We start from the raw sequence: 230686 nt of genomic DNA on the forward strand, positions 1-230686 counted from the left end.
CGCCGCGAACATGCTGGCCCAGGACGCCTGCCCCATCGCCGCCATCGTGCCGCCGAGAATCAGCATCGGCACGGCCGGCACCGGCACGCCGAGCTGCGTGATCAACACGCTCGCGAAGACGGCCCACGGGCCGAGCGACGATGGAATAGCAATCGGAAAGTGCCACACGGCGGCGCTCCTGGAAGACATGCGGGCCGCGCGACAGGGCCGTCGGTACGGCGGCGCAACGGCCGCCGCGGCATGTCCGCGACCGACCGGTGCATCCTGCGCATTCTAAACGGGTTTGGCCGCGCTCGCGCGGAACACCGACCATCGGTACGGGCTTCGCGCCCGGCGTGACGCGGCCGTGACAGTCACGCGTCCGAGCGCGGCACGAGCTGCGCGACGTGTTCCGCGTAGTCGGGAAACTCGGCCGCCAGCGCGGCCGCATCCGCGAGCTCGAATTCCGCGAACTCGAACCCCGGCGCCACCGTGCAGCCGACGAGCGCGACATGCTCGGGCGATGCACAGCGCGCGCCGAACCAGCTTCCCGCCGGCACGACCGCCTGGAACACGGTGCCGGGATGCGTGAGGGGGTTGCCGAGCCGGTGGATCGTCAACCCGTCGCGCGCGTCGAGTACCCACACTTCGATCGGGTCGCCCGCATAGAAATGCCAGACCTCGTCGGAGCGGATGCGATGCCACGACGAATACGCGCCGTCGCACAGCAGATAGTAGATCGCGGTCGATGCGGCACGTCGCGCGCCATCGGCCGGGCGCACGACCGAATCGGTCGCGCGGTAGGTTTCACGGAAATAGCCGCCTTCGGGATGCGGCTGCAGGTCGAACTGGCGAATCAGGTCGGTCGCGGAAATCGGCATGGCGGATGACGTCGGTAAGGTTGGAAACCGGCATTCGGCGGCCCTTCCGGTCCGTCCCGATTCAGGCGACCGGTGCCGCCGGATGTCCGTGCGTCGATCGCCGCGGCCATGCGCGCGGCGAACAAGCGGACACCGGCCGATGCTGCCAGAACTGCGTGCCGGGACGCAACCGTCGACGCTCAATCGCTCACCGCCAAGACTCCCGGCGGCCCGCCCCGGCACGCGGATCGTGCCGATATCCGGCCAGGCGCGCGAGGCAGCCTGCTGCCCGCAGATGCACGGGCGGCATCGCCAACCGTACCGCCGTCGATTACGCGGTCGCCGGCGCCCGCGCCTCGCCGTGCCGCACCAGCAGCACGGGCCGGTCGGCCGCGCGCAGCAGCGATTCCGCCACGCTGCCGAGCAACAGCCTGCGCAGGCCGTGCCGGCCGCTCGTGCCCATCACGATCAGGTCGGCGTCGGCTTCGGCCGCCGTGCGCATCAGCACCGCCGCGATGTCCTCGCCATACGCGTCGAGCGCGCGCACCGTGCCCCGCACATGCTGCTGCGCGAGCGCCGCTTTCGCGTCGTCGAGCACCGGCGTCGCGGCGTCGGTCGCCGCGATATCGCCGTCGCGCTCGGCGGCGAAGCCTGCGTCGACGTCGACGAGCTGCGGCCGATGTTCGACGACATACGCACAGGTCACTTCGCCGCCGGACGCCGCCGCGATCCGGATCGCCTCGTTCAGCGCGAGACGCGCGCTCGGGCTGCCGTCGAGCCCGACGAAAATCCGCTTGTACATGGTCCGTCCCTCCGACCGGGCACGCATCGCGCGTTGCGCGACCACGGGCCGTTGCCGCAAGCCGGCCCAGCGCTGGCTTGCCTGCCGAACAGTCTGCCCCACGTGCCGACACGCGCGTTGACGCGCATCAAGCGGGGCCGGCGCGCCCTGCTTCAAGCCGTTTGCCGCGATTTCAACCGACCCCATTACAAAAAACGTGTAAAACGCGCACAATTTCATCTTCAAAATAGTCGTTGCACGCAGCCGGTGCGAGGTTTTCCGGTTTTGCCGCCCTGCCCGAGCGCCTTGGGTAGCCCGAACAACAGAATGGCCATCGAATGACCGCCAGTGGAACCCCGACGCGTGGCGCCCGAGGGCCCGCGCCCCTGCAGATCATGTTACGCCAGCCACTCGCGGCCGGCGTCGTTGCGCTGTGCGCGGGCGCGGTGTTGTCGCTTGGCGTCGCGCTGCTGGTGCGCGAGCAGTGGCAAGCCACCGTTCATACGCGTTTCGAACGCCGCACGGCGCACGTGACCGCGATGCTGCGCCACGAACTGCAGACCGGCGTCGCGGTGCTCGAAGGCGCGCGCGGCGCGTTCGGCCTCGTCCCGACCATGACGCCCGAGCAATGGCGTCGCTATGCGGAGACGCTCGATCTCGACAGCGCCCGCTCGCCGGTCCGGCAGATCGGCTATGCGCCGCTGACGCCCGCGGCGCGCAGCGCCCTCGCCGGCACGAAACCGCCGCCGGCCGGCCCGCTCGCGGCAGCGACGCTCAGCGCCCCCGCGTCGAATGCGCCGGTCGAGCGCTTCGGCGCGTCCGACGCGGCGCCGCTCGCGCATGCGCTGCGTACCGGCGATATCGCGCTCGGCGTTCATTCGGCCGACGACGATACGTCCCGCGACGCCCGCACGTTGACGCTGTTCCTGCCCGCGACGGCCTCGTCGCTTGCGGCGGCCAGACCGTCCGGCGCGCGCGAAACCGCCGCCGACGGCGTGCTGTTCGCGGCGTTGAGCCCGCGGCGCCTGCTCGAGCGCGCGCTCGATACTGAACGCGGGATCGACCTGTGGATGAGCGCCGGCGGCGATCCGCGCGCGATCGCCAGCGTCGAGACGACGACCGACGAAGCGTCGGCGTCGCCCGACCTGATGCGGCGCACCGACGTGCTGAATTTCGGCGGCACCGCGCTGACGCTCGCCTATTCCGCGGACGGCCGGCCGAGCGCGACCGGCGCGCAGCGTGCGGCCGGCACCGTGCTCGCCGCCGGGCTGATCGCGTCGTTCGGGTTCGCGGCGCTCGTCCATGCGCTGCTGCGCAGCCGCGCCGATGCCGGCGCGAGCAGCCGCGGCCTCCTCAACGAGGCACGGATGATGGGCATCATCCGCTCGTCGATGGAAGCGATCATCACGATCGACGAGAAGCAGACGGTCGTGATCTTCAATCCGATGGCCGAGCAGGTGTTCGGCGTGTCCGCGATGGAGGCGATCGGTGCGCCGCTGTCGCGCTTCATTCCGGAGCGGTTCCGCGCCGCGCACGCGAAACACGTCGACCAGTTCGGCGTGACGGGCGTGTCCGAGCGGCAGATGGGCCGCCAGCGCGTATTGTTCGGGCTGCGGGCCAACGGCGAGGAATTCCCGATCGAAGCGTCGATCTCGCAGATCCGCGACGCGTCGGGCAAGCTTTATACGGTGATGCTGCGCGACATCACCGAGCGGCTGCGGGCCGAGAACGCGCTGAAGCGATCGCGCGAGGAATTGCGCGAACTGTCGGCGAACCTGCAGAACGTACGCGAAGAGGAGAAGACGCGCATCGCGCGCGAGCTGCACGACGACCTCGGGCAGCAGCTCACCGCGCTGAAGATGGACCTGTCGGTCGTCGAACAGCAACTGCGCACGCCCGGCCGCGCGCACCCCGACGATGGCGTGCAGGCCCACCTGCAAGGCATGCGGCGGCTGATCGACGCGACGGTCGCGTCGGTGCGGCGCATCGCGGCCGACCTGCGGCCGGTGATGCTCGACGATCTCGGCCTCGTGCCCGCGATCGAATGGCTCGCGAACGATTTCACGAACCGCTACGGGATCGATGTCGAGCGCCACATCGAAACGGGCGGCCTCACGTTCACCAGCGCGGGCGCGACCACGCTGTTCCGCATCGTCCAGGAAGCGCTGACGAACGTCGCGCGCCATGCGGATGCGACGCGCGTGGCGTTGCGGCTCGACGTCGAGGAAGGCTTTTGCGTGCTGCGCGTCGCGGACAACGGCCGCGGCGCGGCGCCCGACGGTGCGGCCCACGAAGACAAGTCGTTCGGCCTGATCGGCATTCGCGAACGCGCACACATGCTGGGCGGCACCGTGACGATCGACACCGCGCTTGCGCGCGGCTTCGCGATCACCGTCGCGTTTCCGCTCGCCACCGTTCAACAGGACACGCTCATCACATGATCAAGGTGCTCATCGCCGACGACCATACGCTCGTACGCGACGGTCTGCGGCACATCCTCCAGAACGCCACCGGATTCGAGGTGGCCGGCGAGGCCTGCGACGGCCCGTCGACGATCGCGCTGGTGCGTGCGACGCCCGCGCAGGTGCTCGTGCTCGACCTGTCGATGCCGGGCCGCAACGGTGTCGAGCTGATCAAGCAGATCAAGGACGAGAAGCCCGCGCTGCGCGTGCTCGTGCTGACGATGCACGCGGAGCAGCAGTACGCGGTGCGCGCGTTCCGCGCGGGCGCGTCCGGCTATCTGACGAAGGAAAGCGCGAGCGCGGAGCTGGTCGGCGCGGTCACGAAAGTGGCGTCGGGCGGCGTCTACGTGAGCCTGGCGATGGCCGAGCAGTTCGCGCAGAGCCTGAACGAGCCGGCCGAGACGCTGCCGCACCAGCGGCTGTCCGATCGCGAATTCGACGTGTTCCGGCGAATCGCCGCGGGCCAGACGCTGACCGAGATCGCGAATGCGCTGTGCGTGAGCGCGAAGACGGTCAGCACCTACAAGACCCGGATCCTCGAGAAGATGCAGATGCCGCATGAAGCGGCGCTCGTGCGTTACGCGATGCGGCACAAGCTGCTCGACGAAACGGACGACGTGTAACGGACGACGTGTAACGGACGACGTGTAACGGCGACGTGTAGCCGGCGCGGCGCGGGCCTCGGCGGGCCCGCGCATGGCGGTTACTTCGCCGGCACCGGGCACGCGAGGTCGCCCTCCTCGCAGGCGAGATAGCCCTTCAACGTTTCGGTGCGCGCTTTCGTCAGATCGTCGAGGCAGGTCGATACGACCATCGGGTATGCACTACCGCCCTCGACATTCGCGCTCGAGAAACGGCACTCCGCATCGCGGTATGCGATCCACGCGCGCTGCGCGCTCACGAGCTTGTCGGCAAGCGGCTGCGCATCGCGCAGGCGCGCGGTGACGGCCTGGTAGGTCCGGTTCAGTTCCCCGTCGGATTTCTTGTACGCGCGATCGGCACACGCCGTCATCGTCGCCTGATCCGTCGCGTCCGCGCAATTCGCCTGCGCGTGGGCGACGCCCGCCACCAGCGCCAGCGAGCCCAGCAGACCGGTCAAGACACGCATGGATGCTCCTTTGTTGTCCGTTGAAGTGTGGAACCCGGTGCCTTGTCGCGCCCCGTGTGCATGGGCCGCGCCACCGCGCCGACATCGACCGCGATGCTAGCGCACGCGCGGCGGATTGTCAGCGGGTCGGCGCGGCAAGAGGCGTGACCCGTTCACGGCAAGGTATTGCTGAATCAGCGCCGATCGGTGGCCGGCGTGTCGCTCATGCAAGCCGCAGGCTATTTGCGACCGGTTCGGCCGACGGCAATTCGTGCGTTGCCGTACTCGATGGAAGAGATGCAAAAAGCCCGCACACGATACGTGTGCGGGCTTTTCCGATACGGCTTCGGCCTCGGCCTCGGCCTTCGGGGCCGCGAGACAACAGCCGGCTCAGTGACCGAAGTACACCGACGAGCGGTCGCTCACGGCCGGCACGACCGCGCGCTGGCCAGACTGCGAGGTCGCGACCGGGTTCGAACCATAGCCGGTTGCGTCGGCTTGCGCGCCGGCGTTCTGCGCGGCCGCGATCTTGGCCTGGGCGGCCTGGATGTTTTCCGGATAGTTGATCCAGTCGTTCGGGTTGTAGCCGGCCTTTTCGAGCTGGACCAGTTCGGCGCGCACTTGCGCGCGCGTCAGCGGCTGCTGGTTCGATTGGGCGAACGAGACGACCGGTGCGGCCACCAGGGCGGCCAGTGCAACTGCCTTGATCAGCGATTTCATGATGCGTTACCTCCAGGATTGTTTTGTCAGGCGCTTCGGACTCGGAGTCGTTGCGCATGAGTGAAAGTCTAGGAGGCTCGACTATCAGGGTAAATACTTAAATCGCAAATTCACTGTTGACCGAAACCGTACAATCGCGCGGGAATAGGCCGATTCATCAGATGATTATCGACGTTCGTACACCAAATACCGCGATCCGGTGACGGCCATGCGCAGGCCGGGCGTCAGCGCAGGCGTTCGATATCTGCCGACGCCATCTGCCTGTCGAACAGCAGTGCCTTGAGGCGAATCAGGTCGGCGGCGTCGATGTCGTCGAACGCCGCATGGTGCAGCGTCAGCGCCGGCACCGCCGGGTCGGCATGCACGGCCCGCACCGTGCCGGCGAGCGCCAGCCGCTCGACACGGCCGCCGGTTTCGTACGGCAGCATCACGCCCAACGGCTCGCCGGGTGCCGCGATCGCCCGGCCGACGGCGATCGACAGACCGCTCAGGCTGATGTCGTGCACCACCCCGATGCTTTCCGCTTCGTCCGCCGCGCCGCGGCAGCCGGCCGCGATGCGCACCGGCACGCGCGGCTCGGCGCGCGTGCGCAGCCGGTCGACGAAACCGGGCGGCGACAGGATCATGAATGGCGCCGCGCCCGACGCCTGCACCGATTCGACCGTCGCGCCGAAACGGGACACCGCGGCGCGGCCGACCGCCACCGCTTCGACGTCGTCGCCGCGCGCGAACTCGAGCGCGGTGGCGGGCTGCGGCTCGACGAACAGCGCCCCCGACGCGCCGACGCCGATCAGCCGGCACCGCTGCAGCGCGCGCGCCGTGCCGACCCGCCGGCGGATGCCGATCGCGGCGCCCGCCGACAAGCCCATGCGCGTGGCGGGGGCGCCCGTCGCCGCGGACGCGCATGGATCGGTGTCGGCGGCGTCGCGTCGGCGCACGGGGCGGAAATGGTCGAACAGGAAAGCGTGCTGCGCCGGGTCGGCCAGCGTCGTGCCGGCCGGCAGCAGCGCGGCGCCGTCGGCGTCGTAGAGGTCGAAGCCGAGCGGGACGCCCACGGAAAGGTCGTCGCGCGCGAGCGCGGCATAGTCAGTGGAAAGTCGCATCGGAGAAGCGCGGGGGCGACCGCGCGAGCTATCGTGACAACTTGATTACGGCAGCATCGCGCGGAATCTGAATGGCTTCGTCACTGCGAAGCGCCGGTCGAGTCAGGCGCGGCCGGCGCCGGCTCCGGGATCGGCGCCGGCTCCGGGATCGGCGGTGGGGCCGGCACGGCCGAAGGGGCGGCGCCGGCACCGGCGCCGCTTCCGCTCGTCGTACTCGCGCCCGCGGGCGGCTGCGCAGGCTGCGGCGGCTGCGATGCGCCCGACGACAGCGCCGCGGCCGACGCGGCTACTTCCGACGCCGGCACCCATTCCTCGACGATGCCGCCGGACGCGGCATCCGGCGCCGACGCGGCCGACGCTTCCGACGCCGCCCCTTCGTCGGTCTCGGCCGGGCGTTCGACGCGCGGCGTCCTGACCGGCGCGGACGCCTTCTTCGGCTCGGACGGGAACCACGTGTCGAACAGGTCGGTCACGCGCTCGCGCAGCGAGCCGAACCAGCCCGGCGACGGCTCGGTATCGAATTTCGCCTTCGTATCGACGATCCGGGCGCGCTGCGCGCGCTGGAAGAAATCGCCGACGATCGGCAGCGCGCTGTGCGCGCCCTGCCCCCAGTAATCGCTGCGCAGCGTCACGCGGCCGTCGTCGAACCCGACCCACGCGCCGGCGACGAGGCCCGGCTGCATCAGGATGAACCAGCCGTCCGCATTGTCCTGCGTCGTGCCGGTCTTGCCGGCCACGTCGCCGCGCACCCCGAAGCGCGTGCGGATGCTGCCGCCCGTGCCGCGCGTCACGACGTCGCGCATCACGTCGAGCAGCATCTTGTCGGTTTCGGCGTCGAGCGCGCGCTCGGGCGGCGCCGGTGCGTACTCGGCGAGCACGTCGCCCTGGCGATTCTCGATGCGCGTGACCATCTGCGGCTCGACGTACAGCCCGCCGTTCGCGATCGTCGCGTACGACGCGACCATTTCCTTCAGCGTGACGGGGCTCGTGCCGAGCGCGAGCGACGGCACGCGTTCGAGCGGGCTTTCGCGCACGCCCATGTCGCGCGCCAGCCGCGCGACGGCGCCCGGCCCAACCTTCTCCATCACCTGCGCGGTGATCCGGTTGCGCGACAGCGCAACCGCGTCGCGCAGCGTCATCGGCTTGCCCGACGGCGGCACGTCGTCGTTCGGCCGCCAGATCTCGCCGCCCTTCAACGGGATCTCGACCGGCTGGTCGATGAACGTATCGTCCGGCTTCATCCCGCTCGCGAACGCGGCGCCGTAGACGAACGGCTTGAACGTCGAGCCCGGCTGACGCCGCGCCTGCGCGACGTGGTCGAACGGCTCGCGGGTGAAGTCGCGGCTGCCGACCCACGCGCGAATCTGCCCGTCACGCGGGTCGATCGCGAGGAAGCCGGCCTGCACGTCGGTCTTCGCCTTGCACAGCGCGTGCAGGAAGCCGCGGTCGGACGCGAGCAGCTTCATCGCCGCCGCGTCGTCCTTGCCGGCGTCCTGCGCGGCCTTGTACTCGGGCGATTCGCGCATGAAGGTGCGGAACACCTCGTTGTCGGTGCCGCAGCCGTCGCGGCCGCTCCATGCGTTGTTCGCGATACCCTGCAACTGATTGCCCTGCAGCGTGAGCGCCTGCGTCGCCATCTGCTGGAGCCGCGAGTCGATCGTCGTACGGACGATCAGCCCGTCCGAGTAGATGTTGTAGTCGTTGCGGTCGGCCCACGCGATCAGCCATTTGCGCAACTGCTGCGCGAAATGCGGCGCCGGCCCCGGCGGCTCCTTCTGGCGCTCGAAGTCGATGCGCAGCGGCCGGCGCTGCAACTGCGCGAACTGCGCGGGCGACAGCTTGCCGTACTTCACCATCTGGCCGAGCACCGTGTTGCGCCGTTGCAGCGCGCGCTCGGGGTTCAGCACCGGGTTGTAGTAGCTATTGCCTTTCAGCATCCCGACGAGCGTCGCGCTGTCGAGCACGTCGAGCTCGTCGGCCGACTTGTCGAAATAGGTGCGCGCGGCCATCTCGACGCCGTACGCGTTGTACAGGAACGGCACCGTGTTCAGGTAGGTCTCGAGGATCTGGTCCTTGCTGTAGACGGCCTCGATCTTCAGCGCGGTGATCGCCTCCTTCACCTTGCGCGTGAGCGTGGGCGCGCGGCCGATCTCGTCCGGATACAGGTTGCGCGCGAGTTGTTGCGTGATCGTCGAGCCGCCCTGGCGGCTGCCCGAGAACGTATGGAGCGCGGCCGACGCCGTGCGCTTCCAGTCGAGGCCGTGGTGTTCGTAGAAGCGGTGATCCTCGGTCGCGATCAGCGCGTCGACCATGCGCGGCGAGATCTGCTTGAGCGGCACCCATTCGCGGTTCGACGGCTTGAATTCGGCCAGCACCTTGCCGTCGGCGGACAGCACCTGCGCGGGCTGATCGACGCGCGCCTTGCGGATGTCGCCGATGCCCGGCGTGAACGGGACGAGCGCGACCACGTACAGCGCGAACATCGCCGGCACGGCGGCGGCCGAGAGCAGCACGCCACGGCGCGTCGGGTGGCGGACATGGCGCCACGCGGTGGCGGCGAGAGGCTTGACGCGCGCGACGGCAGCCGCTGCGACGGGTTGGGCGCGCGCGACCCATCTGGCGCACAAGGCACGCACTGACGACACGTTTCGGCGATTCACGCGGGTGGAGCTCTGCTGAAAAGGCTGCATCGTACCAAACTCGCGCGGCCGGCCGCCCCGCGGCGGCCTTGCGCCGGCACACGCGCCGCGGTGTCGCGGCGGCGCTCACGCAAGAAAGGCGCGTGCCCGGCAACCGGAACGACGCGCCAAACCTGGTACGACGACCTGAACGCCGCGCGAAGGGGGCGTAACGGGGACACGCAACGGGGGGCGACCGGCGCCCCGGCTCAGCGCACGAGAAATCCGTACGTGAGCGGATCGCGCTCGTCGACGATCCAGTTCGCGAACCCGCAGATATGCGCGCTGCCTTCCACTTCCGGGATCACGGCCGGGAGGCCGCCGACCGTCGTTTCGCGCAGCACGCGCCCCTTGAAGACCGTGCCGACGATCGATTCGTTGACGAGCGTGTCGCCCGCCGCGAGCAGCCCGCGCTGGTAGAGCTGCGCGACGCGTCCGCCGGTGCCGGAGCCGGTCGGCGAGCGGTCGACCTCGCGATCCGCGAACACGCAGCAGTTCGCCTGCGTCGAACCCGCGTGGCGCGGCGCGTTCGCGATGATCGTGCCGTAGATATGGTTGATTTCCGGGATCTCCGGATGCACGACCGGATACGTCGCGTTCGCGGCCGCCTTCACTTCCGCGCCGAAGCGAATCAGCTTTTCGACGGCCGACTCGCGCACCGGCAGGTCGAACGGCGCGCCGTCGACATAGAAATAAAACGCGCCGCCATACGCGATGTCGCCGGTCACGGTGCCGAACGAGGGCGTCTGAACCGACACGTCGCGTTGCCAGATGAACGACGGCACGTTGACGAAGCGCACCGGCCCCGCATGCTCGCCGTCCCACTGGACGAACGCCTCGATGAAGCCGCACGGCGCGTCGATGCCGACCCGCGTCTCGGGCACCGTGCGCTGCACCCAGCCGAGCTCGACGGCCGCTGTCGACAGCGCGATCACACCGTGTCCGCAATGGTCGCTATAGCCTTCGTTGTGCACGAAGATCACGCCGAAATCGGCATTCGGCGAAACGGGCTCGGTCAGATAGCCGCCGTACATGTCGGCATGGCCGCGCGGTTCGAACATCAGCGCGCGGCGGATTTCGTCGGCATGCGCCTTGAGCCATGCGCGGCGCTGGACGATCGTCGCGCCGGGCAGCCGCGGCAGCCCGCTCGTGACGATGCGAAACGCTTCGCCGCCGGTATGCACTTCGACGGTGGAAAGGGATCGGGAAATTTTCATGGCGAATCGAATGCGTTGAAACGAAGGACGGCGGCCGGGCCGCCGTCCGTGACGGGATTACTTCGCGTACGGTTCCGGCAGGCCGTTGCGGATCACGTAGACGGTGGTCGGCGCGCCTTTCAGGTCGCCGTTCGCGTCGAACGAATAGGTGCCGGCGACGCCCGCGTAGTTCGACTTGGCGAGCTGCGCGCTCAGCTTCGCCTTGTCGGTGGTCGTGCCGGCCTTGACCATCGCGTCGGCGAGCAGCTTCACGCCGTCGTAGTAATTGACGCCGTAGACCTGCGTATCGGTGTGATAGGTGTCGTGGTACTTCTTCAGGAATGCGCGCCCGGCCGGCGTCTTCTCGAGCGCGACGCCGCCCTGCGCGCAGTAGACGATCGACGCCGCCTCGCCCGCGACCTTGCCCATGTCGGCCGAACAAACGCCGTCACCGCCGAGCAGCTTCGCCCGCAAGCCGCGCTGCCTCATCTGCTTGGCCATCGGCGCGCCCTGCGCCGCATAGCCGCCGAGGAAGATCACGTCGGGGTTGGCGGCCTTGATCTTGGTGAGAATGCCGAGGAAGTCGGTGGCCGACGAATTCGTGTATTCCTGGTCGACGATCTTGATCCCGTTCGCCTTCGCGACGTTCATGAACTGTTCGGCGACGCCCTGCCCGTACGCGGTGCGATCGTCGATCACAGCGGCGGTTTTCGCGTTCAGCGTCTTCGCGGCGAACGTGGCCATCGTGCCGCCGAGCTGCTCGTCGCTCGCGCCGATCCGGAAGATGTTCTTGAAGCCCTGCTTCGTCAGCGCCGGGTTCGACGCGACCGGCAGGATCGGCACGCCGGCAGTCGAATACACGCGCGACGCAGGAATCGCGACACCGGAGTTATACGGCCCGAGCACCGCGACGACGCCCTTGTCGACGAGGTTCTGCGCGACCTGCACGCCGGCCTTCGGGTCGGCCTGGTCGTCTTCGGAAACCAGTTTGAAGGTCACGGTCTTTCCGCCGACCTTCACGCCAGCCTTGTTGAGCTCGTCGACCGCCAGCCGCGCGCCGTTTTCATTGTCCTTGCCGTTGGCGGCCTGCGGGCCCGTGAGCGGCGCCGAATGGCCGATCATCACGACCTCCTGCGCATGCGCGGAAGTCAGCGCGCCAGCGGCGACGGCCACCGAAAGCGCGGTCACGAGGTGTCGCATGATGTCTCCTGATTGGTTTTGTGTGAAACCAATGTAGGACATGCGTGGTCACATCGCAAGCAATTTCAAAATAATCGTCGGCATTTTGGTCATATTGAAGACCAGAACGGATGCGCGCGCGGGCCGGTCATTTCGGCGCGATGTCGCGCCGCACGCGGCGGATGTGCTGTTCGACGTAGAACGCAGCCGCATCGGCATCGCCGGACACGATCGCCTCGTAGATCAGCCGGTGTTCGGACACGTAGAGCCGGATCCGGCCCGCGTCGTAGATGCCGTCGTCCTTCAGCCGCTTCCACAGCGGCTGGTCCATCGTCTTCGCGACCTCGTCCGCGATCTTCACGATCAGCGCGTCGCCCGTCATCAGCGCGAGCTGCCGGTGGAACAGCCGGTCGCTCTCGTTCCACAGCGCGCGCTGGTGCGGATCGTCGATGTCGGTGATGGTTTCCATCTGCGCGAGATAGCGCTCGGCGCCGGCGTCGGCGCGGCCATGGGCGGCCGCGAGGCGCGCGATCGCGGGCTCCAGGATCAGCCGCACGTCGAGCGTCGACGTCGGGCTGAAATCGGCCTCGAGCACGGTGTGCGCGTCGCCGTGCCGCGCGAGCACGTCGAGCGGCGCCGCGACGACGTAGGTGCCCGAATTGCGCTTCGTGAAGACGAGACCTTCGTTCTGCAGCGCGCCGAGCGCTTCGCGCACCGCCGGCCGGCCGACCTGGAACAGCGCCGCGAGCTCGCGCTCGGACGGCAGCCGCGATTCGGCCGCGTAGCGCCCGGCGCGAATCTCGTCGCGGATCTTTTCGGCTACCTGCTCGTAGATCTGCAGCGGCCTGAAACCGCCTTCGAGTGAGTCGGGGCGCGCGGACATCATCGTATGGCTCCTGCCCGTTCGCGGGCGTGGGATCTGGAATGGGTTCGCACTATACCGGAGCGGGCGGGCAGCGCGGCATCGGCGATGCCTTCTGGCCAGATATTAGAACCAAAATCCACGAAGCGCTTTATTTTCTGGGTTGCGGGCGCGCCAGCAAGTGGTATAGATTCGATCCACTGCCCTGTGTCACGGTATCCGGCAGACCCGCGGCGGACGCGGCATGCGTCCGCCGGCCACACTCACCGACGCCCCGACGTACACGATGACCGCCCTTTCCCCGATTCCCGTTTTCGATGCGTCCGACACGGCCGCGCTGCTCGACTACCCGGCGCTGCTCGCCACGCTCAGGCAAGCGGTCGTCGAGTATGCGGCAGGCGACATCGTCAGCCCCGAACGCCTCGTCGTGCCGCTACAAGGCGGCGGCGTGATGCTGTCGATGCCGTCGAGCGCCCACGACCTGGCGAGCCACAAGCTCGTGACCGTGTGCCCCGGCAACGGCGCACGCGGGTTGCCGACGATCCTCGGCCAGGTCACCGCGTACGATGCCGCCACCGGGGAAATGCGCTTCGCGCTCGACGGCCCGACCGTCACCGGCCGCCGCACGGCGGCGATCACCGCGCTCGGCATCCACGCGCTGCACGGCGCCGCGCCGCGCGACATCCTGCTGATCGGCACCGGCAAGCAGGCGGCCAATCATGCGGAAGCGCTCGCGGCGATCTTTCCGGACGCGCGCCTTCACGTGCGCGGCACGCGCGCGGACAGCGCGGCCGCGTTCTGCGCCGCCCACCGCGCGCATGCGCCGCACCTCGCGCCGCTCGACGGCGACGCGATTCCCGACGCGATCGACGTGGTCGTCACGCTGACGACGAGCCGCACGCCCGTCTACCGCGAAGCCGCGCGCGAAGGCCGGCTCGTGGTCGGCGTCGGCGCGTTCACCGCGGATGCCGCCGAGATCGACGCGAACACGGTGCGGGGCAGCCGGCTCGTCGTCGACGATCCGGCCGGCGCGCGCCACGAAGCCGGCGACTTGATCGTCGCGCAAGTCGACTGGCGGCACGTCGCATCGCTCGCCGACGTGCTGAACGGCACCTTCGCCCGCGGCGGCCCGCTGCTGTTCAAGAGCGTCGGCTGCGCCGCGTGGGACCTGGCCGCTTGCCGCACCGCGCGCGACGCACTGGCCGCGCGCGGCGCCGGCTGACCCGGCCGCGCGACCGTTCGCCCCGCTCGCGCGGCATCGCCTCGTCGGATTCATACCGGCGATTTCCCGTACGCGGTGTAGGAAACGCCCTACACCGCGTCGAAGCGGCCTACACGAACTTCCAATTCGGCCGATTTCAATTTCGGCGGCGCAACACGATACTGCCGGCATGAATGCCAGCCTGTCGCCCGCCTTGCTCAGGGTGTTTCTCGTCGATCATGCGGTCGCCGTTCGCCAGCGGATCGCGCTGCTCGTCGGCGCAATCCGCGGCGTCGCGGTCGTGGGCGAAGCGGAAGACGGCCAGGACGCGTGGACGCATATCCTCAGCAGTGGCGCGGACGTGGTGATCGTCGACGTGCGGCTCGCGGACGGCAGCGGTCTCGACCTGATCGGGATGCTGTCGAAAGCCGCGCCGCGCATCGTCACGATCGTGCTGACGAACCACTCGGCACCGGCATTCAGAGAGGCATGCGCGACGGCGGGAGCCGACTACTTCTTCGACAAGACCGTCGAATTCGACGCCGCATGCCATGTGATCGAATCCCTGGTGCACGCTCGCGTGCGCCGCACCTGACGAGCCGGAGCGACTCATGTCCACCGCCACCGCCTTCGCCGCCGACGTGTCCGTCGTACCCCGGCCAACGATCCCGCTGCGCCCGGCCGCGCGCGCCGACGCCGCCAAACATCCGGCCGCCCGCTGCTCGGCCTGCGCGATGCGCTCGATGTGCCTGCCGCCGCACCTGACGCCCGCCGAATACGGCCGCCTCGACGCGATCATCTGCACGACGCGGCAGGTCCGCCAGGGCGACGCGCTGTTTCGCACCGACGATCCGTTCCAGAGCATCTACGCGGTGCGCGCGGGTTCGTTCAAGACGGTGATGATGCATCGCGACGGCCGCGAGCACGTGACCGGCTTCCAGATCGCCGGCGAAACGCTCGGGATGGACGGCATCGGCGGCGGCCAGCATTGCTGCGACGCGATCGCGCTGGAGGACAGCGTGGTGTGCATCATCCCGTTCGGCGCGCTCGAAGCCGCGTGCCGCGAGATGAAGCCGATGCAGCACTTTCTCTACCAGATGCTGAGCAGCGAGATCGTCCGCGAATCGAGCCAGATGCTGCTGCTCGGCACGATGTCGGCCGAGCAGCGCGTCGCGCATTTCCTGCTGAACCTGTCGTCGCGGTTCGAGGCGCGCGGCTATTCGGCGACCGAATTCAACCTGCGGATGACGCGCGAGGAAATCGGCTGCTATCTCGGGATGAAGCTCGAAACCGTCAGCCGGATGTTCTCGCGGTTCCATCGCGAAGCGCTCGTCGAAACGCGCGGCAAGCGCGTGCGCATCATCGACGCGCAAGCGCTCGCGCGGGTCTGACGCAGGGCGCCGGATCGCCGGCGCCACGTCATTGCATGGTGTCGCGCAGCGCCGCCGTGGCGGCGCCCCGCTGCCACGCAATCAGCGCGTGCTCGGCCTGCGCGAACGCGCGACGCAGCGCATCGTCCACATCGGCGCCGACGCATGGCGGCAGCGGCAAAGGCCTGAGCGCCGCGTCGTGCATCATCAGGTCGACCCGTACGTCGTACACGCGCTCGCCATCGGCCGCCGTGCGCAATTCGATCGCGAGGTGGCAGCCGTCGATCAATGCGCGAAACCGTTCGAGCCTCACCAGTTGCGCGCCGGCTTCGGCCTCGACCGCCGCCGAACCCGTGAATCCCAGGCAGGCGATCTGCATGCCCACGCCCATGTCGTGTCTCCTGACGGGGCCGCCGCTCGTCGACCGCCTTGCAAGTGCCGTCCGCATCGCCGTGCGGGGGCACGTGTTTCCCGTGGCGCGGCGCGCATGGTTCGATCGCGGCCGGCCGATAGTCTGCCCGCGCGTGGCTGGCGCGGGACCGTTCATACGTTGAAGGTCTGCGATGCCTTCATCTCGATCCACGTCATGCCGGCCCGCAGCCCTTCGATCATCGCTTCGCGCTCCGTCGGATACGCGTGGCTGTGCTCGAAGGTATGATGAAACCGCGCGGCGCCGGCGCCGTGCTCGACCGACACGCGGCAGCGGAACTCGCCCGATTCGCACGGGCGCGTCTCCACTTCGACCGACCAGTCGCGTTCGTGAATGTTGCCCTGCAGTGTCATGCGCCCTCCTGCGGTATCAGCCTTCGAGCCGGAAGTGCCCGCTGTGCAGCAGCACCGGCCGGCCGCCGATTTCCTCGAGCATGCGTCGTGCCATCGCCTCGATGGCCGGGCGGTGCGCGTCGAATGCGCTCAGCAGATCGCGCTCGAGCAGCGACCGCGCGCCGAAATGGTCCTCCAGCGCCTCGGCCGTCACCGCGCACTGGACGCAACGCCCGTCGACCAGCGCCGAAAACGCGACGACCAGGTCGCGCGCGCAGTATTCCGGCGGTTCGGACGGGAAAGCAATGTGCATCTGTCGGTCTGTCATCGTCGTGATGGCTCCATGACGAGAGCATAGTGGCGCGCGCGGCTGCGCGCTTGACCCACGTCAACCGGCTCGCCGCGCCGCACGATCATGGTGCGGCCGTGCGCCGCCTCCATCCGCTTCAGCCCGCGTCGGGCTCGATCGTCGCGCCGCGCTCCGCGAGCAATTCGCGCAGCACGCTGCGGTGGCAATGGTTTTCGTCGTCGCAGTAGCACCCGATCGAGAACGCGGTGGTCGCCGACAGCGCGGCCAGCAGGTCCAGCACCTTCGCCGGATCGCCGTGCGCCATCTCCGCGCGGAAGTGGCGCTTGAACGCCTTCCATTCGGCGTCGGTTTCGGCGGCCTGCGCCTGCGCGACGAGTTCGGGGCTCGGCGACAGCGTCGGCAACCATACATCATAGTAGTTGCGCGACGCGAATTCCGCCTTCGGCACGCCGCGCGGCGGCCGCCGCACCGTGCCGATCCGCAGGCCTTCGCCGGCCGCGCGCGGCGTGCCGAGCTGGATGATCCGGATGCCCATGTCGTTTCTCTGCTCCTCGGTCGTGCATGCGATCCCGTGATCGTACCGCCGCGCCCGCCCGCGCGTCAGCCGGGCATCGCACATGACGGCCGCCCAACGAAAAACCGGCTGCTCCCGCGACGGGACACAGCCGGTTCTTCATCGTGACGCGCCGAGGCGCGCCGCGTTCAGACGCCGCTCTTCAGCACCTTGCCGATCGCGTCCGCGACGATGCCGACGTTCGAGTCGTTCAGACCCGCCACGCACATCCGGCCCGAGCGCAGGATGTACACGCCGTGCACCTCGCGCAGCGCGTCGACCTGCGACTCGGTCAGGCCCGTGTACGTGAACATCCCGCGCTGCTTCACGTAGCGCGTGAGTGCCTCGCCGCTCACGTGGTCGCGCAGGCCGTCGTGGATCGACTGGCGCATCCGCGCGATGCGGCGGCACATCGCCGACAGTTCCTCTTCCCACTGCTTGCGCAGCGCCGGCGTGCCGAGCACGGCCGCGACGACCTTCGCGCCGTAGGTCTGCGGGTTGCTGTAGTTCGAGCGCACGGCGCCGGCCAGTTGGCCGAGCACGCGGTCGGCGGCGGCCGCGTCCTCGCAGACGACGCTCAGGCCACCCACGCGCTCGCCGTACAGCGAGAAGTTCTTCGAGAACGAGTTCGCGACGAGCGTCGGCACGCCGCGGCGGGCCAGCTCGCGCACCGCGAACGCGTCCGCATCGAGGCCGGCGCCGAAGCCCTGGTACGCCATGTCGACGAACGGCAGCAGGCCGCGCGCCTCGATCACGTCGATCAGCTTCTCCCACTGGCCTTCGTCGAGATCGACGCCGGTCGGGTTATGACAGCACGCGTGCAGCAGCACGATGCTGCGCGTCGGCAGCGCGTCGATCGCCGCGAGCATCGCGTCGAACTTCAGGCCGCCCGTCGCTTCGTCGTAGTACGGGTACGTGTTCACCGTGAAGCCGGCGCGCTCGAAGATGAAGCGGTGGTTTTCCCAGCTCGGATCGCTCAGCCACACCTGCGAATCCGGGAAATAGCGCTTCAGGAAATCGGCGCCGACCTTCAGCGCGCCCGAGCCGCCGAGCGTCTGCAGCGTCGCGATGCGGCCGGCCGCGCGGGCCGGGTGATCGGCGCCGAACACGAGCGATTGCACGGCGTCGCGATACGCGGCCAGGCCGACCATCGGCAGGTACGGCTTCGGGCCGCTGTCGCGCTGCAGCGCGGTTTCGGCTTCGCGCACGGCGCCCATCACCGGGATCCGGCCTTCGGCGTCGAAATAGATCCCGATGCTCAGGTTGACCTTCCGGTCGCGCGGATCTTGCTGGAAATTCTCGTTGAGCGTCAGGATCGGGTCGCCCGGGTACGCGTCGATGTGTTCGAACATGGCTTGAGTCGGTCTCGTTTGGAACAATGGTCGGTCGTGGCCTGCGTCAGCGTGCGGAGACGCCGTCGTGCACCGCCAAGCCCGCATTCTTCTGACGGAAGCGATACCCGATCGCGAGCACCGCGAGCCAGACCGGGATCAGGTACACCGACAGGCGGAGATCCGGCGTCAGGTACATCACGACGAGAATGCCGGCCATGAATGCCAGGCACAGGTAATTCGTGAAAGGATAGCCCACACTGCGGAAGGATGTCTCTTCTCCGGCAACACGCTTGGCCTGGCGGAACTTCAGGTGGATCAGCGTGATCATCGCCCAGTTGATGATCAGCGCCGACACGACGAGGCCCATCAGCACCTCGAACGCCTTGCCCGGCATGAAGTAGTTGACCAGCACGCACACGCCGGTCGCGAGCGCCGACGCGCCGAGCGCGGCGAGCGGAATGCCGCGCTTGTTCACCGAGCACAGCACCTTCGGCGCGTTGCCCTGCTTCGCGAGGCCGAACAGCATCCGGCTGTTGCTGTACACGCCGCTGTTGTAGACCGACAGCGCGGCCGTCAGCACGACGACGTTCAGCACGTTCGCGACCACGTTGCTGCTCAGCGCATGGAAGATCAGTACGAACGGGCTGCCGCCGGTGACGACCTTTTCCCACGGATACAGCGACAGCAGCACGGCGAGCGCGCCGATGTAGAAAATCAGGATCCGGTAGATCACCTGGTTGGTCGCGCGCGGAATGCTGTGCTTCGGATCGTCCGCCTCGGCCGCGGTGATGCCGATCAGCTCCAGCCCGCCGAACGAGAACATGATCGCGGCCATCGACATCACGAGCCCCGATACGCCGTTCGGGAAGAAACCGCCGTGCCGCCACAGGTTCGCGATGCTCGCTTCGGGCCCCCGCTTGCCCGCTCGCGAGCAGCCAGCCGCCGAAGCCGATCATCCCGACGATCGCGGCGACCTTGATGATCGAGAACCAGAATTCCGTCTCGCCGTACGACTTCACGCTCGCCAGGTTCAGCAGGTTGATCGCGACGAAGAACACCAGCGCCGACACCCAGGTCGGCACGCCGGGCCACCAGTACTGCACGTAGATTCCGACGGCCGACAGCTCGGCCATGCTGACGAGGATGTACAGCACCCAGTAGTTCCAGCCGGACAGGAAACCGGTGAAGTGGCCGACGTATTTGTCGGCGAAATAGCTGAACGAGCCGGCGACGGGCTCGTCGACGACCATCTCGCCGAGCTGGCGCATGATGAAAAACGCGACGATGCCGGCCACCGCGTAGCCGAGCAGCACGGACGGGCCGGCCATCTTGATCGTCTGCGCGATGCCGAGGAACAGCCCCGTGCCGAGCGCGCCACCGAGCGCGATCAGCTGGATGTGCCGGTTCTTCAGCCCGCGCTTGAGGCCAGCGCTGTCGTTTCCAGAAACCATGTCTTCTCCATTCTTCCCGCCTCCGCCGGAAGCGGTGCGGCGCGCCTCGGTGTACCGGGCGCTGTTTTTGCTGTGCCGGCGGCCGTTCGTGGGGACGCCGGGTTGGGGACTGCAATTTTCGCGCGGGCGACACCCGATTCGCGTCGGCGTGCCGGCCAGACCGGCCGCCGACTCGTCGCCCATGCCGCATTGCCGCGGCCGAACACGAAAATCCGGCGTCAGTTTAGCGTCGCGACGGCGAAATCGGGTTGCGTAACCCGCTCATGCAAACCCTACATTATGAGATAAGATTGCGCCCAGGAGACAGATGAGGAAACAAAAATGCCTGAACCGCTTCTCGATCGCATCGATCGCCACTTGCTGTCGGTGTTGCAGGAGAACGGCCGTGCGTCGAACCTCGACCTGGCGAAGGCCGTCGGGCTGTCGCCCGCGCAGACCTTGCGGCGCCATCGGCGGCTGGAGGAAATCGGCGCGATCCGCCGTTATGAAACCCGGCTGTGCCCCGATACGCTCGGGTTCGGCGTCACCGCGTTCGTGCACGTGACGATGGAGCGCGGGCATATCCGCGATCTGTCGAAGTTCCAGAAACTCGTGTCGGATCTCGCGCAGATCCAGGAATGTTTCTCGGTCACAGGCGATATCGACTACGTGCTGAAGGTCGTCGCGCACGACCTGAAGGGGCTGTCGACGTTCTTGCTCGAAACGCTGATGCGCATTCCCGGCGTGAGCGGCGTGCATTCGAGCGTGTGTCTCGACGAGATCAAGTGCACGAGTGCGATGCCGGTGGAAGGTTGACCGGCCCGGCGCACCGCGCCGGCGCGCTCACCGCACCGCTTCGAACGCACTGATCAGCAGCGCGCCGCAAGCAATCACGAGGCACCCTGCCGCTCGACGCGGCGTCAGCCGCTCGCCGAGATACACGCGCGCGATCAGCGCCGCGAACACCACGCTCGTTTCCCGCAGCGCCGACACCGGCCCCATCGGTGCGCGATCCATCGCCCAGATCACGATGCCGTACGCGAGCGCCGCGAACACGCCGCCGCAGGCCGCCTTCGCTGTTTCGCCGACATCCTGCGTCAACCGCAGCGGCCCCGCCCGCAGCCGGTAGTACGCGGCCATCATCGCGCCTGTCAGCACGAACATCCACGCGGTATAGCCGACCGTACTGCCGCTCTCGCGCACGCCGATCCCGTCGACCACGCTGTACGCCGCGATCGACACGCCGGTCGCGAACGCGGTCGGCAGCACCTGCATCATCCGGTGTTTCGCGCCGCGCCCGCGCTCCAGCCCGATCGCCATGATGCCCGCGCAGATCAGCACGAGCCCGCATTGCGCGCCGACGTTCAGGCGCTCGCCCGCGAACGCCGCCGCGCCGAGCGTGACCAGCAGCGGCGCGGTGCCGCGCGCGACCGGGTACGCGACGCTCAGGTCGCCGTGCTCGTAAGCACGGACGAGCAGCAGCGTATAGACGACGTGGATCACGGCCGACGCGACGACGCAGAGCCAGCTCGCCGGCGTGATCGGCGCGGCGGCCGGCAGGAACAGCAGCGCGAACAGCCCGATCGCGATCTGCAGCACCGTGGCCGAGCGCAGCCGGTCGCCGCTGCTGCGCACGAGCGCATTCCATGATGCGTGCAGGAACGCCGCGCACAGAACGGCAAACAGAACGGGGATCGGCACGCTCAATACTCCCTGACGGTCGGAAGCCGCACGGTGCACGGCAGGCGTTCATCGTATGAACGCGTCACCGTATTGTCAAAAAAGCGACGCGCGACGCCCCGCCAACGATCCGGCCGGCGGCTCCCCGTCGCCCGCCCGGCAATGCTGGCGTCGCAAGCGACCGGCATGCGGCGACCTGTGACGTGGAGGTTGCGGACAGTCCGCCCCTTTCCGTTCTCTTTCGCATCGCGCCGGGTCGTAATGAAACCGATACCGCGGCGCAACCGTCGCGAAAACACTCCGTCCCCATATTTTCATACGCGGCTGTTCCAATGCGCGTGCTTCCTCACGAGCTCCGCGCCGAACCGACACGGCGACGAGGCCGTTCTCCACCATCGAAGGCCTTACCCTGGAGTTTCCCGATGTTCCGTCAAGCCTTGCTCGTCACCGCCTGCGCCGGCGCCACGCTTGCGCTGTACGCCTGCGGCGGCAGTGACGATTCCACGCCGACGGCCGCCGTGTCGTCGCAGGATGCGCTGCAGACCGCCACGCCGATCAAGCACGTCGTCGTGATCTACGGCGAAAACATCTCGTTCGATCATTACTTCGGCACCTATCCGAACGCGACGAACCCGTCGGGCGAACCGGCGTTCACCGCGAAACCCGGCACGCCGACGCCGAACGGCCTGACGGGCACGCTGCTCACCGCGAACCCGAACTTCACGAACACGGCCAACGGCGCCGACGCGGCGAACCCGTTCCGCCTCGACCGCACGCAGGCCGCGACCGCCGACCAGAACCACGCGTACACGGCCGAACAGCAGGCCGAGGACAACGGTCTTGCGGATCTGTTCCCGAAGTACACGGGCAAGGGCTCGTCCGGCGGCGCCGGCGCGTTCGGCACGAAAGGCCAGGTGATGGGCTATTTCGACGGCAACACGGTGACCGCGTTGTGGAACTACGCACAGCGCTTCGCGATGAGCGACAACACGTACACGACGGTCTACGGCCCGTCGACGCCGGGCGCGCTGAACGTCGTGTCGGGCCAGACCAACGGGATGCAGATCGTCAAGACGTCGAAGCAGCCGTCGACGCTCGCCGCGACCTCGTACTACATCAACGACGGCCAGGGCGGCCTCACGATGATCAACGACGTCGACCCGGGCTTCGACGTGTGTTCGAGCACGACCGACCAGGCGATGATGACCGGCAAGAACATCGGCGACCTGCTGAACGCCGCGAAGATCACGTGGGGCGGCTTCATGGGCGGCTTCAATCTGTCGACGACGAACGGCAACGGCACGACGGGCTGCGCGCGCAGCACGGTCGCCACCGCCGAGAACGCCGCGACCGCCGACTACATTCCGCATCACAACTGGTTCCAGTACTACGCGTCGACCGCGAACCCGCAACACACGCGCCCGAGCTCGATCGCCGCGATCGGTTCGAGCGTCGAGACCGACGGCAAGACGCCCGAACCGGCGAACCACCAGTACGACACGGACGACTTCTTCGCCGCCGTGAAGGCCGGCAACTTCCCGTCGGTGAGCTACCTGAAGGCGCCGGCCGCGCAGGACGGGCACGCGGGGTATTCGGATCCGCTCGACGAGCAGGCGTTCGTGACGAAGGTCGTCAACTTCCTGCAGCAGCAGCCGGACTGGCAGAACACGGCCGTGATCGTCACCTATGACGACTCGGACGGCTGGTACGACCACGTGTACACGGCGCCGACGCACGCATCGTCGGACCCGGTCGACCAGCTCAACGGCGCCGGCAAGTGCGGCACGGGCGGCACCACCGGCGTGAACGGCGCGACCGTGAACGGCCGCTGCGGCCCGGGCGTGCGCATTCCGCTGGTCGTGATCTCGCCGTACGCGAAGCAGAACTACGTCGACCACACGATGCTCGACCAGGCGTCCATCGTGCGCTTCATCGAGGACAACTGGCTCGGCGGCCAGCGGATCGGCGGCGACTCGTTCGACGCGACGGCCGGCGACCTGCGCAACCTGTTCGACTTCACGTCGAAGCCGAACACGACGCCGCTGTATCTCGACCCGACGCTCGGCACCGTGCTGAGCACAGCCCCGGCGATCTGACCGGTACGGCCTGAACGCATGGCCGGCGCATCGCGCGCCGGCCGTTTCCATTTAACGCGCCGCCTCGTGCGGCGCCCGATTTTCGACCGACAGCATGACAGCTCGCCCCGCGTTTCCATCTCCCGATGCGTCCGGCACGCCCGCGCCGCGCGCCCCTTCCCGCGTGCTGCGCCGCGCGGCGTTCGTCCTCGGCGCGGCCGTGCTCGGCTATGGCGCGTTCGCGATCGCGTTTCCCGCGCAGGTGCCGGCGGCGATCGGCACCGCGGTCGCCGACTGGACCGGCGCGAACCCGCATCCGGTCGTGCTCCAGCGGCCTGCCGCGCAGCCGTTGTCGGCGGTCGCGCAGCTCGGGCGCGCGCTGTTCCACGATCCGTCGCTGTCGGCGTCGGGCAAGCAGTCTTGCGCGTCGTGTCACAGCCCCGATCACGCGTACGGCCCGCCGAACGCGCTCGACGTGCAGCCGGGCGGCCTCGCGATGACGCAGCAGGGCTATCGTCCGCCGCCGTCGCTGATGTACCTGTACCGTCAGCCGAATTTCAGCATCGGCCCCGATGCCGGCGAGAACGACGCCGCGCCGAGCGTCGCGCAGCAGGCCGCGGCGGCGGCCGGCGTCGTCAAGGCGCAGAAGGTGGCCGGCACGTCGGCGGCGCCGCAGCTCGTGCCGCAGGGCGGGATGTTCTGGGACGGCCGCGCCGATACGCTGCAGCAACAGGCGTTCGGGCCGCTGCTGAATCCGGTCGAGATGGCGAACGCGAGCATCGACGACGTCGCGCGCAAGCTCGCGCAGTCGTCGCATCGCGCGCAGTTCGAGCAACTGTTCGGCGCGCGCGTGTTCTCCACGCCGCAGCTCGCGGTATCGGAAGCGATGTTCGCGATCGCGCGCTACCAGGTCGAGGATCCGTCGTTCCATCCGTACGACAGCAAGTACGACCGCTGGCTCGAAGGCCGCGCGCGCCTCACGCAGGCCGAATTGCGCGGGCTGCGCCTGTTCAACGATCCGGACAAGGCGAATTGCGCGGGCTGCCACCTGTCGAAACCCGGCAAGGACGGGCTGCCGCCGATGTTTACCGATTACCAGTACGAGGCGCTCGGCGCGCCGCGCAACCGGGCGCTCGCGCAGAACCGCAACCCGGCGTTCTACGATCTCGGCGTGTGCGGGCCGTTCCGCGACGACCTGAAGGACCAGACGCAGTACTGCGGGATGTTCCTGACGCCGACGCTGCGCAACGCGGCGACGCGCCACGTGTTCTTCCACAACGGCGTATTCCATACGCTCGACCAGGTGATGGCGTTCTACAACGAGCGCAGCATCTCGCCGCAGAAGTTCTATGCGCGTGGCGCGGACGGCAAGGTCGACGAATACGACGACATCCCGCCGAAATATCGCGCGAACGTCGACGTGACCGACGCGCCGTTCGATCGCAAGCCGGGCGACAAGCCTGCGATGACGGCGCAGGACATCAAGGATATCGAAGCGTTTCTCGGCACGCTGACGGACCCGCCGCCGCAGCGCTGAACGCCGGCCGAGCGCAGCGCCGCGTCAGCAGCACGCGCGAATGCAGAGAAACGCCGGCGCGAGCGACAGCTCCGCATGAAGCCGTTCCGACACGGCTTTCATTTCCGGCAGCGGCTTCGGTTCGACGAAGCGGTCGAGCCGCCAGCCGCCGTCGGCGACCGCGTTCAGGATGTCGGCGAGCGGCCGCCGCCATGCTTCGACGTACGGCCTCGGCTTGCCGAACCCCGACCAGTGAAAACCGAAACGCGAAGTGTCGAAGTACGTGCCGTCGCCGCGCGTGCGTTCGTCCATCCAGTCGCGCATCGGATGCGCCATCGAGAACACGAGCGTTCCTCCCGGACGCGCGACACGCCGGAATTCCCGCAGCGTCGGTGCGAGGTCGCGCACGTAGTCGAGCGCGAGCGAGCACAGCACCTTGTCGACCGACGCGTCGGGCAGCCACGCGAGCGGCGCCTCCAGATCGCCTTCCGTGACGTCGACCGCGAGCCCCGCGCAGCGCGTTCGCGCGAGCGCAACCATCTCGGGCGTCACGTCGAACGCATGCACGGTCGCGCCGCCCTGGGCGAGGTGCGCGCTGCAGATGCCGGGCCCGCAGCCGGCATCGAGCACCGTCAGGCCGTCCACGTCGCCGAGCAGCGCCAGGGTGGCCGGACGCTCGTAGAGCGCGTTGTGCGCCTTGGTCGGCGCGATGTCCGCATAGCGTTGCGCGAAGCTCGCGTAAGCGCGGCGGCCAGGCGATTGGGTCGGGTCATTCGGTTCGGTCATCCGGCATCCGTCGGTGGAAACTGGGCTGGCCGATTCTGCCCGATCGGACGACGGATGGCGACCTGGACGGCGATCTTGTCGCGCCTGCGTCACGACAGGCTGTCGAGCAACCGATACCAGGCGACCCCGGCCGCGATGTAGAAGCGCTGCAGCCCGTGCAACGGAATCGGCCGGATCGGCGTGACGCGCAACGGCAGCGGCAGTTGCGCATCGCCCGACAGATGCGCGGCCAGGTGCTTGCCGAGCGTCGTCGCCATCGCGATGCCGCGGCCGTTGTAGCCGAGCGCGATCGTCACGCCCGGCGCGGGCTCGTGCACGTGCGGCAGGAAATCCGCGGTGATCGCGACGCGCCCCGCCCAGCGGTATTCGAACCGGACACCCTTCAGTTGCGGATACAGCAGCGTCGTCGCGCGTTCGAGATGGCGCCAGTCGCTCGGCGCGCGCGGGTCGGCGAACGGGCCGCGGCCGCCCATCAGCAGGCGCCCGGCCGCGTCGCGGCGGAAGTACAGCAGCAGGCGCCGCGCATCCGATGCGACCTCGCCGCCGGCGAGGATGTCGCGGCCAAGCGCCGGCGCGAGCGGTTCCGTCGCGACGATGAAACTGTTCGCGGCGATCACCGACTGGCGCAAGCCGGGCCACAGCCCGTCCGTGTAGCCGTTGGTCGCGATCACGACGCGCTCCGCCGACAGCGTCGCGCCGCCGGACGTCGCGATCCGCCAGCGGCCGTCGGCCCGCGTCAGCCCGACGGCGCGGGTCGCCCCGTGCACGACGGCTCCGCTTGCCTGCGCTGCGCGCACGAGGCCGCGCGTATAGCTGAGCGGCTGCACGCTGCCCGCGCGGCGATCGATCCAGCCGCCCGCATACGCTGGCGTGCCGAGCCGCCGCGCGACGTCGTCGCGGCCGAGCACGTCGACCGGCGCGCCGCGCGCGGCCCATTGCTGCGCGCGGCGCGCGACCGTATCGAGCATCGCGGCGGTCGGCGCCGGCTGGATCCAGCCTTCGCGACGCGCATCGCAGTCGATCGCGTGCCGCGCGATCAGGTCGAACACCGTGTCGGCCGCGCCGCCGACGATGCCGGCAAGCTGCTCGCCGGCCGCGTCGCCGAACCGGCGCACCAGTTCGTCGGGGTCGTATTTCAGCCCGGGAATCACCTGCCCGCCGTTGCGGCCCGACGCGCCCCACCCCGGCTGCGCGCCGTCGATCACGCGGACGTTCACGCCGCGTTCGGCCAGATGAAGTGCGGTCGACAGGCCGGTGAAGCCGGCGCCGACGATCGCCACGTCGCACGACGCGGACGCGTCGAGCGCGGGCGTATCGGGCGCCGGCGCGGCGGTCGCCGCCCACAGCGAATCCGGCCACCGCGAGCCGGGCCATCCGGGTGCCGCGTTCGTTGCGCTCATGTTCGATCCGGGTGGTCGGCGCCGTCCGACGCCAGCAAGCGGCGCAGGAATTCCTGCGTACGGGGATGCGTCGGCTGCGTGAGCACGTCGCGCGCCGGTCCGCTCTCGCAGATCGTGCCGTCGTGCAGGAAGCACACGCGATCGGCCACCTCGCGTGCGAATGCCATTTCATGCGTGACGACCACCATGGTCATCCCGTCGCGAGCGAGCCCGCGCATCACGCCGAGCACTTCGCCGACGAGCTCGGGGTCGAGTGCCGACGTCGGCTCGTCGAACAGAATCGCCTGCGGCTCCATCGCGAGCGCGCGCGCGATCGCGACGCGCTGCTGCTGCCCGCCCGACAGCTCCGACGGATACGCATTCATCCGGTGCGCGAGCCCGACCTTGTCGAGCAGTGCGCGGGCCTGCTCGCGCGCCTGCGCGGCCGGCATGCGCCGCACGTGCACGGGCCCTTCCATCACGTTCTCGAGCGCGGTGCGGTGCGCGAACAGGTTGAAGCGCTGGAACACCATGCCGACCCGCATTCGCAATTCGTGGATCCGCTTCGAATGCGCGTCGACCTTCACGCCGTCGATCGTGATCGACCCTTCGTCGTAGGTCTCGAAGCCGTTGATACAGCGCAGCACGGTCGACTTGCCGGAACCCGACGGCCCGATCAGGCACACGACCTCCCCCTGCCGCACGTCGAGGCTCACGCCCTTCAGCACCGCGTGCTGCTGAAACCGCTTGTGTATCGAATCGATCCGGATCATGCGCCTCTCCTCAGTGCGAGCCGCTTGCCGAGCCGGTTCACGCCGAACATCAGCGGCAGGCCGAGCGCGAGATACAGCAGCGCGACGAGCGTGTAGACGCTCATGTTCTGGAACGTCGACGACGCGATCAGCTGGCCGGCGCGCGTGATCTCGGCGACCGTGATCGTCGACGCGACCGACGAATCCTTCAGCAGCATCACCAGCGTGTTGCCGTACGGCGGCAGCGCGATGCGGAACGCCTGCGGCAGCACCACGCGCCGCATGATCATCGGCCCACGCATGCCGATCGCGTGCGCGGCTTCGATCTGGCCGCGGTCGATCGCCTCGATGCCGGCGCGGAAATTCTCGGCCTGATACGCCGAATACGCGATGCCGAGGCCCAGCACGCCAGCCTGGAACGCCGACAGTTGCACGCCGAGATCGGGCAGCACGAAGTACATGTAGAACAGTTGCACGATGATCGGCAGCCCGCGGATCACGTTGATGATCGTGCTGCCGGCCGTCGATACGGCCCGATTGCGCGACACCTTCAGCAATGCGAGGATCAGCCCGAGCACCGAGCTGAGCACGAACGCGCATGCGGTGATCTCGATCGTGACCACCGCGCCCTTCAGCAGGATCGGCAGGAAATCGATCGCGTTCTGGAAAAACATGAGGTCTCCTATGCGACGCCCGGACGGCGCGCCGCCGTGGATGCCCGCGACGTGCGGGCGATACCGGTCGGAACTTGGGCGCGGACGCTCAGCTCATGTGCCACTTCTGCAGGATCTGCTGCAGCGTGCCGTCGCTCTTCATCTTGCGGATCGCGCCGTTGAGCTGTTCGAGCATGGCGGTGTCGCCCTTGCGCACGATGAAGCACACCTGCCCCTTCACGACGCTCTGGTATTCGGGCACGAGCCGCACCTGGCGATTGACGCCGTGCTCGATCTGGTACGCGACGATCGGCTGGTCCGCGAAGCCGGCCTTGATGCGCCCGAGCGCGACGTCGCGCATGATGTCGGCGATCGAATCGTAGGTCCGGACTTCCTTGAAGATGCCCTTCTTGTTGAGCGCATCGACGAACGCCGTGCCGACCTGCGCGCCGACCGCCTGCCCCTTGAAATCGTCCATCGACGTGTAGCGGCCCGGGTCGTCGGCCTTCACGATCAGGCCTTCGCCGAACGAGTAGATGGTGTCGGAGAAATCGACGACCTGCTGGCGCGCCGGCGTCTTCAGCATCGCGGCCGAGATGATGTCGATCTTCTGCGTGGTGAGCGACGGGATCAGCGCGGAGAACACGGTCTGCTGCACGTCGACGCGAAACCCGGCCGACTTCCCGGCCGCGGTGATCGCATCGACCATCATCCCCTGGATCGAATTGCTCTTGACGTCGAGAAACGTGAACGGCACGCCGGTGGCCGTCGCGCCGACCTTCAGCGTGGGCTCCGCGGCAACGGCGCTCGCCGAAGCAGTGGAGAGTGCGATACAGGTGGCGAAACCGGCGGCCAGTGCGCCGAACCGCTTGATGAATGGAACCATGGTGACTCCTTCTCGAATAATCCGATGCGCCGGCCGGCCGCTGATCGACACTGCGACGATGACCCGATCTTAGAACGAATCAAAAATATCGCAAACAGATTTTTGCGTATCGATATTCGATACGATATGATGCGATATCGAATCGCTCGCGCCCCTCGCCATGGACACCTTGCCCGACCAAGCAAACGATCTGCTGTTCAACCAGTCGCTGGAAAAAGGGCTGAACGTGCTGCGCGCGTTCAGCGCGAAGCGGCGCACGATGACGCTGGCGGAAGTGGCCGACGCGGCGGGGATGACGAAAAGCTCCGCGCAGCGGATGGTCTACACGCTCGAGAAGCTCGGCTACATCCGCAAGCATCCGGTCACGCGGCGTTACCAGCTCACGCCGCACGTAATGCGGATCGGCTTCAACTATCTCGCGGCCGACACGTTGATCGACGTCGCGAATCCGTTCCTGTCCGAGCTCACGAACCTGACCGGCGAAACCACCAACCTCACCGAGCCGGACGAGGATGAAATGGTGTACGTCGCGCGTTTCGTGTCCACCAAGTTCGTGCCGATCCACATGCCGATCGGCAGCCGTATCCCGATGTATTGCACGGGCTCCGGCCGTGCGTTCCTGAGCGCGTTGCCGCCGGACGATGCGCGCGCGCGGCTCGACGGCATGGTGCGCACGCCGCATACGCCGCGCACGGTCACGGCGCTCGACGATCTCGTCGCATTGCTCGATGGCGCGCGGCGCGAAGGCTACGCGACCAACCAGGAAGAATTGTTCATCGGCGACATGTCGATCGCCGCACCGGTGCTCGGCAGTCAGGGACAGCCGGTCGCGGCCGTGCACGTGGTCGCGCCGACGAGCCGCTGGACGTTCGACGACGCGCGCCGCAAGCTCGCGCCGGCGGTGATCGACTGCGCGCGCGGCATCAGCAATTCGATCCGCACGCTTGAATAGCGCCGGGGAAATGACGCGCGGCGCGCGGCTGCATTGCGCAGCGGCGTTTGATCGCTACCGCGGCTTTGGGGAATGCTCGGCCCGGTAGGTACCGTTCGGGCGCAATACGAGCTTCTTCGCCGCAGCGTCCAGTTCCTTGCCGTGATACAGATCGAGGCACTTCAGGAAGTCGAACTTCACATCCCGGACTTCGGATTCGACAATCGGATTCCGATAGTCGCGCGCCAGAGACTTCGCGACCAGCGCGTGAATCACGTCCGGCGCACGTTCCATGTCGTAGTAGGTCCAGTCGCGCAACGCGCTGGCGCTGCTGCCGATGTCCGTGCTCGCGCCGGGCTCGTGCTTGTAAGCGGTAGCCAGGCACTCCGCGAGCACCATGTCCTTGAAGTCCTGGAGGTAAGTCCGTGAGCCGGCTTCGGGCGACGGCTGTGCGGCGTCCTTCGCCACGACCATCGCCGGTTGAAACGCGATGCACGCGAACGCGGCAGCGATCCGGACTCCCCTCATGACAAGCTCCAAAAGTTTGCGCGATCGGTACGATACCGCGCGCCCGGCTCGTTGAAGTAGCAATGGTCGTAACATGTGCGCCCGTTGAATAGCGTGGCTCGGCTCCATGCCATCCCGATCGATGTTGCGCAACGCGCGGCCCGTGCCGCGAGACCCGGATCGAACCTTGACGTGGAAAAGTATTGCCGACTGTCGCGGCCCTGAATGGAAGGGTTTCGACAAGAAAGAGCGACTGGATACGCATCGGTCTGCGAGCCTGTTCGCCCACCCGCCTCCTCGTTTTCCCCGATCCCGTTCGACTTGACTCGGCTCCCCCGATCGTCAAGACTTCACCCATCGACAGTGTGATCACAGATCGCAGATCAAACCCAGGAGAACCCCGCCTTGCCGCCTCGTATCGTTCCCCCCGCCCTGAAAGCCATCGAACAGGAAACGATGGGAGACAAGGTCTACCAGCAACTGCGCGAAGCGCTGATGAGCGGCCGCTTCGCGCCTGGCCAGGCGCTGAGCCTGCGCAGCGTCGCCGAGGCGGTCGGCTCGTCGACGATGCCCGTGCGTGCCGCGCTCACGCGGCTGCGCGCCGAACGCGCGCTGGTCGACGGCCCGAATCGGGCGCTCGTCGTCCCACCGATGACGCTCGACATGCTCGACGAACTGCGCGACGTGCGCATCGCGCTCGAAGGCTGCATCGCCGAGCGCGCGTGCGCCCGAATGACCGACGCGCAGATCGCGGCCGTGCGCAAGACCTGCGAAACGATGCAGGCACACGCCGAGGCCGGCCGCTCGCGCGCCTACCTGCAAAGCAATTTCGCGTTCCACAGCGCGATCTACGCGCACGGCGCCAGCGAAAACACGCTCGCGATCGTCGAGAACCTGTGGATGCGCGTCGGCCCGTTCCTCAAGATGGTCGCGCTCGACATCCCGCACATGCGGCGCTCGATGGATGCGCACCGCGCGATCGTCGATGCGCTCGAACGGCGCGACGGCGCGGGCGTGCGGGCCGGCATCGCGCTCGACATCGGCGGCGCCGCGCACGATCTCGCCGAGACGCTGCGGGCCGAACAGACACCGCGGACCGTGAACGCGAAACCGTAGCGACCGCTTGCCACGGCCGCCCGCCGCACGAGCGGCCGCCATCCCACTACACCAACGATGGAGACGACCCGGCATGACAGCTTCCGAACTACTGAAACCCTATGACGGCCTGCGCGTCCTCGTGACGGGCGGCGCGTCGGGTATCGGCCTCGAAATCGCCGACGCGTTCGCCGAATGCGGCGCGCGCGTGCACGTGTGCGACGCGTCGCAAGCCGCGATCGCCGCGCTCGCCGACCGGCCGCCGCGCGCCGCGGCCAGTGCGATCGGTGCAACGCTCGCCGACGTATCCGACCCGGCCGCCGTCGAGCGCGTGTTCGCCGACGTGTCGACCACGCTCGGCGGCCTCGACGTGCTGGTCAACAACGCGGGCATCGCCGGCCCGACCGGCGGCATCGACGAAATCGACCCCGTGCAGTGGGAGCAGACCGTCGCGATCAACCTGAACGCGCAATTCCAGTTCGCCCGCCGCGCGGTGCCGCTGCTGCGCGAGTCGAAACACGGCGGCGCGATCATCGCGCTGTCGTCGGTCGCCGGCCGGCTCGGCTACGCGTTCCGCACGCCGTACGCGGCCACCAAATGGGCGGTGGTCGGCCTCGTGAAGAGCCTCGCGATCGAACTCGGGCCGCTCGGCATCCGCGTGAACGCGATCCAGCCCGGCATCGTGCGCGGCCCGCGAATGCGCCGCGTGATCGAGGCGCGCGCGCAGCAGCTCGGCATCGGCTACGAAGAAATGGAAAAGCGCTATCTCGAGAAGATCTCGCTGCGGCGCATGACCGATCCGGCCGAAATCGCCGCGACCGCGCTGTTCCTGTGTTCGCCGGGCGGGCACGGGATCACGGGCCAGGCGATCTCCGTCTGCGGCAACGTCGAAGTGCTCTGAGCCCCCCCTGCACCGTTCATCGAAAGGAATCCATCCGTGGCAAACGCTCGCAAAGTCATCATCACCTGTGCGCCGACCGGCGCGATCCATACGCCGTCGATGTCGCCGTACCTGCCCGTGACGCCGCACGAAATCGAAACGGCCGCGGTCGCGGCCGCGCAGGCCGGCGCGGCGATCCTGCACCTGCACGCACGCAACCCGTCCGACGGCAGGCCGACGCAGGATCCAGCCGTGTTCGCCGAATTCCTGCCGCGCATCAAGGCGCAGACCGACGCGGTGATCAACCTCACGTCGGGCGGCAGCCCGCACATGACGGTCGACGAACGATTGCAACCCGCACTGCACTTCCAGCCCGAGATCGCGTCGCTGAACATGGGCTCGATGAACTTCGGGCTGTACCCGATGCTCGAGCGCTTTCGCGAGCTGAAGCATCCGTGGGAGCGCGAGCATCTCGAGAAAAGCCGCGATCTCGTGTTCAAGAACACGTTCGCGGACATCGAGACGATCCTCACGCGCTGCGGCGCGAACGGCACGCGGTTCGAATTCGAGTGCTACGACATCTCGCACCTGTACAACCTCGCGCATTTCGTCGATCGCGGGCTCGCGAAGCCGCCGTTCTTCGTGCAAAGCGTGTTCGGGCTGCTCGGCGGGATCGGCGCGCATCCGGAGGATTTGATGCACATGCGCCGCACGGCCGACCGCCTGTTCGGCGCCGATTACGTGTGGTCGATCCTCGGCGCCGGGCGCAACCAGATTCCGCTCGCGACGATCGGCGCCGCGCAGGGCGCGAACGTACGGGTCGGGCTCGAGGATTCGCTGTGGATCGCGCCCGGCAAGCTCGCGGAATCGAGCGCCGCCCAGGTCCTGAAAATGCGCCAGGTGCTCGAAGGCCTGTCGCTCGAGATCGCGACGCCGGCCGAGGCGCGCGCGATGCTCGCGCTCAAGGGCGGGGACGCGGTGAATTTCTGAGCGCCGGGCCATTCCCCAACAGCAGCATCCGCAAGCGCAGTGACAAGGCGCCCTTGATCGCCCCGCTCCATTCGAGCGCCGCCGGCGCGGCTCCGTCGTCTGCCCATCCGCTGCGACCGCAGCGGCATTTGCCGAACGCGGCGCGCCGTGCTTGCCGTGCGCGCCGGTTCGCCCTTACCGGAGTCGTCCGCATGTCCACTCATCACGCCCAGGCCTTGCCTTCCGCCGCCGGCGACGCGCACGCGTCGCTGAACCGGCTGCTGTTCCGCAAACTCATGCCGCTGCTGATCGCCGCGTACGTGATCAGCTTTCTCGACCGCACCAACATCGCGTTCGCCAAACATTCGATGGGGGTCGATCTCGGCATTTCGTCGGCCGCGTACGGGCTCGGCGCGGGGCTGTTCTTCCTGACCTACGCGCTTTTCGAGATCCCGAGCAACCTGATCATGCATCGCGTCGGCGCGCGCTTCTGGATCACGCGGATCATGATCACCTGGGGCGCGCTGTCGGTCGCGATGGCGTTCGTCCGCGGCGAGACGTCGTTCTACGTGATGCGCCTGCTGCTCGGCGTGGCCGAAGCCGGCCTGTTTCCGGGCGTGATGCTGTATCTGACGTACTGGTTCGGCCGCGAGGAGCGTGCGCGCGCGACCGGCTACTTCCTGCTCGGCGTGTGCATCGCCAACATCGTCGGCGGGCCGCTCGCCGGTGCGCTGATCGAGCTCGACGGCACGTTCGGCTTCCACGGCTGGCAATGGCTGTTCGTCGTCGAAGGCATTCCGGCGATCCTGCTCGCGTTCGTCGTGTGGGCACGGTTGCCGGACCGTCCGAGCGCCGCGCCGTGGCTCGCGCCGGAAACCGGCCGCGCGCTCGAGCGGAAGCTCGCGGCCGAACAGGACGCGGGCGTCGCCGCGCACGGCGGCCATGCATTCGGCGCCGCGCTGCGCGATCCGCAGATCTGGCTCGCGATCTTCGTGTACTTCTGCCACCAGTTGACCATCTACACGGTGATCCTCTTCCTGCCGGGCATCATCGGCGCGTCGGGACGTCTTTCGCCGGTGGCGGTCGGGTTGCTGACGTCGTTGCCCTGGCTCGCCGCCGCGCTCGGGGCCGGGACGCTGCCGCGCTTCGCACGCGAATCGCGTCATTCGCGGCGGATGCTGTGCGCGGGGCTCGTCGTGATGGCGGCCGGGATGGTCGGCGCCGCGCATGCGTCTCCGGTGGCGGGGCTGCTCTGCGTGTGCGTGGCCGCGTCGATGTTCTTCGTCGTGCAGTCGATCGTGTTCACGTTTCCGGCGTCGCGCCTCGCGGGCAGCGCACTGGCCGGCGGGCTCGGACTCGTGAATACGTGCGGGTTGCTCGGCGGCTTCGTCGGGCCGACCGTCGTCGGCGCGATCGAACAGGCAACCGGCAACGCGAAGAACGGGCTGACGCTGCTGGCAGCCGCGCTCGTCGTCGCGGCGGTCGCGAGCCTCGCGTTGCGTCACGGGCACGAGCGCGCCGACGCGCGGTCGCGCGGCTGACAGGCAGGCTGGAATCAAGCTGGCGGGAGGTGGGCTCAGCCCCGCCCGCCTCTCGCCTCACGTCGTCAGAACAGATACATCGCCCCGACGAACACGACGCCCGAGAACAGCATCGTCGTCACGCAATACCCCATGATGTCGCGCATGCCGAGCCCCTAGTGCAGCAGCGCAACGTTCTCGTCGATTCGGCGCTGGATGTCCATGAGGGTGTCTTCGGTGATGATCCCCTCGTAGCGGCACTTCGCAATGGTCGAAAACTGGCTGGCCACGCCGCACATTCCGTCGATCATGTCGCCGGCAGCGGCTGCGGGAAGCTCCGCTTCCTTTGCCAGTCCGAGCAATGCGGCTCGGTCGATCCGCAGCGCCTCGCCCATGACGTCCATTTGGTGGTAACCGCCCGGCCCCTCGCAGAATGTCACGTCGTAGGCCGGCGCGAGCTTCCACTCGCCGGATCGCGACATGACGTACGCGAAGTTCTTCGGATGATCGTCGCGATTGTTGAATGCGACATTGAAGACAGCCCGTTCAAACGCCCGCGCCTTCTCGCGTACGTCGTTGGTGCACATGTGAGTGGCGCGCAAGAAATTCACGTAATCCAGCGCACCCGGCGTTTTGTAATCGGCGCCGGTGAACGCGGCAACGCTTTGCATGGGCACGCGCAGACCGTCCAGTCGATCGAAACGCCGGGACGCAAATGCCGCCATCCCGTCAGGCAAATTGAAATGCAGCGTGTCCGGGGTCTCGATGCCGCACATGCGCAAGCACTCGGCGTAGACCATTTCGATCGCACACACCTCGGGATGCTCTTGCCGAGCCGGGAACTTGACCAACCACGCTTCAAAGCCTGCCACCGCGGCCGTGGTAAATACGCCGGACCGCGGATCACGATAGACCAGGGCCTTTGGCCTGGCGCCTTGCGGAGAGCCACCGACCTGCAGCAATTGATGAAGGAATTCGCCACCCTCGCCATCGAGAACTTCCTGTACCTCGGCCGCAAGCCGAGCGAGGGGGATATCCTGCTGCGGCGCCAGGATCTCGGGCGCGACGGGCTCGAACGACAGGGCGCCCATTGCATGGTTGCCAATGTAAGCCAATCGCTCCAGCGGCCCGATACGTGCGGCGTTGAGACCGCGGCGTTTGAACAAGCGGTCCATCAGCAACATGCCCCATCCATCGGGCAACGCGTCATAGACCGGTCCGGGCAATCCAAGCTGGTGGGCCGGAAAGTCCTTGCGCAGCCTCGCCCCATGCAATGGGAGCGCATAAGACGACAGTTCCAGCCCCCTCTTGCGCGCGTCGTCGCTATATTCGAATACGACCAACGGGCGCCCCGTGATCGCGGTCGTGGAAACCATCGATCCCCACAGCCAGTGTTCCCCCCAGCCGTCGTAGTAGACATCGATCCGCTCGATCATTTCTGGTTACCCCTCTTGACGCGCCGGCGTTTGGCACTTTTTTCATACCGGTGAACGTCTTCCAGGCTATCGAGCTTCGGCAGGAAAAGTCCCTCGAGTTCCTTGCTGCGTCCCAGAACCATCGCTACACGGATTACCGTCTCGAGGCTCACATTGCGGCCAGCTTCGAGATTGGACACGGTATTGGCACCGACGCCGGCACGCGCGGCTACGTCGCTCTGCGTCAGTTGCAACGCGAGCCGCTCCGTGCGAAGCCGCGCACAAAGGAGGGTGACGATTTCGTCGGGCTTGCGGAAACTTAATTCCAACATAGTGGATCTTAGAATGCTTTATCTCTGATAACTCACAATATTATAGAGTTATGAGCGAGATACGCTCAAGAAATATAATCCCCGATTGTTGGGTCTTACCGCGAGATGTTCGGTTCTAATCCACTTCAAAAGGGAATTACGCGCGCGCCCCGTGCCCTTCCAGTATCCATGCGACGCCCGCCGAACACGCCAAGTCGTGGTGCGGTTCGTCGCGCTCGCCAGTACCCTGGATGTGGCCGGCCGTGAGCCCGGCTAGCGGGCAACCGCCTCCAGCGTGCTGACAGCTGCGATCGCCCGCGCACGCCCCTCCGCCACCCGCTGCGCGAACCGGTACGCCACGAGCGAACCGGCCACGGCGAGCAACATCGGCACGAGGCAGTCGTGATTCGCGCGCGTGAATTCGAGCATCAGCACGACGGCCGTGATCGGCATCTGCATCGACGCGGCGAGAAACGCGGTCGCGCCGATCAGCGCGCATCCGCCGAGCGATGCGCCCGGCCATACGGCGCTCCACAGCCCGCCGAGCACGACCCCGAGCAGCGCGCCGTTCGCGAGACCCGGCGTCAGCAGCCCGCCTTCCGCGCCGGCCCGCAGGCTGCCGGCTTCGACCAGCACCTTCAGCACCAGCAACGCCGCGGCAAGACCGGTCGTCAGCGTGCCGTCGAAGCCCAGCGACGCCGGGCCCTTGCCGTTGCCGAGCAGTTGCGGAAACCCGATCGCGAGCAAGCCGATCACCGCGAAGTTGAGCAGCGCGAACACCGGCAGCCGCCAGTCCTTCGGCGTGTTCGCGCGCGCCGCGGTCGTGAGCCGCACGAAACCGTACGCGGCGAAGCCGAACAGCGGCCCGCAGACGACCGACCATGCGACGAGCGGCGTGCTCAGCACGAACGCCGGCACCGTGTACTGGTGCTCGTTGCCGAGGCCGATCCACGCGACGATCGCCGCGATCGCGGACGTCACGACCGCCACGATCAGCGCACGCAGCTCGAACGTGCCGAGCAGCACCTCGAGCACGAAGATCGCGCCGCCGAGCGGCACGTTGTAGACGGCCGCGAGCCCCGCGCCGGCGCCGCACGCGACCATCAGCCGGCAATCGTCGGGCGTGAGTCCCGCCGCATGGGCAAACCGCCCCGCGAGCAGCGAACCGATCTCGCGCGGCGCGACTTCGCGGCCGAGCGGCGAGCCGAGCGCGACGGTGACGATCTGCAGCAGCGCGTGAACCGTCGTGCTGACGAACGGCATCCGCGGATCGGCCGCGCACACCGCGCGACGGATGCTGACGAGCGGCCGGCCATACCGGTAAAGCGCCCACCAGCCGCCGCCGGCGACGAGTCCGCAGACGGCCAGCACCGCGAGCCGGCGCAGCGGATCGGCCGCGGTCACGCCAGCGAGGAAGCTCTCGGACCCGATCACGTGCGCGATGCTGTAGCCGTACGCGACGTGCTGGATCGCATGCAGCAGCAACGCGAGCAGCATGCCGCCGAGACCCGCGCCGATGCCGGTCAGGACCGTGACGACGGCCATGCGCGCGAACGGGCTGGCGGCCGGCGAAGACGAAGCGGGAGCGGATGGAAGATCGAGGCGCATGGGGTCGGCGAACGAGGATCGAAGGGACGGCGCGCAATACGCGCGCCATCGTCAGAACCGCATCGTAGGCGTGCGCCCATCATGAGACAAACGTATTTTTCTGATCAACTCATGCATTTTCCGACTATTTGAAGCATGACGGGCCGTGGCGGCCCGTCATGCTTCGTCAATCCGGATACGTAATGCGCTCCGGCTCGCGCCGCATGATGATCTTCCCGTGGCGCATCGACAGCGTGGCCTTCGCCTGCCGGCGCACGGCTTCGTAGTCGCTGTCCGCGTCGAGCACGACGAGATTGGCCGGCCGCCCGACCGCGATGCCGTAGCCATCGCCGAGATGCATCGTCGTCGCGCTGTGGTCGGTCACGAAGTCGAGACAGCGCTGCAGATCCTGATACCCCATCATGTGGCAGATATGGAGGCCCGCATCGAGCACGCGCAGGATGTTGCCGTTGCCGAGCGGATACCACGGATCCTTGATCGAATCCTGCCCGAAGCACACGTTGATCCCGGCACGGTCGAGCTCCGCGACCCGCGTGACGCCGCGCCGCTTCGGAAACGTGTCGAAGCGCCCTTGCAGATGGATGCTCTCGGTCGGGCATGAGATGAAGTTCAGCCCCGCTCGCTTCAGCAGCCGGAACAGCTTCGAGCAGTACGCATTGTCGTACGAACCCATCGCGGTCGTGTGGCTCGCGGTGACGCGCGCCCCCATGCCGCGCACACGCGCTTCTTCCGCGAGCACTTCGAGAAAGCGCGAATGCGGATCGTCGGTCTCGTCGCAGTGCACGTCGACGAGGCAGCCCGTGCGTTCCGCGAGATCCATCAGGAAGCGGATCGAGCTGACGCCCTGCTCCCGCGTGTTCTCGAAATGCGGAATCCCGCCGATGACGTCCGCGCCGAGCTCGATCGCCTGCTCCATCAGCGCGCGGCCGCCGTCGAACGATTCGATGCCTTCCTGCGGGAACGCGACGATCTGCAGGTCGATCAGCCCGCGCGCCTCGTCCTTCACTTCCAGCATCGCCTTCAGCGCGGCGAGCGTCGGATCGGTCACGTCGACGTGCGTGCGCACGTGCTGGATCCCGTGGTCGCGCAGCATGCCGATCGCCGCATGCGCGCGCGCCTTCGTGTCGTCGTGCGTGATCGTCGCCTTGCGCTCGGCCCAGCGCTCGATGCCCTCGAACAACGTGCCGCTCATGTTCCACGCGGGCTCTCCGGCCGTCAGCACGGCATCGAGGTGGATATGCGGCTCGACGAGCGGCGCAATCGCGAGACGGCCGCCGCCATCGATATGGTCGGGATTCGTCGACGCGATCGGTGCGGCTTGCGCGTCGATGCGCGCGATCGTGCCGGCGTCGATGCCGATCGTGAACAGGCCGTCGCGGCCACGCAGGCGTACGTTGAACAGGTTCATGGGGGAGGCCTCTGGTCGTATGCATGAACACGGCCGCGCGATCTGCGTCGGCGTCCGTGCGGTCCGGACGACCAGTATGGAGGAAAAGCGGCGACGCGCGCACGTGCCGTGCATGTTGCATCGGCACGACAGCCGGGCTGGGCCGGACGGACGCCGCTCGCCGGTCGTCACGCAAGAACCGCCTGCCCGGCGCGCGCCACACGGCGTGTCGGTTTTGTGAACGACTCTTGCCGGATCTGGAACGGTGCGCTCGCGGCCGCCACGCCCTTGCGCACGCCGCGCATTCCTATACTTGCGCCGAACTTTCGTTTCCAGTCCCACACGCAGGAGCTTCACGATGAAAAAAACCCTGATCGCCGGCGCGGGCGCCGCCGCCCTGTTCGCGCCGCTCGCCCACGCGCAAGGCTCGGTCACGCTGTACGGCCTGATCGACGCCGGCATCGCCTATACCAACAACGCAAACGGCGGGTCGCAATGGCGCATGACGACCGGCACGATCAACGGCAGCCGCTTCGGCCTGCGCGGCACCGAGGATCTCGGCGGCGGCCTGAAGGCGCTGTTCGTGCTCGAAAACGGCTTCAACGCGAACAACGGCGGGCTCGGCCAGGACGGCAAGCTGTTCGGCCGTCACGCGTATGTCGGCCTCGGCCAGGCCGGCTACGGCACGCTGACGCTCGGCCGCCAGTACGACACGATGGTCGACTTCGTCGCGCCGCTGTCCGCGACGGCCGGCGATTTCGGCGATACGGGCTTCGCGCATCCGTTCGACAACGACAACCTGAACCACTCGCTGCGCATCAGCAACGCGGTCAAGTACACGAGCGACACGATCGCGGGCTTCAAGGTCGGCGCGCTGTACGCATTCTCCAACTCGGCGAGCTTCAGCGCGAACCGCGCGTACAGCGTGGCCGCGAGCTACACGAACGGCCCGCTGAAGCTGGCCGGCGCGTACCTGCAGATGAACGGCACGAAGGGCTCGACGAGCGCGAGCCCGGGCGCGCTCGATTCGGCCGAGGCGAAGAGCCTGAACCAGGGTGGCTGGTCGATCGGCTCGGACCGCATGCGCACCTACGGCGGCGGCGTCGGCTACGTGTTCGGCCCGGCGACCGTCGGCTTCGTCTACACGCGCTCGCAGTACGACAACACGGGTGCATTCGGCTCCAGCGGCCAGATCGCGTTCAACAACTACGACGTGAACGTGCGCTATGCGGTCACGCCGGCCGTCAGCGTCGGCGCGGCGTATGTCTATACCGACGCCAGCGTGTCGAATCCCGACAGCAAGCACGGCACCGACCCGAAATGGCATCAGGCCAACCTGCAGGCCGTGTACAAGCTGTCGCGCCGCACCGACCTGTACGCGGAAGCGATGTTCCAGCATGCGTCCGGCCGCGGCTACCACGCGTTCATCAACACGTCGGGCGGCGCATCGAGCACGGCGAACCAGGTGGTCGGCACGATCGGCATGCGCACGCGGTTCTGACCGGCATCGCGTCACGTCGCCCGCCTGCGCTGCGCCCATGTTCGCTCACGGGCGCGATCGCCGCGGGCCACGCCGTCAATGTTGTTTCTTCTGGAAAGCAGCCCTCCTGGAATCGGGGTGTTTGCGCGTGGCAGCGCTACGTAGACTGACGTCGAAGGTCGCAGCCGCGCGTCACGCGCCGCTGCGGTCACCCACCCCGTATTCAGGAGAACCTCGTGAAATCGCTCGTCGTTACCGCCGCCGCTGCCGTCCTGCTCGCCGCACCGGCCCTGTCGTTCGCCCAGCAGGCGAAGTCGCCCATCACGCGCGCGCAGGTGCTGCAGGAACTGATCGATCTCGAATCGGTCGGCTACAACCCGGCGCGCGGTGAAGTCGGCAACTATCCGGACGACATCCTGGCCGCGCAGGAACGACTGCAGGCGAAGCGTGTCGCCGCGAGGAAAGCGGCGCAGGCCGCTTACGGCCCGGCCGGCGAGCCGGCAACCGAATCGGGCGCGGCGGCCAAGCCCGCGCTGTGACGGCGCGCGTCGTTCGCATCCAGCATGCATGGCGAGCGACGCGGTTTCGGCATTGACATGAAACAACCCGCCGCGCGCCGATGCGCGCGCGGGGTTCCGATGGCCTGCGTTCAGGCGGCCTGCGGTTCGCGGTCGATCGCGTTCAGCATCTCGACGTCGCGCGCGATCATCCCCGGCACCTGCGCACGCAGCGTCTCGACCCAGGTCCGCACCTTCGCATCGACGAAGCGGCGCGACGGGTACAGCGCATGCACGTTCATCTTCTGCAGGATATGCGTGGGCAGCACACGGACGAGCGTGCCGTCGCGCAATGCGTCGATCGCCGAATACACCGGCAGCATGCCGATCCCGATGCCGTCGCGGATCGCGAGCGCGAGCGATTCGGCGGTATTGGTCTGCACCGGCCCGGTGACGTGGATCTGCTCCACGCCTTCGGGCCCTTCGAGCACCCATTCGTGCGTCGGGAACGCCGGCGTACACAGCGTCAGGCACGCGTGCGCGGCGAGATCCCGCGGGCGGGCCGGCGCGCCGTGCCGTTTCACGTAATCGGGCGATGCGCACAGAATGCTGAACGTCGAGCCGAGCAGGTGCGACACGAGCTCCGAGTCGGGCAGCGACGACGCGGTGACGACGGCCATGTCGCTCGTGCCGTCGAACAGGTCGGGCATGCGCTGCGACAGCGACAGCTCGATCGAGACGTCCGGGAACTGCGCGTGATAGCGCGTCAGCGCGGGCAATACGTAGTGATGGCCGACGCTCGCGAAGCTGTGCATGCGCAGCACGCCGGCCGGGCGCTCGTGCGCGCAGCTCGCCTCTTCTTCCGCGCGGTCCACGTCGGCGAGGATCTGGCGGCAGCGCCGCAGATAGTTTTCACCGGCCGACGTGAGCGCGAGACGGCGCGTCGAGCGATTCATCAAGCGGGTGCGCAGGCGCGCCTCGAGCTCCGATACCGCGCGCGACATCGCGCCCGTGGTCGAATTCAGCGATTGCGCGGCCGCGGTGAAGCTGCCCGTCTCGACGACGCGCGAAAACACCCGCATGTTTTGTAGGGTATCCATTCCTGTGAGCAACCTGTAGCGGAGCCGTCATTTTCCTCCACCGAATGCGACAGATTGTTACTCCGGCTGCAACTATCGTTTCCCCGCAACTGCGTTAATGCGCGGGCGCCGCACTCCTACAATCGGCGCCTCACCCGTCGAACGGACCCGTTCGGGCGTACCGCGGCACCTTGCGCGGTCGGCCCTGGGCCCTCTTTTCATGAAGCCACAACCTGCGATCGAGCGACCTTCCATCGAACCCGCACGATGGAGAGCATGGCTCGATCCACTCGGCAACGCGGCGCGCGACTGGGCCGCGACCGACGGGCTGATCTGGCTGCACCTCGCGAAAACCGTGCTCGCGGCGCTGCTGGCGATGGGCATCGCGATGCGCCTGGAGATGTCGCAGCCGCGCACCGCGATGACCACCGTGTTCGTGCTGATGCAGCCGCTGTCGGGGATGGTGTTCGCGAAGAGCTTCTACCGCGTGCTCGGCACGGCGGCCGGCCTCGTCGGCGCGCTCGCGCTCGGCGGGCTGTTCGCGCAGCAGCCCGAGCTGTACATGGCCGGCATCACGCTGTGGATCGGCGGCTGCATCGCACTCGCGGTGCGCAACCGCCACTTCCGCTGGTACGGTTTCGTGCTCGCCGGCTACACGGCCGCGCTGATCGGCCTGCCGGCCGTGATGACGCCGCAGACGCTGTTCCAGTCGGCGCTCACGCGCGCCGCGGAAGTCGCGCTCGGCATCGCGTGCTCGGGCGCGGTCAGCGCGCTGATCCTGCCGTTGAGTTCCGCGAAGGCGCTGATGCGTTCGTTGAGCGCACGCCACGCGACGTTCGCGGCATTCACGGCCGGCGCACTGGCGGGCGACGTCGCACGCGGCGATTTCGAACGGCGCTTCGCCGACTTCGTCGACGACATCGTCGGCTTCGAAGCGAACCGCGCGTTCGCGTCGTTCGAGGATCCGCACATTCGCGCGCGCAGCCGCCGGCTCGCGCGGCTGAACAGCGAGTTCATGAACGCATGCACGCGGCTGCATGCGCTGCACCAGCTCGTCAAGCGGCTGCGCGCGAATCGCTCGGACGCGGTGCTCGAAGCGCTGGCGCCGCACGTCGACGCGCTCGCGCTGCGCTTCGCCGCGTTGCGCGACGAACGCCAGCGCGGCATCGCACCGGCCACCGGCGCGCTGCTCGACCTGCGCCGCTTCCATGGCGCGCTGCCGAAGGCCGCGCGCGCGTCGCGCCGGGCGCTCGAAGACCACGCGGCCGGCGGCCTGCTCGACTTCGATACCGCGATCGAGCTGCTGTACCGGTTCATCGGCGAATATCTCGGCTACGTCGACACCTACGCGTCGCTCGACCAGGACGATCACGCGTTCGAGCGCTCGGTCACGCATTACGCGGTCAAAACCAATTCGTTCTTCGTCGGTTTCGCGTTCCTGCGCACGGTGATCGCCGTCGGTGCGATGAGCGCGTTCTGGATCGCGTCCGAATGGCCGAGCGGCTCGCTCGCGGTGATCGCCACCGCGATCGCGTGCGCACTCAGCTCGACCTCGCCGCGCGCGCCGAAGTTCGTCGCGCAGATGGGCGTCGGCGCGGCGTTCGCGACCGCGGTCGGCTATGTGTTCCTGTGCTACGTCTATCCGAACATCGACGGCTTCCCGCTGCTGTGCGCGGTGCTGGCTCCCGTGCTGGGCCTGGGCGCGTTTCTCGCGATGCGGCCGGGCCTGTCCGGCTACGGGATCGGCTTCGCGGTGTTCTTCTGCCTGCTCGCGGGCCCCGACAACACGATCGCGTATACGCCGGAAGTGCTGATCAACAACGGGCTGGCGGTCGTCGTCGCGATGCTCGCATGCTCGCTCGTGTTCGCCGTCGTGTTCCCCACCCACATGCCCTGGCTCACCGGCCGGATCGCGCACGACCTGCGCCGCCAGGTGACGCTTGCGTGCGAAGGCGCGCCGAACGGCCTCGCGCAGCGCTTCCAGTCGAGCACGCACGACCTGATGGCGCAATTGCGTACGCTGCTCGTGCGCCGCACGCGGCAGCATCGCGATGCACTGCGCTGGATGCTGTCGACGCTCGAGGTCGGCCACGCCGTGATCGACCTGCGCGACGAGGTGCACGCGTTCCGCGCGTCGAAACCGCCGCAGACGCTACGCTGGACCGGTTCGATCGATGCGGTGCTGCTCGAACTGCCGCGCTTCTTCGACGATCCGACACCCGCCCGCCATGCGCGCACGCTGAAATCCGTGAATCTCGCGATCCGCGCGGCGCAGCACGCGCTGCAGGCGTGGTACGCGGTGCCCGACGCGCGCCGCAACATGCAGCGAATCGTCGGCTGCCTGCACTTCATGCGCAGCGCGCTGCTCGACAAGGACGCGCCGTTCAACCGGCACCGCCATTGAGGATGGATGTGCGCGCAACGGGATCGTTGTTTCGGATGGAAATAAGCTCTACAGCCCCGGTGATTAATCTTTAAGCAGTGCGAGCCTATAGTTTCCTCACTTCCAGCGAGACTGGCACTCACCCAGGAGAAACAAAATGAAGCCGCTGCACCTCGCCCTCGTTGCCCTGTCGCTCACCGCTGCCGTCGCCCACGCGCAGCCGGCGCCGGCAGACGCCGCACCGCAACAGGCGAACCGCGCCGAGGCGGTCCAGGCCGCCGGTCGCGTCGATCGTGCGCAATCGAAGCAGGAGGACCCGAACGCGTGCGTCGGCCCCGTCAGCTTCTGCAACATCTATTTCGGCAGTTGAGCATGACGCGACCTCGTCACGGCCAGGCCCGCATCGCCCACACCGCATGCATGACATGCGCGGGCGGACGGGGGGCCGGCCGATCGCGGTCCGGCCGGTCGCCGCATCGCCGTCCCGCGCTACGCCGCTTCGATTGAAGCGGCGCTTGCCGTCTCACGCGCCACGCCCCGGCCGCCAGCCCACTTCGCGCAACGCATCCAGCAAGCGCGCCGGCCCGATCCCTTCGACCCGCGCCCCGCGCGACTCGACGTCGCCGCCCGCGACCAGCGCATTCACGATCGCCTCCTCCACCGCTTCGGCCGCCGCGACGAACAGCGCGGAAATATGGTCGTTGTTGACCATCCGCACGCCGCTGGTCGGCATACCCTTGCTGCCGTAGTTCGCCGCGGGCAAGCCGTCGTTGCCGGTGGCGAACGCAAGAAAGATGTCGCCGCTCGAATCCTCGGTGCCGCCGCCGACGCGGGCGAGCCCGACGCCCGCGCGCTGCGCGAGACGCGTGCATTGATGCGGCAGCAACGGTGCATCGGTCGCGATCGTGACGACGATCGAGCCCATGCCGGCCTCGCCTTTCGCTTCGGATTCGCGAAACGGCGAATGCACGTGCCGCAGCACTTCGCCGACCGGATAACCGGCCACGCGCAGCATCTCGCGCACGCCGTAGTTCGCCTGCACGAGCGCGCCGACGGTCCAGCCGCCCGCATCGCTCGCCAGCACGCGCGACGCGGTGCCGATGCCGCCCTTGAACTCGTGGCAGATCATGCCCGTGCCGCCGCCCACGCCGCCTTCGGCGACCGGCCCCGACTGCGCGGCGGCCAGCGCCTGCAAGACGTGTGCGGCATTCACGTGCTGCCCCCAGATGTCGTTCAGCAGGCCGTCGTAGGTCTCCATCACGACCGGCATGCACCAGTACACGCGCCCGGCCGCCGCTTCGCGCTCATTCGCGACGAGCGCGTCGCGCACCGCGCCGACGCTGTGCGTGTTCGTATAGGCGATCGGCGTCGTCAGCAGGCCGGCTTCGCGGATCCATTCGAGCCCGGTCGCGTCGCCGTTGCCGTTCAGCACGTGCACGCCCGCGAAGCACGGCGAATCGTGCGCGGCGCCCGCGCGCGGCTCGATGACGGTGACGCCGGTGCGGATCGACGCGTCGCCGTCCTCGACGTTCAGCGTGCAGTGTCCGACCCGCACGCCCGGTACGTCCGTGATCGCGTTGAAGCGGCCGGGCGTGCCGAGGCCGATGCGGATGCCGAGATCCCTCGTGCGCATGATGCGATTCCTCCAGTCTTTCAATCTTTCAATGGTTCGATGTTTCGGTGCTGCAAGATGTCGATCCGGTGCTCAGAGCGCGCGGAATGCTTCGCTGTGGCGCGCCCAGGCCACGTACATCGCGAGCGCCGCGACCAGCAGCCCCGCGATGATGATCAGGTCGGTCGGCTTCGTCGCCGTCGCGAGCGTCGTGTAGAGCGTATACGCGGCGCCCGCCACCGCGACGAGCGGCGTCACGGGCCACAGCGGCATCCGGTAGTGATGCTCGACGTCGCGGCGCACGAACCGGCTCGCGAGCGCGGCCAGCCCGACGACGAGGTAGATCAGCAGCAGCAGGTCGACGGTGAACGCGGTCAGTTCGTCGAGGCTCGACACGAACACGAGCCCGGCCGACGGAATGGCCAGCGCGATCGTCGCGAGCCACGGCGATTCGAGGCGCGGATGGATCGTCGAGAACGCGCGGTTGCAGGTGCGCGACCAGAGCGCATGCCGGCCGCTGCTGTACAGCAGGCGGCCCATCGTGATCACGATCGCGATGATCGCGTTGAACACCGACAGGAAGATCCCGCCGCTGACCACGCGCGACACGGCCGGATTGCTCAGCGAGCGCACGACATAGCCGATCGGGTCGGCGCTCTTCGTCAGTTCCGTCAGCGACGGCGCGCCGAGCACGATGGCGGTGAGCGGAACCAGTTCGACGACGAGGATCACGAGCAGCGAATAGATCACCGCCTTCGCGACGTTGCGGTTGCCGCCGCGCAGGTCTTCCGCGAGATAGGCGGCCGAGCCGAAGCCGTTGTAGCAGAAGATCGCGGTGCCGATCGCGGGCACGATGGCCGCGAGCGTGGCCGGCGCGAGCGCATTGCCGCTCGCGACGACCGGTGCGATCAATACGTCGGCGCCGCGCTGCGGCGAGCCGAAACCGAGGCCCGCGATCAACATCAGCACGCCGATTTCGACGACCAGGAACGCGCCGGTGATCCACGCATTCGTCTTGATGTTCAGCATGCCGAGCAGATAGCTGAGCAGCACGATCGTCAGCGCGACCGACTGGTTGCCGAAGTGCGTGCCGAGCGCGTTGTTCAGGTACGGCGCGGCGCCGCTCGCGAGCACCGCCGGGATGAACACGCTGACGGACAGCACCGTGATGAAGGTCAGGTAGCCGGGCAGCGTGCCGAACACGCGTTTGGCCATCACGTATTCGCCGCCCGCGCTGCGGTGCGCGGCGCTGAGTTCCGCATAGCAGAGCGCGAAAGCGAGCGCGAGCACGCCGCCGAGCACGAACGACAGCACGGCGCCGCTGCCGGCCTGCTGGATCGCGAACGGCGCGATCACGAAGATCGAGCTGGCCGGCGTCACGCCCGATACGGTGATCATCACTGCGTCGCGCACGCTGAGCGTCTGCGACAGCGCGCGCGGCGCGTCTTCCGTTGCAGAGGCCGCTTGCAGCGTGCCCGTGGATTCCGACATCATCGCCATTTCGTTCTCCAATGTTCCTGTGCCGCGTTTTTTTGAACACCCATACTCGGGCCCGATTGATTGCGTGGCAGTCTAGGAAGCCAATTTCAGGACCGCTATTCCCCCTTCGTGTTACGCCCTTCCGGTGGTGGTATGGATCGTCTCTTTTCCGAAATCACGATGCACCAGGCGCTCGGCCGCGCAATCGATCATCTCGGCCAGCCGCGCTTCTGGCGGTTCCTCGTGCTGCTGCTCAACGAAATGGCGCCGTTCGACAACGCGCTCGCGACCGCGGTCGGCCGCGACGGCGTGCCGCTCGTGCTCGACGAATACGACACGGGCGGCACCGATACCGCGTCGCCGGTGCCGCTTTACCTGAATGGGTTATATCTGCTCGATCCGTTCCTGCAGGCCGCGCACGACGGGCTCGCCGACGGCTGCTACCGGCTCGAGGAAGTCGCGCCGGACCTGTTTCGGCAGAGCGAGTATTTCCTGAGCTATTTCCGCGACGCGGTCGGCGACGACGAGATCCAGATTCTGGTGCGGCCGAATGCCGATACGCTGCTGTCGCTGTCGCTCGGTGCATCGGCGCGCTTCGACGTCGAGCCGCTCGGCAAGCTGACGGCCGCGATGCCGTGGGTGCTCGCGGTCATCCGGCAGCACTGGCGGCTGGTGGGCGACGCCACGCGCACGACGCCCGATGCCGATCTCGGCGCGCGCGTCGAGCAGGCGCTCGCCCGCTTCGGCGCGGGCGTGCTGACCGACCGAGAGATGTCGATCGCACGCATGGTGCTGCGCGGCAATTCGTCGAAGGCGATCGCCGAGCGGCTCGCGATTTCACCCGAAACGGTGAAGGTGCATCGGCGGCACGTGTACGCGAAGCTCGGGATTTCGTCGCAGCCGGAGCTGTTTTCGCGCTTCATTCAGGCGCTGGGGGACGATGCGGCCGGATGAGTGCGTCGGCCGGCACGCGCGAGCCGGGCTCGGGGACGGACGCCGAATACCGACGCATGACGACGATCGTCGCGCCGTTGCGCGCGCCCTACGTGCCGCCGATATGCCCCCCGATCTTCTCGCAGCGTCGCCAAAAACCGCCTATCGTGAAGAAGGCGCCCGTTTGCCGCCATTCGCCCCGGGTCGCTCGCTCGCGCGGGCGGGTGGCGACGGCGCCGTGCTCCGGCACCATTCATCGCGATTCCGGCGCACGCTCGCCCGTGCGCGATCGCGGCCGCTCACCGGACTATCAGGAGGCACTCATGAAAGCCGCGCTGCTCGTCAGCTCCGCCCTGCTCGCCATTGCGTCAGCTTCGGCCACGGCCCAGGGTTCCATCACGAAGGAAGAAAACGGCGCACTCGTCGCCGCGAACGGGATGACCGTCTACACGTTCGACAAGGACAAGCCCAACGCCGGCACCAGCGCCTGTACCGGCCCATGCGAAACCCTGTGGCCGCCGTACAAGGCCAGCGCGACCGACGTACCGGTCGGGCCCTACACGATCGTCAAGCGTGACGACGGCAGCCCGCAATGGGCGTACAAGGGCAAGCCGCTGTACTTCTTCTCGAAGGACATGAAACAGGGCGAGCGCAACGGCGACAACTTCAAGAACGTGTGGCACGTGGTAGCGCCGTAAGCACGTAAAAAGCCCGCCGCCGATCGCGCGATCGGGGCGGGCCCTGGCAGTTCCGCAGGTCGCACCGGTTGGATGCAGCCGGTGCGCGTGTCAGCTCAGCGGTTCGACGGGAAGCTGAACACCGTTCCTTCGCGCACGCCGGCCGACGGCCAGCGCTGCGTGATCGTCTTGCGCTTCGTGTAGAACCGCACGGCATCCGGGCCGTACGCGTGCAGATCGCCGAACAGCGAACGCTTCCAGCCGCCGAACGAGTGATACGCGACCGGCACCGGCAGCGGCACGTTGATGCCCACCATCCCGATCTGGATGTTGTCGCTGAAGTAGCGTGCCGCTTCGCCGTCGCGCGTGAACAGGCACGTGCCGTTGCCGTACTCGTGCGCATCGATCAGCGCCATCGCCTCGTCGAGCGACTTCAGGCGGATCACGCCGAGCACGGGCCCGAAGATCTCGTGCTGGTAGATCGGCATGCCGGGCTTCACGTTGTCGAACAGGCACGGGCCGAGGTAATAGCCGCCGTCATGGCCGTCGACCTTCACGCCGCGACCGTCGACGACGAGCGTCGCGCCCGCCGCCACACCCGCCTCGACGAAACCGGTGACCTTCTCGAAATGCTGCTGCGTGACGAGCGGGCCCATGTCGACGCCCGCGCCGTTGCCCGGGCCGACCTTCATCTTCTCGATCTCGGCCTTCAGCCCCGCGACGACCTGGTCGCCCGTTTCGTCGCCGATCGCGACGACGAGCGGAATCGCCATGCAGCGCTCGCCGCACGAGCCGTACGCGGCGCCCATCAGCGCGTTCACCGCGTTGGGGATATCGGCATCCGGCATCACGACCGCGAAGTTCTTCGCGCCGCCGAGCGCCTGCACGCGCTTGCCGTGCGCGCAGCCGGTCGAATAGATGTATTCCGCGATCGGCGTCGAGCCGACGAAGCTCACGGCCTTCACGCGCGGATCGGTCAGGATCGTATCGACCGCTTCCTTGTCGCCGTTCACGACGTTCAGCACGCCCGGCGGCAGGCCGGCTTCGAGCGCGAGCTCGGCCATGCGCAGCGTCGACGACGGCGTGCGCTCGGACGGCTTCAGCACGAACGTGTTGCCGCACGCGACGGCCATCGGCCACATCCACAGCGGCACCATCACCGGGAAGTTGAACGGCGTGATGCCGGCCGCGACGCCGAGCGCCTGGAACTCGCTCCACGAATCGATCGCGGGGCCGACGTTCTTGCTGTGCTCCCCCTTCAGCAGCTCGGGCACGTAGCTCGCGTACTCGACGTTCTCGATCCCGCGCTGCAGTTCGCCCATCGCATCGGCGAGCACCTTGCCGTGCTCGGCGGTGATCAGCGCGCACAGTTCTTCCGCGTGCTCCTCGAGCAGCGTCTTGAAGCGGCTCATCACGCGGGCGCGCTTCAGCGGCGGCGTGTTGCGCCAGGCCGGAAACGCGGCCTGCGCGGACGCGATCGCGGCTTCGACGGTCGGCTTGTCGGCGAGCGCGACGCTCTTGTGCGATTCGCCGGTGGCCGGGTCGAACACCGGCTGGACGCGGCTGCCGCCGTCGACACGCTTGCCGTCGATCAGGTGGCCGACGGTGGAGGTCACATTGCTGTCGTGTTTCATGGTTCGGGCTCTATCGTGAATTCGGTTGTCGCTGCGGGCGAGCCGTGGCTCAGTCGACTTCGTTCAGTGCATCGGACAGCGCGTTGACCAGGTTGTCGATCTCGCGCTTCTCGGCGATGAACGGCGGCGCGAGCTGGATCGTGTCGCCGCCGTAGCGCACGTAGAAGCCCTTCGCCCAGCAGCGCATCGCGATTTCGTACGGGCGCCGTGCCGGCTCGCCCGGCAGCGCGGCGATCGTCAGGCCGGCCGCCAGCCCGTAGTTGCGGATGTCCGCGATGTGGCGCTGGCCCTTCAGCCCGTGCACGGCCGCCTCGAAATGCGGCGCGAGATCGCGCACGCGGGCCACCGCGTCTTCCTTCACCAGCAGGTCGAGCGCCGCGACGCCGGCCGCGCAGGCGACCGGGTGCGCCGAATACGTGTAGCCGTGCGGGAACTCGAGCATGTACTCGGGGCCGCCCGCGGCCATGAACGTGTCGTAGATCTCCTTCGTCGCGATCACGCCGCCGAGCGGCTGCGTGCCGTTCGTCACCTGCTTCGCGAAGTTCATGATGTCCGGCACCACGCCGAATGCGTCGGCGCCCGTCATCGCGCCGGCCCGGCCGAAGCCCGTGATCACCTCGTCGAAGATCAGCAGGATGTCGTGCGCGGTACAGATGTCGCGCAGGCGCTTCAGATAGCCCTTCGGCGGCACGACCACGCCCGCCGAACCGGAGAACGGCTCGACGATCACGGCCGCGATGTTCGATGCGTCGTGCAGCGCGATCAGCTCGAGCAGGCGGTCTGCCAGCTCGGCGCCGTGCTCCGGCATGCCGCGCGAGAACTTGTTCTCGGCCAGTTGCGTATGCGGCAGGAAATCGGCGTCGAGGCCCTGGCCGAACAGCTTGCGGTTCGGCCCGATCCCGCCGACCGAGATGCCGCCGAAGTTCACGCCGTGGTAACCCTTCTCGCGGCCGATCAGGCGCGTCTTCGTGCCCTTGCCTTTCGCGCGCCAGTACGCGCGGGCCAGCTTCAGCGACGTGTCGGCCGCTTCCGAGCCCGAGCCCGTGAAGAACACGTAGTCGAGGCCGGCCGGCGTGAGTTCCTTGATCTTGTTGGCGAGCTCGAACGATTTCGGATGGCCGAACTGGAAGGCCGGCGCGTAGTCGAGCTGCGCGACCTGGCGGCTCACGGCCTCGACGATTTCCGTGCGGCCGTGACCGAGGCCCGTGCACCAGAGGCCCGACAGGCCGTCGAAGATCTTGCGGCCTTCGGCGTCGGTGTAATACGCGCCCTTGCCCGACACGATCAGGCGCGGATCGGCCTTGAACTGGCGGTTGGCCGTGAACGGCATCCAGTGCGCATCGAGCCACGCGGCGTCGGTGCGGAGGTTGATTTCGTCGTGCTGGGCGGTGGTGATGTCGGTCATGTCGGTCGGCGCGGCGCGCCCCTCCTCCTGGTAATGATGTTGCACATTGTCGGGACGCCAATTAGTCTTTTGAATATCGCAATATCAATGTTCACTTGCTCATCGATGCAAGCAAAGAAACCGAAGAGCCGCGCGCTGCTCGGGCAGCTCAGCGACATGGACCTGCGCCTGCTGCGGGTCTTCAAGGGCGTCGTGCAGTGCGGCGGGATGGCGGCGGCCGAGCTGGAACTGAATATCGGCATCTCGACGATCAGCCGGCACGTGAAGGATCTGGAAACCCGGCTCGGCCTCGTGCTGTGCCGGCGCGGCCGCGCGGGCTTCACGCTGACGCCCGAGGGGCAGACGGTGTACGAGGAAACGCTGCGACTGCTCGCGTCGATGGAAGCATTTCGCAGCAGGATCGACGGTATTCACGACAAGATGGGCGGAGAACTGCACATCGCAGTGTTCGACAAGACGGCCACCAATCCGCATGCGCGCCTGGGCGACGCGATCCGCCAATTCGCGGACGAAGCGCCCGACGTCGCGCTGAACCTGCACGTCGCGTCGATCAACGAGGTCGAGCGCGGGATCATCGACGGCAGCTATCAGGTCGGGATCATTCCGGCGCACCGCAACTCGGGCAGCCTCGTGTATTCGTCGCTGTTCGACGAACGGATGCTGCTCTATTGCGGCCGCCAGCATCCGCTGTTCGACGCGCCGCACGGCAAGCTCACGTGGACGACGATCCGCCACCACGCATTCGCCGGGCTCGGTTTCCATTCGCCGAACATGGAACTGAGCCATCGCGCGAAGCTCACCCGCAGCGCGACCGCGTCGGACCAGGAATCGATCGCGACGCTGATCCTGTCCGGCCGCTATCTCGGCTTCCTGCCCGATCACTACGCGGAGAGTTTTGAAAACAAGGGGCTGATGCAGCCGGTCGCGCCGCACCGGTTCAATTACCGGTGCCGGTTCGTGAGCCTGCTGCGGCGCTCGCCGCGGCCGTCGCGGGCCGCGCTGCTGTTCCAGTCGTGCCTCGAAGCCGCGCATGCGGCGGTGCGGCCGGCGGCGTAGCGGCTTCCGGCTCGGTCAGGCCCCGTCGCCGCCCGGGCCCGGCCGCGTCCGCCTGCGCGCGACGAAATGCGTCGCGACGCTCTGCGATAATGCCAACCTCTTTCCGTTTCCACGCCGCCTTCCGCCATGACGCAGCCGTCCGCCCCGCTCTCCACCGACCTGCCGCCGATCTCGTGCCTGCCCGGCGACGCGCTGCCGTGGCTGCCGATGAGCGCCGACCTGCCGGGGCTCGCGATCAAGTACCTGCACATCAATGCGGCCGAGGACACGCTCACCGCGCTGCTGAAGATGCCGGCCGGCGGTACGCTGCCGCGCCACCGTCACGACGGCGAGGTGTTCGTCCATACGTTGCAGGGGGCGTGGCGCTACCGCGAATACGACTGGGTCGCGCACGCCGGTTCGACGGTGCTCGAACCGGCCGGCTCGGTGCATACGCCGGAAACGCTCGGCGCACCCGGTGAGGATGTGATTACGCTGAACGTGATGCGCGGCGACCTCGTGCTGCTCGACGACGACGGCCGCGAAACGGCGCGCGAGAACTGCCGCGTCGCGCTGCTGCGCCAGCGCAAGCATGCACGGACGGCGCCAGATGCGGCCACGGCGTTCGTGACGCGGTAACTACGCGACAAGACAGGCGACGTCGGCGCCGCGCGATCCGCGCGGCGGTGCCGTGGCCGATTACCCGAATGGCCGCCGGCCCGCTTCGCCGGCCACCCCGCTCGTTACCGAAACCGCCGGAAAAACCGCCGAATATCGTCGGCCAGCAGATCCGGCTCCTCCATCGCGGCGAAATGGCCGCCGCTCGGCATGTCGGTCCACTGCGCGACGTCGAACACACGTTCGAGCCAACTGCGCGGCGGGCGGCTGATCTCCTTCGGAAAACGCGCGAACGCGACCGGCGCCGCCACGCGTTGCCCGGCCGCAAACCGCATCGGCTGCAGCCGGTTTTCCCAATACATCTGCATCGACGAGCCGATGCAGCCGGTGAACCAGTACAGCGATATGCCCGTCAGCAGCGTGTCGTGCGAAAACCGCCGCGCGACATCGCCGTCGCAATCGCTCCATGCACGGAATTTCTCGGCGATCCACGCGGCCAGCCCGAGCGGCGAATCGTTGAGCGCGACGGCCAGCGTCCGCGGCTTCGTCATGTGGACGTGCGCGTACCCGCCTTCGAGCGCCGCCCACTCGCCGCGCTGCTTCAGGAACGCCTGCTCGTCGTCGGTCAGCGGCCGCGCCGCGTCGATCGGCGGTTCGTAGTTGCCGGGCAGGTAGTTCAGATGGATGCCGTCGACCACGCCCTCATGCCGCGCGCCGAGCGCGACCGACACGCCCGCGCCCAGGTCGCCGCCCTGCGCGCCGAACCGTCGGTAGCCGAGGCCGGCCATCAATTCCGCCCAGCAGTCGGCGACCTGGAGCGCTGACGTGCCGGGCGCCGCCGGTGCGGGAGAAAACAGGAAGCCCGGTAGCGACGGCGCGACGATGTCGAATGCGTCGTCCCGATCGCCGCCGAACGCAGCCGGATCGCACAGGCGGTCGATCAGCGCGTGGAATTCGAATGCGGAACCGGGCCAGCCGTGCGTGACGACGAGCGGATAGGGTTTCGGCCCCGTGCCGCGCCGATGCACGAAATGCACGCGCTGGCCGCCGACGTCCGCGACGAACTGCGGCAGCCGGTTCAGCGCACGTTCCGCCGCGCGCCAATCGAAGCCGTCGGCCCAGTACGCGGCCAGTTCGCGCAGCCACGTGCCGTCGACGCCCTGCTGCCAGGGCTCGGCCGGTGTGAGGTTCGGCGGGCGGCTGTCGCGCACGCGCCGACGCAGGTCGTCAAGGGCTTGATCGGGTATCGCAATATCGAACGGCTCGGCGCGCATCGCGTCTCCTCGCGAAACATGTCGACGCGATTCTGCGCGCTTTTTCGGACCCGCGCTGGCGACGGCGTGCGTCAGCGCGTTTCCCGTTCGTCCGTGCGCGCGTCGCGCCGCAACGCCTGCGGCGGCACGCCGAACCCGCGCACGAACGCGTCGCGCATGTGCCGGCGGTCGCGAAAACCGTTCTCCTTCGCGATCACGTCCAGTGGATGGCGACTCTGTTCGATCATCAGCCGCGCCGATTCGAGCCGCAGACGCTCGATCGCCTTCGCGGGCGACTGCCCGGTTTCGAGCGTAAACACGCGGCTGAACTGGCGCGGGCTCAGGTGCACGGCCTCGGCCAGTTCCTCGACGCTGAGCGCACGGCCGAGGTTTTGCCGCGCGTAGTCGAGCGCGTTCTGGATCCGGTCGGATTTCGGCGCAAGCGCAAGCATTTCCGAATGCTGCGACTGGCCGCCGGCCCGGCGCTGATGCATCACCAGCTTGTGCGCGACCGAGCGCGCGGCGTCGGCGCCGAGATCCTTTTCCACCATCGCGAGCGCGAGATCGAGGCCAGCCGTCATCCCGGCCGACGTCCATATCGGACCGTCGACGATGAAGATCCGGTCGTCCTCGACGCGGATCTCCGGGTAGTGCCGCTGCATGTCGCGGCCGAACGCCCAGTGCGTGGTCGCGCGACGCTGCGCGAGCAGCCCGGCCTCGGCCAGCACGAACGCCCCCGTGCAAATGCCGGCGATCCGCCGCGCATGCACATGCGCGCGGCGCAGGTACGCGACGACGCCAGCCGGCGCCGGCGCGGCAAGCGGATCGTTGACGCCCGCGACGATCCACGTATCGACGCCAAGCCGCCCGCGCAGCGCGCGCGTGGCGACCGGCAGCCCGAGCGACGAGCGCACGTCGCCGCCGTCGACCGAATAGTTGTCCATCGCGTAGAACGGCGCGTCCATCCCCATGTTCGCGTACTCGAACACCGACTGCGCGGCGAGCGCCATGATCTGAAAACCGTCGCTGATCAAGAAGCCGATTCGGTGCATATGCGCTCTCCGGTCGCGTGCCGATTGGCCCGATGTCCGAAATCATACCCATCTACGTCATTTATGTCGCGGCGCGTCGAGGCCAGAATGCGTTCACGCCATCCGGCCACCCTCATCGAAACGGAGCACATCATGACGCAAGCACATCGCGGTACCGCCCTCATCACCGGCGCGTCGTCGGGCATCGGCGCCGTCTACGCGGACCGCCTCGCGCGCCGCGGCTACGACCTGATCCTGGTCGCGCGCAACCGCGACCGGCTGAACGCCCTCGCCGAGCGCATCACGAACGACACGCGGCGCAGCGTCGAGATCGTCGACGCGGACCTCAACGACCGCGCGGCGCTCGCCGCCGTCGAAGCGAAGCTGAAACAGGACGCGAGCATCACGCTGCTCGTGAACAACGCGGGCGTCGGCACGCACGCGCCGCTGCTCGACAGCGACGTCGACGCGATGACGCGGATGATCGACCTGAACGTGACCGCGCTCACGCGGCTGACCTATGCGGCCGTGCCCGGCTTCGTCGCACGCGGCCGCGGCGCGGTGATCAACATTTCGTCGATCGTCGCGATCTCGCCGGAAACGCTGAACGGCGTGTACGGCGGCAGCAAGGCGTTCGTGCTCGCGTTCAGCCAGTCGCTGCATCACGAGCTCGCCGACAAGGGCGTGCAGGTGCAGGCCGTGCTGCCCGGCGCGACAGCCACCGATTTCTGGCAGACGGGCGGCCTGCCGCTCGAGCATCTGCCGAAGGAAATCGTGATGAGCGCACAGGACATGGTCGATGCGGCGCTGGTCGGGTTCGATCGCGGCGAACTCGTGACGATCCCGTCGCTGCACGCGGGCGACGAATGGGAGGCGTACGAGGCCGCGCGCCGCACGATGGCGCCGCATTTGTCGGCCGATACGCCCGCGCCGCGTTACACCGCGGCGCGCTAGTTGCCGGAGGGGCCCGCGCCGCGCGGGGCGGCGCGCACGCCCACCAGCATCGCGACCGCGCACGCGGCCAGCAATCCGGCGATCATCAGCATCGCCGAATCCATGTTGCCGGTACGCGTGCGGATCACGCCGACGATCCACGGCGTGATCATCCCGCTCGATACGCCGATGCTGCTGATCAGCGCGATCCCGCCCGCCGCGCCGGCGCCCGCGAAATACGCGGACGGCACGGCCCAGAACACCGGATGTGCGGCGAAGATCAGCATCGCCGCGATCGACAGCAGCGCCATCATCGCGACGATGCTCGGCAGGTGCAGCGTCAGCAACGCGAGCGCCACCGCGCCGCCGAACGCGCACGCGGCGAAATGCCAACGGCGTTCGCCCTTGCGGTCCGAGCGCCGCGCGATCGCGATCAGTCCGGCCGCGCCGATCGCGTTCGGCACGATCGACAGCAGGCTGATGTGCACGACGTCGTGAATACCGAATTCGCGAATCATCAGCGGCATCCAGAACAGCAGCATCAGCAACGCGGTCGTCAGCGAGAAATAGATGAACGCGAACAGATAGGTGCGCGGCTCGGCCAGCACCTGCCGCAGCGAAGCAGCCGCGTGCGCGGGCGCATCCGCGCGATCGGCCGCGAGGTCGGCCGCGAGCCGGTGCCGGTCATCGTCGGACAGCCAGCGCGCGTGTTCGGGGCGGTCGCACAGCCAGAACCACGCGATCACACCGAGCAGGATCGCGGGCGCGCCCTCGATCGCGAACATCCATTGCCAGCCGTGCAGCCCGAGCACGCCGGCCATCCCACGCATCAGCCAGCCCGACAGCAGGCCGCCGACCATTCCGGCCACCGCGACGCCCGCATAGAAGATCGACAGCACCGACGCGCGCCGGCGCGCCGGATACCAGTAGGTCAGGTAGAAAACGACGCCCGGGAAGAAGCCGGCTTCGAACAGCCCGAGCAGAAAGCGCAGCACGTAGAACTGCTTCGCGCTGTCGACGGTGACCATCGCGACCGACACCGCGCCCCACAGGACCATGATCCGCGCGAACGTGCGGCGCGTGCCGAAGCGGCGCAGCAGCGCGTTGCTCGGCACCTCGAACAGCACGTAGCCGACAAAGAACAGCACCGCGCCGAGGCTGTACATCGCGTCGGTCAGGCCAAGATCCTGCCGCATCTGCAACTGTGCGAAACCGATGTTGCTGCGATCGAGGATCGACACGATGTAACAGACGAACAGGAACGGCACGATCCGCATGCCGATGCGGCGGTACAGCGCGTCGTTGCCGGACGCTGCGGAACCCGACGTAACCGCGTGCGCGGCGTCCGCTTGCAGGGGGATTGACATCGATCGTCTCCTCGATAGATGCGAATACGGGCCGGACAGGAAACGCTACGCCGGTCGCCGCCGCCCGCCGACGGCGACCGGCCGTGGCTCAGGTGCGCCGCGCGCCTTCTCCCTTCACGCCGAGCATCAGCGCCACGCCGCTCGCGACCAGCAGCGCGGCGAGCAGGTACACGGCGAGATCCATGCTGCCCGTGCGCGTGCGGATCATCCCGATCACCCACGGGCTGACGATGCCGCTCGTGATCCCGATGCTGCTGATCAGCGCGATCCCGGCCGCGGCCGCGTTGCCGGACAGGTAGCGGGTCGGCACGGCCCAGAAGATCGGCAGCGCGGCGAAGATCAGCGTCGCCGCGATCGACAGGCACGCGAGCATCGCAGCGAAGCTGTGCAGGTGCAGCGTCAGCGCCGCGAGTGCGAGGCCGCCGCCGATCGTGCAGCACGCGAAGTGCTTGCGGCGCTCGCCGGTGCGGTCCGAGCGGCGCGCGATCAGCACCAGCCCCACGGCGCCCACCGCATTCGGCACGACCGTGTAGAGGCTCACGGCGACGACGTCGGTCACGCCGAAGTCGCGGATCATCAGCGGCATCCAGAAGTTGAGCGTCAGCGACGCGCAGGTCAGCGAGAAATAGATGAACGCGAACAGGTACACGCGCGGGTTCGCGAGCGCGGCCATCACGCTGCGCCCGTCGTGCGCGCTGCCGGGTGTGCTGCCGTGGCCGTGTACGCGGCCTTCGGCGCACAGCGCGGCGACGCGCGCCTTTTCGTCGGCCGTCAGCCACGTGGCGTCCCGCGGCCGGTCGACGAGCAACGTGAACGCGGCGAACGCGAGCAGGATCGCCGGCGCGCCTTCGATCGCGAACATCCACTGCCAGCCGTGCAGCCCGAGCACGCCGCTCATGTCGCGCATGATCCAGCCGGACAACAGCCCGCCGAGCACGCCGGCCACCGCGACGCCCGCGAAGAACACCGAGATCGCCGCCGCCCGCCGGTTCGCGGGAAACCAGTAGGTCAGGTACAGCACGATGCCGGGGAAGAAGCCGGCCTCGAACACGCCGAGCAGGAAGCGCAGCACGTAGAAATGCGACGGCTGCGACACGAACATCATCCCGGTCGACGCGAGGCCCCACAGCAGCATGATCCGCGTGAACGTGCGGCGCGCGCCGAACCGCGCGAGCAGCATGTTGCTCGGCACTTCGCAGAACACGTAGCCGACGTAGAACACCGCGGCGCCGAGGCCGTACATCGCATCGCTGAAGCCGAGATCGTGCTTCATCTGCAACTGCGCGAAGCCGATGTTGATGCGGTCGAGAAACGACACGACGTAGCAGAGGAACAGGAACGGAACGATCCGCCACGCGATCTTGCGGAACAGCAGCGCGTCGCCGATTGCGGAGTCGGATACGAAAGCCGAAGCGCTCGCGTGCGCGAGCGTCGCTTCGGCGGGAAGCGATTGGGGCATGTCTCTCTCCAAACGGGCCGCGCGATGTCGAGCGCGCAGCAGTCTCCGAGGGCGTGCGTGCGCCCTGCTTTCTTGTGAGACCGGATACGGCCGCCGGCTCCGCGGCGCGATGCCGCCGCGAATGCCGCAACCGTCAGGGAAACGGCGGCGCGGTCATCTGAACACCGCGCCGCCGCCTTGAGCCATTCACTCCTGGAGCGCGGCCCACATTTCCTTGTCGCGCTGCGCGGTCCAGATGCGCGGATGCGCGATGCCGCTCGCTTCGTCGAACGCGCGCGACACGTCGAACGGCAGACAGTGTTCGTAGATGAACACGTGGCCGAACTTCGGGTCCATCGCCTCGCGCGTGAGCGCCATCGCCGCCTTCAGGTCGAGATTGCGCTCGACGGCCTTGCGGCCCTGCGCGAGCAGCGTCGTGACGAAATCCTTCGTGTAGTCGAGGCCCTTGTTCACTTCGGCCGGATTCAGCAGCGCGGGGCCGCGGCCCGGGACGAGTTTCTCGGCGCCGAGCGCGCGCAGCGCCTCGAGCGTGGCCGGCCACTGTTCGAGCTGCGCGTCGCCGCAATAGCACGCGGCGTCGTATTCGACGAGGTCGCCGGAGAACAGCACCTTCTGCGACGGCAGCCACACGATCGTGTCGCCCTTCGTGTGGCCCGAGCCGACGTGCATGATCTTCACTTCGAGCTTGCCGAGAAACAGCGTGATCTCGCGCTCGAACACGAGCGTCGGCCACGTCAGCCCCGGCACCGTCTCGACGCCGGCGAACAGGCGCGGGAAGCGCTCGATCTCCGACTTCATGTCGGCCTCGCCGCGCTCGACGATCATCTCGTACGTGCCGCGGCTCGCGATCACGTGCTGCGCGCCTTCGGCGAAATACGCGGACGCGCCGAGCACGCGCACCGCGTGGTAATGCGACAGCACCACGTGCTTGATCGGCTTGTCGGTCACGCTGCGGATCCTCGCGATCAGGTCCTGCGCCATCGCGGGCGTCGCGGTCGTGTCGACGATCAGCACGCTGTCGTCGCCGATGATCACGCCGGAGTTCGGATCGCCTTCGGCTGTGTACGCGTACGCGTTCTCGGACAGCTGCGTCCAGGTGACTTTCTTCTCTTCCAGATCGGCTTGGGAGGCGAATGCTTTGGCCATTGTGCGTTCCGTGGCTGCGAGCCATGTGTTGAGGGGAATGAGCGGATCATCTGCCCGCATCGAATATTTGTCAATGGCAAATGAGCTTGCTATTGTCTAATACGGGTAAACCTGCGGGCTGGTGCCGAAAACGGCGTCGGATACCATGCGGGGTTTCGTCAACGGAAGAATCATCGCGTGCAGAACCACGAAGTCAGCGCGGACGATGCGCCGCCCAAGGCGCAGCGCGGCATCCAGAGTGTCGAGGTCGGCGGCCGGCTGCTCGACGCGCTCGCGCGCCGGCGCAAGCCGCTCGGGCTGTCGGAGCTGGCCGCGGCGGCCGACCTCTCCACCGCGCAGGCGCACACCTATCTCGTGAGCCTGACGCGGCTCGCGCTCGTGAAACGCGACGCGATCACCGGCAACTACGAGCCCGGCCCGCTGTCGCTGCGGCTCGGGCTGATGTCGATCGAGCGCCAGCCGGCCTATCGCGCGACGCTGCCGCATGCGGTGCGGCTCGCGGAAACGGTCGGCCTGAGCGTCGCGCTGTCGGTGCCGGGCGTGCTCGGCCCGACGATCGTGCGCATCGAGCACGGCGGCTATCCGTTACACGTGAACCTGCACGTCGGTTCGGTGATGTCGCTCGACACGACGGCAACCGGCCGCGTGTTCCGCGCGTTCGGCGACGCCGCGCAACTCGACGCGATGGCGGCCAGCCAGGCCGGCGCGGGCGATACGCTCGCCGGCGCCGAACGCGAGCCGGCCGCGCCGGACGCCGATGCGCAGCACGTCGAACTCGACGCGATCCGCGCGCGCGGCATCGACCGCAGCATCGACCGGCCCAGCCCCGGCGTCAGCGGGATGTGCGTGCCTGTTTTCGATGCACACGGGCGCCTGCAACTCGCGTTGACGGTGATCGGTTCGACGGGATCGATCGATGTCGACTGGAACGGGCCGATCGCGGCGGCCTTGCGCGACGCGGCGCGTCAGGCGACCGCGTCGCTCGGCGCGGTGCATGCGGAACCGACGCCCGCGCCGGCGTTGGCCGCGGCGCGCGTGCCGCCCGCGCTCGCCGACGACGCGAAAGCGCAACGCGGGATCAATGCCCTCGACAGCACCGGCGACTTGCTGCTCGCGCTGGTCTCGGCGGGCCGCGCGCTGCCGCTGCGCGATCTCGCGACGGCGGCCGGCATGCCGGCCGCGAAGGCGTTTCCGCATCTCGTCAGCCTGCAGAAGATCGGCCTGTTGAGCCGCGACGACGCCGGCTGCTTCGACGGCGGCCCGCTCGCGCAGGCGCTCGGCCTGATCGCGATGCAGCGCGTATCGCCGACGCGCGACGCGGAAGCCGAGATCGTCGCGCTCGCCGGCGCGACCGACATGAGCGTGGCCGCCGCGACGCTCGGGCCGCTCGGGCCGACCGTGATCCGGCTCGAGGAATCGGCGCGGCCGCAGCACGTGAGCCTGCAGGTCGGCACCGTGATGTCACTCGTCAATACGGCGATCGGGCGGATTTTCGCGTCCGGCATGTCCGACGACGTGCTGGCCGATCTGCTCGCCAACGAGCCAGTGCGCCTCGCCGGCGCGTCCGCCGCACCCGACGACGCGGCGTTCCGCGCACGGCTCGCGGAGATCCGCGCGGACGAACTCGATTTCGCGTTCGACGCGCCGGTGCCCGGCATCGGGACGATCGCCGCGCCCGTGTTCGATCACACCGGCAGCATCCGGCTCGTGATCGCAATCATCGGCGCGTCGCGCGGCTTCCCGCGCGGGCCCGACAGCGAGCTGGCGCGGACGCTGCGGGCCGCGACGCGGCGGCTATCGTGGCGCTTCGGGTGGATCGGCCGGTAATCGCCCCTTTTCCCGAACATACGCTCGAATCCCTTTCTTTCGCCCCGTGAGGCCGTGCCGGCACGGCCTCGTCACGCCTATCCGATACGCCCGGGCAGCCGATATTCATGTTGCGCAGCAGCAACATAAACGGTCAGAAATTCTCATATAACGAAATCGAATTTCACAACGCGGTGACGTTTCGCTATGATTAGGGTTATCCCTAACTCGCCACCTATATGGGGCTTCGTCATGCAAACGTCTAATGTCTCCGATCGTTCCACCCAATCCACTGGCTGGCTCGCACGCGTTGGCGAGCTGCTGGCAGAGGCCTGGGCGCTGCACCTCGAGAACTGCGAAGTCATCGCTGAAGCACACGCCCGCCTGCCGCGCTGAGCGGGCAGCCGGATTGCCGGCCACCGGAGCGCCGGCCGCCGGAGCGCCGGCCGCCTGATTCGCTTGCGCTGACGCACGCCGGCAGCGGCTGTTGCCGCGCCGGTCGTGTAGCAAGAGGCCCGGCGCGTCCTGCCGAACACGCTCACCGCGCGACGAGCGTTTCAAGATCGTCTTGAGAGGCCGTGTTTCAGGCCGATACCGGCGCCGATTCATCCGTTATCGGCGCGGATCGGTGTAAACCGGTCGCTTCGGCGAGAAACCATTCCCCGCCGGCGCGCGATTGCGCCTGGTCATCACGGACGGAAGATTCATCCGTTTTCGTGTATCCGCGGGCCCTTTCCCCGGCGAGCCCTCCCTGTCGGCCCTGCGCCGGTTTCCTCCGCGCAAGCGCCACGCCGCATCGCCCTCCGCCGCGACGACGGCCTCGCCAGCAATTCCCCGTCACACCTGAATCGAAGGCACGTCCTTCATGCACCGCAGCGCGAACATCGAGCGGCTATGCCGGATGCTCGAAATCCGGTACAGCTTTTCCCGCAGAAAGCGTTCGTAGCCGGCCGTGCCGTCCACCGCCACCTTGATCCAGTAGTCGTATTCGCCCGACACGAGATACGCCTCGAGCACTTCCGGCAGCGCCGCCAGTTCGGCGCCGAAGCGCGCCAGCGCGTCGTCCTCGTGGCGATCGAGCGTGACTTCGAGGATCACGATGTCCGCGTAGCCGAGCTTGCGCTGGTTGACCAGTGCGACATAGCCGTCGATATAGCCGTCGAGTTCGAGTTGCCGCGTGCGGTTCCAGCAGGCGGTGGTCGACATGCCGATCTGTTCGGCGAGTTCTGCATTCGACAGGCGCGCATTTTTCTGCAATGCACCCAGGATCTTGCGGTCCTGATTGTCGAGCGTTTTCGGCGTGCGTTCGCGGGTAGCCATGGCGAGAAGAATCTTCTACTGAAAAACCCGATTCTATCTGAACGCCATTCCGGTTTCAGCGCCGTTTTGCTGGAAAACAGGAAGCCTTTTAACCGGGCCGCTTGATACATTTTCTCCATGCCTGCTGCCCGGCACGCTCCCCGCGATCACCCGTCGCAGCGGGACGCACGGCCGCAATCACGAGTTGCGGCGCCGGCCGGCAGGCATGCGATTCCCCGCCGCCCGCACGCCTATCCGACCGCGTGCGGGGCCGGTGCCTGCCTCCCCGTTCCTGCCCGTCCGTCATGTCGTTCAAGCTTTATCTGTCGTTCCTCGCCGCTTCCGTCGTCCTCATCTATGCGCCCGGCCCGGTCAACCTGCTCACGATGAACCAGGCGTTGCGCACCGGCTGGCGCCGCGCGCTGCCGTGCGTCTGGGGCGGCACGCTCGCCGTGCTGCTGCAACTCGCGCTGACCGCGCTGTGCCTGAATTCGCTGGTCCACCTCGACGAACATGCGCTGACCGTGCTGCGCTGGGCCGGCGCCGCATATCTCGTCTGGCTCGGCGGCAAGCAATGGCTGAGCCGCACGCCGGCCGGCGCAGCCGCGGCACCGGCCGACACCGGCGCCGCAACGGCAAGCGCCGCGCCGGACACCGACAGCGGGCGCGCGCTGTTCTGGCGCGGCGTCGCGACTTCCGGGCTGAACCCGAAGACGCTGCTGTTCTTTCCGTCGTTCTTTCCGCAGTTCATCAGCCCGAACGCCGACTGGAGCCTGAACCTTCAATACCTGCTGCTCGCCGCGACGTTCGCGCTGCTCTTCGCGGGCGGCGTCGCGTCGATGGCGCTGTTCTCGCACCGGCTGAGCCGCGCGTTGCAGCGGCCGGCGCGGATGCGCGCGATGAACCGCGTGACGGGCGGGCTGCTCGTCGGGATGGGCGCGATCATGGTCGGCTGGAACTGAGAACCGCCGACGCGTTCGTTTCCACGCGACCGCGACACCCCGCACCGGCGGCGACGCCGCCAGTACAATCGCGCGATGTCCGAATTGCTCACTTACGGCGGCCTGTTCGCCGTGTCGATGGTCGCCGCGACCCTGTTTCCGCTCCAGTCCGAAGCCGTGCTCGCCGGCCTGCTGCTCGCCGGGCGCGAACCCGTGTGGGCGCTGGTGCTGGTCGCGAGCATCGGCAATGTCGCCGGCTCGGCGATCAACTGGGCGCTCGGGCGCGGCATCGAGCACTTCCGCGAGCGCCGCTGGTTTCCGGTCAAGCCGTCCGCGCTCGCGCGCGCCGAGCGCTGGTATGCACGCTACGGCCGCTGGTCGCTGCTGCTGAGCTGGGCGCCGGTGATCGGCGATCCGCTGACGATGATCGCCGGCGTGCTGCGCGAGCCGCTGCCGACCTTTCTCGTCATCGTGACGATCGCGAAGGTCGGCCGCTATCTGGCCGTCGCGTGGGTCGTCACGCACTGATCTCCGCCTCCCCTCGCCCGCCTGCGGGCCCGTGATCTGCGACGCCCGCTAAAGATTTCGCGAAAGTTGCCGTATTAACGGGTCCACGAGCGGTGACGCGTGCGTTCCGCCTCCTCTCACTCCTACTCAGGATGTCTCATGAGAATGACCCAATCGGGCCGAGTGAGCGTCGGCGCGCGTCTGGCCGGGCTGGCGTGCGCGCTCGTCGCCCTGCTGTTTACCGTGTTCGCGTGGACGCTCGCCCATTTCGCCGGCCAGCAGCTCGCCGACGAAGCGCATCAGCGGATCGACGACAAGGAGCAGTCGATCCGCGCGATGGTCGACCTGTTCGACAAGGCACTGAGCGCCGAAGCCAACCGCTCGATGTCGCTGTTCGCGAGCTTCCTGCCGGCCGATTTCTCGCTCGACCCGGCGCGCACCGTCGATATCGGCGGCGTCGCCGCGCCGACGCTGCTCGCGGGCGGCCAGCCGCTCGACCTCGACTACTCGATTCCCGACCAGTTCCTGAAGAAAAGCGGCGCGATCGCGACGATCTTCGCGCGCGACGGCGACGATTTCGTGCGCATCACGACGTCGCTGAAGAAGCAGGACGGCGCGCGCGCCGTCGGCACGAAGCTCGACCGCGCCGGCCCCGCATATGCGCCGCTCGTCGCCGGGCGCAGCTACACGGGCCTCGCGAAGCTGTTCGGCCGGCCGTACATCACGCAGTACAAGCCGGTGACCGATGCGAGCGGCCGCGTGATCGGCGCGCTGTTCGTCGGCCTCGACATCGGCGCCGAGCTCAAGCTCGTCGAAGACGGCATCCGCGCGCTGAAGATCGGCGACAACGGCTACTACTTCGTGCTCGACGCATCGCAGGGGCCGTCGCGCGGCACCTTCGTCGTGCATCCCGACGCGGCGGGCCAACGGGCCGACGACACGCGCGCGCCCTACGCGCAGATGCTCGCGGCGGCCCAGGGGCGGCTCGCGTACACGTCGACCGACCCGGCCGCGCACGACGCCGGGCCGACCGCGAAATTCGTGTCCTTCACGACGATTCCGCAGTGGCAATGGCTCGTCGGCGGCATCGCGCTCGACGACGAACTGCTCGCCACGATGCGCGCCACCCGCAACCGCTTCCTGATGATCGGCGCCGCGCTCGTCGCGGCGTTCGCGATGCTGTTCGTCATCGTCGTGCGACGCGTCGTGAGCCGGCCGCTGGAAGCCGCCGCCCGCGCGTCCGAGCGCTATGCGGCGGGCGATCTCAGCGTGCGCATCCGCGACGGCGCGGCCGCGCACGGCAGCGCGGGCAACGACGAGATCGGCCGGCTCGTGCAGGCGGTCGACGGGATCGGCGACGGCCTCGCGCGAATCGTCGCGCAGGTGCGCAACGGCGCGGCCGACATCGCGCACGGCACGGTCGGCATCGCGGCCGGCAGCAGCGACATCGCCGCGCGAATCGCGACGCAGGCGAGCAGCGTCGAGCAGACGGCCGCCAGCATGGAGCAGATCACCGCCGCCGTGCAGCAGAGCGCCGAGCATGCGGCGCAAGCCAACGCGCTGGTCGCGGACGCATCGGCCGCCGCGACGAACGGCGACGCCGCGGTGCAGCGCGTGGTCGCGACGATGGACGACATCGGCCGCGCGACGCGCCGGATCGCGGAGATCACCGGCGCGATCGAAGGCATCGCGTTCCAGACCAACATCCTCGCGCTGAACGCGGCCGTCGAGGCTGCCCGCGCCGGCGAGCACGGCAAGGGCTTCGCGGTGGTCGCGGCCGAGGTGCGCGCGCTCGCGCAGCGCAGCGCGGCCGCGGTCAAGGAGATCGACGCGCTGAGCGCCGAATCGTCGACGACCGTCGAACAGGGTTACCGGATCGCGGACGCCGCGCGCGGCACGATGCGCGACATCGTCGCGCGGGTCGACCAGGTGCGCACGCTGATCGGCGAGATCAGCGCCGCGTCGCGCGAGCAATCGACCGGCATCGAGCAGGTGAACCTGGCCGTCACGCAGATCGGCGAAGCGACGCAGCAGAATGCGACGCTGATTTCGGATGCCGAGCGCGCGGCCGTCGCGCTGCGCGAGCAGGCCGCGCAACTGTCGGACGCCGTCAGCGTGTTCCGGCTCGAACGCGGCGCGTGACCGACGCCCGATGATCGGCCACGGCCGGGTGCGCTGCCTACTTCTTGTCGCCCGCCAGGTCGATCGCCGTGTTCGAGCCGACCGCGTGACGCAACTGGAACTTCTGGATCTTGCCGGTCGAGGTCTTCGGCAGCTCGCCGAAGCGCACGGCCTTCGGCACCTTGAAGCCCGCGAGCAGTTGCCGGCAGTGCGCGACGATTTCCGCCTCGGTCGCGCTCGCGCCTTCGCGCAGCTCGACGAACGCGCACGGCACCTCGCCCCATTTCGGGTCGGGCATCGCGACGACGGCCGCCACGGCCACCGCCGGATGCCGGTACAGCGCGTCCTCGACCTCGATGCTCGAGATGTTCTCGCCGCCCGAGATGATGATGTCCTTCTTGCGATCCTTGATCCGGATATAGCCGTCCGGCATCAGCACCGCGAGATCGCCGGTATGGAACCAGCCGCCATGAAACGCCTCGTCGGTCGCCTTCGGGTTCTTCAGGTAGCCCTTCATGCAGATGTTGCCGCGGAACATGATCTCGCCGAGCGTCTCGCCGTCGGCCGGCACCGGCGTCATCGTGTCGGGATCGAGCACCGTCGCGCCCGCTTCGAGGTGGTAGCGCACGCCCTGGCGCGCATTGAGCCGCGCGCGTTCCTCGTCGGGCAGCGCATCCCAGTGCGCCTGCTTCGCGCAGACGGTCGCCGGGCCGTAGACCTCGGTCAGCCCGTACACGTGCAGCAGGTCGAAGCCGATCTCCTTCATCTTGGCGATCACGGCCGGCGCGGGCGCCGCGCCCGCGACCATCGCGTGCACCGTGTGGTCGATGCCTTCGCGCAGCTCGGCCGGCGCGTTCGCGATCGCGCTCTGCACGATCGGCGCGCCGCAGTAATGCGTGACGCGCTCGCGGCGGATCAGGTCGAACACCGTCTTCGCGTCGAACTTGCGCAGGCACACGTTCACGCCCGCGCGCGCGGCGATGGCCCACGGAAAACACCAGCCGTTGCAGTGGAACATCGGCAGCGTCCAGAGATACACCGCGTGCTTCGGCATGTCCCATTCGAGGATGTTGCTGATCGCCGCGAGATACGCGCCGCGATGGTGGTAGACGACGCCCTTCGGGTCGCCCGTCGTGCCGGACGTGTAGTTCAGCGCGATCGCGTCCCATTCGTCGGCGGGCGGCGTCCATGCATGGTCGGGGTCGCCGCCGGCCACGAACGCCTCGTAGTCGGTCGCGCCCGCGAAACGCTCGGGGTCGGCCGGCATCGCGTCGGCCACGCTGACGATCTTCAGGCCCGGCACCTCGAGCGCCGCGCGATGCGCGACCTCCGCGTATTCCGTGTCGACGATCAGCACCTTCGCCTCGCCGTGACGCAGCATGAACAGCACCGACGATACGTCGAGCCGCGTGTTGATCGTGTTCAGCACGGCGCCGGCCATCGGCACGCCGAAGTGCGCCTCGACCATCGCCGGGATGTTCGGCAGCAGCGCCGCGACCGTGTCGCCGCGCCCGACGCCGGCCTGCGCGAGCGCGCTCGCCAGTTGCTTCGCGCGCGTGCAGGTTTCGCCCCACGTGCGCCGCACGTCGCCGTGCACGATCGCGAGGCGCTCGCCGTAGACTTCGGCCGCGCGGATCAGGAAATCGATCGGCGTGAGCGGTACGTAGTTGGCGTCGCGGCGGCCGAGCCCGGCCTCGAACATCTGCGTCATGATCCTGTCTCCCGTGTTCTGTCGACCGGGGCGCATGCACCCCGGATCGTTTTGATGTGGTTCAATTGCCGACAGCCTAACGGGCGCTATTGTGAGCCGTCTGTCATCGAAACGACAGAGTGCCGCGCGAGCGCTGCGCGTTATCCCTATCCTCGCAAACCCGCATCCATGCACGACCACCTCGACGCGGCCGCCGCCCCGGCCGACACGCTTCCCGAACCGGGCCCGTTGCCGCCGCTGGCGACGCTGTTCGGCCAGTGCGCGTGGTTCCGCACGCTGGCGCCCGAACACCAGGCGCTCGTGCTGGCCCAGTCGCACGTCGCGCAGTGCGACGCCGGCGACGTGATCGCGCACCGGCTCGCGCCGTCCGAATACTGGATCGGCGTCCATCGGGGGCTGCTGAAGCTCGCGATCTTCAACGTATCGGGGCGCGGCTGCACGTTCTCCGGCGTGCCGTCGGGCGGCTGGTTCGGCGAAGGCAGCGTGATCAAGCGGGAGCTACGCAAATACGAGGTCGTCGCGATCCAGCGCTCGACCGTGCTGTTCGTGCCGGTCGACACGTTCCATGCGCTGCTCGACACGAGCCTGCCGTTCACGCGCTTCGTGATTCATCAGTTGAACAACCGGATGGGCGAATTCATCGCGTCGATCCAGAACAGCCGACTGCTCGACGTCGACGCGCGCGTCGCGCAGGCGCTCGCGCAGCTCTTCAACCCCGCGCTGTATCCGGATACCGGCCCGTCGCTGTCGATCTCGCAGGAGGAACTGGGGATGCTCGTCGGCGTGTCGCGCCAGCGGATCAACCAGGCGCTGCAGCAGCTCGAGAAGCTCGGCGCGCTGCGGCTCGCGTACAACCAGATCGAGGTCGTCGATCTCGATGCGCTCGCGCGTTTCGGCATGGAGCAGCTGTGAGCGCCGCCCGATGCGCGGAACCGTCGCCATCGCGGCCGCGCATTCCGTCTGCGGAATCGGCCGAACGCCGCCACGCCCCAACCTGACAATTCCGCCAGTTTCGCGACAGTAACCCGTTGCGGGCCGACGCCTATCATTCGGGTTCCCTTCACCGCCGCCCGATCACCGCCTGTCCCGCCGCCTCCATGTGGATCGTCAATCTCGCGCTCAGGCGCCCCTACACGTTCATCGTCATGGCCATCATGATCGTGCTGGCCACCCCGCTGGCGCTGATGCGCACACCGGTCGACGTGCTGCCCGCGATCAACATCCCCGTGATCAGCGTGATCTGGAATTACAACGGCTTCTCCGCGACGGAGATGACGAACCGCATCACGTCCGTGCATGAACGGATCCTGACGACGACCGTCAACAATATCCAGCACGTCGAATCGACGTCGTTGCCCGGCATCGCGGTCGTGAAGGTGTTCCTGCAACCGGGCGCGAACGTGCAGACAGCGATCGCGCAGACGGTGTCGTCCGCGCAGGCGATCGTGCGGCAGATGCCGCAGGGCGCGACGCCGCCGCTCGTGATCACCTATTCCGCGTCGAGCATCCCGGTGATCCAGCTCGGGCTGTCGAGCAAGACGCTCAGCGAACAGTCGCTCGCCGACATCGCGCTCAACTTCCTGCGCCCGCAGCTGATCACCGTGCCCGGCGTGCAGATTCCGTTCCCGTACGGCGGCCGCACACGCGTGGTCGCGATCGACCTCGATCCGCAGGCGCTGCAAGCGAAGGGCCTCACGCCGGCCGACATCGTCAACGCGGTCAACGCGCAGAACCTCGTGCTGCCGACCGGCACCGCGAAGATGGGTCAGACCGAATACCGGATCGACACGAACGCGTCGGCCGATACGGTCGCCGACATCAGCAACCTGCCGGTCCAGACGATCAACGGCGCGACGACCTACCTGCGCGAGGTCGCGGCGGTGCGTGACGGCTTCGCGCCGCAGACCAACGTCGTGCGCCAGAACGGCCAGCGCGGCGTGCTGATCTCGATCCTGAAAAGCGGCGACGCGTCGACGCTCAAGGTCGTGTCCGACCTGAAGGCGCTGCTGCCGAAGGTGATCCCGACGCTGCCCGAGGGGCTCGCGATCACGCCGCTGTTCGACCAGTCGGTGTTCGTCAACGCAGCCGTCCAGGGCGTGATCCACGAGGCGCTGATCGCCGCCGTGCTGACCGCGATGATGATCCTGCTGTTCCTCGGCAACTGGCGCAGCACGCTGATCATTGCAATCTCGATCCCGCTGTCGATCTTCACGTCGCTGATCGCGCTGTCCGCGCTCGGCGAGACCATCAACATCATGACGCTCGGCGGGCTCGCGCTCGCGGTCGGCATTCTCGTCGACGATGCAACCGTCACGATCGAGAACATCGAGCGGCATTTGCATCTCGGTACGAACCTGCACGAAGCGATTCTCGAAGGCGCGGGCGAGATCGCGGTACCCGCGCTCGTGTCGACGCTGTGCATCTGCATCGTGTTCGTGCCGATGTTCTTCCTGACCGGCGTCGCGCGCTTCCTGTTCGTGCCGCTCGCGGAAGCCGTGGTATTCGCAATGCTCGCGTCGTACGTGCTGTCGCGCACGCTGGTGCCGACGCTCGCGATGCTGCTGTTCCGCCCGCAGCAGGCGGGCACCGGCCCAGCCCCTTCGACGTCGCGTTTCGCGCGCATCCATCACGCGTTCAACCACGCGTTCGAACGGCTGCGCGCGTGGTACATCGTGCTGCTGAGCATCCTGCTCGTGCGCCGCCGCTTCTACGCGCTGTGCTTCGTCGGCTTCTGCGTGCTGTCGACGGGCCTCGTGTTCGTGCTCGGCCGCGACTTCTTCCCGAACGCCGATTCCGGCAACCTCCGGCTGCACGTGCGCGCGCCGACCGGCTACCGGATCGAGGAAACCGCGCGGCTCGCCGACCAGGTCGAACGCGTGATCCGCGAAACCGTGCCGCCCGACGAGCTCGGCGCGATCGTCGACAACCTCGGCCTGCCGGTCAGCGGCATCAACCTGTCGTACAGCAACGCCGGCACGATCGGCACGCTCGACGGCGAGCTGCTGATCGCGCTGAAGCCCGGCCACCGCGCGACGGGGCACTACGTGCAGACACTGCGCACGCTGCTGCCGCGGCGCTTCCCGGGCGTCGAGTTCTTCTTCCAGCCGTCGGACATCATCACGCAGATCCTCAACTTCGGGCAGCCGGCCGCGATCGACGTGCAGGTGCTCGGCAACGATCTCGCGAGTAACATGACCATTGCGAGCGGCCTGATGAAAAAGATCAGGCAAATCCCCGGCGCCGTCGACGTGCACGTGCTGCAACGTAACGACGAACCGACCCTGCTGGCCGACATGGACCGTACGCGCATGCAGCAGCTCAATCTCTCCGCGCAGAACGTCGCGCAGAACATGCTGATCTCGCTGTCGGGGAGCTCGCAGACGACGCCGTCGTTCTGGATCAACCCGCGCACCGGCGTCCAGTACCCGCTGCAGATCCAGACCCCGCAATACAACCTGTCGTCGGTCGACGATCTGCTCGGCACGCCGATCTCCGCCAGCGGCCGCACGGGCACGCCGCTGCAACTGCTCGGCAACCTGGTGCAGGTGCGCAGTACCGCGAACCCCGCCGTGATCACGCACTACAACATCCGCCCGGCGATCGACGTATACGTGAGCGTCGAGGGCCGCGATCTCGGCGCGGTCGCGGGCGAGATCGACCGCATCGTGGCCGACGCGCGCGCGACGCTGCCGCGCGGCACCGCCCTCGCGATGCGCGGCCAGATCGAGACGATGCGCACGTCGTATCTCGGCCTCGGCGCGGGCGTCGCGATGGCGATCGTGCTCGTCTACCTGCTGATCGTCGTCAATTTCCAGTCGTGGCTCGACCCGCTGATCATCATCAGCGCGATGCCGGCCGCGCTCGCCGGCATCGCGTGGATGCTGTTCGTCACCGGCACGCACCTGAGCGTGCCCGCGCTGACGGGCGCGATCATGACGGTCGGCGTCGCGACCGCGAACAGCATTCTCGTCGTGTCGTTCGCGCGGCAACGGCTCGCGGCCGGCGCGCCGCCGCTCACGGCCGCGCTGGAGGCCGGCGCGACGCGGATCCGGCCGGTGCTGATGACGGCGCTCGCGATGATCATCGGGATGGTGCCGATGGCGCTCGGTCTCGGCGAAGGCGCCGAGCAGAACGCGCCGCTCGGCCGCGCGGTGATCGGCGGGCTGCTGTTCGCGACCGTTTCGACGTTGCTGTTCGTGCCGCTCGTGTTCGGCGGCGTGCATGCGCGGCTGGCCCGGCGGCGCGCGCGCCAGGCCGGACACTGACTTTCGCCCCACTACCCGGTTGAATTGGTTGAATTCATGGAAGAGAAACATCACAGCGCCGTCGGCATCCAGGTGGACGAACACGGCATGCACCTGCCGACGCGCGCGTCGGTGTCGCGACGCGGGCGCCTCGTCGTGATCGTGATCGGCGTGCTGCTGGTTGCGGGCGCCGCGCGCACCATCGTCGTCAACGTGCTGAACCGGCATCACCTCGACGCGGTCGCCGAGCAGAACGCGCGCCAATATGTGAGCGTCGTGCATCCGGTCGACGCGGCCACTGGCGGCAAGCTGACGCTGCCCGGCACGCTGCGCGGCTTCGTCGAGGCGCCGATCCATGCACGCGCCAGCGGCTACGTGCTGCGCTGGCAGGCCGACATCGGCGCGCACGTGAAACAGGGGCAAACGCTCGCCGAACTCGACACGCCCGAGCTGAACCAGGAACTCGCGCAGGCCACCGCGCAGCGCCAGCAGGCGCAAGCGTCGCTCGCGCTCGCGAAGACGTCGTTCGACCGCGCGCAGCAGTTGCGCCAGCGCGATGCCGTGTCGCAACAGGAACTCGACGACCGGCAAGGCGCGTTCAACCAGGGCACCGCGAATCTCGCGGCGGCCGATGCGAACGTGCGCCGTCTCACCGAATTGAAGGGCTTCCAGCGGATCGTCGCGCCGATCGACGGGATCGTCACGCAGCGCAACATCGACGTCGGCGATCTCGTCAATTCCGGCAACGCGGGCCGCGCGCTGTTCACGGTCGTGCAGGCCGACCGGCTGCGCCTGTACGTGCAGGTGCCGCAGGCGTATGCGCAGCAGGTGAAGGTCGGCCAGCACGTGAGCGTCGCGCAGGCCGAGCTGCCGGGCCGGACCTTCGACGGCACGATCACGCGCACGTCGCAGGCAATCGACGTCGCGACGCGCTCGCTGCAGATCGAGATCACGCTGCCGAACCCGGACGGGCGGCTGCTGCCCGGCGCGTACGTGCAGGCGACGCTGCCGATGACGCCGGTCGGCCGCCTGCAGGTGCCGGCCAATACGCTGCTGTTCCGCGCCGAAGGCCCGACGGTCGCGGCCGTCGATGCGAGCGGCCAGGTTCATCTGAAACAGGTGACGGTCGTGCGCACGATCGGCCAGACGCTCGAAGTCGACGGGCCGATCACGCCGAACGACCGCCTCGTCGCGAACCCGGGCGACGCGCTCGCGACTGGCGACCGGGTCGTCGTGCAGGCGCCGGCGGCGCAGCCGGCCTCGGCCGTCGCGGGAGCGAAGTCGTGAGTGCGATACGCACCCGCGTGCGGCCCGCGGCGCTCGCCGCCGTCGTCGCCCTCGCCGGCTGCACGGTCGGCCCGGACTACCAACGCCCGGCCGTCGACACGCCGGCCGCGTGGCGGCTCGACCCGGCCGACGCATACTGGCACCCGGCCGCGCCGGCCCGCGCGCCGCTCGATCCGGTCTGGTGGACCGCGTTCGGCGACACGCAGCTCGACGCGCTGGAAGGCGACGCGCTGCGCAACAACCAGAACCTGAAGGCGGTGGCCGCGCGCTACGACCAGGCGAAGGCGACGCTCGCGTCGGTCGCGCCCGCGCAGTATCCGGCCGTCGGGCTGAACGCGAGCGGCCAGCGCTTCAAGATCTCCGCCGACCGGCCGCAGACCAACTACGCGACGAAGAGCATGTCGACCGTGCAGAACGAGATCCAGGTCGGCGCGGCGGTCAGCTACGAACTCGACCTGTTCGGCCGCGTGCGGCGCAACGTCGAATCGGCACAGGCGAACACCGAGCAGGCGCGCGACGATTTCGCGAACGCGCGCCTCGTGCTGAGCGCCGATCTCGCGTCGAGCTATTTCACGCTGCGCGAGCTCGACACCGAGATCGACGTCGTCAAGCGCTCGATCGCGTTGCAGCAGAAAGCGCTCGATTACGTGAGCGCGCGCCACGACCTCGGCGCGGTGTCGGGCCTCGACCTGCTGCAGCAGCGCGCGCAGCTCGACGCGACGCGCACGCAGGTGCAGTTGCTGATCCAGCAGCGCGCGCAGGTCGAAACCGCGATCGCGACGCTGGTCGGCACGCCGGCCCCCGAATTCTCGCTGCCGGCGCGCGTGGTGCCGATCAACGCGCCCGCGCTGCCGACCGGCATGCCGAGCGACCTGCTGCAGCGGCGTCCCGACGTCGCGTCGGCCGAGCGCGCGATGGCCGCCGCGAACGCGCAGATCGGCGTCGCGCGCGCCGCGTATTTCCCGCGCATCACGCTGTCGCCCGACATCGGCTGGGATGCGACGCGCTTCGCGGGCCTGTTCACCGTGCCGGCGCTGCTGTGGTCGGTCGGCGGATCGCTCAGCCAGCCGCTGTTCGAAGGCGGCAAGCTGAAGGCCGGCGTCGATTTCGCGCAGGCCGGCTACGTCGCCGCGCAGGCCAGCTACCGGCAGACCGTGCTCACCGCGTTCCAGGAGGTGCAGAATGCGGTAACCGGCCTGTCGGTGCTGGCGCAGGCGGCGCAGCAGGCATCGGCCGCCGTCGACGACGCGCGCAAGCTCGTGTCGCTCGCGCAGGATCGCTACGCGGGCGGCCTGACGCCGTTCATCGACGTGCTGACGGCCCAGCAGCAATTGCTGACGAGCGAGCGCCAGGCCGTGCAGATCCAGGGCCAGCGCGCGGCGCTCGTCGTGTTTCTCGCGAAGGCGCTCGGCGGCGGCTGGGACGGCGATGCGGCGAACGGCGCCCCGCCGTCCGACGTCGCGTCGGCGGCCCCGCGGCGCGGCGCGGGCGTCGGCCCTTGACCTGCCCTTAACCGGTTACGCGGACAACGAACCTATGAAAGTGCTGATCGTCGAAGACGAACCGAAAGTCGTCGAATACCTGAAGAGCGGCCTGACCGAGGAAGGCTGGGTCGTCGATACCGCGCTCGACGGCGAGGACGGTGCGTGGAAAGCCGTCGAATTCGACTACGACGTGGTCGTGCTCGACGTGATGCTGCCGAAGCTCGACGGCTTCGGCGTGCTGCGTGCGCTGCGCGCGCAGAAGCAGACGCCCGTGATCATGCTGACCGCGCGCGATCGCGTCGACGACCGCGTGCGAGGCTTGCGCGGCGGCGCCGACGACTACCTGACCAAGCCGTTCTCGTTCCTCGAGCTGATCGAACGGCTGCGCGCGCTGACGCGCCGCGCGCGCGTGCAGGAATCGACGCTGATCTCGATCGGCGACCTGCGCGTGGATCTGATCGGCCGCCGCGCGACCCGCGACGGCGCGCGGCTCGACCTGACCGCGCAGGAGTTCCAGTTGCTCGGCGTGCTCGCGCGGCGCAGCGGCGAGGTGCTGTCGAAGACGACGATCGCCGAACTCGTGTGGGACGTGAACTTCGACAGCAACGCGAACGTCGTCGAGACGGCGATCAAGCGCCTGCGCGCGAAACTCGACGGCCCGTTCGCGGAGAAGCTGCTGCACACGATCCGCGGGATGGGCTACGTGCTCGAGGCGCGCGAGGACGGCGACACGGAGCGGCGCGCATGAAACGCTCGATCATCCTGCGGCTCTCGGCGATGTTCGGCATCGTGTCGCTGCTGGTGTTCACGCTGGTCGGCTGCGGGCTGTTCGTGATGATGGAACGGCAACTGTTCGCCGAATTGCGCGCGACGCTCGACACGCGCGCCAAAGTCGCCGCGATGATCGTGTCGCACGCGACCACGGCCGCGCGCGGCCACCTGATGCAGGAAAAGCTCGCCGACCTCGAACCGCCCGACGGCTCGACGCACTATCAGGTCGTCAGCCCCGACCCCGCGTTCCGCTTCGGCAGCCCCGTCAACGGCGTGCCGCTCGATCCGCCGTTCGGCGCGTTCCAGCGCTACCAGCTCAACGACAGCAGCTACGCGGTGATGACGAAAACCGTCACGCTGGCCGGCGCCGGCGAACGGCCGACGCTGCAACTCGTCGTCGCGACGTCGTGCGAGCGTACGCAGCGGATGCTGCGCCGCTTCGGCTGGACGCTGGCCGCGCTGATCGCGACGGCCACCGTGATCACGCTGCTGCTGAGCCGCGCGGTCGCGCGCTTCGGGCTCGCGCCGCTCGACCGGCTGTCGCAGGACGCGGCGAGCGTGAGCGCGACGAACCGCCGCCAGCGCCTGCACACCGACGCGCTGCCGACCGAGCTGCGCGATCTCGCGACGTCGTTCAACGGCGCGCTCGAACGCATCCAGCAAACCTACGCGCGGCTCGAAGCGTTCAACGCGGACGTCGCGCACGAGCTGCGCACGCCGATCAGCATCCTGATCGGCCAGACCCAGGTCGCGCTGACGAGCCGCGACCGCTCGGTCGACCAGATGCGCCAGACGCTGCAGTCGAATCTCGAGGAATTCGAGCGGCTGCGCGTGATCATCAACGACATGCTGTTCCTGTCGCGCAGCGATCGCGGCGAACGCGCGACCGACCTGAAGGACGTGTCGCTGGCCGACGAGGTGCGGCGCATGCTCGACTTCCTCGAAATCCCGCTCGACGAGGCGCGGTTGCGCGCCGAACTGCACGGCGATGCGCGCGCGGCCGTCGATCCGTCGCTGTTCCGCCGCGCGATGACGAATCTGCTGATCAACGCGATCCAGCATTCGGCGCCCGGCGCGACGCTGAACGTGACGATCACGCACCGCGACACGCTCGTCGAGATGGCCGTATCGAACCCGGGCGAGCCGATCGATCCGGTGCAGCGCTCGCACGTGTTCGAACGTTTCTACCGGCTCGAGGAAGCGCGCGCGAACAGCAAGGAAAACCACGGGCTCGGGCTGTCGATCGTCAAGGCCGTCGCGGAGATGCACGGCGGCGGCGTGTTCGTCGCGTGCTCGGGCGGCGTCAATACGTTCGGCTTCTCGGTGTCGACGCAGCCCGGCTCGGGCGGGCCGCTGCGTCCCGGCGACGCCGCCGGCCCGCCCGATTCCACGGATTCCACCGATTCGGCGAATCCGGCCGATCTCCACGGCGCTCGCGCGGCGCACGCGCCGGGCGCACTGCACTGACGGCGGCCGCGCGCCGCCGAGGGCAGTTTTCTTCAATACGGGCCGACGCGGCGCCCGTAGTCTCGATGCGACTTTCGACATGTCGCATGGAGACACCCGATGAGCATGCTGGTTTCGATGGCCGCGTTCGCGCTCGCCTCGTCGATCACCCCCGGTCCCGTCAACATCGTCGCGCTCGGCGCGGGCGCGCGCCACGGCCTCGGCGCGAGCCTGCGCTACGCGGCCGGCGCGACGCTCGGCTTCGTCGCGCTGTTCCTGCTGATCGGCCTCGGCCTGCACGCGGCGCTCGCGCGCTGGCCCGTGCTGACGACGGCCACGCAGTGGTCGGGGATCGCGTTCCTGCTGTATATGGCGTTGCGGCTCGCGCTCGACGACGGCCGGCTGTCGGCCGATCCGGACGTGGCCGGCCCGTCGGCGGCGGCCGGCGCGGCGATGCAGTGGCTCAACCCGAAGGCGTGGCTCGCATGCGTGGCCGCGATGGGCGCATATGCGGCCGATGGCGACCGTGCGCAGGTCTGGCAGTTCGCCGCGCTGTATCTGGTGATCTGCTTCGCGTCGATCGCATGCTGGGGCTATGCGGGCGCGTCGTTGCGGCACCGGCTCGCGAACGCACGGCGCATGCGCGTGTTCAACCGGCTGATGGCGCTGCTGCTCGCGGGCAGCGCGCTGTTGCTGCTCGACGTGTAGCGGCTTCGCCGGTCAGCGCATCGCACTGCGGTACTGCCCGGGCGTCGCGGCCGCGATTCGCCGAAAGGCGCGCTGGAAATGCGCCTGGTCCGCAAAGCCGGCATCGAGCGCGACTTCGGCGATCGGCCGGCCGCGGCGCAGTTCCGTGCGGCCGTACTGCACGCGCCGATCGATCAGGAACGCATGCGGCGTCATCCCGTAGCGCGCATTGAACGCGCGGATCAGGTACGACGGCGACAGGTCGGCCGCCGCGCAGATCGCATCGAGCGTGACGGCCTCGCGGCAATGGGCGGCGATGTAGTCGGCCGCGCGCGCGAGCTTCGCGTTGTCGTCGCCCGGCCGCGAATCGGGCGGTTCGCGTTCGAGCGCGCCGTGCAGCGCCGTGAAGAATTCGACCGCCGCGCTCTCCTTGCCGAGCGCATCGACGCGGGGCGACACGAGCGTGCGGTAGAAGCCGCCGAATTGCGCGAACAGATCGCCGCGCTCGGTCCATTTCGTCGAAAACCCGTGAAAATCGCGGTTCGGATCGCGGCCCAGCGCGTGTTGCAGCCGCGCGAGCCACGGCACGTCGACATAGACCATCCGGTACGCCCACGCATCGGGGCCGTACGGGTTGCACGCGTGCACCTGCTCGGGATCGATGATCACGAGCACGCCGCGCCCGACGTGTGCGTTCGTCGCACCGTTCACGTACGTGCTCGTGCCGCCGACGATCGCGCCCACCGAAAACGTGTCGTGCGTGTGCTTCGCATAGCAGATCGCGCGCCCGTCGTCGACGGTGCGCGCCTCGATGAACGGCAGCGCCGCATCGCGCCAGAACGGCGACGGCACGGCGGATCGGTTGGCGGTACGGCTCACGCGGCAGGCTCCCGGTTCGGACGAACGCTCACCGTACAAGACTGTGCGGCGCCGCGCAACCGCGAGCCGACGCCTGGCGGCTGGATCGCCTAAGCTTTGAATTCGGCCGCCGCGGCAGACGCGGCGGGTTCCGCTTCCTCTTCCAACCGGTACCACTCATGCAGATCGATCTGAAAGGCAAGACCGCGGTCGTCACCGCTTCCACCGCCGGCATCGGGTTCGCGATCGCCGAAGGGCTCGCGCGCGCCGGCGCGCACGTCGTCGTCAACGGCCGCAGCGACGCGTCGGTGCAGTCCGCGCTCGAGAAACTGCGCGACGCCGTGCCAGACGCAAGCCTCGACGGCGTCGCCGCCGACCTGTCCGACGCGGCCGGCGTCGCGCGCGTCACGCAGCACACGCCGGATGCCGACATTCTCGTCAACAACGCGGGCATCTACGGCCTGAAGCCGTTCTTCGACATCGACGACGTCGAATGGGAACATTATTTTCAGATGAACGTGATGTCCGGCGTGCGGCTCGCGCGGCATTACCTGAAAGGGATGATCGAACGCAATGCCGGGCGCATCGTGTTCATTTCGTCGGAATCGGGCTTGAACATCCCGGTCGACATGATCCATTACGGGTTCACGAAAACCGCGCAACTGTCGATCGCGCGCGGCCTCGCGAAGCTCGCGGCCGGCACCCGCGTGACCGTCAATTCGGTGCTGCCGGGGCCGACGATGTCGGAAGGCGTGCGCGAGATGCTGAAGGCGCAGGCCGACGAAACGGGCCGCAGCATCGACGACATCGCGGTGGAATTCGTGCGCAGCGAGCGCGCGAGCTCGATCATCCAGCGGCCGGCGACGACCGAGGAAGTCGCGAACCTGGTCGTGTACGTGTGCTCGCCGCAGGCGTCGGCGACGACCGGCGCGGCGTTGCGCGTCGATGGCGGCGTGGTCGACACGATCGCGTGACGACTGCGTGACACGCTCGCGCGGCGCAGGTCGGCCGCGCTAGCGCGAAGCGGCCTTCTCCGAGCGAAGCGCGCCCTTGCGGTCGGCGTCCATGCAGGAATCGAAGCCGTACCGCGTGACGACGCCGGCCTTGTCGAACACGACGAAGTACGCGCGGTGATCGTTGCCGTGCTCGATGAAATAGTTGTAGCAGACGCCGCTGCCGTTGCGGACCATCCACACGCTGCGCGGGTTGCCGGCGACGCGGACGACGTCGGCGCGCGTCGCGCCATGCCGCGACGCGGCCCGCGCGAGCGGCGTGCGCGAGTACGAGAACGGCAGCCACGCGTCGAACCAGGCACAGCCGTGCAACATCAGGCAGCCGGCGGCCACGGACAGCGCCGCCGCGGGACGGGACATCGAAATCAATCGCATGCTCGGGAAATCTGCTGCGCCATGCCGGCGTGATCGAAAGCCCCATGCTACTCGACCTTTGGGTCCGGATCGAAAAGAAATGTAGAGATCTCTGTCCGAATCCCCGCGCTGGCGTGCATCCGCGCCAGCCGAATCGTCAACGAACGTTGCAACCGGCGCCCGTGCGCGCAACCGCGCCGCTGCGCCGCTGCGCCGCCGCGTCGAACCGGCATGCGCGGTCAGGCAATCCATTCGGCCCACAGCATCGTCAGCACCGTCATCAGCGCGGGACCGACGAACAGCCCGATCAGGCCGAACGTCTCCGCCCCGCCGAGGATGCCGAACAGCACGAGCAGGAACGGCAGCCGTGTCGAACCGCCGATCAGCACCGGCCGCACGAAATGCTCGGCGACGAACACGACGATGAACCCGAGCGCCGCGATCACGACGGCCCACATCGTCGCCCCCTGCACGAACAGCCAGAGCGCCGCGCCGCAGAACACGACCGGCGCACAGAACGGCAGCATCGCGGCGACCGCCGTGACGAGGCCGAGCAGCGCCGCGTGCGGAACGCCCGCGAGCGCATAGGCGACGCCGAGCAACGCGCCCTCGCCGAGCCCGACGACGACGAGCCCCGTCACCGTGCCGTACACGGCCGCGACCATGCGCTCGATCAGTTCCGCGCCGTTGCGCCCGAACGCACGCCGCGCGCCCTGCAGCAACGCACCCGACAGCTTGTGGCCGGCGCGCAGGATCACGAACAGCGTGACGAGCATGAAGCCGAATTCGAGCAGCACGTGCGCAAGCTTCGTGCCGAAGTGCCGGCCGAACGCGATGAATTTCTCGCCGTTGACGCCGTGCATCGCGGTGGCCGCATGCAGCGGATGGCCGAGATTGGCCTGCCACCATTCGGTGATCTGCGCCGCGCCGTACGGCAACCGGCTGACCACGTCCGGCAGCGGAATGCCGTTGTCCTGGATCGTGCGCAGCCACTCGCGCAGATCGTGCGCCTGTGCGATCGCCTGGGTCGTCGCGACGGCCACCGGCAGCACGACGAGCAGCGAAATCGCCGCCGTGATGACGGTCGCGATCAGCGTCGGCCGGTTGCGGAACAGCCGGTGCGATTCAAAGCATTTCAGCAGCGGCCACATCGCGATGGCGATCACGCAGGCCCATGCGATGGCGGGAATGAAATCGCGGATCACCCACAGCGCGAGCACCAGCAACGCCGCATACAGCGCGACGCGGGCGATCTGCTGGGCGCGCGGCCGCGCGGCGGAATCGGAAGACGACGGGACATGCGCGCCCATGGCACCTCGGTCGAAATGAAAAAATGGCGGTTCGCGCAGGCAACCGGCCTGCGCGAACCACCATTCTATCCATCGGCGCCGGATCGGCGGCACGCGCGATGCGCGGGCCGCCCGGGCGCTGCGTCGTCACGCGTCGCTCACGCCACCTTGTCGGCGACCCGGTAGCGCTCGAGCCAGTGCGCGTACGGCGCGGGCAGCGTCCACGACGGACGCTCGACACCGAGCTGCCTGGCCGCGTAGTACGGCCAGTGCGGGTCGGCCAGATGCGCGCGGCCGACCATCACGAGATCGAGTTGCTGCTCCGCCACCACGCGATTCGCCAGTTGCGGCGTATCGATCCCCCACGCGGACGACACCGGCAGCCCGGCCTCGCGGCGCACGCGCTCGGCGATCGGCGCGAGAAACGCCGGTCCCCACGGAATCTGGGCGTCGGGCGTCGAGAAGCCGACCGACACGCTCAGCATGTCGAGCCCTTCCCGCTTCATCCGCTGCGTGAGCGCGATCGACTCGGCGAGCGTCTCCTCGTCGCGACCGTCGTATTCGATCACGCCCAGGCGCGCGGTCAACGGCAGATGCTCGGGCCAGACCTTGCGAACGGCCGCGAGCGTGTCGACGAGGAAACGGCCGCGGTTCTCGGCGGAACCGCCGTATTCATCGGTGCGCTGGTTCGAATGCACCGAGAAGAAGCTCTGGCCGAGATAGCCGTGCGCGAAGTGCAGCTCCAGCCATTCGAAACCGAGGTCGCGCGCGCGCCGCGCCGCCGCGACGAAGTCGGCCTGCACGCGCGCGATGTCGTCGCGCGTCATTTCGCGCGGCACCTTCGGCAGATGCGCGCCGAACGGCACGGCCGACGGCGCGATGGTCTGCCAGCCGCGCGGATCGCCGTCGGCGATATGGTCGTCGCCTTCCCACGGGCGGTTGGCGCTCGCCTTGCGGCCCGCGTGCGCGAGCTGGATACCGGGCACCGCGCCGGCCGCCTTGATCGCCGCGACCGACGGCGCGAACGCGTCGGCCTGCGCGTCGTTCCACAACCCCGCGCAGCCCGGCGTGATGCGGCCTTCCGGCGACACGGCCGTCGCCTCGGCGATCACGAGGCCCGCACCGCCGCGCGCGATGCCGGCCAGATGCACGTGATGCCAGTCGTTGACGACGCCGTCCTCGGCGACGTACTGGCACATCGGCGGCACCGCGATGCGGTTGCGCAGCGTGACATCCTTGAGTTTGAACGGTTCGAACAGGGCAGACATCCACGACTCCTTTGCTAGGTTCTGCAAAACGGCTGGGAATACGCCGTGCGGGGCGCACGGCGCAACGATGCGGGCCGTCGGCGGGCCGGCTGCGCCCGGCGACGGCAAGGACGCGGCGCCGGCCGGGCCGGCGCCGCGTGTTTAGCGGTGGCCGAGCTTCGCGAGCAGCGCCTCGGCCGCGGGCGCCGACGACGCGGGGTTCTGCCCGGTGATCAGCAGCCCGTCGGTGACGACATGCGGCGCCCAGTCGGCGCTGCGCTCGAATGCCGCGCCGTTGGTCTTCAGCATGTCCTCGACGAGGAACGGCACGACTTCGGTCAGCTCGACGGCCGCTTCCTCGCTGTTGGTGAAGCCCGTCGCACGCTTGCCGCGCACGACCGACTCGCCGGTCTGCGGGTTCTTCACGTGGCGCAGCACGCCCGGCGCGTGGCAGACCGCGGCGACCGGCTTGCCGGCCGCGAGCGCGCGCTCGATCAGGCCGATCGAATGCAGATCCTCGGCGAGATCCCACAGCGGGCCGTGACCGCCCGGGTAGAACACGGCGTCGTAATCGTCCATCGACACATCGGCCAGCTTGCGCGTCGACGCGAGTTCGGCCCGGGCCGCCGCATCGGCGTCGAAGCGGCGCGTCGCGTCGGTCTGGGCCGTCGGGTCGCTGCTTTTCGGGTCGAGCGGCGGCTGGCCGCCCTTCGGCGACGCCAGCGTCAGCTCGACGCCCGCATCCTTGAACGTGTAGTACGGCGCGGCCAATTCCTCGAGCCAGAAGCCGGTTTTCTTGCCGGTGTCGCCGAGCGTGTCGTGCGAGGTCAGGACAACCAGAATCTTCATGATCGGACACTCCTTCGAAAATGAACGGGGAACGACGCCGCGCGTCGCGGCACGCCTGTCGGTTAGTCAGGCCGCGCGCGGCAACGTGCGAATCATTTCTCCACATGCGATATATGCCTATTAGACCAGTCGTCTAGAAGCGGCCGAAATAAAACGACGGCATCCCGCTGCCTGAATCCGCCGGGGACGTCGCCGCATTCACCAGCACGGATCATATCCCCGGATTAGACCGGTCGTCTAGAAGAACACGCATTCGCCCCTGCCGACGTCATGGCCTTTGCGACGGCGCGTCGTTCGACCACGCCCGCCGCCCCGCTCATCCGCCCTCGGTTCGCCGCGGCCGGAAGACCTAGCCGCGCAACGGACCGTCCGTGTCGCCCGCTTCGATCGTCGGCGCTTCGAGCCGATGCTCACGCGCGCCGTCGTCCAGCAGCCGCAGCATCAGTTCCGCTAGCGCGCGCCCGGATGCATGCCCGGTCGGCTGCACGACCGCCGTGACACGATACGGATGCGCGATATCGGGCGGCACGCCGTCATAGACGATCAGCGACAGGTCCGCACCCAGGCGCACCCCGCTGTCGACCAGCGCGCGAAATGCGCCGCCGCCCGCGATGTTGTTGTCGACCAGCAGCGCGGTCGGCGGCTCGGCCTGCGCAAGCAGCGCCCGCGCTGCCTGCCCCCCCGCCGTCGTGCGTAAACGGGCACTCGACGAGCAGCGCCGGATCCGCGTCGATACCGGCTTCGCGCAATGCCGACAGACAGCCGGCGCGCCGTTGCGCGGCGAAATTCAGCGCCAGCGGTGCGCTGATCATCGCGATGCGCCGATGCCCGAAGCCGATCAGCCGGCGCACCGCGTCGCGCGCGCCCGCCTCGTTGTCGAAGTCGAACCATGCATACGGGCCGGCCGACTGCGTGCGGCCGTACGCGACATACGGAAACGCGCTCGCCTGCAGGTACGCGAGCCGCGGATCGTCGACCAGCGTGCGCGCGACGATCAGCCCGTCGACGAGCTTGCCGTCGACGATCCGCCGGTAGGTGTCCAGTTCCGCATTCGGTCGCGCGGACGCGATGATGAAATCGAGATTGCGCTCGGCGAGCCGCTCGGTGATGCCCGCGACGACCTCGCCGAAGCGCGGATCGCCGAGATCGCCGGCGCCGAACGGATAGACGATGCCGATCATGTCGGCCCGCCCCGTCGCCAGCCGGCGCGCGGTCGGATCGGCCACGTAGCCCATTTCCCGCGCGGCCTTCGCCACGCGCTCGCGCGTCGCCTCGCTGACGTCGTCGTAACCGTTCAACGCACGGCTGACCGTCGTGCGCGACAGACCGAGCGCGTCCGACAGCGCCTTCAGATTCACCTTCACCGTCACTCCTCGCATTCGCCGCTCCGCCCGGCCGCCCGACCATCGGGACACGCCGACCAGGTAATTATTTCCAATTGGTAACGATTACCGTCAATTAAATATCTTTTGCGTTCCAAACCGGTTTGAAATAGCATCCAAACCGGTTTGGACATCGATGCCCACTCAGCCGTTCACTTTCACCTTTCCAGGAAACAACGACGAGATGACATACTTTCCCCTTTTCCGCCCGACCGCGGCCAAACGTTTGCTGCTCGCTGGCGGCGCACTCGCCGCCTTCGCGTCCGTCGCGCACGCGCAGTCCGGCGGCACGGGCGCGCCCCTGCCCACGCCCCACACGCAGCAAGCCTACGATCCCGAAGGCAACTTCACGATGCGCTGGACGCGAGCGGACATCCGCCAGATCGTCGCGCAATCGCACACCGCCGGTGCCGACAAGAACTCGCTGCCGCAAGCACTGACGATGCCGGACATCCCGCAGGACTTCCCGCTGATCAACTCGAACGTGTGGGTGTGGGACACGTGGCCGCTGGCCGACCTGCGCGCGAACCAGCTCAGCTACAAGGGCTGGGAGGTGATCTTCTCGCTCACCGCCGATCCGCACGCGGGCTACACGTTCGACGACCGGCACGTGCACGCCCGCATCGGCTTCTTCTATCGCCGCGCGGGCATCCCCGCGTCGCAACGCCCCGCGAACGGCGGCTGGACCTGGGGCGGCCACCTGTTCCCGGACGGCGCGAGCGCCAAGGTATTCGGCACCGCGCCGATGACCAACAACGCCGAATGGTCGGGCTCCGCGCGCCTCACGCACGGCAGCAACGTCAGCCTGTACTACACCGCGACGTCGTTCAACCGCTCGGCGCCCGGCGGCGCCGACATCACGCCGCCGCAGGCGATCATCACGCGCGCCGACGGCAACATCCACGCCGACGACAAGCACGTGTGGTTCACCGGCTTCGGCGATCACAAGCCGCTGCTGGAACCGGACGGCAAGTACTACCAGACCGGCCAGCAGAACACCTACTTCTCGTTCCGCGATCCGTTCGTGTTCACCGACCCAGCGCATCCGGGCAAGACCTACATGGTGTTCGAAGGCAACACCGGCGGCCCGCGCGGCGCACGCACCTGCACCGAGGCCGATCTCGGCTACGCGCCGAACGATCCGAACCGCGAAGACCTCAACGCGGTGATGAATTCGGGCGCAGTGTATCAAAAGGCCAACGTCGGCCTCGCGGTCGCGACGAACCCGCAACTGACCGAGTGGAAGTTCCTGCCGCCGATCCTGTCGGCGAACTGCGTCGACGACCAGACCGAGCGCCCGCAGATCTATCTGAAGGACGGCAAATACTACCTGTTCACGATCAGCCACCGCACGACGATGGCGGCCGGCGTCGACGGCCCGGACGGCGTGTACGGCTTCGTCGGCAACGGCATCCGCAGCGACTTCCTGCCGCTGAACGGCGGCAGCGGCCTCGTGCTCGGCAACCCGACCGACTTCTCGGCCCCGGCCGGCGCGCCGTATTCGCAGGACCCGAACCAGAACCCGCGCGAATTCCAGTCGTATTCGCACTACGTGATGCCGGGCGGGCTCGTCGAGTCGTTCATCGATGCGATCGGCCCGCGCCGCGGCGGCACGCTCGCACCGACGGTGAAGGTGAACATCAACGGCACGTCGACGTCGGTCGACCGCGCGTATGGACGCGGCGGCCTCGGCGGCTACGGCGACATCCCGGCGAACCTGCCCGCGACGGGGGCCGGCCACAACGACGGCAACGCCCAGGCCAATTAGGATAACCAACAATAACCGTCGTCGATAAAGGCACGAGGTTCAGGAGGCGCGTATCGCGCGTGTCGCGTGTGCGCCTCCTCTTTTTTCTTTCCTCCATTGCGCATGCCGTCGTTGCAGCGGCATTCGCCCTCCTTTCCCGCTTCGCCCGACGGAGCACCGGATCACGCATGAGATCAATGTTGTTCGGCCCTTCCGGCCTTTCCGTCCGTTTCGCCGCGCTGCTGCTTGCCGCGGCCGCCTGCTCGCGGGCCGCCGCCGCACCCTGCGGCGCGCCGGCCGAAAACGGCACGCCGCAATGGCGCCCGGCCCTCCACTACACGCCGCAGCGCAACTGGATGAACGATCCCAACGGGCTCGTGTACGAGAACGGCCGCTATCACCTGTTCTATCAGTACAACCCGCTCGGCAACGACTGGGGCAACATGTCGTGGGGCCATGCGACCAGCACCGATCTCGTCCACTGGCGCGAGCAGCCGGTCGCGATGCGCGCGAACGCCACCGAGGAAATCTTCTCGGGCTCGATCGTCGCCGATACGCTGAATACGTCCGGCCTCGGCACACCGGGCCACGCGCCGCTCGTCGCGCTTTACACGAGCGTCTACAAGCCCGGCTCGGGTCACGCCCCCGGCATACAGGCGCAGTCGCTCGCGTACAGCCTCGATCGGGGCGCGACCTGGCAGCCGTATGCGCACAATCCGGTGCTGACGCTCGATCCGGAATCGAAGCAATTTCGTGATCCGAAAGTGTCGTGGTATGCGCCGGGCGGCTACTGGTTGATGACGACGGTCGTCGCCGACGCGCACGTCGTGAAGCTCTATCGTTCCGACGACCTGATCCACTGGTCGTTCCTGAGCGACTTCACGCTGCCCGACGTGCCGCATGCGGGCGCGCTGTGGGAAATGCCGGATCTCGTACCGCTGCCGCTCGACGACGATCCGAAACGGATCAAGTGGGTGATGATCGTCAACGTCAACCCGTGGTCGATCGCCGGCGGTTCCGGCGCGATGTATTTCGTCGGCAACTTCGACGGCCGCACGTTCGTGCCCGACCGCGTCGCGCCGGCCGGCTCGGATCCCGCCCAATTCCGCTGGGTCGATCACGGCGCCGATTTTTATGCGGCCGGCACGTTCTCCGGCGCGCCCGGCGCCCGGCCGGTCGCGATCGCATGGATGAGCAACTGGGATTACGCGGCGAAAGCGCCGACCGCCCCGTGGCGCGGCGCGACCACGCTGCCGCGCGAGCTGTCGCTGAAGACGATCGGCGGCGAGCCGACCCTCGTCGTCGCGCCAGCCGCCGCCTTCGACGCATGGGCCGACGGCCGCCCCGCCGTGCACGAAGGCGACGTCACGGTCGACTCCGCGACGCGGGTGCTGTCGGCCGCGACGCGCGGCGTCGTCCAGCGCATCACGGTGACGATCTCGCCTCGGCATGCGGCGCGCGCGGGCCTGATCGTCCGGCGCTCGGCCGACGGCTCGACCGGCACGCGGATCGTGTACGACACGACGAAGCGCACGCTGACGCTCGACCGGTCGCAATCCGGCGACACGAATTTCGCCGGCACGTTCAGCCGCGAGCACATCGTCGATCTGCCGCTCGAGCACGGGCAACTGCGGCTCGAAATCGTCGTCGATCGCGGGTCGGTCGAAGTATTCGCGAACGGCGGCCGCGTGGCGCTGACCGACCTGATCTTTCCGCCGCTCGAGGCGGACCGCGTGGCCGTGTTCGCCGAGCACGGCCGCGCGACGTTCTCGGGATTGACGGTGACGCAACTGAAAGCCGGCGACGATACGCGTGGCGCCTGCGCGTCCCGATAGGTGCGGGTGACGGGGCCGCGCGTCCGGCATCGCATCGCCGGCGACGGTCCCCGCCCGTCTGGCTCGTCAGAGCAACCCCATCCCGCCCGACGCGATGATTTCCGCACCGACGATGAACGCAGATTCCGGCGCGCTCAGGTGCAGCACCGTCGACGCGATTTCATCCGGCGTGCCGAAGCGGCCGATCGGCACGAGGCCCTTGATTTTCTCGGCCGTCTCGTCGAGCGCCGCCGCATCGAGCCCGAGCTTGCCGTACAGCGGCGTCTGCACGGGCCCGGGGCTCACCACGTTCACGCGCACGCCGTGCGGCAGCAGTTCCGTCGACAACGTCTTCGCGAACGAATTGACGGCCGCCTTGCTCGCCGCGTACACCGACGAGCCGGGCATCCCGACATGCGCGTTGATCGAGCCGTTGATCACGATCGAGGCGCCGCGGTTCAACAGCGGCACGAGCGACTGGATCTGGAAATACGCGCCCTTCACGTTGGTGTTGAACACGAGATCCCACATCGCTTCGTCGCTGTCGGCGAACGGCGCGAGTTTCGCGACGCCCGCGTTGACGAATACGGCGTCGAGCCGCACGCCGGCGGCGGCGAGCGCATCGGCCAGCGCGCGGGCCGACGCGACGCTGCCGGCTTCGTTGCGAATCGCGAGCGCCCCTTCGCCGAGCGTTTGGCGGGCGGCTTCCAGCGTCTGGGCGTCGCGCCCGGTGATGACGACCCGCGCGCCTTCGGACGCGAATGCCCGGGCGGCCGCCAGGCCGATGCCGCTGTTGCCGCCCGTGACGAGGACCGTCTTTCCTTCGAAGCGTTGCATGATGTTCTCCTGTGAACCGGTGAGTTGACCGTGAACACAGGATGCGCGCGGCGCCCGGCCTTGCCGTACGACGGGCGCGACGAACATGTTCGAAAACGTCGAACATGTTCGCGCGGGCGCGTTCAGCCGACCACGTCGATCCCGTCGAGCAGCCGCCGTGCGAGTCTCGGCTCGCGCAATTGCTCCAGCCACCATTGCAGTGCGCGGCCGTCGCGATCGCCGTGCCACGCGACGTACAACAGATTCGGCTCGCGCGGATCGGCCGTCTGCTTCTCGACCAGTTCGCCGCGCGCGAGCAGCGACGCGACGCGCCGGCGCGGCACCCAGCCGACGCCGAGCGCATCGCGCTGCGCGAGGATCTTCGCGCGCATCGACGGCACCGCGAGCACGGCCTGCCCGCCGAGCAGGCCATACGCGCGGCCGGCCGCGCGCCGCGACGAATCGGCGACGACGACCGAGCGGTGCGCACCGATCGCGTCGCGCGTCAGCGGGCCGCGCGCGGACGCCAGCGGATGGCGCGGCGACACCGCGAACACCCACTCCATCGCGCCGAGTTCGAACCACTTGAGGCCTGGAATGGCCGGCGGCTCGTTGGTCGCGCCGACGATCAGATCCGCGCGGCCGTCGCGCAACGCTTCCCAGGTCCCGCCGAGCACCTCGTGCGTGAAACGCAGCGACACGCCCGAATCGAGCGCATCGAAGGCGCGGACGACCGGCACGAGCGTATCGAACTCCAGCACCTCGTCGCTGACGATCCACAGCCGGTCCTCCCAGCCGCTCGCGACCTGCCGCACGCGCTGCGTCAGCCGGGCGACGTCGAGCGCGAGCCGCGCCGCCTCGTCGGCCAGCAATTGTCCGGCCGGCGTGAGCTGCAGCCGGTAGCCGCGCCGGTCGAACAGCAGCGCGTCGAAGCGCGTTTCGAGCTGGCGCGCCGCGTGCGACACCGTCGACGGCGCCTTGCCGAGCCGCGCGGCGGCACGCGACAGGCTGCCGGTGGCGCGGATCGCGTCGAGCAGCGCCAGTTCGTCTTCGGACAGCATGAGGTCGCTCCGCGGTGAGGTTTGTCGTGGATCGTAAGGCAGCAGCGCACGGCGGTCCAATCGCGCGATGGCGGCTGCGGCCGCGAGCCACGAACCGCCGCCGGCGCGCTCGACTTCCGGTATGCTGGCCAAGGCGAAATGACACGAATCGAGGTAACCACTGCGATGGACATCGCGATCCGCATCGAAGGCCGTCACGACCTGACGGGGCAAATCTTCCGGCAACTGCGCACCGCGATCGTCGACGGGCGTCTCGAAGCCGGCGCGCGGCTGCCGTCGACGCGCGACCTCGCGAAACAGCTCGGCGTGTCGCGCAAGACGACGCTCGACGCGTTCGAGCGCCTGGTGGCCGAGGGTTACCTGAATACGCGCGCCGGCGACGGCACGTTCGTTGCGGACGGCCTCGCGCGCGTGCCGCACGCCGCGGCCGCGTCGGCGCCGTCGATCGTCGACGAGATGCCGCGCATCGACGCGGTCGATGCGCGCGCGCTGTGGAACGACCTGCCAGACGCGCTCGCGATGCCTGCGCCGCATGATTCGCCCGGCTTCGACTTTCGCGGCGGCGTGACCGACAAGACGCTGTTCCCGTTCGACGCATGGCGGCGCTGCCTGCATCACGCGCTGCGCCAGCAGGCGCGCGGCCCCGGCCAGTACCACGATCCGGCCGGCGACCCGCAGTTGCGCGGCGCGATCGCGCGCTACGTCGGATTCAGCCGCGCGGTCGCATGCAGCTGGGACGACGTGCTCGTCACGCAAGGCGCGCAACAGGCGCTCGACCTGATCGCGCGCGTGGTCGTGCGGCCGGGCGACGTCGTCGCGGTCGAGGATCCCGGCTATCCGCCCGCGCGCGCCGCGTTCGCGTCGCTCGGTGCGACGGTGACCGGCGTGCCGGTGGACGCGCACGGCCTCGTCACGGAACGGCTGCCGGACGATGCACGGCTCGTCTACGTAACGCCGTCGCACCAGTTCCCGCTCGGCATGCCGATGACGCTCGACCGCCGCGTCGCGCTGCTCGAATGGGCGCAGCGCCGCCGCGCGGTGATCATCGAGGACGACTACGATGGCGAATTCCGCTTCGAAGGCCGCCCGGTCGAATCGCTGAAGAGCCTCGACCGCACGGGCCTCGTCGCGTACGTCGGCACGTTCTCGAAGACGATCTTTCCCGAGCTGCGGATCGGCTACGCGATTCCGCCGCGCGCGCTGCGCGGCGCGCTGGCCAAGGCGAAGCAGATCGTCGACTGGCACACGTGCACGCTGACGCAGGCGGCGCTCGCGCGCTTCATGCACGATGGCGATTTCGCGCGGCACCTGAAACGCGTGCAGAAGCACTACGACGCGCGGCGCAAGGTGCTGATCGCGCACCTGCGCGGCGAACTCGCGCCGTGGTTCGACGCGATCGTGCCGACCGCCGGCATCCATCTCGCCGCGCACCTGAAGCCGGGGCACGACGAAGCGGCGCTGGTCCGCGCGGCGCGGGCGCAGGACATCGGCCTGTACGGAATCTCCGCGTTCCACGCGGGCGTGCCGGTGCGCGCCGGGCTGCTGTTCGGCTATGGCGGAATCGACGCGCTGCGCATCGACACGGCGCTCGCGAAGCTGGCCCGGCTGCTGGAAGCCGGCATCGCGGGCGGGCCGTCACTGGTTACCTGAATTTCCACGGAATTGGCTATTCAAGCAGGCCAGTACGCGTCCTAAAGTGGGTCCTGTCGCGCCACCCCGGCGCTACCCAACCGAAAAGGACCTGCCATGCAACCGCGCCTGAACTTCTATGCCGCCAGCCCGAATGCGATCAAGGTGATGCGCAACGCCGAGGAATTCCTCGCGAAGTGCTCGATCGAGAAGCCGCTCGCCGAACTCGTCCGTCTGCGTGCGTCGCAGATCAACGGCTGCGCGTTCTGCGTCGACATGCATACGAGCGACGCACGCAAGGGCGGCGAAACCGACCGCCGTCTCGCGACCGTCGTCACGTGGCGTGAAACGCCGTTCTTCACTGAGCGCGAACGCGCGGCGCTGGAATGGACCGAGGCGCTGACGCTGGTGGCCGGCAACCACGTGCCCGACGCCGTCTGGGAAGCCGTGAAGCCGCATTTCACCGACGAGGAGCTGTTCGACCTGTCGATGCTGATCGCGACGATCAACTCGTGGAACCGCTTCGCGATCGCGTTCCGCAAGATGCCCGAGTAAGCCGGCGACGATGATTCGCTCCCCGCTCCATCGCATCGCGCCGTGCATCGGGCTCGTGCTCGCGGCGGCACTGCCGGCCGCCGCCCACGCGCACGACGCCGGCGACAGCGTCCACGCGATCATGCAGCAGGCCGTGCCCGAAGCGCCCGGCAAGCTCGTCGTCGTCGCGACGGTCGACTATGCGCCCGGTCAGGCGTCCGACGCGCACCGGCATCTCGGCTCGGTGTTCGCGGTCGTGTCGAAAGGCGAAGTGCTGTCGCAGGTGAACGGCGGCCCGCTGCGCCGCTATCGCGCCGGCGAAGGCTGGTACGAGCCGCCCGGCTCGCGCTATCAGGTATCGCGCAACGCGAGCGCGACCGAGCCCGCGCAACTGGTCGTGTTCGGGCTGACGGGCGAGCATCAGCCGCTGAAATCGCCGATCGATCAGTGATCCGGAGAATCGGACGAATCGGGCGAATGCTCGCGACGTAAACGAAAAAACCGGCTCGAAAGCCGGTTTTTTCATACCGCATGCCGTGAGCGGCGCTCGCGCGCCGCGCGACGTTTAGAAGCGGTGGATCATGCCGACGCCGACAGCGATCTGGTTCTGCTTCGAACCTGCCGCCACGCCGTCGCCGATCTGCGTCGTTGCTGCCTGGATGGTGCCAGTCTTGCTCAGCGTATTGCCCGACGCGTGCTGGTAAGCCTCGAGTGCGTACAGGCCCGTGCGCTTCGACAGGCTGTAGTACTGCGACAGCGTGACCTGATGGTACTTGGCCGCGCTCGTGATGCCGTTCGACTGCGTCGCCGCCGTGTACGAGTAGCCGACCGCGAAGTCCCACTGAGCCGCTGCCTTCCAGTGCAGCACGGCGCCGGCCGTGTTGAAGATCGCGCTGTTGCGGAACACCGAGCCGACGCCCGGCGTGTACTTGACGTTCGTGTACGACGCCGACACATCCCACGCCGGCGTGAACTGGTAACCGGCCGTCACGCCGATGCGCTGCTGCGATTGCGCCGTCTGATAACCGGCATTGAGCGCCGACACCGCCGGCTGGCCGCCGCTCGTGACCGTCGAGTTGTCGCCCCACACGCCGCCGCCGAGCGTCGAGTTGTTGACCTTCTGATAGCCGACCGCGATGCCTGCCGGGCCGTTCAGGTACTGGACCGCCGCGCTCCACGTCGAGCCGCGGTTGACGCTGCCCGGCACGCCGCCGAACGAGTACGAACCGCCGACCGTGAAGCCGTAGAACTTCGGCGACATGTAGACGAGCGAGTTGTTCGCGCGGTAGCTGGTATCCAGCGAATCGATATCACCCGGGTGCGCGCCGTATGCGCCCGTCAGCCACGTCGTCGGGCTGTACGGCGACAGCAGCGTGTAGTACGCCGTGTACTGACGGCCGGCCGTCAGCGTACCGTACGCCTGGTTCGTCATACCGACCCATGCCTGGCGGGTGAAGATACCGCCTGCCCATTGCGACGCGCCGGTCGCCGAGTTCACGCCTGCTTCCAACTGGAAGATCGCCTTCGTGCCGCCGCCGAGATCTTCGCTGCCCTTCAGGCCGAAGCGGCTGCCTGCCCATACGCCGGTGGACATCGATACCTTCGAGTGACCGCCGGTCGTCGCACCCGTCGACGGGGCCGCGTTGTTCTGGTATGCCAGGCCGTTGTCGACGATACCGTACAGGGTCACGCTGCTCTGGGCGTGGGCGGCGGTAGCGGCTGCGAGACCCACTGCCGTCATGGCGAAAGCGACGCGCTTTTTCATTGATTCTCCGTCCTCAAAGAATGTTTCTTTTCTGGTGTGGTTTTATGACCGACACATGTGCGAGTACATGCCGACGCGATTCTGACGGATTACCAATTGTTTCCCAACATGTGCAGTCGGTCATCGTATGATCGACGCAACGCGGGCGTTCACCAAACGGTTACATAACAGCTCGAAATGCTTGTGCGGCGGGCCTTTCCGGCATTTGCCGGTGAAAACCCTAGCTTTACATTTTTACGGGTGCAACGCGACCGTCCGATGTCGTCAGACGCCTTCGGCAACAAAACATCTTACAAATGCGCGATCGAAGCTGACGCCGCGATTCACGCCGCCGCGCAGGATCGCCGACGTTCGTGACACCCACATTTCGGGACACGAAATCATGAAAACGTTTTTGTCCGTGCACGGGGCACGGGAGATCGGACGGGAACGGCCCGGCGAGCGCGGGCCGGGACGCGACGTCGGTGCCGGTCGCACCGACGCGCTTCAGTGCTGCGACGCGGGGCGCGCGAGCCGCGCGGTCACGGCGTCGGCGAGCGCGCTCAGGCGCGCGCGGATCGCCGTGTTCGAACCGACCAGCGCGAGCGACGCCGCCATGATCCGGTAGACGCGCTTTCTCGGCACCTTGGCCGGCTGCGCCGGGTCGAGCCACGCAGCGTGGCCGGCCAGCAGTTCGAGCGTTTCGAGGCCGATCATGATCGGCCACAGGCAGGCGAGCCGAAGCCGCACGAAACGGCGCGGGATCGCGAGCGTATACAGGCATGCGTCGCGATACTGGTCGAGCGCGCCGCGCAGCAGGTCGACCAGCACGCCGCGTGCGCGCGCCGACGCATCGGGCCGCATCAGGTCGGCCACGACGAGCCCGTGCGCGCGCAGCACGTCGTCGGGCAGGTAGCAGCGGCCGATGCGCAGGTCCTTCGCGCAATCGCGCAGGATGTTCGTCATCTGCAGCGCCTTGCCGAAACGAATGCCCTTCTCGCGCATGTCCGGCAGATCCCAGCCGCGCGCGGCGCGCGTGTGCGCGCCCGTCATGTCGGTCCAGAATTCGCCGACGCAGCCGGCGACGAGGTACGTGTAGCGGTCGAGTTCGCCCCGCGTGGGCAGCGATGCGACCTGCCCCGACCGCTCGTCCGGAAACGTGCGCAGGTCGAATTCCATCCCCGCGGTGAGCGTCGCGACGACCTTGCGGATCGACGCGCGATCGACCTCCGGCTGCGCGCGCAGCAGCGCGAGCATCGGCTCCATCGAGCCGAGCAGCAGGTGTTCGTGCGAATCGGTCTGCATCCGCGTCACGTCCTCGAGCGAACGCGACAGCGCCGCGCCGTCGCCGAGACGCTCGATGTCGTCGCGCAGGTCGGTCAGCAGCGCCGCGCGCCGGTCGGGCGCGACGAGCGCCGTGTCGGCGATCGTATCCGCCGCGCGTGCAAGCAGATACGCAAGGCCGACCGGGTCGCGCATGCCGTCGGGCAGCACGCGCAGCGTCAGGTAGAAGGAGCGGGATACGTTCTTCAGCAGGTCGCCGAGCAGATAGGCGGGATCGGTATGGGTCGTCATGAGTCGGGAAAGATCGGCCGGTGCGGGCCCCGAACGCACACGGGCGCCGGGCGCCCGCGCCGGCCCGCGAGTCGCCGCATCGTCGCGCGCGGCGGGCGTCGGCCCCGGTGCGGCGATGCAAAATTCCCGCAAGTTTAGTGCATCCGGCGCGCGGGTTCGCTGTGACGGCCGGAATGCGATGCGCGCAAGGCTGCCGTCGCTCGCGCTGCCGCGCGCGTCGCCCCTTCAAAACAGAACGGAAGGTCGAAGTAATACATATGTAATTATTCGATGCGACGATCGCGCACCGTTCGATTCCGTTCTGCCCGGCTTCTCGCCGGGCCGCCGACTCGAGCGCCCTTTCCGACTCCGTTTCGAAGGTTCAACGACATGCTCCTCAAGCGCCCGACCTCCCTGCGCTATGCCCCGTTCGCCTGCGCCGCCGCGCTCCTGCTCGCCGCGTGCGGCGGCGACGACGCCCTGACGCGCGATCCCACGCAGCCGATCTCCGCGAAGGTCCAGGTGGTCGGCCATCGCGGCGCGAGCGCGCTGCGCCCCGAACACACGCTCGCGTCGTATCGCAAGGCGATCGAGGACGGCGCGGACGTGATCGAGCCCGACCTCGTGTCGACGCGCGACGGCGTGCTCGTCGCGCGCCACGAGAACGAGATCTCGGGCACGACGAACGTATCGGCGCTGCCGCAGTTCGCCGGCCGCAAGGCGACCAAGACGATCGACGGCGCGCAGTTGACCGGCTGGTTCACCGAGGATTTCACGCTCGCGGAGCTGAAGACGCTGCGGGCGCGCGAGCGCATTCCGCAGGTGCGCCCCGCGAATACGGCCTATAACGACCAGTTCGAGATTCCGACGTTCGACGAGATCGTCGCGCTCGCGAAGCAGATGTCCGCGCAGACAGGCCGCACGATCCATCCGTACCCGGAAACCAAGCATCCGACCTACTTCCAGTCGATCGGCCTGCCGCTCGAGGACCGTCTCGTCGACGCGCTGCTGAAGGATTCATACACGTCGCGCACGGCGACCGTCTACATCCAGTCGTTCGAAGTCGCGAACCTGAAAGCGATCCGCAACCGGATCAAGTCGAGCCAGCCGAACTGGCAGCTCGTGCAGCTGATGGACGAAGCCGGTCAGCGCCCGTACGACTTCGTGAAGGCGAACGACACGCGCACCTACGGCGACCTGTCGACGCGCGACGGCATGCGCGAGATCGCGACCTATGCGAACGGCGTCGGCCCGTACAAGACGTCGATCATCGCGGTCGCCGCGGACGGCACGCTGCAGCAGCCGACGCCGTTCGTGCGCTACGCGCACGAGGCCGGCCTCGTCGTGCATCCGTACACGTTCCGCCCGGAAAACAACTTCCTGCCCGCATCGCTGAAGGACGGCGGCACGCCGGCCACGCGCAACACGGGCGGCTCGGTGCGCGAGATCCAGGCGTACCTGCGCGCGGGCATCGACGGCTTCTTCACCGACGATCCGGCCGTCGGCCGCACGGCCGTCGATACGTTCAAGCGCTGACACGAAGCGCCGACCCGTATCGCGACCGGGCGCCGCGCACGAGGTGCCGCGCCCGGTTGCACCGCGTCGGTCAGATCACGTTGAAGTGGTGCGTGCCGTCCCGCTTCAACTGGTCGACCAGCCCGTATTCCCAGTCGAGATACGCCTGCATCGCCGCGGCCGCGTTGTCGGTGCCTTCGTACGGGCGCCGATAGCGGTCGATGCGCGGCGACGCAAGACGGGTCTCGCCGCTCTCCAGCGGCAGCCCGGCGTCGATCCACGCGGCCGTGCCGCCGGTCAGCACGCGGATCTCGGCCGACGCCGGCAGCAGCGCGCGGGCGTCATCCGCCGCGAACCGCGCGAGCAGGCTCGATCCGCACGTGAACACGTAGCGCTTCGCGGGCGGAATCGCGGCCAGCGCGTCGCGCAACTGCGCACGCACGGCAAACCACGCGCCCGGCACATGACGCTTCACGTAGTTCGCGCTGGCCGTCACGTCGACGATCGCAAGCTCGCCGGGCGCGGCCTCCTTCAGCCAGCCGGCGAGCGTCGCGGGCGACACGTCGGCCGCGGGCGGCGTCGCGGGTACGTCGCGCGGCGGCTGGCCGCGCTCGACGAATGCCGCGGCGCCGGCCGGCTCGACCACGCGCACGTCCCAGCCCATCTGCGCGAGCCACGACGCGGTCATGTCCGCGCGCACGCCGTCGTCGTCGGCCAGCACGATCCGCGCGCCGCGCACGGCCGCATGATGGTCGGTCTCCTGCACGAGCTGGCCGCCCGGCGTGCTCAGGAAGCCCGGCAGGTGGCCGGCTTCGTATTCCTCCGGCGTGCGCACGTCGAAGCGGTACAGCGTGCGGCCCGGTTCGGCGAGCGCGGCGACGTCGGCCAGCGCGATGCGCGGCACGCCGGCGCGCTCGGCCACCGCGCGGGCGGCCCGACGCGCTTCGGCGCGCTGCGTCGCGTCGATCTCGTCCGGAAAGCGCCGTGCGGCGCCGCGCTCGAGCGTCTGGCCGGCCAGCGTCCAGCCGATCGTGCCGTTGCGCAGCGCGGCGACCGGGTTCGGCAGCCCCGCGTTGACGAGCGACTGCGTGCCGATGATGCTGCGCGTGCGGCCCGCGCAGTTGACGATCACCTGCGTGCGCGGGTCCGGCGCGAGCGCGCGCACGCGCAGCACGAGTTCCGCGCCCGGCACGCTGGTCGACGTCGGGATGTTCATCGTCTGGTATTCGTCGAAGCGGCGCACGTCGACGATCACGACATCGGCTTTCGCGTCGATCAGCGCCTGCACCTCCTGCGCGGACAGCGACGGCGTATGGCGCTCGGCCTCGACCCATTCGCCGAACGACTTGCTCGGCACGTTCACGTCGATGAACAGTTCGCCGCCCGCGGCGACCCAGCCCGCGAGGCCGCCGTCGAGCAGCCGCACGTCGGTGTAGCCGAGCCGCACGAGCGTCGCGGCCGCGCGCGGCGCGAGATCCTCGCCGCCCGCTTCGCCGAACACGACGATCGGCGTGTCGCGGCGCGGAATCCGCGTCCACGCGTCGAGTTCGAGCTTCGACAACGGAAAATTGGCGGCCCACAGCGGATGGCCCTGCGCGTACGGATCTTCCTCGCGTACGTCGATCAGCGCGATCTCGTCGCGGGCAAGCAGGCGCGCGCGTACGTCCTGGTACGACGCGACGGGGAAACGGGAAAGGGAATCTGCGGAGTGCGTCACGATGTCTCTGGGTTGAATACGTTGAAGTCGGTGAAGAAAACGGAACGGCTCGATCGTGGCCCTGCCGCCGCGCGCCCGCCACGGGCCGCGCGAGCGGGCGTTGCGTCAGGCATTCGAATAGCCCGACACGAACGGCTTCACGGTACCGTCGTCCAGGTAAACCGCGCGCTCGACCTTGCCGATGTTCGCGCCGTACACGTGGATGCTGATCGATACGCGGTCGGCAAATGCGTTGGTCACGCGGTGAACGTCGCCGATGCGCGGCGACACGGCCTCGACCTCGCCCGGCCGCAACCGCACGGCGTCGCCCGCGGGCACCGGCCTGCCGGCCGCGTCGAACCGGTACGGCTGCGAGAACTCGCCGCCGCGCAGCATCCCGATCAGCCCCCACACCGTGTGATCGTGGATCGGTGTCGCCTGGCCCGGCCCCCACACGAAGCTGACGACCGAGAAGCGCTCGTCCGGGTCCAGATGCAGCAGGTACTGCCGGTAACGCTCGGGATCGGGCTGCGCGAATGCGTCGGGCAACCAGTCGTCGTGCTCGACGAGCGCGGCGAGCAGCGCGCCGCCCTCGTCGAGAATGCGCGCCTCGTTCGCGCCGGACGCGAGCAGCGCATCCAGACCATCGACGAACGGACGCAGCGGCGTCTGTTGCAACGAAAGCGTACTCATCGGCCGTCTCCTCGAATATGATGCCGAATATGATGGATCGTCATGATGCACCCGAAAGACCATGCAGAACAAACATGAAAATTAGCGATATCGACGCTTTTGCAGCGGTCGTCCGCTGCCAGACCCTGAGCCAGGCCGCGGCCGAGCTCGGGATGACGCAGCCCGCGATCACGCGGCGCGTCCAGAATCTCGAGGAAACGCTCGGCGTGACGCTGCTCGACCGCAACACGAAGCCGCCGCGCCCGACCGACATCGGCCGGCAGGTGTTCGAGCAGTGTCGCGCGATCCTGCGCGAGGTCGACGCGCTGCGCGAACTGACGGCCGGCCAGCAGCCGCCCGCCGGTGAATTCAGGATCGGGCTCACGCAGGGCCTCGGCGAACTGATGCTGCCCGCGCTGATCGCGGATCTCGCCGCGCAGTGGCCCGCGCTCGCGACGCAGGTCACGACCGCATGGGGCGGCCTGCTCGTCGACCGCATCGCCCGCCGCGAACTCGATGCGGCGCTGGTCTTCCTCGCGCGCGAGATGGTGCTGCCGGCGCAGGTCGAGGGTGAACGCTTGCTGGCCACGCGGCTCGTCGCGGTCGGCCGCAAGGGCGACTGGCCCCGCCGCAGCTACCGGCTCGCCGATTGCCACGCGCGCGGCTGGGTGCTCAACCCGGACGGCTGCGGCTTTCGTGCGGGCCTGCGGCGCGCGCTCGACGCGCAGGGCCTGCCGATGCCGGTCACGCTCGATGCGTACGGCCGCGACCTGCAACTGCAGAGCGTCGCCAACGGCTTCGGCCTCGGGCTGATGCCGCTGCCGCTCGTCGAAGGCAGCCCGCTGCGCGACGCGCTCGATATCGTGCCGCTCGCCGATTTCAAGCCGCAGATCGATCTGTGGCTGCTGCGCCGGCACGATGCCGCGCGCCTCGACGCGCCGCTCGCGGCCGTCGCTGCGCGTGCGCGCACGGCGTTCGCGCTGCCCGAGCAATCGCACGACAAGGCCGCGTAACGTAGCCTCGGTGGCCGCGGTAGCCTCGGTAGCCGCGCGGCGCCTGCGTCGCGCCGCGCCGTTGCCGTGCGCGGCAACCTGACCCGGCTCACGCATCGCGTCGACCGCGTTCGATCCCGTTGCGTGACGTCGCGTCCGCCCCTGCATTCGTCTGCCCGCGCGTCGCCGCGTCGAGCACCGCCCGCCCCGCCGCCACCGCGATCGCATCGTCCTGCGGTGTATGCACGCGGCTGCACAGCACGTCGCGATAGTGGCGCTCGAGCGGATTGCCGCGGCTCAGCCCGTGATTGCCCGACAGCTTCAGCGCCTGCTCGACCGTCCGGATCGCGTGCTCGGTCACGGTGCGCTTGACGAGGCCGCTGGTCGTCACCGACGGCGCGTTGTCGGCGTCGGTGCGCGCGATGTGATCGTCGAGCAGCACACGGTTCGCGTGCAGCCAGCCTTCGATTTCTCCGACCGCCTCCTGCACGCGCGGCAGCGTCGCGAGCGGCGCGCCGAGCCCGCTCGGCGCACGCGTCGTCGCGAATTCGACGAGCCAGTCGCGCGACGCACGCGCCACCGCGTCGTACAGGCTGCCGAGCAGCACGACCATCCACGCCTGCTGGTCCGCCTGCGCGTCGGCATCCGCATGAGTGGCGGCCGATACGGCCCATGCGTCCGGCGCGCGCACGTCGACTGCATGGTCGGCCGGCAGCGGCACGTCGTCGAACACGACTTCGTGGCTGCCGGACGCGCGCAGGCCGAGGTGATTCCAGCTTTCGATCACGCGGATGCGATCGCCGTCCGCCGCGGGGTCGCGCGGCACGAGAAACACGCCGACGCGCGGCGCCGGTTCGTCGGTGCGCGCCCACACGGCCAGCCAGCGCAGCGCCGGAATCCCGGTGCTGTAGAGCTTGTGGCCCGACAGCCGCCAGCCGTCGCCATCGCGCCGCGCGAGGGTCGCCGGCAGCCCGCCGCGCGACGGCGAGCCGAGCGCCGGCTCGACGCGCAGCGCGTTGATCAGCGCGCCGTGCGCGACCGCGCTGTCGAACACCGCGCGCCGCACCTGCGTGGGCCAGCGGTTGTCGGCGCGGCCGAGCGCGCGGTGCTGCAGATACGTCATCGTCAGCACCAGCGCGGTTGCCGGATCGGCCCGCGCGACGGCCGCGACGATCCGGCTCGCCCGCGCCAGCGTCGCCCCGGCGCCGCCATGCTCGCGCGGCACGACCTGCGCGATCAGCCCGGCACGATGCAGTCGCGCGAAGTTCTCGTGCGGAAAGCGGGCCTCGACGTCGTTGCGGGCCGCATCGGCGGCGAGTTCGGGAGTGAGACGCTCAAGCAGCGCGGCGAGGCGCGCGTCGTCCGTCTCGTCGATGGCGTCGGCGTGGGCGGGCTTGGCGGCGTCCGCGGGCAGCAGGCGCAGCGAGGGTTGCGGTGGCGGCGAGGAAACGGCAAGGCTGGCGGACATCGAAACGGATTCCCTGGGTAGGTCGAACACGGCGGCGGAACGACGAAAACGGCGGGCGAAAACAGCAGGCGAAAACAGCGCCAACGCGCGCCCGATCATTCACGAGCCCACAGCGTATGCGCAACGCATACGGCCCCAAACCATGCAAATCTGATATTCAAATCGGGATTGATTATTTCCATTCCGCATGATCCCGGCGTTAACCTGCGCTCCATTCCTGCCCGGCCGTGCGCCGGGACATCCCTGCACCGGAGACCCAGATGAGCGTCGAATTCATCGGCATGATCCAGAGCCAGAAGCAGTCGGAAATCCACCCGGCGTCCGGCCCCGTGGTCGATCCCGACTATGTGCGCGACTTTGCTCGCGCCCACGAAACGGCCGGTTTCGACCGGATTCTCGTGCCGCATCACTCGACCGGCCCGTCGGCGACGCTGACGATCGCGTTCGCGGCGGCCGCGACCGAGCGCATCCATTTCATGCTCGCGCATCGCCCCGGCTTCACCGCGCCGACGCTCGCCGCGCGGCAGATCGCGACGCTCGACCAGTTCAGCCGCGGCCGGCTCGCCGTGCACTTCATCTCCGGCGGCTCGGACAGCGAGCAGCAGCGCGACGGCGATTTCCTCGATCACGACGCGCGCTATGCACGCACCGACGAATACCTGGGCATCCTGCGGCGAATCTGGACGGAAGCGCAGCCGTTCGATCACGACGGCGCGCATTACCGGTTCAAGCAGGGTTTCTCGGAAGTGAAGCCGTTCCAGCAGCCGCACGTGCCGATCTACTTCGGCGGCGCGTCGGAAGCCGCGCTCGCGGTGGCCGGCAAGCACGCGGACGTGTACGCGCTGTGGGGCGAATCGCTCGACCAGGTGCGCGACCTGACGACGCGCGTGCGCGCCGAAGCCGCGAAACACGGCCGCCAGGTGCGCTTCTCCGTATCCTTCCGCCCGATCCTCGCGGCGACCGAGGACGAAGCGTGGGCGCGTGCGCACCGCATCCTCGACGAAACGCGCCGGCTGCGCGAAGCGGCCGGGCTCGGCGCCGGCGGCCCGCAGCAGAGCGAAGGCGCACGCCGCCTGCTCGCCGCGGCCGAGCGCGGCTCACGCGTCGACAAGCGGCTGTGGACCGAGATCGCGAAGCTCACGGGCGCGCGCTCGAACTCGACGGCGCTCGTCGGCACGCCCGAACAGGTCGCCGACGCGCTGCTCGACTACTACGACCTCGGCGTGACGACGTTCCTGATCCGCGGCTTCGACCCGCTGGAAGACGCGATCGACTACGGCCGTGAACTGATTCCGCGTGTGCGCGGCGCCGTCGCCGCACGCGACGCGGCACGCCGCGCCGCCTGAGCCAACGGAGCCATACGCGATCATGTCCGCCGTCCTGTCCTCGCCCCACCGTACCGCATCGGGCCTCGTGCTCGCCGACACCCCGCGCCAGCACTTCTGGTTCGATCCGCCCGCGCCGCGCATCGACGTCGCCGCCGAGCGTCGCCACCGGCAGGAGCGGCTCGCGGCCGCGTTCCGCCTGTTCGCGCGCTTCGGCTTCGCGGCGGGCCTCGCGGGCCACATCACCGCGCGCGATCCGGAGCTGCCCGATCATTTCTGGGTGAACCCGCTCGGCGTGCATTTCTCGCAGATCAAGGTCTCCGACCTGCTGCTCGTCAACGCACGCGGCGAAACCGCGATCGGCCAGCGGCCGCTGAACAAGGCCGCGTTCGCGATCCATGCGGCGATCCACGAAGCCCATCCGCACGTGGTCGCCGCCGCGCACACGCATTCGACCTACGGCAAGGCATGGTCGACGCTCGGCCGCCCGCTCGATCCGCTCACGCAGGACGCGTGCGTGTTCTACGAGGATCACGCGCTGTTCGACGATTTCACCGGGATGGTCGTCGACACCAGCGAAGGCGCGCGGATCGCCGATGCGCTCGCGAAGCCGGACGGCACCACGCACAAGGGCGTGATCCTGAAGAACCACGGGATCCTGACGGCCGGCCCGACGGTCGAGGCCGCCGCGTGGTGGTACATCGCGCTCGACAACGTCGCGCACACGCAGTTGCTGGCCGAAGCGGCCGGCACGCCGCGGCCGATCGATCACGCCACCGCGCGCCATACGCACGGCCAGATCGGCGGCCCCGACGGTGCGCTGCATGCGTTCGACAGCCTGTTCGCGCGCGTCGTCGCCGACGAACCCGACCTGCTCGATTAGGGCCTGTTCACGCTATTGACGGGCTTGCGAACGTGCCTAAGCCGCCCTTGCGCCACACCGGAGACCAGACCATGACCCAAACCACCGCACCCGCGCCCCACGACGCGCACGACGACCAACGCCGCCGGCTGCTGCGCGCGGCCGGCGCCGCCGCGCTCGCCGTGCCGGCGATCACGCTCGGCCGCCACGCGTGGTCCGCGCCGCCGCTGAAGAAGCTCACGTTCGCGTGGAACCAGAACGCGTTCTGCCTGACGCCGATCGTCGTCGCGCAGGAGCGCGGCTTCTTCGAGAAGAACGGGCTGCAGGTCGAGCTGATCAACTACAGCGGCTCGACCGATCAACTGCTCGAATCGATCGCGACCGGCAAGGCCGACGCGGCGGTCGGGATGATCCACCGCTGGCTGAAGCCGCTCGAAGCCGGCTTCGACGTGAAAATCATCGGCAGCTCGCACGGCGGCTGCGTGCGGCTGCTCGGCGCGAAGGCGGCCGGCGTCACGACGCTGCAGGCGCTGAAGGGCAAGACGGTCGGCGTCAGCGATCTGGCCGCGCCCGGCAAGCACTTCTTCTCGATCCTGCTCGCGAAGAACGGTGTCGACCCGGAGCGCGACATCACGTGGCGTCAGTATCCGGCCGACCTGCTCGGCGTCGCGGTCGACAAGGGCGAGATCCACGCGATCGCCGACGGCGACCCGAACCTCTACCTGCTCGAAAAGCGCAGCAACGGCGCGTATACCGAACTCGCGACCAACCTGTCCGGCGAATACGCGCGCAAGGTGTGCTGCGTGATCGGCGCGCGCGGCGACCTCGTGCGCAACGACCGGCCGGCGGCCGCCGCGCTCGCGCGCTCGATCGTGCAGGCCACCGAGTACACGCACGACAACCCGAACGAAGCCGCGAAGGTGTTCGCGAAGTATTCGCCGAAGATCAGCCCCGAGGATCTGCGCAAGCTGTACGCGACGCTCACCTACACGCACCATCCGACCAACGTCGACCTGCAGCAGGAAATCGCGTTCTATGCGGACGACTTCCGCCGCATCAGCGTGCTGAAGAAGAGCACGGACCCGCAGCGCTTCGCGCAGCAGGTCTATGCGAACGTACTGGGGTAACGCGATGTCGACGATCGAACATGCGTCCGCCGCACGCGCCGCATCGGCTCCGGCCGGCGCCGCCAACGCTGCAACTTCCGCGCGAGCGGCCTGCACGACCTGCGACGCCACGCTGGCCGCGGAAGCCCGGCGCGCGCGCACCTGGCCGACCGGCATCGCCGCCGCATTCGCGTGGGCCGCCCTCGGCGCGCTGACGCACCAGTGGCCGAACCGGATCGTCGGCTTCAGCGACTGGGCGTACACCGACACGTTCGGCACGGCCGCGTGGACGATCGCCGCGCTGCTGCTCGTCGCCGCGACGCTCGGCCATCGCGTTCCCGCGACCCGCACGCGGCTCGCACGCGTTCGCCCGGCCGGCCCGTGGCTCGTCGCGCTGCCGCTCGTGCTCGCCGCGTGGGAAATCGTCACCGCCAAAACCGGCTGGCTGCCGACGCCGTTCTTCGCGCCGCCGCAGGCGCTGATCGAGGTCTACGTCGACGACTGGCCGCGCCTCGCCGGCAGCGCCGGCAACACGCTGAAACTGCTCGCGCTCGGGTTCGCGTACGGCGTCACGGTCGGCTTCGCGGTGGGCGTGTCGATCGGCTGGTCGCGCCGGATCGGCTACTGGGTGCATCCGGTGCTGCGCGTGCTCGGGCCCGTGCCGGCCACCGCGCTGCTGCCGCTCACGTTCTACTTCTTCCCGTCGAGCTATTCGGCCGCCGCGTTCCTGATCGCGCTTGCAACCGGCTTCCCGGTCGCCGTGCTGACGTGGTCGGGCGTCGCGAGCGTGAACAAGCAGTACTACGACGTCGCGCGCACGCTCGGCGCGAACGCGCGCTTCCTCGTGCTGCGCGTCGCGATTCCGGCCGCGCTGCCGCACGTATTCGTCGGCATCTTCATGGGGCTGAGCGCGTCGTTCACGGTGCTGGTCGTCGCCGAGATGATGGGCGTCAAGTCGGGGCTCGGCTGGTATTTGAGCTGGGCGCAGGGCTGGGCGTCGTACGTGAACATGTATGCGGCGCTGATCGTGATGGCGCTGCTGTTTTCCGGGTTGATCGCGCTGCTGTTCGCGGTGCGCGACCGCGTGCTCGCCTGGCAGAAAGGAACCGTCAAATGGTAAGCGCCGCCGTACTCGAACCGTCCGCCGCCACTGCTGCGGCGCCCGCCGTCGCGCCGCCGCGCGGCGCACGCATCGACATCCGCCGCGTGAGCCATGCGTTCGACGGCCCCGACGGCGCGCTGCCGGTGCTCGACGACGTGTCGCTGTCGGTCGCGGCCGGCGAATTCGTCGCGCTGCTCGGCCCGAGCGGCTGCGGGAAATCGACGCTGCTGCGCCTCGTCGCGGGGCTCGACGCCGCCAAGCAAGGCCGAATCGCGCAGGACGGCGTGCCGATCGAGCGCCCCGATCCGTCGCGCATCGTCGTGTTCCAGGACCCGACGCTGTACCCGTGGCGGCGCGTGCGCGCGAACGTCGCGCTCGGCCTCGAAGCGCGCGGCGTGGCGCGTACCGCGCAGCATCGCGTCGACGATGCCCTCGCGCGCGTCGGGCTGGAGGACTTCGCGAACGTGTTTCCGCATCAGTTGTCCGGCGGGATGGCGCAGCGCGTCGCGCTCGCCCGCGCGCTCGTCAACGACCCGCGCCTGCTGATTCTCGACGAACCGCTCGGCAAGCTCGATTCGCTGACGCGGCTCACGATGCAGGCCGAGCTGACCGCGCTGTGGCAACGCGACGGCTTCTCCGCGCTGCTCGTCACGCACGACGTGGAAGAAGCGCTGTTTCTCGCGCAGCGCGTGATCGTGTTCGGGCCGCGCCCGGCACGGATCGTCGCCGAACTGCGCGTCGACCTGCCCTACCCGCGCCATCGCGGCGACCCGCGCCTCGCCGAATTGCGCCACGACGCGCTGCGGCATCTCGGGCTCGATGCGAGCTGGTAGATGCCGCGTGCCGTTCGACGTTCGAATGCGGTCCGCCGGAGGCGCGCGCGATGAACGCGCCGCCGTTCGCCGACTGGGCCATCGCGTTCCTGCAACTGCTGTATCGCGCACAAATCGCGTTGGCGCATGGGTTGCACGCGATCGGCCTGACCGGCGACGCCGACGGCCAGGCCGCGTGGCCGTGGGCACACCGCATCGCGCTTGAAACGCTGCGCATCGACGCGGGGCTCACGCGGCAACTCGCGTTCGCGTGTACGTTGACGGCGCTGGCCGTCGGACTCGCCTGCGCCGCGCTGGCTTCGCGCAAGTGGCGTGTCGCGACGGCCATCGCCGCGCTGGCCGTCGCGTGGTTCGCGCCGTGGCCGCCCGCTTCGCTGTGGCTCGCGCCCGCCGTGCCGACGAGCTTCCAGCGCGACCCCACGCCGTTTTCCGTGTCGAACGTGATGCGCGGTGCGCACCTGTATGCGCAACATTGCGCGGCCTGCCACGGCGCGGACGGACGCGGGGAAGGTCCGCTCGCGGCCACGCTCGCGCACTGGCCGCCGACCTTCGCCGGCGCGCTGCTCGCGCGTCGGCTCGACGGCGAACTGTTCTGGCGCGTGCGCCACGGCACGCGGGACGAGCACGGTGCGTCGACGATGCCCGGCTTCGCGGCGACGCTCGGCCCGCAGGACACATGGGCCGTGCTCGATTACCTGAAAGCGCTGGCCGCCGGCAGCAGCGCACAGGCGGAAGGCGCGTGGCCGGTGCCCGTCCCGCTGCCGGCGCTCGACGTGCGGTGCGGCGACGCCGCGCCCCAGGCGCTCGAGCGCTGGCGCGAAGGCCAGCGCGTGCGCGTCGTCGCGCTCGCGGCCGGCGCGACACCACCGCAGGAAGACGCGCGCTGGCAAACCTTGCTCGTCACCGAACGCGGCGTGCCCGTGCCGCCGTCAGCCGGCCCGCGTGCGAACTGCGTCGCGACGACCGCCGATGCGTGGCGCGCGTTCGCGACGATCGCCGGCGTCGCGCCCGATGCGCTCGGCGGCACGCAACTGCTCGCCGATCGGCGCGGCTGGCTGCGGGCGCGCGCATTGCCGGGTGGCGCCGGCTGGTCGGATGCCGACCTGCTGTGCCGCTCGGACGCGGTGGCCCGCCCGGCCGCGCGCGCCACGAGCGGCGACGCACTGACCGCGCTGCTGCTGCGCGTCGACCAGGAACCCGTGCGCGACGTACAGGCCGGGCTTCCGCATTGAATCCCTGAACCTTTCTTGAACCGAACTTCACGATGAATCCGACCCGACGCCATTTCCTCGCGCAGGCGAGCGCCCTTGCCACGATCGCCGCCGCGCCGGCCGCCGTGCGCGCGCAGTCGGGCGTCCGCCCGCTGCTGCGCGCCGGCGATCAGAAAGGCGGGCTGCGCGCGCTGCTCGAAGCGGCCGGCGAACTGAACGGGCTCGCGTACGACATCGCGTGGACCGAATTCCCGGCCGCCGCGCCGCTCGCGGAAGCGCTGAACGCGGCCGCCGTCGACTGCGGGCCGATCGGCGACGCGCCGGTGATCTTCGCGCTCGCCTCGGGCGCCCGCATCAAGGTGATCGGCGCGAACCGTTCCGATCCATACGGCACGGCCGTGCTCGTGCAACCCGACGCCGCGCTGAAAGGCGCGGCCGACCTGAAAGGCAAGCGCATCGGCACGACGCGCGGCTCGATCGGCCATTTCGTCACGCTGAAGGCGCTCGATGCGGCCGGCCTGCCGCCCGATGCCGTGTCGTTCCGCTTCCTGCCGCCGGCCGACACGATGCTGGCGCTCGCCACCGGTTCGATCGACGCGTGGGCGACCTGGGAGCCCTATACCGCCCTCGCCGAAACGAGTGGCCGCGCGCGCGTGCTGGTCAATGGCCGCGGGCTGTGGTCGGGCCTCAGCTATCTCGCGGCGACCGACGCGGCGATCGCATCGAAGCGCGACGTGCTGCACGATTTCCTGCGGCGCGTCGTGCGCGCGCAGGCCTGGTCGTACCGGCACGTCGACGCGTATTCGGCGGCGCTCGCACGCATCATCGGCATTCCACCGGCCGCCGCGAAGCTGCAGTTCGAGCGCCGCGGCACGCGCTGGCAGCCGATCGACGCAGCGGTGATCGCCGAACAGCAGCGCACGGCCGACTTCTACCTGAAGGCCGGGTTGCTGCGCCAGCCGCTCGACGTGCGCACGACCTTCGACACCGGCTTCCCGCTCGCCTGAGGAACGCGTGGCGGCGCACGACCGCCCGAACGGCTCACGCATGATCTGGCACAATCGCGATTCGATCATCCCGCCTCCAGCCAGCGTCACGTCATGCCAGCCATCGCCGAACTCTTCGTCTACCCGATCAAATCCTGCGCCGGCATCGCGCTGTCGCGCGCGCAACTGCTCGAAACGGGCCTCGCATACGACCGTCACTGGCTGATCACCGATCCGCACGGGCAGATGCTCACGCAACGCACGCACCCGCGCCTCGCGCTGATCCGCCCGACGCTCGAGCGCGATGCGCTCGTGCTGAACGCGCCGGGCATGCCGGAGATCCGCACGCCGCTCGACGGCGACGCGACGCCCGCGACGCCGAAGATGGCCGCGACCGTGTGGCGCGACACCGTCGACGCGATCGACACGGGCGCCGAAACGGCCGCGTGGCTCACCGCATTTCTCGGCGCGCCGACGAAGCTCGCGCGCTTCGGCCCCGACGCGCGCCGCGGCTGCAACCGCAAATGGACCGGCGACATCGATACGCACACGCAGTTCGCGGACGGTTATCCGCTGCTGGTGATCGGCCAGTCGTCGCTAGACGACCTGAACGCGCGGCTTGCCGCGAAGGGCGCGCCGGCGATCCCGATGAACCGCTTCCGGCCGAACATCGTCGTGTCGGATCTCGATGCGTACGAAGAGGATTTCGTCGAGCATCTCGACGCCGGCGGCGACACGCCGGTGCGGCTGCGGCTCGTCAAGCTGTGCACGCGCTGCCCGGTGCCGACGATCGACCAGGCCACCGGCACGCCGGACCCGGCATGGCCGCACGAGCCGACCGACACGATGCAGACCTATCGCGCGAACCCGAACTACGACGGCGCGCTGACGTTCGGCATCAATGCGATCGTCGTCGAAGGCGCCGGCGCGTGGCTCGAAGTCGGGCAGCCGGTCGAAGCGGAGATCGGCTTCGGCGATTGAGCGGCCCGCCAGGACGACTGCCGGACAGGCGTGCACATGCCCCGGCAGATCAGGTCTCGGCTCTTCACCCACCATTTATTGAATGGTTGTTCCTGAATTGATATAGTTCGCGCATGGCAAGACCAAGGGAATTCGACACGGATGCAGCGCTTGACCGCGCGATCGCCGTTTTCAGCGAGCATGGGTTCGAGGGCAGTTCGGCCCAGATGCTCGTCAGCGCGATGGGCATCGGGCGGCAGAGCCTCTATGCGGCGTTCGGCGACAAATGGCAGCTTTGCCTGTCGGCCGTGCGCCGCTACGGGATGGGCGAATGCGCTGCGCATTTCGACGCTCTGCGCAGCGGCGCACGCGCGATCGACGGGATCGACGCATTGCTTCGCCGCGTGGTCGAAACGGCCGCCCAACCCTGCCTTGGCACGATTTCCGTCTACGAATTCGGCGCGTCCCGCCCCGAGCTCGCGGAGATCCATGCGGTGCTGGCCCATAGCTTGATCACCGCAATCGCCGCCCGCGTCCGCGATGCGCAGCGCGAAGGCGACGTGGCCGCGAGCCTCGTCCCCGAAGCGACCGCCCAGTTCCTGATTGCGAACATCACCGGCATCCGCGTGGCCGGTCGCGGCGCCGCCGACCACGCGAGCCTGAGCGCGTTGGCCGACATGACGCTGCGGGCGCTACGGTAGATTTTTTTGGCACGTTAATGAACGATCATTCAACAACAAGGTAAATCATGAAAGCCATCGTGATGAACGGCGCCGGCGGCCGCGACATGCTGGAGCAGGTCGAGCGGCCTGCCCCGGTGGCGCGTACGGGCGAGGCGCTGGTCGAGATCGCCTGCGCCGGCGTCAACTTCATGGACATCGGCGTGCGACGGGGCATGGCCTGGACGGGATGGCCCAACCCGAAGATTCTTGGCGTCGAAGGCGCGGGCCGGGTGCTGGCGGTCGGCGACGGCGTCGAGGACATCGCACCCGGCCAGCGCGTCGCGTGGGCCTACGCGCCCGGCAGCTATGCGGAGCAGATTGCGATCCCCGCCACGTCGCTGGCTGCGATTCCGGATACGATCGACGATCGCACGGCCGCTGCCGTGATGATGCAGGGTCTCACCGCCAGCCATTTCGCAACCGACTTCTATCCCATACAGCCGGGCGACGTCGCTTTCGTCCACGCGGCGGCCGGCGGGCTGGGCCTGCTGTTGACGCAGATCATCAAGCTGCGCGGCGGCCGGGTAATCGGGCGCGTCTCGTCCGAAGACAAGGTCGCCGCGGCCAGGGAAGCGGGCGCGGATCATCTGATCGTCGATACCGGCGGACGGTTCGCCGCGAAGGCGCTGCGTCTGACCAACGGCGAAGGCGTGCACGTCGTCTACGACGGCTCCGGGCCGAAGACCTTTCAGGGATCGCTCGACGTGCTGCGCCGCTCGGGAACCTTCTGCTGGTACGGTCCAGTGCTCGGCGGGCCGGGGCCGATCGACCTCATGAGCCTGCCGAAGAGCATCAAGATCGGCTATACGACCTTCTTCGATCATATCTACACGCCCGAACTGCTCCGCGCACGCACGGCGCAGCTGTTCGACTGGATCGAGGAAGGCCGGCTCAAGGTCCGAATCGGCTGCGAATATCCACTGGCGGACGCGGCGCGCGCGCATGCCGACATGGAAAGCCGCCACTCCATCGGCAAGCTGCTGCTGAAGCCGTGAGTGCCGTGGCGCCCTGTCGCCAGGCCGTGCGCCCGCCACGCGGCTGGAACGGCCGCGACTCGTCTGGAAACCGTCCCTAACGATGGCTTGCCGCCGGCAGCCGGATCGTCACGATCAGCCCGCCGCCGGCCGCATCGGCCAGCGTCACGCTGCCCTGATGCACGCGCGCGATTTCCCGCACGATCGACAGCCCGAGGCCGGTGCCTTCGACCGTCTGCGTCTTGCTGCCGCGATGGAAGCGCTCGAACACCGCGTCGCGTTCGTCGGCCGGAATGCCCGGCCCGTCGTCGATCACGTCGAGCCGCGCCGCTTCGCCGTCGCGCGAGACACGCACCGTGATCACCGCATGGTCGCCCGCATAACGGATCGCGTTGTCGATCAGGTTGCCGATCATCTCGCCGAGCAGGTCGGGCTGCCCGAGCACGTCGACGTCTGCCTCGTGCTCGAAGCCAAGATCGATGTCGCGCGCGCGTGCGACGGGCGACCAGTCGAGCGTCACGCTGCGTGCGAGCCGGTGCAGCGCGACCGGCTTGTGCGCGACCGCATGACCGCTGTCCGAATCGAGCCGCGACAGCGACAGCAATTGCTGGACGATCTTCGCGGCCTGCCGCACCGCGCCGTTCGCGCGCCGCAGGTGCACGTTCATGCGCGGCTGCTCGTCGGGCCGCAGCGCGAGCTCGACGCCCGCCTGCACCGCCGCGAGCGGCGTCTTCAACTGATGGGCCGCATCGGCGAAGAAGCGGCGCCGCGCCACCTGCATCCGCTGCGTGCGGCCGATGTACTGGTTGATCGAATCGACGAGCGGCGCGAGTTCGCTCGGCATCGCGCCGGTATCGAGCGGCGTCGTGTCGTCCTCGCTGCGCGCGGCGACGGTCGCCGACAGCCGGTTCAGCGGCCGCAGCCCGCGCCCGACGCCGAGCCACACGATTCCGAGCGCCAGCACGACGAGCAGCCCTTCCTGCAGCAGCGACCCGATCAGGATCTCGCGCGCGAGCGCCTGGCGCGCCTCGATCGTCTCGCCGACCATCACCCACACGATGCGCGACTGCGCGGTCGGCACGTCGTGCACCGGGATGCGCAGCGCGGCCATCCGCAGTTGTTCGCCGCGATACACGACGTCGTAGTAGCGCGTGACGAACAGCGCGCCGTCGCCCGCGTCGCGCCCGCGCGGCAGCGGCAGGTCCGGGTAGCCGGTGACCGTGCGGCCGTTGTCCTCGCGGATCAGGTAGTAGATCTTGCCGCCGTCGCTCGATTCGAGCATTTCGAGCGCGAGATACGGAAGGTCGACCTCGATCTCGCCGTCGTTGAGCCGCACGCCTTCGCGGATCGACTTCAGCGACGACGACAGCGTGCGGTCGAACGCGACGTGCGCGGCGCTCATCGCGCGCTGGTACGTGAGCCACGAGTCGAGCGCGAGCAGGCCGAGCAGCGGCAGCAGCAGCCACAGCGCGACCTGCGCGCGCAGGTTCGGGCGGGTCATCATGCGTTCAGCCGGGCCGCGCCAACGATCGCAGGTGCCGCGTCGGCCGCCGGCGAGCACGAGCGAGCGCGACGGGCGCTCATTCGGCCGTCCCCGCCTTTGCTTCGAGCAAATAGCCGAGCCCGCGCAGCGTGACGATCGCGACGCCGGTGTTCTCCAGCTTCTTGCGCAGCCGGTATACGTAGATCTCGATCGCATCGGCGTTGACCGACTCGTCGAGCCCGAAGATCTTCTCGGACAGCGTGTCCTTGTTGATCGCGCGGCCGTTGCGCAGGATCAGCACCTCGAGCACCGAGCGCTCGCGCGGCGTGAGCGACAGCGGCTCGCCCGCGAGATGGAAGCTGCGATCGATACTGTCATACGAAAGCGGCCCGCATTCGACCCGCGAATGCTCGTGGCCGAGGCTGCGCCGGATCAGCGCGCGGGCGCGCGCCTCGAGTTCGGTCAGCTCGAACGGTTTCGCGAGATAGTCGTCGGCGCCGAGATCGAGCCCTTTCACGCGGTCCTCGACCGACCCGTGCGCGGTGAGGATCAACACCGGCACCGGGTTGCGGCGCGCACGCAGCCGCCGCAGCACCTCCAGCCCGTCGAGCTTCGGCAGCCCGAGATCGAGGATCACCAACGCGTAATCCTGCGTGCGCAGCACGTGGTCTGCCGCCTCGCCGTCGGCCATGTGATCGACCGCGAAGCGCGCGGCGCTCAGCGCATCGCTCAGCGACTGGGCCAGGTTCGGGTTGTCTTCGACGAGCAGCACACGCATGGGGATTCCGGTAAGGTCAGCGACAGCCCGCTACATTACATGATCCTTTCCGTCTCCACGCCTCGCGCAAACACGGGTTGCGCGGGTGCCGAACCGGCGGCGGGACGTGTCGGCGGCGGCCGCTCGGCGCCCGGCGCTGCCCGCCATGTGGCACACGACCGCGCGCTCGGTCGGCGTCGCGCCGCCGCTCGCGCTGGCCCGCTTCATCGGCCGCGGCGATTTCGCGAAGCACCTGCGCGCCGCGAAACCGGCGGCGGCGTCGGGTATGCGGCGCGGACGGCCGCGTACGCGCGGCATGGTGGCCAAGTCCTCGGGCAACTGCTGGCCGCGCCCGCGTAGCCGGTCAGCCCGCGTCGCGTCCCCCTGTTGCGCCGCGAAAGCCGCGGTCGCCCCCCGGGAAATCCATGACGCGAACGGCGCAATCGCGAACGGAAATGAAAGCGGGCTGAAAGTGCCCCGCCCGTAACATCCGCGTCATTCGAACAACATCGACGCATCACTGGAGGAAGACATGCCGTTTGCACCGAAGCACCTCGCCGCCGCGCTGGCGATCGTTCTGGGCGCTGCCGCCGGCAGCGCCGCCGCGCAGGTTCCGGCCGGCTACCCGGGGAACTACCAGGGCGTGATCGACGCCGCGAAGAAGGAAGGCAAGCTGATCGTCTACTCGACGACCGACACGGGCCTCGTGCGTCCGCTGATCAAGGACTTCGAAAGCCTGTACGGCGTGAAGGTCGAGTACAACGACATGAACAGCACCGAGCTGTACAACCGCTACATCAGCGAGAACGCGGCGAGCAGCACCAGCGCCGACGTGCTGTGGAGCTCGGCGATGGACCTGCAGGTCAAGCTCGTCAACGACGGCCTGATGGCGACGTACGATTCGCCCGAAAGCCCGAACGTGCCGCAATGGGCGCAGTACCAGAAGCAGGCGTACGGCACGACGTTCGAGCCGCTCGCGATCGTCTACAACAAGCGGCTGATCCCCGAGAACGAGGTGCCGAAAACCCGCGCCGACCTGATCAAGCTGCTCACCACGCAGGCCGACAAGTTCAAGGGCAAGGTCACGACCTACGACATCGAGAAATCGGGCGTCGGCTTCAACTACCTGACCCAGGACGCGCACGTAAACGAGAAGGTCACGTGGGAACTCGTGAAGGCGATCGGCGCGACCGGCCCGAAGCTGCAGTCGAGCACAGGCGCGATGATGGAGCGCATCTCGTCGGGCGAGAACCTGATCGGCTACAACATCATCGGTTCGTATGCGTACGCGAAGGCAAAGAAGGACAAGTCGATCGGCTACGTGTTTCCGAAGGACTACACGCAGGTCGTGAGCCGCCTCGCCACGATATCGAAGAAGGCGAAGAACCCGAACGCCGCGAAGCTGTGGGTCGACTACCTGCTGTCGAAGCGCGGCCAGACGCTGATCGCGAACCAGGCGAACCTGTACGCGATCCGCGCGGACGTGACCGGCGAAACGTCGGCCGCGAGCCTCACGAAGGAACTCGGCGATTCGCTGAAGCCGATCCAGATCGGCACCGGCCTGCTCGTCTATCTCGACCAGTCGAAGCGCCTCGCGTTCCTGAAGCAATGGCAGCAGGCGATCAAGCGCTGAGCCGCTGACGCCGGGCCGCCCGCCGTACGGCGCGCGGGCGGCCCCTTCCCCTTACCGATTTCCTTGAGGCGGCCATCCGGATGGCCGCAGGGGCGAACTCATGCTTTCCACCAGCACACGCGGCACGGCACCGGCCGTTCCGCCCGCCACCGGCCCGCGCGACGCGATTCCCGCGCTGCCGGTCAGCAGCCTGCAGCCGCTCGCCGGCATGCTGCGCTGGATCGTCGTCGCGGTACTGACCGTCGCGGTCGCGCTGCCGCTCGGCTTCATCCTGTTCCAGAGCCTGCTGTCCGCGCCGTTCTTCGACGCGAACAAGACGCTCGGCGTCGAAGGCTTCCGCTTCATCTTCAGCGATCCCGATTTCTGGTCGGCCGTGAAGAACTCGTTCATCATCGCCGGCGGGATGCTGTTCATCTCGATCCCGCTCGGCGGCATCCTCGCGTTCCTGATGGTGCGCACCGACCTGCCCGGCCGCCGCTGGCTCGAACCGCTGCTGCTCACGCCGGTGTTCGTGTCGCCGATGGTGCTCGCGTTCGGCTACGTGGTCGCGGCCGGCCCGGTCGGCTTCTATTCGGTGTGGTTCAAGGAGCTGTTCGGGGTGCAGAGCGTGCCCTGGAACGTGTATTCGATCTTCGCGATCACGGTGATCGTCGGCCTCACGCACGTGCCGCACGTGTACCTGTATTCGTCGGCCGCGCTGCGCAACCTCGGCTCGGACGTCGAGGAAGCCGCGCGCGTGGCGGGCGCCCGCCCGTTCCGCGTCGCGCTCGACGTGAGCCTGCCGATGACGATGCCCGCGCTGCTGTTCGCCGGCGTGCTGGTGTTCTTCCTCGGCTTCGAGGTGTTCGGGCTGCCGCTCGTGCTCGGCGACCCGGAAGGCCACCTCGTGCTCGCGACCTATCTGTACAAGCTGACCAACAAGCTCGGCGTGCCGTCGTATCACCTGATGGCCGCGGTCGCCGTGTGCATCGTCGCGATCACCTTCCCGCTCGTGCTGCTGCAGCGCCGCCTGCTGAAGACCGCGAACCGCTTCGTCACCGTGAAGGGCAAGGCCGGCCGCGCGACCGTGCTGCCGCTCGGCGTGTGGCGCTGGGTCGCGCTCGCGATCGTCGCGCTGTGGCTCGCGCTGACCGTGATCGTGCCGATCTCGGGCATCGTGCTGCGCGCGTTCGTGACCAACTGGGGCGAAGGCGTGCCGCTCGGCGAAGTGCTGACGCTGGCGAACTTCGTCGAGCTGTTCGAGCAGGACAACCTGGTGCGCGCGATCGTCAACACGCTCGGCATCGGCGTGATCGGCGGCGCGCTCGCGATCGGCTTCTACTCGCTCGTCGCGTTCGCCGGCCACCGCCGCCCCGACTGGGCGACCAGGCTGCTCGACTACCTCGTGCTGCTGCCGCGCGCGGTGCCGGGCCTGCTCGCCGGTCTCGCGTTCCTGTGGATCTTCCTGTTCGTGCCGGGCCTGCGCGAGCTGAAGAACTCGATGTGGAGCATCTGGATCGCGTACACGGTCGTGTGGCTCGCGTACGGGATGCGGCTCATCCAGAGCGCGCTGCTGCAGGTCGGCCCCGAGCTCGAGGAAGCCGGCCGCAGCGTCGGCGCGACGCGCAGCCGCGTGTCGCTCGACGTGACGCTGCCGCTCGTGCGCTTCGGCCTGCTCGCCGCGTGGCTGCTGATCTTCATGATCTTCGAGCGCGAATACTCGACCGCCGTCTACCTGCTGTCGCCCGGCACCGAAGTGATCGGCGCGCTGCTCGTGTCGCTGTGGGCGACCGGCGCCGTCGACCAGGTCGCCGCGCTCTCTGTCATCAACATCGCGATGGTCGGCGCCGGTCTCGGCGTGGCCCTGCGCTTCGGAGTGAAACTTCATGGATAAGCTCATCGTCGACGATCTGCACCTCAGCTACGGCGCCAACCCGATCCTCAAGGGCGTGTCGTTCGAACTGAAGGCCGGCGAAGTCGTGTGCCTGCTCGGCGCGTCGGGCAGCGGCAAGACCACACTGCTGCGCGCGGTGGCCGGCCTCGAACAGCCGTCCGACGGCCGCATCCAGCTCGACGAGCGCGTGTTCTTCGACGGCGCGCGGCGCATCGACCTGCCGGTCGAGCAGCGCTCGCTCGGCCTCGTGTTCCAGTCGTACGCGCTGTGGCCGCACCGCACCGTCGCCGACAACGTCGGCTACGGGCTCAAGCTGCGCCGCGTGGCGCCTGCCGAACAGAAACACCGCGTGCAGGCCGCGCTCGACCAGCTCGGCCTCGGCCATCTCGCCGAACGCTTTCCGCATCAACTGTCGGGCGGCCAGCAGCAGCGCGTCGCGATCGCCCGTGCGCTCGTCTACAACCCGCCGGTGATCCTGCTCGACGAGCCGCTGTCGAACCTCGACGCGAAGCTGCGCGAGGAAGCGCGTGCGTGGCTGCGCGAGCTGATCGTGTCGCTCGGACTGTCGGCCCTGTGCGTGACGCACGACCAGACCGAAGCGATGGCGATGTCCGACCGCATCCTGCTGCTGCGCAACGGCCGCATCGAGCAGGAAGGCACGCCGGCCGAGCTGTACGGTGCGCCGCGCTCGCTGTATACCGCCGAATTCATGGGCAGCAACAACCGGATCGACGCGCGCGTCGCGGCCGTCGACGGCGAACGCGTGACGCTTGCCGGCGACGGCTGGGAGTTGCAGGCGCTGGCCCGCGACACGTTCGCGCCGGGCCAGGACGCGCAGGCCGTGATCCGTCTCGAGCGCGTGCAGGTGGCCGACGGCCCGGGCGCGAACCGGCTGCAGGCCGACCTCGTCACGTCGATGTATCTCGGCGACCGCTGGGAATACCTGTTCCATTGCGGCGAGATGCGCCTGCGCGCGTTCGGCCACGTGCCGCGCGCGGCCGGCAAGCACTGGATCGAATTCCCGGCCAACGACTGCTGGGCGTTCGCGAAAGCGGGCTGATCCGCATCGCGGCGGCTCGCGTGCCGCCGCGCCGGCTTTCAAGCCGCCCCTTTGCGACTCGCATCGGCGGACGCTTCGCGGCGTCCGCCGCTGGCGCGCCGCGCACCCGTTTTCTGTTTCAACCCGCCCACAACAATTTAGGAGACGCTGTCAAAATGAAGTCACGCGCAGAACGCTCGATTCGAACAGTAGTCCTTACCAGTTCAGCCGCGGCAGCCTGTCTCGCCGCGCCGGCCGCGCATGCGCAGTCGTCGGTCACGATATACGGGATCATGGACGCGGGCATCGAATACACGAACCATGCGGCCCCGGAGGGCGGCAATGCGTTCAAGCTGAAGTCGGGCAACAAGAACACGTCGCGCTGGGGCTTGCGCGGCGTCGAGGATCTCGGCGGCGGATTGAAAGCCGTGTTCCGCCTCGAAAGCGGCATCGATCTCGCGAATGGCGCGTCCGACGACGGCCCCGACTCGATCTTCGCGCGCCGCGCGACGGTCGGCCTGAAAGGCAAATGGGGCGAGCTGTCGCTCGGCCGCAACTTCACCGTCACCTACGATTACATGCTGCCGTTCGACCCGATGGGCTACGCGCAGAACTACTCGTGGGCGACCTCGTCGATGGCGACGGGCGGCCGCAAGGACGGCCTGTTCACGCGCTCGTCGAACGCGGTGCGCTACGACGGCGAATTCAGCGGCTTCAAGTTCGGCGCGCTGTACGGTTTCGGCAACGTGCCGGGCAGCATCAAGACCAGTTCCAAATACGACTTCGCGCTCGGCTACGAGACGGGCCCGTTCGCGGCCGTCGTCACGTTCGACCGGCAGAACGGCGCGGCCGACAGCGTCACGCCGGCCGATACCGTCAACTACATTCAAGGCATCCACGCGGGCCTGAGCTACGACTTCGGTAACCTGAAAACGATGGCCGGATACCGCAATTACAAGCGCACGTTCCGCACCACGGCGGCGAACCAGTTGAGCGACATGTATTGGCTCGGCGGGTCGTACCAGTTCACGCCGACGTTCTCGTTGATCGCGGCCGTCTATCACCAGAACATCAAGGGCGGCACGGATGCCGACCCGACGCTGGTGTCGGTGCGTGCGCAGTACGCGCTGTCGAAGCGCACGGTGCTGTATGCAGCCGGTGCGTTCGCGATCGCGAAGCACGACCAGAAAGTCGGCGTGTCGCGCGATTTCAATGGGTACGGCACCACGCAGGTCGGGGTCACGGCGGGGATTCAGCAGCGGTTCTGACCGCTCCGACATGACGGCGGGCAGAGGACGGTGCGAGCGTTTCGGGGCGCGTCGCCCTCTGCTTCGTCGCATGTCGGGGCGCGGCACGGGCGACCGAAGAAACACGTTGAAACGGATGCGCGAGCAACGTGCCGGCGATTCGCTGAGCACGCGAACACCATGGCGGCTCGTTCAGAGAATCGCCCGGTAAGCTTCGAGCGCCTTGCAGGTCTGAACCATCCCCTGCCGCTGCAGGATGTCGAGGTAGCGATCCACCATCATCGGAGGATGCTTGAGCATTTCGCGTTGTCGCCGTGCTGCGCCGACAACCGCAGCCGGCTCGAGATCGAACAGATTGTCGACGAACACGTCGGGATGCTGCGCCTCCACCCCGTACGCCGACAGCACTGCGTCGGGAAAGTCCTTCTGGTTGAACGTCACGATCACACTGGCGTTGCAGCGGATCGCGGCGGCCAGTACATGCCGATCATCGGCATCCGGCAGCCTCAGGCCCTCGATCAACGCTTCGTACCCGGTCACCAGCGCATCAGGTATCGCGCGATCCATCAGACTCGCAGTCCGGTCGAGTTGTGCGGCGCCGAGGTCCGGGCGCTTGCGCAACAGGTTCCGTTTCCATTCGTTATGGATATCGGCACTCCAGCGAGCCCTGAAACACCCGCTCAATGCGAGCCACATCAGGAAATCGCGCAACGGTGCCGGGTACAGCACGCAGGCATCATAGACCGCCGTGAATGGCGAACTCGTCATTCGTAGCCCATCCCGAATTCCTGCGCTTGCCGCCCCAACTCTTCCATCGCATTGGCGCTCGCCTGATCGCGTTCGGTCTTGTAACGCATCAGATCGGAAAAGCGCACACGACGATGCTTGCCGGTCTTGTGATACGGCAGCGCCTTCGATTCGAGCAGCTTGATCAGGTGTGGACGGGACACATTGAGCAGGTCGGCTGCTTCCTGCGTGGTCAGTTCCGCGTGAACGGGCACGACCTTGACCGCATTGCCATCTGCAAGCTCCGCGAGGATGTCGACCAGCAGACGCAGTGCAGAAGTCGGAAGCTCGACCTGATGGGCGCGATTTTCGTCATCGAAAATCTGGATGCGCTGTATTTCCGTTCGCGTGGCCAGATAAGCCGCCAGCGCACGCTGTCCTTCGACCGCCGCCTGCACCTCGCGCTCCACCGGCAAGATCGTATCGGACATCGAGGTATGGGCCATCGCGCGCTCCCAAGCAGGGTTCTCAAATGCGCCATCTTATTCGAAATAAACGAAAATCGCAATAAACGAAAATAGATAGAGCCCTTATAAGACCGCCGAACCTCGATATCAGTCAATACGCGCCGTCACCCGGCTTCTGGTCCTTCCGCGTGCAGAGTGACGACCGCGGCCCGCTCGTCGCCGTTCAGTCACCACGCATCGTGAACACCAAACGCACGGCGCTGCTCGTATCGCCCCAGTGCTCGCCGACAGCCGACAGCGGCACCGTGCGCGTGTCGATCGTCAGGCCCGCCGGCGCGGCGGCATCAAACACACCACGGATAGCACCCAGCAAGCCCGGCAACGGCACGCTGCCCAGACCGCTGCCCATCAGTTCGATCGCGGTCGCCCGCAGCACGGCGCCGGGCACCAGCACGTCCGCGCCGCCGATCGAGCCGATCTGCACGAAACGCAGCCGCCGGCCGCCGGGTGTCGCTTTCGCGGCCGCGCCCAGCAGTGTGTGCGCGCTGGCGCCCCACAGATAATCGAGCACGACATCCACGCCCGCACGGAAATGCGGTTCGAGCGCCCGCGCCAGATCGGCGTCGTCCTGCTGCAGCGACACGACAGCATCCGCGCCGGCCTTCAGCAACGCCTGCAACGCGGCCGCGTTGCGGCCCGTCGCGATCACCTTCGCCGCACCGAGATGCTTCGCGATTCGCACCGCGAGCCGCCCGGACGTACCCGTTGCACCGTTGACGAGCACCGTCTCGCCCGCGACGAACCGCGCGCGTTCAGTCAGCGCCGCCCACGACGACATCCCCGGAATCGCGATCGCCGCGGCGGTGACATCGTCAAGCGTGTCCGACAGCGGCACGCACTGCGTATCGGGCACGATCGTGCGTTCGGCCATCGCGCCGAACGGCACGGGGGCGCCGAAGAAGTAGACGCGCCGACCGTCGTCGAGACGCCCCACGCCGTCGACACCGACGACGAACGGATAGCGTCGATCCGACGAGTAATGCGTGCCGGCCGCGCGCCCCTGTGCGATGCGGCTCAGCGCGGACGCCGTCACGTCGATCAGGCTGTGGCCCGGCATCGCGCGCGGCGGTTCGAATTCGGTATAAACCGGGCGCTGTCCAGCGCCTTCAACAACGGCTGCTTTCATGGTGGTTCCTTCAATCTGGACGGTGGATCTTTACCGGGCGTCGAGCCACGCGCGCAGCGCGGGATCGCGCACTTCCAGCACGTCGAACAGGCCGAGCGCACGCAGTGCCGGCAACGCATCGATCGCATCGGCCTCCGCGCGCGCCCTGTCCGCCGGCGCGGCATTCGGATCGGTCAACACACGGGCATTGACCAGAAAAGCGCCAACCGTGCCCTTGCGGATCGTCGTTCCGCCGGCATCGATCTGGTTGGCATGGTCGGGAAGCATTTGTTCGGCTCGCATCGCGTCGTACTCCGGTTGTCATCGATGGACGCAGTGTAGGCGTGCAAATCCGGCCGTTCTCCGGTATAACGGCCATTCGATACCGATATCCGGCCATGTCCGATCCGCTTCTGCCCGCCCGCTTCGTCACGTCCGACGACGGCCCGTTCGTGGTCGCCGCCGCCCTGTCGCAACGCGCCCCCCGTATCACCGCGCCCCATTCGCATGCGCGCGGCCAGCTCGTCGGCGCGCTGAGCGGGCTCGTGACGATCGGCCTCGACGATCAGGAGTGGGTCGTGCCCGCGATCCACGCGATCTGGATCCCGCCGCACTGCCGGCATTCGCTGCGCTCGTTCGGGCCGATTTCCGGCTGGTCGGCGTTCGTCGCCGAAGCGCGCTGCGCGGCGCTGCCGGCCACGCCGCGTGCGATCCGCACGACGCCGCTGCTGCACGAGGCCGTGCAGCGCGCGGCGAGCTGGGGCGATTCCGAACTGGATGCCGCGCAGACACGGATCGCCGACGTGATCCTCGATGAAATCGCGGCATCGGAAGCCGAGGCGCTGGGGCTGGTGCGACCGCGGGACCCGCGGCTCGTGAAGATCACCGATGCGCTGGCCGCGGATCTCGCGAACGACCGGCGGCTGGAGGAATGGGCCGAATGGGCCGGCATCGGCGCACGGACGATGAGCCGCCGCTTCGTCGCCGAAACCGGGCTGACGTTCGCGCAATGGCGTCAGCAGGCGAGGCTGCTGCGGGCGCTGGAACGCATCGCCGACGGCGTGCCGGTGACGACGATCGCGCTCGATCTCGGATACGACAACGTGAGCGCGTTCATCGACATGTTCCGGCGCGCGCTGGGGACGACGCCGGGGAGATATTTGGCGGGGGGAAGCCAGGCGCACGGATAGCGGCTTCATGCGCGCGCATGAAGCCGCACGACGAAGATCCGGCGGGCGGCAGACAACAACCGCCCGCCGCCGCGTCAATACGTGCCGTCGCCCTTCTTCGCGGCGGCGTCGCCGCCCTTCTTGAACTGCGCCGCAAGCCGCTCCGCGCTCCTCGCCAGGAGCGTCGTATCGACACCGACCGCGACGAACAACGCGCCCGCTTCCAGATAGCGCCGCGCGGCCGCTTCATCCGCGCTCAGGATGCCCGGCGCCTTGCCGGCCGCCTTGATCGCGCGGATCGCGCCGTCGATCGCGGCCTGCACATCGGGGTGGCCTGGATTGCCGAGATGCCCGAGATCGGCGGCCAGATCGGCCGGGCCAATGAACACGCCATCGACACCGTCGACCCGCGCAATCGCATCGATCGCGTCGAGCCCGGCCCGCGTCTCGACCTGCACGAGCACGGCCATCTCGTCGTTCGCGCGATGCAGGTACTCGCCGACGCGATTCCACCGCGATGCGCGCGCGAGCGCGCTGCCGACGCCGCGGATTCCGTGCGGCGGATAACGGGTCGCGGCCACCGCCGCACGCGCCTCGTCCGCGCTCTGCACCATCGGCACGAGCAGCGTTTGCGCGCCGAGATCGAGCACCTGCTTGACGATCACCGGATCGTTCCACGGCACGCGCACGACCGGATGCGACGGATACGGCGCGATCGCCTGCAGTTGCGCGAGGATCGTCGGCACCGTGTTCGGTGCATGCTCGCCGTCGATCAGCAGCCAGTCGAAACCGGCGCCGGCGACCACTTCCGCGCTGTAGGGATTCGCGAGGCCGAGCCACAGGCCGATCTGCGCGTCGCCGCGCGCGAGCGCGGCCTTGAAGACATTCGACGGAATCCGCATCGTTCGCTCACCTCACTCGAAGTAGCACTGGATCGTCCCGAGCGGGCCGTAGTCGACGCTGAACGTATCGCCCGAACGCGCCGCGCAGGGCCGCGTAAACGATCCGCCGAGCACGATCTGCCCGGGCTCCAGCGCGACGTCGAAACGCGACAGCCGGTTCGCGAGCCACGCGACGCCATTCGCCGGATGGTTCAGCACGCCGGCCGCGACACCGGTTTCCTCGACCACGCCGTTGCGCGACATGATCGCCGCGACCCAGCGCAAATCGACGTCCCGTGGGCGCACCGGCCGGCCGCCGATCACGACGCCCGCGTTCGCCGCGTTGTCGGCGATCGTGTCGAACACCTTGCGCGGCCGCTTCGTATCGGGGTCGATCGACTGGCTGCGCGCGTCGATGATCTCGAGCGCCGGCACGACGTAATCGACCGCGTCGTACACGTCGAAGATCGTGCAGTTCGGGCCGGTGAGCCGCTTGCCGAGCACGAACGCGAGTTCGACTTCCACACGCGGCACGATGAAGCGGCCGGTCGGGATCGTGCCGCCGTCCTCGAAGAACATGTCGTCGAGCAGCGCGCCGTAGTCGGGCTCGTCGATCTGCGACGTGTTCTGCATCGCCTTCGACGTGAGGCCGATCTTGTGCCCCTTCAGCGTGCGGCCTTCCGCGAGCTTGAGCGTCACCCACGCGCGCTGGATCGCATACGCGTCGTCGATCGTGATGTCGGGATGGTCGAGCGAGATCTGGCGGATCTGCGTGCGCGCGCGCTCGGCGTCGTGCAGACGGTGCGCGAGCTGGTCGATGATGGCGGGTTCGAGCATGGTCGGATCGAAAATGGGGTTCAGCCGGCCCGCTTGTAGCGGGCGTGAATGTTGTTGTGCTTGTACGAGCCGCTTTCGCTGAACTCGATCAATTCCATCGACAGGGCGAGATAACGCTTCGCGTACAGCTCGGCGAAATGGGCCTTGATCGCATCGAACAGCGCGTCGCATGCGGCTTGCTTCGTTTCGTCGCTGCGGCCCGCGCCGATCTTCAGCGTCACGTGGACGAACGCGTCGTCCTCCGCGCCGTCGGCGATGCAGTAGTCGTGCAGCTCGATCGCGCGCGAACGGATGCCGCCGGTCGGGAACACGCCGCCCTGCGCGATGAGCGTCGCGTTGATCGTGCGCAGCAGCGCGGGAATGCGTGCGTCGTCGCGGATGTTCGCGGTGTATTCGACGACGATGTGTGGCATGGCAAGTCTCCGGTCGGATTCGAAGTCGTGGTGCGCGGCAATGCTCAGGGCAGCGGGAAGATCGCGTTGATCTGCCCGGTGCCCGAGCTCGCGAAATAGTCGGTGACGATTTCGACGGGCTTGTCGTAGCGATCCCAGCCGAGCAGCCCGAGCAGCATCGCGGTATCGTGCATGCCGCCTTCGCCGTGGCAATGCACGTTGTACTCGGGCAGCATCGCGCAAAACGTCCTGAAATCGCCCTGCTTCCACAGTTCGACCACGCGCAGGTCGACCTGCCGGAAGAATTCGCGGCTGATCTGGTGGATCGATTCCTCGGGGCTGCCGTTGTCGTTGAAGCGGTGCGACAGCGAACCGCTCGCGAGGAACGCAACGTTCGAATCGCTCTTCTCGATCGCTTCGAGCAGCGCCTCGCCGAAGCGCCGGCTCTCGTCGAGTTGATGCCACATGCACCAGCCGGCGATCGACACGACCTTGAAGTGCTGGTCGCCGTTCATGTAGCGCATCGGCACGAGCGTGCCGTACTCGAGCTCGAGGCTGTCGATCTCGTGCGCGCGCGTCGCGATGCCGCGCTCGGTGGCCGTTTCGGCGATCAGCCGGCCGAGCGCCGGGTTGCCCGGGTACGCGTACTGCATGTCGCGGATGAAATGCGGCAACTCGTTGCTCGTATAGGTGCCGGCGAACCGCGCATTGCAGTTCACGTGATAGCCCGCGTTGACGAGCCAGTGCACGTCCGACACGACGATCGTATCGACGCCGAGCGCGCGGCAGCGCTCGCCGATCAGCCGGTGGCCGCGGATCGCCGCATCACGGCAGCCGTGATGCTTGCCGGGCAGTTCCGACAGGTACATCGACGGCACGTGCGTGATCTTCGCGGCGAGGGACAGTTTGCCCATCGTTCAAGTCTCCCAGTCGGCCGGAGTTAGCGCTTTAGCGGTTACTCCGGCCCCATGCTTGGCCGGCGTGCCGGCCAAGGAATCGTTCGTTCTTGCGGCGACACCACCCGCTTCCGTCACACGCCCCAGCGCGGAATGTGATGCGAACCCATCGAAATGCACACGTTCTTGATCTCCGCGAACACCTCGAAACTGTACTCGCCGCCCTCGCGCCCGGTGCCCGATTCCTTCACGCCGCCGAACGGCTGGCGCAGGTCGCGCACGTTCTGGCTGTTCACGAACACCATCCCGGCCTCGATGCCGCGCGCGAGCCGATGTACCTTGCCGACGTCCTGCGTCCAGATGTACGACGCGAGGCCGTACGACGTGTCGTTCGCGAGCCGCAGCCCTTCGTCTTCGTCCTCGAACGGGATGATGCACGCGACCGGCCCGAAGATCTCTTCCTGCGCGATGCGCATCCGGTTGTCGACGTCGGCGAATACGGTCGGCCGCACGAAGTTGCCGTTGCGCAGATGGTCGGGCAGCCCGGCCGGCTTGTCGGCGCCGCCCGCGACCACGTGCGCGCCTTCCTGCTCGCCGATGCGGATGTAGCCCGTCACCTTTTCCCAGTGCTGGCGTGTGATCATCGCGCCGAGATTCGTGCCCGGATCCGCTGGATCGCCGACCACCAGGTTGTTCGCGCGGCGTGCGAATTCCTGCACGAAGCGGTCGTAGATCGTGCGCTGCACGAAGATCCGCGAGCCGGCGGTGCAGCGTTCGCCGTTGATCGAGAAGATCGTGAACAGCGACGCGTCAAGCGCGCGGTCGAAATCGGCGTCGTCGAAGATCAGCACCGGCGACTTGCCGCCAAGCTCCATCGAATATTTCTTGAGGCCCGCGCGCTCCATGATCCGCTTGCCGGTGACGGTGCCGCCGGTAAACGACACCGCGCGCACGTCCGGATGGCGCACGAGCGCGTCGCCGGCCGTCGCGCCGTAGCCCTGCACGACGTTCAGCACGCCCGGCGGGATGCCGGCTTCGAGCGCGAGCCGGCCGAGCTGGTCGGCCGTCAGCGGCGACAGCTCCGACATCTTCAGCACGGCCGTGTTGCCGAGCGCGAGGCACGGCGCCGTCTTCCACGTGGCCGTCATGAACGGCACGTTCCACGGCGACACCAGCGCGCATACGCCGACCGGCTGGTACAGCGTGTAGTTCAGCATCTGGTCGTCGACCGGATAAGTGCGGCCGTTCATCTGCACGCACACCTCGGCGAAGAAGTTGAAGTTCTCGGACGCGCGCGGAATCAGCTGCTTGCTCGTCTGCGCGATCGGCAGGCCGGTGTCCTGCGTCTCCAGCGCGGCGAGCATCGGCACGTTCTTCTCGATCAGCTCGCCGAGCCTGCGCATCAGCTTCGCGCGCTCCTTCGCCGGCGTGTTCGCCCATTTCGGGAACGCTTCCTTCGCCGCGCGCACGGCCGCGTCGACCTCGGTCTCGCCGCCCGACGCGACGTCGGTGATGACTTCACCCGTCGCCGGGTTCAGCGTCGTGAAGGTGTCGCGGCTCTCCACTTCACGGCCGCCGATCCAGTGCTTGATGGTCATGCGCTCTCCTTCCTTGGGCGACGGCCTCAGCCGGCGCGATAGTAGTCCGCTTCGCCGACGATCGTGTTCACGAGCCGGCCGATCCCTTCGATTTCGGTCACGACCTCGTCGCCCGGCTTCGTGTCGGCCAGCCCCTCGGGCGTGCCGGTCAGGATCAGGTCGCCCGGCGCGAGCGTCATGAAGCTGCTGATGTGCTCGATCAGCGCCGGCACGTCGAACACCATGTCGCGCGTGCTGCCGCGCTGCGTCTCGCGGCCGTTCACCGTCGTGCGCAGCGTGAGGTCGCCCGCGTCGCCGATCTCGTCGCGGCTGACGAACCACGGCCCGAGCGGCGTGCAGGTGTCGCGGTTCTTCACGCGCAGGTTCGGCCGGTAGTAGTTCTCGAGATAGTCGCGGATCGCGTAGTCGTTCGCGACCGTATAGCCGGCCACGTAGTCGATCGCCTGCGCGCGGCTCACGTGGCGCGCGGGGCGGCCGATCACGACGGCCAGTTCGCACTCGTAGTGCATGTGCGTGGCGTCCGCCGGGCGCACGGTCAGCGACCGGTGGCCGATGAACGTGTTCGGCCCCTTCAGGAAAATCAGCGGTTCGCTCGGTGCGTTGAACGCGAGTTCCTTCGCGTGGTCCGCATAGTTCAGCCCGAGCGCGAACGTCGTGCGGGGCGCGACGGGCGGCAGCCATGCCACCGCGTCCTCGGCCACCACGCGCCCCGTATCGAGGCGGATCGCGCCGTCGCCGGCCGGTTCGGCCGCGTGGAGTGCGCCGTTGTAGATCACGCGCGCCGTCTTCATCGTGCTTCCTCCGCCATCAGCGTATGCCGCAACGTGCCGATGCCGGCCGCGGCGATCTCGATCGTGCTGCCCGCGCGGGCACGCGGTGCGCCGCCCGCGACGCCGAGCAGCAGCACGTCGCCCGCGTCGAACGACATGAAGGCCGTCACGTCGGCGATCAGCGCGCGCACCGGGCGAATCAGCGTCGCGGTCGACGCGGCCGCGGCCACCGCGCCGTCGATCCGCACCGTCAGGCCGATCGCGTCGACATCGGCGAGCGCGGCGGCCGGCACGATCGCCGGGCCGAGCGGGCAGAAGCCGTCGCGGCACTTGAAGCGCACGGCCGGGCGGTAGTAATCGGAATGCGGCACCGATACGTCGCTCGCGAGCGTGAAGCCGTGCACGTAGTCGAGTGCCTGCGCGGCCGCCACGCGCGTCGCGCGCCGCGCGAACACGACGGCCACCGACGCACCGATTTCCAGCGCGTCGACGCCGGCCGGCACGACGACGGCGGCGCCGTCGGCCGCATGCGTGTTGGCGGATTTGATGTACAGGATCGGCGCCTGCGGCGGGCGGCCGTAAGGCGGCGCGTTCACGGCGTCGCCGAGCGCGTCGAGCGCCGCGCGCTCGTTGAGCAACGCGCCGTAGACGGTACCGATGGCGACCGGCAACGGCGGCGCCGCGGCGTTCGTGCAAGACAGCTCCATGCGTCGTTCCCCTGCCGCGCGTCGCGGCGCATCGTCAATAGTTAATATCTTAAGTAAACAATCGTGCGCTGGCAACCTCGATTACCCTGATACGCGAAATTCATCAGCTTCGGCTGTTAAGATTGATGCGTCCCCGACCTCTGCCCACCCCGATGAACCGTACGCTCGACCATCGCAACCTGGCCATGCTGCTGCTCGAGGCCCGCGAAACGCTGATGGGTCTGTTTCGCCCCATTCTCAAGGAATTCTCGCTGACCGAACAGCAATGGCGGATCATCCGCGTGCTCGACGGCGAACCGGCGCAGGCGCTCGAAGCCGGGCAGATCGCGAAACGCTGCTGCATCCTGAGCCCGAGCCTGACCGGCGTGCTGGAACGGATGGAGCGCGACGGCCTGATCACGCGCACGCGCGCGCAGGAGGATCAGCGCCGGCTGCTGGTCAGCCTGACGCCGCAAAGCAGGAAACTGGTGACGGAAATCGGTCCGCGCATCGACGAGCAGTACCGGCAACTCGAGTCGCGGTTCGGCGAGGACGGCCTCGAGGACATCTACCGCGCGCTCGACCGGCTCATCGAGCTCGGCAGCGACGCGTGACGGCGGCGCCCGCTTCCGCGGCCTGCGGGAACGGGCGCCGGTGCGGCGCGGACGATCAGTGGAACGCGCCGCGCATCAGTTCGGTCACGGCCACGCCGCGCGACGTGCGCATGCACTCCTCGACGTAATCGATGAACGGCAACGGTTCGAAATCGATTTCATCGCGCACGCGGCGATTGTCGAATACGCGATCGACCGTCGCGAATTCCCCGCAGCGCTGCAGCGCCCGGCCGATCACGCGCTCCAGGGCCGGATCGCGGCGCCCGAGCACGTCGCGCACGACGAACGGCAGTTCGGCCGGCGCGCATGCCGCGTAGCGCGGCGCTCCGGTCATTCCCGCCGCCTCGTCCATCGCGCGCACGATCTGCGCGACCTGCGGCGCCTCGTCGCCGGCCGACACGTGATAGACGTCATGCGCGAGCGTCGGCTTGACGGCCAGCAGCATCGTCGCGCGCGCCACGTCGTCCACCGACACGATGTCGATGCGCGTCATCGGCCGCGCGGTGAAGCGGCGCGCCGCATGCGCGAGCCGGAACATCCAGAACGAATTCGGCGCGGGCCGCGTGCCGAGCACCGTGTGGCCGACCACGTGCGACGGCCGCACGACGACGAGCGGCAGCCCGAGCGCGCGCAGGCGCTGCTCCGTTTGCGCCTTCGCGTGCAGGTAGTCGGCCGCGAGCACCGCACCCGGCAGGCCTTCAGCGCCCGGCGCGGCATCGTTGCCCGCGGCGCGTTCCGCTTCCTCCTGCACGATCCCGCCGCGGCCCGCGTGCGCGTAGGCCGTGCCGACGTACACGAAGCGCTGCAGGCGCGGCGCGCGCGCAAAGCGTTCGGCGAAGCGCACCGCATCGGCGATGTCGGCCTGCAGGTGCGCGCCGTCGGCCGGCGATGCGTGGCCCGCGCAGTGAATCACGTGCGTCGCGCCGGCCAGGCGCGGCGCGTCGGCGCCGTGCCACACGTCGCCGAGCGCGCCGACGATCACGTTCGCTTCGGTCAGGCGCGATGCCCAGTACGGCGCGAGCCCCGCGCGCAGCGCGGCTTCACGCAGCCGCGCGACCGCATGGCCGCGGTCCTGCGCGCGCACGACGCACACCACGCGTTCGAGCAGCCCTGCATTGACGAGCGCCGTCAGCACGGTACTGCCGATGAAGCCCGTGGCGCCGGTCAGCACGAGCCGGCCGACGTTCGCCGCCGCGACCGGCGCGCTGGCCGGCGATACGAGGCTCGTGCGCCAGTTGAGCGACAACGCGGTTTTCCAGATCAGCACGATAGTCTCCTTCGAAGAATCGGCCGGGCGGCGCGGCGCCCGCGGTTGCGGGCCGGCGCACGGCTCAGCGGCCGGGCCGGGGCTGACGCGCGCCCCGGCGGCTCCCGATCGGGCGGACGCCCTGCGATCGCGTCGATCGCGCGCTGGCACGAGGCGGCGGCAGCCGGCGCGGACGGGCGTCCGCGCACAGGATCGGGAAGTGCCCAGTGTGGGGCTCGAACGCGTGCAAGTCTGTCCCGAAAGTTTCGTGAAAGTGTGCCGATTTGTACGCGATTGTCGGAGTGTGTCGTGCCGGCCGCCGCGTCGGAACGCTGAAACGTTGGGTGCGGCCGTGTTCGGGCGGTGCCCGATGGCGTCGGGCGGCCCGATTCGACGGCGGCCGGCGCGCGACAGATCGACGCGGGTGTCCGCCCCGTCATCCCATCTCTTGACCGCCGCGGGCGTCCGGTCAGGCGCCGCGATCGCCGCTATCGCCCGTGTGTGCTGACGCATTGGGAATGACCATGCATCATCAGACGTCCTTTCATCTGAAACTGAAATGGACGCAATACGGATTTATTGCGGTTTATCACTTGCGTTCCACACCAGTCTATCTAGACTGTTCAAGTCAAATCGGTCGAACGTTTCAACTTTTCAGGAGAGGATCCAATGCGCCTCACCATTCGGATTAATGGCAGCGAATCGGCAACCCGGCATTCCTTCGCGGTCTTGTGGGTCGATACCGACGAGGGACTGTGGTCGCGCGAGGCACATCAGGGCATCGACCTTCCGACCTGGGGCAAGGTCCGCGACGTGGAGGGCGCGATGGCGCTCTGCGCGGCCGACGGCGGCAATGCCGTCTGTCAATTGAAGGGGCTGTCGTTCGACGCGATGCGGCGCGAACAGGGCCCCGCCGTGCTCGCCGGCGAGCATCCCGCAGGCGCGTGGCGGTTGCAGGCGGTCGATACCTGCACGACCCAGCCGGAATACCGCGAATTTATTTCCGTGGCCCGATAGGTATTATTGACCTGAATCGTCTGCGGTTTTCGGGTTTATTCCGACATCCACGATATTCATTTCGATATTCAGCATGAATGGCGCCTCGGCTCGAGGCGCTTTTCATTTTCGAGATTAAAGAAATAACCGGAGCACGGGCAATTGATCGCGTGCGGGGCAATCGCGATCGACCGATGCCGGTCACCCCGTGCCCGGCCTCGGCGCACGGCGAATCGTCCGTGTTTCCCCGCCGCAACCGCCGCCGCATTCCGTTACAGCGCCGCCCTGCCCCCTTTCGCTCCATTCTCGGGATCACCTACCATTCGCCTTTTTGCGGGGCCGGAACATACTTTCCCCACACGTTGTTTACTCATTTATTACAATCGCATTATTCAGACTGACCCGCCGCCGTCCGGCGGCCCGACCCGGCCTTTGCATGAGCGTGAAAAAAAAGACCCACCCCGCCGATCCGTACGCAGCGGCGACCAAGAATCCGATGCTCGCGTCGCGGCTGCCGATGTGGCGCTCTCGGCTGATCGTGGTCGTCGTGTTCCTCGCGTTCGCCGCGTTGATCGCCCGCGCTTTCTGGGTGCAGGTCGCGAACCAGGATTTCTACGTCGGCCAGGGCCAGAAGCGTTACCAGCGCACGATCGAGCTCGACGCGATGCGCGGGCGCATCGTCGACCGCAACGGCGCGATGCTCGCGGTCAGCCTGTCGACCTATGAAATCTGGGCGAACCCGAAACAGGTCGCCGACACCGATTATCCGCAGATCGCGAAGCTGCTCGACATGCCGCTCGTCGAGGTGAAGCGGCGTCTCGGCAACGACAAGACGTTCGTGCTGCTCAAGCGGCAGGTCGATGCGGATACCGCGAGCCGGCTCGACAAGCTCGCGATCGACGGCATCACGCAGATCGCCGATTCGAAACGTTTCTACCCGGAAGGCGAATCGGCCGCGCACGTGGTCGGCTTCACGAACGTCGAGGACAAGGGCCAGGAAGGCGTCGAGCTGGCGGCGAATGCGCGCCTGCAAGGTACGTCCGGCCAGCGCGAGGTGATACGCGATCGGCTCGGCCGCATCGTGTCGGACACGCGCCCGCTCGTGCCCGCGCAGCACGGCGCGACGATCGAACTGACGATCGACCGCCGCATCCAGCAGCTCGCCTTCAGCCAGCTCAAGGCGGCCGTGATCGAAAACAACGCGGTGGCCGGCAGCGTCGTCGTACTCGACGCGCAGAACGGCGAGATTCTCGCGCTCGCGAACTATCCGACCTTCGACCCGAACGATCGCGCCCGCCTCACCGGCCAGCAATTGCGCAACCGCGCGGTGGTGGACACGTTCGAACCGGGCTCGACGATCAAGCCGCTCGTCGTCGCGCTGTCGATCGACGAGCGCAAGGTCACGCCGAACACGATCATCAACACGTCGCCGGGCACGTACAAGATCGGCCCGGCCGTGATCCACGACACGTCGAACCACGGGTCGCTGACGGTGTCGCAGGCGCTGCAGAAGTCGAGCAACGTTGCGCTCGCGAAACTCGCGCTGAACCTGCCCGCCGAAACCATCTGGAACAAATACCAGGAATACGGGATCGGCCGCGCGCCCGAACTGACGTTCCCCGGCGTCGCATCGGGCCGGCTGCGCGGCTACAAGCGCTGGCGGCCGATCGAACAGGCGACGATGGCGTACGGCTACGGGCTGTCGATGTCGCTGCTGCAGATCGCGCAGACCTACACCGCCTATGCGGGCGACGGCACGCTGCATCCGGTGTCGCTGCTGAAGAACGGCACCGACCAGCAGACGATCGACGCGCACCGCGGCCACCGCGTGACGTCGCCGCAAACGGCCGCCGCGATCCGCTCGATGCTCGAGATGGCGGTGGGTGAAGGCGGCACGGGGCGCCGCGCGCGCGTCGACGGCTACCGGATCGGCGGCAAGACGGGTACCGCGCGCAAGCAGGTCGGCGCGAGCTACGCGAAGGGCAAGTACCGCGCGCTGTTCGCGGGGATGGCGCCGATGAGCAACCCGCGCCTGATCGTCGCGGTGATGATCGACGAGCCGCGCGGCAAGGGCTACTACGGCGGCACGGTGGCCGGCCCGGTGTTCGCGTCGGTCACGAGCGGCGCGCTGCAGTTGCTCGGCGTGCCGCCCGATGCACCGGTCGAACCGGAAGAGAATGCGCCGGCGAAGGCCGGCGCGCCGCAGAAGACGGTCGCGGCGCCGAAAGCGGCGGCGCCGGCAACGACGGCCGCGCAGTCCACCCGCCCCGCGCCCGCGAAAGTGGCCGCCGCAGGCTGACGAAGCCGGGCGCGCCGCCGCGCGCCGTCAATGCGCGGCCGCGACCGGCTTCGCCATCCGGCCGAGCACGTGCTCGGTCATCCCGCGCGCGAGTTCGGTCTCGCCCATGAACACGGTGCCGATACCCTCGTTCGACAGCAGCGCGGCCTCGTCGCCGCTGTTCGTGCACAGCACGACCTCGAGCGTCGGGTTGAGCGTGCGCGAGATCTCGACGATCTGCCGCACGTCGAATACGTCGGGCAGCGTGACGACCAGCATCCCGGCGCGGGCGATATGCGCCTGCACGAGCACGATCGGCTCGATCGCGTCGCCCGACACGGCCGCGATGCCGTCCGCGCGCAGCTTCTCGACGAGCTCGCGATTCTGCTCGACGACGACATACGCAATCGAGCGCTCGTCCAGCGCATGCGCGATCCGCGTGCCGACCTTGCCATAGCCGACGATCACGACCTGCCCGGTCAGGTGCGTCTGCGGCGTCGACATCGGCAGCGCGGCGAGCGGATCGTCGCGCGCCTCGAGCTTGCGCGCGAACGCCGAATGCTTGCGGATCCACGCGAGCGCCGGATCGATCATCGCGAACAGCAGCGTGTTCATCGCGATCGAGATCAGCGCGACCGCGAGAATCAGGCTCTGCCCCTCGGCGGACAGCAGCCCGAGCGCGCGGCCGAGCCCCGCGAGGATGAACGAGAATTCGCCGATCTGCGCGAGGCCGGCCCCCACCGTCAGCGCGGTGTTCAGCGGATAGCGGAACGCGATCACGAGCGCGACGGCCGCGAGCGTCTTGCCGATCAGCACGATGCCCGCGACCTCGATCACGTGCAGCGGCTCGTCGAGCAGCACCTTCGGGTCGAACAGCATGCCGACCGAGATGAAGAACAGCACCGAGAACGCATCGCGCAGCGGCAGCGTCTCGTCGGCCGCGCGCCGGCTGAATTCCGATTCGCGCATCATCATCCCGGCGAAGAAGGCACCGAGCGCGAACGACACGTCGAACAGCTTCGCGGCGCCGAACGCGATGCCGACTGCGGCCGCGATCATGCACAGCGTGAACAGCTCGCGCGAGCCCGTGCGCGCGACGAGCCACAGAATGCGCGGGAACACGCGCTTGCCGACCACCAGCATCAGCGCGATGAACGCGGCGACCTTCAGCATCGTGACGCCGAGCGTGCCCCACACGCTGCCGCCGGCCGCCTGCGCGTCGCCGGGCGGCGTGCCGCCGAGCAGCCCCGCCACCGGTGGCAGCAGCACCAGCACGAGCACCATCACGAGATCCTCGACGACCAGCCAGCCGACCGCGATGCGCCCGTTGACCGTCTCGACGAGCCCGCGCCCCTCGAGCGCGCGCAGCAGCACGACGGTGCTCGCGACCGACAGCGCCAGCCCGAACACGAGCGCCGCACCGAGGCTCCAGCCCCAGGTGAGCGCGAGCCCGCCGCCGAGCAGCGTCGCGACGGTGATCTGCACGATGGCGCCCGGCAGCGCGATCTTGCGCACCGCGAGCAGATCGCCGAGCGAGAAATGCAGGCCGACGCCGAACATCAACAGCATCACGCCGACTTCGGCGAGTTGCTGCGCGAGCGACAGGTCGCCGACGAAGCCGGGCGTGCCGGGGCCGATCACGATCCCGGCGAGCAGATAGCCGACGAGCGGCGGCATTTTCAGCAGCGACGCGAGGTAACCGAAAATCATCGCGAGACCGAAACCGGCCGCGAGCAACGCAATCAGGCTGACGTCATGAGGCATCCCCCCTCCCAAGCTCTTGTAACGATTTAGTAAGGTTCAAGAGTGAAAGGATACGGGATGAGGCGGAAGAATGGCGCGCGGCCGCGAAAATTTCGCGCGGCGGCGCGGGTTGGCGGGGCGCGACCCCGGCGAAGACCGAGGCGTCGCGGGCCCGGTCACGCATCGACGCGGACCAGGTGACAGGCGGGGCCGGCGCCCCGCCGCCCCGCCGTCAGCGCGACGCTTGCGGGAATCGCGCGCCCGGCGGCGGCCCGGGCCGCGTCGACGGCACGCTCTTGCGCACCTTCGCGACCTGCGCGGCCGTCACCGGCGTGCCCGTGTTGCCCCAGCTCGTGCGCACGAAGTTCGACACGTCCGCGACTTCCTGGTCCGACAGGCGCCAGCCGAACGGCGGCATCGTGAAGGTCGACGGCGCGGTGCGCGTGCCCTGCAGCGCGCTGCCTTCCAGCACGACGTGAATCAGCGACGTCGGATCGTCGCCCTGCACCACCGGGTTGCCGGCGAGCGCCGGGAACACGCGCGTGTAGCCGTGGCCGTCGCTGCGGTGACAGGCCATGCAGTTGTCGCGATAGACGGCCGCGCCCGGCTTGCTCGCGTCGCCCGTCTGCAGCGCCTTCGCCGCGGCCGCGTCGTACACGTGCGGCTGCTCGCCCTGCACGCGCGGCGGTAACGTCTTCAGGTAGCGCGCGATCGCGTTCAGGTCGTCGTCGGTCATGTGCTGCATGCTGTGGCCGACCACGTCCGTCATCCCGCCGAACGCGGCCGTGCGCAGCGTGCGGCCCGTCTTCAGGAACTGCACGATCTCGGTTTCGCTCCACGCGCCGAGGCCCGTGCGCGGCTCGCCGCGCAGGCTCGTCGGCACCCAGCCGTCGATCGCCGCGCCGCCGGCCAGGAAGTCGAGGCCGTCCGCGTCGGTCAGCCCGCGCTCCTGCATCGTCGGCGCGCGCGGCGTGTGGCACGCGCCGCAGTGGCCGAGGCCCTGCACGAGATACGCGCCGCGTGCGACCGCCGGGTCGCTGTACGACGCCGCGTCGAACGGCTTCGGCGACGGCGCGAACATCTTGCGCCAGATGCCGAGCGGCCAGCGCATCGACAGCGGCCACACGATGTCGACCGCGCGGTTCTCGTGCTCGACCGGCGCGACGCCGTGCATGAAGTATGCGTACAGTGCCTTCATGTCGTCGTCGGTCAGCCGCGAATACGACGGGAACGGCATCGCCGGATACATCGTGTCGCCGTTCTTGCGCACGCCTTCGCGCACCGCGCGGGTGAAGTCCTCGTAAGTCCAGCCGCCGAGACCCGTCTTCGGGTCCGGCGTGATGTTCGTCGAGTAGATCGCGCCGATCGGCGTGTCGAACTTCAGGCCGCCCGCGAACGGCTTGCCGCCGCTCGCGGTGTGGCATGCGATGCAGTCGCCGGCGCGGGCGAGGTATTCGCCGCGCTTGATCAGGGCCGCGTCGGCGGATTGGGCGGCCGGTGCGGCCGCCGGGCCGGAGGCTGCCGCGGGGGCCGCCGGTTGCGCAAGCGCCGCCGAGCCCGCGAAGCCGAACGCGGCCCAGGCCGCACCGGCCGCCAGCGCGCGCGACATCCGGCGCGCGACGTTGTGGTTCATCGTCCTCTTCATGCGGTCACCAGCGGGGCGGGATTTTTCAGGTACTGCTCGCGGATCGCACGTGCCGACCAGTAGGCCAGCGCCGCGATGATTCCGGTCGGGTTGTAGCCGATGCCCTGCGGCAGCGCGGACGCGCCCATCACGAACACGTTGTGCACGTCCCAGCACTGCAGGTAGCGGTTCAGCACGCTCGTCTTCGGGTCGGTGCCCATGATCGCGCCGCCGACGAGATGGGTGGTCTGGTACTGGCGCGAGTCGAAGTGCTTGCCGAACTCGCGCGTCGACACGCCGATCGCCTTCGGCCCCATCGCCTCCGCGATCTTCTTCATCTGGCCGGTCACGTACTGCGCCATCTTGATGTCGTTGTCCTTCCAGTCGAACGTCATCCGCAACAGCGGCTGGCCGTACGAATCGCGATAGGTCGGATCGAGGTCGAGATACACGTCGCGGTACGACATGTTGGTGCCATGCGCATCCATCGAGATCGTGTGCGCGTAGTTGTCCTTCACGGCCTTCTTCCATGCCGAGCCCCATTGCGGCGTGCCGGGCGGTGTCGCGATGCCGCTGATCGGCTTCACGCCGGCCTGGTTCACCCAAAGCGGCGAGCCGCCGACGAAGCCGAGCGGGCCGTGGTCGAAGTTGTCCGCGTTGAAATCGTCCACCGCGACGCCGTTGCCGCCCGCGCCGATGAATGGATTCGTGTAGGTGTCCTTGTCGAAGAACGCCTTGATCGTCGACAGGTTCTGGTACGCGAAATTGCGGCCGACCACACCTTCGCCCGAGATCGGATCGTACGGCTTGCCGATGCCCGACAGCAGCAGCAGGTGCACGTTGTGATACTGGAACGCGGCCACGATCACGAGATCGGCCGGCTGGTGCACTTCACGCCCGGCCGGATCGACGTAGGTCACGCCGGTCGCGCGCTTCTTCGTGTCGTCGAGATCGACGCGCAGCACGTGGCACTTCGAGCGCAGCTCGAAGTTCGGCGCCTGCTTCAGCGCCGGCAGGATGTTCAGGTTCGGCGACGCCTTCGAATACATGTAGCACGCGTAGCCGCTGCAATATCCACAGAAGTTGCACGGGCCCATCTGCACGCCGTACGGGTTCGTGTACGGGCCCGAGGTGTTCGCGGACGGCAGCCGGTACGGATGCAGGCCCAGCGAGCGGGCCGCATCGAAGAAGCGCTGCGCCGAATACGTATTGAGCTGCGCGGGCAGCGGGAAGTGGTCGCTGCGGTTGGCCTCGAACACGTTGCCGTCGCCGACCACCTTGCCGCCGACCTTGTACGCCTGCCCCGACGTGCCGAACACCTTCTCGGCGAAATCGAAATGCGGCTCGAGTTCCTCGTACGTGACGCCCGTGTCCTGGATCGTCATCCCTTCGGGGATGAACTTCTTGCCGTAGCGCTCTTCGTAGTGGCTGCGCAGGCGCAGCTCTTCCGGCGTGATCCGGAAGTGCACGCCCGACCAGTGCAGCCCCGCGCCGCCCACGCCTTCGCCCGGCAGGAACGCGGCGAGCTGCCGGTACGGCAGCGCGGTGTCCTGCAGCCCGTGGCGAATCGACACGGTCGTCTTCGACAGGTCGAGAAACAGCTTCTTGCGGATGTTGTAGGTCAGCTCGTCGATCGTGTTCGGGTACGCGCCGTCCGGGTAGGTGTCGCGATATTCGCCGCGCTCGAGCGCGACGACGTTCAAACCGGCTTCGGTCAGTTCCTTCGCGAGAATCGCGCCGGTCCAGCCGAACCCGACGATCACCGCGTCGACATGCGGCTTCTTGTCTGCGGCCATCAGCTGCGCTCCCCGTTGATCGAGACGGGGCCGTACGGATAGGGCTTGCCGCTCTGGTTGACGAAATCCATGAAGTCCGCGCGCGCGCCCGGGAAACCGATCATCTTCCACGCGGCCATGTCGCGATTGCCGCCATGCACCGGATCGCAGAAGTAGCCCTCGCGCGTGTTCTGCAGCAACTGGCCGAGAAACACGCCGGGCGGCACGTCGTCGATCTGCGCGCCGCCCTTCTCCAGCGCGCCGAGCACCGTGTCGCGCGTCGGTGCGTCGAGATCCGCGAACGCCTTGCCGTGCGCCTTTTCGCAATAGCGGTTGACGGCCGCGATGCCGAGCCGGTAGATGTCGCGCGGCACCAGCTTCAACTGGTAGCCGAGCTCGGGCACGCCCTGCTGGAACGGCCCCTGCATGTACCACGTCGCGCCGTGCGCATACGGCGTCTCCATCTGGCGATCGATGAATTCGGGCACGCCGGCTTCGAGCGCGCCGGGGCCTTCGGCATCGGCCGGAATCAGCCGGTCGACGGCGGCCTGGACGAACGCCCATTCCTTCGCATCGAAAAAGGTCGGCTTGTACGGCGCGCGCTCGGCGCCGGCCGACGCGGCGGATGCATTGCCGGCCGTCGTCGCGGACGGCGACGACGAGCGCAGGTCGCAGCCGGCGACCGACGCGATCGGCACGAGCGCGACCGACGTGCGCAGGAAACGGCGACGCGAATTGGGTTTGTCAGGTGGCGTGGACATGGTCGGATGTTGATCGTTGGGGATCGGGGTTCGGACGCGCGCATTCCGCATGCCACGTGCCCGGCAGGCAGCCGTGCCGCACGCGGCCGGTCGCCCTGTTCTTTCGTGTGTTGCGCACAACCTCGATTGCAGGCGCCCGGCCGCGCTCCGCGGTGGCGCCGTCATTGCAGCCGCACCCCGCTCCGGTACCGGCGGCGCTGTGCGGATTGACCTCTTCGCGGGCCCTATCGTCGGACAAATACCGGCATCAGCCTGCATCTCTCCGTCATCGCCCATGACCCTTGTTCAACTTAGACCTCACGTGTGCCCACGGCAAGCGCAACGTGCACGACCCTCTTTCGGGTCCGGCGACGAGTGCGGCGAATTATATATGGAACCGGTTCCATTACTAGAGGGATCGATGCAATTCAGTGCATCGAAATCAGCAATAATGGGAAATTGAGAAGCCGGAATGTGCAAGGATGGGAAGACGGCGGACGGCGCTGGCCGTCGGCGCGTGCTACGGCGTGCCCGTGATCTTCGAAGTCGATGCGCGGCGCATGCACCGGCAGGGCCATGCGTTCTTCGTCGCCGAAAACGGTGTCTGGCTGACCGATGCCGTGCCGGCCGAATACCTTACCCTGGTCGGGACGCACGCGGGCTGAAGCGCGTGCGGCGCTTCCCTCACCATGGCCAGAACATCGACGCGATCGACAGCGCCAGCGCCGCGCACAGCGGCGAGTAATACAGCGTGTCCATCCGCGCGAAACGCGACCCGCGGATCCGCTTGGAGAAGCCGACGTAGCGGAAATCGCCGACGGCCCGCACCGCGAAGATCAATGCGAGCGCAACGGTCGCGAACGCGATCGTGCATGGATACGCGTTGCGCCCGAGCCAGCCGGCACGCACGGCGACCACGCACGCGCCGCCCAGCAGGGCGGCCGCGACGGCAAGCGTGCCGACGGCGGTCGGCCGCAACAGCGGTACGCCGTCCTGCTCCGGAATGGCCGCACGCTTGCCCAGCCGCCCGCCGAACGCCCAGTAGACGTGCACGAGCGCGAGGGCGCAAAGCGTCGGCACGCTGAAATACGCACCGGTCATGTCGATCGATGTCCTCGTGTCGTTGTCTCGTCGTCTTGCCGAAAAACGTTCGGCCCGCGACACGCATGACGATACCGAAACCCGATCACGCGCGCATTGCGACGTCCGGTCGCAACCGGCGGCCGCGCATGCTGCGTCGCAGTGCGCATGCATTGCGCGCATGCCGCACGCTTGACTTCCCTCCGCGCGCTACTACGCTGTTATTCCAGTACTGCGGTCGGCACGCCGCCGCGCAACCGGCTGCGCGCCCGCACGACGACGATAACGAAGGCCATGGAGGCGACTCATGCTGGTCGGTGTGCCGAAAGAGATCAAGAACCACGAATACCGCGTCGGCCTCACGCCGGCCGGCGCGCGCGAACTCACGCGGCACGGCCATCGCGTGCTCGTGCAGCGCGGCGCGGGCACGGCGATCGGCCTGCTCGACGACGACTACACGGCCGCCGGCGCATCGCTCAGCGACGGCGCCGACGAAATCTTCGCGCGGGCCGACATGATCATCAAGGTGAAGGAGCCGCAGCCCGCCGAATGCGCGATGCTGCGGCGCGGCCAGATTCTCTACACGTACCTGCATCTCGCGCCCGATCCCGATCAGGCCGCCGCGCTCGTGAAATCCGGCGCGGTGTGCATCGCGTACGAAACCGTGACGGGCCCCGGCGGCGGCCTGCCGCTGCTCGCGCCGATGAGCGAAGTCGCCGGCCGCATGTCGATCCAGGTCGCGGCGACCCACCTCGAAAGCCCGCGCGGCGGCCGCGGCCTGCTGATGGCCGGCGTGCCGGGCGTGCCGGCCGCGCACGTCGTCGTGCTCGGCGCGGGCGTCGTGGGCACCGGCGCGCTGCAGATGGCGGTGGGCCTCGGCGCGCGCGTCACCGTGCTCGACAACAACGTGAACCGGTTGCGCCAGCTCGATCTCGTGTTCGCCAACCGGATCGCGACCGTCTGCTCGAATGCGCATACGGTCGACGAAGCCGTGCGCGATGCCGACGTCGTGATCGGCGCCGTGCTCGTTCCGGGGGCGTCGGCGCCGCGGCTCGTCACGCGCGACATGATCGCGACGATGCGCAAGGGGGCGGTCGTCGTCGACGTCGCGATCGACCAGGGCGGATGCTTCGAGACCTCGCATGCGACCACGCACGCGGCGCCGACCTTCGTCGTCGACGGCGTGGTCCACTACTGCGTCGCGAACATGCCCGGCGCGGTCGCGCGCACGTCCACCTTTGCGCTGAACAATGCGACGCTCGGCCATGCGCTCGCGCTCGCCGACAAGGGCTGGAAACAGGCGATGCTCGACGATCCGCACCTGCGCGCGGGCCTGAACGTGTGCGACGGCCACATCACGTACGAAGCCGTCGCGCAGGCGCTCGGGCTCCCGTACGTCCCGGCCGCCGGCGTGTTGGCATGACCGTGCCGGCATGAACGGAACGCACCGCGGCCGGCCGCGTTGCGTTCACGCGCCCTTCGACCGGCTCCGCTTGCCGCCGCCGCCCATCGTGCGCGCCAGCAGCGGCCGCAGTTGCGCGAGCGTGCGCGTGTTCAGCACGTCGTGCCGCGTCAGCCAGCCGCGCCGCGCCTGGTCGACGCCGAACGCGAGGTTGTCGAGTTCGTCCGCGCTGCATGCATCCGAACCGATCGCGACCGGCACGCCGGCCTTCGCGGCCTCGCGGCACCAGACGTCCGGCAGGTCCAGGCGCCGCGGCTGAGCATCGAGTTCGACGAAACAGCCGCGCGCGGCAGCCTGCGCGAGCACGCGCGGCACATCGAGTTCGCAGGCGTCGCGCTCGCCGAGCATGCGACCGGTCGGATGCGCGAGAATCGTGAAATACGGATGGTCCATCGCGCGCAGCATGCGATCGGTCTGCACGCCGCGCGGCAGGTCGAAACCGTCGCGTACCGCGCCGACGACGAGATCGAGCCGGCCGAGCATCGCGTCGGGCACGTCCAGGCTGCCATCCTCGCGAATGCCCGCTTCCACGCCCTTGAGCAACACGAAATCGTCGAACGTCGCGTTGACGCGATCGATGTCGTCGAGTTGCCGCGCGAGCCAGTCGAAGCCGCCGCGAGCGCCGTCGCCAGGCGGGACGCGATCGGTGACGGCCAGATACGCGAGCCCGCGCGCACGCGCGGCCGCGGCCATCGCGCGCAAGCCGTCGCGGCCGGCCGACACGTCGGTATGCGCGTGCAGGTCGCCATGCAGATGCTTGCGCTCCACCAGCGCCGGCAGCGTGCCGGCACGGGACGCATCGACCTCGCCGCGATCCTCGCGCAACTCGGGCGGCACCTCGTGCAGCCCGATGGCCGCGTAGACCGATGCCTCCGTCGCGCCGGCAATCCGCTCGTCGCCGCGAAACACGCCGTATTCGTTGATCTTCAGGCCACCGGCCTGCGCGAGCCGGCGCAGCGCGATGTTGTGCGCCTTCGATCCGGTGAAGTAGACGAGCGCCGCGCCGAACGCATCGGCATCGACGACGCGCAGGTCGACCTGCAACCCGTTGGCGAGCATCGCGCTCGACCGGGTCTTGCCGTGTGCGAGCACGCGCGCCACGTCGCCGTAGCCGACGAACGCGTCGGCGACCGCGGCAGCATCGCGTGCGGTGACGAGGATGTCGAGATCGCCGACCGTCTCGCGGCGGCGGCGGAAGCTGCCGGCCGGCACGGCCTTGCCGACGCCGGCCACCGCACGCAGGTGTTCGAGCAACGGCGTCAGCGCATGCGCGGCGTCGGGCAGCAGGAAGCGTTGCGGCTCGCGCTGCAGGCGATCGTCGATCGCCTCGATCAGATGGGCTTCGGTTTTCGCACCGAAGCCCGGCAGTTCGCGCACGTGCCCGCTCTTCGCTTCGGCGCGCAACTGCTCGAGCGAATCGACGCGCAGCGCGTCGTGCAGCGCCTTCACGCGTTTCGCGCCGAGCCCGGGCACGTCGAGCAGCGCGACGATCGCGCCCGGCAACGCATGACGCAAGGTTTGCTGCAGTTCGCAGGTGCCGGTCGCGGCGATCTCGCGCAGCTTCGACGCGAGATCGGCCCCGATCGACGGAATCTTCCCGAGATCGTCGCCGTTCGCGATCATCGTCGGGATATCGCGGCCGTAGTCGGCGATCGTGCGGGCGGCGTTGCGGTATGCCCGCACGCGAAACGGGTTGGCGCCCTGGATCTCGAGCATGTCGGCGATTTCGGCGAACACGGCCGCGCACTCGGCATTGTGGATCGGCATGATCGGCGTGCCCCCTTCCACGTGGATGGCGCCGCGCGCCGGCGCGACGGCGTCTGCCCGCCCGGCGCCGCGTGTCGACGGCGCCCGGCGCCCGTTGGTCATCCTGCGCCGGCCGCCCGGCGCGTGCAGCGCGGTGGAAACCGCGACGTCAGAGCGACGCGCGCGGCGTCGTCGCGTAGCGGCGCTCGTACAGCGACTGGCAATGCGTGCAGCGTTCGGCGGTCGGGCGCGCCAGCAGGCGCTCGTAGCCGACCGAGCCGTCGCAGTCGATGCATTCGCCGTAGCTGCCGTCGCGCATCCGCCGCTGCGCGCGGCCGATCGCGCGCAGTTCGGTCAGCTTCATGCCGATCAACGCGTGATCGACGTCGACGAACAGATCGGCGTTCGCCTCGTCGCCCTCGTCCGGCGCCGCGCCGGCAAGGTCCGCATAGGATTCCAGCGCGCGCTGGTCCTCGCTCGCGCGGATCTCCGCACGCAGCGCCTGCTCGCTCTCGTTCAGCCGCTGTTTCAGCGTCTGCCGTTGTTGTTGGTCGAGCGACATGGCCGTCTCTCCTGTTCCGGGTTCCGCGCGAAAAAGTGAGGCGCGCGGTATCGCGCCGGTACGCGGCGCGCAGGCATGGCCTGCGCCGCCGCATCCGGATGCGCGGCCGGACGTGCAGGACGCCGGACGCATTCGACGCAGGATAAACCCATTGAACACGCGTGTGTTGACCGGAATCAGCGTGCCGGCCACGCAGCGTCAGCGGTGAGGAAACTGGGGACGGACGCGCAATCCCGACGTGCGGCGCGCGCCGCGCGGCCCGTCGGCGCAACCGCGGCGCAGCAATTTCCGCACGGCCGCACGCGTCTTTCCGTGCCCGCGGACCGGCCTCAGGCCGTCGGTACGATCGCTCGCGCGGCGCCGACTCGATCGTTCGTTTTCCTCAGAATGCATTGCGGCCGATGAAGCCGCGCACCACCGTCAGCAGGATGATCTTGATGTCGAACCAGAAGCTCCAGTTCTGCATGTAGAACAGATCGAACTTCACGCGCGCCGCCATCGCCTCGACCTTGCGCGTCTCGCCGCGATAGCCGTTCACCTGGGCCCATCCGGTGATGCCGGGCCGCACACGGTAGCGGTACATGTAGCAGTCGACCAGTTGGCGATAGAAGTCGTCGTGTTCGATCGCATGCGGACGCGGGCCGACCACCGACATCTGCCCGAACAGCACGTTGAAGAACTGCGGCAGCTCGTCGAGCGAGGTGCGCCGCAGGAACGCGCCGACGCGCGTGATGCGCGCATCGTTGCGCGACGCCTGCCGCAGGACGCCCGGCTGCGCGCGATGCACGCGCATCGTCCGGAACTTCAGGATGTCGAACTCGCGGCCGTCGACGCCCTTGCGGCGCTGCCTGAACAGCACGGGCCCGGGCGAAGACAGCTTGACCGCGATCGCGAGCATCGTCAGCAGCGGCAGCAATGGAATCAGCACGGCGAACGCGAACAGCCGGTCGAATGCGAACTTCGCCCACAGCTCCGGCGCGGAGCGCGGCGTGGTCGCGAGATTGATCGCCGGCATGCCCAGCACGTCGGTCGCGGAGCGATCGACGACCGCCATCTGCCGCACGTCGGGCAACAGCCGCAACTCGACGAACTCGTCGCGCAGTTCGCGCACGATGCGCTGGATCCGCCACTCGTGCGACATCGGCAGCGTGAGCCAGACCTCGTCGATGTCACCGCCGCGAATCCGGTCGCGCAACGCGTTCCAGTCGTCGATCACCGGCACGCCGCCGATGCCGCTCGCGGCGGCCGCCGCATCGTCGTCGAATACGCACGCGGCCACGAACGGGCCGTTCGGCGCAAGCTGCATCCGCTCGATCGCCACGCGCCCGTAGGCCGTTGCGCCGACGACGGCGACGCGGCGTTGCCGTGCGCGCGGGTCGCCGCGCGTCAGCGCGAGCGCCAGCAGCGCCGCGCGGCCGAGCAGCAGCGTCGCGTCGCCGGCCAGCACCGTTTGCACGATCCAGCGCGTCGTGACCGTGCCGCCGCGATTCATCATCCATACCGTGCCGGCCACCGTCAGCACGCTCGCGCACATCACCGCCACCAGCGTGTGCGTCAGCACGTGCGCGCCGCCCTGCACCGCCACGCCGCCGCGCACGGTGCGCAGGTAGCGCGGCAGCAGCGCCACCGTCAACACGCACAGCAGCGCGATCGCGCCGCGCTGCGCGTCGGACAGCGCATGCCAGCCGAGGCCCCACGCCGCCTGTGCGGCGAGCGCCCCCGCCAGCACGAGCACGACGTCGGCCGCCGCGATCACGGCACGCCGCATCGCATTCGTTCCACCGGACATCGGCTGCATCGTCACGCACCGTGTGCCGGGAATCCGCGACGGCTCTCCAGCATGCGCGGGTGGACCGTCGCCGGCCTCGCATTCCCGCGCGTGCCGAGCAGCCGGCGATAGTCCGCGCGAATCAGGTCGTAGCATTCGCACGCATGATGTTCGAGGCCGTCGCGGTCGAGCACCGTGATGCGGCCGCGGCGCTGCCGGATCAGCCCGGCTTCCTGCAGGTTGCCGGCCGCCTCCGTCACACCCTCGCGCCGCACGCCGAGCATGTTCGCGATCGTCTGCTGCGTGACCGTTAGCTCGTCGCCGTCGATCCGATCATGCGCGAGCAGCAGCCAGCGGCTGAGCTGCTCGCTGACCGAGTGGTGGCGGTTGCACAGCGCGCTGCGCGAGATTTGCGCCATCGTTGCCTGGCAGGTGTTCAGCAGCAGCCGGTAGGTCTGCGGCGACCGCTCGAACTCGGCGCGCATCACGCAACTCGGCACGCGATAGGCCATTCCGCCGATGCGCACCTCGACCCGGCTCGACGCCGCGATGCCGCCCACCAGCGTCCCCAGCCCGACCACCCCCCTCGCGGCCGACCACCGCCACCTCGACCATCGCACCGTCCTCCATCAGGTGCTGCACCGACATCATCGCCGTCGTCGGAAAGTGCAGATGACGCATCGGTTCGCCAACCCGATCGAGCATCCCGGCCTTGATCCTGACCAGTTCGAGATGCGGTGCGATGGTGCGGATGCTGTCCTCCGGGAGGGCAGCAAGGATGGCGTTCGCCGAGTAGCTCGAGTGAAGATGAAGCATGTCTGTATCCCTTTTATCGTCCGCGCCGCCTGCAGCCGCGTGCACGGAACTCGTTATCGCGATGCGCGTCCGGACATTGATGCGGTTGCGGCCCACAACCCCGAATCCGACTGACCATCGGCTTGTCATCGCCGGATTGAGTCCACTGCCACGTTTCGACACGCCAGCCCGAATAAGCGATTTACGTGCCAATACGCGTCCATCCTTAATATATGAATGACATTCGATTTAGAGCCCCCGAATAACCGGCCCCAAAAGCAAAAAAACGTCTCATTTCCGGACACTCGCCCACGCAACGGACACAGCAGGCATTCGATCGGTCAATCCCCATGCATCGGGCCGGCATGGTCGCGTGGGACCACGATGCTTACCGTTCAAACACTTACGGCCGATTTTCAATTGTTTCCATGATGTGCAGCGCAGCATTCCCCAACGTCGGCGCGCCGCACACGTTCGTTTCAAACTGTCTCAAATTTGAATCGGCACACTAATTCAGACCTCTGTCGGTTAGCGCACATATCGCTTACAAACCATTGATCCAATTGAAAAATCAGGCGATCCCCATTTTTTTGTCAAACAATGTTCAATGACTTTCCGGCACTTCGCGGTACGATGCGCAACGTCGTTCGATTGATTCCCTGTCGGCATTGAATGACAAGCAAGCACACGATTCCATTTCCGGATGATTAATTTCAGGGAAACGAATCATTAAATCGACATAACGTTTGCGGCCAATCTCAACCGTCAAACTTTGTGAAATGGCAGGATGCGCAATTATGTGAATTCAATTGCGTGCTAGCCTTTTTTGCGAGTATCGTCATTCGGTTTTTGATCAACAAAAGTCCGCACGGTCGTGCGAAATTTCCGTTCCGGAGTTCGCGCGGACGACGCGCGACCGTCATTCTGCGAGGATGCGCCGTGACTCATCAGGCTCCCGACGCCGTCGCGTATGCGAACGGCATGATCGAGCTTTCCCACAGCTTCGATGCCAACCGTTTTCTCGCGGCCATCGACCGCGACGAACTCGCCACGCTGACGCCCCACCTTCAACTCGTTCACCTGAAATCCGGGCAGGTGCTCTGCGAACCGGGCGAAATGCTCGCCGCCGTCTACCTGCCGGTCACGACCGCGATCTCGCTGCAGTACGTGTCGTCTGGCGGCATGACGCTGGAAGTCGCGGAGATCGGCAGCGAAAGCGTGGTCTGCGACGACGTGATCGGCGGCAGCGGCCAGATGCCGTGCCGGGCGCTCGCGTGCCGCGACGGGTTCGTCTACCGGCTCGACCGGCGCGTCTTCGCGGCCGCGTTCGATGCGTCGCCGGTGATCCGCCATCTCGTGTTCGTCTGCGTGCGGCTGCTGATGGCGCAGGTCTCGCAGATCACGTTCTGCAGCCGTCATCACGTGCTCAAACATCAGTTATGCAGATGGTTTCTGCTCGCGTTCGACCGCACCCGCAGTATCGAGATCCAGGTGACGCACAGCATGCTCGCGCAAATGCTCGGCGTACGGCGCGAAACGGTCACGGACGCCGCCGGCGAAATCCAGAAGCTCGGCCTGATCCGGCAATACCGCAGCTCGATCGAGCTCGCCGACCTCGGCGGCCTAGAAAAAATGTCGTGCGGCTGCCGCGCGATCGTGCGCGACGAGATGAAGCGCATCCTGTCGGCCGACTCGGGCGTGCCAGCAGCATCGCGCGCGTGACCGGCGTGCCGGACCGGGACGGCGCTTCGGCGCCGCACGCGTACCGGTTCAGCTGTTTGTAGGGTGGCGAACAGAACGCCGTGTCTGCCAGTGGTCTACTGATGCCGGACTGCCGGGGGGATGTCAGCGCATATCGCGCGTTCGCCCGAGCGGACGACACCACGCACGCCGGAGCAGCACGTGAAAAACGAAATCAGAACCATCCTGAAGCACGTCGCCCATCTCGAAGCCGCGATCGATTCGATCGGCGACGGGGACGACCTCTACGAAGCGGGCCTCTCCTCCCTCGATACGATCCAGTTGATGCTCGCGATCGAAAAGCAGTTCAACATCGAGATTCCCGACGAGATGCTGAACCGCAACCTGTTCCGCAGCATCGACGCGCTCGCGGACACGATCGCCACGCTGCAACGCACCGAGCACTCCGCATGAGCGCGCTGCTTCCCGAACTCGCGCCCGACAGCGATTCGCATCGCCTCGACGAGGCCGCGCATGCCGTCGCGCAAATCGCCGCCCAGCATGCCGATGCGGTCGATCGCGACGCGCGCTGCCCCGTCGAGGCGATCGAGGCGATGCGCGCGCGCCGCCTGCTCGGCGCGATGGTGCCGACCCATCTCGGCGGCGCGGGCGCGTCGCTGGAAGACATCGCGTCGGCCTGCTCGATCCTCGGCCAGGCCTGCGCGTCGTCGGCGATGGTGTTCGCGATGCACCAGATCCAGGTCGCGTGCATCGTCGACCACGCCGCCGACCAGGGCTGGCACAAGCTGTTCCTGCAGCAGCTCGTGCGTCACCAGTGGCTGCTGGCGTCGGCCACGTCGGAAGACGGCGTCGGCGGCAACCTGCGCGCGAGCCAGTGCGCGCTCGAAATCGACGGCGGCGGATTCCGGCTGCACAAGGCCGCGCCGACGATCTCGTACGGCGACTACGCGGACGGCATTCTCGCCACCGCGCGACGCGATGCGGATGCGCCGGCTTCCGAGCAGGTGCTCGTCACGCTGCTGCGCGACGGCTATACGCTCACGCGCCGCGGCGAATGGGACACGCTCGGCATGCGCGGCACGTGCAGCAACGGCTTCGTGCTCGACGCGCAGGGCGCCGCCGTGCAATGCCTGCCGGTGCCGTTCGCGAAGATCGCCGAGGAAACGATGGTGCCCGTCTCGCACATCCTGTGGGCCGCGGTGTGGATCGGCGTGGCCGGCGACGCGTTCCATCGCGCGCACCAGTTCTTCCGCGCGCAGGCGCGCCAGACCGACGGCGCGCCGTCGCCCGCCGCGCGGCGCATCGCCGAATCGCTGGCGCTGATGCAGGCGATGCAGGCCCGCGTCGACAACGTGCTGCGCCTCCACGCGAACGCGCAGGCCCGCTCGTGGTCGGCCGGCATGGCCTGGGCCGCCGAGATCAATACGCTGAAGACCTACGTGTCGGCGACCGCGCTCGAAGTCGCGCATCAGGCGATGATGATCTGCGGGATGGCCGGCTACAAGCAAGGCACGCCGTTCAGCATCGGCCGCCACATTCGCGACCTGCACGCGGCGCCGCTGATGATCAGCAACGACCGCATTGCCGCCAACACTGCGAGCCTGTTGCTCGCGCTGCGTCCCGCGACGCTGGAGAAACATACGTGAACGATCGCCTCGCCGTGCCCTCCGCCGCCTCCGTTCCCGCCGACGCGCCGCTCGACCGTGCGGGCGTCAACCCGCTGCGCGACGCGCTGATCGACGCGGGCCTGCTGGTCTCGACCGGCATCCAGGGCCTGTTCGGCCGCAGCGAGCGATTCGAGCGCGTCGTCGAAGCGCTCGACGCGTTCGTCACGCGCATCGGCGCCGACCAGCAGGCCGAAGTGCTGCGCTTCCCGCCGGCGATGAGCCGCACCGAGTTCGAGCGCAGCGAATACATGAAGAGCTTCCCGCAGCTGGCGGGCAGCGTGCACGCGTTCTGCGGCGACGAGCGCCAGCACCAGCGCGTGCTGCAATGCCTCGATCGCGGCGACGACTGGACCGAGAACCAGAAGCCGACTTACGTCGTGATGACGCCGGCCGCGTGCTACCCCGTGTATCCCGTCGTCGCGCGCGCGGGCGCGCTGCACCCGGACGGCCGCATCGTCGACGTATTCTCGTACTGCTTCCGTCACGAACCGTCGCTCGACCCGACCCGCATGCAGTTGTTCCGGATGCGCGAATACGTGCGGATCGGCACGCCCGAGCAGATCGTCTCGTTCCGCGAGACGTGGATCGAACGCGGCACGCGGATGATCGAAGCGCTGCGCCTGCCGAATGCGATCGATCTCGCGAACGACCCGTTCTTCGGGCGCGGCGGCAAGATCGTCGCGGACAGCCAGCGCGAGCAGAACCTGAAGTTCGAGCTGCTGATCCCGATCGAGCACGACGACCGCCAGACCGCATGCCTGAGCTTCAACTATCACATGGATCATTTCGGGCTGCTGTGGGACATCCGTACCGCGACGGGCGACGTCGCGCACACGGGCTGCGTCGGCTTCAGCCTCGAGCGGCTCACGCTCGCGCTGTTCCGCCACCACGGCTTCGATATCGACGCTTGGCCGCGCGACGTGCGCGACGTGCTGTGGGGTACGCGATGAGGTTCGTTTCCCGCGACGGCGAAGACGCGTCGTTCGAGAGCGTGCGCCATCGCGCGCGCCACTACCGGCCGCATCCGCTGCACAGTCAGGAGATGGTCTGGAAACAGACCAACTGCTACGTCGACATGTGGCTCGAGGTGCTCCGGTGGTGGGGTCTCAATCCGTACGCGGCGCTGCCGTTTACGATCGCGCTCGATTTCGAGGGCGACCAGTTCACGTTCTTCAAGTTTCCGCACGACGAGCTGGAGCGACTCTACGGGATCGTCGTGCAGGAACATTCGATCTACGAGCCGCTCGACCAGCACATCGAGACGCAGGTCGCGCGCGGACACCTGATGATCGTCGAGGTCGATGCGTGGTTCCTGCCCGATACGCGCGGCAGCAGTTACCGCACGCAGCACACGAAGACGACGATCGGCATCGACGCGATCGACCGCGCGAAGCACCAGATCGGCTATTTCCACAACAGCGGCTATTACGTCGCCGAGGATGTCGATTACAGCGGGCTCGTCGGCGGCAGTTCGCCGATGGCGCTGCCGCCGTACGTCGAATGCGCGAAGCGACGCTTTGCGCCGCTCGACGAGCGCGCGCTCTGCGATGCCTCCCTCGCCACGTTGCAGCGCCACCTGCGGCGCCTGCCGGTCGTCGATCCGGTCGCGGCATTTCGCCGGCAGTTGCAGACCGACGCAGCGATTCTCGCGGAAGCGCCGCTCGAACGCTTCCATGCGTACTCGTTCAATTCGGTGCGGCAGCTCGGCGCGAATTTCGAACTGTTCGGCCATTACGCGCGCTGGCTGCAGGCAAGCGGCTGCACCGGGCCGTTCGCCGAAATCCGCGCCGCGTGCGATCGCATCGCGTCGGAAGCGATGGTGCTCGAATTCCGGCTCGCGCGCGCGTGCGCACGCGGCAAGGAAGAGCGCGGCGAGTCGACGCTCGACGCGATCGAGGCCGCGTATGGCGACCTCGTCGCGTGCGCGCGGCAGATCGGCGCGCCGCTGCGGCACGTGACGCCGGTGCGCTGCGACACGGAGCCCGTGTCGGCCATGCGGTGACGCGCGCGCGCCCCCTGCCCGCGTGGTCGATGCTGGCGACGCCCGCGGGCGCCGTGCGGCACCCGCGCGACCTCCCGGCCGAGCCAGGCGGCTGGATCGCGGCGCCGGTGCCGGGCACGGTCGCGCAGGCGCTCGCGCTGGCCGGCCGGCTCGACGAAGCCGCGTCGCTCGACGAGCGCGACCACTGGTACCGGCTCGCGCTGCGCGGGCGCGGGCCGCGCATCCTGCGCTTTCACGGCCTCGCGACGCTTGCACAGGCGTGGCTCGACGACACGCCGATCCACAGCTCGGACAGCATGTTCGTCGCGCACGACGTGCCCGTGTCGCTCGACGGCACGCACCGGCTGACCGTCTGTTTCCGCGCCCTCGCGCCGCACCTGCGCGACGCGCGCGCGCCGCGCCGTGCGCGCTGGCGCACGCGGCTCGCCGAGCCGGCCGCGCTGCGCACGATCCGCACGTCGCTGTTCGGACACATGCCGGGCTGGTTCCCGCCGTATGTGCCCACCGGCCCGTGGCGGCCCGTCGACGTGCTCGATCCGGCCGACGGGCCCGTTCTGGCCGATTGCACACTGCAGGCGCGTGTCGAGGGCGACACGGGCTGGCTCGACGCGGAACTCACGTTCGCCGTGGCGCTGCCCGACACGTTCGCGGCGCGGCTGTCGTGCGGCGACCATCACGCGACGCTCGAACGTGCCGGCGCCGCTCAACTGCGCGCAAGCGTTCCGGTACCGAACGTGCGTCGCTGGTGGCCGCATACGCACGGCGAGCCGGCGCTCTACGAGATCGCGCTGCATATCGGCGATGCGCGCCGGCCGCTCGGCTCGACGGGTTTCCGCACGATCGACGTCGATTCCGGCGCGGACGGCAAGGGTTTCGGGCTGCGCGTCAACGGCGTGCCCGTATTCGCGCGCGGCGCATGCTGGAGCAGCGCCGCGCCGCTCGCGCTGCACGCGGACGACGCGACCTACGGCCGCCTGCTCGGGCTCGCGCGCGACGCCGGCTTCAACATGATCCGGGTAGGCGGCACGATGGCCTACGAGGCCGACGCCTTCCACGCATGGTGCGACCGGCTCGGGCTGCTGGTCTGGCAGGACTTCGGCTTCGCGAACTTCGATTACGCGCTCGACGACCCCGCGTTCGCGGCCAACGTCGACCGCGAAGCGAGCCAGTTCCTCTCGCGTCACGGCGCTTCGCCGTCGCTTGCGGTGCTGTGCGGCGGCAGCGAGATCGCGCAACAGGCCGCGATGTCGGGGCTCGGGCCGAAGCAGCGCTTTCTCGAGCTGACGGCCGACCGGCTGGCCGCTCACGCGGCCGCGCACCGCCCCGACGTCCCGTACGTGCCCGATTCGCCCGACGGCGGCGTGCTGCCGTTCACGCCGCGCGAACGCGTGTCGCACTACTACGGCGTCGGCGCGTACCTGCGCCCGCTCGACGACGCGCGCCGCGCGGACGTGCGCTTCGCGAGCGAATGCCTCGCATTCGCGAACGTGCCATGCGATACGACGCTCGCCGAACTCGGCTGGCCCGGCGTGCACGAACCGCGCTGGAAGGCGGCCGTGCCGCGCGACCCCGGCACGTCGTGGGATTTCGACGATATCCGCGACCACTATCTGCAGACGCTGTACGACGTCGCGCCCGACCGGCTGCGGCGCGAGGATCCTGCGCGCTATGTCGAGCTGTCGCGCGCGGTGATCGCGGACGTGATGCGCGAGACGTTTTCCGAGTGGCGACGCACCGGTTCGCGGTGCGCCGGCGCGCTCGTGTGGCAATTCCAGGACGTGATGCCGGGCGCCGGATGGGGCGTGATCGACGCCGCGCACCGGCCGAAATCGGCATGGTATGCGCTGCGCCAGGTGCTGCAGCCGGTCCAGGTGCTGCTCGTCGACGAAGGGCTGAACGGGCTCGACGTGCATGTGGTCAACGAGCGCCCGGCGCCGCTGTCGGCCGCGATCGAGCTGGTCGCGCTGCGCGACGGCCGCACGCCGGTGGCACGGGCCGGCTGCGCGGTGCGGATCGCCGCGCACGACACGGTGCGGCTCGGCTCGGCCGAACTGCTCGGCCGCTTCTTCGACTGGACCTACGCGTACCGCTTCGGCCCGTGCGAACACGATACGGTGGTCGCCACGCTGCGCGCCGACGACGGCACGCCGCTGTCGCAGGCGTTCCATTTCCCGTCCCGCACGCATCCGGCCGTGCTGGCGCGGCGCGAACCCGGGATCGAGGCGTGCGTGTCGCGCACCGGCGAGACCTGGCACGTCGACATCGACACGCGACACGTCGCCCGCCACGTGCAGATCGACGCGCCGGGCTTCATGCCGAGCGACGACTGGTTCCATCTCGCGCCCGGCACGCCGGCGCGCATCGCGCTCATTCCGTCGAGAATCGACGGGAAGCCTGCGGCGGCCGACGATAACGCACCGCCTGCGGTGGAAATCCGGGCCGTCAACGCCGCGCGCGCCGTGCGGGCCACGCCGGCCGGATGATGCGACGCTCGCGGCCACCGCGAGCGTCATGCTTCCCGTATCAGTCGGACGAGCCCGTCCCGCGCGGTCGCTCGATCCCGTACGCCTCCATCCAGCGATACAGCGTCGCGCGCGACACGCCGAGCTCGCGCGCGGAGGCCGCGACGCGCCCGCGCGTCCGCAGCAACGCGGTTTCGATCGCCTCGCGCTCGATCGACTTGCGGATGTCGGCGACCGACGGCGATGCCGCATCGAGGCAATATTCGAGCTCGAGGTCCTGCGCGGTGATCAGGCGCCCCTCCGTCATCACGACCGCACGGCGCACGCGGTTGATCAGTTCGCGGACATTGCCCGGCCAGTCGTGCTTGTAAAGCGCCGTGATCGCATCCGTCGAGAACCCGCGCACGCGATGGCGCGCATCGCCGCGAAAGCGCTCGAGCATGTGATGCGCGAGCAGCTCGATGTCCTTGCCGCGCGCGCGCAGCGGCGGCTGGTCGATGCGCATCACGCACAGCCGGTGGAACAGGTCGGCGCGAAAACGCCCTTCCTCCATCGCATCGCGCAGATCGACGTGCGTCGCCGACACGATCCTCACATCGACCGGCACCGGATCGCTGCCGCCGAGACGATGAATCGAGCGCTCCTGCAGAAACCGCAGCAGGCTTGCCTGGCTCTCGTGCGGCAGATCGCCGATCTCGTCGAGCAGCAGCGTGCCGCCGTTCGCGGCTTCGACGTAGCCGATCTTGCGCGCGTTCGCGCCGGTAAACGCGCCGCGCTCATAGCCGAACAGCTCCGATTGCAGCAGATGCGGCGGAATCGCACCGCAGTTGACCGCGACGAACGGGCCGTTGCGCCGCTCCGAATGACGATGGATCGCGACGGCCGTGAGTTCCTTGCCGGTGCCGGTTTCGCCGAACACGAACACCGGTGCGTCGGTGCGCGCGAAACGCCGCACCGTGTCGAACAGCCGCAGCATCGCGCTGCAGGTGCCGACGATACCCTTTTCCTCCGATTCGAGCTGTTCGCGATCGCGCGCGAACAGGCATTCCATGCCGTACGCATGGCCGACCGTATCGGCGATCCGCTGGTGCGACGCCGGCAGCGTGACATAGTCGAAGCAGTAGTCGCGCAACAGCGCGCGCACGTTCGGCGACGCGGTCTGGCCGACGTCCACGAGCGCCACCCAGACGACGTCGCGCATCGACGCGCAGGTCGACGCGATGCTGCCGATCGCATCGGCGTGGCCGCCGCTCAGGTCGAGAATGCCGCAGGTAATTTCGCCCGACGTGTCGCGCAGTTCGTTCGCATGCGCGACCACCGTCACTTTCCAGTCGCGGCGCGACAATTCCTTTCGCAGCATCACGGACGGCGACTGCGTCCAGTAAATCAGCGGACGCTGCCCGTTACCGCTCCCCACGCCGGCGCTCTTATCGCGCGTTATTGGCATATTCATAACGAACCGTCACTTTCCGCACTCCGCGAACCGTTCGCGTGCGCTGCGACCGGCGGCGCATGGCCGCCTTTCCGCGCTGCGTTTGCGCAGCGTTGGCGAAGATCGAAACTGCACACGGCGAACACCCCCGGAGGTCGAGCCGAATGTCATCCGGCCTCGTTGTCATCGAACTCGAACGGAATGCGCGGCTTCGGGAGCCATGACATTCCGGCTTTGAAGCGACCCGCCGTCAGGCGGGGCACGTCGGCAAACGGGGACTCCGTCCGCATGTACGGGGCGTCGTACACGACAGTCGCGCCCGCTGCGGAACCGGACGGCGGCCAAACCGTCGCCGGATTGGCCGCCCCATTTCATCCGCACCCGAATTTACACCCCGTTTCAAGTTGACCTTGTTACCAAAAGATAAACCTGAATCAGGCGGTTACGCTGCCCCGGGTTGCGCGCCATGCGCGTTTGACCACCGAGATTTGATTATCTACGACCATTGCCGTCAATCAGTGGCAAATACTACTTTTCCGCAATATTGATCCTGTCGATTACCGGCGATTTCCGCCGAAATCTCCCAAAAGTACGTGGAACCGTGCTCCACGGACCGCATAATCGCGCCGGCCGCCGCGTAACCGCATCGCGTTGCCCCGGTGTGCCGGCCGCCCGGTCGTTACACGCCGTAATCACCGGCATCGCGCCGCGCAGGCGTTTTCGGGGCATTCCCGCCGAGCGGCCTGGATTCAGGAGGCCGGCCCGCGCGTCGTGCGGTGCAGTACGATGGCCCTCCTCGCGCGACCGCCAACCCGCCCGTCTCGACCCGAAGCCGGCACGCCGGAAGATCACCACGGCGGTGCAAGCGCGCGACCGGCAGCGTCCCGACTCAGGCGTCCACGCCGCACGGGCGCGCGGGATTTCGACGAGACGCGGCGAGATCGCATCGCCCGGTCGGCACCACGCGATCGACGACGCGCCGTGCCCGGCACGGCCGCGCTTCATTGCCGGCCGCCACGATGAATCAATTATGAAAAAGCACCGGCCCCGACGGTGTGTGCTACCGCACATTGCGACGCTCCCGCGACGCGCGCGTCGCCTCGTATCCCGCGCCGTGCCTGCGAATCCGGAGCGTGAGTGCGCTTTCGAACAGACCGCCACATCGCGCATCAGGATGATGAAGATCGCCGCGCCGCACGGATCGATCGCGTCCGTAGGGTGCGGCGTGCCGAAGGCATCACGCGAGGACAGCATCATGGAATGGCATTGTTGTGAATTCGAACATCTGAGCGCCGTCGATCTCTATGCAATCCTGCGCGCGCGCAACGCCGTGCTGGTGGTCGAGGACGCGCACACGCATCTCGACATCGACGGCAAGGACGCCGGCGCGCTGCACGTCTATGCGAGCATGCGCAACGGCGACGCCACGGAAGTCGTGGCCTACGCCCGCATCCTGCCTGGCGACGACATCGATCCGGACGTCGTGATCGACAAGGTGCTGACGAGCGAAAGCTGTCGGGACGACGACACGCTCGAACGCCTGATCGGACGCGCGCTCACCGCCGCGCAGGCCGCATGGCCGGACACCGCCGTGCGCACGCACGTCCCCGCGCCGCGTCAGGCGTTCTACAAACAGTTCGGATTCCGCAAGGCCTACGGCCCGTATCTCGAACAGGGTGCGCCGTTCGTCGGCCTGGTACGCGCGGCCGACCGTGCGGCCGGCGCGCTGCGTTACCTGCTGTCGCGGGCCGTTTCCGTCTCGCGCAACGACGACGCGCGCGCCGACGGCCGCGCTCTCACCCGGCTGCCCGTCGATACCGGAGCGAACCGATGACCCCCACCCTTCGCCCGGTTCCCGAACCCGATCTGCCGAGCATCCTGCCGGTGATTCTCGCCGGCGGCTCCGGCACGCGGCTGTGGCCGTTGTCGCGCGAGCAGTATCCGAAGCAGCTGATCGAGCTGGTTTCGGACGAATCGCCGCTGTCGGCGACGGCACGCCGCCTGAACGGCATCGCGAACGCGTCGCTCGGCGACACGCTGCTCCTCGTATGCGGCGAACAGCATCGCTTCATGAGCGCCGAGCAGGTGCAAGGCCGGTCGGCGCCCGCCCGCATCCTGCTGGAGCCGGTCGCGCGCAACACCGCGCCCGCGCTGACGCTTGCCGCGCTCGACGCGAGCGCGCTCGTGGACGATCCCGTGCTCGCCGTGATGCCGGCCGACCACGTGATCGTCGATGTCGGCGCATTCCAGGACGCGATCGCCCGCGCGGCGCGCTATGCGCAGGAAGGCGCGATCGTCACGCTCGGCGTACTGCCGCGCCGTGCCGAGACGGGCTACGGCTACATCCAGGTGGGCGAGCCGCGCGCGGGCCGCCATGGCAGCGAAGGCGGCTACGCGATCGGGCGTTTCGTCGAAAAACCCGATGCGACGCTCGCCGAACGCTATCTGCAATCGGGCGATTACTGGTGGAACAGCGGGATCTTCGTCACGCGCGCATCGGTCTGGCTGAAGGCGATCGGCGCGCTCGCGCCGGACATCCACGCCGCTTGCGAAAGCGCGTGGCGCGCCGGCGTCGCGGACGATCCGTTTTTCCGGATCGATGCGGCGGCCTTCGACGCGTGCCCGTCGGATTCGATCGACTATGCGGTGATGGAGCGCCTCGCGGAACACCGCGAGCTCGGCATCGAAGGCATCGTGGTGCCGCTCGCGGCCGGCTGGTCGGACGTCGGCACGTGGGACGCGATCTGGGAAATCATGCCGAAGGACGATCACGGCAACGTCGCGCGCGGCCCGATCGTATTCGAGGACACGCAGGACAGCTTCGTGCGCTCGGAAGGCCGCCTGATCGCGTGCGTCGGGATGAAGGACGTCGTCGTGATCGAGACGGCCGATGCCGTGCTCGTGGCGAACAAGCACGACGTGCAGCGCGTGAAAAACGTCGTCGCCCGCCTGAAGACCGACCGGCGCCCGCAGGCGAGCGAGCACCGCAAGGTGCAGCGGCCGTGGGGCCATTACGATTCGATCGATTTCGGCGCGCGCTTCCAGGTGAAGCGGATCGTCGTCGAACCCGGCAGGCGGCTGTCGCTGCAGATGCACTATCACCGCGCCGAGCACTGGATCGTCGTGCGCGGCACCGCGAAGGTGACGCGCGGCACCGAGACGTTCCTGCTGTGCGAGAACGAATCGACGTACATCGCCGTCGGTGAAGTGCATCGACTCGAGAATCCCGGCCGGATTCCGCTCGAAATCATCGAGGTGCAATCGGGCGACTATCTCGGCGAAGACGATATCGTGCGGTTCGATGATCAGTACGGGCGGGCAATCGTCGGCGCCGCTCCGCCGCGCTCGGGGACGACGTCCGCGCAGCCGACGCCGGTCGTACCGCTCTCCGCCGGCGAGCCAGGCTGACCGGGCGCGCGTCAAAAGAAGGCAGAGGAACGCGACGCCGTGCGACAAGTGCGTGCGAATCGCGTCGGCGCGCGCCGCGCGGTGCCGACGGCGCGGATGCCGCGCACCGCTCGATCAGGTCCTGCTCACCCTAATCCGTGCCGCGCTGCGACCACCGCGGCCGTCTGACGGATTCGCGCACGCGCGGCAGGAGCGACGTATCGGCGCCGAGCGCGTCGGGCGCGCCCGGCGCAGACTGGCGGGCGCGCGCGCACGGAACGCTCCTCGACCGATCGTTCGCGGAAGGGGCCGCAGGAGCACCGGCTGCGCACTCCGGCTCAGGTCCGACCCGCACCGGCAAGCCGCCGATCCCGGACAGCCGATTGTCGGCCAGCCGTATGTCGGACACGTTGCCCCACAACCGGATGCCGTCGAATCTCGCATTCGACACGCGATTGCCGATCACGGTCACCCGCGACACCGAACCGGACCACGTGCTGACCTCGATCGCCGCTTGCTGCGTGAGCGGGCGCGAATCGGTCCGGCCTGTCGCAGTCTGGATATCGGCAATCACGTTGCGCTCGATCCGGACGTCGGACGAGCCGGCTGTGCGGTTGCTGTCCTCCTGCGCGACGAGAATCCCGGCGCTGACCTGCACGTTGCGCACGATGTTGTTCGAAATCGTCACGTCCGCACCGCCGACGACGGTGATGCCACGCCCCCACGGGTTGCCTTCCAGCGAGTTGCCGGTAATCATCACGTTGCGGGTCAGCACGCCCTCCGCCTGGTAACTCACCACGGCGATCATGTCGTCGCCGGTGCCGCGCACGACGTTGCCCTGTACCAGCACGTTGCGCGAGCCGTGCGTCATGTGGATGCCGTCCGCCAGCGTCGACAGCACCTCGTTGCCGACGATCGCGACATCCGCACCGCCGAACACGAAGATGCCGGCACCCGCGCCGCCGTCGACGACGTTGTCGAGCACCTGTACGTCTCGCCCCGTTACCTCGACCTTCGTCGACTCCGGCGTCGTGAGGCGCGTCGTGCCGGTTCCCATAAGCCGGAACCCGACGAGCGTCGTACCGTCGCCGCGCAGCTCGATCGTCTGATCGTTCGGCGCCGTGGCGATCAGCGTCGCGCCGAATCCCGACAGCACCACACGCGCCTGCCGTACGACGAGCGAGCGGCCGACGACATAGCGCCCCGGTGCGAATACGAGCCGCTGCCCCGGGCGCAACGCATCGAGCGCGCGCTGCAACGCGTCGCCCTGATCGGCCGCGGCGCGATCCGGACGCACGTATGCGTCCGGTACGGCCGCATGAAGCGCGGCCGGTTCGCCCGCGGCGGTCGCGGATACCGCGGGTTCCGACCACGACAGCCCGCCCGCGATGCACATCGCGGCGATCACGCCGCGCGACAGACGTTGCAATTGATGCATGGCGTATCGTTTCCCTGGCAGGTTTTCGCGCGCGTTGAACCGCACATGTCGGCGGCCGACTGCATGGCCCGTCCGCGACGCCGACGAAAGCGGCGACGCTTCGACGTTGATTAGATCAGGGGCGCCGATCGGCTTCGGTGCGTCATCAGACCAAGCGCGCAACGTCCGGGCCCGACGATGATGCCGAAGCTCAAGCGGTACGCGTTCGTACCGCCGTATCGCGTCCCGGCCATGACGGGAAGCCGGCAATATGCGCGAACCCCGTCCGCAATGCGACCAGATAGACGGCGATCGGGATCGCGACACCGGCCAGCGTGCCGAGCACGAGGTGGACTGCCAGGCCGGTGATGCCGGCGCGCATCAGCACGATCCGTACGGCCGCCATCGCGAAGATGTGGGTCAGGTAGATCGGCATCGATGCGCAACCGATCGCCGCCAGCCATCCCGCGCGTGCGGGCTGCGACGCATACCGATGCGCGAGTTGCAGCGCCAGTGCGATGCCCGAGAACGCGGCGGGAAGCGCCCAGATGCTCGTCGCGCTACCGACGCCGTGAGCGAACACGACCGCGGCGACGAACGCCGTTGCCGTGGCGGCGCATGCGGTCGGCCCGCCATGGCGCGCGAGCCACCGGGGCAATGCCTGCGACGCAAGCACACCCGCCACGAAGAACGGTGCGTTCATCAGCGTGATCGACACGATGCCCCACTGCGTCGCTGCGCCGAGCGCCAGCCCGAGCATCGCGCATCCGGCGAGCCAGCCGCGCGCCCGCGATGGCATGGGTGCGCGCGTCACATCCGGCACGGCCGCCGCGAACGCCCGGATGCCCAGCATGCAGAGCATCAGCGCGTACAGGAACCAGAACTGGGCGAACGGTCGCCAGCCGATCGCCAGCAGGTCGTTCAGCGTAAACGGATGATTGGTGCCGTGCGACGCCATTGCAATCTGCACGGCGCCCTGCGCGATCGACCACAGCAGGTACGGATACGCGATCGTCCGGATCTTCGACCACAGGAAGCCGTGCGGCGTGCGGCGCAGCGAGCTGCAGACGTGCAGGCCGGACAGGAAGAAGAACAACGGCATGTGGAACGTGTAGATCACGTAGTCGTTCCACGCGAATGCCGTGTCGGCCGCGCCTGCCGGCACGAGATCGGCGGAAACGGCGCCGCGCAGCACATGCCCGTATACGACGAGAATGATTCCCGCGCCGCGGGCGACATCGAGGTGGGTTTCGCGTGCAGTCATGATGAAGCGGTGGCCGGCCCGTCAGGTTCCGCACCGCCGAGATATCGGATAGTCGTTCACTGTATGGATGGCCGACGCGCGAGACAGTGCGGTGGGGAACAGTGAGTCGTCGTGCAGCCCGGCGGATGCCCTACAGCCCCTCGAATATCTCCTTCATCATCTCGGCGCTTCTGCTCCAGCGATACTTGTCCGCGTGCAGGCGCCCCTTGCGTTTGAGCTCGGCCCTGAGTTCGTCGGAATCGAGCAGGCTCCGCAATTTCCGCGCGATGTCGTCCTGCGAATACGGATCGCAGTACAGCGCCGCGTCCGCACAGACTTCCGGCAGGGCTGCCGATTTGCCGACCACCGCCGGGCAGCCGTAGCGCATCGCCTCGAGAGGCGGTATGCCGAAGCCTTCGTAGATCGACGGATAAAGAAAGCACGCCGCGTTCTGATACAGCGCCTTCAACTGTTCGTCGCTGATATAGCCGACGTACTTGATGTTCGGCTCCGCGGCCGCCGCCATCGGGTCCTGCTTGCCGAACACGGTGGTGTTCTGCATCCCGACGATGACGAGATCGACCGACGGATCGTCGATCTGCCTGAACGCCGCGATCAGCCGGCCGAAGTTCTTGGTGGGATTCATGCTGCTGACCGCGAGCACGAACCGGTTCGGCGTCAGCGCATGCTTGTCGAGCACGCTCGTGTCCGGTTCCAGCGTGTCGAGATGATCCGCACCGAGCGGCACGACGCTGATCTTCTCCGCGGCAACCCCGCAGTGATGCGCGAGGCGATCCCGCGAGAAATACGAGTTGGTCAGCACGCGGACGGAGGTTCGCGCCAGGATCCAGAACATGATCCGGTACCACATGCGAAACGGGCGCGAGAAATGCGCGGGCGTGTCGAATACCGCCGCGTCGTGCATGTAGATGATCTGGTTGCCGATGAAAATGGATGCCGAATTGCTGAGATTGACGACGCGGCCGCGGCGCGCGAACAACGGGAGCACCAGTTGCTCCCAGACCACGCCCTTGTAAAAGCCGACCTTGATCGTCTTCGCGCCACTCACCTCGATACCGGGCTGCGGAGGCACCAGCACGGTTACCGGATCCTGCGGCTGAAACTTGATCAATGCGGCGATCAGCTCGCGTGCGACGCGTTGCACGCCGGTTGTCTTCTGCGTGGTGAATCGGCCGTTGTATACGAGTTGCCTCGGTTTCTTGAAAGCGCTCATGTCAATAAGGGGATATCAAAGTCAGGCTTTGACGTGATCCACGGCAACCGGCTCGAAGTCGCGCGTGGCAACGCGCGGCTCGTCGGGGCCCAGTCCGTAAAGCGCGTGCCATTGCCGGAAGATCGCGCTCATCGAAAACCGCTGAATCGCGCGTTTTCGCGCGGCTTCGCCCATCTGCTCGCGAAGCCGACGGTCGTCGCGGAGCGTGCTCAGGTAACCGACCATCTCGTCGGGGGTCGACGCGACGTAGCCGGTCACGCCGTGGATCACCACGTCGCGATTGCCGACGACGTTCGTCACCACGGCCGGGATCCCGGCAACCTGCGCTTCGATCAGCGCGACCGGCATCCCCTCCCAGCGGGAGGTCTGGACATAGATGTCCAGTTCCGACGTGAGCGTCAGCGCACGCTCGCGGGTCACCCAGCCGCTGCAGGCGATGGCCTGGCGCCGCGACGAATCGGGAATCTCCCCCACGTTGCCGCCGATCCAGAGAAACTCGACGTCGGCGCCGTGCAACTCGTCGGCAAGTCGTATGAATGCTTCGTTATTCTTCTGGAACGACGCGCGACCGCTCATCCCGATGACGACCTTGCGATCGTCGCGCGCTCGGCGAGGCGGAATCTCGGCGACGTTCACCCCGTTTTCCACCAGAACCGCGGATTTCGCGCGAACTTTGCGGTTGATCTCGCCGAGCTCGCTGCCCGAGCACGCGACAATGGTGCCGCCGATACGCGCCGCGATGCGCTCGAAGCTCAGATACGCGAACTGCTTCATGCGAGACACGTCGCAGCGCAGGAACGACAGACCGTGCGGCGAGTAAAGCACCGTCGCGGTCGGCGCGGCGATCCGGGCGGCGATGCGTCCCAGCACGCCTGCCTTCGACGAGTGCAGATGAACCGCGGTCGGCCCGCAGTCACGCAGGTTCCGGACCAGCGCGCGCAAGCTCCGCAGATCACGCCGGACGTCGACCTCGCGCACCATGTCGACATAAACGAGCTTCACGTCGGGCCGGAACAGCGTAGCGAAATCGCGCGGGGTTTCCGGCCGGATCGAGTGAAGTACCGTCACGTCGACGCCCGCTGCCGCGGCATGGTTGGCGAGATAGGTCAGCATCGACAGCACGCCGCCGCCAAACGCCTCGGCAATATGAACGATCTTTTCTTTGGTCATCTCTGGATTGGTCGATTCGATCGCACTGTTCGTTGCCCAGCGCGCCGATGAGGCGGCGCATCGTCAAGTCGCGAGCGATCCATACACATCGGAATCCCGATGTATTACGCATTCCTCATTGATGAACACGTGGCCGTCACGGACATTGCTTCGCGTCCGTCATGGCGGGCCTCGCTGCCGCGCCACGCGGCCACCGATATCCGTCGTTACGCGTTCCTCAACGGTCCGGACCATTGTGCAGCGCATGCCGGACGCACTGGGTGCGATGGCTAACCGAACAGGCGATTCGGCCGGCGCAGCCGCGAGCGCGCGGTGCTCATTGCACGTCGGTGCGTGCGGCGGGCAGCTTGCGCACGCGCGCAAGCGGATTGGACAGGTAGCGGATCGCGCGATTGCTCAGCGCGGACGACGGCAGCAAACATGCGAGCGACAGCACGGTGACCGCTGCCTTCTTGGCAGGACGCCAGAACGGATTGCGCAGCACGGTATGCCAGTAGCGTCCGGATTCGCACAGAAACCAGCGCCAGCGCCGCGCCAACGGCGCGCGATACAGCGTGCTCGCGAAGCGCGCCTTCTCGATCGCGAAGTCGAGCGGGGCGATCGGTAGCGCTTCCTGCAGCCGCGCGCCGGCGAGCGTGCGCAGGATCGACCAGCGGCGTTCGGCCTTCAGCGCACCGGTGGCCGCGTCTTCCGAATTGGCGAGCGCAAGGGCCGGGGCGTCGGTTGCGCTTGCGTTCGACTGCTGGTGCACGCGATAGCCGCCGAGCGTCGCGTCGATCATGTGGACGGCCCCGAGCAGCGCGATGCCGTAGATCGCGTAGAAATCGGCGCCGTGCAGATTGTCGGCGGTGACGGGTACCGGAAAGATGCGCTTCAGCGCGGCGACGCGATACGCGTTGCCCGATGCAGGCGGCGACGGATACAGCCAGCCTGCGCGCAACAGGCGCCCGCAATCCGTATCGACCGCGGACTGCGGCACACTGGCGCCGGTCCGCACGCCATCGTGCGCGATCACGTCGAGCCGGAAATGAACCTTCACGAAATCGCCGGATGCGAACGCGGCGAGCACGCGTGCCGCGGCGTCGGCATAGAGCAGATCGTCCGCGTCGAGCAGGATGACGTAGCGCGACGCGACATGCTCGAGCGCGCGGTTGTACGCGGCTACCTGGCCGCGATTCTCCTGGAACACCGCCGTCACGCGCTCGCCGTACGAGCGAATGATGTCGCGCGAATCGTCGGTCGACCCGTCGTCGACGATCAGCACGCGGACGTCGCGCACGGTCTGCGCGAGCGCCGAGTCGATCGCTTCGCGCAGGTAGGCACCATGGTTGTAGTTGCAAATTGCGATGGTCAGGTCGGTCATGTGCGGAAGTCGGACGAGCAGCGCGCGGACAATCCTGGTCATGATACGGATCGCGCGGCCGCGCACAGTTCGCGAGCCTACCGTTCCGGATTTCGCGTCGCGCGTGGAATAGTGCGTCGTCGATGCGGTGCGGGTGCGAGTGGCCATGCCGTTGCGCCGCCGTCCCGCTCGTTGGTGTCGGCGGCGCGCGCCCCGCGTCCGGATACCGCATGCGTGGAGGAAGGTGCCACGCTCGTCGACCGCTTCCCGAACCAATGGAACACGATGATCGGCAGCACGATCGGCAGGAAATTGCGTCCGCTGAACAGATTCGGCGTACGCATGATCTCCATCAACGACACGTAGAGCACCGCGTGCGCGCAGCACCAGAACCCGTTGCCGCTGCGCCAGCCCGCATAGCTGCGGCCGACCATCCAGCCGAGCACGGCCGCGTCGAGCAGCCCGAACCAGCCCCACTCGTAGAAGTGGACGAAGATACCGGACGGATTGTTGAATTCCGGGTCTGCGTAGCTGTTCAGAAACAGGTTGAAGCTGTCGCTCGAATCGATCCACGGCCGGAACGTCTCGCCGATCACCGGAAAGCGCATCAACCAGTCGAACGTGAACATCGGATGGCCCTGCCCCCAGCCGAGCACGGCAAGCATCCCGGCGCCGTTGTTCAGCGACGTCGAATAGTACAGGCCGAGCCGTTCGAGCGCGAAGTCGAAGATGTTGTCGTAGATGTTGACGTAATAGGCTTCCCACGACCGGTTGTACTCGTTCGCGATAAACAGCGCGAACAACAACGGGATCGCCGCGTACGGCCCAAGCGTGAGCAGCCGCGCATACCGGCCGTGCAGCCGGAACCGCACGACCATCAGCGCGAGCGGCATCACCATCTCGATCAACGCCAGGCGCTCCGCGAAGAGGAAGCTGCGCAGCAGCGTCAGCACCGCGAGCACGGCCATGTAGATCTTGTAGCGGTTCAGGCCTTTCACCGGCGTTCGGAACACGTAGAAATAGAGTGCGACGAACGGTGACGTCGCCTGCGTGAACGAACTCAACCCGGTGACGCGGCCGATCTGCTGGAGCATGTCGTACGCGGTAGCCTGGCCATGCAGGAATTCGAGCAGCAGCGCCGGCCGCGCGATGATCCCGCTCATCATCACGAGATTGCCGAACAGCGCGAGCGCGAACAGGCAATCGAGCACGCGCGGCGGCACCTCGACGGGCGTTTCCGGCGGCCCGCGCCGCGTCCGCGCTTCGGTCGTCGCGAGCCACGCCGTCGCCGCCACCACCATCAGGAACAACGCGCCGGCAAATGCGTAGTAACCGTCGAAATAGATTCGTGCGATCGACTTCTGCTCGCCCAGCAGGCTGAGCGACAGCAATCCATACAACGGCAGGATGAACATCGGCACGAGCCGTGCCGGATCCTCCCACCAGTAGCCCGCATAACCGCCCGCGACACCGCGCACGCGCGCCATCCCGCGCGCCGTCGCCGCGCCCGGTCGAGGCCCGGCACCGTCGGCTCTCCGATTCATGACGCGCGTTCCGCCCGCTGCCGCGGTGCGATCATCCCCGTCAACCCTGCCTCGGCCTGATGCGTGTTCGCGCCCGTATAGCCGTAGTCGTACCGTCCCGGCGCGCCCTTGTAGTCGTTCAGGATCACGCCGCGCGCATCGATATGCGCGTGCTCGAGCCGCCGCGCGCTTTCGTCGAGCTCCGTCAACGTCGTCACGCCGCTACGCGCGACGAGGAACACGGTGCCCGCGAGGCGGCCGAGCACCAGCGCATCGGCCACCGGCAGCAACGGCGAGCCGTCGAGCACGACCATGTCGTAGCGCGACGCGGCCTGCCCGATCAGTTCGGCGAGCGCGGGTTGCAGCAGCAGTTCGCCCGGATCGGGAACGACATGGCCCATCGCGATGAAATCGAGGCCCGGTGCGACGCCGCGCCTGATTGCCTCGTCGAGCGTGTGAGTGCCCGCCACCACGTCCGCCAGCCCCGGCGCGCGGCTATAGCGGAACCGGTCGTGCAGCGAACCCTTGCGCAGATCGGCATCGATCAGCAGGACCCGCCGTTTCGCGGCGCCGACGAGCGATGCGATGTTCGCGGCGACGAACGACTTGCCGACGCCCGTCGTCGGCCCGGAGATCAGCACGACCGGATTCGATGCGGCCGGCATCGACAATTGCAGCGACGCGCGGAAACTGCGCAGGCTTTCGAGCGCGGCGTCCTGCACGTCGATCGGCGCCGTCGACATGCGCGGGCCGCGCCGGCCGCCCTTCGACCTCGGTTCAGCGGCCGCCGCGACGGCGCTGTGCGGGACCGTCGCGAACACGGGCAGCCCGGTCGCCCATTCGATTTCCTCCGCGTCGCCGATCGTGCCGACGACGCGCTGCCGGGCGATCACGATCGCCGCGCCCGCCAGCAGGCCGACCATCAGCAAGCCGACCACCGCGACCCCGCGATGCGGCCCGATCGGCTGCTCGGCGACCTTCGCCGTATCGACGATCCGCACGGTGCCCGTCTTGCTGGCGCGCGCGAGGACCATCTGCTGGCGTGTATTGAGCAGGTTCGTGTACAGCGCGGTGTCGACGGCCACGTCGCGCTGCAGTTGCAGCACGCCCTGCTCGACGGTCGGCAGTTGCTGGATCTGCTTGCGGGCCGTGTCGAGCGAGCGCTGCGCATCGGCGAGCTGCGCATCGACGGCCACGATGGCCGGATGCTTCGGCATGAAGCGCGTGAGCAGTTCCTCGCGACGCTGCTGCAGCGTCTGCACACGCGTCTCGATGTCGACCGACTGTTGACGCAACGCCAGTGCCTCGTCGCTCGTATTGACCGTCCCGTGCGATGCACGGAATGCGTTGAAGCGGTTCTCCGCCGCTTCCAGTTGCGCCTTCAGTTGCGGCAACTGGCCGTCCATGTAACGGATCAGCTTGTCGGCCGCCTCGGATTTGCGTTGCGTGTTCTGCGCGAGGTACGCATCTCCGATCGCGTTCAGCACACGGCTGTCGTGCACGGGATCGATGCCGTCGAGCGTCACGCCGATCATGTTCGACTGCTTGCCGCGCTCCGAAATCAGCGCGTTCTTCTGCAGCCACGTCGTCGCCTCCTCGTCGCTGTAGCGCGTCAGATCGAAGCGTGCGCCGGGCTGGCCGGCCACGTCGCGCACGAACACGTCGATCGGCCCCTGCGGCGTCTCGATGTGCAGCGGCTGGCCGATGCGGCCCCGCCATACCGGCCCTTTCCGACCAAAGAAGCCCGTGCGCTGCAGCGTGTAGGCGCCGTCGTCGCCGACGGTCAGCGCGAAGCGCTTGCCGAGCAGCCGCTTCGGCACGTCGAAGGTCGGCACGTCGATGCGCTCGGTGCCATACACGTAGCCGCCCGGCAACGGCGACGACAGTCCGTCGGCCGCGTTCACGAGCCGCCAGCCGATCAGCGGCAGGTAATGCGGCCGTGCGTCGAGGGCGAGGTTCGTGCTCTCGATCGCGCGATCGAGCACCGCGCGGGATTTGAGCACCTCGATCTCGGTCGATGCATCGGTCTTCAGATCGAACACCGACGACGGATCGCCGGGCGGCGACGTCTGCTTCGAATCGGTCTGGCTTTGCTCGACCTGGAACAGGATGTCGGAGCGGTAGACGGGGGCCGCGAACAGCGCATACAGGCCGCCCGCGAGCGCGCCGGCGAGCGCCGTGCACGCGATCAGGCGCCGGCCGCCATACAGCATGCTCCAGTAGCGGCGCACCGGATAGGACGGCCGCGGAATGCGCCCGCTGGGCGGCTCAGGCAAGGTCGAAGTGTTCATGCAGCATCAGTCCCGTATGGCGCGACGCACGGTCGCGGTCACGAAATCCGCCTCGGGCATCACGGCGAAATGGCTTTCGCCGTCAGCGCACCTTGCGCGGACGACGGAATCAGCAGGTTCACGACGCGGCTCCAGCGCACCAGCGACGACGCATCGACGAACACGACGTCGCGCCGCTCGAGCGGAAACTGGTCGGCGAGCGCGAACGACGCGGGCGAGCTGCCGTCGAGGTGGTACACCCGCGGACGATTGTCGGGGCCGCGGCGCACGACGAACACCTGGCGCGCGTCCGACGTGTACTGGCTCACGCCGCCCGTGTCGCCGAGCGCTTCGCCGAGGCTCATCCGGCCGTCGGTCAACGTCAGCGTCGCGGGCCGCGATACTTCGCCGAGCACGAATACCTTCGCGTCGCTCGCCGCGCGCACGCGTACGAGATCGCCGTCGCGCAGCAGGATGTTCGACGGATTCACGCCCGCCGCGATCAGTGCGGGCAGGCTCACGTTCACGGTCGTGTCGCCGCGCGTCACCGACACCTGCGAGCGATCCGCCGTCGGCGTGAAGCCACCCGCGCGGTCGATCGCCTCGGGCAGCGTCATCGGCATGTCGTTGACGATCTGCAAACCCGGCGTGCGCACTTCGCCGTCGAGATAGACGCGCTTGCTGCGGTAGCTCTGCACGCGCAGCGCGAGCTGCGGCTTGCGCACGTATTCGCCGAGCCGCTTCATCAGCAGCGCGCGCGCCTGTGCCTCGGTCAGTCCTGCCACGTGCACGAGGCCCGCATACGCGAACTGGACGTTGCCGGCCGCGTCGACCGTGTAGCCCGTCGCGACCGAGCTGGCGCCGACGCCGTCGCCGCCGCCGACCGTCTGCGTCGTCGGCAGGTTCAATTCGGGGTGATCCCAGACGATGATGCTCAGCACGTCGCCGGGGCCGATCGTGTACGGCGTCGGCTTGCCGAACAACTGACGGATCTCCGCGTCGACGTTGGCCGGCCGCCCCGCATGGTGCTGTGCGACGAATGCCGGCGTGATCTCGATCAGATCCTCGCTCGACACGTTCTGCACGCCGTCAAGGCCGCCCGAGCCCGATGCGTCGGCGCTCACGCGCGCATTCGCGTCGCGCTCCCCCGGCGCGCGGTAAGTCATGCCGGGCGACAGCGCGCATGCGCTCAGCGCGCACGCGGCTGCCACGATCGCCATGCGCGACAGCCACGGCGCACGGCCGGCGCCGGCCCAGCATGGCCGCCGCGTGTCGCGCGTCGATTCCGGTTGCGTGGTGATTGACATGGTGTCCTTCCAAAACTGTGCGGTAACCCGCCGAACGCGGCGAATTCCGGCATTACGCTTGCCCAGCGCGGCTTGCATTGCAGTGCCGCACCACCCTCTTCACCGCACGTCACTCCCTGCGATTCGTCATGAACTTCTCTTCGTCGCTTGCGCCGTTCCTCTACATCGCGTCGGCCGGCTTCGTCTGTGCCGCCGGTGCGCAAACGCTGTCCGGCACACCGGCCGACACACCGCTCCTCGCATCGTCGACGCGCGTTGCGCCCGTGCCGCCACAACGCTCGGCGCAAGCCCCCGGCGCGGCTGCAATCGCCGAGCCAGCCGCGACCGCATCCGCGGCCGTGGCGCCCGCGCTCGCTCGTTCAGCCGCGAGCACCGCCGTCCAGCCCGACACGCGGGCCCGCATCACGTTGCGCCGGCCGCTCGTGCCGACGAGACCGCATCGCCCGCAGGTGGCCAATGCGCCCACCGACGACGTATGGCGCAGCGACACGTTGTACGCATCGCCCTACGCGAAATCACCCTATGCGGAGCCGGGCGATCGGAACTGACACATCCGGCTGGTCGGGGCACAACCGTGCATGCATCGATAAGGGATTGGACACTACGGCGAGCCGCGCGTCTGTGAGCGACCCCACCGAACGTCGATCTTCATACGAAGCCGGGATCGCACCCCGCGGCGCCGACGCATGCGGCACGACGCGCATCACGGCCTGCCGACCGACACGTTTGCGTACGATCCCCCAGCCGCTTCGAGCCCGACAGGATCGACGGCGTGCACGACCGGCCTCGTCAAGTCGCGACCGAGCGCCTGCAAGCACCGCTCGATCACGATATCCGTGCCAACCGCGCCGTATACCGCGTGATCGACCTGCGGCTCGAGGTGCAGCCGTACGTGACGCGAGCACCTGAACGCATGCTCGATCGCGCCGAAATGGCGGCGGACATCGTCGATGCCGGGATCGAGCGCGCCATATACGAGGGTCGTCCGGACATCGCGTTGCGCAAGCACGTGCATCACGCCGCGTGGTGTGCCGGCGCGCGGTTTCCAGCCGACGCGCGCAGCCGCCTCCTTCACCGGTACGCTGACCCGTGCGATCGCATTGGCGGCGACGGCCCGCACGATCGGCCGTAAATCGCGCCGTTCGCGCACGAGGCGTTTCCACTTCTGCCAGTCGCGTACCGACAGCCAGTAGCCGCGCACCGAGTTGTTCCGCTGCTTCTGCACCGCGTCCAGCGAGAGGCCGGCCGGCCACACGAAGCGCGCCAGGTTGATCGCGATCACGCCGCCGAGCGACGGCGTCTTCACGGCCGCATGCAATGCCGCATAGGCGCCGGAACAGATGCCGGCCGCGACCACGTCCGGATGACCGAGCCCACGCAGCCAATCGGCGGCGGCCGCCACGTCGTCACTCGACCGCGCCGAATACACGACGGGAGACTGGTCGTCGGGCGCGGCGGCCCCGCTGTCGCCGACGCCGTTCACGTCGAGCCGCAACGTCGTGACGCCGGCGCGCGCGAGCGTCCTCGCGAGGCGCACGCTGAAGCGCCCTTCGCCGCTTCGCGGATTCGTCGACGTGTTCGCGATCACGAGCGCCGGCGCGACGGGATGCGCCGGCCCCGTATCGGCGGGACGGCACAGCACGCCGACCAACCGGTCCGGCCCGACCGCGACGACCTGCTCGGTCATGTCGATCATGTCGAGCGCCGCGGCCGATTCGCCGTTCCATGGCGGATCCGGCCGCCACGTCGGGTCGACGCCGGCGGCCGTGTGCGGCGCGCGTTCGACGATCCAGTTCGCGAGCGTGTCGATGGCCGCGAGCGGCAGACGCGAGCGTGTACCGTCCAGCATCGTCGTGGGCCATTCGCGGAACGGTTCGGTCGCCACGTTCACGCCCCGCGCGAGCAGCGCATCGCGCAACGCGGGCTCGTCCTGATCGGGCTGAATCAGCAGCATCGCGCGAGGCAGCGTCGGTGCGTCGCGCACGACGTCGCACAGATCGACCGCCTTCAATGCAGCGACGAAATCGTCGGGAAAGCGGTGCCCGAGCACGTTCATGCACGGCTCGTCGCGATGTGCGGCGCGAATCGCAGGCGACGTGATGTCGAGCCACTGGCGATGCACGAACGACAGCTCGCGAAGATAAGCGCGCCCGCGCACGACCGGCGCGAGCGCCACCAAGGCGTCGATGCGCGGCGACGGGTGCTGCCCGTCGCCTGCGGCGGCCAGCATCGCGAACAGCGCACCCGCGCGGATGCCGACGAGCGTCAGCGACGCGACACCGACCTGGTCGCGCAGCAGATCGATCGCATCGTGAATGCTGCCGAGGGTGGCGGCGTGCCGATCGGCGTCACGATCGTCGCCCGCGGAATCGCCGGTGCACGGATAGTTGAATCGCAACACCGTGACGCCGTCGCGGGCAAGGCGCTCGGCGATCGCCCGCATGAGCTTGTGCGTCCACGATGCCTCGTGTCCCAACGATTCGCACAGGATCACCCCTTGTGTCGTCTGTCCTTCGTGCAGCCACCCCACGCAGCTGCCGAACGTAATGGGCTTCAATCGGTACTCCTCGGATCGGTATTTTTATCGGACGCGGACACGCGTTCCGGCGGCTCCACCGGAACGAGCGATTCCACGATCGTGCGACTGCTCGACGAATGCGCGGCAGCGGCCCGGCCGCGCCCCTGCGCGGCTCCCGCCCGGTTCCATGTGTTGCCCTGCTCCCCATGCCCGCGGGAGGTGACGTTGCGTGCCCGAGGCGCCATCGGACGGCTCGCACCGTGAACCAAAACAGTGCACTCGATTAAAGCACCCGGTTCGAGCGTCCTTCGGTGCGCCAGCTTACAAATAGCTTCATCGCTATCGCGGTACGACGACGGGCAACGGCGCGCGGTGTCGGGATGCATGCCGCGCGCACGAACGGAATCCGCGAACGGTAGGCTCGCGAACAGAGCCGTCCCGTGCGGCCCGTATCATGGCCGCCATACGATGTGGCCATACCGGGCGACGCCGGACGCGCCACCCACCCATGCAACCGGGTCAGCGCCGACCGGATGCACGCGCGCACCGCGGCCCCATGCCGCCGCCCTGCGACACCCACGGCGCCGACCGAGCGAATGTCAAACCTCAAGAAGAATTTCCTGCTGCTGCTGACGTTGCAGATTTCGATGTACGCGGTGCCGCTCCTGATCGCACCGCTGCTGACGCACGCACTCGGGCCCGAAGGCTACGGGCAGCTCGCGTTCTCGCTCGCCGTCATTGCGTATCTCACCAACTGCACGAGCTACAGCTTCGACCTGACCGCCACGCCACGCATCGCGCTCGCGCGCGACAACCGCGCCGAACGCTCGCGCATCTTCTGGGCGACGCTGTACGCGCAGATCGGCATCGCGGTGATCTGTTTCATCGTGCTGGTCGGGCTGATCATGCTGGTCGGCCGCTTCGGCGAAGACCGCGATCTGTTGCTGATCGGCTTCGGAATGGTCGCCGGCGTGGCGTTCACGCCGGGCTGGTATTTCCAGGGAATGGAAAAGCTGCGCGCGCTCAGCGTGATCCTGTTCATCGGGCGCATCCTGAGCCTGCCGGCCATGTTCGCGCTCGTGCACAGCCCGGCGGACATCGACCGTGCAATGATCGTCAACGCGGCGGTGCCGACGCTGTCCGCGATCGCGCTGGCGGCCTATCTGTATTTCAACCGCGAAATCGACTTCGTGCGCGTCGGCGCGGCCGACATCGCCGAATCGCTGAAAGGCGGCTGGCAGGTGTTTCTCGCGTCGACGTCGATCGCGTTCTACGCGTCGACCAACACCGTGCTGCTCGGCTTCGTCTCGGGCAACGTCGCGGCCGGTTACTTCGCCGCAGGCGACAAGCTGATCCGCGCGGCGCTCAGCATGCTGCAGCCGCTGAAGGCCGCCACCTATCCGCGCATCAGCTACCTGATGCGGCACGCGCGCAACGACGCGTTCTCGTTCCTGCGCAAGCTGTTCGTCGTGCAGGTCGCGATGGTGCTCGGCATCTCGCTCGCGATCTTCTTCGGTGCGCCGCTCGCCGTGCGCATCCTCTATGGGCCCTCGTACGAACCGACGGTCCAGGTGCTGCGCTGGATGGCCTTCATTCCGTTCATGGCCGGCATGACGGACCTGTTCGGCGTGCAGACGATGCTGCCGCTCGGGATGAAGTCGGCATTCACGCGAATCCTGATGTCATCGGGCATTCTGAACATCGTGCTGGTACCCGTGCTCGCAAAGTACTTCGCCGAGCTGGGCGCCGCCGTCGCCGTGCTGACGGCCGAGGCCGCGGTGGCCGCGGCACTCGCGACCGTCGTCTATCGCGCCGGAATTCCAATGCCCGGCAGTCCGGTCGCGCGACGCGGCTAGCACGCCGTCGGTGCTGCTCGGCTCCGCCCCGACGCGGCCGGCATCCGCCGGTGTTCCATTCGATGCTTGCGCAACCAACCGTATCGCGCGGGCACACGCTTCCCGACCTCCCGCCCGTCGGAACGCTCGCGCGCAGGTACTTCTTACTCCGCCGCGCATGTCCGATCGGGAACGATGACCGCCTTTCCACCCCGCCGCGCGCCCCTACGAAATAAAGATCACACGTATCGGTAGAAATACCGATGCTGTAGTCAAACTACATTCATACCATTAGCCGCAGCAGAGAACCGCTACATCCGATTCGACAGTGCCGGGCGGTCCGCGTCGCCGTCCGTCTGGTTCGATCGGGCCCAACCGGCCGTAACGATTCCCCGCCCGGCCTGGCATGCCGACGCGCAACCACCCTGCTTCGCCAGCCGAATGCGTCCGGTGCGAATCCACCGGACGTACGCAGCTCCAGACATCATCCGAACAACCGGCAATACGATCATGGAGAACAACATGCGGGACACCCTCTGGCCGGCCGTCGTGCTGGCAGCGACCCTCTGCACCACCGCCTACGCCGGCGACGCCGATTTCAATGCGCAGGGCGACGCGATCGACACGTTCGCATCGGCCGCCGCGCAACGGCGCGCCGACCTGCTCGTGCGCAAGATGACGCTCGACGAAAAACTCCAGTTCATTCATTCGCAATACGAAATGTCCAAGGTGCCGGGCGGCGGCGCCGGCTACATCCAGGGCGTGCCGCGGCTCGGCATTCCCGATCTCAACATGGTCGATTCGGCGACCGGCTCCGGCAGCACGTCGCAGGCCAGCACGACGTTCCCGGCCACGATCGCGGTCGCCGCGAGCTGGGATCGACGGCTGTCGTACGACTACGGCAAGCAGGTCGCGATCCAGTTGCGTGCGCAAGGATTCGGCATGGGCCTCGCCGGCGGCACCAACCTCGCGCGCGAGCCGCGCGGCGGCCGCCTGTTCGAGTATCTCGGCGAGGATCCGCTGCTCGCCGGGGACCTGCTCGCCGAACGCACGCTCGCCACGCAGCGGCAAAAAGTCATCGCCACGATCAAGCACTACGCGGGCAACGAGCAGGAGCACGGCCGGATGGGCGGCAATACGCAGATCGACGAGCGCACGCTGCGCGAGCTGTACCTGCTGCCGTTCGAGATCGCCGCGAAGCGCGGCCGGCCCGGCAGCGTGATGTGCAGCTACAACCGCCTGAACGGCACCTATGCGTGCGAGAACCCCCACCTGCTGAACGACGTGCTGAAGAACGAATGGGGCTTCCAGGGCCAGGTGCAGTCCGACTGGGGCGCCACGCACAGCACCGCCGCCGCGATCAACGCCGGCCTCGACGAGGAAGAAGACGTCGGGCCGAGCGTGTACCTGACGCCGGCGGCCGTCAAGCAGGCGATCGCGAACGGCTCGGTGTCGACCGCGCGCCTCGACGACATGGTGCGCCGCAAGCTCGCGGTGATGATCCGCGTCGGCGTGATGGACGATCCGGCCCAGGGCGGCGGCACGATCGATTTCGCGGCCGGGAACCGGTTCGCGCAGGCGGCCGCCGAGCAATCGATCGTTCTGCTGAAGAACGACGGCAACCAGTTGCCGCTCGTCGCGTCGGCGCTGTCGCGTATCGCCGTGATCGGCGGCCATGCAGATTCGGCCGTGCTGTCCGGCGGCGGCTCGGGCAACACGCGCGATCCGGTATCGGGTTCGTTCGCCGGTTGCGGCGGCCTGACGTTCGGGTCGTCGACCGGGTGCAGCTGGTGGCGCAATCCGTGGCTCAAGGTCGACGTGCCGATCGTCGCGGCGATTCGCGCGCTGGCGCCGGCCGCACAGGTCACGTATGCGGGCAACAGCGACCAGCAGTCGCCGTTCCGCGCGTACACGCAGCAGGAAATCGACCAGGCCGCGGCGCTCGCGGGCCGCTCGGACGTCGCGATCGTCGTGGTCGCGCAGCCGGCCGGCGAGGATTTCGGCGAGCTGCAGAGCCTGAGCCTCGCGAACCCGTCGAACCAGGATGCGCTCGTCGAAGCCGTCGCGCGCGCGAATCCGCATACGATCGTCGTCGTCCAGAGCGGCAATCCGGTGCTGATGCCGTGGAAGGACAACGTGTCGGCCATCGTCGAGGCGTGGTATCCGGGCGAAGCCGGCGGCAAGGCGATCGCGAACGTGCTGTTCGGTGCGGTCAATCCGTCCGGCAAGCTGCCCGTGACGTTCCCGGCGCGCGATCAGGATTCGCCGACGTGGGGGCAAAACGGCGCGTTCGACACCGACCCGGTGTACGCGGAAAAGCTGAACATGGGCTACCGCTGGTATGACGCGCGCAACATCAAGCCGATGTTCGAGTTCGGCTACGGCCTGTCGTATACGCACTTCACGTATTCGGGCCTGTCGGTGTCGAAGCAATGGGACGGCTCGCTGAGCGTCGCGTTTACCGTGCGCAACGACGGGCGCGTGGCCGGCGCGGAAACGCCGCAGGTCTATCTCGGCGTGCCGTACAAGGACGAGCCGCCGAAGCGGCTGGTCGGCTGGGACAAGATCCGGCTGAATCCGGGCGAGGCCCGGCGCGTGCGCGTGACCGTGTCGCCGCGGATGCAGAGCGTGTGGGATACGTCGCGCAACGGCTGGCGGGTCGTGCCGGGCGGAACCGTGTATGTCGGCGCGTCGTCGCGCGATATCCGCTTGCAGAGCCATTGAACGAGCGACGATGAAGCGACCGGGGGCGCCGTGCATCATGCGTGCGGCGCTCCCGCGCAAACCCTCGGCGCGCTGAAGCGCTTTACCTGACCAGCAGCGCCAGCACCGTCGCAAGCGCCGCAATCGCGGCGATGCCTGCCACCACACCCGCCAGATGCGCGGCAATCACCACGCCGGTCGGCAATCGCGACGCGATGCCGGCCATCACGCGCCGCCCGCTTCCAGCGTGTCGAGCAACGGCGTTGCCAGATGCAGGACCTGGTACACCGTGCCCGCGCCGCCGTCGTCCGGCTCATGTTCCGTCACGAGCGCACGCGTGAGCCGCCAGCGCAGCGGATCGAGACTGACGGCCGCCGCGACCACACCCTGCCGAGCCGCCGCTTCGCGATTGCGTGCGATCTCCCGCGCCAATGCCGCATCGAGATCGGCGTCCGCCGGAATCTCGATGGTTTCGAGACGCGCGAAACGTCCCGCCGACGCACTGCCCTTGCGTGCATCGAGCGCAACCCGCGTATCGATCGGCGCGCGGCCGAAGCTGTCCGTCACGACCCGATAGCGGCCGTCCGTCACGAACCGCGCGAACGCCTGTTCGTTGCGCCACAGATAAAACGATGCGTAGCCGTTTTCCGTCGCGCCGTGGCGGCCGGCCTCGCGCAGCAGGAAGCCCTTGAACAGCAGGTCCGGCGTGTCGTCCCACAGCCTGCCGCGCTCGCGCACGCGATGGCGGATGATGTCGAGGTCGTAATCCGCCGGCAGGCGGTGCACGTAGTACGCGGTCAGCATGATCGACTCCTGGCGAAAGAAAACGGACGGTATTCCGGACGACATGGAGCCAGCGTAAAAGACCTTGAATCATTTAAAAAGTAGATGGCAGAATATTTCAATGATTCGATTCTGAAATGAAGAAGGATGCGATGAAAACGCTCGACATCGAAGCCGTGCAGGCATTCGTGCTGACCGCCGACCTCAGGAGCTTCACGCGGGCCGCGCAAGCGCTGAACACGACGCAGTCCGCGGTGAGCCTGAAGATCAAGCGGCTGGAAGACGGGCTCGGCCGCCGCCTGCTGGAACGCACGCCGCGGCAGGTTCGCCTGTCGGCCGACGGCACCGCGTTCCTGGAACCGGCGCGCGAACTGGTGGCCGCTCACCATGGTGCGATCAGCGCGTTCGGCACGAGCCAGCGACGGCTCGTGATCGGCGTCAGTCACCATGTCGTCGGCGCCGATCTCCCGATGCTGCTGCGGCGGATGAGCGAAGCGGAGCCGGCGCTCGTGCTGGAGATTCGCGTCGCCACGTCGCGTGACGTGCTCGATGCGTTCGATCGCGGCCAGCTCGATGCGGCCGTCGCATTGCAGCACGACAGCCGGCGGCTCGACGGCGAAACGATCCTGTCGGAGTCGTTCGGCTGGATGGCGGCGGCCGATTTCGAGTACCATCCGCCGCAACCGCTGCGGCTCGCCACGCAGGCCGAACCGTGCAGCGTGCGCCGCATGGCGGTCGGCGCACTGGACGAAGCCGGCGTCGCGTGGACGGAAGTCTTTGTCGGCGGCGGCGTGGCGACGATCGGCGCGGCGGTGTCCGCGGGCCTGGCCGTCGCGGCGCTCGGGCATCGCGTCGCGCCCGCCGGCACCGTCGACGTGGGGATGCGCTACGGGCTCCCGCCGTTGCCGACGCGCGACGTGGTGCTCTACTCGAGCCTGACCGATGCGCGTGCCCGGCAGGCGCTGCGCACGCTGGCCGCGGCGCTGCGCTCGTCGATCGGCATACGTTGATGCCGCGCGTCACCGAAATGCTCCGGCGCGCGCCACGGTAAAATTCCGTCTTCGCCCTCCGCTCATGCAGACGATATCCGTCCGCAGGCCAACGCCAAACGCATCGACCAGCCATCATCGCCTTGATTTCCCTACACTTTCCGCGTCGCGACGCATGAGTTACTCGCTCGCCACCTCTTACGTCCGCGAACTCGAGATCCGCAAGAGCCGTTTCATCGCGTACGCGGTTCCCGTCGACGACCGCGATGCCGCGATGCGGGTACTGCAACGCCTGCGCGACGAGCATCCGGCGGCCACCCACGTGTGCTGGGCGCTGCTGGCCGGCGGCCAGTCGGGCATGTCGGACGACGGCGAGCCGTCCGGCACGGCGGGCCGGCCGATCCTCGAAGTGCTGCGCCATCACGATCTCGACGGCGTGCTCGGCGCGGTCGTGCGTTACTACGGCGGCGTGAAGCTCGGCGCGGGCGGGCTGGTGCGTGCGTACACCGATGCGATCGCATCGGCGCTGCTCGATGCCGAACGCGTCGAGCGCATTCGCCACACGCGGCTCGCGATCGAGATCGGCTACCCGGAAGAGGCGCGCGTGCGCCGCTGGATCGAACAGGCCGGCTACGATCTGGTGGACAGCGCTTACGGGATGACGGTGAAGCTCGTGATCAAGCTGCCGGAAACGGCCGAGGCGGCAGCAAAATCCGAACTGTTCGACCTGACGCAAGGACGCGCGGGCTTCCCCGCACTGTAAGGCGGACAGATTCCCGTGAAAAATCGGATGCGTCCGATAGAAAACCCGCGCGCTGAAACTTAATCTTCCGGTGTTGCCCGCCATGCGTTCTGCCAACGTCTGGTCGGGCGTGCAGACATGCGGCACATCGCACCTCTGCCAATCATCAGAATTCAGCGACGGGGATATCGGACGCATGCAACTGCAAAAACTGCAGGCCCAGCTCGCGGAACTGGATCGGCGCATCCGGGCCGCGCGCCGCCGCGAACGCCAAGCGGCACTGATGCAGGTACGCCAGATCGTGACGGATCATGCGCTGACCGCGCGGGAGGTCTTCGGGCAGGGTTACAGCGGTCGCGCGAAGCTGTTCACCATCGGCGCGAAATATCGCGATCCGGCGACGGGCGCCACCTGGAGCGGACGCGGTCGCACGCCCGCCTGGATCGCCGGCCGCGACCGCGCCGCGTTCCTGATCCGGGAGTAACGCGCGCCGCGCGGCACGGCGCGCCTCCGTGGCCGATCCAGCCGCCCCGAACCGCTCAATAGACGTCCGGCACGATCATGTGGTCCGGCACCGGCCGGCGGATGTAATCCTCGTGATGCTCGCGCTGCGGCAGATCGATCGTCGGGCGCGGCACCTCGTGATACGGCACCTGGCCGAGCAGATGGTGAATGCAATTCAGCCGCGCGCGCTTCTTGTCGACGGCCTGCACGACCCACCACGGCGCCTCCGGAATATGCGTGCGCTGCAGCATCTCTTCCTTCGCGGCCGTATAAGCCTCCCAGCGGCGGCGGCTTTCGAGATCCATCGGGCTCAGCTTCCACTGCTTCAGCGGATCCTCGATCCGGCTCTGGAAGCGCATCTCCTGTTCGCGATCGGTGATCGAGAACCAGTACTTGACGATCTGGATCCCGCTGCGCACGAGCATCTTCTCGAACTCCGGCACCGACCGGAAAAATTCCTCGTACTCGTCGTCGGTGCAGAAATTCATCACGCGCTCGACGCCCGCGCGGTTGTACCAGCTGCGGTCGAACAGCACGATCTCGCCGCCTGCCGGCAGATGCGCGACATAGCGCTGGAAGTACCATTGCGTGCGTTCGCGGTTGTTCGGCGCGGGCAGCGCGGCGACGCGGCACACGCGCGGGTTCAGGCGCTGCGTGATGCGCTTGATCGCACCGCCCTTGCCGGCCGCGTCACGCCCCTCGAAAATCACGACGAGCCGGTGCCCGGTTTCCACGACCCAGTCCTGCAGTTTCACGAGCTCGCCTTGCAAGCGGAACAGCTCGCGGAAATATTCCTTGCGCGCTTCGCGACGCTCGGGCGAGAACAACAGGTCTTCACCGTTGTCGAAGCGGCGGTCGTCGAGCTCCATCTCGAGCTCTTCGTCGTACGCGTCGACGAGATCCTCTTCGAAACGGCGCCGGCGCGCTTCCATCGAGTTCGTATCGGCGCGGTTGTCCTCGGTCTCGCGGGTATCCTTGTCGCCCATGGGGCCTCCTTCCATCGTTGACGCAGCCAAACTCGGCCATTATCCCAGCGTCGCGCGTCAAATTCATGAAAATGGGGGCAACCGCGGATCGCGGGCTTCATCCGAACGACCAGCCAAAAAAATCGGCAGCCGGGTCGACACACCGGCTGCCGAACGGCGTACGCGGCTGCTTTCGCCGACGCGCACGCATCGCTTCACGTCAACGTCACCCTCAACGAATGATCCGCGTCACGCCCCGCCCGCGCGGATCGGCCATCGCTTCCGGCGTCTTGCCGTCGATCTTGATGACCTGGATGTCGCCGCTGAAATCCTGCCCCTTCAGCGTATAGCCGCGCGCCTCGATCTGCTTCGCGAGTTCGCCTTCGATCGGGTGGTACGGCTCCCAGAAGATCGTGTTCGGCGGCAGCAATTGGTGATGGAATCGCATCGCGCCGACCGCTTCCTTCAACGGCATCTTGAAGTCGTAGATATTGTTGATCACCTGGAAGATCGACGTGAAGATGCGCGAGCCGCCCGGCGTGCCGATCACGAGCGACACCTTGCCGTCCTTCGTCATGATCGTCGGCGACATCGACGACAGCGGACGCTTCTTCGGTTCGATCGCGTTCGCGTCGCTGCCGACCACGCCGAACATGTTCGCGACGCCCGGCTTCGCGGAGAAGTCGTCCATCTCGTCGTTCAGCACGATGCCCGTGCCGTCGGCGATCACGCCCGAGCCGAAATAGCCGTTGATCGTGTACGTGTTCGACACCGCGTTGCCCCATTTGTCGACCACCGAGAAGTGCGTCGTTTCGGCCTTCTCCGGCATCGTCGTGCCGAGGCCCGGCTGCACGCTCTTGGTATCCGACGGCTCCTTCGGGTTGACTTCGGCCGCGCGCTTCGCGATGTATGCGTCGTCGGTCAACTGCGCGATCGGCACCTTGTAGAAGTCGGGATCGCCGAGATACTGCGCCCGGTCGGCGAACACGCGCTTCTCGATTTCCGCGACGAGATGGATGTACTGCGGCGAGTTGAGCTTCACGCCCTCGAAGTCCTGCTTGAGATCGGCCTTCATCTTCAGCAACTGCACGAGGCCGATGCCGCCGGAACTCGGGGGCGGCGCGGTGATCACGTCGTAGCCGTTCCACTTCGCCTGCACCGGCTGGCGCCACACCGCGCGGTACTGCGCGAGATCCTCGGTCGTGATCAGCCCGTTGCCGTCGCCGGTCTTCATCGACGCGGCGATCAGCTCGGCCGTCTTGCCCTTGTAGAAACCTTCCGCGCCGCCGTCCGCGATGCGCGTCAGCACGTCGGCGAGATCGGGCTGCTTGAAGTTCGCGCCGGCCTTCAGGCCGGAGAAGTACTTGTCGAAATTGGTCTTGCCGCCGAATTCCTTCGACGCGTCGACACCGCGCTGCGCCAGTTGCTCATCGACGACGAAGCCGTCGCGCGCATAGTGGATCGCCGGCGCGAGCACCTGCTTCCACTTCAGCTTGCCGAAGCGCTTCTGCGCTTCCCACATGCCCGCCACCGTGCCCGGCACGCCGACCGCGCGCGGGCCGTACAGGCTCATGCCCTTGACGACGTTGCCGTCCTTGTCGAGGTACATGTCCTTCGTCGCGGCGAGCGGCGCGCGCTCGCGGTAATCGATGAAGTACGGCTTGCCGTCCTTGTAGATCGTCATGAAGCCGCCGCCGCCGATGTTGCCGGCTTCCGGGTACGTGACGGCGAGCGTAAACGCGATCGCGACGGCCGCGTCGATCGCATTGCCGCCCTCCTTGAAGATCCGCTCCGCGGCATCCGCGCTGTACTTGTCGGCCACCGCCACCGCGGAACTCGTCAGGACCGCGGGCTGCGGCCCTTTCGCGTAGGCCGGCGCGTTCGGCAGGAAGCCGATGCCGGCCACCGTCGCCAACACGGCGGCGGATGATTTGAAGCGATTCAGCGTAGTCATTGCATGTCCCCCATGTGGATCTCCTTCAGGCAGGAAAAGCACCTGATCCGTGGATGGCCGCCAGCGCGCCGACGGCCATATGCCGGCTTCGTAGTATAGGGGGACAAAAAGGGTCGAACACGTGAGGTGCGACGAAAGCGTCGCCGATTGCGTGCGCGCGGTCACGTTGCGGCGCCGCGACGCGCCCGCGAGTCGTTCGGCATCGTCGGCGACGCGCGCCAGCGCGCAACGCACAAAACCGAAAGTTGCGAACCATACGGCCAGCCCCGCGGCGGGTGCGAAAAAATCTGCGAACCAGCCGCCCGCTGCACAGTTCGATCTGCGAAGATAGCGCCCCGCTTGCGCGCCGCATCATCGTTTCGTGCACGCGCCGCTTCACGTTTCTTCGTCTCGCTCCCTATGGCATCACACAATGCGCATCACGCATCCGGCTTCGCAGCCGGCGTCGCCGCCGCCATCCTCGTCGCGCAAACCGGCGCGACCGGCCCGTGGCACTCGGGCATGCTTGCCGCGTTCGCGGCGGGCGTCGCGGGCGGCACCGCGCCCGACTGGCTCGAAGTCGCCTGGTGGACCCGCAAGCGCCGGCTGTGGATCACGCATCGCACCATCACGCACTGGGGCATCGGCTGGATCGCGCTGCTCGCGCTCGGGTGGCACGGGCTCGTCCATCATCCGCATCCGACGTGGGCCGCGCCGCTGTTCGGCTTCGCCTGCGGCGGCGTGATGCATCTGCTCGCCGACTGGCCCAATCCGCTCGGCGTACCGTGGATCTGGCGGCGTCATTCGCTGAACCTGTGGAACAGCGGGCATTGCGACCTGATCGTCGTGGTCGCCGCATGGGGCGGCACGCTGTGGCTCGCGCAGTCGCTGTGGTCGCGTGCGCCGCTGGTCCAACACTGGCTCGGCTGGCTGCATCGCGTCTAGGGACGGTTCGCGCTGGTAACGCACGTTCCGTGTTTCGGAAAATTCAGCCGTGGGGCTCGCCCCCAAGTTGCAATTCGACACAATTCAGCGCGCGCTCGGCGTGCCGACGGGCACGCAACTTTCCGTCCATTGAAAGCGCGGTGCAGCCCCCCATCTGCATTGGAATCGTCGGTACGCATGCCCCGCACGCCCGCGCGGCGTCTGGCACACTGACGATTCGACTCGCGTGCGATGTGTCCGCACGCTCGCACCCTATTTCAACGCTCCGATGGACGTCACAGCTCCCCACCCCGCCGCCCGTGCGCTCGACGTGTTCCACCCGGCCGTCGCCGCGTGGTTCACGCGCACGTTCGCCGCGCCGACCGGCGCGCAGGCGCTCGCGTGGCCGCACATCAAGGCCGGCCGCTCGACGCTCGTCGCCGCGCCGACCGGCTCGGGCAAGACGCTCACCGCGTTCCTGTGCGCGCTCGACGAGCTGGTGCGCGATGCGCTCGCGCACGACGGCACGCTGCCCGACGCGACGCTGGTCGTCTACGTATCGCCGCTGAAGGCGCTGTCGAACGACATCCACGTGAACCTCGACGCGCCGCTCGCCGGCATCGCCGAATCGCTCGCGCAGCTCGGCCTGCCGGTGCCGGCGATCCGCACCGCGGTACGCACCGGCGACACGACGCAGGCCGAGCGCGCCGCGCTGCGCAAGCGCGCGCCGCACATCCTCGTCACGACACCCGAATCGCTGTACGTGCTGCTGTCGTCCACGTCGGGGCGGCAGATGCTGTCGAACGTGCGCTCGGTCATCGTCGACGAAATCCATGCGCTTGCGTCGTCCAAGCGCGGCAGCCATCTCGCGCTGTCGCTCGAGCGCCTCGACGCGCTGGTCGGCCGCGCGCTGCCGCGCATCGGGCTGTCGGCCACGCAAAAGCCGATCCACGCGGTCGCGCGCTTTCTCGTCGGCGGGCCGGCCGACGCGCCGCGCGACTGCGCGATCGTCGACACCGGCCACACGCGCGAGCGCGATCTCGCGCTCGAACTGCCGAACGTGCCGCTCGAACCGGTGATGGCGACCGACGTATGGGAACAGGTGTACGACCGCATCGCCGGGCTCGCGGCCGCGCATCGCACGACGCTGGTGTTCGTCAACACGCGGCGCACGGCCGAGCGCATGGCGCGCCATCTTGCCGACCGGCTCGGCAAGGACGCGATCGCCGCGCATCACGGCAGTCTCGCGAAGGAGCACCGCTTCGACGCCGAGCAGCGCCTGAAGCGCGGCGAACTGAAGCTGCTCGTCGCGACCGCGTCGCTCGAACTCGGCATCGACATCGGTGACGTCGATCTCGTCTGCCAGGTGGGCTCGCCGCGCGGCATCGCGCCGTTCCTGCAGCGCGTCGGCCGCTCGGGGCACCATGTCGGCGGCGTGCCGAAGGGGCGGCTCTTTCCGCTGTCGCGCGACGAACTGGTCGAATGCGCGGCGCTGCTCGACTGCGTGCGACGCGGCGAACTCGATGCGCTGCGGATTCCCGAAGCGCCGCTCGACGTGCTCGCGCAGCAGATCGTCGCCGAAGTCGCGTGCACGGAGTGGCAGGAGGACGCACTGTATGCGAGCTTTACGCGCGCCGCGCCGTATGCGCGGCTGACGCGCGAACGCTTCGACGAAGTGATGAAGATGCTCGCCGAGGGATTCACGAGCCGTCGCGGCGTGCGCGGCGCGTACCTGCACCGCGACGTGGTCGGCGGCACCGTGCGCGGCCGCCGCAACGCGATGATGACCGCGACCACCTCCGGCGGCACGATCCCCGACATGGCCGACTACGCGGTGCTGCTCGAACCGCAGGGCATCCAGGTCGGCACCGTCAACGAGGATTTCGCGGTCGAGAGCCTGGCCGGCGACGTGTTCCAGCTCGGCAATCAGTCGTACCGGATCATTCGCGTGGAAACGGGCCGCGTGCGCGTGGAGGACGCGCACGGGCAATCGCCGGGCATTCCGTTCTGGCTCGGCGAAGGACTCGGGCGCAGCGACGAGCTGTCGGCGGCGGTCGGCCGGCTGCGCGCGCGGCTCGACGCGCTGTTCGCCGAAGGCGACCGGCAGGCCGGCGCCGCCGGGCGCAAGCGCGCGGGCGGCAACACGGTGAGCAATGCGAAAGCGGAAGCCGACGCACAAGCCTCAACCGCCACTGCGCTCGCGCCCAGCGACAGCCGCCTCGCGCCCGCATTGCGCTGGCTCGTCGACGATCTCCGGCTGTCGCCCGACGCCGCGCGCCAGATCGCCGACTACCTCGCCCGCACCCGCGCCGCGCTCGGCGCATTGCCGACGCAGGACACGCTCGTGATGGAGCGCTTCTTCGACGAATCGGGCGGCACGCAGCTCGTGATCCATTCGCCGTTCGGCAGCCGGATCAACCGTGCCTGGGGGCTCGCGTTGCGCAAGCGCTTCTGCCGCAGCTTCAACTTCGAACTGCAGGCCGCCGCGACGGACGACGCGATCATCCTGTCGCTGTCGCTCGCGCACAGCTTCGCGCTCGACGAAGTGTGGCGCTACCTGCGTTCGGCCAGCGCCGAACACGTGCTGATCCAGGCGCTGCTCGACGCGCCGATGTTCGGCGTGCGCTGGCGCTGGAACGCGACCACCGCGCTCGCGCTGCCGCGCTTCACCGGCGGCCGGCGCACCGCGCCGCAACTGCAGCGGATGAAGAGCGACGACCTGCTCGCGACGGTGTTCCCCGATCAGGTCGCGTGCCTCGAGAACATCGTCGGCGAACGCGAGATTCCGCATCACCCGCTCGTCGACCAGACGCTCGACGATTGCCTGCACGACGCGATGGACACCGACGGCTGGCTCGCGCTGCTGCGCCGGATCGAAAGCGGCGCGATCGAGCTCGTCGCGCGCGACTTGCCCGCGCCGTCCCCGCTCGCGGCCGAGATCCTGAACGCGAAGCCCTACGCGTTCCTCGACGATGCGCCGCTCGAGGAACGCCGCACGCAGGCCGTGCAGTCGCGCCGCTGGAGCGATCCCGAATCGACCGACGATCTCGGCGCGCTCGACGCCGACGCGATCGACGCGGTGCGCGACGAAGCGTGGCCGCTCGTGCGCGACGCCGACGAAATGCACGACGCACTGCTCACCCTCGCGTGCGTGGCCGACGGCGAGGCGCACGCGCACGCGGGCTGGCCCGAGCGACTCGCGGAACTCGCGGAACGCCGCCGCGCGACGAAACTCGCGACCCCGGGCGGTGCCGCGCTGTGGGTGCCGGTCGAGCGGCTCGTCTGCCTGCGCGCACTGCATCCCGACGCCCGCACGACACCCGCGCTCAAGGTGCCGGCCGCGTGCGCGCAGCCGTGGGAAGCCGATGCGGCGCTCGTCGACGTGATGCGCGCGCGGCTCACCGGCTTCGGGCCGCTGACGCTCGATGCGATCGCCGCGCCGCTCGGCCTGCCGCCCGCGTCGATCGCGACGGCGCTCGCGGCGCTGGAGCGCGAAGGCTACGTGATGCGCGGCCGCTTCACGCCGGGCGCGACGACCGACGAATGGTGCGAACGCCACCTGCTCGCGCGCATTCATCGCTATACGGTGAAGCGGCTGCGCCGCGAGATCGAGCCGGTCGAACGCGCCGATTTCATGCGTTTCCTGTTCCACTGGCAACATCTGGCACCCGACACGCGCGGCGCCGGCCGCGACGCGCTGGCGGCCGTGGTCGAACAGCTCGAAGGCTACGAGGCGGCGGCGAGCGCGTGGGAAGACGCGCTGCTGCCCGCGCGTCTCACCGACTACACGGCGGGCAGCCTCGACGAGCTGTGCCGCTCGGGCAAGCTGGTGTGGACGCGCATCGGCGCGCCGGCGCGCGCGGCCGGCACGCCCGTGAAGACGACGCCGATCGTGCTGCTGCCGCGCCGCCATCTCTCTGCATGGCAGGCGCTACGCGATCCCGATGCGCAACCGACGCTGTCCGCACGCGCCACGCAAGTGAGCGATGCGCTTGCCGCGCACGGCGCGATGTTCTTCGACGCGCTGCTCGACGAATTGCACATGCTGCCCGTCGAACTCGAACAGGCGCTCGGCGAACTCGTGTCGGCCGGCCTCGTGAATGCGGACAGCTACGCGGGCCTGCGCGCGCTGCTGAAGCCGGCCGTCAAGCGCAGCGCGACTTATGCGCCGCGCACGCGGCGCGGCGGCGCACTGATCGGCGGGATGGACGACGCGGGCCGCTGGGCGCTCGTGCAGCGTCATCCGCGGCCCGACGGCGACGCGCCCGCGGCGAAACGCGGCCTCGCCACGACCGATCCCGACGCGCTCGAACATATCGTATGGACGCTGCTGCGCCGCTACGGCGTCGTGTTCTGGCGATTGCTCGAACGCGAAGCCGACTGGCTGCCGAGCTGGCGCGAACTCGTGCGCGTGCTGCAGCGCCTCGAAGCACGCGGCGAGATTCGCGGCGGACGCTTCGTCGCCGGGCTCGCGGGCGAGCAATTCGCGCTGCCCGAGGCCATCCCGATCCTGCGCGAACTGCGGCGGCAACCGGGCGACGGACAGTACATCTGCGTGACGGGCGCCGATCCGCTGAATCTCGTCGGCACGCTGTTGCCCGGCGACAAGGTACCGGCGCTGGCCGGCAATCGCGTGCTGTTCCGCGACGGCGTGCCCGTCGCATCGCTGGTATCGGGTACGTTCCACTACGCGCCCGACCTGTCGCCCGCCGCGCGCGAGGAGGCACGCTTGCGGCTCGCGCGTTCCTGCTGACATCGGCTGACACGCACGCGGCACCCGACTACTGATCGCCGCGCCGCGCGGGCACCCTCGTTCGGTTAGCATCGAACGATCGACCGCGCGAAGTTCCGCGCGTCACCCACACAAAACAAGACTTCCGGAGACTGCCGCTCATGCGTTCGCATGCCGATTCGCCCGCTGCCCATCACGCGGGTTCGCTGACCATTTTCCAGGGCGCCGCGCTCTATATCGGCGCGGTGCTCGGCACCGGCGTGATCGCGCTCCCCGCGCTCGCCGCCGACGTGGCGGGGCCGGCCTCGCTGCTCGCGTGGGCCGCGCTCGTCGTGCTGTCCGGGCCGCTCGCGGCCACCTTCGCCGCACTCGGCGCCCGCTATCCCGATGCGGGCGGCGTGTCGACCTACGCGCGGCGCGCATTCGGCCCGAAGGCCGCGGCCGTCGTCGGCTGGTGCTTCTACTTCGCGGTGCCGGCCGGCGCGCCGGCCGCGGCAATGTTCGGCGGTGCCTACGTCGCCGCTGTCACGGGCGGCGGACACACGACGATCATCGTCACGGCCGCCGCACTGATCGCCGTCGTATCGGCCGCGAACGCATTCGGCGTTACCGTGTCGGGCCGCATGCAACTCGTGTTGTCGGCGCTGCTCGTCGCGCTGCTGCTCGCAGCGGTGCTCGCATCCGCGCCGCATGCACGCACCGCGAACCTGCATCCGTTCGCCCCGCACGGCTGGCTCGCGGTCGGCCAGGCCGCCGCGCTGCTCGTATGGAGCTTCGCCGGCTGGGAAGCGATCACGCATCTCGCGGCCGAATTCCGCCGGCCCGCGCACGACATGCCGCGTTCGGCCGGCATCGCGGTCGTGGTCGTCGGGTTCCTGTATCTGTCGGTCGCCGCCGCGAGCGTGACGGTGCTCGGGCCTTCCGCGGGCGCATCGGGCGCGCCGCTCGCCGAACTGATCGCGGGCGGCATCGGCGGCCATGCGCAGGTGCTCGCGGCGGCCGCCGCGCTGCTGCTCACGCTGGGCACGATGAACGCGTATTTTGCCGGCGCGGCGAAGCTCGGCGCGGCGCTCGGACGCGACGGCGCGCTGCCTGCGTGGCTCGCACAGGGCAGCCAGGTCGGCGGCGTGCCGCGCCGCAGCCTCGGCGTGATTGCCGTGCTCGCGGCCATCGCGCTGGCCGCCACGACGCTGTCGGACGTCGGGCCGAAGCCGCTCGTGCTCGTGACGTCCGGATGTTTCGTGATGGTGTACGGGCTCGGCGCGGCGGCCGCGCTGAAGCTGCTGCCGCGCGGCGGGATCGCGTATCGCTGCGCGTGGATTTCGCTGATTGCGGTGGCCGGGCTGTTCGTGACGACCGGCTGGTATTTCCTGTGCCCGCTGCTGCTCGCGGGCGGCGCGTTGCTGTATCTGCGGATCACCCGAGCGCGTCGATGACCCGGCATGCGCACGCGGGCCGGCGCTCGACAACTCGCCGCGTGAACGATCGCGTCGATCCGGCCGCGCGCCGTTCGTTCGCGCCGCTCAGGCCGGCACGAGCTCGAAGCTGAGCCGTTTGCCGAGCGCGGCGGCCGCGCTCGCGAGCGTCGCCAGCGTGAGGCTCGTGTCGGTTTCGTCAAGCAGCCGGTTGAGCGCGGCGCGGCTGGTTTTCATCCGCGCGGCCATCGCCGTTTTCGTGATGTGCTGCGCCTTCATTTCCTGCCCGATCTGCCACGCGATCACGCGCTTGATCGCGGTGGCGGTGGCCGCTTCGAGGTTGCCGTCCGCTTCGAGGAAGGCGTCGAAATCGCTGCCGATATACGGATTGTTCGTGGTCGTCATGTCGTACTCCTGGTGCATGGCGTTGCCGGCTGCCCGACCGTCGGAGACGGTGCGTTCCGGCGCAACCGGGGAATTCAAATGGCGCGCGTCAGCGTTTTCAGGCGCGCGACGGTGACGTCGAGATCGTCCGACGGCGTGGCTCGCGACTGCTTGAAGAAGCCGTGCAGCAGCACCATCGTGTCGCCGACGACCGTGAACAGCACGCGTGCGCTTCGCCCCGGCACCGTCACGCGGATCTCCCATAGATCCTTCGCCATCTTCCGGACCAGCGGCATGCCGAGCGGCCAGCCGAGTTGAACGGTCTTGATCTCTTCGCCGATCGCCCTTCGCTCCAGTCGCCCGAGCGCGTTGAGCCATTCGCGCACCGGCTCGTTGCCGCGAGCCGTCCGGAAGAACCGCACGCCGAGCGTGACCTGAATCTGCTGTCTCGCCATCGTCTTGTCGTCCATCGTATCAAAAACGGTACGATATGCCAAGCACCCCGATGACGGCTACTGACCGGATGGCCGATCCCGCGGCAAGAAGAGAGGTCGGGTCCGGCGCATCGTCAGGCCCGATGGATCAACGCTTGTCGCGAGCAGGCTTGCGCGCCGCGCGTGGCGCCCGAGGCGCTCGCGCATCGCCGAACCGCGACCGTGCGATGTCGCGCACCGCATCGATCAGCGTCCGCGCGACGGGCGACGGCTGCGCATCGGTGCGCAGCACGAGCCCGACCGGCTCGTCGGTGCCCGCCGACGGTAGCGGCAGGCGCGCCAGCGCGCCGGCCGACAGATCGTATTCCGCCGCATAGAGCGGCACGAACCAGACCGCGTCGTTCTCGAGCGCCAGCGCGCGCGCGACCGATACCGACAGCACCTCGATGAAGGAATCGAGCGGCGGCGCGCCGCATGCGCCGAGCAGTTGCTCGGCGGACTGGCGGATCAACGTGCCGAACGGCGGCAGCACGACCGGATAGCGTGCGAGCTCGGTGGCCGGCGCCGCGCTCGCGAGCAGCGGATGGCCGGCGCGCACGACCGCGGCGAGCGGCTCGTTGTACAACTGCTCGAACGCGAGCCCGATCATCCGTTCGGGCTCCGACAGCCGCCCGATCGCGCATTCGATCGCCCCGGATTTCAGGCGCTCCAGCAAGTCGGCGTTCGCGGCCGTCGCGATCCGCACGACGATGCGCGGCCAGCGTGCGGTCAGCGCCTTCATCAAGGCCGGCGCGAGCGAGGCCGCGACGGTCGGCAGCATGCCGATTTCCAGCGTCGCGGCGGCGGCCCCGCCCTCGCGTGCCAGCAGCCCGACGCCCTGCCGCAGCGCCAGCACGCACGCGTTCGCGTGCGGCATGAACAGTTGCGCCTCGCGGGTCGGCTGCGCGCCGTGCCGGCCGCGCTCGAACAGCTTCACGCCGAGGATCGTCTCCAGTTCGGCGATCGTCTTCGACACGGCCGGTTGCGTGATCGACAGGCTTTCGGCCGCCTTCTGCACGCCGCCCAGTTGCGCGACCGCGAGAAAACACTGCAGGTGACGGAATTTGACGCGGCCGTCGGCGATACGGTTGTTCATAACGGATGGTTATGCGAATGACGATGAATCGCCATTTTGCATAACTTCCCGGAAAGGCCCAAGCTTTCCGGCGACGTCAGGCATGACGCCGCAGCGCGTGGAATCCGGTCGGCTCCCAGATCCGTTTCGCGATCAGCAGCGCCGTGCCGTGCTTCTGCCCGAGCGGCGCGGACGACGACTCCGCGTGCAGCGCCGCCGCCTTGCTGGCAAGCCGCCGCAGTTCCTGTTCGAGCTCCGCGGCGGCAGCATCCGTCAGCATCCCTTGCAGGAACGTCATCGTCTCGCCCGGGCCGTCGAAGCGGCTGCCGAGAAAGTCGTCGAGCACGTGCGCATGGAAGTAGCGGCGAATCGGCCCGCCCGGCAGCCAGTCGAAATCGCGCGCGACGCGCACGCGAATCCGGTCGCCGGGCAGCAGCGCGATCACGTTCATCCGGTCGAGCATCAGCAGGTATTTCACGCACTCGGCCTGCGTGAGACGGTAGGCCGACACGATGTCCTGCACGGTCCAGTAGTTGATCGCGCAGACGGCGACGAGCAGCAGCTTCTCGTCCGACACGAGCAACGCCTCCTGCTGCTCGGTCAGCACGCGCAGGCGCGGCGCGGACGCCGACGCCTCCTGCACGAGCTCGGCGAGCGTATAGCCGAGCAACTGCGCGATCTCCACGACGCGCTCCAGCGTGAAGCGGCCGCTCGCGAACAGCCGCTTCACGCTCGTCTCGGAGACGTCGAGCGCACGCGCGACGTCCCGGTAAGTCATGCCCTGCGCCTTCAACTGGCGCTTCAGCGTTTCGATGAGTTGGGCGGTCTCGGTCATGGCGGTATCGAAAAATGATGCTCGAGGTCGAATATTAGGCCACTCGCACATCCACATCAGCACTTTGGGTTACTTGTCTGCATAATCCGCTCCGTCCTGTCACGCAACGACGGAGCCGAAATGACCACCCGAATCGACACAGCCGCCTGCGAACCGCACCACACCGCACCGCGCGATGCGCGCGGCACCGATCGCGCGATGCCGCTCGCCACCGTGCGCACGCTGGCCGCCGGCGCGCATGTCGGCGATCTGGTGTTCATCCGCGTGCCGGCCGGTGCGCCGGATGCCGCCGCCGGTGCGAACGGCTCGGTCGAAACATCGGGCACTTGGGCCAATCGCTTCGGCATCGTCGTCGATACGTCGGGCGACGAACCGGTGATCGCCGAGCCGGCGGCGTTCGCGTGGACGAAGCTCACGCCGCTGTCGCGCTTCGTCGCCCGTACCGACGGCGGACGCATCGCACTGGCGCGCCGTGTCGCGGCGGCGTCGGCCGACGCGCAGCGTCACGCGCATGCGCTGGCCGAACAGCGGATCGATGCGCTGCTCGGCAGTCGCTTCAAGCCGCGGGCGCGGCGTGGCTTCTGCACGCGGTACGTGACCGAGGTGCTCGGCGCCGGCCACGCGGCGACACCCGCGGCCCTGCTGCGCAGCGGCACGCTGGCGCTCGAATTCGACGGGATCGTGCTCGATCCCGGCCGTCCATGACGACGGGCACGCTCGGGGAGACCGGATAACAACGAGAACGAACGACAAAAAACAGTGACGGGCTGGCTGGAGGGCCGTGCACGGGGTCGTCGCCGACGACGCGAAGCCCGATCGCTTTTTTCCGCCGGACAGGCTTTCTGTCCGGCGGAATTTTCATTGCGGGCAAAAACATAACGAACTGTTATGCGATTCGCGAAAAAAGGTCATTTTGCATAACTTTCCGGATTGGCTAAAGTCGTGCCATCCACTTCGCGAAAAAACCTGACAGGAGACGCCCGATGGATTCCCCCACGATCCTCACGCCGCGCGACTGGCCGTCGCATCCGGCCTATGTTCACCCCGAGTACCGTTCATCCGTGAAGCGCGGCCCGACCCGCCCGCTGATTCCGCTGAAGGAGAAGCTGCGCGACCAGTACGCGCCCGTCTACGGCGCGGAAGATCTCGGCGCGCTCGACCACGACCTGACGAAGAACGCCGTGAAGAACGGCGAGCCGCTGGGCGAGCGGATGGTCGTCACCGGCCGCGTGCTCGACGAAGGCGGCAAGCCCGTGCGCAACACGCTCGTCGAGGTGTGGCAAGCCAACGCGGCCGGCCGCTACGTGCACAAGGTCGACCAGCACGACGCGCCGCTCGATCCGAACTTCCTCGGCGCCGGCCGCTGCCTGACCGACGACGAAGGCCGCTACCGCTTCCTGACGATCAAGCCCGGCGCATATCCGTGGGGCAACCATCCGAACGCGTGGCGCCCGAATCACATCCACTTCTCGCTGTTCGGCGATTACTTCGGCTCGCGTCTCGTCACGCAGATGTACTTCCCCGGCGATCCGCTGCTCGCGTACGACCCGATCTTCCAGGGCACGCCCGAAGAAGCGCGCGAGCGCCTGATCTCGCGCTTCTCGATGGACATCACAGAAGAAGGCTATGCGCTCGGCTACGAATTCGACATCGTGCTGCGCGGCCGCGACGCCACCCCGATGGAGCGCTGAACCATGACGACGCTGAAGCAAACCCCTTCGCAGACGGTCGGCCCGTACTTCGCGTACGGCCTGTGCCCGCAGCAATACGGCTACGACCTGAAAAGCCTGTTCACGCCGACGATCGCCGCCGCGCACGCCGAAGGCGAGCATGTGCTGCTGGTCGGGCAGGTATTCGACGGCGACGGCAACGTCGTGGGCGACGCGGTGCTCGAATTCACGCAGGTGGACGCCGCCGGCCGCTACCCCGCGTCGCGCGACGACGTCGCGAAATCCGGCTTCACGGGCTTCGCGCGGGTCGGCACGGGCACCGATCCGCAGCAGCGCTTCGTCGTCGAGACGGTGAAGCCGGGCCGCGTCGCCGCGGACGAGGCGCCGCACATCAACGTGACCGTGATGATGCGAGGGATCCTCACCCATGCGTTCACGCGCGTGTACTTCGACGACGAAGCAGCCGCGAACGCGGTCGACCCCGTGCTGAACGCGGTGCCGGCCGAGCGCCGCGCGACGCTCGTCGCGAAACGCGACGCGCAGCCGGGCCGCCCGATCGTCTACCGCTTCGACATCCGCATGCAGGGGCCGGAAGAGACCGTATTCTTCGACGTTTGACGCATGCGGCAGGCTTCGCCTGCCACCGCACCGCCGTGTGGCGCGATACCGACCGGCATCGCGCCACACGGCGTTTCGGGCCACCCTTCGATGGTGCGCCGCGTCGTGATGCACGGCGGCTGCGGACGCCCGGCGTCATTGGCTTCCCGTGCCGATATCGAACGCGCGATCGAAACGCATGCTGCGACAGCACATCAGTCGTATGGGCGACACGATATCGTTTGCGCGTTATGCGGCGTATGCTTCGTTATCCGCCGCGAGCCGACAGAATTGAATCGCACGAAGAGACAATGACAGGGATGATGCGCGACGCTGCCCGGCAGGCGGCCCGCGCATTTTTTCAGACAGAGTGCCTTTAAACGCGTCTGGCCGAAGTTGGCGGACGCGTATTTTTTTGGCGCGTTTTTGGCGCGGCGGCCCACGCAAGCGCTTGGCTCGTGCCGAATCCTGGCGTCTAGCGACGAATCTCCAGATAGCGACTCGGCGTGTCGCCCAGAATGCGGCGAAACGCCGACGTGAACGCGCTCGCGCTCGCATAGCCGAGATCGAGCGCGACGCGCGTCACCGGCTGCCCGTCGGTCAGGCGGGAAATCGCCGCGAGCATGCACACCTGCTGGCGCCACGCGGCGAAACTCACACCCGTCTGCGCACGGAACTGCCGCGTGAACGTGCGCCGGCTCACGCCCGCGTCGGCCGCGACCCGGTCGAGATCGGCCGCGATCGACGGCGCCGCGAACAGGTGCCGGCACACCTTCGCCAGCCGCGCGTCGGCCGGCAGCGGCGCATGCAGCGACAGGCGCGGCATCGTCGCGATTTCCGCAACCAGCAGATCCATCAGCTTGCCCGCGCGACCGTCGACGTCGTACATGGCCGGCAAATCGATCGCATCGTCGATCAGTTGCCGCAGCAGCGGCGACACGCCATACACGCCGCACTGGGTGGGCAGCCCGGCCGCCTGCGCGGCGTCGACGGTCACGAATGCGTTGAGCATCGTGACCGGCCCGGTCATCGTCATTTCGTGCCGCACGCCGGCCGGCACCCAGCACGCGCGCTGCGGCGGCACTAGCCATCGGCCGTGCGGCGTCGACACGCTGATCGTGCCGCGCGACGCGAACGCGAATTGTCCGCGCACGTGCGCGTGCTCCGGAAACGTCATGCCCGCCGCAAAGTCGTTGGCGGTCACGACCACGCTCCGGGGAATGTGTTCGTAAGGATCTAGCCCGAATTCCATCATCAATGACCCGATATCGAAGGCGGGTCGCCTTCGAACGATCTACGATCCGCTCCACCGTTGCGCGACCTCTCGGCCGCAACACCCGCCGGCCGGATCGGCCGGCGGGCAACCTCATCGGAGCGGACATGCCGAATACGTTTCATCGCGTGGGGGACGGCCCCCACCCTGTTCTCGTGCTGCACGGCTGGTTCGGCGACGCCCGCGCGTTCGAACCTCTCGAGGCGTGGCTGTCGCGCGAGCACTTCAGCTATGTCTTCATGGACTACCGAGGCTACGGCCGCATGCGCGACGCCCGCGGCAACTACACGATCGACGAGATCGCCGCCGACACGCTCGCGCTCGCCGACGCGCTCGGCTTCCCGACCTTCAGTCTGGTCGGCCATTCGATGGGCGGCATGGCGATCGAGAAGATCGCCGCCCTCGCGCCCGACCGCGTGCGCGCGCTGGTGCCGATCGCGCCCGTCCCGTGCGGCGGTCTGCCGTTCGACGCCGCGCGACGCGCGCTATTCGAGCGCGCTGCCGACCACCTCGCCGATCGCCGCACCATCATCGACCGCAGCACCGGCAACCGGCTGCCCGCCGCCTGGATCGAGTGGAAAGCCGCGTATTCGGCCGCCTGTTCGTCGGCGCGGGCATTCGGCGCGTACTTCCGCGCGTGGGCCGATACGGATTTCAGCGGAGACATCACGGGCATCCATCCGGTCAAGGTACTGATCGGCGAGCACGATCCGGCGTTCGACGCGGCGCTGATGGCCCGCACCTATCTGCGACGCTATCCGCTCGCCAGCGTCGACGTGCTGCGCAACGCGGGCCACTATCCGATGAACGAAACCCCACTCGCACTGGTCGCGGCGATGGAAGCATTCCTGCTCGCCGCAACGGCCCGCCCCGTCGCGATCGGCTGACCGGCCGCGCGCCGGCGGCATCGTCGCGGCACGCATCAGCGCAGCATGAACGACATCGCCGACAGGCTGTTCAGCGTGCGCACCGCGTGCTCGACCGATGGCCCGTCGAAGCGCAGCGTCACCGCATCGACGCGCTCGAGCGACGGCAGCACGCAGAACAGGTCGGCAAGCGCGGCGGTCTGCACGCGCAACGTGCACGCGGCCGGCGCGGGCCGATGCGCGCCGGCGCGCACGCCGGCCGACAGCGCCCGCGCGACCGTTTCGCGCGCCGCGGCCGCGATGCGCGCGCACGACGCGGACGGCGTGAGCGTCTCGCCGCTCGATGCGCCGCCGGCCGTCTTGACCGTCTCGAAACGCGCGTCCGGAAACAGCGGCTGCGTTTCGTCGGCGAATACGTCGTCGCCGGTCGCGAGCGCGACGTGCGCGCCGTATTCGCGCGCCAGCGCGCCGTACAGCCCGGCTTCGCCGAGCTCGACGCCGTTCAGCCACACCTGCGTGAATGCAAAGCTGTTGATCGTGTGCCCGAGCACGCCGCGCGTCTGCGATTTCGCGTGATAGCCGATCATGAATACGAGATCGGGCTGCTGTTCGAGGCCCGTCATCATGCCGAGCGTACGCGGCTTGCCGAGCACGACACGCGCCCGCGCATCGAGCCCGTCGGGCAGCAGGTTGCGAAAGCCGCCGTGCGAGTCATTGACCCAGACGGCCTGCGCGCCGCCGGCGAACGCGCCTTCGATCGCCGCGTTCGCCTCGGCGGTCATCCAGCGGCGCGCGCGTTCGTATTCCGGATTGCCGGCACGCGTCTGCTCGGCGGCGAATACACCGGCGACACCCTCGATGTCGGTCGAGATCAGGATCTTCATGACTGGGTCGGATGCCCTGCGTTATCTTCGTTGAACAAGCGGTCGAGATCGGGCGCCGCGTCGCGCAGCGATTGCCGCACGTGGCCGTCGCGTCCGGTGACCGTCACCGCCTGCAGCAACGCGTCGGCGATCGCGTGCTCGACGCTTTCGGCCGCGGCCATGAACAGCGGATCGAGCGCCGCATCGGCGACGAGGGCCGGCAGCGCGATCGTCGACGCGTCATGCGCAATCGTGTACGCGGTCGAGAAGGCAAGCGCGATGTCGCCGCTGCCATGCCCGTAGACCGAGCCCGTACGGGCCAGTCCGGCCCCCGCGCGGCGCGCGAGCCGCGACAGTTGCCGCGCGTCGAGCGGCGCATCGGTGGCCAGCAGCAGGATGATCGAGCCCTGCTCGGGCGGCGCAGTGTGCGCGGCTTCGGCCGCGCGCCGTTGTGCGACGATGCGCCCGAGCGGCACACCGCCGAGTGTCAGCATCGACAGCCGGCCGAAATTCGCGAGCACGAGCGCGCCGACCGTATACGGCCGGCCGGCCGCGACGGCCACGCGCGACGCGGAACCGATTCCTCCTTTCAGGTCGAAGCACGACATCCCGCGCCCGGCGCCCACCGCGCCGCGTGCGACGTCCCGCGATGCCGCGCGGCAGGCGTCGTCGTAATGCGCGGCGGTGACCGCGAAGGCCTGGATGTCGTTCAGGTACCCGTCGTTGCACTCGAACACGAGCGGATTGACGGTCGGCCAGTCGCGGCCGATCCGCGGATTCGCCGCGATCGCCGCGCGAATCTGCGCGTGGGCGACCGCGCCGACGCCGAACGTATTGGTCAGCGCGATCGGCGTATCGAGCGTGCCGAGTTCGTCGACCTGCACGAGCCCGACGCTCTTGCCGAAACCGTTGATCACGGCCGCCCCGGCCGGCACCTTGCCGCGGTACACGTCGCCCGGATGCGGCTTCACGACGGTCACGCCCGTCTGCACGCTGCCGGCATCGAGCGTGCAATGGCCGACGGTCACGCCCGGCACGTCGGCGATCGTGCCGCGCGGCCCGGCCGGCAGCGTCGCCGCCCACATCGATGCAGCCCGCATCAACGGCGCTCCAGCTTCGGGTCGAGCGCGTCGCGCAGCCCGTCGCCGAGCAGGTTGAACGCGAGCACGGTGAGGAAAATCGCGAGGCTCGGGAACACCGCGATGTGCGGCGCCGTCACCATGTCCGCGCGCGCCTCGTTGAGCATCGCGCCCCACTCAGGCGTCGGCGGCTGCGCGCCGAGCCCGAGGAACGACAGGCTCGCGGCCGTGATGATCGACGTGCCGATGCGCATCGTGAAATAGACGACGACCGACGACACGGTGCCCGGCAGGATGTGCCGCATGATGATCGTCCAGTCCGACGCGCCGATGCTGCGCGCGGCCTCGACGTAGGTCATGTGCTTGAGCATCAGCGTGTTGCCGCGCACGAGCCGCGCGAACGCCGGGATGCTGAAGATCGCGACCGCGCAGATCACGTTGATCATCCCGTTGCCGAGGATCGCGACCACGCCGATCGCGAGCAGGATGCCCGGGAACGCGAACAGCACGTCGGCCACGCGCATCGTGATGCGGTCCCACCAGCCTTCGTAATAGCCGGCAAGCAGCCCGAAGAACGTGCCGATCACCGCGCCGAGCGCCACCGAAAAGAAGCCGGCGGCCAGCGAAATCCGCGTGCCCGCGACGATCCGGCTGAAGATGTCGCGGCCGAGCGAGTCGACGCCGAACCAGTGCACGGCCGACGGCCCCGCGTTCAGCGCGTCGTAGTCGAAATAGTTTTCCGGATCGAACGGCACGATGTGCGGGCCGACGAACGCGAGCACGACGAGCGCCAGCACAAAGCCGCCCGCGACGAGCGCGATGGTCTGCTTGCGGAACTTGCGCCAGAATTCGCGCCACGGCGTGCGGATCGCGGTCGGTGCGGCCGGCGCCGCGGGCTGGACAGTCGCGTTCATGCGCGCCTCACTTGAACCGGATGGTCGGGTTGATGACCGCGTACAGCACGTCGACGGTCAGGTTGATCAGGATGAATTCCAGCGAGAACAGCAGGACGATCGCCTGGATCACCGGGTAGTCGCGCATCGTCACCGCGTCGACCAGCAGGCGCCCGAGCCCCGGCCAGTTGAACACGGCCTCGACGACGATCGAGCCGCCGAGCAGGAAGCCGAACTGCAGCCCCATCATCGTGACGACCGGGATCATCGCGTTGCGCAGGCAGTGCTTGAGCACGACCATCGGCTCGTGCACGCCCTTCGCGCGTGCGGTGCGCACGAAATCCTCGTTCAGCACCTCGACGAACGACGCGCGCGTGAAGCGCGCCATCACCGCCGCGACCGCGGCGCCGAGCGTCAGCGACGGCAGCACGTAGCTCTTCCACGTGCCGTCCGGCACGACCGGCAGCCAGCCGAGCTTCACCGAGAAGATCTCCATCAGCAGCATGCCGAGCGCGAACGCGGGAAACGAGATGCCCGACACCGCGAGCGTCATCCCGAGTCGGTCGGGCCAGCGATTGCGCCAGACCGCCGACGCAATGCCGATCGCCATGCCGAACAGCGTGGACCACACCATGCTGACGAGCGTGAGCAGCAGCGTCGGCATGAAACGCTCGCCGATCTCGGTCGACACCGGCCGCTTGCTGCGCGTCGACACACCGAAATCGCCGTGCGCGATCTTCGCGAAGAAGCGCGCGAATTGCGCGGGCAGCGGCCGGTCGAGCCCGAGATCGGCGCGCACGAGCGCGACCGTCGCCTCGTCGGCTTCGGGGCCGGCCGCGAGCCGCGCCGGGTCGCCCGGCAGCAGGTGCACGAACAGGAACACCAGCACCGCGACGATCGCGAGCGTGGGCAGCAGGCCGAACAGGCGTTTGACGAGAAAATTCAGCATGGGACACCGATCGAGTCAGCGCACCGGCGGCTTACGCCGCCGGCACTGCGTGGCGGGCAAGCCGCCGTCATTTCACCGAGATCTCGTCGAAGTTGAACGAACCGTCCGGCATCACGTACGCGCCCTGCAGCCGCTTGCTGCGCGCATACACGATCTTCTCCTGCACGAGGAAGATCCACGGCGCATCGGCCCAGATCTGCTTCTGCGCATCGGCGTACAGCTCGGCCTTCTTCGTGCGGTCGACCGTCTCGAGCGCCTTCGTCAGATCGCCGTCGACCGCGTCGTTCTTGTAGTACGCGGTGTTGACGAGCTTCGGCGGCGCCGACGCGCCGGCCAGCAGCGGCGTGATCGCCCAGTTCGCCTCGCCCGTCGACGACGACCAGCCGATGTAGTACATCCGCACCGGCGCCTTCGCCGGATCCGGCGCGCTCTCGACCTTCGCGACGCGTTCGCCGGCTTCCAGCGCCTGCACCTGCACCTTCACGCCGACCTGCGCGAGCTGCTGCTGCACGAACTGGATCGCCTTCTGCGACGTCGAGTTGTTATACGCGGACCACAGCGTCGTCTCGAAGCCGTTCGGATAGCCGGCTTCCTTCAGCAGCGCCCGCGCCTTCGCCGGGTCGTACGGCCAGGGCCCGAGCTTCGTCGCGTAATCGACGCCCTGCGGCACCACGCCGGTCGACGGCGTCGCGAAACCGGAGAATGCGACCTTCGCGAGCGCTTCCTTGTTCACCGCGTAGTTCAGCGCCTGGCGCACCTTCGGGTTGTCGAACGGCTTTTGCAGCATGTTCAGCGACACGTAGCGCTGCACGATCGACGGCCGCTCGACGACGTCGACCTTCGGGTTGCTCTTCAGGTCGGCCGCCTGCTCGAACGGAATGCGGAACGCGAAATCGGCTTCGCCCGTCTTCATCAGCGCCGCGCGCGTGTTGTTGTCGACCACCGGCTTCCAGTCGATCGCGTCGATCTTCGGATAGCCCTTCTTCCAGTAGCCGGCGAACTTCTTCACCTTCAGATCGTCGGTCTGCTTCCACTCGACGAACTCGAACGGGCCGGTGCCGACCGGATGCAGCGCGATGTCGCGGCCCCACTTCTTCAGCGCGGCCGGCGAAATCATCACGGCCGACGGGTGCGCGAGCGTGTTGATGAACGCCGAGAACGGCTCGCGCAGCGTGACCTTCACCGTGGTCGGATCGACGGCCTCGGTCTTCTCGATCACGCGGAACATGTTGTAGCGCTTCAGGTGGTTCGCGGGATCGGTCACGCGGTCGAAGTTCGCCTTCACGGCCGCCGCGTTGAAATCGGTGCCGTCGTGGAACTTCACGCCCGAGCGCAGCTTGATCGTGTATGTCTTCGCGTCGGGGCTGGCTTCGTAGCCGGTCGCGAGCACGTTGACGAGCTTCATGTCCTTGTCGAAGCCGAACAGCCCCTGGTAGAACGACTTGACGACGGCCTGCGACACCGTGTCGTTCGCGTCGTACGGGTCCATCGTCGTGAAGGTCGAATCCACCGCCATCACCGCGGTCTGCTGCGCGAACGCGGGCAGCGCGGCCGACAGCGCGAACGCGCCGGCGAGCGCGACGAAGCATGCGCGCGGACGAAACATCGGAAACGGATGCTGCTTGTTCATTTTGCTGGGCTCCTATCGGTGAATCGGTGACGCCTCACGGGCGTTTCGGTTTCGACTGCCTGCCGGTTCGTGCGCCGTCATCGCAACGCACGACTCCACTACTCAATACGCGCCGCCGACGCGATGCGTCGCGACGTAATGATCGGGGCCGACCGCGACGAGCGGCGCGACGACGGGCTCGTCGCCGACCGCGCGGATCGGGCTCGGAATCTCGTCGGCCGCGAGCTGGCGCGGCGCATGCCGGCGCGCGGGGTCGGCCACCGGCACCGCGCTCATCAGCTTCTTCGTGTACGGATGCTGCGGCGCCTCGAACACCGCGCGGCGCGGGCCGATCTCGACGATCTGGCCGAGATACATCACCGCGACGCGATGGCTGATGCGCTCGACCACCGCCATGTCGTGCGAGATGAACAGGTACGCGACGCCGAGTTCGCGCTGCAGGTCGAGCATCAGGTTGACGATCTGCGCCTGCACCGACACGTCGAGCGCGGACACCGACTCGTCGGCGATCACGACCTTCGGGTTCAGCGCGAGCGCGCGCGCGATCGCGATCCGCTGGCGCTGGCCGCCCGAGAATTCGTGCGGATAGCGGCGCGCGGCTTCCGGCGGCAGGCCGACCTTGTCGAGCAGCCAGTCGACGCGCGCCTGCGCTTCACGGCCGCTCGCGACGCCGTGCACGAGCAGCGGCTCCATGATCGAGAAGCCGACGGTCAGGCGCGGGTTCAGCGACGCGAACGGGTCCTGGAAGATGAACTGGATGTTCCGCCGCAGCGCCTGCAGGTCATGCCCCTTCATTGCGCTGATGTCGCGACCGTCGAATTCGATCGAGCCGCTCTGCGATTCGACGAGGCGCAACAGCGAGCGGCCGGTGGTCGACTTGCCGCAGCCCGATTCGCCGACGAGCGCGAGCGTCTCGCCCGCGCGCAGCTCGAAGCTCACGCGCTCCACCGCATGCACGTACTGCGACACGCGGCCGAACACGCCGCTCTTCACCGGAAAGCGCGTGACGAGATCGCGCACGCGCAGGATCGGCGGCGCGGCGTGATCGACGAGCGGCTGCGCGTCGTTCGCGGCGGACACCGCGGTCGGGGCCGCGGCCGTCGCGCTCGTGCCGTCCACCTTCAGCAGCGGGAATTTCTCCGGCGCGTCGGTGCCCTGCATCGAGCCGAGCCGCGGCACGGCCGCGAGCAGCGCCCGCGTGTAGCGATGCGCGGGCGTCGCGAAGATGCGGTCCGACTCGCCCTCCTCGACCTTCTCGCCGCGATACATCACGAGCACGCGGTCGGCCACTTCGGCCACCACGCCCATGTCGTGCGTGATGAAGATCACGCCCATGTTCATTTCGTCCTGCAGCCCGCGGATCAGTTGCAGGATCTGCGCCTGGATCGTCACGTCGAGCGCGGTCGTCGGCTCGTCGGCGATCAGCAGCGCGGGGCGGCACGACAGCGCCATCGCGATCATCACGCGCTGCCGCATCCCGCCCGACAGTTGGTGCGGATAGCGCGCGAACACGCGGCGCGCTTCCGGGATGCGCACGAGATCGAGCAGCCGCAGCGCTTCCGCGCGGGCTTCGGCCGCGCTCTTCGACTGGTGCAGCGCGATCGCCTCGCTGATCTGGTCGCCGACCGTAAACACCGGGTTCAGCGACGTCATCGGCTCCTGGAAGATCATCGCGATGTCCGCGCCGCGGATGCCGCGCATCGTCGCGGCGCTCGCCTGCGCGAGATCGACCAGCGCGCCGCCACGGCGCCGGAACGCGATCCGTCCGCTCGTGATCTCGCCGCCGCCGTGCTCGACGAGCCGCATCAGCGCGAGCGACGTGACCGACTTGCCGGAGCCCGATTCGCCGACGATCGCGAGCGTCTCGCCGCGATCGACGTGAAACGACACGTTGCGCACCGCGTCGAACGTCGCGCTTTCGCGGCGGAACGTGACCGACAGGTCATCGACGGCCACCACGCGCTGCTCGGGCAGCGCCAGGGCCGACGGGTTACGGCTCGAAGTCATCGCGTATCTCCTCGTGCGATCCGGTTTCAGGCCGCGTCGTCGCGGTAGATGCCGACGACCGGCGCTTCCCCGACGCGCGCGTAGCCGCGGTACATCCCTTCGGTGTTGAACGGCATCGCGACGTTGCCGTGCGCGTCGACCGCGATGATTCCGCCGCGGCCCACCAGGCGCGGCAGCTTGTTCATCACGACGTCGTGCGCGGCGTCGGCGAGCGACGCGCCGCGATATGCGATCTGCGCGGCGACGTCGTGGGCCGTCGCGAGCCGGATGAACATCTCGCCGGTGCCCGTCGACGAGACCGCGCAGGTCGCGTCGTCCGCATAGCAGCCGGCGCCGATGATCGGCGAATCGCCGACGCGCCCCGGCTGCTTGTTCGTGATGCCGCCCGTCGACGTCGCCGCCGCGATATGGCCATGCACGTCGCACGCGACCGCGCCGACCGTGCCGTGCTTGCGGTCCGGATCGAGCGGTTCGGCGGGTTGCGGCTGTGACTGGCCGAACACGAACGTCGCCGCATCGTGATCGAGCATCGCGCCGGCCGCCGCGCGCGCCTTGACCCACTGCGCATGCCGCGCTTCGGTGTCGAAGTAGTCGGGTTCCACGAGCTCGAGCCCCTGCGCGGCCGCGAATGCGTCGGCGCCCGCGCCGGCGAACAGCACGTGTTCGCTCGCCTCCATCACGCGCCGCGCGGCGAGTACCGGATTGCGCACGCGGGTCGCGCAGCAGATCGCGCCGGCGCCGAGCGTCGCGCCGTCCATGACCGCCGCGTCGAGTTCGTGCTTGCCTTCAGCCGTATACACGGCGCCGCGCCCGGCGTTGAACAGCGGGCAATCCTCGAGCATCCGCACCGCGACGGTGACGGCGTCGAGCGCGCTGCCGCCGTCGGCCAGCACCTGTTGCGCGGCCTGCAGGATCGCGGTGAGTTCGGCGCGGTACCGACGTTCGGTGTCGGTATCCATCGCTTCGCGCAGGATCGTGCCTGCGCCGCCGTGAATCGCGACGATCGCGGGTGAAGTCATGATTTTTTCGGACGGGGGGGAAGAAGGGTTGGCGGCCGGCAGCGCCGCTTGCGGCTGCACGAGCCACGGCAGCAGGAATTCGGTCATCTCGGCGGCGGATTTCGCGGACCGGTGCGTGCGCAGCGCGACCGCGTCGATCAGCGCCTCGATCATCGTCAGCACCGCGGCCTCCGACGTGGCCGCGAAGCGCCGCTCGGCCTTGACGTACAGGTTCAGCGACGCGATCGGCGCGAGCGGCGATTGCGGGCCGTCGGAGATGCCGAGCACGCGCGCGCCGCGCGCGGCCGCACGACGGGCCAGCTCGATCGTGTCCTTCACGTAGCGCGGAAACGCGAGCGCGATCACGAGATCGCGCGAATCGGCGGTGTACAGACGTCGCGCCGCATGCGATGGCCCGCCGAGCAGCGCGAGCGACTGCACGCTGTCATGGCAGACGGACAGTCCGTGCTCCATCAATCCGGTCAGAAACGCGCTCGACCCGGCGCCGAGAATCAGCACGCGCCGCGCGCCGACGATCGCCTCGACCGCCGCCTCGACGTCGGCCGCATCCAGTTGCGCGCGCGTGTTCTCGATGTTGGCGACAGCCTGGTCGAACACCGCATCGATCCAGACCGCGCCGCGTACGCCGGGCTCCTGCTCCTGCGCCGAACGCAGCCGCTCGACCGGCCCGAGCGTGGCCTCGAAGCCGCGCACGAGCGCCGCGCGCATCGCCGGATAGCCGTCGAAACCGAGCGCCTTCGCGAAGCGGTTCGCGGTCGCGATCGACGCGTTCACGGCCTGCGCGAGTTCATCGATCCGCATCGTCGCCGCGCGAAACGGGTTCGCCAGCACGAATTCGCCCATGCGCCGGTGAATCGGCGTCATCAACGGCATCGCCGATGCGATCCGCTCGGCGATCGCAGGTTCGTCGTGACTGACATCGGGCGGAACGAGAGGCGTCATGCGAAGGGTTGTTGCAAGGTTCGATGAAAATGAATTTACACAATCTGATGGCCGGAAAAAAATAAATTTTCATCAGGGTTGTCACCCCCGCGCACCTTCGTCAGCCGTCCGCGAAGTCGCCCGCCCGCGCCGCACGGGCCTTCGACGAACGACGCCCTTCCGTCGCGACCCCTGTGTCGGGCGCACCGTCATCGGGAAAACCCCAAGCAAGTTCGTTCGAATGCAGATTCACGTTGACCGGATTCGCATTCGAACATAGGATGTTCGAAAATGATCAGTCGTCAGATAACATTGCAGTGTGATGACGATCAAATGTTCGCTCGAACACCGTGAATTCGATATAAACCGGTACAAACCGGCGGGCAGTAAGATCGGACATCGTACGAACGAAAACGAAACAAGCCATCCCGACGGATGGCCCTCATGGACCGGGCAGGCGCCGCGCGCCCGCCCTGCCTGACAGGAGACAGCAGTGAAGACAGTCAAGGCGTTGCGCTGGTGGATCATCGTGCTCGTGTGTCTCGGCACGATTCTCAACTACCTCGCACGGAATTCCCTCGCGGTGCTCGCGCCCGAGCTCAAGCAGGTGTTCGCGATCTCGACGCAGCAGTACTCGTACATCGTCGGCGCGTTCCAGATCGGCTACACGATCATGCAGCCGGTATGCGGGTTCATCGTCGACCTGATCGGGCTGCGGCTCGGCTTCGCGCTGTTCGCGATGCTGTGGTCGGTGGTCGGCGTCGCGCACGGCTTCGCGTCCGGCTGGCTGTCGCTCGGCATCCTGCGCGGCTTTCTGGGCCTGTTCGAGGCGGCCGCGATTCCGTCGGGGATGAAAGCCGTCGCCGAATGGTTTCCCGACCGCGAGAAATCCGTCGCGGTCGGCTACTTCAACGCGGGCACGTCGCTCGGCGCCGCGATCGCGCCGCCGCTCGTCGTGTTCATCTCGATGCGGTTCGGCTGGCAGGCCGCGTTCATGGTCACCGGCGCGCTCGGCTTCATCTGGGCCGCGCTCTGGTACACGCAGTACCGGTCGCCGGCCGACCATCCGCGCATCACGGCGCGGGAACGCACGCTGATCCGCGACGGCCAGGCCACGATGCCGCCCGTGTCCAGGCGCCGCGTCCGCGACGTCGTCACCGCCCGGCGCTTCTGGGCGATCGCGCTGCCGCGCTTCTTCGCGGAACCCGCGTGGCAGACTTTCAGCTTCTGGATTCCGCTGTATCTCGCGACCGAGCGCCACATGCCGCTCACGCAGATCGCGGTGTTCGCGTGGATGCCGTTTCTCGCGGCCGACCTCGGCGGCATCGCCGGCGGCTACCTGTCGCCCTACCTCGCGAACCGCTTCAAGCTGCCCCTCGTGTGGTCGCGCGTCGCCGGCGTCGCGCTGGGCGCGGTGCTGATGCTCGGGCCGGCGATGATCGGGCTCGTGTCGTCGCCGTACACCGCGATTGCGCTGTTCTGCGTCGGCGGCTTCGCGCACCAGATGATCTCCGCGCTCGTCAACACGCTGTCGGCCGACGTGTTCGATTCCGAGGAGGTCGGCACCGCCAGCGGCTTCGCCGGGATGGCCGCGTGGATCGGCGGCCTCGGCTTCTCGCTGCTGGTCGGCGCGCTCGCCGACAAGATCGGCTATGCGCCGCTGTTCGCGTGCCTCGGCCTGTTCGACATCATCGGCGTCACGCTGCTCGCGGTGCTGATCCGCGGCCAGTCGAAGCAGGAACGCCTGCTCGCGCGGCACGCCTGAGCTCCGTTTTTACCAGGAATCGCCTTATGACTTCGCTCCTTCATCCGCCCGTGTTCCGCGTCGCCAGCCACCACGCGAACCGCGTGCTGCTCGCGTCCGATACGGGCGCCACCCTCGAAATCTTCGTGCTCGAGGACGACATCGTGCGCTTGCGCGTGCTGCCCGACGCGACGGCGCGCACCCCGCGCACGTGGACCATCGCGCCCGGCCTCGACGACGTGCCGCTCGACGGGCGCGACCGGCTCGACCTGAGCGGCTTCGCGCTGCCCCACTACGACTTCGCCGAAGACGACGACGGCGTGCGGATCGAAACCGCGCAGATCCGGCTCGCGGTGCGCCGGCAAGGCGGCCACTGCACGTGGTCGATGCGCGGCGCGGACGGCGCATGGCGCATCGTGCTCGCCGACCGCGCGACGCAGGCGTACAACTTCGGCTGGTGGGACGATCGTGCGTATCACTACGTCGCCCGCGAGCGGAGCGACAAGGTATTCGGTCTCGGCGAACGCGCGGGCGAACTCGACCGCACGGGCGCGCGCTTCGAGATGCGCAACATCGACGCGATGGGCTACAGCGCGAAGCACACCGACCCGCTTTACAAGCACATCCCGTTCTACATCACGTGGTCGCCCGATGCGCGCCAGGGGTTCGGGCTGTTCTACGACACGCTGTCGGACTGCACGTTCGACATGGGCCGCGAACTCGACAACTACCACGGGCTCTATCGCTACTTCGTCGCCGAGCACGGCGATCTCGACTACTACTTCATCGCGTCGCCCGATACGCCGCTCGCGGCCGCGCGGCGTTTCACGTGGCTGACCGGGCGTCCGGCGCGCACGCCGAAATGGGGGCTCGGCTATTCGGGCTCGACGATGAGCTACACCGATGCGCCGGACGCGCAGCAGCAGATGAACCAGTTCGTCGAGCAGTGCGACGCGCACGACATCCTGTGCGATTCGTTCCACCTGTCGTCGGGCTATACGTCGATCGGCGCGAAGCGCTACGTGTTCAACTGGAACCGCGACAAGTTTCCCGACGCGAAGGGTTTCGTGCAGCACTATCGCGACCACGGCATCCGCCTGTGCGCGAACATCAAGCCGTGCCTGCTGCGCGACCATCCGGCCTTCGACGACGCCGCGAAGCGCGGTCTGCTGATCCGCTCGGCCTCCGGCGAGCCCGCGTGGGTGCAGTTCTGGGACGAGGTCGGCGCGTACGTCGACTTCACGCAGCCGGACGCCTACCGCTGGTGGCGCGAGCAAGTCACGTCGGCGCTGCTGGAATACGGGATCGAGTCGACCTGGAACGACAACAACGAATACGAGATCTGGTCGCCCGACGCGATCGCGCACGGCTTCGGCCAGCCGTTTCCGGCGCGCGAGGCGAAGGTCCTGCAGACGATGCTGATGATGCGCGCGTCGCGCGACGCGCAGCGCGCGCATGCGCCGGCGCGGCGGCCGTTCCTCGTGTCGCGCTCCGGCGGCGCAGGCATGCAGCGCTACGTGCAGACGTGGTCCGGCGACAACTACACGTCGTGGGAAACGCTGCGCTACAACCTGAAGATGGGCCTCGGGCTCGCGCTGTCGGGCGTATCGAACATCGGTCACGACATCGGCGGCTTCTCCGGCCCCGCGCCGTCGCCGGAGTTGCTGCTGCGCTGGGTGCAGTTCGGCATCTTCATGCCGCGCTTCAGCATTCATTCGTGGAACGACGACGGCACCGTCAACGAACCGTGGATGTACCCGGAGATCACCGCGCAGATCGCGTCGCTGATCAAGCAGCGCTACCGGCTGCTGCCCTACCTCTATCACCTGCTGTGGCTGTCGACGACGCGCTACGAGCCCGTGCTGCGGCCGACCTTCGCCGACTTCCCGGGCGACGTGCGCTGCTACGACGCGTGCGACGACATGATGCTCGGCGACGCACTGCTGGTCGCGCCGGTCGTCGATCCCGGCCAGTCCGAGCGCACGGTGTATCTGCCGTCGGGCGCACGCTGGACGTGCTGCGCGAGCGCGCAATCGTTCGACGGCGGCGCGAGCGTGACGCTGCCCGCGCCGCTCGACACGCCGGTGATGCCGCTGCGCGAAGGCCGCGTGCTGCCGCTGAACGTCGCGGAACAGCACTTCGGTGCGCGCGCCGACACGCGCGGCTTCCTCGTCGCGCCACGGATCGAGGACGGCGTCGCGTACGGCGAATGCGTCGAGGACGACGGCGAAACGGAAGCGTGGCGCGACGGCGAATACGGACTGTGGCGCATCGAGACCGGCCGCGAGGCGTCCGGCGCGCTCGGCGTGTCGGTCCGCTGGGACGGCCGCCCGGCGCGCCCGGCCGACCGTGTCGAGATCCTGTTGCCCGCGTCGCTGCAAGGCCCGGTGGCCGTGCGCGGTGCGCGCGTCGAGCAGGATACGCGGGACGGCGCATGGCGCCGCCTCGTCGTCGCGTTCGACCACTGAACCGCTGAACCGCTGAGGCCGAAGCCAACCCGATCAGGCGGGCCGTTCGCGCGGCCCGCCGCCTGCCACAGAGGAGGCATTCAACCTCCCGCCCCCCTTGAAAAGATGAAGAGACCCGGAGATCGACAATGACAGCACCCGTCAACCGTTATGCAATCCTCATTTTATCGGCCGCGTCGCTCGGCACGACCGCCGCCCATGCGCAGAGCAGCGTGACGCTGTACGGCGTGGTCGACGATTCGATCGCGTACGTGAACAACCAGCAGGGACACTCGAACGTCTATATGCGCGACGGCAACCTGTATGCGTCGAAGTTCGGGCTGCGCGGCGACGAGGATCTCGGCGGCGGCACGCACGCGATCTTCGACCTGCAGGCCGGCTTCAACCTGAATACGGGCGCGCAGGCCGCCGCCGGCACGATCTTCAACCGCCAGGCCTTCGTCGGCCTGCGCAACGTTCGCTACGGCACGGTCACGGCCGGCCGCCAGTACACGCCGTACTTCCTGTTCGTCGGCCCGTACGCGTCGAGCAGTTGGCTGACCGGCGCCACCGGCGCGCATCCCGGCGACATCGACGGCCTCGACACGACGATCCGCGTGAACAACTCGGTCACCTATACGTCGCCGACCTTCGCCGGACTCACCGCGAGCGCGATGTACGCATTCGGCGGCATCGCCGGCGCGACCGGCAAGGGCAACACGTTCAGCGCCGCGCTGCGCTACGCGAACGGGCCGATCGGGATCGCGGCCGGCTACCTGCGGATCAACAGCTCGGGTTCGTCCGCAGGCTTCCAGAATCCGGCCACCGCGGCGTCGGGCAGCTTCGCGGTATCCGTGCTGAACCAGGGTTATCTGACCGCGAAGGCCGTCGAACAGGTCGCGGCGGCCGGCAACTACACGCTCGGCGACCTGACGATGGGGCTCAACTATTCGAACGTGAAGTACCTGCCCGGCAACGGCTCGGCCTTCACCGACACGGCCGTGTTCAACACCTACGGCGCGCTCGCCGCGTACCGCTTCACGCCGACGTTCTCGGTGGCCGGCGCATTCGCGTACACGCTCGCATCGAAGGCGAACGGCGTCGCGAGCGCGGCCCGCTATCAACAGTACTCGCTGAAGGAGTCGTACAGCCTGTCGAAACGCACGACGCTCTACGCGCTGCAGGCGTACACGCATTCGAGCGGGCAGACGCTCGGCGCACAAGGCGCCGGGCACATCGTCGACGCGGCGCCGATCGTCGGCGATTCGCAGCAGCTCACGCCGTCGACGACGCGCGGCCAGTTCGTCGGCATGGCGGGGATCGCCGTCACGTTCTGAACCCGACGGGCGGCCCCTCGGCACGCTCTCCACGCCCCGGACGATGCGCACCCTGCATGCGCCGTCCGGGCGCCCCATAGACGTTCTCCACGACGTTTCCCCGTCCCGCCACCAGCCCGGCCGGCGCAGCGCGCCGGTTTTCCCGATCGCCCCGATACCTTACAATTCGTCAGGTTCGATTCCCTCTGCATACCCGTTCTTGCAGTCCTGACACCGCGGTACACTCGACGCATGCCGTATCAGGGTCCGACGCGCGACGTGCGCGCCGGGCGGCGTTGCGCGTCGTTGCGCCCACAACTGGATACCCGCCATGCCGGATCTCCGTCCCTCGCCTCGCACGACATTCAAGCCGCAGGTCGTCCTGCCCGCGCTCGCCGTGATCGGCGCGCTGCTCGTCGTGTGCGCGCTGCACCCGAGCGAAGCCGGCGCGCTGTTCCTCGCCGGCCAGCAATGGGTCATCGCACGTTTCGACTGGTTCTACGTGCTCGCCGTCACCGGCTTCCTCGTGTTTCTCATGCTGATCGCCGCCAGCGACTTCGGGAAGATCCGGCTCGGCCCCGACGATGCCGAACCCGAATTCAGCTTCGTGTCGTGGACGGCGATGCTGTTCGCGGCCGGCATGGGCATCGGGCTGATGTACTTCGGCGTCGGCGAGCCGATGCAGCATTTCCTGAAGCCGCCGACGGTCGACCCCGGCACGCCCGACGCCGCGCGCGAGGCGATGCTGATGACCTTCTTCCACTGGGGCTTCCATGCGTGGGCCATCTACGGGCTGATGGGGCTCGTGCTCGCGTACTTCGGCTTCCGCTACAACCTGCCGCTGACGCTGCGCTCGGGGCTGTATCCGGTGCTGCGCGAGCGCATCGACGGCTGGATCGGCCACACGGTCGATGCGTTCGCGCTGGTCGGCACGGTCGCCGGCATCGCGACGACGCTCGGCTACGGCGTGATGCAGCTGAGCGCGGGCCTGCATACGGTCGCCGGCTGGGACACGGGCAGCAATACGTTTCGCCTCGGGCTCGTCGCGCTCGTCGTGATCCTCGCGGGGCTGTCGGCCGCGAGCGGCCTCGACAAGGGCGTGCGCAGGCTGTCCGAGCTGAACCTGCTGCTCGCGTTCCTGCTGCTCGCGTTCGTGGCCATCGCGGGCCCGACGGCGTTCCTGCTGCGCGCGCTCGCCGACAACATCGGTCAGTACCTGTCGAGCCTCGTCGACCTGTCGTTCCGCACCTATGCATACGCGCCGCCGCGCGAGGAAGGCTGGTTCGGCGGCTGGACGATCCTCTACTGGGCGTGGTGGGTGTCGTGGTCGCCGTTCGTCGGCATGTTCATCGCGCGCATCTCGCGCGGCCGCACGATCCGCCAGTTCGTGATCGGCGTGCTGCTCGTGCCGACGGCGTTCAACCTCGTGTGGATGACGGTGTTCGGCAACAGCGCGATCTGGCTCGATACGCACGGCGCGGCCGGCGCGCTCGCGCAGACGGCGACCAGCGTCGATGCGCTGCTGTTCCGCTTCTTCGATTTCCTGCCGTTGCCGCAACTGCTGTCGATCGTCGCGATCGTGCTGATCGCGGTGTTCTTCGTCACGTCCGCGGATTCGGGCGCGTTCGTGATCGACCAGATCGCGACGCGCGGCAGCGCGCATTCGCCGGTCTGGCAGCGGCTGTTCTGGGCCGCGCTGCTCGGCGTGACGGCCGCGGTGCTGCTCGTCGCGGGCGGGCTCGGCGCATTGCAGGCGATGACGCTGATCGCCGCGCTGCCGGTTGCCCTCATCATGCTCGCGCTCTGCTACGGGCTGTGGCGCGGGCTCGCGGCCGACCGCGCGCACTATTCGCAGGACGTCGCGCCGGCGACGAGCTTCTGGACCGGGCAGCACTGGCGCCACCGCCTGACGCACATCCTGCGGCAGACGACCGAAGCCGAGGCGCGCCAGTTCGTCGCGGAAACGGTCGAGCCCGCGCTGCGCAAGGTCGCCGACGAGCTGCGCGCGAGCGGCGTCGATGCGCACGTGCAGCGCGACAGCGACGATGCGGTGCGGCTCACCGTGCCGACCGCCGACCATCGCGATTTCGTGTACGGCGTGCGCGTCACCGCAAAATCCGCGGCCGCGTTCCTGGTGCGCGAGGCGGCCGAGCCGGACGCGTCGCGTGCGCACGTGTATGGCATCGTCACGTTCTTCGAGGACGGCCGGCTCGGCTACGACGTCGAATACCTGCGCGGCGACGAAGTGATTGCCGACGTGCTGCGCCAGTACGAACGCTACGTGTCGCTCGCGGCGGACACGCGCACGCATCTGCTGAGCCGCGCGCCGGGGCACGCGACGGAGGCCGAATGAGCGGGCTGCTGCACAGCCGCGCCGCCGACATCATCGCGCTCGCCACGCTCGCCGTGCTGTACCTCGGCGGCGGCGCCATCGCGCTGTGGCGAATCCGCGCGGCGCCGCCGCGCGGCAAGATCTACTGGATCGTCTGCGCGGCGCTGCTCGCCGGCGGCGCAATCGCAATGGCCGGCAACCTGGCGCCGGTGCCGAACAGCGGCGAAATGCCGCCCGGTTTCGCGCTCGGCGTGGAGGCCGTCCTGCTCGGTCTCGTGCTGGCGGCCGGTGGTTGCGCGTGGTTGATGCTGCGCGCGCGCCAACGCTGACGCACGCACGTCGCGCGGCCCTGCTTCGTCACACGGGTGCGCGTCATCCCGGCGCGGACGGGCGGCCAGGGCTTCCCTGATCCGCTTCCGCGGCTTTCACGCGACACGTCAGGCAGACGGCGCGCGCGCCGTCACCAGCCAGCACGCCGCATCGAACCGCACCTCGGCGCCATGCACGTACGGCTCGAACGCCGCGCGCGTCGTGTCGATCACGCGCTGCCGCGTTGCTTCGTCCGTCTTCAGCAATGCGAGGCCGACGGGGCCCAGCCGGGCGATGTAGTCGTCCAGCGCGGACGCCGGCAGCACACACGCGCGGTCGACCGGCTCGATCGCGACGTCGGCCCAGCCGCTGTCCGACAGCACCGACGCGATCCGCTGCCGGTCGCCGAACGCGAACTGCCCCGGCGCGCCGGGCTGGCGCGCGGGCAGGTTCGGCAACAGCGGCGCGGCCGCCCGCTCGGCCGTCGTCATGAACGGGTTGTCGGCCGCGCCGCGCCACGCGACGAACCGCATCCGCGCGCCGGGCCGCGCCGCATGCCGCAGGTTCGCGAACGCCCGCACCGGGTCCTCGAAGAACATCACGCCGAGGCGCGACACGATCAAGTCGACGCTGGCGGGCTCGAACGCATGCGTCTGCCCGTCCGCGCACACGAACCGGGCGCGCACGCCGCTGCGTTCGGCACGCGTGCGGGCAGCGTCGATCATCGGCGCCGAAATGTCGATGCCCGTGCACTGCGCGCCCGCGCCGAGCCGCCGCGCGATCGCGAGCGTGACCGCGCCCGTGCCGCAGCCGACATCGAGCACGTGCATTGCGGACGACGCTGCCGCGGCATCCGCCAGCAGCGTTTCGAACGGCTCGAACATCCGGTCCATCAGTGCCTGCGCATCGACCCATGCGCGCCCCGACGGACCGTTCCAGAGCGCGGATTGCGCTTCGTTGGGCCGGTTGGCTTCCATCGTCGATTCCCTTCCGATTCGTTGATGACGAACCGGACTGTACTGCTTCAAGCCGGCTTGAAGTCAAGGCCGATTGCCCCGTTCATGCGCGCTGTCGCACCGCGCTTTTCACATTTCTTACATTCGCGCTGCGTATCGTTGACGGCTTTCCTACGGCGCTTCCCCTTCCCATGCGACGAATCCTCTCGCGCGCGCTGCTCGTGCGCTGCGCCCCGCTTGTTGCCCTCGCCGCGCTGTCCGCGTGCTCGAATCACATCGATACGCCGGACGATCCGGCCAGCGCGTCGGCCAACGTCCAGGCCGCATGGGTCGAGATCGGCGATGCGAACCAGGCGATCGCGCGCGTCATCACAAACTACACGCCCGCGTCGGCCGGCGATCCGATATGCCCGCAACTGACCGTCGACGGCAAGCTGTCGCGCATGGCGCTGCGCGCGGGCGCCGCGACCGTCGCCCAGCGGCCGACCGCCAGCGACCCGGCCGATTCGAAACCGTCGAGCTTCCCGGTATCCGTCTGCGAGGCCACGCTACCCGCCGGCGCGCAGGCGGCAAGCGTCGCGGGCCGCACGCTGCCGCTGCCGAAAGCGCAGCCGCGGCGCATCGCGATCATCGCCGACACGGGCTGCCGGATGAAGAAGGCCGACAATGCATGGCAGGCGTGCAACGACGCCGCGGTCTGGCCGCTCGGCACGATCGCGGCCAGCGTCGCGAAGCTGTCGCCCGATCTCGTGCTGCACGTCGGCGACTACCACTACCGCGAGAACGCATGCCCGCCGGACATCGCCGGCTGCAAGGACAGCCCGTGGGGCTACGGCTGGGATACGTGGCAGGCCGACCTGTTCCGCCCGGCCGCGCCGCTGCTCGCGAAGGCGCCGTGGGTGGTCGTGCGCGGCAACCACGAGGAATGCGCGCGGGCGGGCCAGGGGTGGTTCCGCTTCCTCGACCCGCGCCCGTACTCGGCCGCCCGCTCGTGCGACGATCCGGCCAACGACAACGACGCAAACTATTCGGAACCCTATGCGGTGTCGCTCGGCGACGGCTCGCAGGTGATCGTGTTCGACACCGCGAAGGTCGGCCGCACGCCGCTCAAGACCACCGACGCGCAATTCGGCATCTACCAGAAGCAGTTCCAGACGGTCGCATCGCTCGCGTCGAAGCCCGGCATGACGACGACGATCTTCACGAACCATCATCCGATTCTCGCATTCGCGCCGATCGCCGGCAGCACGCCCGCGCCGGGCAACCTCGCGCTGCAGTCGGTGATGTCGAGCCTCAACGCGCAGGCGTACTACCCGCCGGGCGTGCACGTCGCGCTGCATGGCCACGTGCACGATTTCCAGGCGATCAACTTCTCGTCGGGGCACCCGGCGACGATCGTGTCCGGCAACGGCGGCGACAACCTCGACGTCGCACTGCCCGACCCGTTCCCGGCCGGCCTGACACCCGCGCCGGGCGCCGTGATCGAGCGGCTATCGCACAACAACAGCTTCGGTTTCCTGATCATGGAGCGCAACGCCGCCCCGGCGACGGGCTGGGTGTTCCATGCGTATTCGGCGGCCGGCAAGCTCCTGGCGTCGTGCAATCAGTCGGGCAGGACGCTCGCCTGCGACAAGACGGGGTTCATCGCGCCGTGAGTGACGAAGTTCGACGTGACGGGCCGGGCGTACGTGGTCTGCACACGCTTGCCGCCACCCTGCTCGCCGGCCTGACGCTCGCGACCCACGCCGCGCCGGCCGAAACGGTCCTGCTGCCCGGCGCGCCGCCGTCGCGCGTCGTCGACACGATCGGCAACGGCACGCCGCAGGTGACGGGCAAGATCGATGCGGCCACCGCGCGCTTCGCGCCCGACCCGACGCTCGTCGCGCTCGGCCGCCGGATCTTCTTCGACGCACGGCTGTCCGAGCCGCGCGGCATGTCCTGCGCGGGCTGCCACGATCCGGGCCGCGCGTTCGCGCCGACGCTGTCGGCCGCGTCGCTTGCCGGGCCCGGCGTGCCGGAAGGCAGCCGGCCCGGGCGCTTCAGCCAGCGCAATGCGCCGTCGCTGCTGTACGTGCGCTACGTGCCGCGCCGCCACTTCTATCAGGACGACGATGCGCCCGCGCCGTCGCCGTTCGGCGGCCTGTTCAGCGACGGCCGCGCGGATACGCTCGCCGAACAGATCCGCGGGCCGCTGTTCGATCCGAACGAGATGAACAACCGGTCGCCGGCCGCGCTGCTGCGCAAGGTGAATGCGACCGAACTCGCGACCGATCTCGCCGCGCGCTTCGGCGCACCGGTGCGGCGCGACCCCGAGCGCCTGGTGCGCGCGCTCGGTGCGGCCGTCGAAGCCTATCTGCACAGCGACGAGATGGCGCCGTTCACGTCGCGCTTCGATGCGTTCCTGCGCACGCGCAAGCCGCTCGCGCCGGCCGAGATGCGCGGGCTCGCGCTGTTCCGGAATCCGGACAAGGGCAATTGCATGACCTGCCATACGCTGTCGGACACGTCGAGCCGCCCGGAGCGCTCGCTGTTCACCGATTTCGGCTACGACGCGATCGCGGTGCCGCGCAACCGTGCGCTGCCGGCGAACCGCGATCCGCGCCACTTCGACAACGGACTGTGCGACACCGCGCGGCGGCTGCGCTGGCCCGAACCGACGCAGTGGTGCGGCTACCTGCGCACGCCGGGGCTGCGCAACGTCGCGGTCAAGCAGACGTTCATGCACAACGGCGTGTTCACGACGCTGCGCGACGCGGTCGCGTTCTACAACACGCGCTCGACCGATCCGGGCTTCTGGTATCACGGCGCCCGAACGTTCGACGACGTGCCGGCCGCCTATCGCGGCAACATCAACGTCAACTCGACGCCGATGAACCGCCGGCCCGGTACGCCGCCCGCGCTGACCGACGCGGAAATCGACGACATCGTCGCATTTCTCGGCACGCTGACCGATGCGCGCTATACGGGCATCGCCGCACCGGCAGCGGCCGCTGCCCGGCTCGCGCGCACCGCCGCGCCGGCGCGCTGACCCTGGCGAAACGGCCAGCCGACGCGCCGCCGCTTGCGGTTCTCGCAAACACTGGTTATATTTACAGTACTGTATTTATGAACAGTGAGGCGCGCGATGGAACATCTGGTCCGTATCGTCAACGACACCGATCGCCAAGTGCTGGCGTGGCTTCGTGCCCAGGTCGGCGATGCCCGCGTCGAACGCGCGGCGCGTCAGCTCGGGCATACGCGCAAGCCCTTTCCGTCGGCCGTGTGCCGGTATCTGGGCATGAGCGCGCCGGCCACGCTGCGGCCGGCCGCCGCCCGGCCGCGCGCGGCACGCGATTTCTCGGTCGGCGATCGTTACCTGTCGCTGATTCGCCAGCACCTCGCCACGCACGCGGTCGGCCGATGAAATGGCGGAGGCTTGCCGCTTCGATACCGCGCCCGGCCGGCGCACTCGCGTATGCGGAAGTCCGACCGGCCGGCGCCGTCGCGCTTACCCGGCCGCCATGGCTTCCCGTACGAGGCGGCCGAGTGTGTCGAACGCCGCCTCGTGCGCCGCATCGAATACGCGCGCGCAGCCGGGCCGGATATAGCCGTCGAAACGGCCCGCATTCGAGAAGATCGAACCGGGCGCGATCTTGACACCATGCGCGAGCGCGGCGTCGAACAACACATCGGAGCGCACGCCTTCCGCCAACGCGATCCACAGCATCCCGCCGGGCGGCTGGCTCATCGCGGCGATGGACGAACGCACGACGTGACGGGCGCCCTCTTCCAGCGCAGCCGCCGCACCAGCCTCACGGCCCATTCCGCCGTCGCTCGATCCATTCGAACAACGCCATTCCGGCCAGCATCGCGACGACGAACCCGATTCCCTTGGCCACCCCGAAGCCGATCGACACGATCGCAGGCCCGGGACAAAACCCGGCAATCCCCCAGCCGATGCCGAATACCGCGCTTCCCGCGACGAGGCGCACGGTAATCGCCCGCTGCGCCGGCAACTGCATCGGCAGGCCGAGCCACGACCGTGTACGGCGCTTCGCCCACGCGAACCCGAACACCGCAACGCCGATCGCGCCGGCCATCACGAATGCAAGCGACGGATCCCAGCGGCCCGCCAGGTCGAGAAAACCGAGCACCTTCCGCGGATCGGCCATACCCGACACGATGAGGCCGACGCCGAACAGCAGCCCTGCCAGAAACGCGAATCCTGCCTGCATGTCAGCCCCCCGCAACGTGCAGCCGCACGAACACGGTCGCGAAGCCGGCGACCATGAAGGTCGCCGTCGCGACCGCCGAGCGCAGCGCCCCGCGCGAAATTCCGCATACACCATGGCCGCTTGTGCAGCCGCCCGCGTACCGTGTGCCGATGCCGACCAGCAGCCCGGCCACCATCACGTCAAGCCAGCTGGCGTCGACTTGCGGCATCGAGTTGCTCCCGGCGAAACGCATGACGACGGGTGCGACGATCATCCCGGCGACGAACGCCGCGCGCCAGCCGCGCTCTGCACGGCCCGCCGTCAGCAGGCCGCCGACGATCCCGCTGATACCGGCGATCCGGCCGTTGAACGCGACCAGCCACACGGCCGCGCCCCCGATCAGCACGCCGCCGATGAGCGACAGCCACGGCGTGAAATGAAGCGCATCAATCTGCATCGCGTACTTCCTTCACGGTCGCCCCGCAAAACTGTTCGTACAGCACGCCCATCACCGCGATCGCGGCCGGACTGTCGAGCGAATAGTGAATCGCCTTGCCTTCGCGGCGCGTACGAACCAGCGCGTTGTCCCGCAATACACCGAGCTGCTGCGACAGCGTCGGTTGATGGATGTCCAGGCGCGCCTCGAGATCGCTCACGCAGCGCTCGCCCTGCGACAGTTCGCACAGCAACAGCAGCCGGTCGGGATTCGACATCGCCTTCAGGAGCGCACAGGCCGATCCGGCGGCGGCGCGCATCTGGTCGGGGCCGGGCGGCCCGGCCGGGAAATCGTCGTTCATCGGCGGAGGGACATGATTAAAGAATCAATATTATATTATTTTGTATATTGTCGTTTGTCCCGCTGCGTGCCGGATCGGCAATTCGGTTGATCACCCTCAATCAAACCTCCTTGCCTACCGTCACGCGGGCCCCGCCGCGCGGCGCTTCATGCAGTTGAACTGCGATCGCATCCTGCCGATGGAGCTCGACGGCGCGGGCACTGTGTCGATGAACTGGCACCGCGACAGAAGGAGCCGCCACCCGTACCCATGCCCACGACGCTCGATCGCCTGCGCGCTCGTGGCGGGCCCAGGCCGGCGGCCAGGAAAAGTGAAGGTGAAATAAAGATGGAAGGAGCGGCACGGCCCGGCGCAAACCGGGGCCGCTTCATCACAGTCCGCCAGCGTCACGCATCATGCGCTGTCGCAGGCCCCCGTGCCGTCGAGCATCAGCGTGCCGACCCGCGCGGGCACGAGCGGCGTGCGCGGCGGGGGCGCCGTCCAGCCGAACAGCGCCTGCGCGGCCGCGCCGCACACACGGCCCTGGCACGCGCCCATCCCGCAACGCGACTGCAGCTTGGCGGCCGTCCAGCCCGGTTCCCGCGCGACCGCGTCGAACCGTACGTCTTCGCAGCGACACAGCAGCGTGTCGGGCCGCGCGAGCCGGCGGATCGGTTCGCGGATCGCGAAGCGCTCACGGACGGCATCCGCGAAAGCCTGCCAGTGCGCGCGCCGCGCGACGAGCGCGGCCAGTCGAGCGGTCTGCCCGGTCGCCGCATAGCCGGCGATCTCGCCTTCGACCATCGCCAGCTCGCTGCCGCCGACGCCCGTGCACTCGCCCGCCGCGAAATACCCGTCGCGGCTCGTGCGCTGGTGCGCGTCGACGGCCACCGCGTCGTTCTCGATCCGGCAGCCGAGATGCCGCGGCAGCACGGTATTCGGCACGAGGCCGAAGCCGCATGCGAGGCGGTCGCAGTCGACGTCGAATTCGCGATCGCCGTGCCGGATCCGCACGCGCTCGAGCCGCTCGTCGCCGAATGCCTCGACGACGTACGCAGCGGGCCGATACGCGGTCGTGACGAGCTTCGCGGCCTGCGCGAGCTTCGACGGCCAGCGCCACAGCCCCGTACCGAAGCCGGCCACGTCGCGCCAAGCGGCCTGTTCGAGCACGTGCGATACGCGCGCGCCGGCCTGCCGGGCCGTCGCCGCGCTCGCCAGCAGCAGCGGCCCGCTGCCTGCGATCACCGTGCGCTGCCCGCGCACGTCGAGCCCGTACTTGATCAGTGCCTGCAAGCCGCCCGCGCCGGTCACGCCCGGCAGCGTCCAGCCCGGAAACGGCAGCAGCAGCTCGCGCGCGCCGCAGCAGAGAATCAGCGTCCGGAAATCGAGCAGCCGCCCGCGTTCGTCGTCTTCGAGCAGCAGCGTGCCCGGCTGCGTTTCGGCGACGATGCGCGTCGCCGCGAGATGCGTGACGTTCGGCTGGCGCAGCACGGCGAGGCGTGCGGCAGCGGCCGGCGTCGGTGCGACTGCTGCCGGCTGCCGCCAGATCTGCCCGCCCGCGCGCGGGTTGTCGTCCACGATCGCAACCGTCGCGCCGCTTCGGGCGGCGGCCCCCGCGGCCGACAGCCCGGCCGGGCCCGCGCCGACGATCGCGACGTCGACGCTCAATCGTTCCTGTCGTTCCTGTTTCATCGCGTGCGCTCCACCTGCATGCCGTCGCGGCACAGCGTCTGGCACGCGAGCCGGCGCCGGCCGTCGATCGTCATCCGGCACTCCTGACAGATACCCATCCCGCAAAACGGCGCACGCGCCGCGCCCGTGCACGACACGCGCGTCGTGTCGTCGCCGCTCGCCGCGACGGCGGCCGCGACGGTCGCGCCATCGGCCACCGTCATCGCGCGGCCGTCCAGATGAATGATCATGTCAGCCTCCGCCGGGCCGCCCCAAGGCGGCTGACCGCCCTCGCGGGGGACGCCTTGCATGGGACCGACGCCAGCGCCGAAGCGCCAACTCCGGTCGACAGCGGACGAAGTGAACGTGGGGGTCGTTTCATGTCAGCGCTCCGGCTACGCGGGACGCGCTCAAGAAGCGTCCCGGCAAATACGGTTCGATATCGATGGGCGGCCGCTCGCCGGCCATCAGCGCGGCGACGATCCGCGCACTGCCCGGCGCGGTTGTCACACCGAGCCCTTCGTGCCCGACCGCGAGCCACACGCCCGGGCGCGACGGATGCTCGCCGAGCAGCGGCAGGCCGTCGGGGCTCGCGGAGCGGAAGCCGGTCCATGCGCGGATGCCGTTGAGCTCGGCCAGATCCGGCAGGTAACCGACCGCGCGGCGCAGCATGCGCGCGAGCACGGGCGGCTCGACCTGCGAATCCTCGGTGTCGAACTGGCGCGACGAGCCGATCAGCAACTGACCGGTTGGCCGCGGCTGCACGTTGAACGCGACCGACGTGCCGTCGCTCGCGTGCGCGCTCGCCGCATAGCCGAGCTCGACGAGCTGGTGCGACACGTGGCCCGGATAGCGGTCGGTGATCAGCAGATGGCCCTTTTTCGGGCGCAGCGGCAGTTCGGGCAGCAGTGTGCGCGCCGCCACGCCGTTCGCGACGACCACACGCTCCGCGCGCAGCACGTCGCCGCTCGCGAGCATCACGCTCGGGCCATCGACCGCGACGGCCCGCTCGCGGCGCAACGTGATGCGCGGCGCCCGCTGCAACAGCCAGTTCGCGGTGACGGGCGCGTAGAGGATCGCGTCGCCGGGAATCTTCAGCGCGCCGCCGAGGCCCGCGCGCAGCATCGGCTCCAGTCGCGCGAGCGCTGCCGCATCGATCAGCTCGCCGGCCACGCCGTGCGCGGCCAGCGTCGCCTGTTTCGCGCGCGCCAGATCCATCTCGTTCGCATCGGCCGCGAGCCACAGCGTGCCGCAAGTGCGGTATGCGCAGCCGTCGGGCATCTCGCCGCTCAACTCGCGCCAGAGTTCGATCGAGTAATGGCTCAGCGCGAGTTCGGCCGCGTTGTCGTCCATCGCGACGAGGTGCCCCATGCCCGCGCCGGTCGCGCCGCCGCTCGCGTCGTCGACGACGAGCACGCGCAGCCCGCGCCGCGCGAGTTCGTGCGCGCACGCCGCGCCGACGATGCCGGCGCCGATCACGACGACGTCGGTCTTCGTTTCGCTCACGACCCGATGCCCCACCCGAACGGATCGTCTTCCTCGATCAGCAGCGTCGCTTCCGCGCTCAGATGCGCGCTGCCGCGAATCGTCGGCACGATGCCGCCGTCGGCCAGCTCGTAGCTCGCGTGGAACACGCTGCCGATCACGCTCGCCTGCCGCCACACCGCGCCCGGCGCGAGCTTGTCGTCGGCCGCGAGGCACGCGAGTTTCGCGCTGGTGCCGGTGCCGCACGGCGAACGGTCGTAAGCGAGCCCCGGGCACAGCACGAAGCTGCGGCTGTCGTGCGCGGGATCGTCGGCGAACAGCTCGATGTGGTCGATCTCGCCGCCGTTGGCGCCGGTGATGCCCGCGCGTTCGAGCCCTGCGCGCACGGCCGACGCATACGCGGTAAGCGCCGCGACGTTGTCGCCGGCGATGCGCTGCCCGTGGTCGCTGATCAGGAAGAACCAGTTGCCGCCCCACGCGATGTCGCCCTTCACGGGGCCGTATCCCGGCACGTCGACTTCGACGGCCTGCGCGTGGCGATACGCGGGCACGTTGCGCACGCTGACCGACAGGTCGTCGTGCAGCGTCGCCTCGACGGTGCCGACCGGCGTCTCGATCCGGTGCACGCCCGGCGCGATGCGGCCCATGTGATGCAGCGTGCGCACGACGCCGATCGTGCCGTGCCCGCACATGCCCAGGTAGCCGCTATTGTTGAAGAAGATCACGCCGGCCGCCGCGTCGGGCGAGACGGGCTCGCACAGCAGCGCGCCGACCAGCACGTCGCTGCCGCGCGGCTCCAGGATGCACGCGGCGCGGTAGCGATCGTACTCGCGCGCGAGCACGTCGCGGCGCTCGGCCATCGTGCCATTGCCGAGCGACGGAAAGCCGGACACGACGAGCCGTGTGGGTTCGCCGCCCGTGTGCGAATCGATGATCTGGATGCGCTTCATCATGAGCCGTCCGAAGTGGGGAAAGGAGCATAGCTTCCTCCGTCGCGCGTCCGTCCGCTTGTGGCTTTTCGATGAGGACGACGACGAAATCGGCATAGTGCAACGCGCCCCCGGCGCCCCTGCCGGCCGCTGTGCCGATTTCGTCATTTTGCTCCGCGATACGACTCAAGCGTGATGGGCGTTTGCGCGGCGATACTGGTTGCCACACCGACACCTGTCGGCCGACCGATACGAACACGTAGGAGATTTCAGTGAGCCGAAACGCCATTCAGTGGACCGGGGTTTTCCCGGCCGTCAGCACCCAGTTCAAGCCGGACTTTTCCCTCGACATCGACGCCACGCACCGCGTGGTCAAGAACCTGGTGAACGACGGCGTGTCGGGCCTCGTGGTCTGCGGCACGGTCGGCGAAAACACGTCGCTGTCGACGAGCGAGAAGCTCCAGGTGATCGAAGCCGCACGCGACGCGGCCGGCGGCAAGGTTCCCGTGATCGCCGGCATCGCCGAATTCACGACCGAATTCGCGCGCAACACGGTGCGCGAAGCGCAGCGCGTCGGCGTCGACGGCGTGATGGTGATGCCCGCGCTCGTCTACTCGGCAAAACCGCACGAAACCGCCGCGCACTTTCGCGCGGTCGCGACGAGCACCGACCTGCCGGTGATGGTCTACAACAACCCGCCGATCTACAAGAACGACGTGACGCCCGACGTGCTGATCGCGCTGCAGGATTGCGAGAACATCGTCTGCTTCAAGGATTCGTCGGGCGATACGCGCCGCTTCATCGACCTGCGCAACGCGGTCGGCGATCGCTTCGTGCTGTTCGCGGGCCTCGACGACGTCGTGGTCGAGAGCATCGCGGTCGGCGCCGA

At 68.4% G+C, this 230686-nt stretch carries 198 protein-coding genes and 7 pseudogenes (2 of these 205 only partly in view); 93 read left to right on the forward strand and 112 right to left on the reverse strand.

The genetic code is table 11. The features are described from left to right. The 3 genes from LGN10_RS05535 to LGN10_RS05545 all read right to left on the reverse strand — a co-directional run. A protein-coding gene (locus LGN10_RS05535; protein WP_059639459.1) for a DedA family protein/thiosulfate sulfurtransferase GlpE crosses the window boundary here: on the reverse strand, positions 1-168 show its start. It extends 858 nt beyond the left edge of the window; only the first 168 of its 1026 coding nucleotides appear in the window; it begins with the start codon at positions 166-168; the stop codon falls past the left edge of the window. A 185-nt stretch (positions 169-353) separates the two neighbouring features. Further along, positions 354-860, reverse strand: a complete 507-nt coding sequence (locus tag LGN10_RS05540; protein WP_226222108.1) for a cupin domain-containing protein — start codon at positions 858-860, stop codon at positions 354-356. A gap of 310 nt (positions 861-1170) precedes the next feature. Further along, a complete protein-coding gene (locus LGN10_RS05545) occupies positions 1171-1641 on the reverse strand; it encodes a universal stress protein (protein WP_226222110.1) in 471 nt (156 codons plus the stop codon). A 317-nt stretch (positions 1642-1958) separates the two neighbouring features. Here LGN10_RS05545 and LGN10_RS05550 point away from each other — a divergent pair, with 317 nt between their 5' ends. Beyond that, on the forward strand, positions 1959-4061 hold the full coding sequence (locus LGN10_RS05550) for a PAS domain S-box protein (protein ID WP_226222112.1): 2103 nt from the start codon (positions 1959-1961) through the stop codon (positions 4059-4061). Continuing rightward, positions 4058-4705 (forward strand): response regulator transcription factor, encoded by a 648-nt coding sequence (locus LGN10_RS05555; protein ID WP_006483707.1) that lies wholly within the window; start codon positions 4058-4060, stop codon positions 4703-4705. Before LGN10_RS05550 ends, LGN10_RS05555 begins: the two co-directional genes overlap by 4 nt. Before the next feature lie 80 nt (positions 4706-4785). On the opposite strand, the gene LGN10_RS05560 is transcribed toward LGN10_RS05555, so the two are convergent. The 7 genes from LGN10_RS05560 to LGN10_RS05590 form a co-directional block, all read right to left on the reverse strand. After that, the gene (locus LGN10_RS05560) at positions 4786-5190 is read right to left on the reverse strand and encodes a lysozyme inhibitor LprI family protein (protein WP_059639457.1); all 405 of its coding nucleotides are present in this window, start codon (positions 5188-5190) and stop codon (positions 4786-4788) included. Positions 5191-5559: 369 nt separating this feature from the next. Continuing rightward, the gene (locus LGN10_RS05565) at positions 5560-5889 is read right to left on the reverse strand and encodes a DUF4148 domain-containing protein (RefSeq protein ID WP_027783001.1); all 330 of its coding nucleotides are present in this window, start codon (positions 5887-5889) and stop codon (positions 5560-5562) included. 224 nt (positions 5890-6113) lie between these two features. Further along, a complete protein-coding gene (locus LGN10_RS05570) occupies positions 6114-6992 on the reverse strand; it encodes a PilZ domain-containing protein (protein WP_226222114.1) in 879 nt (292 codons plus the stop codon). Positions 6993-7072: 80 nt separating this feature from the next. Further along, positions 7073-9682 (reverse strand): penicillin-binding protein 1A, encoded by a 2610-nt coding sequence (locus LGN10_RS05575; protein ID WP_226222116.1) that lies wholly within the window; start codon positions 9680-9682, stop codon positions 7073-7075. 197 nt (positions 9683-9879) lie between these two features. Continuing rightward, positions 9880-10887, reverse strand: coding sequence for a trans-3-hydroxy-L-proline dehydratase (gene lhpH, locus LGN10_RS05580; protein WP_226222118.1), 1008 nt, complete (start codon positions 10885-10887; stop codon positions 9880-9882). Between the two features lie 57 nt (positions 10888-10944). Beyond that, positions 10945-12066 (reverse strand): branched-chain amino acid ABC transporter substrate-binding protein, encoded by a 1122-nt coding sequence (locus LGN10_RS05585; protein WP_226222120.1) that lies wholly within the window; start codon positions 12064-12066, stop codon positions 10945-10947. Between the two features lie 127 nt (positions 12067-12193). Further along, the gene (locus LGN10_RS05590; protein WP_099317429.1) at positions 12194-12931 is read right to left on the reverse strand and encodes a FadR/GntR family transcriptional regulator; all 738 of its coding nucleotides are present in this window, start codon (positions 12929-12931) and stop codon (positions 12194-12196) included. Positions 12932-13193: 262 nt separating this feature from the next. Between LGN10_RS05590 and lhpI the strand changes: the two genes are divergently transcribed. From lhpI to LGN10_RS05605, 3 genes are all read left to right on the forward strand, one after another. Further along, positions 13194-14129, forward strand: a complete 936-nt coding sequence (gene lhpI, locus LGN10_RS05595; RefSeq protein WP_226222122.1) for a bifunctional Delta(1)-pyrroline-2-carboxylate/Delta(1)-piperideine-2-carboxylate reductase — start codon at positions 13194-13196, stop codon at positions 14127-14129. A gap of 169 nt (positions 14130-14298) precedes the next feature. Further along, on the forward strand, positions 14299-14703 hold the full coding sequence (locus LGN10_RS05600; RefSeq protein ID WP_226222124.1) for a response regulator transcription factor: 405 nt from the start codon (positions 14299-14301) through the stop codon (positions 14701-14703). Between the two features lie 16 nt (positions 14704-14719). Then, positions 14720-15499 carry a helix-turn-helix domain-containing protein gene (locus LGN10_RS05605; protein WP_059574432.1) on the forward strand — a complete coding sequence of 260 codons (780 nt, stop codon included), beginning with the start codon at positions 14720-14722 and terminating at the stop codon, positions 15497-15499. A 28-nt stretch (positions 15500-15527) separates the two neighbouring features. Here LGN10_RS05605 and LGN10_RS05610 read toward each other — a convergent pair whose 3' ends face one another. The 6 genes and pseudogenes from LGN10_RS05610 to LGN10_RS05635 all read right to left on the reverse strand — a co-directional run bounded on the left by LGN10_RS05610 (position 15528) and on the right by LGN10_RS05635 (position 19888). After that, entirely contained in the window at positions 15528-15869 is a 342-nt protein-coding gene (locus tag LGN10_RS05610) for a metal ABC transporter ATPase (RefSeq protein ID WP_226222126.1), read from the reverse strand. A 152-nt stretch (positions 15870-16021) separates the two neighbouring features. Further along, positions 16022-16261: a hypothetical protein gene (locus LGN10_RS05615; protein WP_006479066.1), complete on the reverse strand. Its 240-nt coding sequence runs from the start codon at positions 16259-16261 to the stop codon at positions 16022-16024. Between the two features lie 16 nt (positions 16262-16277). Then, positions 16278-16568, reverse strand: coding sequence for a DUF1488 domain-containing protein (locus tag LGN10_RS05620; RefSeq protein ID WP_059574434.1), 291 nt, complete (start codon positions 16566-16568; stop codon positions 16278-16280). Positions 16569-16686: 118 nt separating this feature from the next. Beyond that, positions 16687-17085, reverse strand: a complete 399-nt coding sequence (locus tag LGN10_RS05625) for a DUF488 domain-containing protein (protein ID WP_059574665.1) — start codon at positions 17083-17085, stop codon at positions 16687-16689. A 167-nt stretch (positions 17086-17252) separates the two neighbouring features. Continuing rightward, positions 17253-18455, reverse strand: a complete 1203-nt coding sequence (locus tag LGN10_RS05630; protein WP_226222129.1) for an amino acid aminotransferase — start codon at positions 18453-18455, stop codon at positions 17253-17255. Positions 18456-18501: 46 nt separating this feature from the next. Then, positions 18502-19888 (reverse strand): annotated as a pseudogene (locus LGN10_RS05635) (amino acid permease). Between the two features lie 321 nt (positions 19889-20209). On the opposite strand from LGN10_RS05635, the gene LGN10_RS05640 reads away from it, so the two are divergent. Then, complete coding sequence (locus tag LGN10_RS05640) at positions 20210-20683, forward strand: Lrp/AsnC family transcriptional regulator (RefSeq protein ID WP_059574437.1); 474 nt, start codon at positions 20210-20212, stop codon at positions 20681-20683. 27 nt (positions 20684-20710) lie between these two features. On the opposite strand, the gene LGN10_RS05645 is transcribed toward LGN10_RS05640, so the two are convergent. Next, complete coding sequence (locus LGN10_RS05645; protein WP_059574438.1) at positions 20711-21568, reverse strand: EamA family transporter; 858 nt, start codon at positions 21566-21568, stop codon at positions 20711-20713. A gap of 401 nt (positions 21569-21969) precedes the next feature. Between LGN10_RS05645 and LGN10_RS05650 the strand changes: the two genes are divergently transcribed. Next, positions 21970-23643, forward strand: coding sequence for a phospholipase C (locus LGN10_RS05650; protein ID WP_226222133.1), 1674 nt, complete (start codon positions 21970-21972; stop codon positions 23641-23643). A 94-nt stretch (positions 23644-23737) separates the two neighbouring features. Continuing rightward, on the forward strand, positions 23738-25159 hold the full coding sequence (locus LGN10_RS05655; protein ID WP_226222135.1) for a cytochrome-c peroxidase: 1422 nt from the start codon (positions 23738-23740) through the stop codon (positions 25157-25159). Between the two features lie 24 nt (positions 25160-25183). On the opposite strand, the gene LGN10_RS05660 is transcribed toward LGN10_RS05655, so the two are convergent. The 5 genes from LGN10_RS05660 to LGN10_RS05680 all read right to left on the reverse strand — a co-directional run bounded on the left by LGN10_RS05660 (position 25184) and on the right by LGN10_RS05680 (position 29594). Then, positions 25184-25924: a class I SAM-dependent methyltransferase gene (locus LGN10_RS05660; RefSeq protein ID WP_226222139.1), complete on the reverse strand. Its 741-nt coding sequence runs from the start codon at positions 25922-25924 to the stop codon at positions 25184-25186. A gap of 89 nt (positions 25925-26013) precedes the next feature. Beyond that, positions 26014-27324 (reverse strand): NAD(P)/FAD-dependent oxidoreductase, encoded by a 1311-nt coding sequence (locus LGN10_RS05665; RefSeq protein ID WP_226222142.1) that lies wholly within the window; start codon positions 27322-27324, stop codon positions 26014-26016. Continuing rightward, on the reverse strand, positions 27321-28076 hold the full coding sequence (locus tag LGN10_RS05670) for an amino acid ABC transporter ATP-binding protein (protein WP_060310980.1): 756 nt from the start codon (positions 28074-28076) through the stop codon (positions 27321-27323). Before LGN10_RS05670 ends, LGN10_RS05665 begins: the two co-directional genes overlap by 4 nt. After that, on the reverse strand, positions 28073-28729 hold the full coding sequence (locus LGN10_RS05675) for an amino acid ABC transporter permease (protein ID WP_059574444.1): 657 nt from the start codon (positions 28727-28729) through the stop codon (positions 28073-28075). Before LGN10_RS05675 ends, LGN10_RS05670 begins: the two co-directional genes overlap by 4 nt. Positions 28730-28817: 88 nt before the next feature. Further along, positions 28818-29594, reverse strand: a complete 777-nt coding sequence (locus LGN10_RS05680; RefSeq protein WP_226222145.1) for an ABC transporter substrate-binding protein — start codon at positions 29592-29594, stop codon at positions 28818-28820. Between the two features lie 160 nt (positions 29595-29754). Here LGN10_RS05680 and LGN10_RS05685 point away from each other — a divergent pair, with 160 nt between their 5' ends. Further along, a complete protein-coding gene (locus tag LGN10_RS05685) occupies positions 29755-30546 on the forward strand; it encodes an IclR family transcriptional regulator (protein ID WP_226222147.1) in 792 nt (263 codons plus the stop codon). 54 nt (positions 30547-30600) lie between these two features. Here LGN10_RS05685 and LGN10_RS05690 read toward each other — a convergent pair whose 3' ends face one another. Then, positions 30601-31053 (reverse strand): type VI secretion system amidase immunity protein Tai4, encoded by a 453-nt coding sequence (locus LGN10_RS05690; RefSeq protein ID WP_226222149.1) that lies wholly within the window; start codon positions 31051-31053, stop codon positions 30601-30603. Between the two features lie 384 nt (positions 31054-31437). Between LGN10_RS05690 and LGN10_RS05695 the strand changes: the two genes are divergently transcribed. The 4 genes from LGN10_RS05695 (at position 31438) to LGN10_RS05710 (ending at position 35517) form a co-directional block, all read left to right on the forward strand. Further along, positions 31438-32148 carry a GntR family transcriptional regulator gene (locus LGN10_RS05695; protein WP_226222152.1) on the forward strand — a complete coding sequence of 237 codons (711 nt, stop codon included), beginning with the start codon at positions 31438-31440 and terminating at the stop codon, positions 32146-32148. 73 nt (positions 32149-32221) lie between these two features. After that, the gene (locus tag LGN10_RS05700) at positions 32222-33028 is read left to right on the forward strand and encodes an SDR family oxidoreductase (RefSeq protein ID WP_226222155.1); all 807 of its coding nucleotides are present in this window, start codon (positions 32222-32224) and stop codon (positions 33026-33028) included. Positions 33029-33064: 36 nt separating this feature from the next. Further along, positions 33065-33997 carry a 3-keto-5-aminohexanoate cleavage protein gene (locus tag LGN10_RS05705; protein ID WP_226222158.1) on the forward strand — a complete coding sequence of 311 codons (933 nt, stop codon included), beginning with the start codon at positions 33065-33067 and terminating at the stop codon, positions 33995-33997. Between the two features lie 191 nt (positions 33998-34188). Next, a complete protein-coding gene (locus LGN10_RS05710; protein ID WP_226222160.1) occupies positions 34189-35517 on the forward strand; it encodes an MFS transporter in 1329 nt (442 codons plus the stop codon). Between the two features lie 65 nt (positions 35518-35582). Here LGN10_RS05710 and LGN10_RS05715 read toward each other — a convergent pair. The 5 genes and pseudogenes from LGN10_RS05715 to codA form a co-directional block, all read right to left on the reverse strand. Next, positions 35583-35672, reverse strand: a pseudogene (locus LGN10_RS05715) (TIGR00366 family protein); the annotation flags it as partial. Beyond that, the gene (locus tag LGN10_RS05720) at positions 35673-36932 is read right to left on the reverse strand and encodes a type II toxin-antitoxin system HipA family toxin (RefSeq protein ID WP_124859045.1); all 1260 of its coding nucleotides are present in this window, start codon (positions 36930-36932) and stop codon (positions 35673-35675) included. Next, a complete protein-coding gene (locus LGN10_RS05725) occupies positions 36929-37240 on the reverse strand; it encodes a helix-turn-helix transcriptional regulator (protein WP_319000568.1) in 312 nt (103 codons plus the stop codon). The genes LGN10_RS05720 and LGN10_RS05725 overlap by 4 nt, the downstream gene beginning before the upstream one ends. A gap of 255 nt (positions 37241-37495) precedes the next feature. Continuing rightward, positions 37496-38830, reverse strand: coding sequence for a chloride channel protein (locus tag LGN10_RS05730; protein ID WP_226222162.1), 1335 nt, complete (start codon positions 38828-38830; stop codon positions 37496-37498). A 166-nt stretch (positions 38831-38996) separates the two neighbouring features. Next, a complete protein-coding gene (gene codA / locus LGN10_RS05735) occupies positions 38997-40238 on the reverse strand; it encodes a cytosine deaminase (RefSeq protein ID WP_226222165.1) in 1242 nt (413 codons plus the stop codon). A 337-nt stretch (positions 40239-40575) separates the two neighbouring features. Between codA and LGN10_RS05740 the strand changes: the two genes are divergently transcribed. Together LGN10_RS05740 and LGN10_RS05745 are read left to right on the forward strand one after the other, a co-directional pair. Continuing rightward, positions 40576-41718 carry a porin gene (locus tag LGN10_RS05740; RefSeq protein ID WP_226222167.1) on the forward strand — a complete coding sequence of 381 codons (1143 nt, stop codon included), beginning with the start codon at positions 40576-40578 and terminating at the stop codon, positions 41716-41718. Positions 41719-41933: 215 nt separating this feature from the next. Then, positions 41934-42236: a DUF4148 domain-containing protein gene (locus LGN10_RS05745; protein ID WP_226222169.1), complete on the forward strand. Its 303-nt coding sequence runs from the start codon at positions 41934-41936 to the stop codon at positions 42234-42236. Positions 42237-42346: 110 nt separating this feature from the next. Here the strand turns inward: LGN10_RS05745 and LGN10_RS05750 are convergent, their stop codons facing one another. Then, positions 42347-43294, reverse strand: a complete 948-nt coding sequence (locus tag LGN10_RS05750) for a LysR family transcriptional regulator (protein ID WP_226222176.1) — start codon at positions 43292-43294, stop codon at positions 42347-42349. Between the two features lie 199 nt (positions 43295-43493). Between LGN10_RS05750 and LGN10_RS05755 the strand changes: the two genes are divergently transcribed. Both LGN10_RS05755 and LGN10_RS05760 read left to right on the forward strand, forming a co-directional pair. After that, the gene (locus LGN10_RS05755; RefSeq protein WP_226222178.1) at positions 43494-45677 is read left to right on the forward strand and encodes an FUSC family protein; all 2184 of its coding nucleotides are present in this window, start codon (positions 43494-43496) and stop codon (positions 45675-45677) included. 136 nt (positions 45678-45813) lie between these two features. After that, the gene (locus LGN10_RS05760; RefSeq protein WP_059574472.1) at positions 45814-46026 is read left to right on the forward strand and encodes a hypothetical protein; all 213 of its coding nucleotides are present in this window, start codon (positions 45814-45816) and stop codon (positions 46024-46026) included. Positions 46027-46179: 153 nt separating this feature from the next. On the opposite strand, the gene LGN10_RS05765 is transcribed toward LGN10_RS05760, so the two are convergent. Further along, positions 46180-47289 carry a P1 family peptidase gene (locus LGN10_RS05765; protein WP_226222181.1) on the reverse strand — a complete coding sequence of 370 codons (1110 nt, stop codon included), beginning with the start codon at positions 47287-47289 and terminating at the stop codon, positions 46180-46182. Between the two features lie 72 nt (positions 47290-47361). Continuing rightward, positions 47362-48768, reverse strand: coding sequence for an APC family permease (locus tag LGN10_RS05770; RefSeq protein WP_060310994.1), 1407 nt, complete (start codon positions 48766-48768; stop codon positions 47362-47364). Between the two features lie 132 nt (positions 48769-48900). On the opposite strand from LGN10_RS05770, the gene LGN10_RS05775 reads away from it, so the two are divergent. Both LGN10_RS05775 and LGN10_RS05780 read left to right on the forward strand, forming a co-directional pair. Further along, positions 48901-49701, forward strand: coding sequence for a helix-turn-helix transcriptional regulator (locus tag LGN10_RS05775; RefSeq protein WP_226222184.1), 801 nt, complete (start codon positions 48901-48903; stop codon positions 49699-49701). Positions 49702-50003: 302 nt separating this feature from the next. Further along, a complete protein-coding gene (locus LGN10_RS05780) occupies positions 50004-50378 on the forward strand; it encodes a hypothetical protein (protein WP_027782957.1) in 375 nt (124 codons plus the stop codon). A gap of 95 nt (positions 50379-50473) precedes the next feature. On the opposite strand, the gene LGN10_RS05785 is transcribed toward LGN10_RS05780, so the two are convergent. Next, positions 50474-51991 carry a CoA-acylating methylmalonate-semialdehyde dehydrogenase gene (locus tag LGN10_RS05785; RefSeq protein ID WP_124658124.1) on the reverse strand — a complete coding sequence of 506 codons (1518 nt, stop codon included), beginning with the start codon at positions 51989-51991 and terminating at the stop codon, positions 50474-50476. 49 nt (positions 51992-52040) lie between these two features. Beyond that, on the reverse strand, positions 52041-53396 hold the full coding sequence (locus tag LGN10_RS05790; protein WP_089465787.1) for an aspartate aminotransferase family protein: 1356 nt from the start codon (positions 53394-53396) through the stop codon (positions 52041-52043). Positions 53397-53501: 105 nt separating this feature from the next. Here LGN10_RS05790 and LGN10_RS05795 point away from each other — a divergent pair, with 105 nt between their 5' ends. Beyond that, positions 53502-54452, forward strand: coding sequence for a LysR family transcriptional regulator (locus tag LGN10_RS05795; protein ID WP_185716478.1), 951 nt, complete (start codon positions 53502-53504; stop codon positions 54450-54452). A 126-nt stretch (positions 54453-54578) separates the two neighbouring features. Then, a complete protein-coding gene (locus LGN10_RS05800) occupies positions 54579-55070 on the forward strand; it encodes a 2,4'-dihydroxyacetophenone dioxygenase family protein (protein WP_050010988.1) in 492 nt (163 codons plus the stop codon). Positions 55071-55174: 104 nt separating this feature from the next. Here LGN10_RS05800 and LGN10_RS05805 read toward each other — a convergent pair whose 3' ends face one another. Together LGN10_RS05805 and LGN10_RS05810 are read right to left on the reverse strand one after the other, a co-directional pair. Then, positions 55175-56323, reverse strand: coding sequence for an epoxide hydrolase family protein (locus tag LGN10_RS05805; RefSeq protein WP_226222186.1), 1149 nt, complete (start codon positions 56321-56323; stop codon positions 55175-55177). Between the two features lie 71 nt (positions 56324-56394). After that, entirely contained in the window at positions 56395-57354 is a 960-nt protein-coding gene (locus LGN10_RS05810; protein ID WP_124859070.1) for a GlxA family transcriptional regulator, read from the reverse strand. A 132-nt stretch (positions 57355-57486) separates the two neighbouring features. On the opposite strand from LGN10_RS05810, the gene LGN10_RS05815 reads away from it, so the two are divergent. Further along, the gene (locus LGN10_RS05815) at positions 57487-58287 is read left to right on the forward strand and encodes an SDR family NAD(P)-dependent oxidoreductase (RefSeq protein ID WP_089465786.1); all 801 of its coding nucleotides are present in this window, start codon (positions 57487-57489) and stop codon (positions 58285-58287) included. Here LGN10_RS05815 and LGN10_RS05820 read toward each other — a convergent pair. From LGN10_RS05820 to LGN10_RS05830, 3 genes are all read right to left on the reverse strand, one after another. After that, on the reverse strand, positions 58284-59633 hold the full coding sequence (locus LGN10_RS05820) for an MFS transporter (protein WP_226222188.1): 1350 nt from the start codon (positions 59631-59633) through the stop codon (positions 58284-58286). The genes LGN10_RS05815 and LGN10_RS05820 overlap by 4 nt on opposite strands. An 88-nt stretch (positions 59634-59721) precedes the next feature. Next, a complete protein-coding gene (locus tag LGN10_RS05825) occupies positions 59722-61092 on the reverse strand; it encodes an MFS transporter (RefSeq protein ID WP_226222191.1) in 1371 nt (456 codons plus the stop codon). A gap of 186 nt (positions 61093-61278) precedes the next feature. After that, complete coding sequence (locus LGN10_RS05830; RefSeq protein ID WP_089465566.1) at positions 61279-62238, reverse strand: MBL fold metallo-hydrolase; 960 nt, start codon at positions 62236-62238, stop codon at positions 61279-61281. 177 nt (positions 62239-62415) lie between these two features. Between LGN10_RS05830 and LGN10_RS05835 the strand changes: the two genes are divergently transcribed. Continuing rightward, positions 62416-64065: an IclR family transcriptional regulator gene (locus tag LGN10_RS05835; RefSeq protein WP_226222203.1), complete on the forward strand. Its 1650-nt coding sequence runs from the start codon at positions 62416-62418 to the stop codon at positions 64063-64065. 816 nt (positions 64066-64881) lie between these two features. Here the strand turns inward: LGN10_RS05835 and LGN10_RS05840 are convergent. Beyond that, entirely contained in the window at positions 64882-65364 is a 483-nt protein-coding gene (locus LGN10_RS05840; protein ID WP_006479115.1) for an Lrp/AsnC family transcriptional regulator, read from the reverse strand. Positions 65365-65648: 284 nt separating this feature from the next. Here LGN10_RS05840 and LGN10_RS05845 point away from each other — a divergent pair, with 284 nt between their 5' ends. The 3 genes from LGN10_RS05845 (at position 65649) to LGN10_RS05855 (ending at position 68933) form a co-directional block, all read left to right on the forward strand. Then, complete coding sequence (locus LGN10_RS05845) at positions 65649-66305, forward strand: LysE family translocator (protein WP_060967537.1); 657 nt, start codon at positions 65649-65651, stop codon at positions 66303-66305. Between the two features lie 75 nt (positions 66306-66380). Then, the gene (locus LGN10_RS05850; RefSeq protein WP_060311006.1) at positions 66381-66812 is read left to right on the forward strand and encodes a YqaA family protein; all 432 of its coding nucleotides are present in this window, start codon (positions 66381-66383) and stop codon (positions 66810-66812) included. Positions 66813-66950: 138 nt separating this feature from the next. Continuing rightward, on the forward strand, positions 66951-68933 hold the full coding sequence (locus LGN10_RS05855; protein ID WP_226222206.1) for a methyl-accepting chemotaxis protein: 1983 nt from the start codon (positions 66951-66953) through the stop codon (positions 68931-68933). Positions 68934-68970: 37 nt separating this feature from the next. Here LGN10_RS05855 and LGN10_RS05860 read toward each other — a convergent pair whose 3' ends face one another. After that, the gene (locus tag LGN10_RS05860; RefSeq protein WP_226222208.1) at positions 68971-70623 is read right to left on the reverse strand and encodes an acyl-CoA synthetase; all 1653 of its coding nucleotides are present in this window, start codon (positions 70621-70623) and stop codon (positions 68971-68973) included. Between the two features lie 168 nt (positions 70624-70791). Between LGN10_RS05860 and LGN10_RS05865 the strand changes: the two genes are divergently transcribed. From LGN10_RS05865 to LGN10_RS05895, 7 genes are all read left to right on the forward strand, one after another. After that, positions 70792-71535 carry a Crp/Fnr family transcriptional regulator gene (locus LGN10_RS05865; protein ID WP_226222210.1) on the forward strand — a complete coding sequence of 248 codons (744 nt, stop codon included), beginning with the start codon at positions 70792-70794 and terminating at the stop codon, positions 71533-71535. A 185-nt stretch (positions 71536-71720) separates the two neighbouring features. Continuing rightward, a complete protein-coding gene (locus LGN10_RS05870; RefSeq protein WP_226222212.1) occupies positions 71721-74888 on the forward strand; it encodes an efflux RND transporter permease subunit in 3168 nt (1055 codons plus the stop codon). A 36-nt stretch (positions 74889-74924) separates the two neighbouring features. Continuing rightward, the gene (locus tag LGN10_RS05875; protein ID WP_226222215.1) at positions 74925-76154 is read left to right on the forward strand and encodes an efflux RND transporter periplasmic adaptor subunit; all 1230 of its coding nucleotides are present in this window, start codon (positions 74925-74927) and stop codon (positions 76152-76154) included. A 5-nt stretch (positions 76155-76159) separates the two neighbouring features. After that, positions 76160-77656, forward strand: a complete 1497-nt coding sequence (locus LGN10_RS05880; protein WP_226222451.1) for an efflux transporter outer membrane subunit — start codon at positions 76160-76162, stop codon at positions 77654-77656. A gap of 34 nt (positions 77657-77690) precedes the next feature. Next, a complete protein-coding gene (locus LGN10_RS05885) occupies positions 77691-78386 on the forward strand; it encodes a heavy metal response regulator transcription factor (protein ID WP_011547791.1) in 696 nt (231 codons plus the stop codon). After that, the gene (locus LGN10_RS05890; RefSeq protein WP_226222222.1) at positions 78383-79876 is read left to right on the forward strand and encodes a heavy metal sensor histidine kinase; all 1494 of its coding nucleotides are present in this window, start codon (positions 78383-78385) and stop codon (positions 79874-79876) included. The genes LGN10_RS05885 and LGN10_RS05890 overlap by 4 nt, the downstream gene beginning before the upstream one ends. 99 nt (positions 79877-79975) lie before the next feature. Further along, positions 79976-80563, forward strand: a complete 588-nt coding sequence (locus LGN10_RS05895; protein WP_059574512.1) for a LysE family translocator — start codon at positions 79976-79978, stop codon at positions 80561-80563. 12 nt (positions 80564-80575) lie between these two features. On the opposite strand, the gene LGN10_RS05900 is transcribed toward LGN10_RS05895, so the two are convergent. After that, positions 80576-81421: an AraC family transcriptional regulator gene (locus LGN10_RS05900; protein WP_099317401.1), complete on the reverse strand. Its 846-nt coding sequence runs from the start codon at positions 81419-81421 to the stop codon at positions 80576-80578. 158 nt (positions 81422-81579) lie between these two features. Here LGN10_RS05900 and LGN10_RS05905 point away from each other — a divergent pair, with 158 nt between their 5' ends. Beyond that, positions 81580-82374: an SDR family NAD(P)-dependent oxidoreductase gene (locus LGN10_RS05905; protein ID WP_099317400.1), complete on the forward strand. Its 795-nt coding sequence runs from the start codon at positions 81580-81582 to the stop codon at positions 82372-82374. 39 nt (positions 82375-82413) lie between these two features. Here the strand turns inward: LGN10_RS05905 and LGN10_RS05910 are convergent, their stop codons facing one another. From LGN10_RS05910 to LGN10_RS05930, 5 genes and pseudogenes are all read right to left on the reverse strand, one after another. After that, positions 82414-82788 carry a hypothetical protein gene (locus tag LGN10_RS05910; protein ID WP_099317399.1) on the reverse strand — a complete coding sequence of 125 codons (375 nt, stop codon included), beginning with the start codon at positions 82786-82788 and terminating at the stop codon, positions 82414-82416. 218 nt (positions 82789-83006) lie between these two features. Beyond that, positions 83007-84077, reverse strand: a complete 1071-nt coding sequence (locus LGN10_RS05915; RefSeq protein WP_059574519.1) for an AI-2E family transporter — start codon at positions 84075-84077, stop codon at positions 83007-83009. Between the two features lie 137 nt (positions 84078-84214). Next, positions 84215-85324 carry an NADH:flavin oxidoreductase/NADH oxidase gene (locus tag LGN10_RS05920; RefSeq protein ID WP_226222225.1) on the reverse strand — a complete coding sequence of 370 codons (1110 nt, stop codon included), beginning with the start codon at positions 85322-85324 and terminating at the stop codon, positions 84215-84217. A gap of 141 nt (positions 85325-85465) precedes the next feature. Beyond that, positions 85466-86152 (reverse strand): type 1 glutamine amidotransferase domain-containing protein, encoded by a 687-nt coding sequence (locus LGN10_RS05925; RefSeq protein WP_059574523.1) that lies wholly within the window; start codon positions 86150-86152, stop codon positions 85466-85468. A 349-nt stretch (positions 86153-86501) separates the two neighbouring features. Continuing rightward, positions 86502-87531, reverse strand: a pseudogene (locus tag LGN10_RS05930) (substrate-binding domain-containing protein). Between the two features lie 187 nt (positions 87532-87718). Here LGN10_RS05930 and LGN10_RS05935 point away from each other — a divergent pair. Continuing rightward, positions 87719-89302 (forward strand): glycoside hydrolase family 68 protein, encoded by a 1584-nt coding sequence (locus LGN10_RS05935; RefSeq protein ID WP_124658108.1) that lies wholly within the window; start codon positions 87719-87721, stop codon positions 89300-89302. Positions 89303-89478: 176 nt separating this feature from the next. After that, complete coding sequence (locus tag LGN10_RS05940) at positions 89479-91116, forward strand: glycoside hydrolase family 32 protein (RefSeq protein WP_226222453.1); 1638 nt, start codon at positions 89479-89481, stop codon at positions 91114-91116. A 66-nt stretch (positions 91117-91182) separates the two neighbouring features. On the opposite strand, the gene LGN10_RS05945 is transcribed toward LGN10_RS05940, so the two are convergent. Together LGN10_RS05945 and LGN10_RS05950 are read right to left on the reverse strand one after the other, a co-directional pair. After that, complete coding sequence (locus LGN10_RS05945) at positions 91183-91932, reverse strand: SDR family oxidoreductase (protein ID WP_226222228.1); 750 nt, start codon at positions 91930-91932, stop codon at positions 91183-91185. 122 nt (positions 91933-92054) lie between these two features. Continuing rightward, positions 92055-92972 carry a LysR family transcriptional regulator gene (locus LGN10_RS05950; protein WP_226222230.1) on the reverse strand — a complete coding sequence of 306 codons (918 nt, stop codon included), beginning with the start codon at positions 92970-92972 and terminating at the stop codon, positions 92055-92057. A 165-nt stretch (positions 92973-93137) separates the two neighbouring features. Here LGN10_RS05950 and LGN10_RS05955 point away from each other — a divergent pair, with 165 nt between their 5' ends. The 3 genes from LGN10_RS05955 to LGN10_RS05965 all read left to right on the forward strand — a co-directional run bounded on the left by LGN10_RS05955 (position 93138) and on the right by LGN10_RS05965 (position 95586). Then, positions 93138-94622: a PLP-dependent aminotransferase family protein gene (locus tag LGN10_RS05955; RefSeq protein WP_226222233.1), complete on the forward strand. Its 1485-nt coding sequence runs from the start codon at positions 93138-93140 to the stop codon at positions 94620-94622. 96 nt (positions 94623-94718) lie between these two features. Then, on the forward strand, positions 94719-95156 hold the full coding sequence (locus LGN10_RS05960) for a carboxymuconolactone decarboxylase family protein (RefSeq protein ID WP_059574538.1): 438 nt from the start codon (positions 94719-94721) through the stop codon (positions 95154-95156). Positions 95157-95166: 10 nt separating this feature from the next. Beyond that, positions 95167-95586, forward strand: coding sequence for a cupin domain-containing protein (locus LGN10_RS05965; RefSeq protein WP_226222235.1), 420 nt, complete (start codon positions 95167-95169; stop codon positions 95584-95586). 114 nt (positions 95587-95700) lie between these two features. Here LGN10_RS05965 and LGN10_RS05970 read toward each other — a convergent pair whose 3' ends face one another. Both LGN10_RS05970 and LGN10_RS05975 read right to left on the reverse strand, forming a co-directional pair. Next, positions 95701-96900, reverse strand: a complete 1200-nt coding sequence (locus tag LGN10_RS05970) for a porin (protein WP_059574542.1) — start codon at positions 96898-96900, stop codon at positions 95701-95703. A gap of 486 nt (positions 96901-97386) precedes the next feature. Beyond that, on the reverse strand, positions 97387-98454 hold the full coding sequence (locus LGN10_RS05975; RefSeq protein WP_226222238.1) for a phytoene/squalene synthase family protein: 1068 nt from the start codon (positions 98452-98454) through the stop codon (positions 97387-97389). A 369-nt stretch (positions 98455-98823) separates the two neighbouring features. Here LGN10_RS05975 and LGN10_RS05980 point away from each other — a divergent pair, with 369 nt between their 5' ends. After that, the gene (locus LGN10_RS05980) at positions 98824-99969 is read left to right on the forward strand and encodes a glycerophosphodiester phosphodiesterase (RefSeq protein WP_226222241.1); all 1146 of its coding nucleotides are present in this window, start codon (positions 98824-98826) and stop codon (positions 99967-99969) included. Between the two features lie 70 nt (positions 99970-100039). Here the strand turns inward: LGN10_RS05980 and LGN10_RS05985 are convergent, their stop codons facing one another. Both LGN10_RS05985 and LGN10_RS05990 read right to left on the reverse strand, forming a co-directional pair. After that, complete coding sequence (locus LGN10_RS05985) at positions 100040-101665, reverse strand: rhodanese-related sulfurtransferase (RefSeq protein ID WP_226222244.1); 1626 nt, start codon at positions 101663-101665, stop codon at positions 100040-100042. 105 nt (positions 101666-101770) lie between these two features. Beyond that, the gene (locus LGN10_RS05990) at positions 101771-102337 is read right to left on the reverse strand and encodes a cysteine dioxygenase (RefSeq protein WP_060011336.1); all 567 of its coding nucleotides are present in this window, start codon (positions 102335-102337) and stop codon (positions 101771-101773) included. A gap of 17 nt (positions 102338-102354) precedes the next feature. Between LGN10_RS05990 and LGN10_RS05995 the strand changes: the two genes are divergently transcribed. Beyond that, positions 102355-103329: a LysR family transcriptional regulator gene (locus LGN10_RS05995; protein WP_185716479.1), complete on the forward strand. Its 975-nt coding sequence runs from the start codon at positions 102355-102357 to the stop codon at positions 103327-103329. Positions 103330-103417: 88 nt separating this feature from the next. On the opposite strand, the gene LGN10_RS06000 is transcribed toward LGN10_RS05995, so the two are convergent. Continuing rightward, positions 103418-104776: an acyl-CoA dehydrogenase family protein gene (locus LGN10_RS06000; protein WP_226222247.1), complete on the reverse strand. Its 1359-nt coding sequence runs from the start codon at positions 104774-104776 to the stop codon at positions 103418-103420. A gap of 260 nt (positions 104777-105036) precedes the next feature. On the opposite strand from LGN10_RS06000, the gene LGN10_RS06005 reads away from it, so the two are divergent. The 10 genes from LGN10_RS06005 (at position 105037) to LGN10_RS06050 (ending at position 114878) form a co-directional block, all read left to right on the forward strand. Further along, on the forward strand, positions 105037-106122 hold the full coding sequence (locus tag LGN10_RS06005) for an LLM class flavin-dependent oxidoreductase (protein ID WP_060011329.1): 1086 nt from the start codon (positions 105037-105039) through the stop codon (positions 106120-106122). A 22-nt stretch (positions 106123-106144) separates the two neighbouring features. Continuing rightward, complete coding sequence (locus LGN10_RS06010; protein WP_059574559.1) at positions 106145-106984, forward strand: class II aldolase/adducin family protein; 840 nt, start codon at positions 106145-106147, stop codon at positions 106982-106984. Between the two features lie 71 nt (positions 106985-107055). Next, a complete protein-coding gene (locus tag LGN10_RS06015) occupies positions 107056-108090 on the forward strand; it encodes an ABC transporter substrate-binding protein (protein WP_226222250.1) in 1035 nt (344 codons plus the stop codon). Positions 108091-108094: 4 nt separating this feature from the next. After that, positions 108095-109189: an ABC transporter permease gene (locus LGN10_RS06020; RefSeq protein WP_226222252.1), complete on the forward strand. Its 1095-nt coding sequence runs from the start codon at positions 108095-108097 to the stop codon at positions 109187-109189. Next, on the forward strand, positions 109183-110004 hold the full coding sequence (locus LGN10_RS06025) for an ABC transporter ATP-binding protein (RefSeq protein WP_226222254.1): 822 nt from the start codon (positions 109183-109185) through the stop codon (positions 110002-110004). The genes LGN10_RS06020 and LGN10_RS06025 overlap by 7 nt, the downstream gene beginning before the upstream one ends. 50 nt (positions 110005-110054) lie before the next feature. Continuing rightward, a complete protein-coding gene (locus tag LGN10_RS06030) occupies positions 110055-111236 on the forward strand; it encodes a c-type cytochrome (RefSeq protein ID WP_226222261.1) in 1182 nt (393 codons plus the stop codon). A 32-nt stretch (positions 111237-111268) separates the two neighbouring features. After that, positions 111269-112222: an ABC transporter substrate-binding protein gene (locus LGN10_RS06035; RefSeq protein WP_059574565.1), complete on the forward strand. Its 954-nt coding sequence runs from the start codon at positions 111269-111271 to the stop codon at positions 112220-112222. 93 nt (positions 112223-112315) lie between these two features. Further along, positions 112316-113182 carry an MOSC domain-containing protein gene (locus tag LGN10_RS06040; protein ID WP_124859126.1) on the forward strand — a complete coding sequence of 289 codons (867 nt, stop codon included), beginning with the start codon at positions 112316-112318 and terminating at the stop codon, positions 113180-113182. A gap of 113 nt (positions 113183-113295) precedes the next feature. After that, the gene (locus LGN10_RS06045) at positions 113296-113862 is read left to right on the forward strand and encodes a TetR/AcrR family transcriptional regulator (protein WP_226222263.1); all 567 of its coding nucleotides are present in this window, start codon (positions 113296-113298) and stop codon (positions 113860-113862) included. Positions 113863-113909: 47 nt separating this feature from the next. Continuing rightward, positions 113910-114878, forward strand: a complete 969-nt coding sequence (locus LGN10_RS06050; protein ID WP_226222265.1) for a quinone oxidoreductase family protein — start codon at positions 113910-113912, stop codon at positions 114876-114878. Between the two features lie 76 nt (positions 114879-114954). Here LGN10_RS06050 and LGN10_RS06055 read toward each other — a convergent pair whose 3' ends face one another. Beyond that, positions 114955-116358 carry a sensor histidine kinase gene (locus LGN10_RS06055; protein ID WP_226222455.1) on the reverse strand — a complete coding sequence of 468 codons (1404 nt, stop codon included), beginning with the start codon at positions 116356-116358 and terminating at the stop codon, positions 114955-114957. Between the two features lie 79 nt (positions 116359-116437). Continuing rightward, positions 116438-117118, reverse strand: a complete 681-nt coding sequence (locus tag LGN10_RS06060; RefSeq protein ID WP_226222267.1) for a response regulator — start codon at positions 117116-117118, stop codon at positions 116438-116440. Between the two features lie 118 nt (positions 117119-117236). Here LGN10_RS06060 and LGN10_RS33620 point away from each other — a divergent pair. The 5 genes and pseudogenes from LGN10_RS33620 to LGN10_RS06080 form a co-directional block, all read left to right on the forward strand. Beyond that, a pseudogene (locus LGN10_RS33620) lies at positions 117237-117457 on the forward strand (hypothetical protein); the annotation flags it as partial. Between the two features lie 172 nt (positions 117458-117629). Continuing rightward, positions 117630-118730 carry an ABC transporter substrate-binding protein gene (locus LGN10_RS06065; RefSeq protein ID WP_226222269.1) on the forward strand — a complete coding sequence of 367 codons (1101 nt, stop codon included), beginning with the start codon at positions 117630-117632 and terminating at the stop codon, positions 118728-118730. 100 nt (positions 118731-118830) lie between these two features. Continuing rightward, a complete protein-coding gene (locus LGN10_RS06070) occupies positions 118831-120603 on the forward strand; it encodes an ABC transporter permease (protein ID WP_124859132.1) in 1773 nt (590 codons plus the stop codon). After that, a complete protein-coding gene (locus LGN10_RS06075) occupies positions 120596-121663 on the forward strand; it encodes an ABC transporter ATP-binding protein (protein ID WP_059639380.1) in 1068 nt (355 codons plus the stop codon). Before LGN10_RS06070 ends, LGN10_RS06075 begins: the two co-directional genes overlap by 8 nt. Before the next feature lie 155 nt (positions 121664-121818). Beyond that, positions 121819-122910, forward strand: coding sequence for a porin (locus LGN10_RS06080; RefSeq protein ID WP_226222271.1), 1092 nt, complete (start codon positions 121819-121821; stop codon positions 122908-122910). A gap of 171 nt (positions 122911-123081) precedes the next feature. Here LGN10_RS06080 and LGN10_RS06085 read toward each other — a convergent pair whose 3' ends face one another. The 4 genes from LGN10_RS06085 to LGN10_RS06100 form a co-directional block, all read right to left on the reverse strand. After that, entirely contained in the window at positions 123082-123657 is a 576-nt protein-coding gene (locus tag LGN10_RS06085; RefSeq protein WP_059574577.1) for a PIN domain-containing protein, read from the reverse strand. Then, complete coding sequence (locus tag LGN10_RS06090; RefSeq protein WP_060967570.1) at positions 123654-124121, reverse strand: helix-turn-helix domain-containing protein; 468 nt, start codon at positions 124119-124121, stop codon at positions 123654-123656. The genes LGN10_RS06085 and LGN10_RS06090 overlap by 4 nt, the downstream gene beginning before the upstream one ends. A gap of 184 nt (positions 124122-124305) precedes the next feature. Next, entirely contained in the window at positions 124306-125268 is a 963-nt protein-coding gene (locus tag LGN10_RS06095; protein WP_124859138.1) for a quinone oxidoreductase family protein, read from the reverse strand. A gap of 30 nt (positions 125269-125298) precedes the next feature. Next, the gene (locus tag LGN10_RS06100) at positions 125299-125550 is read right to left on the reverse strand and encodes a hypothetical protein (RefSeq protein ID WP_059574583.1); all 252 of its coding nucleotides are present in this window, start codon (positions 125548-125550) and stop codon (positions 125299-125301) included. A 95-nt stretch (positions 125551-125645) separates the two neighbouring features. On the opposite strand from LGN10_RS06100, the gene LGN10_RS06105 reads away from it, so the two are divergent. Then, complete coding sequence (locus tag LGN10_RS06105) at positions 125646-126437, forward strand: AraC family transcriptional regulator (protein ID WP_226222273.1); 792 nt, start codon at positions 125646-125648, stop codon at positions 126435-126437. Positions 126438-126511: 74 nt separating this feature from the next. Here LGN10_RS06105 and hpaI read toward each other — a convergent pair whose 3' ends face one another. From hpaI to LGN10_RS06140, 7 genes are all read right to left on the reverse strand, one after another. Beyond that, positions 126512-127318 (reverse strand): 4-hydroxy-2-oxoheptanedioate aldolase, encoded by an 807-nt coding sequence (hpaI, locus tag LGN10_RS06110; RefSeq protein WP_059639375.1) that lies wholly within the window; start codon positions 127316-127318, stop codon positions 126512-126514. A gap of 12 nt (positions 127319-127330) precedes the next feature. Next, entirely contained in the window at positions 127331-128134 is an 804-nt protein-coding gene (hpaH, locus tag LGN10_RS06115) for a 2-oxo-hept-4-ene-1,7-dioate hydratase (RefSeq protein WP_059639374.1), read from the reverse strand. A gap of 20 nt (positions 128135-128154) precedes the next feature. Continuing rightward, positions 128155-128547: a 5-carboxymethyl-2-hydroxymuconate Delta-isomerase gene (locus LGN10_RS06120; RefSeq protein ID WP_059574592.1), complete on the reverse strand. Its 393-nt coding sequence runs from the start codon at positions 128545-128547 to the stop codon at positions 128155-128157. A gap of 44 nt (positions 128548-128591) precedes the next feature. Further along, positions 128592-129440 (reverse strand): 3,4-dihydroxyphenylacetate 2,3-dioxygenase, encoded by an 849-nt coding sequence (gene hpaD / locus LGN10_RS06125; protein WP_060311042.1) that lies wholly within the window; start codon positions 129438-129440, stop codon positions 128592-128594. A gap of 116 nt (positions 129441-129556) precedes the next feature. Beyond that, a complete protein-coding gene (hpaE, locus tag LGN10_RS06130) occupies positions 129557-131020 on the reverse strand; it encodes a 5-carboxymethyl-2-hydroxymuconate semialdehyde dehydrogenase (protein WP_226222275.1) in 1464 nt (487 codons plus the stop codon). Between the two features lie 26 nt (positions 131021-131046). Beyond that, positions 131047-131811 (reverse strand): fumarylacetoacetate hydrolase family protein, encoded by a 765-nt coding sequence (locus tag LGN10_RS06135; RefSeq protein ID WP_226222277.1) that lies wholly within the window; start codon positions 131809-131811, stop codon positions 131047-131049. After that, a complete protein-coding gene (locus tag LGN10_RS06140; protein WP_226222284.1) occupies positions 131808-132497 on the reverse strand; it encodes a fumarylacetoacetate hydrolase family protein in 690 nt (229 codons plus the stop codon). Before LGN10_RS06140 ends, LGN10_RS06135 begins: the two co-directional genes overlap by 4 nt. Before the next feature lie 152 nt (positions 132498-132649). Between LGN10_RS06140 and hpaR the strand changes: the two genes are divergently transcribed. Beyond that, positions 132650-133090 carry a homoprotocatechuate degradation operon regulator HpaR gene (gene hpaR, locus LGN10_RS06145; RefSeq protein ID WP_059574601.1) on the forward strand — a complete coding sequence of 147 codons (441 nt, stop codon included), beginning with the start codon at positions 132650-132652 and terminating at the stop codon, positions 133088-133090. 55 nt (positions 133091-133145) lie between these two features. Here hpaR and LGN10_RS06150 read toward each other — a convergent pair whose 3' ends face one another. Continuing rightward, positions 133146-134357, reverse strand: coding sequence for an SDR family oxidoreductase (locus tag LGN10_RS06150; RefSeq protein ID WP_226222286.1), 1212 nt, complete (start codon positions 134355-134357; stop codon positions 133146-133148). Between the two features lie 648 nt (positions 134358-135005). Between LGN10_RS06150 and LGN10_RS06155 the strand changes: the two genes are divergently transcribed. Together LGN10_RS06155 and LGN10_RS06160 are read left to right on the forward strand one after the other, a co-directional pair. After that, positions 135006-135353, forward strand: a complete 348-nt coding sequence (locus LGN10_RS06155; protein ID WP_226222287.1) for a DUF3564 family protein — start codon at positions 135006-135008, stop codon at positions 135351-135353. 415 nt (positions 135354-135768) lie between these two features. Further along, positions 135769-137631, forward strand: coding sequence for a peptidoglycan D,D-transpeptidase FtsI family protein (locus LGN10_RS06160; RefSeq protein WP_226222291.1), 1863 nt, complete (start codon positions 135769-135771; stop codon positions 137629-137631). Positions 137632-137658: 27 nt separating this feature from the next. On the opposite strand, the gene LGN10_RS06165 is transcribed toward LGN10_RS06160, so the two are convergent. The 4 genes from LGN10_RS06165 to LGN10_RS06180 form a co-directional block, all read right to left on the reverse strand. Then, on the reverse strand, positions 137659-139374 hold the full coding sequence (locus LGN10_RS06165; protein ID WP_059574609.1) for a cation:proton antiporter: 1716 nt from the start codon (positions 139372-139374) through the stop codon (positions 137659-137661). A gap of 211 nt (positions 139375-139585) precedes the next feature. Continuing rightward, positions 139586-140998, reverse strand: a complete 1413-nt coding sequence (locus LGN10_RS06170) for a c-type cytochrome (RefSeq protein ID WP_226222293.1) — start codon at positions 140996-140998, stop codon at positions 139586-139588. Beyond that, positions 140995-142773 (reverse strand): GMC family oxidoreductase, encoded by a 1779-nt coding sequence (locus tag LGN10_RS06175; RefSeq protein ID WP_226222295.1) that lies wholly within the window; start codon positions 142771-142773, stop codon positions 140995-140997. Before LGN10_RS06175 ends, LGN10_RS06170 begins: the two co-directional genes overlap by 4 nt. Beyond that, positions 142773-143513: a gluconate 2-dehydrogenase subunit 3 family protein gene (locus LGN10_RS06180; RefSeq protein ID WP_059574615.1), complete on the reverse strand. Its 741-nt coding sequence runs from the start codon at positions 143511-143513 to the stop codon at positions 142773-142775. Before LGN10_RS06180 ends, LGN10_RS06175 begins: the two co-directional genes overlap by 1 nt. Positions 143514-143974: 461 nt before the next feature. Here LGN10_RS06180 and LGN10_RS06185 point away from each other — a divergent pair, with 461 nt between their 5' ends. Next, positions 143975-144157, forward strand: a complete 183-nt coding sequence (locus LGN10_RS06185) for an RNA 2'-phosphotransferase (protein ID WP_226222297.1) — start codon at positions 143975-143977, stop codon at positions 144155-144157. A gap of 19 nt (positions 144158-144176) precedes the next feature. On the opposite strand, the gene LGN10_RS06190 is transcribed toward LGN10_RS06185, so the two are convergent. Beyond that, on the reverse strand, positions 144177-144593 hold the full coding sequence (locus LGN10_RS06190; protein ID WP_059574619.1) for a DUF3995 domain-containing protein: 417 nt from the start codon (positions 144591-144593) through the stop codon (positions 144177-144179). Between the two features lie 286 nt (positions 144594-144879). On the opposite strand from LGN10_RS06190, the gene ald reads away from it, so the two are divergent. After that, positions 144880-145995, forward strand: a complete 1116-nt coding sequence (gene ald / locus LGN10_RS06195; protein ID WP_059574621.1) for an alanine dehydrogenase — start codon at positions 144880-144882, stop codon at positions 145993-145995. 45 nt (positions 145996-146040) lie between these two features. Here ald and polX read toward each other — a convergent pair whose 3' ends face one another. The 4 genes and pseudogenes from polX to LGN10_RS06215 form a co-directional block, all read right to left on the reverse strand. Further along, positions 146041-147801: a DNA polymerase/3'-5' exonuclease PolX gene (gene polX / locus LGN10_RS06200; RefSeq protein ID WP_226222299.1), complete on the reverse strand. Its 1761-nt coding sequence runs from the start codon at positions 147799-147801 to the stop codon at positions 146041-146043. A gap of 148 nt (positions 147802-147949) precedes the next feature. After that, positions 147950-148342: a TraR/DksA family transcriptional regulator gene (locus tag LGN10_RS06205; protein ID WP_059574623.1), complete on the reverse strand. Its 393-nt coding sequence runs from the start codon at positions 148340-148342 to the stop codon at positions 147950-147952. Between the two features lie 382 nt (positions 148343-148724). Continuing rightward, positions 148725-150131, reverse strand: coding sequence for an undecaprenyl-phosphate glucose phosphotransferase (locus tag LGN10_RS06210; RefSeq protein WP_226222307.1), 1407 nt, complete (start codon positions 150129-150131; stop codon positions 148725-148727). Between the two features lie 11 nt (positions 150132-150142). Then, positions 150143-150890: pseudogene (locus LGN10_RS06215) on the reverse strand (Crp/Fnr family transcriptional regulator). Here LGN10_RS06215 and LGN10_RS33625 point away from each other — a divergent pair. From LGN10_RS33625 to LGN10_RS06250, 7 genes are all read left to right on the forward strand, one after another. Next, positions 150783-151040: a hypothetical protein gene (locus tag LGN10_RS33625; RefSeq protein WP_226222466.1), complete on the forward strand. Its 258-nt coding sequence runs from the start codon at positions 150783-150785 to the stop codon at positions 151038-151040. The pseudogene LGN10_RS06215 and the gene LGN10_RS33625 sit on opposite strands and share 108 nt — an antisense overlap. 804 nt (positions 151041-151844) lie before the next feature. Further along, the gene (locus LGN10_RS06225) at positions 151845-152627 is read left to right on the forward strand and encodes a Crp/Fnr family transcriptional regulator (protein ID WP_179231773.1); all 783 of its coding nucleotides are present in this window, start codon (positions 151845-151847) and stop codon (positions 152625-152627) included. A gap of 180 nt (positions 152628-152807) precedes the next feature. Then, positions 152808-153059 (forward strand): acyl carrier protein, encoded by a 252-nt coding sequence (locus LGN10_RS06230; protein WP_006490451.1) that lies wholly within the window; start codon positions 152808-152810, stop codon positions 153057-153059. Further along, positions 153056-154252 carry an acyl-CoA dehydrogenase family protein gene (locus LGN10_RS06235; protein ID WP_059639359.1) on the forward strand — a complete coding sequence of 399 codons (1197 nt, stop codon included), beginning with the start codon at positions 153056-153058 and terminating at the stop codon, positions 154250-154252. The genes LGN10_RS06230 and LGN10_RS06235 overlap by 4 nt, the downstream gene beginning before the upstream one ends. After that, positions 154249-155223 (forward strand): amino acid--[acyl-carrier-protein] ligase, encoded by a 975-nt coding sequence (locus LGN10_RS06240; protein ID WP_226222309.1) that lies wholly within the window; start codon positions 154249-154251, stop codon positions 155221-155223. Before LGN10_RS06235 ends, LGN10_RS06240 begins: the two co-directional genes overlap by 4 nt. Then, complete coding sequence (locus LGN10_RS06245) at positions 155220-156275, forward strand: DUF1839 family protein (RefSeq protein WP_226222311.1); 1056 nt, start codon at positions 155220-155222, stop codon at positions 156273-156275. Before LGN10_RS06240 ends, LGN10_RS06245 begins: the two co-directional genes overlap by 4 nt. 29 nt (positions 156276-156304) lie before the next feature. Further along, on the forward strand, positions 156305-158758 hold the full coding sequence (locus tag LGN10_RS06250) for a glycoside hydrolase family 2 protein (RefSeq protein WP_226094184.1): 2454 nt from the start codon (positions 156305-156307) through the stop codon (positions 158756-158758). A gap of 40 nt (positions 158759-158798) precedes the next feature. On the opposite strand, the gene LGN10_RS06255 is transcribed toward LGN10_RS06250, so the two are convergent. Continuing rightward, complete coding sequence (locus LGN10_RS06255; protein WP_059574633.1) at positions 158799-160190, reverse strand: sigma-54 dependent transcriptional regulator; 1392 nt, start codon at positions 160188-160190, stop codon at positions 158799-158801. 1234 nt (positions 160191-161424) lie between these two features. Here LGN10_RS06255 and LGN10_RS06260 point away from each other — a divergent pair. Continuing rightward, the gene (locus LGN10_RS06260; RefSeq protein ID WP_226222456.1) at positions 161425-162003 is read left to right on the forward strand and encodes a drug:proton antiporter; all 579 of its coding nucleotides are present in this window, start codon (positions 161425-161427) and stop codon (positions 162001-162003) included. Further along, the gene (locus LGN10_RS06265; protein ID WP_104012807.1) at positions 162000-163577 is read left to right on the forward strand and encodes a mannose-1-phosphate guanylyltransferase/mannose-6-phosphate isomerase; all 1578 of its coding nucleotides are present in this window, start codon (positions 162000-162002) and stop codon (positions 163575-163577) included. The genes LGN10_RS06260 and LGN10_RS06265 overlap by 4 nt, the downstream gene beginning before the upstream one ends. A 130-nt stretch (positions 163578-163707) precedes the next feature. Here the strand turns inward: LGN10_RS06265 and LGN10_RS06270 are convergent, their stop codons facing one another. The 8 genes from LGN10_RS06270 to LGN10_RS06305 form a co-directional block, all read right to left on the reverse strand. Further along, entirely contained in the window at positions 163708-164994 is a 1287-nt protein-coding gene (locus LGN10_RS06270; RefSeq protein WP_226222313.1) for a nitrous oxide reductase family maturation protein NosD, read from the reverse strand. Positions 164995-165184: 190 nt separating this feature from the next. Continuing rightward, positions 165185-166237 (reverse strand): acyltransferase family protein, encoded by a 1053-nt coding sequence (locus LGN10_RS06275; RefSeq protein ID WP_226222322.1) that lies wholly within the window; start codon positions 166235-166237, stop codon positions 165185-165187. A gap of 130 nt (positions 166238-166367) precedes the next feature. Next, positions 166368-167450, reverse strand: a complete 1083-nt coding sequence (locus tag LGN10_RS06280) for a glycosyltransferase family 4 protein (protein ID WP_226222324.1) — start codon at positions 167448-167450, stop codon at positions 166368-166370. Between the two features lie 21 nt (positions 167451-167471). Further along, complete coding sequence (locus LGN10_RS06285; protein WP_226222326.1) at positions 167472-168620, reverse strand: glycosyltransferase; 1149 nt, start codon at positions 168618-168620, stop codon at positions 167472-167474. A 316-nt stretch (positions 168621-168936) separates the two neighbouring features. Beyond that, positions 168937-169983 carry a glycosyltransferase family 2 protein gene (locus LGN10_RS06290; RefSeq protein ID WP_124658162.1) on the reverse strand — a complete coding sequence of 349 codons (1047 nt, stop codon included), beginning with the start codon at positions 169981-169983 and terminating at the stop codon, positions 168937-168939. Positions 169984-170060: 77 nt separating this feature from the next. Further along, positions 170061-171506 (reverse strand): oligosaccharide repeat unit polymerase, encoded by a 1446-nt coding sequence (locus LGN10_RS06295; protein ID WP_226222328.1) that lies wholly within the window; start codon positions 171504-171506, stop codon positions 170061-170063. Then, positions 171503-173776 carry a GNVR domain-containing protein gene (locus tag LGN10_RS06300; RefSeq protein WP_226222330.1) on the reverse strand — a complete coding sequence of 758 codons (2274 nt, stop codon included), beginning with the start codon at positions 173774-173776 and terminating at the stop codon, positions 171503-171505. The genes LGN10_RS06295 and LGN10_RS06300 overlap by 4 nt, the downstream gene beginning before the upstream one ends. Before the next feature lie 59 nt (positions 173777-173835). Then, positions 173836-175062, reverse strand: a complete 1227-nt coding sequence (locus tag LGN10_RS06305; protein WP_226222337.1) for a polysaccharide biosynthesis/export family protein — start codon at positions 175060-175062, stop codon at positions 173836-173838. A gap of 77 nt (positions 175063-175139) precedes the next feature. Here LGN10_RS06305 and LGN10_RS06310 point away from each other — a divergent pair, with 77 nt between their 5' ends. Continuing rightward, positions 175140-175610, forward strand: coding sequence for a hypothetical protein (locus tag LGN10_RS06310; RefSeq protein ID WP_226222339.1), 471 nt, complete (start codon positions 175140-175142; stop codon positions 175608-175610). Between the two features lie 155 nt (positions 175611-175765). Here the strand turns inward: LGN10_RS06310 and LGN10_RS06315 are convergent, their stop codons facing one another. Next, positions 175766-177619: a serine aminopeptidase domain-containing protein gene (locus LGN10_RS06315; protein WP_226222341.1), complete on the reverse strand. Its 1854-nt coding sequence runs from the start codon at positions 177617-177619 to the stop codon at positions 175766-175768. Between the two features lie 557 nt (positions 177620-178176). Here LGN10_RS06315 and LGN10_RS06320 point away from each other — a divergent pair. Beyond that, positions 178177-179436: an oligosaccharide flippase family protein gene (locus LGN10_RS06320; RefSeq protein ID WP_059574652.1), complete on the forward strand. Its 1260-nt coding sequence runs from the start codon at positions 178177-178179 to the stop codon at positions 179434-179436. 501 nt (positions 179437-179937) lie between these two features. Then, positions 179938-182139 carry a glycoside hydrolase family 3 C-terminal domain-containing protein gene (locus LGN10_RS06325; RefSeq protein WP_226222343.1) on the forward strand — a complete coding sequence of 734 codons (2202 nt, stop codon included), beginning with the start codon at positions 179938-179940 and terminating at the stop codon, positions 182137-182139. Between the two features lie 82 nt (positions 182140-182221). On the opposite strand, the gene LGN10_RS33470 is transcribed toward LGN10_RS06325, so the two are convergent. After that, positions 182222-182344, reverse strand: coding sequence for a hypothetical protein (locus LGN10_RS33470; protein WP_256940225.1), 123 nt, complete (start codon positions 182342-182344; stop codon positions 182222-182224). After that, complete coding sequence (locus LGN10_RS06330) at positions 182344-182922, reverse strand: DUF4865 family protein (protein ID WP_226222345.1); 579 nt, start codon at positions 182920-182922, stop codon at positions 182344-182346. Before LGN10_RS06330 ends, LGN10_RS33470 begins: the two co-directional genes overlap by 1 nt. A 131-nt stretch (positions 182923-183053) precedes the next feature. On the opposite strand from LGN10_RS06330, the gene LGN10_RS06335 reads away from it, so the two are divergent. From LGN10_RS06335 to LGN10_RS06345, 3 genes are all read left to right on the forward strand, one after another. Then, positions 183054-183911, forward strand: a complete 858-nt coding sequence (locus LGN10_RS06335) for a LysR family transcriptional regulator (RefSeq protein ID WP_226222458.1) — start codon at positions 183054-183056, stop codon at positions 183909-183911. Positions 183912-184065: 154 nt separating this feature from the next. After that, positions 184066-184653, forward strand: coding sequence for an IMPACT family protein (locus LGN10_RS06340; protein ID WP_099317361.1), 588 nt, complete (start codon positions 184066-184068; stop codon positions 184651-184653). Positions 184654-184828: 175 nt separating this feature from the next. After that, positions 184829-185116: an H-NS family nucleoid-associated regulatory protein gene (locus LGN10_RS06345; RefSeq protein ID WP_059582226.1), complete on the forward strand. Its 288-nt coding sequence runs from the start codon at positions 184829-184831 to the stop codon at positions 185114-185116. A 55-nt stretch (positions 185117-185171) separates the two neighbouring features. Here the strand turns inward: LGN10_RS06345 and ppk2 are convergent, their stop codons facing one another. Together ppk2 and ggt are read right to left on the reverse strand one after the other, a co-directional pair. After that, positions 185172-186122, reverse strand: coding sequence for a polyphosphate kinase 2 (ppk2, locus tag LGN10_RS06350; RefSeq protein WP_059639348.1), 951 nt, complete (start codon positions 186120-186122; stop codon positions 185172-185174). 211 nt (positions 186123-186333) lie between these two features. Beyond that, on the reverse strand, positions 186334-188055 hold the full coding sequence (ggt, locus tag LGN10_RS06355) for a gamma-glutamyltransferase (protein ID WP_011547886.1): 1722 nt from the start codon (positions 188053-188055) through the stop codon (positions 186334-186336). Positions 188056-188454: 399 nt separating this feature from the next. Here ggt and LGN10_RS06360 point away from each other — a divergent pair, with 399 nt between their 5' ends. The 3 genes from LGN10_RS06360 (at position 188455) to LGN10_RS06370 (ending at position 195126) form a co-directional block, all read left to right on the forward strand. Further along, on the forward strand, positions 188455-188979 hold the full coding sequence (locus tag LGN10_RS06360; RefSeq protein WP_226222354.1) for a metal-dependent hydrolase: 525 nt from the start codon (positions 188455-188457) through the stop codon (positions 188977-188979). Between the two features lie 268 nt (positions 188980-189247). Then, the gene (locus LGN10_RS06365) at positions 189248-193711 is read left to right on the forward strand and encodes a DEAD/DEAH box helicase (protein ID WP_226222356.1); all 4464 of its coding nucleotides are present in this window, start codon (positions 189248-189250) and stop codon (positions 193709-193711) included. 140 nt (positions 193712-193851) lie between these two features. Further along, on the forward strand, positions 193852-195126 hold the full coding sequence (locus LGN10_RS06370) for an APC family permease (protein WP_059639345.1): 1275 nt from the start codon (positions 193852-193854) through the stop codon (positions 195124-195126). Between the two features lie 87 nt (positions 195127-195213). On the opposite strand, the gene LGN10_RS06375 is transcribed toward LGN10_RS06370, so the two are convergent. The 4 genes from LGN10_RS06375 to LGN10_RS06390 form a co-directional block, all read right to left on the reverse strand. Then, positions 195214-195510 (reverse strand): XRE family transcriptional regulator, encoded by a 297-nt coding sequence (locus LGN10_RS06375; RefSeq protein WP_006479223.1) that lies wholly within the window; start codon positions 195508-195510, stop codon positions 195214-195216. 74 nt (positions 195511-195584) lie between these two features. Continuing rightward, positions 195585-195944, reverse strand: a complete 360-nt coding sequence (locus tag LGN10_RS06380; protein ID WP_059639909.1) for a type II toxin-antitoxin system RelE/ParE family toxin — start codon at positions 195942-195944, stop codon at positions 195585-195587. 127 nt (positions 195945-196071) lie between these two features. Next, entirely contained in the window at positions 196072-197058 is a 987-nt protein-coding gene (gene pcaQ / locus LGN10_RS06385) for a pca operon transcription factor PcaQ (RefSeq protein ID WP_226222358.1), read from the reverse strand. 76 nt (positions 197059-197134) lie between these two features. Beyond that, complete coding sequence (locus LGN10_RS06390; protein ID WP_059582244.1) at positions 197135-197872, reverse strand: helix-turn-helix domain-containing protein; 738 nt, start codon at positions 197870-197872, stop codon at positions 197135-197137. 120 nt (positions 197873-197992) lie between these two features. On the opposite strand from LGN10_RS06390, the gene LGN10_RS06395 reads away from it, so the two are divergent. The 3 genes from LGN10_RS06395 (at position 197993) to pcaG (ending at position 200160) form a co-directional block, all read left to right on the forward strand. Then, the gene (locus LGN10_RS06395) at positions 197993-198577 is read left to right on the forward strand and encodes a YiiX/YebB-like N1pC/P60 family cysteine hydrolase (protein ID WP_226222360.1); all 585 of its coding nucleotides are present in this window, start codon (positions 197993-197995) and stop codon (positions 198575-198577) included. Between the two features lie 278 nt (positions 198578-198855). Beyond that, the gene (gene pcaH, locus LGN10_RS06400; protein ID WP_060311079.1) at positions 198856-199563 is read left to right on the forward strand and encodes a protocatechuate 3,4-dioxygenase subunit beta; all 708 of its coding nucleotides are present in this window, start codon (positions 198856-198858) and stop codon (positions 199561-199563) included. A gap of 3 nt (positions 199564-199566) precedes the next feature. Beyond that, a complete protein-coding gene (gene pcaG / locus LGN10_RS06405) occupies positions 199567-200160 on the forward strand; it encodes a protocatechuate 3,4-dioxygenase subunit alpha (protein ID WP_226222362.1) in 594 nt (197 codons plus the stop codon). 454 nt (positions 200161-200614) lie between these two features. On the opposite strand, the gene LGN10_RS06410 is transcribed toward pcaG, so the two are convergent. Then, a complete protein-coding gene (locus LGN10_RS06410; protein WP_226222460.1) occupies positions 200615-201394 on the reverse strand; it encodes an AraC family transcriptional regulator in 780 nt (259 codons plus the stop codon). 125 nt (positions 201395-201519) lie between these two features. On the opposite strand from LGN10_RS06410, the gene LGN10_RS06415 reads away from it, so the two are divergent. Continuing rightward, complete coding sequence (locus LGN10_RS06415; protein ID WP_060311082.1) at positions 201520-202299, forward strand: alpha/beta fold hydrolase; 780 nt, start codon at positions 201520-201522, stop codon at positions 202297-202299. 35 nt (positions 202300-202334) lie between these two features. On the opposite strand, the gene LGN10_RS06420 is transcribed toward LGN10_RS06415, so the two are convergent. The 8 genes and pseudogenes from LGN10_RS06420 to LGN10_RS06455 form a co-directional block, all read right to left on the reverse strand. After that, complete coding sequence (locus tag LGN10_RS06420; RefSeq protein ID WP_059582258.1) at positions 202335-203162, reverse strand: M55 family metallopeptidase; 828 nt, start codon at positions 203160-203162, stop codon at positions 202335-202337. Next, entirely contained in the window at positions 203159-204241 is a 1083-nt protein-coding gene (locus LGN10_RS06425) for a P1 family peptidase (protein ID WP_226222364.1), read from the reverse strand. Before LGN10_RS06425 ends, LGN10_RS06420 begins: the two co-directional genes overlap by 4 nt. Then, positions 204241-205134: a glutathione ABC transporter permease GsiD gene (gsiD, locus tag LGN10_RS06430; protein WP_059582264.1), complete on the reverse strand. Its 894-nt coding sequence runs from the start codon at positions 205132-205134 to the stop codon at positions 204241-204243. Before gsiD ends, LGN10_RS06425 begins: the two co-directional genes overlap by 1 nt. 7 nt (positions 205135-205141) lie before the next feature. Further along, positions 205142-206062, reverse strand: coding sequence for a glutathione ABC transporter permease GsiC (gsiC, locus tag LGN10_RS06435; RefSeq protein ID WP_059582267.1), 921 nt, complete (start codon positions 206060-206062; stop codon positions 205142-205144). Positions 206063-206129: 67 nt separating this feature from the next. Then, a complete protein-coding gene (gsiB, locus tag LGN10_RS06440) occupies positions 206130-207692 on the reverse strand; it encodes a glutathione ABC transporter substrate-binding protein GsiB (RefSeq protein WP_060311085.1) in 1563 nt (520 codons plus the stop codon). 102 nt (positions 207693-207794) lie between these two features. Further along, positions 207795-209699: a dipeptide ABC transporter ATP-binding protein gene (locus LGN10_RS06445; protein ID WP_226222366.1), complete on the reverse strand. Its 1905-nt coding sequence runs from the start codon at positions 209697-209699 to the stop codon at positions 207795-207797. Positions 209700-209725: 26 nt separating this feature from the next. Further along, positions 209726-210718 carry an isoaspartyl peptidase/L-asparaginase family protein gene (locus LGN10_RS06450; RefSeq protein WP_226222462.1) on the reverse strand — a complete coding sequence of 331 codons (993 nt, stop codon included), beginning with the start codon at positions 210716-210718 and terminating at the stop codon, positions 209726-209728. 3 nt (positions 210719-210721) lie between these two features. Further along, positions 210722-211660: pseudogene (locus LGN10_RS06455) on the reverse strand (MurR/RpiR family transcriptional regulator); the annotation flags it as partial. A gap of 472 nt (positions 211661-212132) precedes the next feature. Here LGN10_RS06455 and LGN10_RS06460 point away from each other — a divergent pair. The 5 genes from LGN10_RS06460 to LGN10_RS06480 all read left to right on the forward strand — a co-directional run bounded on the left by LGN10_RS06460 (position 212133) and on the right by LGN10_RS06480 (position 219807). Continuing rightward, positions 212133-213404 carry an MFS transporter gene (locus LGN10_RS06460; RefSeq protein WP_226222368.1) on the forward strand — a complete coding sequence of 424 codons (1272 nt, stop codon included), beginning with the start codon at positions 212133-212135 and terminating at the stop codon, positions 213402-213404. A 26-nt stretch (positions 213405-213430) separates the two neighbouring features. After that, positions 213431-215851, forward strand: coding sequence for a glycoside hydrolase family 31 protein (locus LGN10_RS06465; protein ID WP_226222370.1), 2421 nt, complete (start codon positions 213431-213433; stop codon positions 215849-215851). Between the two features lie 128 nt (positions 215852-215979). Next, positions 215980-217167, forward strand: a complete 1188-nt coding sequence (locus LGN10_RS06470; protein ID WP_059639328.1) for a porin — start codon at positions 215980-215982, stop codon at positions 217165-217167. A gap of 310 nt (positions 217168-217477) precedes the next feature. After that, positions 217478-219499, forward strand: coding sequence for a BCCT family transporter (locus tag LGN10_RS06475; protein ID WP_226222371.1), 2022 nt, complete (start codon positions 217478-217480; stop codon positions 219497-219499). Continuing rightward, positions 219496-219807, forward strand: coding sequence for a hypothetical protein (locus tag LGN10_RS06480; protein ID WP_226222372.1), 312 nt, complete (start codon positions 219496-219498; stop codon positions 219805-219807). Before LGN10_RS06475 ends, LGN10_RS06480 begins: the two co-directional genes overlap by 4 nt. A 108-nt stretch (positions 219808-219915) precedes the next feature. Here the strand turns inward: LGN10_RS06480 and LGN10_RS06485 are convergent, their stop codons facing one another. Further along, complete coding sequence (locus LGN10_RS06485) at positions 219916-220764, reverse strand: class I SAM-dependent methyltransferase (RefSeq protein ID WP_226222373.1); 849 nt, start codon at positions 220762-220764, stop codon at positions 219916-219918. Positions 220765-220934: 170 nt separating this feature from the next. Between LGN10_RS06485 and LGN10_RS06490 the strand changes: the two genes are divergently transcribed. The 3 genes from LGN10_RS06490 to LGN10_RS06500 all read left to right on the forward strand — a co-directional run bounded on the left by LGN10_RS06490 (position 220935) and on the right by LGN10_RS06500 (position 224146). Then, positions 220935-222398 carry a metallophosphoesterase gene (locus tag LGN10_RS06490; protein ID WP_226222374.1) on the forward strand — a complete coding sequence of 488 codons (1464 nt, stop codon included), beginning with the start codon at positions 220935-220937 and terminating at the stop codon, positions 222396-222398. Beyond that, complete coding sequence (locus LGN10_RS06495) at positions 222395-223771, forward strand: cytochrome-c peroxidase (protein ID WP_226222375.1); 1377 nt, start codon at positions 222395-222397, stop codon at positions 223769-223771. Before LGN10_RS06490 ends, LGN10_RS06495 begins: the two co-directional genes overlap by 4 nt. Positions 223772-223867: 96 nt before the next feature. Next, the gene (locus LGN10_RS06500) at positions 223868-224146 is read left to right on the forward strand and encodes a hypothetical protein (RefSeq protein ID WP_006495044.1); all 279 of its coding nucleotides are present in this window, start codon (positions 223868-223870) and stop codon (positions 224144-224146) included. A gap of 84 nt (positions 224147-224230) precedes the next feature. Here LGN10_RS06500 and LGN10_RS06505 read toward each other — a convergent pair. From LGN10_RS06505 to LGN10_RS06540, 8 genes and pseudogenes are all read right to left on the reverse strand, one after another. Further along, a pseudogene (locus LGN10_RS06505) lies at positions 224231-224470 on the reverse strand (PLP-dependent aminotransferase family protein); the annotation flags it as partial. A gap of 64 nt (positions 224471-224534) precedes the next feature. Next, positions 224535-224957, reverse strand: a complete 423-nt coding sequence (locus tag LGN10_RS06510) for a DUF6691 family protein (protein ID WP_060311096.1) — start codon at positions 224955-224957, stop codon at positions 224535-224537. Between the two features lies 1 nt (position 224958). After that, positions 224959-225393, reverse strand: a complete 435-nt coding sequence (locus tag LGN10_RS06515; protein ID WP_226222376.1) for a YeeE/YedE family protein — start codon at positions 225391-225393, stop codon at positions 224959-224961. Next, positions 225383-225733 carry an ArsR/SmtB family transcription factor gene (locus LGN10_RS06520; protein WP_226222377.1) on the reverse strand — a complete coding sequence of 117 codons (351 nt, stop codon included), beginning with the start codon at positions 225731-225733 and terminating at the stop codon, positions 225383-225385. Before LGN10_RS06520 ends, LGN10_RS06515 begins: the two co-directional genes overlap by 11 nt. Before the next feature lie 393 nt (positions 225734-226126). Continuing rightward, entirely contained in the window at positions 226127-227404 is a 1278-nt protein-coding gene (locus LGN10_RS06525) for an FAD/NAD(P)-binding oxidoreductase (RefSeq protein WP_226222378.1), read from the reverse strand. Then, positions 227401-227634, reverse strand: a complete 234-nt coding sequence (locus LGN10_RS06530; RefSeq protein WP_226222379.1) for a 2Fe-2S iron-sulfur cluster-binding protein — start codon at positions 227632-227634, stop codon at positions 227401-227403. The genes LGN10_RS06525 and LGN10_RS06530 overlap by 4 nt, the downstream gene beginning before the upstream one ends. A 127-nt stretch (positions 227635-227761) precedes the next feature. Then, on the reverse strand, positions 227762-228889 hold the full coding sequence (locus tag LGN10_RS06535) for an NAD(P)/FAD-dependent oxidoreductase (protein WP_226222380.1): 1128 nt from the start codon (positions 228887-228889) through the stop codon (positions 227762-227764). Further along, positions 228886-229818, reverse strand: coding sequence for a 4-hydroxyproline epimerase (locus LGN10_RS06540; RefSeq protein ID WP_226222464.1), 933 nt, complete (start codon positions 229816-229818; stop codon positions 228886-228888). Before LGN10_RS06540 ends, LGN10_RS06535 begins: the two co-directional genes overlap by 4 nt. 251 nt (positions 229819-230069) lie before the next feature. On the opposite strand from LGN10_RS06540, the gene LGN10_RS06545 reads away from it, so the two are divergent. Next, on the forward strand, positions 230070-230686 hold the 5' portion of the coding sequence (locus tag LGN10_RS06545) for a dihydrodipicolinate synthase family protein (protein WP_059582316.1). It continues 304 nt past the right edge of the window; 617 of the gene's 921 nt are visible here — the first part of the coding sequence; the start codon lies at positions 230070-230072; its stop codon lies beyond the right edge, outside the window.

Source organism: Burkholderia sp. AU32262, from assembly GCF_020419985.1.
GTDB classification, from domain to species: Bacteria; Pseudomonadota; Gammaproteobacteria; order Burkholderiales; family Burkholderiaceae; genus Burkholderia; species Burkholderia semiarida.

Bases quoted from the DNA above. Each gene is read 5' to 3' on its own strand.
- LGN10_RS05540 (WP_226222108.1), bottom strand. From the start codon at position 860: ATGCCGATTTCCGCGACCGACCTGATTCGCCAGTTCGACCTGCAGCCG.
- LGN10_RS05545 (WP_226222110.1), bottom strand. From the start codon at position 1,641: ATGTACAAGCGGATTTTCGTCGGGCTCGACGGCAGCCCGAGCGCGCGT.
- LGN10_RS05550 (WP_226222112.1), top strand. From the start codon at position 1,959: ATGACCGCCAGTGGAACCCCGACGCGTGGCGCCCGAGGGCCCGCGCCC.
- LGN10_RS05555 (WP_006483707.1), top strand. From the start codon at position 4,058: ATGATCAAGGTGCTCATCGCCGACGACCATACGCTCGTACGCGACGGT.
- LGN10_RS05560 (WP_059639457.1), bottom strand. From the start codon at position 5,190: ATGCGTGTCTTGACCGGTCTGCTGGGCTCGCTGGCGCTGGTGGCGGGC.
- LGN10_RS05565 (WP_027783001.1), bottom strand. From the start codon at position 5,889: ATGAAATCGCTGATCAAGGCAGTTGCACTGGCCGCCCTGGTGGCCGCA.
- LGN10_RS05570 (WP_226222114.1), bottom strand. From the start codon at position 6,992: ATGCGACTTTCCACTGACTATGCCGCGCTCGCGCGCGACGACCTTTCC.
- LGN10_RS05575 (WP_226222116.1), bottom strand. From the start codon at position 9,682: ATGCAGCCTTTTCAGCAGAGCTCCACCCGCGTGAATCGCCGAAACGTG.
- lhpH (WP_226222118.1), bottom strand. From the start codon at position 10,887: ATGAAAATTTCCCGATCCCTTTCCACCGTCGAAGTGCATACCGGCGGC.
- LGN10_RS05585 (WP_226222120.1), bottom strand. From the start codon at position 12,066: ATGCGACACCTCGTGACCGCGCTTTCGGTGGCCGTCGCCGCTGGCGCG.
- LGN10_RS05590 (WP_099317429.1), bottom strand. From the start codon at position 12,931: ATGATGTCCGCGCGCCCCGACTCACTCGAAGGCGGTTTCAGGCCGCTG.
- lhpI (WP_226222122.1), top strand. From the start codon at position 13,194: ATGACCGCCCTTTCCCCGATTCCCGTTTTCGATGCGTCCGACACGGCC.
- LGN10_RS05600 (WP_226222124.1), top strand. From the start codon at position 14,299: ATGAATGCCAGCCTGTCGCCCGCCTTGCTCAGGGTGTTTCTCGTCGAT.
- LGN10_RS05605 (WP_059574432.1), top strand. From the start codon at position 14,720: ATGTCCACCGCCACCGCCTTCGCCGCCGACGTGTCCGTCGTACCCCGG.
- LGN10_RS05610 (WP_226222126.1), bottom strand. From the start codon at position 15,869: ATGGGCGTGGGCATGCAGATCGCCTGCCTGGGATTCACGGGTTCGGCG.
- LGN10_RS05615 (WP_006479066.1), bottom strand. From the start codon at position 16,261: ATGACACTGCAGGGCAACATTCACGAACGCGACTGGTCGGTCGAAGTG.
- LGN10_RS05620 (WP_059574434.1), bottom strand. From the start codon at position 16,568: ATGACAGACCGACAGATGCACATTGCTTTCCCGTCCGAACCGCCGGAA.
- LGN10_RS05625 (WP_059574665.1), bottom strand. From the start codon at position 17,085: ATGGGCATCCGGATCATCCAGCTCGGCACGCCGCGCGCGGCCGGCGAA.
- LGN10_RS05630 (WP_226222129.1), bottom strand. From the start codon at position 18,455: ATGTTCGAACACATCGACGCGTACCCGGGCGACCCGATCCTGACGCTC.
- LGN10_RS05640 (WP_059574437.1), top strand. From the start codon at position 20,210: ATGCCTGAACCGCTTCTCGATCGCATCGATCGCCACTTGCTGTCGGTG.
- LGN10_RS05650 (WP_226222133.1), top strand. From the start codon at position 21,970: ATGTTCCGTCAAGCCTTGCTCGTCACCGCCTGCGCCGGCGCCACGCTT.
- LGN10_RS05655 (WP_226222135.1), top strand. From the start codon at position 23,738: ATGACAGCTCGCCCCGCGTTTCCATCTCCCGATGCGTCCGGCACGCCC.
- LGN10_RS05660 (WP_226222139.1), bottom strand. From the start codon at position 25,924: ATGACCGAACCGAATGACCCGACCCAATCGCCTGGCCGCCGCGCTTAC.
- LGN10_RS05665 (WP_226222142.1), bottom strand. From the start codon at position 27,324: ATGAGCGCAACGAACGCGGCACCCGGATGGCCCGGCTCGCGGTGGCCG.
- LGN10_RS05670 (WP_060310980.1), bottom strand. From the start codon at position 28,076: ATGATCCGGATCGATTCGATACACAAGCGGTTTCAGCAGCACGCGGTG.
- LGN10_RS05675 (WP_059574444.1), bottom strand. From the start codon at position 28,729: ATGTTTTTCCAGAACGCGATCGATTTCCTGCCGATCCTGCTGAAGGGC.
- LGN10_RS05680 (WP_226222145.1), bottom strand. From the start codon at position 29,594: ATGGTTCCATTCATCAAGCGGTTCGGCGCACTGGCCGCCGGTTTCGCC.
- LGN10_RS05685 (WP_226222147.1), top strand. From the start codon at position 29,755: ATGGACACCTTGCCCGACCAAGCAAACGATCTGCTGTTCAACCAGTCG.
- LGN10_RS05690 (WP_226222149.1), bottom strand. From the start codon at position 31,053: ATGAGGGGAGTCCGGATCGCTGCCGCGTTCGCGTGCATCGCGTTTCAA.
- LGN10_RS05700 (WP_226222155.1), top strand. From the start codon at position 32,222: ATGACAGCTTCCGAACTACTGAAACCCTATGACGGCCTGCGCGTCCTC.
- LGN10_RS05710 (WP_226222160.1), top strand. From the start codon at position 34,189: ATGTCCACTCATCACGCCCAGGCCTTGCCTTCCGCCGCCGGCGACGCG.
- LGN10_RS05720 (WP_124859045.1), bottom strand. From the start codon at position 36,932: ATGATCGAGCGGATCGATGTCTACTACGACGGCTGGGGGGAACACTGG.
- LGN10_RS05730 (WP_226222162.1), bottom strand. From the start codon at position 38,830: ATGCGCCTCGATCTTCCATCCGCTCCCGCTTCGTCTTCGCCGGCCGCC.
- codA (WP_226222165.1), bottom strand. From the start codon at position 40,238: ATGAACCTGTTCAACGTACGCCTGCGTGGCCGCGACGGCCTGTTCACG.
- LGN10_RS05740 (WP_226222167.1), top strand. From the start codon at position 40,576: ATGAAAAAAACCCTGATCGCCGGCGCGGGCGCCGCCGCCCTGTTCGCG.
- LGN10_RS05750 (WP_226222176.1), bottom strand. From the start codon at position 43,294: ATGGATACCCTACAAAACATGCGGGTGTTTTCGCGCGTCGTCGAGACG.
- LGN10_RS05755 (WP_226222178.1), top strand. From the start codon at position 43,494: ATGAAGCCACAACCTGCGATCGAGCGACCTTCCATCGAACCCGCACGA.
- LGN10_RS05760 (WP_059574472.1), top strand. From the start codon at position 45,814: ATGAAGCCGCTGCACCTCGCCCTCGTTGCCCTGTCGCTCACCGCTGCC.
- LGN10_RS05765 (WP_226222181.1), bottom strand. From the start codon at position 47,289: ATGCGCACGAGGGATCTCGGCATCCGCATCGGCCTCGGCACGCCCGGC.
- LGN10_RS05770 (WP_060310994.1), bottom strand. From the start codon at position 48,768: ATGGCGATGATGTCGGAATCCACGGGCACGCTGCAAGCGGCCTCTGCA.
- LGN10_RS05775 (WP_226222184.1), top strand. From the start codon at position 48,901: ATGGATCGTCTCTTTTCCGAAATCACGATGCACCAGGCGCTCGGCCGC.
- LGN10_RS05780 (WP_027782957.1), top strand. From the start codon at position 50,004: ATGAAAGCCGCGCTGCTCGTCAGCTCCGCCCTGCTCGCCATTGCGTCA.
- LGN10_RS05785 (WP_124658124.1), bottom strand. From the start codon at position 51,991: ATGAAACACGACAGCAATGTGACCTCCACCGTCGGCCACCTGATCGAC.
- LGN10_RS05790 (WP_089465787.1), bottom strand. From the start codon at position 53,396: ATGACCGACATCACCACCGCCCAGCACGACGAAATCAACCTCCGCACC.
- LGN10_RS05795 (WP_185716478.1), top strand. From the start codon at position 53,502: ATGCAAGCAAAGAAACCGAAGAGCCGCGCGCTGCTCGGGCAGCTCAGC.
- LGN10_RS05800 (WP_050010988.1), top strand. From the start codon at position 54,579: ATGACGCAGCCGTCCGCCCCGCTCTCCACCGACCTGCCGCCGATCTCG.
- LGN10_RS05805 (WP_226222186.1), bottom strand. From the start codon at position 56,323: ATGCGCGCCGAGCCGTTCGATATTGCGATACCCGATCAAGCCCTTGAC.
- LGN10_RS05810 (WP_124859070.1), bottom strand. From the start codon at position 57,354: ATGCACCGAATCGGCTTCTTGATCAGCGACGGTTTTCAGATCATGGCG.
- LGN10_RS05815 (WP_089465786.1), top strand. From the start codon at position 57,487: ATGACGCAAGCACATCGCGGTACCGCCCTCATCACCGGCGCGTCGTCG.
- LGN10_RS05820 (WP_226222188.1), bottom strand. From the start codon at position 59,633: ATGTCAATCCCCCTGCAAGCGGACGCCGCGCACGCGGTTACGTCGGGT.
- LGN10_RS05825 (WP_226222191.1), bottom strand. From the start codon at position 61,092: ATGCCCCAATCGCTTCCCGCCGAAGCGACGCTCGCGCACGCGAGCGCT.
- LGN10_RS05830 (WP_089465566.1), bottom strand. From the start codon at position 62,238: ATGGCCAAAGCATTCGCCTCCCAAGCCGATCTGGAAGAGAAGAAAGTC.
- LGN10_RS05840 (WP_006479115.1), bottom strand. From the start codon at position 65,364: ATGGCTACCCGCGAACGCACGCCGAAAACGCTCGACAATCAGGACCGC.
- LGN10_RS05845 (WP_060967537.1), top strand. From the start codon at position 65,649: ATGTCGTTCAAGCTTTATCTGTCGTTCCTCGCCGCTTCCGTCGTCCTC.
- LGN10_RS05850 (WP_060311006.1), top strand. From the start codon at position 66,381: ATGTCCGAATTGCTCACTTACGGCGGCCTGTTCGCCGTGTCGATGGTC.
- LGN10_RS05855 (WP_226222206.1), top strand. From the start codon at position 66,951: ATGAGAATGACCCAATCGGGCCGAGTGAGCGTCGGCGCGCGTCTGGCC.
- LGN10_RS05860 (WP_226222208.1), bottom strand. From the start codon at position 70,623: ATGACGCAGATGTTCGAGGCCGGGCTCGGCCGCCGCGACGCCAACTAC.
- LGN10_RS05865 (WP_226222210.1), top strand. From the start codon at position 70,792: ATGCACGACCACCTCGACGCGGCCGCCGCCCCGGCCGACACGCTTCCC.
- LGN10_RS05870 (WP_226222212.1), top strand. From the start codon at position 71,721: ATGTGGATCGTCAATCTCGCGCTCAGGCGCCCCTACACGTTCATCGTC.
- LGN10_RS05875 (WP_226222215.1), top strand. From the start codon at position 74,925: ATGGAAGAGAAACATCACAGCGCCGTCGGCATCCAGGTGGACGAACAC.
- LGN10_RS05885 (WP_011547791.1), top strand. From the start codon at position 77,691: ATGAAAGTGCTGATCGTCGAAGACGAACCGAAAGTCGTCGAATACCTG.
- LGN10_RS05890 (WP_226222222.1), top strand. From the start codon at position 78,383: ATGAAACGCTCGATCATCCTGCGGCTCTCGGCGATGTTCGGCATCGTG.
- LGN10_RS05895 (WP_059574512.1), top strand. From the start codon at position 79,976: ATGAGCATGCTGGTTTCGATGGCCGCGTTCGCGCTCGCCTCGTCGATC.
- LGN10_RS05905 (WP_099317400.1), top strand. From the start codon at position 81,580: ATGCAGATCGATCTGAAAGGCAAGACCGCGGTCGTCACCGCTTCCACC.
- LGN10_RS05910 (WP_099317399.1), bottom strand. From the start codon at position 82,788: ATGCGATTGATTTCGATGTCCCGTCCCGCGGCGGCGCTGTCCGTGGCC.
- LGN10_RS05915 (WP_059574519.1), bottom strand. From the start codon at position 84,077: ATGGGCGCGCATGTCCCGTCGTCTTCCGATTCCGCCGCGCGGCCGCGC.
- LGN10_RS05920 (WP_226222225.1), bottom strand. From the start codon at position 85,324: ATGTCTGCCCTGTTCGAACCGTTCAAACTCAAGGATGTCACGCTGCGC.
- LGN10_RS05925 (WP_059574523.1), bottom strand. From the start codon at position 86,152: ATGAAGATTCTGGTTGTCCTGACCTCGCACGACACGCTCGGCGACACC.
- LGN10_RS05935 (WP_124658108.1), top strand. From the start codon at position 87,719: ATGACATACTTTCCCCTTTTCCGCCCGACCGCGGCCAAACGTTTGCTG.
- LGN10_RS05940 (WP_226222453.1), top strand. From the start codon at position 89,479: ATGTTGTTCGGCCCTTCCGGCCTTTCCGTCCGTTTCGCCGCGCTGCTG.
- LGN10_RS05945 (WP_226222228.1), bottom strand. From the start codon at position 91,932: ATGCAACGCTTCGAAGGAAAGACGGTCCTCGTCACGGGCGGCAACAGC.
- LGN10_RS05950 (WP_226222230.1), bottom strand. From the start codon at position 92,972: ATGCTGTCCGAAGACGAACTGGCGCTGCTCGACGCGATCCGCGCCACC.
- LGN10_RS05955 (WP_226222233.1), top strand. From the start codon at position 93,138: ATGGACATCGCGATCCGCATCGAAGGCCGTCACGACCTGACGGGGCAA.
- LGN10_RS05960 (WP_059574538.1), top strand. From the start codon at position 94,719: ATGCAACCGCGCCTGAACTTCTATGCCGCCAGCCCGAATGCGATCAAG.
- LGN10_RS05965 (WP_226222235.1), top strand. From the start codon at position 95,167: ATGATTCGCTCCCCGCTCCATCGCATCGCGCCGTGCATCGGGCTCGTG.
- LGN10_RS05970 (WP_059574542.1), bottom strand. From the start codon at position 96,900: ATGAAAAAGCGCGTCGCTTTCGCCATGACGGCAGTGGGTCTCGCAGCC.
- LGN10_RS05975 (WP_226222238.1), bottom strand. From the start codon at position 98,454: ATGACGACCCATACCGATCCCGCCTATCTGCTCGGCGACCTGCTGAAG.
- LGN10_RS05980 (WP_226222241.1), top strand. From the start codon at position 98,824: ATGCTCCTCAAGCGCCCGACCTCCCTGCGCTATGCCCCGTTCGCCTGC.
- LGN10_RS05990 (WP_060011336.1), bottom strand. From the start codon at position 102,337: ATGAGTACGCTTTCGTTGCAACAGACGCCGCTGCGTCCGTTCGTCGAT.
- LGN10_RS05995 (WP_185716479.1), top strand. From the start codon at position 102,355: ATGATGCCGAATATGATGGATCGTCATGATGCACCCGAAAGACCATGC.
- LGN10_RS06000 (WP_226222247.1), bottom strand. From the start codon at position 104,776: ATGTCCGCCAGCCTTGCCGTTTCCTCGCCGCCACCGCAACCCTCGCTG.
- LGN10_RS06005 (WP_060011329.1), top strand. From the start codon at position 105,037: ATGAGCGTCGAATTCATCGGCATGATCCAGAGCCAGAAGCAGTCGGAA.
- LGN10_RS06010 (WP_059574559.1), top strand. From the start codon at position 106,145: ATGTCCGCCGTCCTGTCCTCGCCCCACCGTACCGCATCGGGCCTCGTG.
- LGN10_RS06015 (WP_226222250.1), top strand. From the start codon at position 107,056: ATGACCCAAACCACCGCACCCGCGCCCCACGACGCGCACGACGACCAA.
- LGN10_RS06020 (WP_226222252.1), top strand. From the start codon at position 108,095: ATGTCGACGATCGAACATGCGTCCGCCGCACGCGCCGCATCGGCTCCG.
- LGN10_RS06025 (WP_226222254.1), top strand. From the start codon at position 109,183: ATGGTAAGCGCCGCCGTACTCGAACCGTCCGCCGCCACTGCTGCGGCG.
- LGN10_RS06030 (WP_226222261.1), top strand. From the start codon at position 110,055: ATGAACGCGCCGCCGTTCGCCGACTGGGCCATCGCGTTCCTGCAACTG.
- LGN10_RS06035 (WP_059574565.1), top strand. From the start codon at position 111,269: ATGAATCCGACCCGACGCCATTTCCTCGCGCAGGCGAGCGCCCTTGCC.
- LGN10_RS06040 (WP_124859126.1), top strand. From the start codon at position 112,316: ATGCCAGCCATCGCCGAACTCTTCGTCTACCCGATCAAATCCTGCGCC.
- LGN10_RS06045 (WP_226222263.1), top strand. From the start codon at position 113,296: ATGGCAAGACCAAGGGAATTCGACACGGATGCAGCGCTTGACCGCGCG.
- LGN10_RS06050 (WP_226222265.1), top strand. From the start codon at position 113,910: ATGAAAGCCATCGTGATGAACGGCGCCGGCGGCCGCGACATGCTGGAG.
- LGN10_RS06055 (WP_226222455.1), bottom strand. From the start codon at position 116,358: ATGACCCGCCCGAACCTGCGCGCGCAGGTCGCGCTGTGGCTGCTGCTG.
- LGN10_RS06060 (WP_226222267.1), bottom strand. From the start codon at position 117,118: ATGCGTGTGCTGCTCGTCGAAGACAACCCGAACCTGGCCCAGTCGCTG.
- LGN10_RS06065 (WP_226222269.1), top strand. From the start codon at position 117,630: ATGCCGTTTGCACCGAAGCACCTCGCCGCCGCGCTGGCGATCGTTCTG.
- LGN10_RS06070 (WP_124859132.1), top strand. From the start codon at position 118,831: ATGCTTTCCACCAGCACACGCGGCACGGCACCGGCCGTTCCGCCCGCC.
- LGN10_RS06075 (WP_059639380.1), top strand. From the start codon at position 120,596: ATGGATAAGCTCATCGTCGACGATCTGCACCTCAGCTACGGCGCCAAC.
- LGN10_RS06080 (WP_226222271.1), top strand. From the start codon at position 121,819: ATGAAGTCACGCGCAGAACGCTCGATTCGAACAGTAGTCCTTACCAGT.
- LGN10_RS06085 (WP_059574577.1), bottom strand. From the start codon at position 123,657: ATGACGAGTTCGCCATTCACGGCGGTCTATGATGCCTGCGTGCTGTAC.
- LGN10_RS06090 (WP_060967570.1), bottom strand. From the start codon at position 124,121: ATGGCCCATACCTCGATGTCCGATACGATCTTGCCGGTGGAGCGCGAG.
- LGN10_RS06095 (WP_124859138.1), bottom strand. From the start codon at position 125,268: ATGAAAGCAGCCGTTGTTGAAGGCGCTGGACAGCGCCCGGTTTATACC.
- LGN10_RS06100 (WP_059574583.1), bottom strand. From the start codon at position 125,550: ATGCGAGCCGAACAAATGCTTCCCGACCATGCCAACCAGATCGATGCC.
- LGN10_RS06105 (WP_226222273.1), top strand. From the start codon at position 125,646: ATGTCCGATCCGCTTCTGCCCGCCCGCTTCGTCACGTCCGACGACGGC.
- hpaI (WP_059639375.1), bottom strand. From the start codon at position 127,318: ATGCGGATTCCGTCGAATGTCTTCAAGGCCGCGCTCGCGCGCGGCGAC.
- hpaH (WP_059639374.1), bottom strand. From the start codon at position 128,134: ATGCTCGAACCCGCCATCATCGACCAGCTCGCGCACCGTCTGCACGAC.
- LGN10_RS06120 (WP_059574592.1), bottom strand. From the start codon at position 128,547: ATGCCACACATCGTCGTCGAATACACCGCGAACATCCGCGACGACGCA.
- hpaD (WP_060311042.1), bottom strand. From the start codon at position 129,440: ATGGGCAAACTGTCCCTCGCCGCGAAGATCACGCACGTGCCGTCGATG.
- hpaE (WP_226222275.1), bottom strand. From the start codon at position 131,020: ATGACCATCAAGCACTGGATCGGCGGCCGTGAAGTGGAGAGCCGCGAC.
- LGN10_RS06135 (WP_226222277.1), bottom strand. From the start codon at position 131,811: ATGAAGACGGCGCGCGTGATCTACAACGGCGCACTCCACGCGGCCGAA.
- LGN10_RS06140 (WP_226222284.1), bottom strand. From the start codon at position 132,497: ATGGAGCTGTCTTGCACGAACGCCGCGGCGCCGCCGTTGCCGGTCGCC.
- hpaR (WP_059574601.1), top strand. From the start codon at position 132,650: ATGAACCGTACGCTCGACCATCGCAACCTGGCCATGCTGCTGCTCGAG.
- LGN10_RS06155 (WP_226222287.1), top strand. From the start codon at position 135,006: ATGCGCCTCACCATTCGGATTAATGGCAGCGAATCGGCAACCCGGCAT.
- LGN10_RS06160 (WP_226222291.1), top strand. From the start codon at position 135,769: ATGAGCGTGAAAAAAAAGACCCACCCCGCCGATCCGTACGCAGCGGCG.
- LGN10_RS06165 (WP_059574609.1), bottom strand. From the start codon at position 139,374: ATGCCTCATGACGTCAGCCTGATTGCGTTGCTCGCGGCCGGTTTCGGT.
- LGN10_RS06170 (WP_226222293.1), bottom strand. From the start codon at position 140,998: ATGAAGAGGACGATGAACCACAACGTCGCGCGCCGGATGTCGCGCGCG.
- LGN10_RS06175 (WP_226222295.1), bottom strand. From the start codon at position 142,773: ATGGCCGCAGACAAGAAGCCGCATGTCGACGCGGTGATCGTCGGGTTC.
- LGN10_RS06180 (WP_059574615.1), bottom strand. From the start codon at position 143,513: ATGTCCACGCCACCTGACAAACCCAATTCGCGTCGCCGTTTCCTGCGC.
- LGN10_RS06185 (WP_226222297.1), top strand. From the start codon at position 143,975: ATGGGAAGACGGCGGACGGCGCTGGCCGTCGGCGCGTGCTACGGCGTG.
- LGN10_RS06190 (WP_059574619.1), bottom strand. From the start codon at position 144,593: ATGACCGGTGCGTATTTCAGCGTGCCGACGCTTTGCGCCCTCGCGCTC.
- ald (WP_059574621.1), top strand. From the start codon at position 144,880: ATGCTGGTCGGTGTGCCGAAAGAGATCAAGAACCACGAATACCGCGTC.
- polX (WP_226222299.1), bottom strand. From the start codon at position 147,801: ATGCCGATCCACAATGCCGAGTGCGCGGCCGTGTTCGCCGAAATCGCC.
- LGN10_RS06205 (WP_059574623.1), bottom strand. From the start codon at position 148,342: ATGTCGCTCGACCAACAACAACGGCAGACGCTGAAACAGCGGCTGAAC.
- LGN10_RS06210 (WP_226222307.1), bottom strand. From the start codon at position 150,131: ATGTCCGGTGGAACGAATGCGATGCGGCGTGCCGTGATCGCGGCGGCC.
- LGN10_RS33625 (WP_226222466.1), top strand. From the start codon at position 150,783: ATGACGCATCGGTTCGCCAACCCGATCGAGCATCCCGGCCTTGATCCT.
- LGN10_RS06235 (WP_059639359.1), top strand. From the start codon at position 153,056: ATGAGCGCGCTGCTTCCCGAACTCGCGCCCGACAGCGATTCGCATCGC.
- LGN10_RS06245 (WP_226222311.1), top strand. From the start codon at position 155,220: ATGAGGTTCGTTTCCCGCGACGGCGAAGACGCGTCGTTCGAGAGCGTG.
- LGN10_RS06250 (WP_226094184.1), top strand. From the start codon at position 156,305: ATGCTGGCGACGCCCGCGGGCGCCGTGCGGCACCCGCGCGACCTCCCG.
- LGN10_RS06255 (WP_059574633.1), bottom strand. From the start codon at position 160,190: ATGAATATGCCAATAACGCGCGATAAGAGCGCCGGCGTGGGGAGCGGT.
- LGN10_RS06260 (WP_226222456.1), top strand. From the start codon at position 161,425: ATGGAATGGCATTGTTGTGAATTCGAACATCTGAGCGCCGTCGATCTC.
- LGN10_RS06265 (WP_104012807.1), top strand. From the start codon at position 162,000: ATGACCCCCACCCTTCGCCCGGTTCCCGAACCCGATCTGCCGAGCATC.
- LGN10_RS06270 (WP_226222313.1), bottom strand. From the start codon at position 164,994: ATGCATCAATTGCAACGTCTGTCGCGCGGCGTGATCGCCGCGATGTGC.
- LGN10_RS06275 (WP_226222322.1), bottom strand. From the start codon at position 166,237: ATGACTGCACGCGAAACCCACCTCGATGTCGCCCGCGGCGCGGGAATC.
- LGN10_RS06280 (WP_226222324.1), bottom strand. From the start codon at position 167,450: ATGAGCGCTTTCAAGAAACCGAGGCAACTCGTATACAACGGCCGATTC.
- LGN10_RS06285 (WP_226222326.1), bottom strand. From the start codon at position 168,620: ATGACCAAAGAAAAGATCGTTCATATTGCCGAGGCGTTTGGCGGCGGC.
- LGN10_RS06290 (WP_124658162.1), bottom strand. From the start codon at position 169,983: ATGACCGACCTGACCATCGCAATTTGCAACTACAACCATGGTGCCTAC.
- LGN10_RS06295 (WP_226222328.1), bottom strand. From the start codon at position 171,506: ATGAATCGGAGAGCCGACGGTGCCGGGCCTCGACCGGGCGCGGCGACG.
- LGN10_RS06300 (WP_226222330.1), bottom strand. From the start codon at position 173,776: ATGAACACTTCGACCTTGCCTGAGCCGCCCAGCGGGCGCATTCCGCGG.
- LGN10_RS06305 (WP_226222337.1), bottom strand. From the start codon at position 175,062: ATGTCAATCACCACGCAACCGGAATCGACGCGCGACACGCGGCGGCCA.
- LGN10_RS06320 (WP_059574652.1), top strand. From the start codon at position 178,177: ATGTCAAACCTCAAGAAGAATTTCCTGCTGCTGCTGACGTTGCAGATT.
- LGN10_RS06325 (WP_226222343.1), top strand. From the start codon at position 179,938: ATGCGGGACACCCTCTGGCCGGCCGTCGTGCTGGCAGCGACCCTCTGC.
- LGN10_RS33470 (WP_256940225.1), bottom strand. From the start codon at position 182,344: ATGGCCGGCATCGCGTCGCGATTGCCGACCGGCGTGGTGATTGCCGCG.
- LGN10_RS06330 (WP_226222345.1), bottom strand. From the start codon at position 182,922: ATGCTGACCGCGTACTACGTGCACCGCCTGCCGGCGGATTACGACCTC.
- LGN10_RS06335 (WP_226222458.1), top strand. From the start codon at position 183,054: ATGAAAACGCTCGACATCGAAGCCGTGCAGGCATTCGTGCTGACCGCC.
- LGN10_RS06340 (WP_099317361.1), top strand. From the start codon at position 184,066: ATGAGTTACTCGCTCGCCACCTCTTACGTCCGCGAACTCGAGATCCGC.
- LGN10_RS06345 (WP_059582226.1), top strand. From the start codon at position 184,829: ATGCAACTGCAAAAACTGCAGGCCCAGCTCGCGGAACTGGATCGGCGC.
- ppk2 (WP_059639348.1), bottom strand. From the start codon at position 186,122: ATGGGCGACAAGGATACCCGCGAGACCGAGGACAACCGCGCCGATACG.
- ggt (WP_011547886.1), bottom strand. From the start codon at position 188,055: ATGACTACGCTGAATCGCTTCAAATCATCCGCCGCCGTGTTGGCGACG.
- LGN10_RS06360 (WP_226222354.1), top strand. From the start codon at position 188,455: ATGGCATCACACAATGCGCATCACGCATCCGGCTTCGCAGCCGGCGTC.
- LGN10_RS06365 (WP_226222356.1), top strand. From the start codon at position 189,248: ATGGACGTCACAGCTCCCCACCCCGCCGCCCGTGCGCTCGACGTGTTC.
- LGN10_RS06370 (WP_059639345.1), top strand. From the start codon at position 193,852: ATGCGTTCGCATGCCGATTCGCCCGCTGCCCATCACGCGGGTTCGCTG.
- LGN10_RS06375 (WP_006479223.1), bottom strand. From the start codon at position 195,510: ATGACGACCACGAACAATCCGTATATCGGCAGCGATTTCGACGCCTTC.
- LGN10_RS06380 (WP_059639909.1), bottom strand. From the start codon at position 195,944: ATGGCGAGACAGCAGATTCAGGTCACGCTCGGCGTGCGGTTCTTCCGG.
- pcaQ (WP_226222358.1), bottom strand. From the start codon at position 197,058: ATGAACAACCGTATCGCCGACGGCCGCGTCAAATTCCGTCACCTGCAG.
- LGN10_RS06390 (WP_059582244.1), bottom strand. From the start codon at position 197,872: ATGACCGAGACCGCCCAACTCATCGAAACGCTGAAGCGCCAGTTGAAG.
- LGN10_RS06395 (WP_226222360.1), top strand. From the start codon at position 197,993: ATGACCACCCGAATCGACACAGCCGCCTGCGAACCGCACCACACCGCA.
- pcaH (WP_060311079.1), top strand. From the start codon at position 198,856: ATGGATTCCCCCACGATCCTCACGCCGCGCGACTGGCCGTCGCATCCG.
- pcaG (WP_226222362.1), top strand. From the start codon at position 199,567: ATGACGACGCTGAAGCAAACCCCTTCGCAGACGGTCGGCCCGTACTTC.
- LGN10_RS06410 (WP_226222460.1), bottom strand. From the start codon at position 201,394: ATGATGGAATTCGGGCTAGATCCTTACGAACACATTCCCCGGAGCGTG.
- LGN10_RS06415 (WP_060311082.1), top strand. From the start codon at position 201,520: ATGCCGAATACGTTTCATCGCGTGGGGGACGGCCCCCACCCTGTTCTC.
- LGN10_RS06420 (WP_059582258.1), bottom strand. From the start codon at position 203,162: ATGAAGATCCTGATCTCGACCGACATCGAGGGTGTCGCCGGTGTATTC.
- LGN10_RS06425 (WP_226222364.1), bottom strand. From the start codon at position 204,241: ATGCGGGCTGCATCGATGTGGGCGGCGACGCTGCCGGCCGGGCCGCGC.
- gsiD (WP_059582264.1), bottom strand. From the start codon at position 205,134: ATGAACGCGACTGTCCAGCCCGCGGCGCCGGCCGCACCGACCGCGATC.
- gsiC (WP_059582267.1), bottom strand. From the start codon at position 206,062: ATGCTGAATTTTCTCGTCAAACGCCTGTTCGGCCTGCTGCCCACGCTC.
- gsiB (WP_060311085.1), bottom strand. From the start codon at position 207,692: ATGAACAAGCAGCATCCGTTTCCGATGTTTCGTCCGCGCGCATGCTTC.
- LGN10_RS06445 (WP_226222366.1), bottom strand. From the start codon at position 209,699: ATGACTTCGAGCCGTAACCCGTCGGCCCTGGCGCTGCCCGAGCAGCGC.
- LGN10_RS06450 (WP_226222462.1), bottom strand. From the start codon at position 210,718: ATGACTTCACCCGCGATCGTCGCGATTCACGGCGGCGCAGGCACGATC.
- LGN10_RS06465 (WP_226222370.1), top strand. From the start codon at position 213,431: ATGACTTCGCTCCTTCATCCGCCCGTGTTCCGCGTCGCCAGCCACCAC.
- LGN10_RS06470 (WP_059639328.1), top strand. From the start codon at position 215,980: ATGACAGCACCCGTCAACCGTTATGCAATCCTCATTTTATCGGCCGCG.
- LGN10_RS06475 (WP_226222371.1), top strand. From the start codon at position 217,478: ATGCCGGATCTCCGTCCCTCGCCTCGCACGACATTCAAGCCGCAGGTC.
- LGN10_RS06480 (WP_226222372.1), top strand. From the start codon at position 219,496: ATGAGCGGGCTGCTGCACAGCCGCGCCGCCGACATCATCGCGCTCGCC.
- LGN10_RS06485 (WP_226222373.1), bottom strand. From the start codon at position 220,764: ATGGAAGCCAACCGGCCCAACGAAGCGCAATCCGCGCTCTGGAACGGT.
- LGN10_RS06490 (WP_226222374.1), top strand. From the start codon at position 220,935: ATGCGACGAATCCTCTCGCGCGCGCTGCTCGTGCGCTGCGCCCCGCTT.
- LGN10_RS06500 (WP_006495044.1), top strand. From the start codon at position 223,868: ATGGAACATCTGGTCCGTATCGTCAACGACACCGATCGCCAAGTGCTG.
- LGN10_RS06510 (WP_060311096.1), bottom strand. From the start codon at position 224,957: ATGCAGGCAGGATTCGCGTTTCTGGCAGGGCTGCTGTTCGGCGTCGGC.
- LGN10_RS06515 (WP_226222376.1), bottom strand. From the start codon at position 225,393: ATGCAGATTGATGCGCTTCATTTCACGCCGTGGCTGTCGCTCATCGGC.
- LGN10_RS06520 (WP_226222377.1), bottom strand. From the start codon at position 225,733: ATGAACGACGATTTCCCGGCCGGGCCGCCCGGCCCCGACCAGATGCGC.
- LGN10_RS06525 (WP_226222378.1), bottom strand. From the start codon at position 227,404: ATGAAACAGGAACGACAGGAACGATTGAGCGTCGACGTCGCGATCGTC.
- LGN10_RS06530 (WP_226222379.1), bottom strand. From the start codon at position 227,634: ATGATCATTCATCTGGACGGCCGCGCGATGACGGTGGCCGATGGCGCG.
- LGN10_RS06540 (WP_226222464.1), bottom strand. From the start codon at position 229,818: ATGAAGCGCATCCAGATCATCGATTCGCACACGGGCGGCGAACCCACA.